Source organism: Microbacterium hydrocarbonoxydans (genome assembly GCF_023715885.1).
GTDB lineage: Bacteria > Actinomycetota > Actinomycetes > Actinomycetales > Microbacteriaceae > Microbacterium > Microbacterium hydrocarbonoxydans_C.
In genome coordinates this window covers 1-230,686 of sequence record NZ_JAMBOY010000004.1, presented here as the reverse complement: position 1 = coordinate 230,686, position 230,686 = coordinate 1, and the positions used below count along the sequence as shown (strand labels likewise).

Below are 230,686 nucleotides of genomic sequence, written 5' to 3'. Positions count from 1 at the left end.
GCCGGACGGCGATCTCAGCCCTTCTGAGCAGACCAAGACCGAGACCTACACCGGCGGCGGTCCTGGCGGGAACACCGGGGTCCTGGGTCCCGACAACATCGCGGTGCCGAACAACGCGAACGGCGACGGCGAGTACGAGTTCGAGGAGACGTCTCGCAGCAACGCGGTCAACAAGTCCACGGAGAAGACGATCACCCCGGCGGGCGAGGTCACCAGGCAGACCGTGAGCATCGCGGTCAACCGCGGCGAGGTCACGGGCGTGAGCGCCGCGCAGATCGAGTCTCTCGTCGCGTCCGCTGCGGGTATCGACGTCGAGCGCGGCGACGAGATCGCCGTCGAGTTCGTCGATTTCGCGACCTCGGGCGCCACAGCGGCGCAGACCGCTCTCGCCGCGGCGGAGGAGGAGCGCGCGGCGGAGTTCCAGCAGGAGCTGCTGCGGTCGGCGATCATCGGAGGAGCGATCCTGCTCGCCGTCGTCATCCTCGTCGTCTTCCTCGCGGTGCGCCGCAGGATGAAACGCCGCGTGATGTACACCGACGACGGACCGATCGAGTATTTCGCCACCGTGACGGAGGACGAGGAGCAGAAGCTGCGGTCGCTGCGGGATCTCAAGGATCCTAATGCCATCCCGCTTCCCGCTCCGACGAAGCTGCTGCCGTCGGCCGTGGTCGACCTCGACGACGAGCCGGAGCCCGACAAGGTCCTCGTCGAGCGCCGCCGACGCGAGATCGACGACCTCGCGCGGCGTGAACCGGAATCGATCGCCGGTGCACTGGCCGACCTGATGGACGAGGCGAAGGTATGACGCTGCTGACGGAGATCCTCGACGCCCAGGCCGACACGGTGGAGATGTCGACAGCCCAGGTGGAGGCGGCTCCCGTTCCCGAGATGTCGGGGCTGAGGAAGGCCGCGATCGTGCTCATGAACATGGACCGCGCGGCGAGTGCGGAGGTGCTGCGGCACCTCGGCGAGGAGCGCTCCGAGATGCTGGCCGCCGAGCTGACCCAGCTCGGCGGAGTCGACGTGGCGGCGACGGCTCGCGCGCTCGGGGACTTCCGCCGGATCGCGAATGGCGGATCGGTGCCGTCCCGGGGCGGTCAGGATCTCGCCACGGGTCTGCTGGAGACCGCATTCGGACGCGAGAAGGCCGTCGGCATGGTCGGCCGCGTCATGTCGCAGGGCACCGTCTCCTTCGACTTCCTCAACGCGGCCGACCCCGCTCAGCTCGCGACCGTGCTCGAGGGCGAGCTGCCGACGACCGTCGCCGTGGTCCTCGCCAACCTCAAGGCCGACCGCGCAGCGGCGGTGCTCGCGGCATTGCAGGATCCGCTGCGCACCGATGTGGCGCAGGCCATCGCGACGATGGGCACCGCCACGCAGGAGGCGATCTCGATCGTCGCCGACTCGCTGCGGTCACGCACCGGGGTCTTCGCGATGCGCGACAACCATGAGTCGATCGGCGGCGTGCAGCCGCTCGTCGAGATCATCAACCGCTCCGACCAGGCGCTGGAGAAGTCGCTGCTGGCGAGTCTGGAGGGACGCGACCTCGCTCTCGCCGAAGACATCCGCAGTCGCATGGTGACGTTCGCCGACATCGCCCGACTCGAGGATCGCGATGCCCAGCGCGTGCTTCGCGGACTAGACCTCCGGGTTCTCGCGCTCGCGCTCAAGGGTGCCGACGAGCCGATCATCGAGAAGGTCAGCACCAACATGACCGAGCGCAACAAGGAGAACCTCGCCGAGGAGACCCGCGTGCTCGGGCCGGTGCGCATGCGCCAGGTCGACGAGGCGCGGGCCGAGATCGTCCGGGTGATCCGCGAGCTCGAGGCGGCGGAGGAGATCACGATCTCGCGCGAGGACGAGGATGAGCTCATCGAGTGAGTCCGGAGTGGTTACCGCGGCGTCCGGGCGACGCGATAGTGGGCAGGGAGCACGGACTGCTCGACCTCCGGACCATGGACTGGCCACTTCTTCGACTTCCGAGGTGCGCACCGTGCTCGATTCCGTCTTCACGCCGCTCGCCGTGCCGCGGGTCGGCGCGACGCCGATCGACATCCGCAGCGAGGCCGATCGTGCGCGCACCCGCGGATACGCCGAGGGGTTCGCCGAAGGGCGACGCATAGCCGCCGAGCAGGCCCGCGTCGAGCAGGAACAGCACGCCGCCCGGGTGGAGGCCCTGACGCAGGCCTTCGGAGAGCGCGCACGGTCGGCGGTGGTCGCCGTGCACGGGGCGCGGTCGGCGCTGGAACAGCGTGTCGACGATGTCGCCTCGCTCGATGTCGCGCGCATCGAGGAGCTGGCGGTCGAGCTCGCGATCGCGATCGTGGGCGTCGAGCTCTCCGATCCCGCTCGGTCCGCTGCACACGCCCTGCGCCGTGCGCTCGTCGAGGTGCCGCAGACCCGATGGACCCGCATCGTCTTCAGTGAGAGGGATCTCGCTGCGCTGCAGGAGGTCGGCGCCCTCGCGACGATGAGCGACGTCGAGATCGTCTCGTCGTCCGCGGTCGACGACGGGGGAGTCATCGTCGACATCGGCGACGGCAGCGTCGACGCGCGTATCGCACCCGCCTTCGCGCGGGCGCGGTCAGCGCTTCTCGGCGTCGACGACGAGCCCTCGGAGGTGACGCTGTGACGGTCGCCACGGCATCCTGGCACCGGGCGCTCGACGCGTCGCGCCCCGAACGCTCCGGAACGGTGAAGGCGGTCGTCGGACTCGGGGTCGAGGTGCTCGGCATCGACGCGGCGGTCGGAGACCGCGTGCGCATCGACGCGGTCGACGGCAGCGCGGTGGATGCCGAGATCGTCGCGGTCGACGGTGATGCCTCCCGGTGCATGCCGCTCGGCCGGCTGAGCGGCATCACCGCGAGAGCGCGTGTGCGTCACGCGGGCGCGCCGTTGCAGGTGCCGACGGGACGGGCGCTGCTCGGACGCGTGCTCGACGGACTCGGCCGTCCGATCGACGGGAAAGGCGCGATCGACGCCCGCGCCGAGCGCGTCTCGCTCGACAACACGCCGCCCGGCGTCCTCGACCGGCAGCGGATCGACCGACAGCTCGGTCTCGGTGTCCGGGTGCTCGACACCATGACGCCCGTCGGCAGCGGCCAGCGACTCGGGCTCTTCGCAGGCTCAGGCGTGGGCAAGTCGTCGTTGATGTCGATGATCGCGCGCGGATCGAGCGCCGACGTGAACGTGATCGCCCTCGTGGGCGAGCGCGGTCGCGAGGTGCGGGAGTTCATCGAGGACGATCTCGGAGCCGACGGCCTGGCGCGGTCGGTCGTGGTCGTCGCGACCTCGGATCAACCGGCGATGGCGCGTCTGCGCTCTGCATTCGTCGCGACGCGGATCGCCGAGCAGTTCCGCGACGACGGACTCGACGTCGTTCTGATGATGGACTCGTTGAGTCGCGTCGCGATGGCGCAGCGCGAGATCGGACTCAGCGCGGGGGAGCCCCCGGCCACCCGCGGCTACCCGCCGTCGACGTTCTCGGTTCTCGCGCGCCTGCTGGAGCGTGCGGGGGCGGGGACGAGCGGGTCGATCACGGGGCTGTACACAGTGCTCGTCGACGGGGACGACCACAACGAGCCGATCGCCGACGCCGCCCGCGGCATCCTCGACGGACACGTCGTGCTCGATCGTTCGCTCGCGGTGCGCGGCCACTTCCCGGCCGTGGACGTGCTGGGCTCGGTGTCGCGGGTCGTCTCGAAGATCACCTCGTCGTCGCAGCGGGAGGATGCCGTGGCGCTGCGCAGCGTTCTCGCCGCGCGGCGCTCCGCGAACGACCTCATCGACATCGGCGCCTACCGGCCGGGAGCGAATCCGCTGGTCGACGCCGCGCTCGCCAACGAGGCGGCGATCGGTGCCTTCCTCATGCAGAGCATGGACGAGCTCAGCACGACCGATGACTCCTGGCAGCGGTTGGCTGCCCTCACCGACGCGTTCGGAGGACTGATCCCATGACCTTCTCCCTTTCCGGCCTGCTCCGCGTGCGCGGCGCCCAGGAGCGCATCGCCGCGGAAGAGCTGTCACGCGCCAGCAGCGAGCGTCGCAAGGCTGAGACGGCCGTGCGAGCCGGTGCCGCGAGCCTCTCCGAGATCAGCAGCCAGGTCGACGACGCGGCGACCCTTCTTGCGATGGCCGCCGCCCGAGCCGCGGGGCGCAGCGCGCTGGGCGACCTGCAGACGCTCGCGGAGCTGAGCCGCGCTGCGGAGAGCGAGGCGAAGACCGCACACATCGAGGCTCGTCGCGAGCTCAAGGGACTCGAGCGTCTCGAGACCGCGCACCGGGTGGAGGAACACCGTGAGGGACTCGCCGCCGAACAGGCCGCCCTCGACGAGATCGCCACCGCGCGCGGACGCCGCCCCGAGGGGAGCGCCGCATGAGCGCCGTGACGCTGACCGACGCACTGCTCGCGTCACCCGCCGCCGCCGAATCGACCGGCCGGTCCGCGACCGACGCCGGAGCGCGGTTCGGCGAGGCTCTCGTCGCGGCGGGCGAGTCGTTCCCCGCCGAGTCGGCGTCCTCGGATCTCGTCGACGGGGTGGAGGATGCCGGGGCGATGCCCCTCTCCCGCGAGGAATCGACCGCTGGTGAGCCGGAGGGCGGCATCGTGTCCGCGGCGCTCGCCCTGCTCCTCGCGTTGCCGACCATCGACGGTGGCGCCCCCGCCACGGACCAGGTGGAGCCCGGCACCGGCGATGCGTCACAGGCGTCTTCGCCCGTCGATGTCGCGACGGCGGAGGTCGCCGCGGAGGTCCCGAGCTCGGCATCCTCCGCAGATCGGATCACCTCGGTGGTGCTCGCCGGGCCGGCGGTGCGGGCATCCGACGCTCTGGCCGCTTCCGCTCCCGCCGTGTCAGGCGGGACGGATGCCGCGGGGGAGCCGGCGCCCGACGCTTCCCCGCGGCTCGGCGCGGAGAAGACCCCCGTCGCAACGCCCGCTTCCGTGCCGCCCGCGGTTCCTGCGCACCGCATCCCTGCCGACGGCATCGTCGCCGTCGGTGCGGACCCTCGTCCGCCGGCCGCGGCACCCGTGTCGGCATCCGCTGTCCTCCCCGATCGCCCGGGTTCCGGCGATCGCGCGCCGGCCGCCGCCACCGCATCCGCTTCTCCGACGATCACCGCGGTGGCGTTGCCCTCGATGCCGGTCTCGCCGGTCGGCCCGGCGGCGACGGAAGCCGCTGCGCCCGTGACGCCGATCCCGCGCACGGTCGCAGCCCAGGTGTCGCCGGTCGTCGTCAGCATCGCGCAGCGCCCATCGGGCACGCACCAGCTCACGATGACGGTCAACCCCGACACGCTCGGTCCCGTCACGGTGCGCGCACACATCGGCCAGGCGGGCGACGTACGGGTGGAGCTCATGGGTGCGACGGATGCCGGGCGCGACGCGCTCCGCGCCATCGTCACAGATCTGCGTCGTGATCTCGCCGCCGCGATGCCGCACGCATCGCTGAGCATCGCTCAGGGCTCGGGGTCCGACCCGGGCGCCGACCGAGGCGCGTCCTCGTTCGGCAGTGGCGGAGCGGGCGGCGAGGCGCCCAGCCGTCGCGATGCCGCATCCGACGCCTCACCGCCGCCGCAGCCCCGCCAGCCGGCGCCCGCCACCCCGTCATCCGCGTCGAACGACCGCGACCGGGCCGCCGCCGGCCTCGACATCCTGGCCTGAGAGGACGCCATGACCATCCCCATCACCGCAGCCCCGACGATCGACGCGACGAGCTCGATCCACACCGGCGGCACGACCGACCCCGCCGCGCGTAAGCAGGTCATGGACGGCGAGGTGTTCCTGAAGCTGCTCGTGACGCAGCTGACGCACCAGGATCCGTCGAACCCCATGGACACCAACGAGATGATCGCTCAGACCACCCAGCTGGCCATGATGGAGCAGCTCACGACCCTCGCCGACAACGGAACCGAGGCGTTCGCCCTGAACATGCGACAGGCCGCGACCGCGCTGATCGGTCAGGAGGCCTCGTACAAGGACGCCGACGGCAAGGCGGTCACCGGAATCGTCACCAAGGTGTCGTTCGACGGGGCGGTGCCGCAGGTGACCATCGGCGACAAGACCATCGCACTCGACGCCATCACCGGCGTCACCTCCACGACCGCACCGGCCGCCCCGGCCGCCTGACCTCCGTCTCACACAGGAAGAGAGAACACCATGCTTCGCTCGCTCTACTCCGGGATCTCCGGGCTCCGCTCGCACCAGACGATGCTCGACGTCACCGGCAATAACATCGCCAACGTCAACACCGCCGGGTTCAAGGGCTCGTCCGTGCTGTTCCAGGACTCGCTCTCGCAGCTGATCGGCAACCCCGGCATCCCCGACGACCAGGTCGGCGGACGCAACCCCGCGCAGGTCGGACTCGGCGTGCAGGTCGCCGGCGTGCGCACCAACTTCGCCCAGGGCTCCGCTCAGGCCACCGGACGCGGGGGTGACCTCATGATCTCGGGCGACGGTTTCTTCGCGGTGCGCTCCGGCGGCGAGACGCTGTACACCCGCGCGGGCGGCTTCACGTTCGATCCGACGGGCAAGATGGTCACGGCCGACGGCTCGATCGTGCAGGGCTGGGCGGCGCAGAACGGTGTCGTCAACACCGGAGCCGCAGCGGGCAACATCGTGCTGCCGCTCGACGCCGTCGCCCCCGCACGGGCCACGACTGCGGCGACCGTCGCGGGCAACCTGCCGTCGACGGCGGCGACGGGCGACGTGCTGGTGCGGGACGTGACCGTCTACAACGCCCAGGGCACGCCGTCGACGCTGAGCTTGAACTTCACCCGCACCGCGGCGGGTTGGGACGTCGCCGAGCCGGTCAGCGGCGCCACGGGCGCTCTGGCCTTCACCGACGGCAAGCAGACCGGCGCGGGGCTCACCCTCACGGCCGGCGCCGTGACCGTCGACCTCACCACGGTGACCGGCTACGCGACCCTGTCGACCGTCGCGGTCACCGAGCAGAACGGCGCCGCCGCCGGCACGCTGAAGTCGTACAGCATCACCGGCGACGGGTCGATCGTCGGCACCTTCAGCAACGGCGCGACCCAGACGCTCGCGAAGATCGCGATGGCCGTGTTCGACAACCCGGAGGGACTCGAGAAGGCCGGGAACTCCTCCTACCGGGCATCCGTGAACTCCGGCGCCGTGCGCATGGGTGAGCCGGGGCAGGCCGGGTTCGGCAACCTCCAGTCCGGTTTCCTCGAGATGAGCAACGTCGACCTCTCGCAGGAGTTCACGAACCTGATCGTGGCCCAGCGCGGATTCCAGGCGAACGCCCGCATCATCACCACGAGCGATGAGGTGCTGCAGGAGCTCACGCAGCTCAAGCGCTGATCGCCGTCGCCTCTCCTGCCGCCCCGCCGCCTCTGACGCGAACCACCCCTTTTCGCGCGACCCACCCCTGTTGTGGCCGACGCGAGAGGGGTGGCTCGTGCGAAGAGGGGTGGTTCGGCGGCGCGTCGTCCCGTCGCGATCAGGCCCACGCGGGGTGCCGGGGGCGCAGACCGAACGCCCGGAAGCGCGCTTCGGCCGACTCGAGGCTGCGCATGTCGGAGCTGTCGACGCGCACGACGCGCCACCCAGTGACGCCGCGGACCCAGTCCTCGCGCGCCTTCTCGTCCATCAAGACCTGGTCCGCCGAACGAGCCCCTCGAAGATCCGGGTCGAGGTACTTCGACAGGCCGTCGCACTCGATGAACGTGCGCGCTTCCTCGACGGCGATGTCCATCCAGAACCTGCCGCCGTCCGGCGCTGCGATCGGCATCTGGAGGATGGGCCTCGCGAACCCGAGTTGGTGCAGGCGGTATCTGGTGACGCTCTCCAGCGGGAGCTGCGCCCGACCGTCCGCCAGCGTGGTGATCTCCCTCGCTTGCCGTATACCGCGGGCGCCCGCAGTGCGAGTCCGACGCTCGAGCGAACCCATCAGGTCCTGCGCGGCGAGCGCATCGAAGGCCCACGGTTCTCCCGCGATCCGCGCGACCGCAGCGTCCGCGACGGCGAGAGCGGTGTCGCCCGCGACCGTGCGGATCACGTCGTACACGGTGCGATCGAGGGTCGTGACACGGATGCCCTCCATCTCGTCGACGTCGCTGTGCGGGACGGCGCCCTCGTGCCGCAGGAGCTCGGGGGCGCTGTGCCGATGGTGCGTGCGATCCGAGATGACATGTACCCGATCCGGCGTCGTCCGGTACAGGGGCAGGTCCCACAGCACGGCGGCGGAGACGTGCGAGAACACGGGCCGCGTGGTCGTGGCCGACTGGGCGACAGCGAGGACTTCGGCCCGATGCCGGGTTTCCGGCCAGAGGTCGTCCCACTCGCCCCGGTCGACGAACCATCCTCGGCGCACGCGATGAAGGTGACCATTGTCCAGCGCCCGGCGGACCGCCCGCGCGCTCCATCCGGTGAGCTCGAGGCGTCTGCGGTCCATGAGGAGACGACGAAGTTCTGTCAGAGACGCGTGCCGCATGCGCCGAGTGTGCCCGGGCGGCGACCTCATCGGGTCACTCGCAGAGCGGTGTGGAGGGAATACCGCCTGATCCCACATCGTGCAGAAGAACTCATCCGGGCGCAGCCGTCGCCGAACCACCCCCTTGTGTGCGACCCACCCCCGAGCGAACGGGGATCAGAGGGGTGGTTCGCGCGCAAAGGGGTGGCTCGCGTCGCGGACGGGGCGGGGCGGACGCGGACGGGGACGGGCAGGGCGGACGGGGAGCGGGGCGGTGGGGCGCGCTGGTTACCCGGGGCGGGTCTCGTCGCGATAGTCGGGGCAGACTCCCTCCTCCCCACGTCCGGAGACCCCGAATGATCACCGTCACCCGCCTCGACCACACGAGGTTCGCGGTCAACCCCGATCTCGTGGAGCGCATCCAGGAGTCACCGGACACGACCCTGCACATGATCGACGGCCACGTCTACGTGATCTCGGAGAGCATGGATGCCGTCATCGACCTGATCGTGGCGTATCGCGCCCGGGTGCTCAGTGCGGCGCAGACGATGACGGGTATGCCGGCCGACGGACGGGCCGAGGGCTGATCGTGGATCCCGCGTTCATCATCGGCGTCATCGTCGCCTTCGGCGCCCTCGTGGCGATGATCACGATGGAGGGAGCGAGCTTCCAGGCGCTCCTCATCCCCGCGCCGATGATCCTCGTGCTGGGTTCCACCATCGGTGTCGGCATCGCGAGTCACACCCTGCGCGACACGAAGCTGGCCGCCGCGAGCCTCGGACGCATGGTGCGCGGGCCGCGGATGACGCCGGAGGCCGTGATCCCCTTCCTCGTCGGCTACGCCGAGAAGGCCCGCGGCGAGGGCCTGCTGGCGCTCGAGCAGGAGCTCGAGGGTGCGCCGGACGACTTCACCCGCCAGGCTCTGCAGGCCCTCGCCGACGGCACCGACGCGGAGGATCTCCGCACGGTGATGGACGACGAGATCGAGGCAGCGTCCTCCCGCACCCGCGTCGCGGCCCGCTTCTTCGCCTCCCTGGGCGGATATGCGCCCACGATCGGCATCGTCGGCACGGTCGTGTCGCTGACGCACGTTCTCGAGAAGCTCGACGAGCCCGATCACCTCGGCCCCATGATCGCCGCCGCCTTCGTGGCGACGCTCTGGGGGCTGCTCTCGGCCAACTTCATCTGGAACCCGATCGCCGGCCGCCTGAACCGCATCGGCGCCGTCGAGCTCGAGCGCATGACCCTCGTCGCCGAAGGGATGCTCGCGATTCAGGCCGGCAGTGCGCCGCACCTGCTCAAGGAACGCCTCGAGGCCATGTCGACGGTGCGCCCGAAGGAGAAGAAGGCCAAGGTGTCGTCCGACCCGCTGGGGGAGGACGCGTGAGCACCGCCCGTCGCGCGCGCGGACGCGGCCACGCGGACGACTCGCACGACGAGCCGGACGAGCGCTGGGCCGTGTCGTACGCCGACATGGTGACGGTGCTCATGTGCCTCTTCATCGTCCTCTTCGCGGTCTCGAACGTCGACGCGACGAAATTCGAGCTGCTGGCGAACAGCCTGGCGACCGGGTTCGGCCAGGAGGAGAAGCCGGGTGGAGCCGCCGACACCGCGGAGGGCGTCGTCGTGCCGCCGGAGCTGCGTGACGATGACGGGGTGATCGACCTGCAGGCGCGGGCGAACGCCGAGTACGAGTCGCTGGAGCAGCTCCGCAACCGCATGCTCGAGGCACTCACCGCGCAGGGGCTGCAGAACACCGTGTCGTTCGTCATCGACGAGCGCGGCCTGCGGGTCGGGCTCGTCGGCGCGGAGACGTTCTTCGGCGACAACAGCACCGCGTTGTCGGGCAAGGCGGATGCCGTGCTCGACTCGATCGGCGATGTCCTGACCTCGGTCGACAACCAGGTGAGCATCGAGGGGCACGCAGACCACCGCGTCTCGGCGTACCCTTTCGCGACGAACTGGGAGCTGTCGGGCGGGCGGGCGACGCAGGTCGCGCGTTTCCTCGTGGAACACGAAGGCATCGCGGGCGCACGGGTCAAGGCGACGGCGTTCTCCGACACACGGCCCATCGCCCAGGGCGACGCCCCTGAGGCTCTGGCCAGCAACCGCCGCGTCGACATCGTCGTCGAGTCCTCCGAGGAGGACCAGGTGCGCGCACTCATACCCGCCCTCGCCTCGGCCGCCGGAACGGGTTGATCCGATGACCACCACCGCTCAGGAGCCACGCATGTCCGCACCCGTGATCGACGATCCGGCGACCCGGTACCCGGCCTATGACTTCAGTCGACCCACGCAGCTCGACCGCGAGAGCACGCGCCACCTGGAGGCCGCGTTCGAGTCGTTCGCGCGCCTGTGGTCGTCGCAGCTCACGGCCAAGGTGCGGGTCAGAGCGCACCTCGCGCTCGAACGAGTCGAACTCGTCTCGTATGAGGAGTACGCCGAGACGCTGCCCGGCACGACCGCGATGGTGGCCGGTTCGCTCCCGGGGCGTGAGGAGCCGTGCGTCGTGCAGTTCGGGCTCGACAGCGCGCTGCTGTGGGTCGTGCAGATGATGGGCGGGCGCAGCACGTCGCTGCCGGCCGCTCGGACGTTCACTCCGATCGAGCTCGCGCTGGTCAGGCACCTCATGGAGGGCACGTTCGAGCACCTGCACGCCAGCCTCGACGGCCTGCTTCCCGGCGAGCCGCGCTTCGCGGCCGTGCACTACAACCCCCAGTACATGCAGGTCATCTCCGGAACGGCTGCCGTGATCGTCGCCCGGTACTCCCTGCGCCTCGGTGACGTCGAGACCACGGCCACGGTGATGCTGCCGGCATCCGCCGTGGTCGACCGCCTCGCTGCATCCGGCTCCGACGCCGCGACCGCGCACACCGCCGACCACACCCTGGAGCAGGTGCGCAGCACCCCGCTCGAGATCACACTGCGACTCGCGCCGATCACGATCGGAGCGGGAGAAGTGCTGGATCTCGCACCCGGCGACCTTCTGCGACTCCCGCACTCCGAGACGCGCCCCTACGAACTCGTCGCCGGCCACACGACCATCGGCTTCGCGACCCCGGGCAGCCGAGGTTCCCGGCTGACCTGCCTGATCACCAGCACCCCCGAGGAGAACCACTCATGAGCACCTTCCACGAGACCGCCGTCGCCGCGGCGATTGCCGGCAGGATGCCGTTCGCCTTCCCCGTCATCCCTGCTCCGTCGACCGATCCCGGAGCCGTCGGCGACGCCGTGGCCGTCACCTTCACGGGAACCCCCGGTGCTCGCATCGCGATCCAGGTGATCGATCCGACGCAGCTGGAGGACGGGTCGGCGACCGCACCGCTCGCCGACCGCCTGCATCCCATCTTCGAGGCGGCGGTCGTGGTGCTCGGCGCCGGCGCTCTGGGCGAGGGCGAGCTCGTGCCGGCCGCGTCGGTCTTCACGGACGCGGGGACACAGGTGTTCGACCTGGTCGACGCTGCCGGTGCGGTCGTCGCCCGCGCCGGCGTCCGCATCGACGGAGCACAGTCCGCAGGACCTGCCGGACCGCAGCGACTCAGCCGCATCGCCGGTGTCGAGATGGAGCTCGTCGTCGAGATCGGACGCACGCGGATGCCGGTGCGCGACGTGCTGTCGCTCGAACCGGGTCGGGTCGTCGAGCTGGACCGCGCAGCGGGATCTCCCGCCGACATCAAGCTCAACGGACGACTGATCGGCCACGGCACGGTAGTGGTGGCCGAGGGCGACTTCGCGATCCGCGTGGAGCGGATCCTCGACGGCGCCGAGGTCGTGTAGCCATGGACGACCTGCTCGTCGCGGTGCGCGCGATCGTCGCGCTGGCCGCCGTGCTCGGTCTGCTCGTCTTCCTCAGCAAGCGGTTGCAGAAGAGCCAGTCGACGGGGACGGGTCCTCTCGCCGGGCTCGTTCCCAAGAAGCTCGCGCGGACGCGTGCTCCGCGTCCCGCACCGGTGCGCCGCACGCGCCAGGAGAGGATCACCGTGGTGGCGCGGTCGGGGCTCGGCGGTCGCGCCCAGCTGGTCGTGGCCGAGTTCGGAGGAATCCGTTACGTGCTCGGCGTGACCGAGCAGGGTGTGAGCGTCGTCGACACGCAGGAGGCCCCGGTCGCCGAGGACGAGTCGATCACGGCCGTCGATGAGGCGGCGAGCACCCCGCCCGACGACATCGTCGACAGGGCGCTGCGCTCCGTCGCCTGACACCGACGCCGGGGTTACGCCGAGGACGCTCTGTCGCGATAGTCGTCTGCGAGCACGGATAGCTCGCCCCCTCGGCTACGGATCGGCCACGACACCCATTCCCGGAGTGCCGCCGTGTCCTCAGCCGTGCCCCTCTCCGCGCCGCGTGCGCTCGAGCGGCGTCGGCGCGCGCGGGTGACCCGGAGAGTCGTCACGGTCGCGCTCGTCGCGGTCGGAGTGGCCGCCGCGATGGTCGTGCTCGGGGCAGCGGATGCTCAGGCGGCTGTCCTGCCCTCCGAGACCGGCGACGGCGGTGGCGTGACCATCAACGGCATCAACGGAACGCCGTCCGACAGCATCATGACGCTGCTCGGCATCACCGTGCTGAGCGTCGCGCCGGCGCTGCTGCTGATGATGTCGAGCTTCACGAAGATCTTCGTCGTGCTCGCTCTGACCCGGAACGCACTCTCGCTGCCCTCGATCCCGCCCAACCAGGTGCTCGCCGGCCTCAGCCTGTTCCTCACGCTGTTCATCATGTGGCCGGTGCTCACCGACATCAACACCGTCGCCGTGAGCCCGTTCACGGCGGGCCAGATCGACTTCGGTCAGGCGTTCGACCTCGCGCAGGCGCCGCTGCGGGACTGGATGCTGTCGTACACGCGTGAGGAGGACATCGCCCTCATGCACCGTGCCGCGCAGCTCGGCAACCCGACCGACGCGGCGAGCATCCCGCTGCAGACCCTCGTTCCGGCGTTCATGATCAGCGAGCTCCGGGCCGCTTTCCTCATCGGGTTCGTGATCTTCGTCCCGTTCCTCGTCATCGACCTCGTCGTGGCCAGCGCCCTCATGTCGATGGGGATGATGATGCTCCCGCCGGTGATGATCTCGCTGCCGTTCAAGATCCTTCTCTTCCTGCTCATCGACGGCTGGGGAATGATCATCACCGCCCTCGTGCAGTCGTACAGCGGGGGCGGCGGATGAGCCCCGAAGCCGTCATCGACATCGGACAGGCAGCCCTGATCCTCGGCGCGAAGCTCTGCGCACCGCTCCTGATCACGGCCCTCGTCGTGGGGTTCGCGATCTCGCTGCTGCAGTCGATCACCCAGGTGCAGGAGATGACGATCTCGTTCGTGCCGAAGCTCGTGGCGGTGGGCATCGCGCTGCTCGTGAGCGGGCACTGGATGATCGCCGAGCTCATCGCCTTCTCGAACGAGATGTTCGCCCGCATCCCCGGTCTGCTGAACGGCGGATGATGAACATCCCCATCGACTTCACCTGGCTCGAGGCCACGGCGCTCGCCTGCGTGCGCATCACGGCGTTCCTCGTGCTGGCGCCGCCGTTCAGCCATGCCACGATCCCGATGCGCATCCGCGCGATGCTGGGAGCGGGTCTCGCTCTCGCCGTCTCGCCCGTGGTCACGGTCGGATACGAGCGTCTTGACACCGGCGGCTTCCTGCTGGCCCTCGTGGGGCAGGCGTTCACGGGGGCGCTGCTCGGCTTCCTCGTCATGGTGCTCTTCAGCGCGATCCAGGGAGCCGGTCACCTCGTCGACACGTTCGGCGGCTTCCAATTGGCGCAGGCGTTCGATCCGGGTATGGCGATCAACGGCGCCCAGTTCACCCGCCTCTTCCAGATGACCGCGCTGCTGCTCCTGTTCGCCTCCGATGGCTATCAGCTCGTGCTGGGCGGGCTCTTCCGCTCGTTCGACGCGATCCCCGTCTCCGGCGTCATCGACCTCACGAGCCCCGCCGAAGCGCTCGTCGGCGCGACTGGCCAGATGATGCTCAGCGCGGTGCAGATCGCCGGCCCGCTGCTGATCGTGCTGTTCCTCGCCGACGTCGGTCTGGGGCTCGTGACGAGGGTCGCGCCCGCGCTCAACGCCTTCGCGATGGGCTTCCCCGCGAAGATCGGGCTCACGCTCGTACTGGTCGGCTTCGTCTACGCCGCCCTCCCCGGCGTGGTCGGAGCGATCGCCGAAGACGCCGCCCGGCTGCTCGTGGGGGTGACGCGGTGAGCGACGTCGACACCGGGGAACGCACCGAGAAGGCCACCGAGCAGCGGCTCAGGGATGCCCGTCGCAAGGGCCAGATCGGGCGCAGCCAGGACTTCACGGCCTGGGTGTGCATCGCCGCGGCCGCCGTGATGATGGTGCCGACCGTCGCCGCGGGCACCCAGGTCACCACCGATCTCTTCCTCCGCGTGTCGCAGGTCGCGCGCCACCCCGCCGACGAAGTCGCGATGGACGCGCTGGGTGCGGCGATCACGTCGCTCGGAGGCGTGCTGCTGCCGATGCTCCTTGTGGTACTGCTGGCCACCGCCGCGACCGCCGTCGCCCAGGGCGGCATTCACCTTCGCGGTGTGCCGATGCGCGCCGAGCAGTTCAACATCGTGGCCGGACTCCAGCGGGTCTTCGGGCGCCAGGCGCTGTGGGAGGGGCTCAAGGCGCTTCTCAAGACCGTCGCGATCGGCATCTCGCTGTGGATCGTCGTGTCGGGCCTCGTGCCCGTGCTCATGGCGAGCGGGAGTCACAACATCACGTGGCTCCTCGAGCAGGCTGCCGGGGGAGCGGTCGCACTGCTGCAGGTCGCGGTGGCCGTCGGCATCCTGCTCGCCGCGATCGACGTCGTGGTCGTGATGCGCCGCAACCGCAAGCACACGCACATGACGAAGAAAGAGGCGAAGGATGAGCACAAGAAGAGCGAGGGCGACCCGCTCGTGCGCTCCCAGCGTCGCTCGCGTCAGATCGCGCTGAGCCGGAACCGCATGATCGCGGCCGTCGGCGACAGTGACGTCGTGCTCGTCAATCCGACCCACGTGGCGGTCGCCCTCCGATACGAACCGGGCAAGTCCGCCCCGCGCGTCGTCGCGAAGGGCGCGGGCGTCGTGGCGCAGAAGATCCGCGAGAAGGCGGAGGAGTCCGGTGTGCCGATGGTGCGCGACATCCCGCTCGCGAGAGCGCTGCACTCGGCGTGCGAGCTCGGACGCGAGATCCCCGAAGAGCTCTACACCGCAGTCGCCCAGGTGCTCGCCTTCATCGAGCATCTGAAGCGTCGAGGGTCGGCGCGCGGCACCCACACCATGCCGTTCGAGAGCACCCGCGATCGCGGCCTGTGAGCCACCGCACTTCGCACATCCACCGCACCGCGCACATCCACCGTCACGAGAGAACGAGACACCCATGATCGGACAGATCCTGTCGAAGGCCGCAGTGCCGGTCGGCGTCGTCGGCATCATCCTGCTGCTCATCGTCCCGATCCCCACTCCGCTGCTCGACGTGCTCATCGTCGTCAACATCTCGTTCGCCCTGCTGATCCTGCTCACGGCGATGTTCATCAAGAAGCCGCTGGAGTTCTCGGTGTTCCCGAGCCTGCTGCTGGTCGCCACCCTGTTCCGGCTGGGGCTCAACGTCGCGTCGACTCGCCTGGTTCTCAGTGAGGCGCACGCCGGACAGGTCATCCAGGCGTTCGGTCAGATCACCATCAGCGGATCCCTCGTGATCGGCGCGGTGATCTTCCTGATACTCACCGTCATCCAGTTCGTCGTGGTGACCAAGGGCGCGGAGCGCGTCGCCGAGGTCGGAGCACGCTTCACCCTCGACGCCATGCCGGGCAAGCAGATGGCGATCGACGCCGACCTCAACGCCGGACTGATCACCGAGGCCGAGGCTCGCGCGCGTCGGGCCGAGGTCGCCGCGGAGGCCGACTTCTACGGTGCGATGGACGGTGCGTCGAAGTTCGTGAAGGGCGACGCGATCGCCGGGATCGTCATCGTCGTCATCAACTTCGTCGGCGGCATCGTCATCGGCATGGTCCAGCACGGCATGGAGGTCGGCGAGGCGCTCGAGACGTACAGCATCCTGACGATCGGCGACGGCCTGGTCACCCAGATCCCGGCGTTGCTCATGGCCGTGTCCACCGGCATGATCGTGACCCGCGAGAACGCCGAGGCCGAGATGGGTCAGGCGGCGGGCCGCCAGCTGCTGCAGTCGCGCAACGCGTTGCTCATCACGGGCCTCGCCGCCTGCGCGATGGGTTTCATCCCCGGGATGCCGCTGCTGGTGTTCCTCGCGATCGGCGCCGTGCTGCTGTTCGCCGCCTCGCGGGTGCGGGCGAACGAGGCGCGGGAGACGGCCGCGGCGCTGGACGCCCAGCAGCTCGAGGCGGCCGAGGCCGCGGCCGAGGGGCCGGAAGAACTCATGGACCGGATGCGGGTGCACGCTCTCGAGATCTCGCTGGCCCCCGACATCGTCGATCTCGCTTCGGGCGGTCAGGGCGATCTGCTGACCAGGGTGAAGTCGCTGCGCCGCAAGCTCGCGATGGAGATCGGCATCCTGATGCCGCCGGTGCGCACGCGCGACAACATCGATCTGCCGGCTCAGACCTACGCGCTGCTCATCGCGGGCGTCGAGGTCGGCCGTGGCACGGTGCCACGCGGCCATGTGCTGGCCATCGGGACCGGGCTCGAGCAGCTGCCGGGCACGGCCGTGACCGACCCAGTTTTCGGTCTCGAGGGCAAGTGGGTGCCGACCGAGATGTCGCACGCCGCCGACATGGCGGGGGCGACCGTCATCGACCGGGCGAGCGTCATCATCACCCATCTGTCCGACGTGGTGCAGAGCCAGGCGGACAGACTGCTCTCGCTCGAGGACGTGCGGCAGCTGACCGAGCACCTGAAGCAGTCCAGCCCGGCGACCGTCGAGGAGCTGACGCCCGCGATGCTCTCGCTCGCGGCGATCCAGCGTGTGCTCGCCGGGCTGCTCTCGGAGCGAGTCCCGATCAACGACCTCGCCCGCATCTACGAGGCGCTCGCGCTCCGGGCGAAGACCGCGACCGACACCCCGGGTCTCGTCGACGCGGCGCGCGCTGCTCTGGGGCCGGCCATCGCCGCGCGCTTCGCACAGGACGGTCGCCTCCGCGTGCTCATGTTTGACCCGATGCTCGAGCAGCAGATGCTGGAGGGAATGCGAGCCGTCGAAGGACAGACTCAGATCGTGCTGAGCCCCGAGGCCACGATGCAGCTGCTCGAGAGCGTACGGCGGACCGTCGCGGAACTCGATCAGTCCGGCCCCGAGCCGGTGCTGGTCTGCGCTCCCTCGCTCCGCGCGGCGGTGCGGAAGATGCTGACGGCCCAGGTGCGCGGGCTGCCTGTGCTGTCGTACGACGAGGCCGCGGCCGGCGGATTCGCGACCGATGTGGTCGGTGTCGTGCGCATCGCGCCCACCGCCCTCCCGATGGCGAACTGATTCACCCAGAGGAACCAGATTGCGCGGCAGCTTTGTCTTCAGGCGCAATGCTCGTCGCCGTGTGCATACTGCCATACCGGGCCAACGTGTGGACGATCTTCGTCGAGAGTTCATCTCCTCGATGGGAGAGCATCATGATGTTGCCACCCGTCCAGAAGATCAGAATTGCGTCGGGCCTTCTAGCGATATCCCTCGCTGCCTCGTCGATGGTCGCCAACCATGAAGCGAGTGAACAGGACGAGCTCGATCCAGTGTCCGTTGCGGAACTCGTCGTCCCCGAGGTGCTGGCAGGAGCAGTCTCGGACAACTCTGAGGGTGAACGGCCGTCACCCGCGCAGGTGGCGAGGGAAGTAGCGGAGGGCGATGAAGATCCGATATGACTCCGAAGTAGATGCGGCGTACCTCGCTCTGGGGGATATCGCGGATGGAGAAGCGGTCGTTCAGATCCCCGAGCTATATCCTCCGGGCGGCCGCGGCGAGATCATCCTCGATTTCGACGCGCAGGGTCACGTGATCGGGATGGAGATACTCGCTGCCAGCGTGGTTCTTCGACCGGAGGTGCTCGACAAAGCCGTGAGGATCTAGGCTGCGTCCTCTCATTTACGAGCGGAACCTGCGCTAGTTTTGTCTGGGCGTGCGTCGGCGCGCCGGCCATGGAAGGCGGACGAGCATGCTGGTACTCACGAGGCGCGCGAATGAGAGCATCCTGATCGGCGACGACATCACGGTCACGATCCTCGCGGTCACACCGGGCGGCGTCCGAGTCGGCATCGATGCACCGCGCGACAAGCGCATCAATCGCGCGGAGATCGTGCTCGCGGTCTCCGACGCCAACCAGGAGGCCGTGCAGACCTCGGCCGACGACGCCGCAGAGAACGCCCTGCTGGGGGCGCTCGCGCGGATCAGCACGAAACCCTGAGGCTGTCAATGGGGAGTTCTCCCCATCCGGCCCGAGTTACCCCGCACATCGATGTCGCGATAGTCCTGAGTACGACGGGCAATCCCGTCGGCAAACCGCGACTGACGAGGTGACGAACCGTGGCCGCTCACGACCTGAGCATGCAGCTGATGCGAGAGCGCGATCTGCTCGAGGTGCTGCTCTTCAAGCTCGACGAGCAGCAGATGCTCCTCGCAACCGGACGCAACCGCTGGATCCACCACGCGGCGAACGAGATCGATCGCGTGCTGGCCGCGATGCCGACGGTCGCCCTCTCACGCGACACCCTGGTGGTCGCCGTCGCCGACGAGTGGGGGGTGCCGGAGGCCACGACGCTGCGGGAGCTGATCGACGCCGCGCCCACCGACGCCTGGCGCGAGGTCATGTCCGGGCACCTCGAGGCGATGACCTCGCTCGCCGAGGAGATCGCCCAGATGAAGAAGGTCAACGAGCAGCGCCTGCGCACGGCGATCCGCGTCACCCAGGAGACCATCGCCGGCCTCGGTACGCCGACCGGTGAATACGACCCGTCCGGCGACGTCGTCCGCGACGGCGACGCCCGACTGCTCGACACGAGGGTGTGATCACGGTGTCGTCGTTCGCAGGGCTCCGGCTCGCCGAATCCGCCCTCGCCGCGGCCCGCGCCGGCATGACCGTCACCGGGCAGAACATCGCCAACCAGACCACCGCCGGTTACACGCGCCAACGGCTCGAGCAGACGTCGCTGTCGGCTCCGGGGTCGACGGGCCTCTGGCCGACGACGTTCACCGTCGGCGGAGGGGTCGGAGTCACGGGTGTCGCCCGACTCGGGAACGACCTGCTCGACGCGCGCGTGCGCGACGCCCTCGGCACGTCGGGCTTCTGGGTCACCAGGGCGACCGCGGCCGGTCAGGCGGAGGCCGTGATGGCCGAGCCGACGTCCGACGGACTCGCCGCGAACCTCAATCGGTTCTGGGCGGGCTGGTCCGACCTCTCCAACACCCCGGATGCGGGGGCGGCCAAGGTCGTGCTGACGAATGCCGAGGTGCTCGTCGGTCAGATCGCCGCCGGACATCAGTCGATCGCCGGTCAGTGGACCGACCTGCGCGGTCAGGTGGACCGGCAGATCACCGATGTCAACGCGGTCGCAGGGCAGGTCGCGGCCCTCAACGGGCAGATCCGCGAAGCTCTGCTCTCGGGGCGCGGCGCCAACGAGCTCATCGATCAGCGCAACGTGCTCGCGCAGCAGTTGTCGACCGCGGTCGGCGCCACGGGAGCCGTCGAGGCCGACGGCACCTTGACCCTCCGCATCGACGGCAACGCCCTCGTCTCCGGCGACGCCAGTCGCGCGCTGACGGTGAGTGGTCCGCGCGAGATCGCCGCCGGTGGTCGGATCACGGTGGCCTGGGCGGATCGTCCCGCGCTGCCGGTCGCCGTGACGGGCGGAACGGTCGGCGGCGCCCTCAGCGCGCTCGGCCCTGCGGCCGATGGCGGCACTCTCGCCGGCGTCGCCGCGGCATACAACGCGACGGCCTCCGCCCTTGCGACGGCCGTCAACGACATCCACCGCACCGGTGTCACGTCCACCGGCGCGCCGGGGGGCGACTTCTTCGCGATCGACCCGAGCGGACCGGCCGCGCTCGGACTCCGGGTGCTACCCGACGGACTCGCCGATCTCGCGCTGGCCGCGCCGGGTGCCGGAGCCAAGGACACCACGATCGCCGACCGCATCAGCACCCTCGGGTCGGCGGCCACGGGACCCAGCACCGTGTGGTCGAGTTTCGTGACGGGATTCGCCGTGACCGTCGCCGGAGACCGTCAGCGGGCCGACATCGCCGACATGGGCGCGGTCGCCGCCGTCACCGCGCAGCAGTCGAACGCCTCGGTCGACGGTGACGAGGAGACCATCAACCTGCTCACCTATCAGACCGCGTATCAGGCGGCTGCGCGCGTGCTCACCGCCGTCGACGAGGCGCTCGATCTGCTCATCAACCGCACCGGCCTGGTCGGCCGCTGATCCCGGAGGCATCATGATCGGGCGCATCACGAGCAACACCATGACGCAGCAGTCGCTGCGCACCCTGCAGAGCAACCTCGTCGACCGGGAGCGGCTGCAGCACCAGGCGACCTCGCAGCGGGCGTTCCGCACCCCGAGCGAGGACCCGGCTGCAGCCGCCACCACCCTGGGGCTGCACGGCGAGCAGTCGCGCGTGGCTCAGTTCTCTCGCAATCTCAGCGACGGCCTGGCCTGGGTCACGACCGTCGACACCGCTCTCGATGCCAGCACAGACCTGCTGAACCGCGCGCGCGATCTCGTCGCGCAGGGCGCGAACGCGGGTGCGCTCAGCGCGACGGCCCGCGAGTCGATCGCGCAGGAACTGGAGACGATCAGCGCCGAGTTGCTCTCCCAGGCGAACACCACCGTGCTCGGTCGAAGCGTGTTCGCCGGCACCAGCGATGCGGCCACGGCGTTCGACCCCGTGACCTTCGGATTCAACGGCGCCGCAGGCGACGGCGTGCGTCGACGTATCAGCGACAACGAGACCGTGCGCGTGGACTTCGACGGCGCCCAGGCCTTCGGAGCCGGCCCGACCAGCGCCTTCGCGATGCTGCGCGACATCGCCGCAGAACTGCGCGGAGGCGCGAACATCGGCTCACGTCTCGCCGACGTCGACGCACGTCTCACGGCGTTCACCGCGGCTCGCGGGGAGACGGGGGCCCGTCAGGTCCAGATCGAGAGAGCCATGTCGCAGAACCTGTCGGTGTCGACCGACCTGGAGGCCCGTCGGGTCGAGGTCGAGAACGTCGACAGCCTCGAGGTGCTCGTGCGCCTGCAGTCCGCCGAGCTCGTGTTCCAATCCGCCCTGCAGGTGACCGCGAAGTCGCTGCAGACCAACCTGCTGGAGTTCCTGCGATGACCGTCCTCACCGATACCGCGGGCATCTCCGTCGACTTCGTCGCGCCCATGCCAGGCCTGCGGCCGCACACCTCGTTCTCGCTGGAACCGATCGCGGGCGCCGACGGGCTCTACGCGCTCCGTGCGACGGATGCCGACGTTCGGCTCTTCCTGCTCGACCCGGTGTTCAGCGACTACCACTACGTCCCGCGCATCTCCGCGGGAGTCCGATCCGACCTCGGGGTGGGCGAGGCCGACGACACGCGCATCCTGATCGTCGCCAATCCGGCCGACGACGGTGTGTACGTGAACCTCCGAGCGCCGATCGTGCTCGATCCCGCGTCCGGACGAGCGCTGCAGATCATCCTCGACGACGAGGAGTATCCCATCCGCGTCCGGCTCGACGGCTGAGGGTGATCCTCGCGGCCGTTGCGGTCCCTCGGTGAGTGGACGATCAGAGGAATTCGATTTTCACCGCATATACCAAGGAACAAGGGTTATCCTCTGAGGAGCACAGGCTGGGGTACTGGCAGATTCGACGACGTTGCAGGAGTTTGGGACCTGCGCGCGTCGGCGGATGTCGCTGGTGGGGTACAGCGCAAGACGCCCGGTGACGGGCGACATTTCCATTGGACGGAAAGATGAGCACATCCAGGACGCTCGACACGAGTCGGGTGAGCAAGAGGGAGTTCGTGCAGCGGTTCGCGCGACGGGGCGGGATCTCCGTGGGCGCTGCGCAGACGGCGTACAACGCGATGATCGACGAGCTCGTCGATCTCGTCAGTCGTGGCAACACCGTGACCCTGACGAACTTCGGGAAGTTCTATCCGCAGACCCACAAGGGTCACCGGGTGCAGTTCTCGAAGGACGAGGGGACCGGTGAGGTCGACGACTACACGGTGCTGAAGTTCTCGGCGACCCGCGAGGTGAACAAGCGGGTCAAGTCGACCGATTAGCAATCGTGATCTAAACGTAAACGAGAATTCACGAGCGTTTCGGCGTTCGGTCCCTCTTCGCGCCCTGCGCGGCCCTAGCATGTACACGAATGATGTTTCTCGTCACCGTGGGGTGGTGATGCTGTAGGTCGCTGGGGGGCTTGCACTGACAGCGGAAGAGGCGGGGCCGTATGCCGTTGCGCGCGCGGAACAAGCTCGTGGTCGATCACCTGCACATCGTCGGAGCGGCGACTGCCGCTGTCGCCGCCCGGTTGACCCATGTCTCCCGGGAAGACCTCGCTGCCGCCGGCGCGTTCGCGCTGGTCCGCGCGGCGGAGAAATACGACGAGAGTCTGGGCGTGCCCTTCGGCGCCTACGCGCGCGAGCGGATCAACTGGGCGCTGAAGGACGAGCTCCGGGCGATGGACTGGGCTCCCCGCGACGTCAGGGCGAGGGCCAGGGAGACCACTCGGGTCCGCGACATGCTGGGGGGTGTGCTCGGTCGAACGCCCACGGTCGCCGAGATCGCCGACGCGATGGGCATCGACGCGAGCGCCGTCAAGCAGCGGCTCGCGGACGCCGAGCGCACGGTCACGAGCCTGGACGTACTCGACGTGCACGAGATCGTCTGGACCGGGTACCTCCCGGAGGAGATGGCGATCGCGGCAGAGCGGGAGGAGCTCCTGCACATCGCCGTCGATGCGCTGCCTGAGCGCAAGCGACGCATCGTCAGGGCGATCTACTTCGAGGACCGCACCGTCACGGAGATCGCCGAGGAGCTCGGGGTCTCTCACGCCGCCGTCTCGCAGCAGCGCTCGGAGGCGGTGCGGATGCTGCGCGACGCCCTCGACCGTCATCTCGCCGACGGATATGGCGAAGAGACTCGCCGATCGCGCTCGTCGACCGCGGTGCTCGACGCGTACTTCGACCGCTTGGCGATCGCGAGCGGTCACCGCTACGCACGGTCGTTCCTGGGGCAGACGATCGGCGTCTGACCCGTCGGTCGCGGCGTCGCCGGGGTGCCGGGTCGGTTTTCCGGGCTCAGAGCCCGAACCCGTAGGCGGCCTGACCGACGAGCGTGAGGCTCACGCTCGTCGGGTACACCTCGGGCTCCTCGTCCTCGTCGTCCACGAGGTCGAGCCGGTCGATCGGCACGAAGATCGTGCCGTCGGTCTCGAACACGAGATCCCGGGGGACGAACGACGCGAACAGCGACCGGTTGGAGTTGCGCAGCTCGTATGTGCGGCCGACGTCGCCGCGTTCGAACAGGTTCATCTCCGTCTCCTCCGACCACACCTTGCCGTCGGGGAAGCGCGCTTCGATACGGTACAGGCTCGGTTCGATGGACTTGATGTTGAGATCCTGCACGATCTCCGAGAAGAGCGTGTCGGGCTGGGCGAGCTCGAAGGCGATCGCTCGGAGGTGGTCGTAGTTCAACCGCGCTCGGCGCGAGAACAGGGCGACGTTCTCGATCTCGGCGGGGTCGGCGTTCGGGGCTTGATCGAGCAGATACTGCCTGACCTCGTCGGGGCCGGGATACTCGAAGCGCATGTGGTAGTGGAAGCGCCCCGGGCGGTTGACGATGTACGTGCTCACGTCGTTGATGTCGTTCACCGTGAGGCAGTAGATGCGCTTCACCGACGAGAGGCCGTCGAACAGCGAGAGGAACTGGTTCTGACGGTTCGCCCCGTCGACGCCGCCGCGGCGCGCCACGGGGAACGTCTTCTCGAACTCGTCGAACACGATGAGGCACTCGTCGAGGCTGTCGAGGAACTCCACGATGCCCTCGTTGTCCTCCGAGACGATGACGACGGGCAGCGCCTGATCTCGCGCCTCCTCCGCGACCATCCGCAGGAACAGCGTCTTGCCGATCCCCTTGTCTCCGGAGAGCATGACCCCGAGACTGCGGTCGGACAGCGCGTACGAGCGGAAGATCTTCGCGACCTTCTTCTCGAGGCCGCCGTAGACGCGCTCCGTGCCGACGGTGAGGTCGTCGACCTTGATGAGGCTGAATCCCTCCTTCGACGTGAAGTGCACCCTGTAGGTGCCGAGGGGGAACACCTGGTGCGTTCGCACGGCGTCGTCGTAGACGCGCACATGGCCGCCGGTCTCGATGTAGGTGGTGGTCACTTCTCCTCTTCCTGCGCTTCCCGAACTGTAGTATCGGTCCGATCACGCGAGCCGTAAGGCGCGTACGAGAAGTCGGGCGCGTCGTGATCGCGCCATGCCAGACTCGGGGCAGGAGATTTCTCCGAGCGGGGCGAGGATCGGGAGCAGGCATGGACGGACGCATCGTGGTCAGCGGAGCCTCCGGGCTCGTCGGGACGGCTCTCGTCTCCTCTCTCCGGGCCGACGGCATCCCCGTCACGACGCTCGTCCGACGCCCCGCCCGCTCGGCCGACGAAGTGCAATGGGACCCGTCCTCGGGGTCTCTCTCTCCGGACGTGCTCGACGGAGTCGCCGCTGTCGTCGCCCTCGGCGGGGCGAGCGTCGGGCGACTGCCGTGGACCTCCGGATACCGTCGCGAGCTCGTCGACTCCCGGATCTCCTCGACGCGGACCATCGCCACGGCGCTGCAGGCCCTCGGCGACGACTCGCCCGCCCTGGTCTCGGCCTCCGCCGTCGGGTACTACGGGTCGGCACCGGGGGAGGTCCTCACCGAGACCGCGGGTCCGGGCGACACCTTCCTCGCGAAGCTCTGCGTGCGATGGGAGGACGAGGCGCGACGCGCCGGCGACCGAACGCGCGTGGCGCTGCTGCGCACGGCGCCCATCGTGCACCGGCGGGGTGTTCTCAAGCCGTTGATCCAGCTCACACGCTTCGGGCTCGCGGGCCCGCTGGGGCGCGGCGACCAGGTGTGGCCGTGGATCTCGCTCGACGATGAGGTGCGCGGCATCCGTCATGTGATCGATGCGAAGCTCGACGGCCCGGTCAACCTCTCCGGTCCCACTCCCGCCACCGCGAACGACCTCGGACGCGCGGTCGCCGCGACGATGCACCGGCCCTTCTGGCTGCCGGCGCCCGCGTGGGCGCTGAAGCTCGGGCTGGGGGCGGCGGCCGAATCCCTCCTGCTGCCCGACGCCGACGTGCGTCCGGACGTCCTGGAGCAGAGCGGTTTCTCGTTCATCCACCGCACGGTGCAGCAGGCGGTCGACGCGGCTCTCTGACGGCCCGCGCCGACTGCCGCCTCATCAGTTCCCGTGCGGGTCGCGGGCGTTCAACGTCGCCACGACCTGGTCGTAGTCGCCGCGTGCCTCGCCGTAGCGGAGGAACTTCACGTTCTCGACCTGGATCTCCCGGGCGTCGGGCTGCGACTCGATGATCCCGATGACCTCCGACACGAAGTCGTCGAGCGGCATGGCGAAGTCGCTCGACTCCTGGCCGGGCATGAGAGCGGTGCGCACCGACGGCGGCTCGAGCTCCTGCACGGCCACGCTCGTCCCGGCGAGCTGCAGCCGCACCGACTCGCTGAGCATGTGGATGGCGGCCTTCGTGGCGTTATACGTGGGCGTCACGCGCAGCGGCGCGAACGCGAGGCCGGACGACACCGTCATGATCGTCGCATCGGGCCGGGTGACGAGGTGGTCGATGAAGGCGGCGATCAGACGGATCGGTCCGAGCAGGTTCGTGGTCACGATGGACTCCGCGGTCTCCAGGAAGCCACTCGATGCCGTCCAGTCCTCGGCGCGCATGATGCCCGCCATCGTGATCAGCACATTGAGGTCGGGGTGCGCGGCGAGCACCTGCGCGGCGGCCGAGCGGATGCTGTCGGCATCCGTCGTGTCGATCTGCACCGTGTCGATGCCCGGGTTCTCCGCGGCGATCTGCTCGAGCAGCTCCCCGCGTCGTCCGCCGACGATGACTGTGTTGCCACGCTCGGCGAACCGCTGTGCGAGCGCGAGGCCGATGCCGCTCGTCGCTCCGGGGATGAAGATGGTGTTTCCGCTGATGTTCATGCGTCCACTCTGCGCCGATGCAGACCGCCGCTCCAGGGACCGATGATCCAGGGATCCGGGGTCCCTGGATGGCCCCGTTTGCCGCGCGCGATACTGAGGAGGTGGACAGAGATGCACTCGCGGACTTCCTCCTGGCGCGCCGCGCGCAGTTGCGCCCCGGCGATGTGGGCCTGAGCGCTGGGCCACGACGACGCACGCCGGGACTCCGCCGCGAGGAGGTGGCCCAGCTCGCCGCCATGTCGACCGACTACTACACCCGTCTCGAGCAGCGGCGTGGGCCGCAGCCGAGCGTCCAGATCCTCGCCTCGCTCGCGCGGGCACTGCGACTCACTCCCGACGAGCGCGACTACCTGCACCGGGTGAGCGGACACAGCGCGCCCGACCGGGCGATGTTCGTCGACTACGTGCATCCGGGGATGTTGAGGATCCTCGACCGGCTCAGCGACACGCCCGCCTTCATCGTCTCGGCGCTCGACGAGGTCCTCGTGCAGAACGATGCCGCAAAGGCCCTTCTCGGCGACGCGAGCGCTCTGGAGGGGCTGGAACGCAGCGGGATCTACCGCTGGTTCACCGATGTCGACGAGGAGCGCCGCCGATACCCGGAGGCTGATCACGACCACCGCAGCCGCGTGCTCGTCGCCTCCCTGCGCGCGGCCTACGGCGCGCTCGGCGAGAGGTCGCGCGCCGGCGACATCGTGCGCGAGCTGACCATGCGCAGCCCCGAGTTCGGCGCTCTGTGGGAGGTGCATGAGGTCCGTCGACGCTTCGACGACCACAAGGTGCTCATCCACCCCGACGTCGGCGAGATCGAGGTCGACTGCCAGGCGCTCTTCACCGAGGACGAGTCGCAGACGCTGGTCGTGCTGACGGCCGCCCCCGGGTCGGAGTCGGCGAGCAAGCTGGAGCTGCTCCGCGTGCTCGGCACGCAGCGGGTCTGAGCTCCTCCCGCCGCGTCAGGACTCCTCGTGCGTGCGGGGGTCCGCGTCGAAGAGGCGGCCGTCTGCACGGCCCAGCGCGGTGATCGCCTCGACCTCGGCCGGGTCCAGGACGACCTCGCCCGCGGCGAGATTCGACCGCTGATGCTCCAGCGAGGACGCCTTTGGGATCGCCACGGTCTCGCGCGCCACGTGCCAGGCGAGCACCGTCTGCGCCGGCGTGATTCCGTGCGCGGCGGCGACCTCGGCGATCACCGACTCGTCGAGCAGCTCCTTCGCGCGTCCGAGCGGGCTCCACGCCTCGGTGAGGATGCCGTGCTCGCGGTGATAGGCCAACTGGTCCGTCTGGGGGAAGTACGGGTGCACCTCGATCTGGTTGACGACGGGGCGCACGCCGGTCTCGCTCTCGATGCGCTCCAGGTGCTCCGGCAAGAAGTTCGAGACGCCGATCTGTCGCACCACCCCGCGCTGCTGCGCGTCGACGAGTGCCTCCCAGGCCTGGACGTATTCGTCCTGGCTCGGGTTCGGCCAGTGGATGAGGTGCAGGTCGGTCGCGTCGAGGCCGAGACGAGACCGGCTCTCCTCGATGCTCGCGACGGCTTTCGATCGAGCGTGGTGGCGGCCGGGGAGCTTGGTTGTGACGATGATGTCCGAGCGGTCGACGTCCGACTGCCGGACGCCGCGCCCGACCGATCCCTCGTTCTCGTAGTTGAATGCGGAGTCGATGAGTCGGTAGCCGGCGCCGATCGCGGTGGTCACGGCATCCGCCCCTGCGTCGCCGTTGAGCGCATAAGTGCCGAGTCCGAGGGCCGGCAGGGTGAAGCCGTTGTGGGCGGTGAACTGGGGGAGAGCGGTCATGACGTCAGCGTACGCTGGAGCCGTGACGGGAGCGGAGACCATGGCGCCGGATGACGCGAGCGGGCAGGATACGCTCCCGTGCCCGTGCGGCTCGGGCGATCTTTTCCGCTCCTGCTGCGGACCCGTGCTGGAGGGAGCTCCTGCGCCGACGGCCGAGCGGCTCATGCGGTCGCGGTACACCGCGTTCGCGCGCGGCGACGTGCGCCATCTGCACGCGACGTGGCACCCCTCGACACGCCCGGCGACGATCGATCTCGACGACGGTCTCGTGTGGCGGCGGCTCGCGATCCTCGATCGAGTGGCCGGTGGACCGTTCGACCGAGAAGGCATCGTCGAGTTCGCTGCGTCGTGGCAGCAGGGGACCGAACGCGGCGTGCTGCGGGAGCGCAGTCGATTCCTCCGCGAGGGTCGCAGCTGGCTCTACGTCGACGGCGACGTCTCGTGACGTTCGGGGCCGGGACTCCGCGCGTCCGACCCACCGAGTAGATTTGAGAGCGTGAACGCCAGCCCCGAGCACCAGCGCATCCTTCTCGACGTCGCCGACCTGGACCGGCGCATCGCTCAGGCCGAGCGAGCGCGCACCAAGCCGGCACAGGCCGCTCGCATCTCCGAGCTCGTCGCGATCCGTCAGGAGCAGCTGCGCGAGCTGACCGCCCTGACCGGAACTCGCGACGACGTGCGCACCGAGCTGCAGCGGATCGAGTCGGATGTCGCGCTGGTCGAACAGCGCCGCGCACGCGATGCCCAGCGCCTGGCCGCCGCCACGAACCCCAAGGAGGCACAGGCGCTCGAGCACGAGATCGCCAGCCTCGCGCGTCGACAGAGCGACCTCGAAGACGCCCAGCTCGACGTGATGGGGCGGGTCGAAGACGCGGATGCCGCGGTGGCAGCCCAGCAGGCGCTGCTCGACACGACGACCACGGAGGGCACGGCTCTCACCGCGCAGGCGAAGGCCGATGTCGCCGCGGCGACCGACCTCGGAGCGCAGCTCGCCCGCGACCGCGAGGCCGTCTCCGCCACCGTTCCCGCACCGCTGCTCGCCGAGTACACGCGCCGCGCCGCGAATAGCGCAGGAGCCGCGCTGCTCACCCGGGGTACCTGCGAGGGGTGCCGTATCGTGCTCCCCGGCACTGACCTGAGCGAGATCCGCCGTGCCGCCGAGGATGCTGTGGTCTCGTGCCCGGAGTGCGGCTGCATCCTCGTCCGTACCGAGGAATCCGGCCTGTGACACCTACGCCGCGAGCGCGCCGGACGTGACCTCGCGGCGGGCCCCCGAGCGTCGGATCGTCCTCGCGCAGGAGAGCGCGGGCGGCTGGACGGCGGTCGAGCTCGACGGCGCGGGGCAGGAGCGGCAGCGGCATCGGCTCGCCGAGGATGCTGTGGCCGACTGGGTCGCGGCGCAGGAGCGCGACGGCGCTCCGAGGTGGGTGATCCGCAGCGCGCGAGAGATCTACGCCCCGCTGCTCGCGATGGGGGTACGTCTGACTCGCACGCACGACCTGCTGCTGTGCCACGCGATCCTGCGCGACACGGACCGGGTCGCACGGCCCCTCGCGCCCTCGCAGGACTGGGTGCGACAGGACCCCGTCATCGACGACGCTCCTTCTCTGTTCGACGCGCTGGAGCGCCCGACGGACGACGACACCGTCGGTGAGCTGATCGACCAGTATCTCCTGCAGCGGCGGGTGATCGACTCCTCGGCGGACGGCAGGCTCGCCCTTCTCACGTCTGCCGAGTCGGCCGGCGGCCTCATCGCGGAGGAGATGCGCGCGGCGGGGCTCCCCTGGAGCGAGGAGATCCACGACAGCATCCTCGTCGAGACGCTCGGCACCCGCCCGATCGCCGGTGGTCTGCCGAGCGGCATGGTCGCGGAGGCGGAGCGCGTCCGCAGCATCCTCGGCGACCCCGGGCTCAACCTCGACAGCCAGCCGAAGCTCCTGCGCGCGCTCCACCGGGTGGGCGTGCAGGTCGAATCGACGGCGCGCTGGGAGCTGGCTCGTCATGATCACGCCGTCGTCGGCCCGCTCACGGCCTACAAGAAGCTGTCGCGGCTGCTCAACGCCAACGGGTGGGCCTGGCTCGCCGAGTGGGTGCACGACGGACGCTTCCGTCCCGTGTACATCCCCGGCGGTGTCGTCACCGGGCGCTGGGCGTCGGCCGGTGGCGGGGCTCTGCAGATCCCGCGGAACCTCCGTCGCGCGGTGCGTGCCGACGACGGGTGGCGACTCGTGGTGGCAGACGTCGCTCAGCTGGAACCGCGCATGCTCGCGGCGATGGCGGGGGATCGGGCCATGGCTCGAGCAGCACAGGGGGCCGACCTCTACGCGGGCGTCGTCGCGACCGGCGCCGTCGGCACGCGCGAAGAGGCCAAGTACGCGGTGCTCGGGGCGATGTACGGTGCGACGACGGGTGACAGCGGCCGTCTCGTGCCGCGGCTCCGCAAAGTGTACCCGCGGGCTATGGCCCTCGTCGACGAGGCGGCACGGGTCGGGGAAGATGGCGGAGTCGTGTCGACCTGGCTGGGCAGATCGTCACCTCGGCCGTCGACCGAGTGGTCGCGGATGCAGGCGAGGGCGACCGATGCCGACGCGGAGCCGACAGACGTGAGCGTCGCCCGACGGCGGGCCCGCGACTGGGGTCGCTTCACCCGCAACTTCGTCGTGCAGGGCACGGCCGCGGAGTGGTCGCTCATCTGGCTCGCCGAGATCCGTCATCGCCTGCGGCAGCTCCCGGAGGCGGAGCGACCAGCCCCGGCATCCGGCGTCTTCCGCACCCGCGCGCACCTGGCGTTCTTCCTGCACGACGAGGTCATCCTTCACGTCCCCGAGGAGCAGGCGGATGCGGCGGCGGATGCCGTGCGCGAGGCGGCGGCCGTCGCCACCCGTCGCCTGTTCGGCGATTTCCCGATCGACGTCCCGCTGGATCTGCGCATCGCGGCGTCGGCGGAGAAGTAGCGCCCGCGTAGACTGGACCACGCGAATGGGTCGACTGGACGGTCGCGTGGCGGGAGACCGCACCGAGGAACGTCCGGGCTCCACAGGGCAGGACGGTGGGTAACGCCCACCCGGAGTGATCCGCGAGACAGTGCCACAGAGAGCAGACCGCCTCCGACCGCAAGGTCCGGGGGTAAGGGTGAAAGGGTGGTGTAAGAGACCACCGGGGGCCATGGTGACATGGCCCGCCAGGTAAACCTCGTCCGGAGCAAGGTCAGACAGAGGATGATGACGCGGCTCGCCGAGTCCTCGGGTAGACCGCTAGAGTGCCACGGCAACGTGTCGCCGAGAGAGATGGCCGTCGAAGGGGCGAAGAACCCCGGAACAGAACCCGGCGTACAGGTCGGCCCATTCGCCCCAGACATGATGAAGGCCCCGCTGATCCAGCAGGGCCTTCATCATTCCTCTGACCTGGTCGACGGATCAGTCGCCGGCCAGCGAGGCGGCGCCGATGATGCCCGAGTTGTTGCGGTGGATCGCCGGGACGATCGGGGTCTTGAGGTCGAGCAGCGGCAAGAAGTCGCCGGCGTTCTTCGAGACGCCGCCGCCGACCACGAACAGGTCGGGGCTGAACAGGAACTCGATGTGCGAGTAGAACTTCTGCAGACGCTCGGCCCACTCCGCCCACGAGAGGTTCTCGCGCTCGCGCGCCGACGTCGCGGCGTAGGTCTCGACCGACTCGTACTCGCCGAAGTTCAGGTGTCCGAGTTCGGTGTTGGGCAGCAGAACGCCGTCGTACAGGAAGGCGGAGCCGATGCCGGTGCCGAGCGTGGTCAGCAGCGTGAAGCCGCGCACGTCGCGGGCGGCTCCGTGACGCGCCTCCGCGACGCCCGCGGCATCCGCGTCGTTGACGAAGACGATGTTGCGGCCGAGCCCGTCGCGGAAGAAGCGCTCCGCGTCGAAGTCGATCCACTTCTTCGACACGTTGGCGGCCGACAGGGTCTTGCCGCGCTTGACGATCGCCGGGAAGGCCACGCCGAGCGGGAGGGTCGACTCGTGCACGTCGAGCGTCTTCAGAACCGTCTGGACGGCGAGCAGCACGTCTTCGGGGGCAGCGCCCTCGGGTGTGGGCACCCGCACGCGCTCCGAGGCCATAGTGCCGTGCTCGAGGTCGACGATGCCTGCCTTGATACCCGTGCCGCCGATGTCGACGCCGATCGCTTTCACCATGGTCGATAGCTTAGCGACCGCGCTCTGCGCCAGTAGGATCGATGACACCACGTGATGAAGGGGATCGGCCATGTCGAACGGCGATGAGAAGTACTGGTACAACCTGGAGACCCGACAGGTCGAGTTCGGCATGATCTCGCCGTCTGCCGACCGCGTCGGCCCGTTCGACACCGAGGCCGAGGCCGCCCGCGCCCCCGAGAAGCTCCAGGAGCGCGCGCGTGCGTGGGCCGACGAGGAGGCCGCGGAAGACGGCTGGGACGCCGGCATCGGCAAGAGCTCCGCAGAGTGACGATGGACAAGCAGAGGGACTTCGTCCTCCGGACGATCGAGGAGCGCGGCGTCAAGTTCGTGCGTCTGTGGTTCACCGATGTGATCGGCACGCTCAAGTCGGTGGCCATCGCGCCGGCGGAGGTCGAGGGAGCCTTTGCCGAGGGCATCGGGTTCGACGGATCCGCGATCGAGGGCCTGACGCGGAGCTATGAGTCCGACCTGCTCGCGCAGCCCGACCCCACGACGTTCCAGACCCTCCCGTGGCGCGGCGAGATCGACCCGACCGCGCGCATGTTCTGCGACATCACGACCCCCGACGGGCGTCCGGCGGTGTCCGACCCCCGCCACGTGCTCAAGCGCACGCTCGCCAAGGCGGCCGACGCCGGGTTCACGTTCTACACGCATCCCGAGATCGAGTTCTACCTCCTGAAGTCGTCGAACTTCGGACCCGAGGGTCCGGTCCCGGTCGACTCCGCCGGCTACTTCGACAACGTGCCCGGTGGCACGGCGCACGACTTCCGCCGTCGTTCGGTGCGGATGCTGGAGGATCTCGGCATCTCGGTCGAGTTCAGCCACCACGAGGGTGGACCCGGTCAGAACGAGATCGATCTGCGATACGCGGATGCTCTCACGATGGCCGACAACGTCATGACGTTCCGCACGGTCATCAAGGAGGTGGCGATCGAGCAGGGCGTCTACGCGACCTTCATGCCGAAGCCGCTCAGCGGTCACCCCGGCAGCGGCATGCACACGCACATGTCGCTGTTCGAGGGCGAGCGCAATGCGTTCTACGAAGAGGGCGCGAAGTACCAGCTCTCCAAGACGGGGCGCCACTTCATCGCCGGTCTGCTGCGCCACGCCAACGAGATGGCGGCGGTCACGAACCAGTTCGTGAACTCGTACAAGCGCCTCTGGGGCGGCGACGAGGCGCCGAGCTTCGTGACGTGGGGTCACAACAACCGCTCGGCCCTCGTGCGGGTGCCGATGTACAAGCCCAACAAGGGCGGCTCCTCGCGCGTCGAGTACCGTGCCCTCGACTCGGCGGCGAATCCGTACCTCGCCTACGCCCTCATGCTCGCCGCGGGACTCAAGGGCATCGAGGAGGAGTACGACCTCCCGCCCGAGGCCGAGGACAACGTGTGGTCGCTCAGCGATGCCGAGCGGCGGGCTCTGGGGTACGCGGCGCTGCCCGCCAGCCTCGATCACGCCCTCGAGTACATGGAGAGCTCGGAGCTCGTCGCCGAGACGCTCGGCGAGTCCGTGTTCAACTACGTCCTGCTCAACAAGCGCAAGGAGTGGGAGGCCTACCGCGGTCAGGTCACTCCCTTGGAGCTGAAGAACAACCTCGAGCTCCTCTGACCGCCGCATGGCCCGCTCGCACGACTCCGTCTCCCTCTCTGCGCTGGCGCGGCTCGGGTTCGCGGAGCTGAGCGAGGCGGCCGCGAACCTCGAGGAGCTGGCAGGGCTCCTCGGTATCGATCGCGTCGGGCTGCTCGACGGCGCCGTCGCGGCCGATCCTGATGCGGCGGTCGAGGGGATGCTGCGCGTCGCACGCCGCGACCCGGCACCGCTGCGCGCACTCCTCGGCGATGCGGCGGCCCGAGACCGCACATGGCGGGTGTTCGGTGCCTCGCAGGGTTTCGCCGACTTCTTCTTCCGCCATCCGGAGCAGCTCTCGGTCCTCGCCGAACGCGTGTCGACGCTGCCCTCGTCCGACGAGCTGCGCGATAGGCTGCTCGCCGCGGTCGACGCCCGCGACGGCTTCGCCTCGTCGGGGGAGGACGCCGCGATCGTCGCGCTCCGGATCGCCTACCGGCGCAACCTCGCCGCGATCGCCGCCTTCGATCTCACCGCGCACAATCCCGTGATGGTGGTCGGCGAGGTCGCTGCGGCTCTCGCCGACATCGCCGGGGCGGCGTTGGAGGCTTCTCTCGCCGTGGCGCGACGACGGGCCGCCGACGCCTCCGGGGAGACGCAGGTCGCAGCCACGCAGCTGGCGATCATCGGCATGGGCAAGGCGGGCGCGCGGGAGCTCAACTACGTCAGCGACGTCGACGTGATCTTCGTCGGCGGCACCTCGGACGAGGAAGTCGTCGCCGAGTCGCGAGCCATCGACATCGCCACACGTCTGGCCCGCGAGACGATGCGCGGACTCAGTGGCATCGAGGTCGAGCCGCCGCTGTGGGAGGTGGATGCCGCGCTGCGCCCCGAGGGCAAGCAGGGGGCACTGGTGCGCTCACTCGCCTCGCACGTGGCGTACTACGACCGCTGGGCGAAGAGCTGGGAGTTCCAGGCGCTGCTCAAGGCCCGACCTCTCGCCGGCGATGCGCAGCTCGGCGCCGACTACATCGCTGCGATGCAGCCCAAGGTGTTCTCGAGCGCCGCCCGCGAGAACTTCGTCGACAGCGTGCAGCGCATGCGCGAGCGGGTCATGGAGCACATCGATCCTGACGACGTCCCGCACCAGATCAAGCTCGGCGCCGGCGGCCTCCGAGACATCGAGTTCACCGTGCAGCTCCTGCAGCTGGTGCACGGGCTCACCGACCCGCGGCTGCGGACGAGGGGCACCCTCGAGACGGTCGATGCGCTGGTCGACGGCGGCTACATCGGACGAGCGGATGCCGGAACCTTCGCAGACGACTACCGCATCCTGCGTCTCATGGAGCACCGTCTGCAGCTCCGCGAGCTCAGCCGCACGCACCTCATGCCCCGCACTCCCGCTGGTCTGCGGATACTCGCGCGCAGTTCGGGCCTCGCCGACTCCGGTGAGGCGATCTGGGCACGGTGGGAGAGCGTGCGCCGCGAGGTGCGCGACATCCACACGCGGCTGTTCTACCGGCCTCTGCTCAGCGCCGTCGCGGCGTTGCCGGAAGACGAGCGCACGCTGTCGACGGAGCAGGCGCACGACCGGCTCATGGCCATCGGCTTCCGCGACCCCGCCGGCGCGCTGCGCCACATCGGAGCACTGACCACGGGGCTCAGCCGCAAGGCGACGATCCAGCGGCACCTGATGCCGATCATGGTCCGCTGGTTCGCCGACGGCAGCGACCCCGACTACGCGCTGCTCTCGTTCCGTCGAATCAGCGAGAGGCTGGGCGACACTCCCTGGTTCCTCCGGATGCTGCGCGACTCTTCCGGCGCAGCGGAGAGTCTCACCCGGCTCCTGTCCTCGTCCCGCTACGTCGGGGACCTGATGGAGTGGATCCCGGAATCGGTCGCGTGGCTCGACAGCAGCGACCTGCTGCGGCCGCGGAGTGGTGCGGCGCTCGACGACGAGGCCAGGGCCATCCAGACGCGGCACCGCGACATCGGCGATGCGTTGCAGGCGGTCCGTGCGCTGCGGCGCCGGGAGCTCTTGCGCACGGCGATGGGCGGCGTGCTCGACGTGCTCACGATCCAGGAGGTCGCCACCTCGCTGACCGAGATCACCGACGCGACGATCCAGGCCGCGTTGAGGGCCGTGCGTCGCGAGATCGTGCCACCGGAGGACGACGCGCTCGACTTCGCCGTGATCGGAATGGGTCGGTTCGGGGGAGCCGAGCTCGGATTCGGCTCCGATGCCGACATCCTTTACGTGTACGACCCGAACGGCGTGGACCCGCAGCGAGCCCAGACGCTCGCCACACGCATCGTCGCGGGACTCCGCGAGCACCTCACCGACCACCGGGTGCCGCTCGACCTCGACGCGGGCCTGCGCCCGGAGGGGCGCAACGGACCTCTCGTGCGCACGCTCCAGGCATACGCCGAGTACTACCGGCGCTGGTCGCTCTCGTGGGAGGCGCAGGCGCTGCTGCGGGCGCGCGGCGTGGCGGGGAGCGCGAAGCTGATCGCCGCGTTCACAGAACTCGCCGACAGCATCCGCTATCCCGCGTCGGTCGACCTCCAGAGCAGTCGCGAGATCAAGCGCATCAAGGCGCGAGTCGAGGGGGAGCGCCTCCCGCAGGGCGTCGACCCGCGGCGTCACCTCAAGCTCGGCCCAGGGACGCTGAGCGACGTCGAGTGGCTCGTGCAGCTGATCCAGCTCCAGCACGCGCACGAGACACCCGCGCTCCGGACCACATCGACGATCGCCGCGCTGGATGCCGCGGTCGAGGCGGGATACGTGCCGGAGGAGTCCGCCGAGCTGCTTCGAGAGGCGTGGCTCCTCTCCAGCCGGTTGCGGTCGGCGATCACGCTCTACACGGGCAGGACGAGCGATGTGCTGCCGACGGATCCGCGCGACCTCGACGCGATCGGACGGCTCCTCGGGTATCCGGATCGATCGGCCAGTGTGATGGAGGACGACTACCTCGGCGTGACACGCCGTGCGCGACGTGCCTTCGAGCAGCTGTTCTACGGTTGACCGCCCGTCGAGTTGCCAAGCGGCCGGGATTGGAACAGGCTGACCTCATGGCGATCTCGAAGCTCGGTGTGATCTGGAACCCCTCGAAGCCGGGCGGGGACCAGCTGCAGTCCGCCGTGGAGGACGTGTTCGGCGACGCCGACGGGACTCAGGTCGAGTGGTGGGAGACCACCGTCGAAGATCCGGGTCGCGGTCAGGCGGCCGACGCCGTCGCGGCCGGGTGCGATGTCGTGGTGGCAGCGGGTGGCGACGGCACCGTGCGCGCCGTGGCCGAGGGGCTCGCCGGCACCGGTGCGGCGCTCGGCATCGTGCCCCGGGGGACGGGGAACCTGCTCGCGCGCAACCTGTCGATCCCGCTCAACGACCCGTCGGCCGCCCTCCTCCGGGTGCGCGACGGCGAGGAGAAGAAGATCGACATCGGCTGGGTGGAGGTCGACGGCGAGGAACACGCCTTCGTCGTCATGGTCGGATTCGGCATCGATGCGCAGATGCTCGTCGAGACCGATGAGGACCTGAAGGACAGGGCCGGATGGCTCGCCTACGTCGAGGCTATGGGGCGCGCACTCGCCGGCACGGAGATGACCGACATCGCGCTCACGCTCGACGAGGGCGAAGCACAGGAGCTGCGCGGTCACACGATGCTGATCGGCAACTGCGGCATGGTGCAGGGCGGCATCCGCCTGCTCCCCGACGCCGTGCTCGACGACGGTCAGCTGGACATGCTCCTCGTGAGCGCGGAGGGCCCGCTGCAGTGGCTCGACACCGTGCGTTCCGTCGTGTGGGAGAACGGCATCCGCCGCATCTTCGGTGCGGTCGAGGAGGCCGTCAGCACGAACTCCACGACACACGTCGCTGCCGAGCGGATCTCGGTCGAGTTGTCATCGCCGCAGATCTTCGAGATCGACGGTGAAGAGGTCGGCGAGGTCTCGCGCTTCAGCGTGCGGGTGCAGCCGGCGGCGATCACCGTTCGCTGAGGGTTCCCGGCGGCACGACCTTCGCGTCCTGCGTCGGGAAGACGACCTTCTGGACGATGATGATGATGCTCGCGGCGACAGGGATCGCGACGAGCGCTCCGAGGATGCCCCCGAGCGCGCCGCCGGCCACCGCGGCGATCACGACGAGAGCACCGGGCACCGCGACAGCCTTGTTCATGATCCGGGGCGAGAGGACGTATGCCTCGATCTGCATGTAGACGAGGTAGTAGATGAACGCGATCAGCGCCGTGACCGGGCTCGCGATGAGGCAGATGAGCGAGTTGATGATCGACGCCGACAGCGTGCCCACGAGCGGGATCATCGAGCCGATAAAGGCGATGAGGGCCAGCAGCGCGGGGACAGGGGCCCCGATGATGGTCAGCATGATGAGGCTCAGGATGCCGTTGATGAGCGCGAGGCTCGCCTGCCCCATCACGTAGCGGCCGACGGCACCGGAGACGTCTTCCAGCAGACCGCTGAACGTCTCGCGCTGGTAGGCGGGGACGAAGCGCGCGGACACCTTCTTCATGCTGCGGAGCGACGCCATGAAGTAGAGCGTGAGGATCAGGACGATCGTGACGCCGGTGAATCCGCCGGCGATCCCGGCGCCGACCGCGAAGACGCCCCCGGAGATGTTGAGGATGTTGCCCGGGTTCTGGATGAAGCTCAGGACGCCCTGCGCCGCGTCGTCGAAGGTCGAGCCGAACTGTTCGCTGATGCCCTTGAACCAGTCGCTGGCCATGAAGTCCTGGACCATCTTCGGCCCGTCCTTGATGAGGTTGGTGATCTGCTCGACGAGAATCGGCACGATCGCGAGGAGGATGCCGGCGAAGGCCAGGACGACGACCGACACGACGATGGCGACGGCGGCCGGCCGGGGGAGCTTGCGTTCGATCCACGTGACGATCGGGTCGAGGCCCAGGGCGAGGAAGATGGCCACGCCGATGTAGACGAGTACTGTGGCGAGCTGATCGACGATGCCGCCGAGCACGAGTGCGACGAGCACTCCGAGGGCGCCGAGCAGCCCGTACATGAACGGATTGATCCGAGCGAGCGCCGCTGCGGCTGTCTTCGGCTGGTTCATCAGCTCTTCCGCGGTCCCGGCCTGCGCCTTCGTCATCTTCCGACGCATGATGCTCCCTCTGTTGTCGCCGACCTCTCAGTTGACCATCGCCGCGCATGCCGGTCAAGCAGGGCTCGCCGGGTGGCGTCAGGGCGTTCTTCGGTGCTATGCGAGATGTCGGCGGCCCGTGGCAAGGTCAGTGGATGGAGACACTGAGACTCCGGCCGTGGTCGGATGACGATCTGCCGCTGCTGCGTGCGGCGAACACCGCAGATATGACGGCGCACCTGAACGGTCCGGAGAGCGCGCAACAGATTCTCGACCGCCATTGTCGGTACCTCGCTCTTGACCCTGCGGAGGCGAGGATGTTCGTCGTGCTCGACGCGAAGAGCGGCGCGGTCGGCGCGATCGGATACTGGACCGTCTCGTGGCGAGAGGAGGCGGCCTTCGAGACGGGCTGGTTCGTGGTGCCGGAGGCGCAGGGGAGAGGTGTCGCCTCGCGCGCGCTCGCGCTGCTGATCGAAGACGCCCGGGCGCATCCCGCGGGGTTGCGCCATCTCGTCGCCTTCCCCAGCGTCGAGAACGCCGCCTCGAACGGCGTCTGCCGTCGGGCGGGATTCGAGCTCGTCGGCTCGTCCGCAGGAGAGTTCCGGGGGTCCGAGCTGCACTCTCACGAGTGGGCGCTCGACGTGCATCCGCAGTCTGCGAGGCTGGACCCATGACGCCGAGACCGGATCCAATCACCTACGACCTCGACGCACTGCGTGCTCGGCTGGTGCCGGAGACCGACGGAGCGGTCGATCAGAGCATCCCGGAGCTCGCGCGCGCCGATCCCTCGCTCGTCGCGCTGTCGATCGTGACGATCGACGGCGCGAAAAACGCGAGCGAGGACTCTCACGTGCAGGTGAGCATCCAATCCGCCGTGAAGCCGTTCCTCTTCGCCCTCGCGCTGCAGGACACCGGGGGTGAGGCGCTCGACCGGGTGGGCATCGAGCCGACCGGAGAGGCCTTCGACGCGATCAAGCTCGAGAGCGGCACCGGAAGGCCGCCGAATCCGATGGTGAACGCCGGCGCTCTCCTGACAGCCTCTCTCGTCGACGGCGCGGATGCCGAAGCGCGCAGCGCGCGCATCCTCGGGGGTCTGTCCGCGTTCGCCGGACGAGACCTCGAGATGGATGTCGACGTCGCGGAGAACGAGCATCTGCTCGGCGATCGCAACCACGCGCTGGCCCATCTCATGCGTGCGGAGGGCACGCTGGCGGTCAGTGCTGACGACGCGGTCGCGGTGTACGCACAGGCGTGTGCGACGCTGGTCGACGCGCACGACCTCGCGCTGATGGGTGCGACGCTGGCCGCGGGCGGGAGGAATCCCGTCACCGGTGTCCATGTGGTCTCCCGCGAGGTAGCCCGCGATGTGATCTCTGTCATGGCGACGTGCGGCGTGTACGACGGGTCAGGGCGGTGGATGCGGCAGGTCGGCGTCCCCGCGAAGTCCGGCGTGTCGGGCGTGATCGTGCTGTCCGCGCCAGGTCGCCTCGGCGCAGCAGTCGTCAGCCCGCCGCTCGATGAGCGAGGGACGAGCGTGCGCGGTCACATCGCAAGCGAGGTCCTCAGCACCGACCTCGACCTGCACTCCTTCCGGGCCGGTCCCGCCTGAGCCGGACTCGCCGCAGAGCACCGAGAGGCGCGGGAACGCGAACGAGAGAGCCCGCCTCCGGCGCGATGCCGGAGGCGGGCTCTCTCGTGGTGCTGATCGGGATCAGACGCCGTAGTACAGCTCGAACTCGAACGGGTGCGGGCGCTGGGCCATCGGCAGGATCTCGTTCTCGTACTTGTACGAGATCCAGGTCTCGATGAGCTCCTCGGTGAACACGCCGCCCTCCAGGAGGAAGGCGTGGTCGGCGCGCAGAGCCTCGAGGGAGTCCAGCAGCGAGTTCGGTACCTGCGGGATGTTCTTGGCCTCCTCGGGAGGAAGCTCGTAGAGGTCCTTGTCGACGGGCTCGTGCGGCTCGATGCGGTTCTTGATGCCGTCGAGGCCGGCCATGAGCTGCGCGGCGAACGCGAGGTACGGGTTGCCCGAGGCATCCGGCGCGCGGAACTCGATGCGCTTCGCCTTCGGGTTGGAGCCCGTGATCGGGATGCGGATGGCCGCGGAGCGGTTACCGGCCGAGTAGACCAGGTTGACCGGTGCCTCGAAGCCCTTCACCAGGCGGTGGTAGCTGTTGAGGGTCGGGTTGGTGAAGGCCAGCAGTGCGGGCGCGTGCGCCAGGATGCCGCCGATGTACCAGCGGGCGATGTCGCTGAGCTGGCCGTAGCCGGCCTCGTCGTAGAACAGCGGCTTGCCGTCGTTCCACAGCGACTGGTGCGTGTGCATGCCAGAGCCGTTGTCACCGAAGAGCGGCTTCGGCATGAACGTCGCCGTCTTGCCCCAGAGGTCTGCCGTGTTCTTGACGATGTACTTGAACTTCAGGATGTCGTCGGCCGCGTGCACCATGGTGTCGAAGCGGTAGTTGATCTCCTGCTGACCGGCGGTGCCGACCTCATGGTGCGAGCGCTCGAGGATGAAGCCGGCGTCGATCAGCTTCAGCGTGATGTCGTCGCGCAGGTCGGCCGTCTTGTCGACGGGGGAGACCGGGAAGTAGCCGCCCTTGTAGGGGGTCTTGTTGCCGAGGTTGCCGCCCTCTTCCTCACGGCCCGTGTTCCACGCGGCCTCTTCGGAGTCGACCTTGTAGAAGCTCTCGCCCGCGGTCACGGAGTAGCGCACCTCGTCGAAGATGTAGAACTCGGCCTCGGGGGCGAAGAACGCGGTGTCGGCGATGCCGGTCGACGCGAGGTACTTCTCGGCGTTCTTGGCGACCTGACGCGGGTCCTTCGTGTAGATCTCACCCGTGCGCGGGTTGTAGATGTCGAAGATCATGACGAGGGTGCTCGCCTCGCGGAAGGGGTCGATGTATGCGGTCGTCACATCCGGGATGAGCTGCATGTCGGACTCGTGGATGTTCGCGAAACCGCGGATCGACGAGCCGTCGAAGAGCTGGCCGTTGGTGAAGAAGTCCTCGTCCACCGTGGAGGCGGGGATGTTGAAGTGCTGCTGCACACCCGGGAGGTCGGTGAAGCGGATGTCGAGGAACTTGACCTCGTTCTCCTTGATGTAGGCGAGAACCTCGGACGAATCTTTGAACATGGACGACTCCTGGATTGCGGATCGATGGCTTACGGCCATTCTGCACAGTACGGCTGAGGCGTTTCCCGGGAGTATCGGCTTTGTTTCGGGGATGTTACGCGCCGGTAGGCTGGAGGCGTGACGGATGCTGTGAACACATACCCCGGCGAGAGACTCGGATTGCCGAACACCGGGACCGGCAGCATCGCCCGCCCGGGGCGCAGGATCGGCGCACTCGTCATCGACTACCTCGCGGCGACGATCATCGCCACCGCGTTCCTCGGGTTCGACCAGTTCGCGCTTCCCTCCGAAGCCGGGCTGTCGCAGTTCGGACCCATCGCCGTGTTCGCCGTGCTGCAGATCCTGTTCATCCCGACCGCGGGCGGGAGTCCCGGTCACCGCATCCTCGGAATGCGGGTCGTCCGCCTGCACGGCGGGTGGGTCGGCCTCTGGCGACCCATCGTCCGGACGCTGCTGCTCGTGGTCGTCATCCCCGCCGTCATCTGGGATTCAGATCAGCGGGGTCTGCATGACAAGCTCCCGGGCCTCGTCCTCATCCGCGCCTGAGCCGCGTCACTCCTTGCCGTGGTTGCGGCGGCGCGCTTCGCGAGGCGCGCGTCCGCCGACGAACGAGCGTGCCGGATCGACGACGTAGCCCTGCTTGAGAGCCTCGCGGCCGATCAGCATCCGAAAGCCCATCTCGTCGCGGTTGCTCAAGGTGACCTCGGCGAGCACCTCGCGGTCGTAGAGGCGGATGAGCAGCTCGACGACGAAGCGCTCCTGTGCGTGACCTGACGAGCTGCGCACCGCCCGGCGGTCGTGCACGGGAGACTCGACGTCCACGGCATCCTCTTGGCTGTCCTGCCAGGGCTTCACGCGGAAGCGCACCCATGCGGCGCCGTCGCGCTCGAACTCGTGGATGTCGAACGCGTGCAGCGACGAGGTCCGCGCACCCGTGTCAATCTTCGCCTTGATCCAATCGACTCCGAGATCGGGCAGGCTGACCCATTCTCGCCACCCGATAAGAGTGTTTGAATGGGATGACTTACTCACCCGACCATCCTGGCAGGAAATCCCCGTGAAGATCGCAGTGCTCTCCCGTGCGCCCCAGGCGTACTCCACGCAACGACTGCGTGCCGCCGCTCTCCAGCGCGGGCACAACGTCAAAGTGCTGAATACGCTGCGCTTCGCGATCGACCTCACCTCGGAAGAGCCGGATCTGCACTACCGGGGCCGCCAGCTCAGTGACTACGACGCGATCCTGCCGCGCATCGGCAACTCGATCACGTACTTCGGCACCGCCGTGGTCCGGCAGTTCGAGCAGATGGACGTGTACACGCCGAACACCGCGAACGGCATCTCGAGCGCGCGCGACAAGCTCCGCGCGAATCAGATCCTGTCGCGTCACAACATCGCGATGCCGCCGACCGCGTTCGTGCGCAACCGCGCCGACGTGCGACCCGCGATCGAGCGCGTCGGTGGAGCACCCGTCGTCATCAAACTGCTCGAGGGCACCCAGGGCATCGGCGTGATCCTCGCGCCCCAGGTGAAGGTGGCCGAGGCGATCATCGAGACCCTGCACTCGACGAAACAGAACGTGCTCATCCAGAAGTTCATCTCGGAGAGCCGCGGCCGGGACATCCGGGCCCTCGTCGTCGGAGACCGCGTCGTCGCCGCGATGCGTCGCTCCGCCGCGGGAGACGAGTTCCGCTCGAACGTGCACCGCGGGGGCTCGGTCGAGGCGATCGAGCTCGACCCGGTGTACGAGCGCGCCGCGGTTCGCTCCGCCCAGATCATGGGCCTGCGCGTCGCGGGCGTCGACATGCTGGAGGGAGACGAGGGACCGCTCGTGATGGAGGTCAACTCCTCTCCGGGCCTTCAGGGCATCGAGACCGCGACCAAGCTCGACGTCGCCGGAGCGATCATCGACTACATCGCCGGTCAGGTCGCCTTCCCCGAGATCGACGTGCGACAGCGGCTCACCGTCTCGACGGGCTACGGCGTCGCCGAGCTGATGGTCCACAACGCAGCCGGCCTCGTCGGCAAGACGCTCGGCGAGGCCGGGCTCTGGGAGCGCGACATCACGGTCCTCACCCTTCATCGCGGTGTCTCGGTGATCCCGAACCCGCGCAAGCACGTGGTCCTCGAGGCCGACGACCGCCTGTTCTGCTTCGGCAAGCTCGACGAGATGCGGTCGATGATCCCGGAACGGCGTCGGCGCCGAGCCAAGGTGCGCAAGCTGCCGCGGCAGCCGCTGTCGGAGTGACAGACAGAAGCGCGGCCGTCTCCCTCGGGAGAACAGCCGCGCTTCGTCGTGTGCGGGGTCGGATCAGCGCGGACGCTGCGCGCGCACCTTGGTCGGGTCGATGCCCTTCGGTATCGGCAGCGAGGAGATCGACTGCGACACCGAGTCGATGCGCTTGATGACGGCAGCCATGGTGGCCTTGTCGATGGCCTTGGGCAGCTTCTTGATGGTCTTGGCGAGGTCGGCGATCGCGACATCGTCGTCGCCGTGTCCGACGTAGAGCACCGTGACCGGCACGCCGTGGGCGACGCGGGCGGCCTTGCTGCGTTCGTCGTTCACCAGGCGCGTGAGGCGGCCGCGGGCGCCCTCGCCGATCACGACGACACCGCCGCGACCGACGGCGCGGTAGACGGCGTCCTGGGTCTTGGGGTTGATGCCCACCGGGGTGTCGGAACCCTGCCAGCTGCGACCGAGGCTCGTGCTGATCACGTGACCGGTTGCACCGGGCATGCCGTCGATCTTCTGATACATGGCGGACGTCGACAGCCGCGTCATGAGGAACATCGCGCCCAGAACTCCGAGCATCAGGCCCGAGATGGCCCAGAGGATGAGGGTCCACACCTGGAACGGCGGGATCAGGTAGCCGACGATGAGGCCGATCAGCACACCGGCGATCAGCACACCGATCTGCGCCCAGGGAAGCCAGGGGTACACCTCGCGGGTGAACCGGAAGAGCGACTTGATCTGAGAGAAGAAGCCGGGGCGCTTCTCGGGCGCGGACGATCGGTTTGCCATGGGTACAAGAATACCGATTCCCGGAGAACGTCATGTCGGCGTTCGCGGGAGGCGGACCGTCTGCGCAGCGCTTCTGCACAACCCGAGAACCGAGGGCGATTCCTGCACAGGCGCCTTTTTCGCGACCGCTGAAGGTGCGAATGCGCTGTCATGGGGGCATGAAGGCCCAGCAGGAGATCATTCGACGCGAGCCGCAGCTCGTCCCCGGTGCGCACCGGGTCGTGCGGCGGTTGTCGGCGGAGGAGGGACCGTATCCCGGAACGCTGGTCACCCGTGGGGACGGTGTGGCGGTGCTGCGGGATGTCGAAGAGGTCAGCGGCTGGGACGGCTGGCGGCACGCGGGAAGCCGCCATGTCGTCGGCCCACTCGACCTCGTGCGTCGCGTCGACGGACACGATGTGCTGCTGCCGTGGTGCACGGAGCGGGTCGCCGGCTTCATCGGACAGCGCGGGCTGGGGGAGCCCGCGCTGTCCGCCGGCGAGGTCGGAACTCTCGTCGTCAGCCTGCTGAGAGGCATCGACGAGTCGACCAGCTCGGGGACTCTCGGGTCCGGCGGGGAATGGTGGCTCACGGAGGAAGGATGCCCGACCTTCGTGATCGGAGCGGGGAGCCGAGCCGATGCCCGTGCCGCGGCAGCGGATCTCGTCGCGGCGCTGGAGGACGGGTGCGCGGACCGCGCCCTGCGGCGGCTGCTCGGCGCGATCTGTGACGGTCTGCGCGCCGCCCTGCAGCGGCCGGACGTGCCGCGGCGTCAGCTTCTCGGCTGGGAAGCCGAGTTGTTGGAGATCGCCGCGCCGCGACCCTTGTTGCGGGTCGAGCGTCGTGCGGAGGCGCGGGAGAGCGACGTCGCGAGGGGAGTGCGTGACCCTGTCGTATCGGAGCCGACGCGTAAGGCGCGGATGCGGTCACGAGTTCGTTCCGGCCGGTCAGCCCGGACGCGAGGCGGCGACTCGAATTCAGGTGGCTTCCCGGACTCGTTCGTCGTGTCGCTCTTCCGCCGCTCGGTCGAATGGATGTCTGTGATGGGTGCCCGGCTCGGGCGGCGCAAGACCCGAGGTCCACGGGTGCCGTTGAACCCGGCATCGGCCGGCATCGAGAACACACGTGCCGATCGCGGCCGACGTGTGCCGAAGATCGTCGTCGGACTCGGAGCCGCCGCCCTCGTTCTCGCCGGAGGAGCACTGTGGCCCGGTGGAGCGACGGGTGAGCCGACGGAGGCGCGTCCGATCGAGACCGCTCCAGGCGAGGCGGGTGACGGCGCGGTGGTGACAGCGAGGACGGCGGAAGAAAGCCCGTCCCCACCGACGGACGAGAGTTCTCGATCCGCCGAGCCGTCCGCGGAGCCTCGCGAGGAGGATCCCGTCGCCGCGGCGCCCCGGCGTCTCCGCGCGATCGAAGAGTGCGCGGATTCCGGCGATGCCGAGTGTCGTGGCGCGGTCGCAGCCGGATCGGTCGGCGTCGTCGATGTGCTCGGCTCCGACCGCGGGCCAGGGGCGGAGCCAGAATTCATCCTGCTCGACGTCTACGGCGATATCGCGGTGATCCGGATGTCGAGTCCTCTTGCTGAGGAGGCGGACGGGCCGGGCGCGTTCGTCCTGGTGCTCGTGAAGACCGACGAGAAATGGCTGGTCCGCGACGTCTACGACGCCGCGGACCAGCCGGAGTGAGGTGTTCGGATCAGGCGCCGAGCTGAGCGGCGAACTGTGCCGACTCGAGACGAGCCTTCACTGCGCCGAGGAAGCGGGCGGCGTCCGCGCCGTCGATGATGCGGTGGTCGTACGACAGCGCCAGGTACACGTACGAGCGGATCGCGATCGCGTCGCTGCCGCCGACCTTGACCAAGCCGGGGCGCTTGACGACCGTGCCGGTGCCGAGGATCGCCGACTGCGGCAGGAACACGACCGGAGTGTCGAACAGCGCGCCGCGCGAACCGGTATTGGTCAGCGTGAACGTGCCGCCCGCGAGCTCGTCGGGCTTCAGCTTGTTCTCGCGCGTCCGCGCGGCGAGGTCGGCGATCTCATGGGCGATCTCGGCGATGTCCTTCGACGCGGCGTCACGCAGGACGGGCGTGAGCAGCCCGCGCTCGGTGTCGACCGCGATCGACAGGTTCTCGGTCGCCGGGTAGGTGATCTGGTCGCCGTCGACCGTGGCGTTCACGATCGGGAAGGCCTGCAGGGCCTCGGCGGCTGCGAGAGCGAAGAAGGGCAGGAACGACAGCTTGTCGCCCGTCTTCTCCAGGAACGACGCCTTGACACTGTCGCGGTACTCCGCGAGAGCGGTGACGTCGACCTCGACCACGGTCGTGAGCTGAGCGGTCGACTGCATCGACTCCACGGCACGCTGGGCGAGCACCTTGCGCAGACGCGACATCGGCTGCGTGGTGCCACGGAGCGGCGACACCTCGAGCGGGGCCGGCGCAGCGGGGGCGGCGGCCGCGGCAGGAGCCGTCGACGCAGACTCGGCGGCCTTCAGGACGTCTTCCTTGCGGATGCGTCCTCCGACACCGGTTCCCTTGACGCTCGCGAGGTCGACGCCCTGCTGCGAGGCGAGGCGACGGACCAGCGGCGTGACGTACAGGTTGTCGCTCTCGGTCGGGAGCGAGAGCTTCGGTGCAGACGGCTCAGCCGACGGCGCCTGGGTGGACGAGGTGGCGGGTGCTGCCTCTTCCTTCGCCGCCTCGGCCGGGGCCTGGACGGGAGCCTCCGCGGCGGGGCGCTCGGCCGGCTTCTCGACGGGAGTCTCCGACACGGACGCCGCGGCGGCGGGGGCCTCGGAAGGTTGGGCGGCCTGCGGTGCGGCCGGAGCGGACTCCGCCTGAGCAGGCGCCGCTCCCGATCCGACGCGGGCGAGGACGGCGCCGACGGCGACCGTCTCGTCTTCCGCAGCCACGATCTCCTGCAGCACGCCGGCCACCGGGGACGGGATCTCGGTGTCGACCTTGTCGGTCGAGATCTCGAGCAGAGCCTCGTCGACCTCGACGCTGTCGCCGACCTGCTTGAGCCAGCGCGTCACGGTGCCCTCGGTGACGCTCTCACCGAGTTCGGGGAGAACGATGTCCTTCGCGTCGCCCGCGGGGGCGGCGGCCGGAGCGGCTTCGGCCGGAGCTGCCTCAGCGGCCGGAGCCGGCTCGGCGGCAGGTGCCTCGGCCTGCGCAGCGGCGGGTTCGGGCGTCGCCTCGGCCTCGGGCGCGGCGGCCTGAGGGGCATCGGCGGCCGGTGCGGAGCTGCTGCCGTCGCCGATGCGGGCGAGCAGTGCACCCACCTCGACGGTCTCGTCCTCGGCGACGAGGATCTCCTCGATCACGCCGGTGACGGGGGAGGGGATCTCGGTGTCGACCTTGTCGGTCGAGATCTCGAGCAGGCCCTCATCCGCCTGCACGGTGTCTCCCACCTGCTTGAGCCAGCGGGTGACCGTACCCTCTGTGACGCTCTCACCGAGAGCGGGGAGGACCACGGATGTGCTCATGACGGAGTCTCCTTCAGAAGTTGTATGACGCTTGTCTAGCTTAGTGACCTGCGCGGCCCTTGGTGGTCCGCGCGGCCGGTGTCGGGGTCAGAGAGCGTGCAGCGGCTTCCCGGCCAGTGCCAGGAACGCCTCGCCGAGGGCTTCGCTCTGGGTCGGGTGGGCGTGGATGAGCGGTGCGATGTCCTCGGGGTGCGCCTCCCACGCGACCGCCAGCTGTCCCTCGGTGATGAGCTCGCCCACGCGGTCACCCAGGAGGTGCACGCCCAGCACGGGGCCGTCCTTGAGGCGCACGACCTTCACGAGACCGCCGGTCCCGATGATCTCGCTCTTGCCGTTGCCCGCGAGGTTGTACTCGTAGGCGGTGACGGCATCCGCTCCGTGCTCCGCGACGGCGGCCTCCTCGGTGATGCCGACGGAGGCGACCTCGGGGCTGGAGTAGGTGACCTTGGGGATCTGGGAGTCGGGGATGTTCGCGGGCGAGAGTCCGGCGATGCGCTCCGCGACCGCGATGCCCTGCTGGAACCCGCGGTGTGCCAGCTGCAGCCCCGGCACGATGTCGCCGACGGCCCACACCCCCGGCACGCCGGTGCGGAGGTCCTCGTCGACCGTGACGAAGCCCCGGTCCAGCGTGATGCCCGCCTCCTCGAAGCCGAGGTCAGACGTCACCGGCCCGCGTCCGACCGCGACGAGAAGGTAATCGGCCGTGAACTCGGTGCCGTTCTCGAGAGTCACGGTGACCGACTCGTCGGTCTGGGTTGCTGACTGGAATCGGACGCCGAGGGAGGAGGTGATCCCGCGGCGGCGGAAGGCGCGCTCGAGCCCCTTGCTCATCGCGATGTCCTCATTGGGCACCAGATGCGGCAGCGCCTCGATGATCGTGACGTCGACGCCGAACGAGCGCCACACGCTCGCGAACTCCACGCCGATGACGCCGCCGCCGAGCACCAGCACGCGGTCGGGGATGACGTCGAGCGACAGGGCCTGCTCGCTCGTGAGGATGCGTCCGCCGATCTCGAGGCCCGGGAGCGTGCGGCTGTACGAGCCGGTGGCCAGGACGACGTCGGTGCCGACGTAGACGTCGTCGCCGACGCTCACCGACCGGTCGGCATTGAGCCGACCGACACCCGCGACCGTGATGATGCCCCGAGCCTTGACGAGTCCCTCGAGGCCCTTGTACTTCTTGGCGACGATGCCCTCGCGGTAGGTGCGCACACCGGCCGGGTCGATGCTCTCGAGGGTCGCGGTGATGCCGACGTGCGCGGCGCCGCGGACGTGCTCGGCGACCTCGGCCGCGTGCAGCAGTGCCTTCGTGGGGATGCAGCCCCGGTGCAGGCACGTGCCGCCGACCTTGTCCTTCTCGATGAGAGCGACGGTCTTGCCGAGCTCACTCGCTCGGAGGGCTGCGGCGTAGCCGCCGCTGCCTCCGCCCAGGACGACGATGTCGAAGGTGTGGGTTGTCATGTGGTCATGCCTCCGTGTGGGATGCGTCGGCGAAGGCGACGATCGATCGGACCATCGCCCCCGTTGGGCCCTTCTCGGTGAAGCCGTAGGGGGCTCCGCCGTGCTCGCCGGAGCCGGCGATGTCGAGATGCACCCAGGGGATGCGCGGTGCTCCGTCCTCGTCGGACACACGGCCGACGAAGCGGCGCAGGAAGAGTCCGGCGTAGGACGCGCCGCCCATGCGGTCGCCCATGTTGGCGTTCTGCATGTCGGCGATAGGGGAGTCGAGCGAGTCCTCCATGTAGTCGGGGAGCGGCATGTGCCACGCGAGCTCGCCGACGGCGTCGGCCGCGGCGAGCATGTCCGCCACGGCGTCGTCGTCACCGAACACGCCGGTGTGACGGTGCCCGAGGGCCATGACGATCGCACCGGTGAGCGTAGCGACGTCGATGATCACGTCGGGGTTCTCACGGCTCGCTGCGACCAGGCCGTCGGCCATCACGAGCCGGCCCTCGGCATCGGTGTTAGGGACCTCCACGGTCGTGCCGTCGAGCATGCGGAGAACGTCGCCCGGGCGCAGCGCGCGGCCTGACGGCATGTTGTCGGTGATGCACAGCCAGGCCGTGACGCGCACGGGCAGGCTCAGCGTCGCGATCGCGCGCAGGGCGGCGAGGCTTGTGGCCGCGCCGGCCATGTCGAACTTCATGCCGACCATCGACGCGGCCGGCTTGAGCGAGAGACCGCCGGTGTCGAACGTGATGCCCTTGCCGACCAGCGCGATGTGACGCGTGGCATCCGCGGGGGCGTAGTCGAGTCGCACGAGGCGTGGTGGGCGGTCCGACCCCTGCGCGACTCCGAGGATACCGCCGAAGCCCTGTTCGGTCAGTGCGTCCTCGTCGAGGATCTCGACGGTCACGTCGAGGTCGGCGACGCTGTCGGCGGCGCTCTGCGCGAGCTGTGCGGGGCTCTGCCATTCCGCGGGGACGTTGACGAGGTCCTTGACGAGCGCCACCGCATCGCCGATAGCGACGGCCTTCGCGACGGCGTCGTCGTCGAGCTCCGCGTGCAGCAGCACGGACGACGCCCGGCTCTTGCCCTTGTCGGTCTTGTAGCTGTCGAAGCGGTACCCGCCGAGCACGGCGCCCTCTGCGGCGGCGTTCGCGTGCTGCTCGATGCCGGGGACGAGTCGGACCGAGACGGTATCGAACCCGGTGAGGGTGCGCAGCGCCGTGCCGACCGCGTTGCGCACGGCCGCGGCATCCGGCTCGGCTCCGACTCCGACGACCGCGAAGGGGATCGCGGTGACCTCCGGCACGTGGACCCTGGCGAACGCGGAAGCGGATCCGCTGAACCCGACCCCGCGGAGAGCGTCGGCGAGACCCGGGAACGCGGCGAGTTCTTCGCCGGATTCGGTGATCTCGGAGATGACGAGCACTGCGGCGTCTGCAGCGCTTCCGGGGAACTGTTCTGTAGTGCGCGTGAGCGCGGGAAGCGTCATGCCTCCATCCTAGGAGCGTGGTCGGCCGCGGTCGTGATCGGCGTGTTCGCTCTGAGCATGACGCGCTCAGCCCCGCCGTCCGCGGCTGCTCGTAGCATGGACACATGCCCTTCTCCGGAGAGATCCACGAACGTGTCGCGAACGCGCCGGCGGTGCCGCGCGGCCTTCCCCTGGTGCTGCTGCTGACCGGTTTCACGGACGCGGGCAATGCGGTCTCCGGACTCATCGAGCACCTCCGCGAGACCACCTCTCCGCAGCCGATCGCCGTCTTCGACAACGACGTGCTGCTCGACTACCGTGCCCGTCGACCGGTGATCGCCTTCGACCAGGACCACCTCACCGAGTTCCGCCCCGCGCGCCTCGAGCTGTCTCTCGCCACCGACGCCCTGGGGCAGAAGTTCCTGCTACTCGCGGGATACGAGCCCGACTTCGCCTGGAACCAGTTCGCCCGCACGGTGCTGGATCTGGCGGAGGAGTTCGAGGTGTCCGGTCTCAGTTGGGTGCACTCGATCGCGATGCCGGTGCCGCATACGCGTCCGATCGGCACGACCGTCAGCGGCAACCGTCGCGAGCTCACCGTGGCGCACTCGGTGTGGCGACCGCGCACGCAGGTGCCGGCGACGGCCGGTCATCTCCTCGAGTTCCGATTCGCGGAGCGGGGCGAACGGGTCGTGGGGTTCGTCCTGCTCGTGCCGCACTACCTGGCCGAGACGGAGAACCCGGATGCCGTGATCGCGGCAGCCGACAAGCTGATGGCGGCGACGGGTCTGGTGATCCTCCTCGACGAGGTGCAGGAGCGCCGCGAGGACTACCTCGCCCGGGTCGACGAGCAGGTGCTCGGTAACGAGGAGTTGCAGCAGATGGTGCACGGCCTCGAGCGTCGCTACGACGCGTATATGGCCGGTCGGGATCCGGAGGACGACTCGTACGACGAAGGCGGGTTCAACGAACGCGATCTGCCGAGCGCCGACGAGCTGGCGGCCGAACTGGAGCGGTATCTGGCCACTCGTCCCACGGGCGACGACGACAAGAACGGCCGCGGCTGACTTTCCTGTCGATCGACTTCGCCGGAATGCATCCGCATCCCCTCACGTGTGCGATACTAGGAGTCTGACCCGTTGTCAATCGATCTTTTCGGAGATCGGACTTGACAAGGGTCTTACTAGTGTCCGAAATGGCCCGGGGCTGCCAGCGGCCCCGTGAAAGGCGAAACGTGACTCCTGCCACGACCAAGAAAACCCGGACGAAGAAGAGCGCCGAGGCCCCCGAGGTCGACGCGCAGGTCGAGGAGACGGCGGCCGAGAAGCCGGCGCCCAAGACCGCTGCACAGCGCGCCGCTGCCAAGCGCGCCCCCGCGAAGAAGAAGAAGTCGGACGACATCGTCGAAGAGGACGAGGCTCCCGTCGCCGGCGCGACCGACGAGGCGGACGAGGACGAAGAGGACTCGAAGCCGAAGTTCACCGAGCCGCTGCCGACCGGCGCTATCGTCATCTCGTCGAACGACGACGAGGACGTTCCGGTCTACTCCACGCAGATCACCGGTGCGACCGCCGACCCGGTCAAGGACTACCTGAAGCAGATCGGAAAGGTCGCGCTCCTGAACGCGGCCGAAGAGGTCGAGCTCGCGATGCGCATCGAGGCGGGCCTGTTCGCCGAGGAGAAGCTCTCCGCGATGTCGCCCGCCGAGAAGGCCGGCCAGCTCGGACTCGACCTGCAGTGGGTCGCGCGCGACGGCCAGCGCGCCAAGAGCCACCTGCTCGGTGCCAACCTGCGACTCGTCGTCTCGCTCGCGAAGCGCTACACCGGCCGCGGAATGCAGTTCCTGGACCTGATCCAGGAGGGCAACCTCGGTCTGATCCGCGCCGTCGAGAAGTTCGACTACACCAAGGGCTTCAAGTTCTCGACCTACGCGACCTGGTGGATCCGCCAGGCGATCACGCGCGCCATGGCCGACCAGGCCCGCACCATCCGCATCCCTGTGCACATGGTCGAGGTCATCAACAAGCTTGCCCGTGTGCAGCGGCAGATGCTCCAGGATCTGGGCCGCGAGCCCACTCCCGAGGAGCTCAGCCGCGAGCTCGACATGACGCCCGAGAAGGTCATTGAGGTGCAGAAGTACGGCCGCGAGCCGATCTCGCTGCACACTCCGCTCGGCGAAGACGGCGACAGCGAGTTCGGCGACCTGATCGAGGACACCGAGGCTGTCGTTCCGGCCGACGCGGTGGGGTTCACGATGCTTCAGCGTCAGCTCGAGCAGCTGCTCGACTCGCTGTCGGAGCGTGAGGCGGGCGTGATCCGCATGCGCTTCGGCCTCGGCGACGGACAGCCGAAGACGCTCGATCAGATCGGCGACACCTTCGGGGTGACCCGCGAGCGGATCCGTCAGATCGAGTCGAAGACCATGGCGAAGCTGCGCCACCCGAGCCGATCGCAGTCGCTGCGGGACTACCTCGAGTGATGCAGGCGAACGACGGCAAGGCGCTCGAGGCGAGCGTCGACGGGAAGAAGTACGCCCGCATCCCGCTCAAGACCCGCGTGGTGATGCCCGACGACGACCTCGACGCCATCGTGACCGAGTACGCGAAGGACGCCGTTCAGCCGGGTGACCTGCTGTTCGTGACCGAGAAGATCGTCGCGATCACGCAGGGCCGGTCGTACCGCCTCGACGAGATCACGCCGCGTCCGCTGGCGCGCTTCCTCTCGCGGTACGTCGTGCGGACGTCCTACGGCATCGGCCTCGGCATGCCCGAGACGATGGAGATGGCGCTCCGGGAGTGCGGCACGCTCCGCATCCTCTTCGCGGCGGGCGTCTCGGTCGTCACGAAGGCCTTCGGCCGGCGCGGTGACTTCTATCGCGTCGCCGGCGACAAGGCGCGGGCGATCGACGGCCCCACCAAGAACACGATCCCGCCGTACAACGAGGCCGTCGTGCTCGGGCCGAAGAATCCACGCGAGGTCGCCCAGCGGCTGCAGAAGCTCGTCGGCAGCACAGTCGACGTGGCGGTGGTCGACATCAACGACATCGGCGGGAACATCCTCGGATCCACCCTCGACAAGGCGGGTGAGCGCCGCCTCGTGCAGATCCTCGGCGACAACCCGCTCGGTCAGGCGCGTCAGTCCACGCCGATGGGGATCGTTCGCGTCGCGTGACGCGCGCCTCGCCGGCAGACAGCGCACACGACGAAGGCCCGGATACTCGGCATCCGGGCCTTGGTCGTGCTCGAGACGGGCGGGGAGTCAGAAGCCGATGGCCGCGCGGTACCGCGGCTTGTGACCGGTGCGGATGCCGGTCACGCTCGGCTTGTTCTCATAGACGCCGGCGCCCCAGTTGCCCTCGACGAGCACGGGGCCGTCCGGCGTGACGACGACGTCCCACCCGACGTACTGCACCTGCGGCACGACGCGGGCCGCCTGATCGACGAAGGTGCGCACCTCGTCCATCATCGGCAGCTGGAAGTCGGCGATCACGAAGCCTGAGTCGGGGTGCGTGACGTGTACGTGGCCGTGCGAATCGTAGCCGGGACCGACGGCGTGGCCGTCGTCGTCGAGCATCGTGTAGAAGCCGCCGAAGCTCATCTGGTCGCTGACCGCGCCACGGCCGAACTTCTGGGCGATGGCGAGGATGTGGGTCTTCTCTCCGTCGAAGAAGGCGGTGACGCGGGTGGTGTTGACGGTGCCGGGGCAGACGGCCGCGAGGTCGTCGTGCTGGCGGATGACCTCCTCGACGAGGACCTGCTTCTTCGACAGGAGCTCGGCGTGGAAGGCGTCCCAGTCGGTGACGTCGGCGGCGTGATAGCGATGCACGCCGGTGCCGGCCTGACCGTGGGTCTCCTTCACGACAATCGTTCCCTGGCGCTCTGTGAAGGCACGGAGCTCGTTGGCGTTGCCCTCGGTGATCAGCATCCACTCGCGCTTCAGGAGAGCATCGAACTTCCCGTTGAACTCCGCTTTGTCGTGAAACAGGTGGCGGTAGTCGGGGTGGTCGTACTGCTGAGAGATCTGGTTCGAGACCGGGTGCGTCATGTACGTGTCGCGCTCGGCCTTCGTGAGGATCGCGAAGTCGTAGTCGATGTAGTCCTGGAATCCGACATTGTGGCGTCCGGCGGACCAGAGCATATCGACCACCACGAGCGGCAGAGCCTTGCCGTGCTGCGCGGAGGCCTCTTTCGCGCGCTCGAGCACGGAGCCGACGTCGATGCGGCGCGCGCGCTCCAGCAGGTAGCGGACACGGGGCACAGGGGAAAAGCGCGACATGGATCTCCAAGTTCTTCGGTCGCTCCCAGTCTACGGGCGGCCCACCGGGCAACCTGGCAGCCCGGAGTTAGGCTGGACGGGTGCGTGATTCGACTTCCAGCTCCCTCCCGCAGGCCGTGATCTCGCGATCAGCGTTGGCGGCTGCGGCATCCGAAGCGGTGTCGCGAGGAGGGCGGATCGCAGATCTCCGACGCGATGCCTGGGGCCACGGGCTCGTCGGGGTCGCCCACGCAGTGGCCGCTGCCGGCGGTGAGGCGATGCTGGTCGACTCCGCCGCAGAGGCGGAGGCCCTGGCACTCGAGGGCATCGCCGCCGTGACGAGCGGCTCGGCCGACATCGACCCCGCTCTGCTCTACGGCCTGCCGGATGCCGACGGCACGGTGCGGACGCGGCCCGTGATGCGCCTCGTCGGCCGCGTGCTCTCGACGAAGCCGCTCAAGGCCGGGGATGCGGTGTCGTACGGCTACACCCATCGTGCGATCGCCGACACCACGGCGGCGCTCATCACCGGCGGCTACGCGCAGGGCATCGTCCGAGCGCTCGGGAACGCGGCGCACGTCGAGATCCGCGGCACGATGCGTCCGATCGTCGGGCGCGTCGCGATGGACGTCTGCGTCGTCGACGTGGAGAGCGCGGACGGGGCCGCGACCGGCGACGAGGTGACCTACTTCGGCGGCTCGGGGGCCGCAGGTCCCAACCTGGCCCGGTGGATCTCGGTCACGGGGCTGTCGGCGGGGGAGCTGATCGCCGTCGCCGGCGCGCACGCCGCCCGGAGGTGGGAGGCATGAGTCGCCCGGAGCTGCGACTCTCGACCGAGCGCCTGGCGTGGAACATCGCCGCGGTGCGCGACCGCATCGCCCCGTCCGAGCTCATGATGGTGCTGAAGGACGACGCGTACGGGCACGGGCTGGCCTGGGCCGTGGAGACCGGTCTCGCCGCAGGCGTCGACTGGTTCGGCGCGTACGACGTGTGCAGCGGAGTACGGGTGCGGGAGATCCTCGGAGCGCACGGACGCATCTTCGCGTGGGCGACCTCGGTCGACGACGAGATCGACGAGGCGCTGCGCCACGACATCGACCTCGGGGTCGGCTCTTCGGAGTACCTGTCGGCGGTCATTTCGAGGGCGACAGCGCTCGGCATCCGCGCGCGCATTCACCTCAAGATCGACACCGGACTGCACCGCAACGGCTTGCTGCCGGAGGAGTGGGAACAGACCATCGCGGATGTCCGCCGGGCGGAGGCGGTCGGAGCCGTGGCGCTCGTCGGCATCTGGAGCCACCTCGCGGAGGCCAGCGACGAGGAGGACGACGACGCTCGCCACGAGTTCCTGCGCGCGATCGAGATCAGCGGTCGGTCCGGCGAGGTGCCTGATGCGTTGCATCTGACGGCATCCGCCGCGTCCTGGTGGCGCCCCGAGCTGCGGGGCACGGTGGCGCGCGTCGGAGCCTTCTGCTACGGCATCCGCTCCGCCGACGGACCTGACCTCGAGGGCATCGCCCCCGTCGCCGAGCTGGTCGCGACGGTGACGGAGGTGCGCGGTGACGAGGTCACTGTCGCGATCGGGTCCTTCGACGGTATCCCGTCGCTGCTCGCCGGTTCGGCGATCGGCACACCCGCCGGGGCGCGCACTCTCGTGCGCGTCGGCGAGACGAGTTCGGCCGTCTCGATCTGGCCCGGCGCCGCTGTCGGGGACCCGGTCTGGATCTTCGGAGCCGGCGACCACGGGGAGTCGAGCGCGACGACCCTGGCCGAGCGGATCGGCACGGTCGGCGAGGAGATCCTCACGCGGCTGACCTCGCGCATCCGCCGGGTCGTCGTCGACTGACTCGGCACGAGCACAGACAGAAGGAGCCCGTCATTCGACGGGCTCCGTGTCGACTCGTGCGGGGTCGGCGGGTCAGACGGCGTCGACGAGACGCGAGGTCTCGTCGTGCCAGCTGGTGGCGACGCTGCGGAGCTTCTCCTCGTACTTGCGGCCGTGGTGCGCGCAGAAGAGAAGTTCGGAGCCATTGACCTCGGCCGCGATGTAGGCCTGAGCGCCGCAGGAATCGCATCGATCCATGGCGGTCAGGCGGAACTCGACGGCGGAGGTCTCACGTTCGGTCGTTGCGTTCATCTTCGGTGCCTCCTAGGTGTCGGGTTCGCTGGTGGGCGTGATCAATACAACCACGCTGCACCTGTATGCATGCCCGGTTGACGGCGTGTTTCGCTCGGAGCGTACGCGCCGGTCGTCGACTGGACGCGGAGTGGTCGTGTACGGGGAGTGTCGAGCGGCCGGTGTCCGCCCCCGAGAATAGAATCGGAGATTGTGACCGCCGAGTATTCCGCCCATCATCTCCAGGTGCTCGAAGGCCTCGAGGCCGTCCGCAAGCGCCCTGGCATGTACATCGGGTCGAACGGCTCCCCGGGTCTGATGCACTGTCTGTGGGAGATCATCGACAACGCCGTCGACGAGGCCGTCGCCGGCAATGGGTCGAAGATCGACGTCATCCTGCATGATGACGGCAGCGTCGAGGTGCACGACCGGGGGCGCGGCATCCCCGTCGACGTCGAGCCTCGCACCGGTCTGACCGGCGTCGAGGTCGTCTACACGAAGCTGCACGCCGGTGGGAAGTTCGGCGGCGGATCTTACGCGGCATCCGGCGGCCTGCACGGTGTGGGTGCCTCCGTCGTGAACGCGCTCTCGGAGCGCCTCGACGTCGAGGTCGACCGAGGCGGCAAGACCTACGCGATGTCGTTCCACCGCGGCGAGCCCGGCACCTTCGCCGACAAGGGGGAGAAGCGCCCGGACGCGCCGTTCACGCCGTTCGAGCAGAACAGCGAGCTGCGGGTCATCGGGAAGGCTCCGCGTGGCGTCACCGGAACGCGTGTGCGCTACTGGGCCGACCGTCAGATCTTCACGAAGGACGCGGCGTTCCAGCTGGGCGAGCTCGAGACGCGTGCGCGGCAGACGGCGTTCCTCGTTCCCGGCCTCGAGATCGTCGTGCGTGACGAGCGGGCGAAGGGCGACCACGCGGAAGGGGAGTCGAAGACCGACGAGACCTCGTACCTCTACGAGGGTGGCATCTCGGAGTTCGTCGAGTACCTCGCGACCGACGCGCCGGTGACCGACACCTGGCGTATCCAGGGTGAGGGGACCTTCACCGAGACCGTGCCGGTGCTGCAGGCGGACGGGCACATGGTGGCCACCGAGGTCGAGCGCGTGTGCGCCGTCGACATCGCGATGCGCTGGGGAACCGGCTACGACACGATCACCCGTTCCTTCGTCAACATCATCTCCACACCCAAGGGCGGCACGCATCAGCAGGGTTTCGAGCAGGAGCTGCTCAAGGTCCTGCGTGCGCAGGTCGAGCAGAACGCGCGTCGGCTCAAGGTCGGCAGCAACGACAAGCTGGAGAAGGACGACGTGCTCGCCGGTCTCACCGCCGTGCTCACCGTCAACGTGCCCGAGCCGCAGTTCGAAGGTCAGACCAAGGAGGTGCTCGGTACTCCGGCGGTGCGCCAGATCGTCGCTCAGGTGATCCGGAAGGACCTCGCGGCGCGCTTCGCGTCGACCAAGCGCGACGACAAGAGCCAGGCCACGCAGCTGCTCGACAAGATCGTCGCAGAGATGAAGGCGCGCGTCTCAGCGCGTGCTCACAAGGAGACGCAGCGGCGCAAGAACGCGCTCGAGTCCTCGACGCTGCCGACCAAGCTCGTCGACTGCCGCACGAACGACGTCGAGCGCAGCGAGCTCTTCATCGTCGAGGGCGACTCGGCTCTCGGCACGGCCAAGAACGCGCGGAACAGCGAGTTCCAGGCGCTCCTGCCGATCCGGGGCAAGATCCTCAACGTGCAGAAGGCGTCGGTCGGCGACATGCTGTCGAACGCCGAGTGCGCCTCGATCATCCAGGTGATCGGCGCCGGTTCAGGCCGGAGCTTCGACATCGACGCCGCACGCTACGGCAAGATCATCCTGATGAGCGACGCCGACGTCGACGGCGCGCACATCCGCACCCTGCTCCTGACGCTGTTCTACCGCTACATGCGGCCGCTCATCGAACACGGCCGAGTCTTCGCCGCGGTGCCGCCGCTGCACCGCGTGATCGTCATCAATCCCGGCTCGAAGCCGAACGAGACGATCTACACCTACAGCGAGCAGGAGATGCACGCGCTCCTCGCCAAGCTCCGCAAGGCGGGCAAGCGGTGGCACGAACCGATCCAGCGCTACAAGGGTCTCGGGGAGATGGATGCCGAGCAGCTGGCCTCCACGACCATGGACCGCGGCGGTCGCCTGCTGCGTCGAGTGCGCATGGAGGATGCCGAGGCCGCCGGCCGCGTGTTCGAGCTGCTCATGGGCAACGAAGTCGCGCCGCGGCGCGAGTTCATCATCGACTCGTCGGGTCGGCTGTCTCGCGAGTCGATCGACGCCTGATCGCCGAGCGGTAGACCTCGACGAGCGCATCGCGATGCGTGGCCTGCGCCACGCTCTCGCGCTGAGCGACGGCGGCGCGGCTCAGCGCGGTGATGCGGGTCGGGTCGTCGCGAAGGTCTGAGAGCGCCGCGCTCAGCCCCGCGGCATCCGGTGAATCCGTCACGATGCCCGCGCCGGTCGGGAAGGTCTCCACGAGGTCGGGATCGGCGACGACCACGGGGAGACCGGACGCGACGGCCTCGAGGATCACCATCGGCTGATTGTCGAAGTCGAGCGAGCTGGAGACCAGCACGTGCGCATCGCGCATGGCTTTCAGGACCAGGGACTGGGGCACGGCGCCGTGAACCGTCAGACGGTCGTCGTCGATGCGCGCGGCCGAGCGGGCCACCGATGCGCGGGAGATGCCGTCTCCGAACATGTGCGCCACGATGCCGGGAGTCCGATGCACGGCGTCGACGAACACGTCGGGACGCTTCTCCGGGGACAGGCGGCCGCACCACATCACCTGCAGCGGCTCGGCGGCGGTGGGCTCACGCACGGCGGGCATGCCGACGGCACCCAGTACCGTGTCCTCGAGTCCGTTGGAGAGGACCGTCAGCGGCGTGTGAACGCCCTGCGCGACGAGCTTCTCGGCGAAGTGCGAGGACGGGACGATGACGTGGTCGGCGTTATTGGCCTGACTCACCATCAGCCGCCACATGCGCCTGGCCTGGCGTGTGCGGGCGTACGGTGCTCTCGCATCGGTCGCCGCGCGGTCGTGCGGCATCCGGCGACGGTGCAGGGCCGCTAGCAGCGCGGTCGTGACAGACGGCAGGGGCAGCACCGAGCGCGTGTACACGTCGATGCGGCCGTGCATCGTCTGCACCACGGGGATGCCGAGGGCACGAGCCGCCTCGAAGCCGGCGAGCGCGGCGAACATCTCCGTGTGCACGTGGATGACGTCGGCGCGGAGGTCGCGCAGCGCGTCGTTCAGGGAGGTCGCCGCTGCGGTGGGTGGCCACGTGAACGGGTATCCGTCCGGTGCGAATCCGCGAGCCGTGGGAAGCCGGATGATCCGTGGGTCCGTGCTCGGGGACGCCAGCGGCGCGAAGACGAAGACATCGTGCCCCGCCTGTTCCAGTGCCTCCCGATGGGCCTTGATGACGGTCTGCACGCCGCCGAGTGTCGGCAGGTAGTAGTCGGTCACCATGGCGATGCGCATCCGACCACACTAGGGCCGCTAGGGTGAAGGTCATGTCCGGAGCCCGCGTGCTGGTGACGGGGGCGACGGGGTTCCTCGGCGGCTATGTCCTGCGCGATCTGCGCGACCATGGGTTCGAGGTGTTCGCCGCGGGGCGGAACGCCTCCCGACTGGGCGACCTCGTCGATGAGGTCCATCGTGTGCCTGGAGATCTCGCGTCGCTGAGATCGCGCGAGCTGCCGGTGGATGCCGTCATCCACTGCGCTGCCCTGTCGACGCCGTGGGGGAGGTGGTCGGAGTTCCGGCAGGCGAACGTCGACGGCGCCGCGCACGTCGCGGAGTTCGCCCGACGCAACGGAGCGCGTCGAGTCGTGCACGTGTCGTCGCCGAGCATCTACGCCGCGGCACGGGACCGGACGGACATCCGTGAGCGCGATGTCAACACCGGCAACCGGCTCAACGGGTACATCCGGTCGAAGATCCTCGCCGAGCAGCTGCTGCAGAGCGCTCGGCGTCGTGACGAGATCAGGGAACTCGTCATCGTTCGTCCGCGAGGACTCATCGGCGTCGGCGACCCCAGCCTCGTCCCGCGGCTGCTCGACGTGCACGCCCGATTCGGGGTGCCGCTCTTCGACGGTGGACAGAATCTCATCGACGTCACCGCAGTCGAGAACGTCGCGTCGGCGCTGCGGCTCGCCCTCACTGCGGGCGATCCGAACGGGGGTGTGTACAACGTCACGAACGGGGAGCCCAGGCCGTTCCGGGATCTCCTCGAACGGCTGCTCGCGCTCGCGGGCGCGCAGCCGCGCTTCCGCGTCGCGAATCGGCGGGCGGCCTGGGCGGCGGCGGCATCGCTGGAGGCGGTCTGCCGCATCCTGCCGGGTCGACCGGAGCCGGCCCTGACGCGCTACACGCTGAGCACCATCGCGTATTCGCAGACGCTCGACATCTCCCGCGCCAGGAGGGATCTCGGCTACGTGCCGACCGTGACGCTGGACGATGCCCTCGCGGCTGTCGCCGCCGACCTTCGGAGCGCGGCATGAACCGGCGTCTGCGGCACTACGTCTGCGGCAGCACCTCGCACGACCTCGCCGCGATGTTCCGCGGCGCGCCGCGCGAGCGACGCCGGTTCCCATCCGGCGTGTTCCTCTACGACGGAGAGAACGGGCGACGCGTCCTCTTCGACACCGGCTACGCCACCGGGGAATGGCGCACCGGATGGCGCGGCTCCGTGTATCGGCGGCTCCTGCCGCCACGCGTCGATGACGAGGACGACGTGGCCGCGCGACTGCGCGAGGACGGGGTCGACCCGGCATCCGTCACGCACGTCGTGCTGTCTCATCTGCATCCCGACCACGTGGGCGGTGTACGGCGGTTCCCCGGGGCGACGTTCGTCGTGAGCGAAGGGATGCTGCGTACGCTCGCCACACCGACCCTGCGCAGCGGCGTCTTGACCGGTCTGCTGCCCGAGTGGTTCGGTGATGCCGCCGTGCGGGTCCTCTGCGACGACGAGTTCTCCTCGAGGGAGGTCGGCGGGGTCGAGATCTTCGCGGTCGACCTCTTCGGCGACGACCAGTACCTGCTCGTCGATCTCCCCGGCCACGCCGACGGGCACCTGGGCGCGCTCGTCGACGGCCGCGTCCTGCTCGCGGGGGACGCCGCGTGGGGGAGCGACCTGCTCCCGAAGGCGCAGCGTCTTCGCGCGGTCCCCCGCGCTGTGCAGTTCGACGCCGACGCGTATCTGCGGACCGCGCGCACGGTCTCGCTCCTCGCCGACGCCGGCGTGAACGTCGTCTGCAGTCACGATCCGCTCCGCGAGAGAGACCTGCTGGACTGATGTCGACCCTTCGCATCCTGAGAGAGTTCGCCGCCGTGCGGTGGCTCAGACCGCTGCGATCACGTCGGGCGGTCGACAGGCGTCAGCGCCGTCTGCTGAAGCGGCATCTTCGCTTCCTGCGCCGGCGGTCGCCGTACTTCCGCGACCTTCTGGCCGACCGCACCTTCGACGCACTCCCTCTCATGGACAAGCGTGTCATGATGGCGCACTTCGACGCCATGAACACCGTCGGAGCGAGACGGGACGAGGCGCTCGAGCTCGCGATCGCGAACGAGCGGTCACGCGAGTTCGACGCCGATCTCGGCGCGAACTCGGTCGGGCTCTCCAGCGGGACGAGCGGTCATCGCGGGCTCTTCCTCGTCAGCCCGGCAGAGCGCGACGCGTGGGTCGGCACCGTGCTCGCCCGGACTCTGCCTCGCGGCAACCTGCTCGGTCATCGCATCGCGCTCTTCCTCCGTGCGGACAACACCCTGTACGAGTCCGTCCGCTCGCGCGCCGTCTCGTTCCGCTACTTCGACGTGTACGCCGACATGGCCGGCAACGTCGCGCGGCTGCAGCAGTATCGACCGACCATCCTCGTCGCGCCGCCCTCGGTGCTGCGCGTGATCGCCGAGGCTGCGCAGGCGGGAGCGTTCGACGTCGTGCCGCAGAAGGTCTACTCCGTCGCGGAGGTGCTCGAGCTCGCCGACGCCGACCGGATTCGCAAGGCCCTTCGACAGCCCGTTCTTCACCAGCTCTACCAGTGCACCGAGGGATTCCTCGCCCACACCTGCGAACACGGCGTGATCCACCTCAACGAGGACGCGGTGCTGTTCGAGCGGGAGCCGCTGGATGCCGAGCGCTTCGTCCCGATCGTGACCGATCTGCGGCGGCGAGCCCAGCCGATCGTGCGCTATCGGCTCGGCGACGTGCTGCGCGCGAAGGCCGAGCGGTGCTCCTGCGGCAGTGCCCTGGCCGCCATCGACCGCATCGAGGGCCGCGAGGGCGACACCCTTCTGTTCCGCGGACGGGAGGGCGGCGCGGTGCCCGTGTTCGCCGACGTCATGGCACGGGCCCTGCTCTTCGCCGAGGGCTTCGACGAGTACCGGGTCGTGCAGACCGCCGCGTCGCGACTCGAGATCGCGCTCGACGTGGTGAATGATCGATCGCGGCGCAGCGTCGTCGCGGAGGTCGACGGTCTGGCCGACCGGCTCGACTGCGAACGACCGGAGGTCGTGTTCGTGCGGTATGAGCGCGACCCGGCGGTGAAGCTGCGCCGCGTGGTGCGGGACTGGGGGAGCGGAACGGGATGAGGAACTGCGAGATCGTCGGTTGGGGGACATCGCTGCCAGAGCGGACCGTGCGATTCGGCGACGAGGTGCGGTATCGCATCTCCGATGACGTGTCCCACCTCGACCTGCTCGTCGAGGCGGCGGAGCGCGCGCTGGCGAAGGCCGGAATCGCCGCCGACGAGATCGACCTGGTGATCGGGGCCTCCGCGGCCGGGGTCCAGCCCATCCCGTGCACGGCCGCGCTGGTGCTCGAGCGCCTCACTCTCACCGGTCACGCCGCCGCCTTCGATGTGAACTCGACCTGCACGAGCTTCATCACCGCGGTCGACGTCGCCTCCCGATACCTCGACACAGGCGACGCGGAGACGGTGCTCATCGTCTCGGGCGATGTCGGGTCCCGGTTCCTCAACCCCGCCCAGCGCGAGAGCTACGAGCTCTTCAGCGATGCGGGCGCGGCCGTGGTGCTCCGTCGCTCCGCCGGCCCGGCGACGGGGGTGATCGCGAGTGCGCAGCGCACGTGGCCGACGTACGCCCACGACACCGAGATCCGCGGCGGCCTGTCGCGTTCCCCTGCGCAGGCTTACGCGGATGCCGAGCCCGCGGACTACCTGTTCGACATGGACGGCAGACGTGCGCTGCTGGCGATGATGCGCGTGCTGCCCGACTTCTTCGCGGACTTCCACGACCGCTCCGGCATCGCCTACGACGACATCGCGCTCTGGGTGCCCCACCAGGCGTCGGCGGCGCTCGGTCCGATGCTCGACCGCCTCGGCATCCCCGCCGATCGTCGGATCGACGAGGTGACGGGGTTCGGGAACATGGTGTCCGCCTCCGTCCCGTTCATGCTCGCGCGAGCGCTCGATGCGGGACGTATCGGCCGTGGCGATACCGTCATCCTCTGCGGCACGGCGGCAGGGCTCACCGCGAACATCCTCGCACTCCGACTTTGAAAGGACCGCGCTGAGAGTCGTCTCGGAGAACACAGCGTCCCCGGACTCCGGACCGGTCAGATCAGAGTGCGTCCGATGCTGCCGATCACGCCGTCGACCGGCTGGCCGGACGCGTCGCGACGAGCGCCGGCGTCGGGCAGCTTGCGGACCGCTCCGGTGGGGTCGACCGCCTGCGCCGGCGCCGGGCCCACCCAGGCGACCGTGAGACGATCCTCACCCTTCAGGAAGGCGTGGGCGCGCACGCCGCCGGTGGCACGACCCTTCGCCGGGTACTCGGCGAAGGCGGAGACCTTCACCCGCCCCGGGTCGGTCCCGGGCAGAGCGCTCTCGGCGCCCGAGACGGTCGCGACGACGGCATCCGTTCCGGGCGAGACCGCGCCGAAGAACAGCACCGAGGCTCCCGAGCCGAGTTTGACGCCGGCCATGCCGCCCGCCGGAGCGCCCTGGGGGCGCACGGTCGAGGCGGAGAAGCGCAGCAGCTGCGCGTCTGTGGTCACGAACACGAGCTCGGCGTCGTCGGCGGCCTCTGCCGCCCCGACGATCGTGTCACCGGGCTTCATGCCGATCACCTCGATGTGCGGACGCACCGGGAGAGCGGACGGGACGATGCGCTTGACCGTTCCCTGGGCCGTGCCGATCGCGATCGGGGTGTCGCTGTCGAACCGCACGAAGCCGAGGATGCGCTCACCGCGCGTGGTGATCCCCAGATAGTCGCGCAGCGGCGTGCCGGCGGCGAGCTGCACCGACGACGAGGGGACCGACGGGAGATCGACGGGGGAGAACCGCAGGACGCGGCCTTCGGTCGTGAGCGCGCCGATCTCGCCGCGCACTGTGGTGTCGATGGTCGCGAGGATCGCGTCATGCTTGCTGCGACGGGTCGGGGCGGTGAGCTGCTGTCCCTCCGCGAGGTCGACCCGTACGGCGCGACCCGTCGTCGACAGGACGAGGACGGTCGGCGCGTCGGCGATCTGCAGATCGACTGCGCCCTTCGTCGATCGCGGCTTCGGCGGGGCGGCGTTCATCAGCAGGGTGCGACGCGGCGTGCCGTAGGCGTCGGCGACGGCATCCAGCTCCTTCGCCACCGCCGCGCGCAGAAGCACGTCGCTGCCGAGCAGCTCGCGAAGCGAGGCGATCTCGGCCTGCAGCGCGTCACGCTCGCTCTCGAGCTCGATGCGCGAGAACTTCGTCAGACGGCGCAGACGCAGTTCGAGGATGTACTCCGCCTGCGGCTCGCTGAGGTCGAAGACGGTGCGCAGCCGCGTTCGCGCCTGCTCGGAGTCATCGGACGAGCGGATGACCTGGATGACCTCGTCGATGTCGAGGATCGCGATGAGCAGTCCCTCGACGAGGTGCAGACGCTCTTCGCGCCGGGCGAGCCGATAGCGGCTCCGGCGCGTGATGACCTCGATGCGGTGGCTCACGTAGACGCTGAGCATCTCCTTGAGGCCGAGCGTGCGCGGCTGTCCATCGACGAGTGCGACGTTGTTGATGCTGAACGAGTCCTCGAGCGGAGTGAGCCGGTAGAGCTGTTCCAGCACAGCGTTCGGGTCGAAGCCGGTCTTGATGCCGATCGCGACCCGGAGGCCGTGGTTGCGGTCGGTGAGATCGGTGACGTCGCTGATGCCCTGGAGCTTCTTCGACTGCACGGCGTCACGGATCTTCTCGATGAGGCGTTCGGGGCCGACCATGTAGGGGAGCTCGGATACGACGATGCCGGTGCGCCGCGGCCCGAGGGACTCCACCGACACCTTGCCGCGCACCTTGAGCGCGCCGCGCCCGTTGGTATAGGCGTCCTTCACTCCGTCGAGTCCCATGAGGATGCCGCCGGAGGGGAAGTCGGGACCGGGGACGAACTCCATGAGCTCCTCGGTCGTGGCATCAGGATGCTCGAGAAGGTGCGTCGCTGCGGCCACGACCTCGATGAGATTGTGCGGTGCCATGTTCGTCGCCATGCCGACCGCGATGCCGCTCGCGCCGTTCACGAGGAGATTCGGGAAAGCGGCGGGCAGCACCGCCGGCTGCTGGAACTGTCCGTCGTAGTTCGGGATGAAGTCGACGACGTCCTCGTCGAGATCCTGGGTGAGCGCGGTCGCCGGAGCGGCCAGCCTGGCCTCGGTATAGCGGGCGGCGGCAGGGCCGTCGTCGAGCGAGCCGAAATTGCCGTGTCCATCGACGAGCGGGACGCGGAGCGCCCAGTCCTGAGCAAGGCGCACCAACGCGTCGTAGATCGCGGAGTCGCCGTGCGGATGCAGCTTTCCCATCACCTCGCCGACGACGCGCGCGCTCTTGACGTGTCCGCGATCGGGGCGCAGACCCATCTCAGCCATCTGGAAGAGGATGCGCCGCTGCACCGGCTTGAGACCGTCGCGCGCGTCGGGCAGAGCCCGGGAGTAGATCACGGAGTAGGCGTACTCGAGGAAGGACCCCTGCATCTCACTCTCGAGATCGATCTCCTGGATTCTCTCCGGGGCGAGCTCGGGCGGCGGGGTCTTCGGCATGGCCATCCTGGGTGATGCGGGGCTGAGGGCGTGGCGGAGCCTGTGTCAGACTGGCTCGGATGTCCCTCATGCTACCGCCCGAGTCGCTCGCAACCCGGAGCGTCGTCGGGGTGGCGGGCGAGCTGTTCGCCGCACTCCGCGGCGAATCGAAGGCCCTGCCGCGCGCTGAGTCCGTCGTCCTCGTGCTCATCGACGGTCTGGGCGCCATCACCCTTCGCGCGCACGCAGGGCACGCCCGATCGCTCACGGCGGGGATGGCCAAGAAGGACGTCGCGCACACCGTGTTCCCGTCGACCACCGCCGCGGCGCTCACCAGCCTGCTGACGGGGGTCTGGCCGGGGGAGCACGGCCTCGTCGGATACCGGGTGCTCGACCGTGAGCGCGACCTGCTCGTCAATCAGCTGTCCGGGTGGGAGAGCGAGGGCATCGACCCACTCGCGTGGCAGCCGGCCGCGACGGTGTTCGAGCGCGCATCCGCCGACGGGCGCCGGGCATTCGCGGTCGGTGTCGCCGCCTACGCTCGCAGCGGGTTCACCCGTGCCACCCTGCGCGGCGCCGAGTTCGTGTCGGCGGAGGCTCCGGCGGACCGGGTGCGCGTCGCGTACGACCTCGCCGAACGGCATCCCGGCTCCCTCGTGTACTGCTACCTGCCGGAGGTCGACAAGGCGGGTCACCGGCACGGCGTCGACTCGCCGCACTGGATCGCCGCGCTCGAGGAGCTCGATTCAGCGCTCTCCGTGCGAGTGCCTCCTGGCGTCGGCGTGATCGTCACCGCGGACCACGGCATGGTCGACGTGCCCGCGCACCGACAGGTCGTGCTCGAAGCCGAGCACCTCGAGGGAGTGCGGCACCTCGGCGGCGAGCCGCGGATGCTGCACGCCTATCTCGAACCGGATGCGGATGCCGCGGCGGTGACGGCGCGGTGGCGCAGCGACCTCGAGGGGTTCGCGGACGTGGGAACGCGCGAAGATGCGGTCAGGGCGGGACTCTTCGGACCGGTGGTGACGGATGCCGCGGCATCCCGCATCGGCGACGTCCTCATCGTCTCCCGAGGGAACGTCGCGGTGTACGACGGGACCGCTGCGGACCAGCGGAACCGGGGCATGGTCGGACAGCACGGTGCTCTGACCCCGGAGGAGCGTCAGGTCCCGCTGCTGCGTCTGGGAGCTTTCGCCCGCTGACGTCAGGCCGTCACTCGTCGGTGCGGGCTCCGAAGACGATCTCATCCCAGGACGGCATGGCGTTGCGGCGTCGACGCCGGCTGCCGCCGTCGTTCGCCGGCTCCGGGGAGGGCTCGGGCTCCGGCTCCTCCTGCGGCTGCTCGGGCACTTCTAAGGCATCGAAGAGCGCGATCGGATTCGAGTCCGTCTCGTCCTCGTCGGTCTCCTCGAGCAGCGGCGCGGCTTCGCGCTGGCCGCGGCGGCGACGGAGGGCCTCGAGGAGGTCGGCGGTCTCGGGGCTGGTGCTCGTCGACTCCGGTGCGCGCTTGGTCGCGGCATCCTGCACCGCGGACGACGATCGCTCCGGCTGCGACGACTCCTCGCCCTCGGCGTCGACCGGCGGGGTCGGAACGAGACGCGGGCCGAAGGCGCCGGAGTCGAACCGGCTGTCGTCCTTGTACGGCGAGGTGGTGCGCTCGGACTCCACGGCACGGAGGCGGGGGATGAGACCCTCGGGCAGCGATCCCTGGCGCGACAGCTGCGTGGCGTCCGCGTTCAGCGGCGCGAGGGCGCTGCGACGAGGATCGAACGACCAGCGGGCGTCGTGCTCGACCTCGTTCGCGGTGAACTCGAGCTTGATGATCCAGGTGCGATCCTCCTTCCAGCTCGCCCAGCGCTCGGCCGATGCCTCGACGTCGGCGAGCTTCGCGCGGATCGCGGTGCCGAAGGTGGGCTGCGCATCCGGTTCGACGTCGCTGCCGATGAGGACGGGCACGGCGAGCGCCTGCCCGATCACGTGCTCGCGCTCCGCGAGGACGGGACCTTCGAAGCGCTCGACGTCCTCGACGTCGATGCCGAGCAGCTCGGCGACCTCGGGTGCTGTCAGCCCCGCGCGGATCTGCGCCTGGATGTCGCGAGGGCTGGCCGCGAGACGCTGCGTCGCCGGCTCGCTCTGTCTCGTCGCCCGACGGATCTCCCTGTGCAGGACGTCGTCGATGGGCAGCGCGAACCGCTCGCCCGACTCGGTGGCGAGTACCAGGACCCCTGCTTCGGTGCCGACGATGGTGACGTTTTCCATGCGAATGCCCCTCTTGTGGCTGTGCGTTCATGCTGTCACGCGGCGGCCGTCCGACGGGGGAATACAGCGGGCGTGCCGCGAGTTTGCTCTGTCGCACCCGCGGGCATTTGCTTATTCACCCACGGTCGTGCAAACTATGGCCGCCGATTACCCCGACGGCGCACCACCCACTCGCATGAAAGTGGAGATTCTCCATATGGCAACCGACTACGACGCTCCCCGCAAGAGTGAAGACGACTCCGAGTCGATCGAAGCCCTCAAGGAGCGTGTGCCGGACAAGAACTCCGGCTCCACGGGAGACGAGGATGCGGACAACCCGTCCAGCTTCGACCTCCCCGGTGCCGACCTGTCCGACCTCGAGCTCGATGTCGTCGTGCTGCCCGCGCAGCAGGACGAGTTCACCTGCATGAGCTGCTTCCTCGTGAAGCACCGCTCCCAGCTCGACCACGAGGGGCCCGACGGCCCCATCTGCAAGGAGTGCGCTGCCTGAGCGCATCCGAGCGAGACGTGCGCGCCCCCGACTTCGGTCAGGGGCGCGTTGTCGTTTCGGGGCCGACCGCGCCGCCGGGTCAGGAGCGCGCGGCCTCGATCGCGGCGGCGAGACGGTCGGGCGTGCGGGTCGAGATGGTCCAAGCCGTGACCGGATCGTCAGGGTCGACGTTCGGCACCACGACGACGCCGTCGATGCCCCCGCGGACCAGGTGCCAGCCGCGTGCGGGAAGAGCCGGGCCACGGGCCTGGCGCGCCTCTTCGCCGGTGAGCGGCACGGGCCGGCCGAGGTGGTGCACCTCGATGTGCGCGCGTCCCGCGCGGAGCTCGTCGCCCTCGACCGAGACGACGGGCGTGAGCGCTATCGCCCCGGCGACCAGCAGCGCCGAGACGGCGACGCCGATCGCGAGAGCCACCGTCGATCCGGCGGGGATGAAGATGAGAGCGACCATCGGTCCGGCGAGAGCGATCGTCACGAGCAACCAGAGGCTCGGCGACAGCCGCTCGCGGTAGCGGACTCGCGCGTCGGGGGCGGTGTTCTGCATTAGCCTCGTGGGGTGACTGATTCCGTGGATGTCCCCATTATCGCGTCTGTCGTGCCCGGCTACGCCCATCCGGGCGATGCGGGAGCGGATCTGGTCGCCGCCGAGGCCGTGCATCTCGCCCCGGGGGAGCGCGCTCTCGTCGCGACCGGCGTGCGGATCGCGCTGCCGGAGGGGTACGCCGCCTTCGTCGTGCCGCGCAGCGGACTCGCGGCCAAGCACGGCATCTCGATCGTCAACTCTCCCGGAACCGTCGATGCGGGCTACCGCGGCGAGATCAAGGTGAGTCTGATCAACACCGACATCCACAGCGCGTACGATGTGGCCGTCGGCGACCGCATCGCGCAGCTGATCGTCATGCCCGTGACCCGAGCCACGTTCATCCCGGTCGAAGAGCTGCCCGAGAGCGTCCGCGGCGAAGGCGGCTTCGGCTCGACCGGCTACCAGGCAGGAACCCACTCGACCCCGGCAGGACAGGTCCATGACTGACAACAACGCGACTCCCTCGAAGTCCGCACCCGCGAACCGCGCGACCGACGGGCCGTTCGACGACTCCGAGGCCAACCCGGTCCGCCCGTACATCGATCTCGGCGGCATCAAGATCCTGCCGCGCGAGGGGCTGAACCTGCGTCTCGAGGTCGAGGAGCAGTCCAAGCGCATCGTCGCTGTCGGTCTCGACTATGCCGAGTCGTCGCTGCAGGTGCAGCCGTTCGCGGCGCCGCGATCCGGCGGTCTGTGGGACGAGACGCGCGTGCAGCTCCGCGACCAGGTCCGAGCGCAGGGTGGCCGCGTCGAGGAGCGCGAGGGTCCCCTGGGCAAGGAGCTGCTCGCCGAGGTGCCTGCGCCCGCCAGTGAGGGCTCCGAGCTTCGACTCGCGCGCTTCATCGGCATCGACGGCCCCCGCTGGTTCCTGCGCGGCGTGATCGGCGGAGCCGCGGCATCCGACCTCGATGCCGCAGCGAAGGTCGAGGACCTGTTCCGCTCGATCGTGGTCGTGCGCGGAGGCGCGCCGATGCCGCCGCGCGACCTCATCCCGCTGAAGATGCCGGCGACTCCGGGCTCGGCGTGAGCACGCCGCTGACCCCGCCGGCGCCCGAGCCCGAACGCGAGCAGAGCGCGTCAGAGGTCCTCGGTGCCGCGCTCGGAGGTGCTGCGCGCCGCGCGGGCCTCGATCCCGCGACGTCGGGGGCGACCCGTCAGGTCGTCTGGTCGGCGATCGGGGGCGTGCGCGGCATCCTGGAATCCGTCCTGCCGAGCCTCGCATTCGTCATCATCTTCACCGTCCGCCCCGAGCCGCTGATCCTCTCCTTGGGTGTCTCGGTCGGTCTCGCCGCTGTCTTCACGGTGGTCCGGCTGCTGCAGAAGTCGCCGCCGTCCGCCGCGATCGGCGGCCTCGTGGCAGCCGCCGCTGCTGCGGGCCTCGCGCTGTTCACCGGACGCGGCGCCGACAACTTCGTCCCCGGCCTCATCACGAACGCCGCGTACGGCACGGCGATGCTCGTATCGGCGCTGATCGGCTGGTCGCTCATCGGCCTCGCGGTCGGATTCCTCATGGGCGAGGGTACCGCCTGGCGGAAGGACCGCCGCAAGCGCCGGGCCTTCCTCTGGCTCGGAGTCGCGTGGGCCGCGCTCTTCTTCGCCCGTCTCGCCGTGCAGCTGCCGCTCTATCTCGCGAACGAGGTTGCCGTGCTCGGCACCCTCAAGCTCATCATGGGACTCCCGCTGTTCGCACCGCTCATCGCGGTCACCTGGCTCGTCGTGCGTGCGCTGTATCCGCGCGCGCCGCAGGCGGAGAAGCCGTCTCAGTCGTGATAGATTTATCTTGACATCAAGATAAATTGCAGGCTTCCGCCCATGGGTCGAGCGGAGCAGACTGGTTAGGTCTGCCTTGCTAGCCGCAGGGGCTCGCTGGCGAGCAAGATGGAGGCGCCTGTCGCCCCCATCCGAATAGAAGGAGACGGATTCGTGTCCACGGTGAACAGCTTCGGTGCCAAGAGCACCCTGACGGTCGGCAGCACCGACTACGAGATCTTCCGCATCGACACGGTGCCGGGTTTCGACAAGCTCCCCTTCAGCCTCAAGGTCCTCCTCGAGAACCTGCTTCGCACCGAGGACGGCGCGAACGTCACCAAGGCGCAGATCGAGGCTCTCGGATCGTGGGATGCCGCGGCCGAACCCAACACCGAGATCCAGTTCACGCCGGCGCGTGTGGTCATGCAGGACTTCACCGGTGTGCCCTGCATCGTCGACCTCGCCACGATGCGCGAGGCCGTCACGGCCCTCGGCGGCGATGCCAACAAGATCAACCCGCTCTCGCCCGCCGAGATGGTGATCGACCACTCCGTCATCGCCGACCTCTTCGGCTCGGAGAACGCGCTCGAGCGCAACGTCGAGATCGAGTACGAGCGCAACGGCGAGCGGTACCAGTTCCTCCGCTGGGGCCAGACGGCCTTCAGCGACTTCAAGGTCGTCCCGCCCGGGACCGGCATCGTGCACCAGGTGAACATCGAGCACCTGGCCAAGGTCATCTACGACCGCACCGTCGACGGCGTGCTGCGCGCGTACCCCGACACCTGCGTCGGCACCGACTCGCACACGACGATGGTCAACGGCCTCGGCGTGCTCGGCTGGGGCGTCGGCGGCATCGAGGCCGAGGCTGCGATGCTCGGCCAGCCCGTGTCGATGCTCATCCCGCGCGTCGTGGGCTTCAAGCTCTCCGGCGACATCCCCGCCGGTGTGACCGCGACCGATGTGGTGCTCACGATCACCGACATGCTGCGCAAGCACGGCGTCGTCGGCAAGTTCGTCGAGTTCTACGGCGAGGGTGTCGCGTCGGTGCCGCTCGCCAACCGAGCGACCATCGGCAACATGAGCCCGGAGTTCGGCTCGACCGCCGCGATGTTCCCGATCGACGACGTCACCCTCGACTACCTGCGCCTCACCGGCCGCAGCGAGGAGGCCGTCGCGCTCGTCGAGGCGTACGCCAAGGAGCAGACGCTCTGGCACGACGCCTCGAAGGAGCCGGTGTTCAGCGAGTACCTCGAGCTCGACCTCGGCACCGTCGTGCCGTCGATCGCCGGACCGAAGCGCCCGCAGGACCGCATCCTTCTCTCCGACGCCAAGTCGCAGTTCGAGCAGGACATCCTGAGCTACGCCACGGCCTCCACGTCGGACGACGTGGTCGACCTGGAGTCGAAGCACTCGTTCCCGGCATCCGATCCGGGCAACGTTCCCGGCGAGGAGGAGCCGCGCACCACGCGCCCCGTGCACATCAACAGCGGCGCGCCGGTCAACGCGTCGAACCCGGTTCCCGTCACCACGCCGTCCGGCGAGAAGTACATCCTCGACAACGGCGCCGTGACGCTCGCCGCGATCACGTCGTGCACCAACACCTCGAACCCGTCGGTCATGATCGCCGCCGGGCTCGTCGCCCGCAAGGCGCTCGAGAAGGGCCTGAAGCAGAAGCCGTGGGTCAAGACGACCCTCGGCCCGGGCTCGAAGGTCGTCACCGACTACTACGAGAAGTCCGGCCTCGACAAGGACCTCGAGGGTCTCGGCTTCTACACGGTCGGCTACGGCTGCACGATCTGCATCGGAAACTCCGGTCCGCTCATCGAAGAGGTCTCCGAGGCGATCAACTCGCACGACCTCGCCGTGACCGCCGTTCTCTCGGGCAACCGCAACTTCGAGGGCCGCATCAGCCCCGACGTGAAGATGAACTACCTCGCGAGTCCGCCGCTGGTCATCGCCTACGCCCTCGCCGGATCGATGCACTTCGACTTCGAGAAGGACGCGCTCGGCAAGGGCTCCGACGGTCAGGACGTGTTCCTGAAGGACATCTGGCCCACGCCCGACGAGGTGCAGGAGATCGTCGACTCGTCGATCTCTCGCGAGCAGTTCATCAAGCAGTACGCGACCGTCTTCGACGGCGACGAGCGCTGGCGCAGCCTCCCCACCCCCGAGGACGACACCTTCCAGTGGGATGAGAACTCGACATACGTTCGCAAGGCTCCGTACTTCGACGGCATGAAGATGGAGCTCACCCCGGTGAAGGACATCGAGGGTGCGCGCGTCATGGCCACGCTCGGCGACTCGGTCACGACCGACCACATCTCGCCCGCGGGAAACATCAAGCCCGGCACGCCTGCCGCCCAGTACCTCACCGAGCACGGCGTCGACCGCAAGGACTTCAACTCCTTCGGCTCGCGCCGCGGCAACCACGAGGTGATGATCCGCGGTACTTTCGCGAACATCCGCCTGAAGAACCTCATGGTCTCGGCCGTCAACGACGGTCAGGTCGTGGAGGGTGGCTACACCCGCGACTTCACGCAGCCGGGCGGCCCGCAGTCGTACATCTACGACGCGAGCATGAACTACCAGGCTCAGGGAACGCCGCTCGTCATCTTCGGCGGCAAGGAGTACGGCTCCGGATCTTCGCGCGACTGGGCGGCCAAGGGCACCAGCCTCCTGGGCGTCAAGGCCGTCATCACCGAGAGCTTCGAGCGCATCCACCGCTCGAACCTCATCGGCATGGGTGTCGTCCCGCTGCAGTTCCCCGCCGGTGAGAGCTGGGAGTCGCTCGGTCTCGACGGAACGGAGATCGTCTCCATCACCGGTCTCGAGGAGCTCAACAACGGCGTCACGCCGAAGACCGTCAAGGTCACGGCGACGCCGAGCGAGCACTCGCCCGAGGGCAAGCAGGTCGTCGAGTTCGACGCGGTCGTCCGCATCGACACCCCCGGTGAGGCCGACTACTACCGCAACGGCGGCATTCTGCAGTACGTGCTGCGTTCGCTGGTCTGATCGCACGCAGAGGGGCCCGGGTCTTCGGAACCGGGCCCCTCTGCGTGTGTCAAGGGGCTTCTGCGCTCCAGGTCTTCCCGGGCCCGGCGGGGTAGGATCGAACCTGCATCCGAACCGGAATCGGCTGCCCCGACGGTGCCTGTGAGGAGGTGCAGATGCCCATTCTCCGGAGCATCTCAGGACCCCGTGACCTCGACTCCCTGACCGAGGACCAACTCGTCGAGCTCGCGGGTGAGATCCGCGAGTTCCTGGTCGAGAACGTGTCTCAGACCGGAGGCCACCTCGGCCCGAACCTCGGCGTCGTGGAGCTCACGATCGCCCTCCACCGGGTCTTCTCCTCGCCGGACGACCCGTTCATCTTCGACACGGGACATCAGTCCTACGTGCACAAACTCCTGACCGGACGGCAGGACTTCTCCTCGCTGCGCCTTCGCGGCGGTCTGGCCGGCTACCCGCAACGGGGCGAGAGCTCGCACGACGTCGTCGAGTCGTCGCATGCGTCGAGTTCGCTGAGCTGGGCCGACGGCGTCTCGCGCGCCCTCACGGCGACGGGACGCGCCGACCGCCACGTGGTCGCGGTCGTGGGCGACGGCGCGCTGACGGGCGGCATGACGTGGGAGGCGCTCAACAACATCTCCGACGACAACGATCGGAACCTGGTCATCGTCGTGAACGACAACGGACGCTCGTACGCTCCGACCATCGGCGGCATGTCGCGCTACCTGAACCGGGTGCGCACGGCCGCTGCGTACAAGCACCTGCACCAGCGATCCGATCGTCTGTTCCGAGCCTTCGGCCCCGTCGGTCGCGCTGTGTTCCGGGGCGTGCGTGGCGGTACGCACGGCTTCCTGTCGCGCTTCACGAACAACGAGGCGCTCTACTCCAACCTCGACATCAAGTACCTCGGTCCGGTCGACGGTCACGATCTGCCGGCCCTCATCGAGACCCTCGAACTCGCGAAATCCTACGGGGCGCCCGTCATCGTGCACGCGATCACCGAGAAGGGTCGCGGGTATCAGCCGGCTCGCGACGACGAGGCCGACCAGTTCCACGCCGTCGGACGCATCGACCCGGCAACGGGCGAGACGCTCGGCTCCGGCGGTCGGGGATGGACCGACGTGTTCTCGGATGCTCTGGTCTCGGTCGGCGAGCGCCGTCCCGACGTGATCGCCATGACCGCGGCGATGCTGCGACCGACCGGCCTCGCGCCGTTCGCGGAGCGTTTCCCCGACCGGGTCTACGACGTCGGCATCGCCGAGCAGCATGCCGTCGCCTCAGCTGCCGGTCTCGCGTTCGGGGGCCTGCACCCCGTGGTCGCGCTCTACGCGACCTTCATGAACCGCGCGTTCGACCAGGTGCTCATGGACGTCGCGCTGCATCGCGCCGGTGTCACCTTCGTGCTCGACCGCGCGGGCGTCACCGGACCGGACGGTCCCAGTCACCACGGCATGTGGGACCTCGCGATGCTGCAGATCGTGCCGCATATCCGCATCGCGGCTCCTCGAGACGCGGTCCGACTGCAGGAGGCGCTGGACGAGGCGGTGCTCGTGGAGGACGCCCCGACCGTCATCCGCTTCCCGAAGGGCGACGTCGCCCCTGACCTCCCCGCGATCGAACGCCTCGAGGACGGCGTGGACGTGCTCGCCCGCGGCGAGTCCGAAGATGTGCTGGTCGTCGGCATCGGCCCGTTCGCGTCGTTGGCGGTCGACGTCGCCGAGAGGCTCCGTGCACAGGGAATCGGCGCTACCGTCATCGATCCGCGCTGGGCGATCCCCGTGCAGCCCTCCATCGTCGAGCTCGCCGCGCGGCATCGTCTCGTGATCACGCTGGAGGACGGCATCCGCGTGGGTGGCGTCGGCACCCGCGTGCGGCAGGTTCTGCGTGAGGCGGGCATCGACACGGCGGTCGACGAGCTCGGGCTTCCCGACGAGTTCATCGACCACGCCTCGCGCGACCAGATCCTCGCGGACGCCGGGCTCACGGCATCGAAGATCGCGCAAGACGTCGTGGCGCAGGTGCTCGGGACCCGCATCCCGGTGGCGCGTCAGTCGGGCGAGACCGGAGCCATCGAGTTCCCCCTGCACGAACGCGGCTGATCAGCGCGCCGGAGGCGGCATGACTCAGTTCAGGGCGTGCAGGGCCGCGACGGCTTCGGCGCCCCGCTCCGAATCGCGCAACGCCGTGGCGAGCAGATAGCCGTCGGTCAGCGCGTCCCCGGTGACCATGACGCGCACGAGTTCGACTCCGCACGCGCGACGCACCTCGTCGGCGCTGGCCGCGATCACCCGCGTGCTGATCTCGTCGTTGTGCGGGAGGTCGGCGCCATCGAGGCCGCGGATCACATCTCGCAGCGACGCGCCGACGATGTTCGACGCGCGTTCGGTCACGTTCACGACGTCGAGCTCGAACACCCGCAGGTCGCGTCCGTTCGGTATCGGCCGCCACTCGAACGAGGCGTGCACGCGATGCTGGTGACCGCTCGCACCGGTCATCTCCCGTGCGGGAAGGTCGGTCGCGCGGCACCGCACGTCGATGAGCTTGTACCAGTAGAAGAGCGGGAACGCGCCATGCGTGCCGGGGTTCAGGACCACGACCTCTCCGACCGCACCGCCGCGGTTCACGGGGCGTCGCGCGGGCCGGTTGCGGATGATCGGCTTTCCGTTGCGGGTGCGGATCGCCGCCCACCCCTCGTCGACCGTCACGACGAAGATCTTCAACAGGGCAGGCACCACGAGCAGGATGGTGAGGATCGCCGTGCCGGTCTTGAAGAGCCCCGACATCCCCTTGCCGCCGAGCATCGACAGGATCATGTCCATGGGACCACTGTGCACGGTCGCTGCGGGTCGCGCGGCTGTCCGACGCACGACGGCGGCGCATTTCACGTGTTGTTCGGCGGTCGTTCCCCGGCCCGATGCACGGTGGTCACAGGGCCCTCGGGGATCCGGTCACACCAGCTCGGCGAGCGTCTCGGCGACCACGGCTTCGACTGTGGACTCGCACCGTGCCCGGTCGGCATCGACGAGGCCGACCCGGGTGCGACGGTCGAGGACGTCGGATGCCGTCAACGCGCCCTCCGACCGCACGGCGAACACGACCTCCTCCCGGCCGAGGGGAATGCCCTCGACGAGCGGAGCGGATGCCGCCGGGACGCGTCGATCGACCAGCCGGAGACCGACGGTGCGGCTCGGGCCGGCCTCCAGCCGGCGCATCGACACCGCGAGGTCGACCGCGTCCTCCGCCATGCGGCGGTAAGTCGTGAGCTTGCCGCCGAGCACATCGATGAAGCCGCCTTCGGATGCGGTCACGAGATGCCGTCGGGAGATATCCGCGGTCGAGGCGGCCCCGGTGTCCACCAGCGGACGCAGCCCGGCGAAAGCCCCCCGCACGTGATCGCGAGTGAGGGGATGCTCGAGCACGCGATTGAGATTCTCGAGCAGGAACCCGATCTCGGTCTCGGTCGGCGCCGCGACGTCCGGCACGGGTCCGGGCGCATCCTCGTCGGTGAGGCCGACGATCACGCGCCCGTCGAGCTGCGGCAGGGCGAAGACGAAGCGGCTGATCGAGCCCTCATGGGGGATCGTCAGTGCGACCGACGGGTGGCCGACGTCCGCGGCATCCAGCACGATGTGCGTGCCGCGGCTCGGCCGGATCGTGATGCCGTCATCGAGAGTCCCCGCCCACGCGCCGGTCGCGTTGATCACGCTCCGAGCGCGCAGGTCGAACCGCGTACCGGTGAGTGCGTCCTCCGCCGCGGCGCCGTCAGTGCGCAGCGAGCTGGCGCGCACACGGGTGAGGATCCGAGCGCCGTACGCGGCGGCTGTCCGGGCCACGGTGGCGACGAGTCGGGCGTCGTCGACGAGTTGACCGTCGAAGGAGAGCATGCCGCCGCGCAGACCTCGCGTCACGAGGCCGGGCGCGAGCCGCCGGGAGTTCGCCGCGGTGGCCGGGCGCGGTGCGGGCAGCGTGCGTCTCGACGTGCCGGCGCGCATCCGCAAGACGTCGCCGAGTGCCATGCCGATCGCCCCGGTCGTGCGTTGTCGGAGGCTCACCTCGGGCACGAAGGGAAGCAGCTGACCGAGCGGGCGGATCAGGTGCGGTGCGATGGTCGTCATGAGCAGGTGCCGCTCGACGGCGCTCTCACGAGCGGTGGCGACATCGCCCGTCGCGAGGTAGCGGAGTCCGCCGTGCACGAGTTTCGAGCTGAAGCGACTCGTGCCGTAGGCGAGGTCGTGCGCCTCGATCAGGGTGACTGAGAGTCCCCGCAACGCGGCGTCGAGGGCCGCGCCCACGCCGGTGATGCCTCCGCCGACCACGAGCACGTCGGCGATCTCGGAGGTGGAGCGGTCGAGCTCCGCAGCCCGACGCGCGGCGTTGAGGTCGGCGGAGTCGGTGCTCATGCGCGCAACAGCCCGTGAAGTGCGACTCGCAGCTCGCGCTCCCAGGCGCTCTCCGAGACGAGGTCCGACACGGTGCCGTGCGACAGGACGGCGGACTGGGTGAGGAGCAGAAGCATCACCGCCATCTCGGCAGGATCGTCGCGGCGTACATCGCCGTGCTCCTGAGCGGTCGAGATCGCGCCGCCCAGCCACGAGAGGATGAGGCGTTGACTCGATCCGACTCGCTGCAGGGTGTACCGGGTGAACGCCTCCGGCTCTTCGTCGAGCAGACGACCGTAGACGGCGTCGCTGCGGAAGAGCGCCGAGAAACGGAGGACGTCGTCGACCAACTGCTCGCGGGAGCGCGAGGCGGCGGGGAACTCCGCGACGATGGCGGCGACCCGGCGGAGCAGTGCGGACCGCACCACATCGTCAGCATCGCTCCAGCTGCGGTAGATCGTGGGGCGGCTGTGTCCGGCGCGGCGTGCGAGTTCCGCGATCGTCACGCCGTGCACACCGCGCCGCACGATCAGTTCGTCGGCGGCGTCGAGGACGCGCGTCTGCGTCGCGTCCCATCGGGGCAGCGCGCTGGCGAAGGGCACGGACGCGGCTTGACGTTCTTCCATGATGTGTCACACTGTAACGCATGAATCACGGGAACGGCAGAGCAGCCGCGGTCGCGGAGATGCGCTGGAACGGCTGGGGAGACCCGGCGAAAGCCAAGGATCTGCCGCTCGCCGTCCGTACGCTCCTCCCGCTGCTCCTCGGGCGGATCCGCAAGCCGGAGCCGGGGGTGAGGCTCGAAGAGGTGGAGCTCGCGCCCTCGGCCCTGGACAAGAGCGATGTCGCAGTCCTCGCGACGATCGTCGGTGCCGAGCACGTCTCGACCGATCACGATATGCGGGTGCGTCACTCGGGAGGCCGGTCGACGCCCGATCTGCTACGTCTCCGCCGACGCCGGCAACCCGCGCCCGACGGAGTGGTGCTGCCGCGCACCCACGAGGAGGTCGCCGCGTGCCTTCGGGCGGCCGTCGATCTCGGCATCGCCGTGATCCCGTTCGGCGGCGGCACCAGCGTCGTCGGCGCCCTGGAACCCGAGCGCGGCGCGCACCGCGCGGTCATCAGCCTGGATCTGCGTCGACTCTCGGGGGTGCTTCACGTCGACGAGGTGAGCGGAGAAGCGGTCATCGCAGCGGGTACGACGGGACCGGATGCCGAGGCGCAGCTCGCCGTTCACGGGTACGAGCTCGGCCACTATCCGCAGAGCTTCCGCTATGCGACGATCGGTGGATTCGCCGCGGCGCGATCGTCGGGGCAGAACTCCGCGGGCAATGGGCGCTTCGACGCGATGGTCATCGGGATCCGCGTAGCGACGCCGACGGGGGATGTCGAGCTCGGCAGGTCGCCCGGATCCGCAGCCGGGCCCGACCTGATCCGCGTGTTCCTGGGGTCGGAGGGAGCGTTCGGCGTCATCACGGAGGTGCGCGTGCGCGTGCATCCGATCCCGCGCGAGCGCGTGCTCGAGTCGTGGACCTTCCCCGACTTCGCCAGCGGCGCGGAGGGGGTGCGCCGGGTCGCGCAGGGTGGCGGAGGCCCCACGGTCATCCGCCTGTCCGACGAAGCCGAGACCGCGGTGAGCCTCGCTCAGGTCGGTCGGATCGGCAAGGCGCTCTCGAAGGGAGCGAGCGCCGTCACCGTGTACGAAGGCGAGGGGATCGCCCAGCGTCGGGCCAAGGTGAGCGGACTGCTGCGTGCGGTCGGCGGGACATCGACGGGCGAGGGCGCCTCTGAGGAGTGGCTCTCCGGGCGCTTCGACGGGCCGTATCTGCGCGACTCGCTCCTCACCGCGGGGGTGTTCTGCGAGACGCTCGAGACGGCGACCACCTGGTCGAACATCGCGGCACTCAAGACCGCCGTCGAGAGCGCTCTGCGCGACGGATTCGCCGAGGTCGGTGCGCGGTCGTACGTCATGTGCCACGTGTCGCACGTGTATCCGACCGGCGCCTCGCTGTACTTCACGGTTCTCGCCGGTATCCGCGACGACCCGCTCGCCGTCTGGTCACGGGTCAAGGCCGGAACGAACGACGCGATCATCGCGTCGGGGGGAACGATCAGTCACCACCACGCCGTCGGCCGGGATCATGCGCCGTGGCTCGAGGATGAGATCGGGTCGACCGGCGTGCGCATCCTCCGAGCGATCAAGCGCGAGCTCGATCCAGCAGGCGTCCTCAACCCCGGGGCGCTGATCCCGACGGAGAGAGACGACTGACGTGGTGGGTCATGTCGCCGTGCTGAGCAACCCGTTCGCTGGCAAGGGAAGGGGCCGTGGCATCACGGATGCCGCGGTCGGACGACTGCGCGAGCGAGGCGCAGAGATCCGCGTGTACTCGGGGACGACAGCCGCCGAGACGAGGGAGCTCGCTCGGACCGCCCTTGCAGCGCGGCCCGATGCGCTCGTCGTCGTCGGCGGAGACGGGACGCTCTCGGGCATCATCGACGACCTGATCGCCACCGGCGTCCCCGTCGTTCTTGTGCCGGCCGGCACGGGCAACGACCTCGCGCGGGCGCTCGACCTGCCGCGCCAGGATCCGATCGCCGCGGTCGATCTCCTCTTCGACGGCATCCCACGCACGATCGACGTCGGGGAGGTGCGCTCCGGGGAACGCGCTGCCGCATTCCTCACCGTCGCCGCCCTGGGTTTCGACGCGAAGGTCAGCGAGCGCACCAACCGGCTGCGGTGGCCGCACGGCGCCCTTCGCTACTACCTCGCACTCGTGATCGAGCTCGCCCGTCTGCGACCGCTGGCGTTCTCGCTCGTCGTCGACGGCGGTGCGCCGGAAGAGCGTTCCGGCACGCTCGTGGCGGTCGGCAACACGCCGAGCTACGGCGGCGGGATGCCGGTGTGCCTCGGCGCTGACCCGACCGACGCGATGCTCGACCTCATCGAGGTCGCACCGCTCGGCCGTCTGCGACTGCTCCGGCTCTTCCCGTCTCTCCTGCGCGGAACGCACCTCGGACGCGCCGAGGTCAGGCACCGCCGCGTGGGATCGGTGTCGGTCCGCGCTCCCGGTCTCGTCGTCTACGCGGACGGCGAGCGACTCGGCGAGGACGAATGCACGATCACCGTGCGGCAGCGGGTACTGACGCTCATCGTGCCGGCCACAGGCGACGAGGGAGACGAGCGATGACGACGGCATCCGCATTCGACGAGGACGTGGTGATCGTCGGGTCGGGCTTCGGCGGGTCCGTCGCGGCGCTCCGTCTCGCCGAGAAGGGGTACCGGGTGCGTGTGTACGAGGCGGGGCGGCGGTTCGAGGACGACGACTTCGCGAAGAGGAACCGGGACGTCCGCCGCTACCTCTGGGCACCGCGGCTCGGATGCTTCGGCGTGCAGCGCATTCACCGACTGCCGCACGTCATGATCCTCGCCGGAGCCGGAGTGGGCGGCGGTTCGCTGAACTACGCCAACACCCTGTACCAACCCGGCACCGCGTTCTTCACTGACCGGCAGTGGCGGGATCTGCGGGACTGGGGGTCCGAACTCGCGCCGCACTACGCCACCGCGAAGCGGATGCTCGGAGTGGTCGACCAGTATCCGCACACCGGACCTGTCGAGCGCATCATGGCGGGCGCGGCGGATGATCTCGGGGTCGGCGACACGTTCCGTCGCGCCCCGGTCGGCGTGTGGTTCGGGAAGCCGGGGGAGCGGGTCGCCGACCCGTACTTCGGCGGCGAGGGCCCGGACCGCACCGGTTGCACGCTGTGCGGCAACTGCATGGTCGGCTGCCGAGTCGGTGCCAAGAACACCCTGATGAAGAACTACCTTCACCTCGCCGAGCGTCGTGGCGCGGTCATTGAGCCGCTGCGAACAGTGACCGAGGTCCGCGCGCTCGCCGGCGGAGGCTTCGCCGTCACCACGCAGCGCAGCGGATCGTGGCCATCTCGGAGGCGGCGAACGGTCCGCGCCCGTCAGGTCGTTCTCGCCGCGGGGACGTGGGGCACCCAGCAGATCCTCCACCGGATGAAGGCGGACGGGGCTCTGCCGCGGGTCTCGGACGCCGTCGGCCGGCTGACGCGCACGAACTCCGAGGCTCTGGACGGTGCTGTCGCGACGCGCGTGCCGAAGGACCTGGAGCTGGCGCGCGGCATTGCGATCACGACGTCGTTCCACGTCGATGAACGAACGCACGTCGAGAACGTCCGCTACGGCCCGGGGTCGAACCTCATGGGCGCCCTCGCCACGATCATGGTGCCGGGAGACGTGTCGCTCGGTCGCCGTCTCGGTCTGCTCGTGCGACATGCGCTGCGCGCGCCGCTGCGCCAGCTGCGGCTGGGGTCTCTACGCCGATGGAGTGAGCGCGGGATCATCGCGCTCGTCATGCAGACGGCGGACAACTCGCTCACTCTGTCGTTGCGGCGCCGCTTCGGGCGTTCCGTGCTCACCAGCGCGCAGGGACACGGCGAGCCCAATCCGAGCCACCTGCCGCAGGCGCACCGCGCGGCCAAGACCATCGCTCGACGCGTGCAGCAGGAGGGCGGCGTCACGACGGAGGCCCGCGGATCCTGGCCGGAGGTGTTCGGCATCCCGTTGACGGCGCACTTCCTCGGCGGCGCGGTCATCTCGGAGTCGCCGGCCTCCGGCGTCGTCGACGAGTTCCATCGCGTGTGGGGTCACCCCGACCTGCACGTCGTCGACGGTGCCGCGGTCCCGGCGAACCCCGGCGTGAACCCCTCGCTCACGATCACCGCGCTCGCGGAGAGGGCGATGTCGTACTGGCCGCGGGCTGGAGAGGCGGATGCGCGTCCGCCACAGCGATCCGGGCCGTGAGACGCGCTCCGTCACGCTGCGCTTGCTCGAGACTCGCAGCCGAGACGAGAACGCCCCACCCGACGTCGTCCGTCGAGTGGGGCGTTCTCGTCTGCGTCTTTCAGCGGCTCTCGATGCCGCGGATCTGCGGCGAGTGGAACGATCCTCCGAAGGCGCGCTCCGAGGCTCCTTCTCGGTCGAGATAGGGCGACGCTCCGCCGTCGATGAACGGCCAGCCGGCTCCGAGGATGAGGCACAGGTCGATGTCCTCGACCTCGGGCACCACGCCTTCGTCCAGCATGAGCTTGATCTCGCTGGCGAGGCCGTCCTGCACGCGCTGGAGGATGGTCGATGCCGACGCCGGCGTCTTCCCTACGGCCGGCTTGAGGATCTTCTCGGCCTGCTTCGTCCAGCCGGTGACGCGACCGCCCCTGTCCTTCTCGACCACCGCGTCCAGTTCTGCGAGGGCGTGGAAGTTCTCGTTCGCGTAGAAGCGGTCGGGGAACGCGTGCGCCATCGTGTCCTGTACGTGCGCGGCGACTTTCCAGCCGACCAGGTCGATGAGCTGGAACGGCCCCATCGGCAGCCCGAGCGGCGCGAATGCCTTCTCGACGTCGGTGAGCGGTGTGCCCCCATAGACGGCACGAGCGGCTTCACCCATGACCTTCGCCAGGAGGCGGTTGACGACGAACCCGGGGGCATCGGCGGTGAGCACCGCGTTCTTGCCGAGGCTCTTCGCGACGACGAAAGCCGTGGCGAGCGAGGCCTCTGAGGTCGACGGCGTCTTCACGATCTCAATCAGCGGCATCACCGCGACCGGGTTGAAGAAGTGGAAGCCGACCAGGCGCTCCGGGTGGGCGAGCTTCGCGCCGATCTCCTCCACCGACAGCGACGAGGTGTTCGTGGCGAGGATCGCATCCTCGGCGATGATCTTCTCGATCTCGCCGAACACCTGCTGCTTCACCCCGACCTCCTCGAACACGGCCTCGATGACGAAATCGCAGTCCGCGTACAGGCTCTTATCGGTGGTGCCGGTGACCAGCGCGCGCAGCTTGTTGGCCGTGTCCGCATCGAGACGTCCTTTGGCCTCGAGTTTGCCGATCTGCTCGTGGATGTAGGCGACGCCCTTGTCGACGCGTGCCTGATCGAGATCGGTGATGAGGACGGGCACCTGCAGCTTGCGCACGAACAGCAGCGCGAACTGGCTTGCCATGAGCCCGGCGCCGATGATGCCGACCTTCGTGACCTTCTTCGCGAGCGCCTTGTCCGGCGCGCCGACGGGACGTTTCGCACGCTTCTGCACCAGGTCGAACGCGTACATGGATGCCGCGAACTGATCGCCGGTGACGAGTTCGGCGAGTGCCTCATCCTCCCGGGCGAAGCCCTCCGCCTTCGTGCCGCTCTTCGCCTTGTCCAGCAGGTCGAGCGCCGCGTACGGCGACTTCGGGACGGTGCCGATCTTTGACTCGAGCATGCCGCGAGCCATCTTGATCGCGATGGGCCACTTGGTGAGCCGCTCGATCTTGCCCGGTTCGTTCTTGCGCTCCACCTTCTTGCCGCCCAGCACGGCGTCTGCCCAGACGAGCGAGTTCTCGAGGTAGTTCGCCGCCGGGAAGATCGCGTCGACGATGCCCAGGTCGAACGCCTGCTGCGGCTTGAGCATGCGGTTCTGCTTGAGCGGATTCGAGATGACGACCTCGAGCGCGTTCTCGATGCCGATCAGGTTCGGCAGCAGGTAGGCGCCGCCCCAGCCGGGGATGATGCCGAGGAACACCTCAGGTAGCGCGATGGCCGCGGCCGATGAGTCGACCGTGCGGTAGGTCGAGTTCAGCGCGATCTCGAGCCCCCCGCCGAGGGCGAGACCGTTGACGAACGCGAACGACGGCACGCCCAGCTCGCCGAGCTTGCCGAGGACCTTGTGGCCGAGCTGCGCGATCAGACGGGCGTTGTCGCGCGAGCCGACCTTGCTGATGTCGGACAGGTCGGCGCCCGCAGCGAGGATGTACTGCTTGCCCGTGATGCCCACGGCCTGGATCTCACCGGACGTGGCGCGCGCCGCGAGGCCGTCGAGCGTCTCGCCGAGCTGCGTCAGCGTCGCGGGGCCGAGGGTGTTCGGCCGCGTGTGATCGCGACCGTTGTCGAGGGTGATGAGCGCCAGCACCCTGCCCGAGGGGAGGCGGATGTCGCGCACCGGCGACTGCGTCACGACCTCGCCCTCGGTGAGCGACTGGATGGGGGAGAAGTCGATCTTCGCGTACTGTTCGGAAATGGAGGTGGTCATCGGTGATTACTTCCTCTTCTTGCCGTCGTAGTGCGGGTTCTCCCAGATGACCGAGCCGCCCTGGCCCAGCCCGACGCACATGGCGGTCAGGCCGTAGCGCACGTCCGGGCGCTCAGCGAACTGCGCTGCGAGCTGGATCATCAGGCGGACTCCGGATGCCGCGAGCGGGTGTCCGAGCGCGATCGCGCCGCCCCACTGGTTCACGCGCGGATCGTCGTCGTCGATGCCGAAGTGATCGAGCAGGGAGATGACCTGGATCGCGAAGGCCTCGTTGAGTTCGAACAGCCCGATGTCGGAGATGTCGAGTCCGGCCTTCTTCAGAGCCTTCTCGGTCGAGGGAATCGGTCCGATGCCCATGATCTCGGGCTGGACGCCGGCGAACGCGAACGACACCATGCGCATCTTCGGAGCGAGACCGAGTTCCTTCACGGCGCCGCCGCCGGCGAGCAGCGACATCGTCGCGCCGTCGGTGAGGGGCGAGGAGGTTCCGGCCGTGACGCGGCCATGCGGACGAAACGGGGTCTTGAGGCCCGCGAGGTCTTCCATCGTTGTCTGCGGGCGACGGCCCTCGTCCTCGGTGGCGAGGCCCCAGGCGCCATCGGCGTCCCTGATCGCGACGGGCACGAGGTCGGGCTGGATCTTGCCGGCGTCGTACGCGGCCTGCACCTTGTGCTGACTCAGCATGCCGAAGCGGTCGGAGCGCTCCTTCGTCAGGTGCGGGAATCGGTCGAAGATGCGCTCAGCGGTGACGCCCATGTTGAGGGCACCGGGGTCGACCATCTTCTCCGCGACGAAGCGCGGGTTCGGGTCGGCGTTGCCGCCGATCGGGTGGTGGCCCATGTGCTCGACGCCGCCTGCGAGCGCGAGGTCGTACATGCCGACGCCGATCGACGCGCCCATCGTGGTGACGCTCGTCATGGCGCCGGCGCACATGCGCTCGACGGCGAGGCCCGGCACGGTCTGCGGGAGACCGGCGAGGATCGCGACCGAACGGCCGAGGGTGAGGCCCTGATCGCCGGTCTGACTCGTCGCGGCGATCGCGACGTCGTCGATCCGGTCGGCGGGGACGGCGGCGTTGCGCTCCATCAAACCGATCGTCGCCTTCACGGCGAGGTCATCTGCGCGGGTGTTCCAGTACATGCCCTTTTCGCCGGCGCGCCCGAAGGGGGTGCGCACTCCATCGACGAAGAAGACGTCCGAGATCTCGGCCACTCTGCCTCCAAGTTTTTGTGCGGTGGCCTCAGTCTAGGAACGGCCGGAAAACGGGAGGAATCGGTTGGGTCGAACCTACGAACCCGGGGCGGACGCCTCGTCGGGCGATTGAGCGGCCTCTACAAAGGCAGCAGCGATCTTCTGTGCGGTCTGTGCAATCTGCCACGGGCGAGCGCCGAGCTTTTCGAGCGCCGCGGCGACCGCATCCGACGTCGTCCCGGGCAGATCCCAGGAGATGCGGCGGAGGTAGTCGGGGGTGAGCAGGTTCTCCGTCGGCATGGCGAGCTCTTCGGCCGCGGCCTCCACCACGGGGCGGGCCGCCTTGAGACGGGCGTCCGCCTCGGGGTTGCGATCCGCCCACGCTCGCGGCGGCGGAAGGGCGTCGCTCGGCACGCGCTCGCGCGGCAGCTCCTCCGTCGCGCGCCCGTCGACGATGGCCTGCCACCAGCGGTCCAGCTGAGTGCGGCTGGCGCGTCCCTGAAAGTCCTTGATCCCGGCGAGCGCCTGCTTGCTCTGGGGGTTCGCCAGAACGGCAGCGATGAGGGAGCGATCGGGCACCAGGCGACCGGGGGACACGTCCTGTTCCTGTGCGTAAGCCTCGCGGGCCAGCCACAGCGACTTCGCGACGGCGAGATTGCGTGCGCCGCGCACCTGGTGCAGGCCGCTCAGGCGACGCCACGGGTCCTCCCGCGGCGGCTTCGGGCGGCGCGTCAGGGTCGCGGCGAACTCCTCGTCGGCGAACGTCGCCTTGCCCTGATCGTCGAGCTGACGCTGCAGCTCCTCCCGGACGTCGATGAGGTGCAGCACGTCGAGCGCGGCGTACTCGAGCCACGCGGCGGGCAACGGCCTGGTGGACCAGTCGGCCGCGGAATGCTCCTTCTTGAGCGTGATGCCGAGAGTGCTCTCCACCACGGCGGCCAGCCCGACCCGCTCGTGGCCCAGCAGACGCGCCGCGAGCTCGGTGTCGAAGATCGACGGCGGTTCGAGGTGGAGCTCCCGGAGCGAAGGGAGGTCCTGACTCGCGGCGTGGAACACCCACTCGACGTCGCCGATAGCAGCCTGCAGCGGGGCGAAATCTCCGAGCGCCGGGGGATCGAACAGGAAGACGCCCGCGTCGCGGCGGAACACCTGCACGAGGTACGCGCGCTGCGAGTAGCGGAAGCCGGAGGCCCGCTCGACGTCGACGGCAACGGGTCCTTCGCCCGCCGCGAGCGCGGCGCACGCCGCGTGGAACTCCGAGATATCGGAGATCACGGAGTATTCAGTCACGTGCTGCCTTTCGAGCGCCGATCACGGCGATGCCCTCGGAACCAGGCGGAAGACCCGCCAGCATCCCGACCAGTTCGGCCCATGCTTCGACGTGAGGTCGGAACGGGCCCTCGGGAGTCCAGGACGCCCTCAATTCTATCTGCGCCCCGTCACCCTCCTCGGCCAGCCCGCCGAACCCCTTGGAGAGGGTCTTCGTGGACGTCCCGGATGCCGAGTGCGACACCGCCCCGCGCGAGTCGAGCGCGTCGACCAGCCACGACCATGTCACGTCGGCGAGCAGCGGATCGGTGCCGATCTCGGTCTCGAGCGGCGCCTGCGCGAAGATCACGATCCGCCAGGCGCCTCCCCACGCCCCCGGCGCCTCGGGATCGTGGAGCAGGACGAACCGCCCGGTGCCGTAGATCGATTCGCCGTCGTCACCGGGGCGAACGTCTGCGGCGAGCGCGATGGCGTACGGGGCGAGGCCCTGCGGCGTGGCGATCTCGCGGACGGTGATGTCGCCGCGGAAAGGCGTCTCGCGCAGTTCGGCCACGGCGGCGTCGAAGATCGTCCCGGCATCGGGGTGTGCGGTCACGGTGACAGGCTAGAGTCAGGAGGCGATGAAGAGTCTCAGGCACGCCGTTGCGCTCGTTGTCCCTGCTCTGGTCGCGCTGGGAGCAGCTGCGGCGCTGCTCGTGCTGAGTGTCGCGCGACGGGTGGTCATGCCGGGGAAGCGCCCGGCCGACGCCGAGATCATCGCGGTGGACACCGGCGCGCAGACGATCGAACTGGTACGGACTCCCGACACGGAGCTGCCCGGTCGATACGGCCTGTTCACGTCGGGCACGGAGGGCTACGTCAAGCTCGGAGCCGTGCTCAGCGTCGACGCGACGACCGTGCGCCGCAAGCTGCTGACGAAGGTCGAGCCGGGCGCGAGGCTGGACAGGCAGGCGGGTTTCAGCGGGTGGTACTACTCGACACCGAGCGAGCTCCACCTGCGCTGGGAGAACGTGCTCATCGGGTCACCCGCAGGACCGTGCCCGGCGTGGTTCTTCCCGGCTGAGTCGTCCACGTGGGTGATTCAGGTGCACGGTCGCGGCGTCACCCGCGCGGAGTGCCTGCGGGCCGTGCCGGTGCTGCACGCCGAGGGGTTCCCGAACCTCGTGGTGTCGTACCGCAACGACGGCGAGGCGCCTCGAAGCCGCACCGGGGCTTACGCTCTCGGCGCGGCAGAATGGCGCGACGTGGATGCGGCCGTCTCGTACGCCCTGCGCCACGGCGCCGACCGGGTGATCCTGATGGGCTGGTCGATGGGTGGCGCCGTCGCGCTGCAGACCGCGGTGAGCTCGGGCAACCGTGATCGCATCGCGGGTCTCATCCTCGAGTCGCCGGTCGTCGACTGGCGCACGGTGCTCCGCTTCCAGGCGAGGGAGATCGGCCTGCGCGCGCCGCTTCCGGACCTGGCGATGAGCGCTCTATCGGTGCCGCTGACCGCCAGACTCAGCGGCGCTGAGGATGCCATCCCCTTCGACCGGCTCGACATGGTCGCCCGCGCGGAGGAGCTCGCGGTCCCGATCCTCATCCTGCACAGCGATGACGACGGGTTCGTCCCGGCCGATGCGTCGCATGCTCTGCAGGAGGCACGCCCCGACCTGGTGACGATGCCGCCGTTCGCCGGCGCCAGGCACACGAAGCTGTGGAACTACGACCAGGCCGGGTGGAGCGACGCCATCACCGAGTGGACGCGCGCCCAGGGATTCAGCGCTTCTGCCTGACCTGCTTCTTCGCCCGCATCAGCATGCCGGTCATCCCCCCGATCCGGAGAGGCGACACCGCCTTCGTGAGCCCGATCGACTGCGGGTAGTCGTCGGGGATCGCGAGCACCTCGTCGGCGCTCAGCCCGGTGATGCCCTGAACGAGGATGCTGGCGAAGCCCCGTGTGGTCGGAGCCTCCGGCGGCGCGGTGGCGTGCATCGTCACCACGTCGTCGTGCACCTCGACGAAGATGTACACGGGGGACTGGCACTCCGCGACGCGCTCGCACATCTCGGGGTGGTTCGCGACCTCCTCCGACACCTCGGGCAGCTCGTCCGCGTACTCCAGGAGGAGCAGCAGACGATCGGTCTCGGGGGTCTCGAGGAACCCGTCGCGGATCTCGGCGAGGACGTCAGGAACGTGCGAGGTGCTCATCCCTGTCATTCTCACACGTCAGGCGTTGCCCGGCTCCGACCCCGTGACGATCGGAACGCGGACCGCGCTGCCCCACTCCGTCCATGATCCGTCGTAGTTGCGGACGTCGTCGAACCCGAGCAGGTGCTTCAGCACGAACCAGGTGTGGCTGGACCGCTCGCCGATGCGGCAGTAGGCAACGACCTCATCGCCGTCCTTCAGACCGGCGCCGTCGCGGTAGATCGCATCGAGCTCGGCGCGCGACTTGAAGCCGCCGTCGTCTGCCACGGCCTTCGCCCACGGCACGCTCTGCGCGGCGGGGATGTGACCTGCGCGCAACGTGCCCTCCTCGGGGTAGGCGGGCGCGGTCGTGCGCTCTCCGCTGTACTCCTCGGGGGAGCGGACGTCGATCAGCGGCTTGCCGATGTGCGCGAGGACATCCTCCTTGTAGGCGCGGATGCGCGAGTCGTCGCGCTCGACGACCGGGTACTCCGTCGGCGTCACCGCCGGCGCTTCGCGCGTGATCTCGCGACCCTCGGCGATCCAGCGGTCGCGGCCTCCGTCGAGCAGGCGCACGTCCTCGTGGCCGAAGAGCGAGAACACCCAGAGTGCGTACGCGGCCCACCAGTTGTTCTTATCGCCGTAGATGACCACCGTGTCGTCGCGCGAGATCCCCTTGCGGCTGAGCAGGGCGGCGAATCCCTCGCCGTCGACGTAGTCGCGGACGACCGGGTCGTTGAGCTCTGTGTGCCAGTCGACCTTCACCGCACCGGGGATGTGGCCGGTCTCGTAGAGCAGCACGTCCTCGTCGGACTCGACGACGACGAGACCGGGGGCGCCCAGGTGCTCTGCGAGCCATTCCGTGGTCACGAGCCGGCCGGGCTCGGCGTACTCGGCGAACTTGGACGATGACGTGTCGAACTCGATGGCCACAGGGATCTCCTCAGTCGGTGAGCGGCGATGGGGCGGGTGGTGACGGCGTAGTGTGGAGCCGACACTTCGACGATAGATCCACGCCGTGCACTCCGGACCCGATTCGTAAGACTTCGACACAGGTGAGCACCAGATCCAGGACCGTGATGACCGACACGCCCACCCGCACGGGCCTCGTGCACCTCATCGACCGCGAGCCGACCGTCACCGGTCCCGAGATGCTGGCGAGCCTCGTGCCGCCGCCGCAGTTCGACGGCGCCACCTTCGACAGCTACCGCGCCGACCCCGAGTACCCGTCGCAGGAGCAGGCGAAGGAGACGCTGACCCGTTTCGCCGGCCGAGGCGGAGGGCCCGTCAAGCGCGGCGGGCTGTTCAGCCGGGCGAAGAAGGAGCCCGAGATGAAGCCGGGCGTGTACCTCGACGGCGGCTTCGGCGTCGGCAAGACCCACCTGCTCGCATCGATCTACCACGCGATGCCCGCGCGTCGGAAGTACTTCGGGTCGTTCATCGAGTACACCGCTCTCGTCGGCGCGCTCGGCTACAAGAACACGGTCGATCTCCTCAAGGGTGCCGATCTGCTGTGCATCGACGAGTTCGAACTCGACGACCCGGGCGACACGATGGTCATGACGAGGCTCCTCGGCGAGCTCGTCCCGACCGGTACGCGCCTCGCGGCCACCTCGAACACGCCGCCCAATGCCCTGGGCGAAGGCCGATTCGCCGCGCAGGACTTCCTCCGCGAGATCCACGCGATGGCCGACAGCTTCCAGACCCTCCGCATCGACGGCGTCGACTTCCGACAGCGCGCGCTCGACGGCCAGGCCGTCGTGAGCGATCCGGCCGCGTACGCGGAGGCGGTGCAGACCGGCGCCGCGGCGGGCACGGCATCCGACGACTCCTTCGACGACGTGATCCGTCATCTCGCCCGGGTGCATCCGTCGCGGTACATCCGTCTCATCACCGGGCTCGGCCTCGTCGGGCTCCGCGACGTGCGGGTGCTGACCGACCAGTCCGAGGCGCTCCGTTTCGTCGCCTTCGTCGACCGGGTCTACGACGCGCAGATCCCGATCGTCGCCACGGGAGTCGGGCTGGACGGCGTCTTCTCCGACGAGATGCTCGGCGGCGGATACCGCAAGAAGTACCTCCGGGCGGTGTCGCGACTCAACGCTCTCACGCATGCGGATCGCAGCGGCGCGTAACGCGATGTTCACATAGCGGGTCCTGCTGTAACGTCCCTGCAACACACCTCGCGCATTCCTGAAATCGAGCCTCGTCACACTGAAGCTCTCAGTCACCCGAATGTGAGGTTCTTCATGGATGCTCCAGGCAACATCTCCTGGGCGATCACCGCGACCGCCCTCGTCCTGCTCATGACGCCCGGCGTCGCCTTCTTCTACGGCGGCCTCGTGAAGGCCAAGAGCGTCGTCAGCATGATGATGATGAGCTTCGGCTCCATCGGTCTCGTCGCAGTGCTCTGGATCCTCTTCGGCTTCTCGATGAGCGCGGTCGACAACCCGATGGCGTTCGCGGGCAACCCGTTCGCCGACTTCGGACTCTCGAGCCTCGCGTCGGGCGAGGGGTCCAACGTCGCTCTGCTCGGAGTCGCCTACGGTGCGACCTTCGCGATCATCACCGTGGCCCTCATCTCGGGCGCGATCGCCGACCGCGCGAAGTTCGGCAGCTGGCTGATCTTCGCGGGCATCTTCGCCACCGTCGGCTACTTCCCGGTCGCCGCATGGGTTTGGGGCGGCGGCTGGATCATGAACCTCGGCACGGCCCTGTTCGGTGAGGACAGCGGCATCGGCGTCATCGACTACGCGGGTGGCACGGCCGTGCACATCAACGCCGGCGCCGCGGCGCTCGCCCTCGCGCTGGTCCTCGGCAAGCGCATCGGGTTCCAGAAGGGCATCCTCAAGCCGCACAACGTGCCCCTGACGCTGCTCGGCGCCGCGCTGCTCTGGTTCGGCTGGTTCGGCTTCAACGCCGGAGCCGAGTGGCTCGCGGAGGACATGGGCGGTGTCGGTCTCATCGGCCTCAACACCCTCGGCGCCACGGCGGCCGCCATCCTCGGTTGGATCCTGGTGGAGAAGATCAAGGACGGCAAGCCGACCTCGGTGGGCGCCGCATCCGGCGCCGTCGCGGGCCTCGTCGCGATCACCCCCGCGTGTGCCAACCTGACGCCGGGCTGGGCCCTGCTGCTCGGAGCGGTCGCCGGTGTCGTCTGCGCCCTGGCCATCGAGCTGAAGTTCCGCCTCGGCTTCGACGACTCGCTCGACGTGGTCGGCATCCACCTCGTCGGCGGTCTCATCGGAACCGTCTACCTCGGCTTCTTCGCGACCGACACCGGCCTCTTCGTGGGCGGCGACGCCCGCCAGCTGGCCGTGCAGGTCATCGCCGCGGCCGGCGTGCTGATCTACTCCTTCGTGGTGGCATTCATCATCGGCTTCGCGATCCAGAAGACGATCGGCTTCCGCGTCACCAACGAGGACGAGATCGCGGGCGTCGACCAGGTCGTCCACGGCGAGGAAGGCTACGCGCTGGCAGACGCGTGAGCTGCCATAGGGTGACCGTGTGAGCAACGGCAACGGCATCCTGAACGCACTCTCGCAGATCCTCCTCCGCGCATTCGGATCGAACAGGGCCTCTCGGACGACGACTCGTCCGAGAGGCCCTGTCGCGCGCGTCCGGCGTTCCGCGGAGACGGAGGGCGCGGAGCGTCGCGCGCGAGGGACGGACGCCCTCGGCGCCGCCACGGTGCGGATCGACGCCGACCGTGTCGACGACCTGCGTCTCGGCTACGCTCCCGATCGCGACGGTGCGCCGGACGCCGGCGAGATCATCTGGACCTGGGTGCCGTACGAGGAGAACGACGGACGAGGCAAAGACCGTCCACTGCTCGTGATCGGACGACAGTCTGCCGACCGGGTCTACGCGGTGCGGATGACGAGTCGTCCCCACGACGGCGACCGGGACTACCTCTCGATCGGCGCGGGGGAGTGGGACTCGCAGCGTCGCGAGTCGTGGGTCGACATCGAGCAGCTCTACAGCGTGCACGAGACGGGGCTGCGCAGAGAGGCCGCGGTGCTCGACCGGACGCGCTACGGACGGGTGGCCGCTGCGCTGTCCCACCGTTACGGATGGACGGACGGCTGATCCTGCGCCGTTCGCCGAGCGCTTCGCCTGCTGCCCGGGCGTGACACACGCCGGCAGGCGGACAGGGTGATCGCACGGAGGAGAAGGCGGGGCGACGTCATCCGGTCAGCGCATGAGGAATCTCTCGCAATCCGATTCCCGGCGGGCGGCGAACCATCAGTGAGCCGCAGGAAGCGGCGCACCAAGGAGGAATCATGCGTTTCATCCCCACCAAGGTCCACGGAATCCTCGACTACGTCGTCGGCGTGGCGCTCATCGCGGCCCCCTGGCTGTTCGGCTTCGCGGGCATGGGCGGCCCGGCCGTGATCATCCCGATCGTGCTCGGCGTCGGCCTGATCGTCTACAGCCTGTTCACGAAGTACGAGTGGGGCCCCTTCGGCTTCATCCCGATGCCCGTCCACCTCGTGTTCGACATCGTGGCCAGCCTGTTCCTGGCCCTATCGCCCTGGATCTTCGGCTTCGCCAACCAGGCGCCGAACGTGTGGCTCCCGCACGTCGTCGTCGGCGTCGCCGTGATCGTTGTGGTGCTGTTCTCGCAGCCGCAGCCTGCGAAGGTCACGGCCGCCCGCGCCTGACCCCCTTAGACCGAGGGTCCGCAGGAACGATCGGTCCGTTCCTGCGGGCCCTCATCTCTGCATGGCCGCGGCTACCCATCGCGCGTACAGCTGCCAAGGATCCGACGTCGTCCGCAGTGCCGCCACGTGGTATTCGAGTTCGGCCGTCAGGGTGAACCACTCACCGCCCTCGCGGATCGACGCGAACTCGCGGTGCCTGGCCTGCTCGAGGTCACGTCCGCCCGGCTCGAACGCGAGCAGCTCATCGTGGCGGATCGCTGCGAGGCGCTGACGTGGTCGCCCGCTCGTGCCGATCTTCACCCTGCGGTCGAAGCGCAGGTAGTAGACGACCTCGACGACTGGGCGGGGCAGATCAGCGTCCGGTGCGTCGCCGCGCCGCCACCCGCACCATGCGCAGACGAGCCGACCAACGAGCCGGTCGGCCTCGAGTCGACCGCACAGCGAGCACGGGTCGGGCAGTGTGATTCTCGGCACGCCGAGACGCTAGCCGGAGCCGCCGACATTCACCTTCTCGGGAGCGGGCGGATCGCCCCTCGCGGCACCCACCTCCACCACATGAAGTGGTAATCACCCTGCTCGACGTCGAACGTGAGACCGCAGACGACGCACTCGCACTCGTAGGTCATCGACCATCCTGGCTCGCTCGTGGAGACGATGCGCACGTGAGCGACGGCCTCCTCCTTCCTCGGATCGAAGGTGAGGATACCGACGTACCCGGCGCACCAGCATTCGCCGGCGCCGAACTGCGCCAGCTTGTCGAGTGCGTGCTCGAGATGGCCGCGGTTCGCGTAGATGATTCCGCCGAGGTCCAGACCGTCGGTCGCACGCCTGATGCGGGAGGCGGCCCGAACGAGCGGCCGGAGCACAGCGGTGTCGCGAGAGGCGATCGTCTCCCAGGTGGCGTGCAGCACTCGCGACGGGTCGCCGGAGAGGAAGTCGTCGAGCAGCGATGTCACACCGCCACGGTAGCAACGGCTGTCCAGATCGACGGAAGAAGCCCCGCACGCCGGGAGGCTGCGGGGCTTCTGTCTGGTGGGCGATACCGGACTCGAACCGATGACCTCTTCCGTGTGAAGGAAGCGCGCTACCAACTGCGCCAATCGCCCATACCCGTGGGGTACGTCAACCGATACTACCCGACGCTTGCGGCACCCGATGACCACCGCGGGGGACACGCGCGAGAATCGACACCGGTTTGGACACCGGCCGATCATCGGCTAATGTTTCATAAGTGCCCGGGACAACAACCGGGAACAACGCGGATGTAGCGCAGTTGGTAGCGCACAACCTTGCCAAGGTTGGGGTCGCGAGTTCGAGTCTCGTCATCCGCTCAAGTGCAGGGGCCTTCTTCGGAGGGCCTTCAGCACGTGGGGTCAATCCACACGGTGGCGTGGCCGAGCGGCTAGGCACCGGCCTGCAAAGCCGTTTACACGGGTTCGAATCCCGTCGCCACCTCTCTGAAACTGAATAGCCCACATGGGCGCGATTGGCGCAGCGGTAGCGCGCTTCCCTGACACGGAAGAGGTCACTGGTTCGATCCCAGTATCGCGCACACTGAAACCCCCGGATTCCCGGGGGTTTTTTCATGCCGCGACGGCGATGCGGACGCGACGGGGCGGCGGGTTCGTGACGTCACGCGGACGGACCGACTGCGCCGCGACAGTCGGTCGATTCCGCGGCGAGGTCAGCCCCCGAGCAACCGCGCAGGGTGTTCCACCGCCAGCGCGCCATCCGGCCTCTCCCTGACCGTCGAACCCGCCGAACGGACGACGCTCGCACGGGATCTCACTCACGCAGATCGAGCATCCGGCCGATCAGAGTCGTGATGTCGTCGCTCACCCAGTTCGTGACCTCCGGCTCGCTCGGGATCTCCGAAGCGAAGAACAATGCGCGACCCTCCGAGCGCACCCCGAACGAGCCGATTCTCACGTCGTCGATCGAGACATGCCACCGGTCGTCCCTGACTTTGGTGACGAGCGCCTCGATGCCGCGCATCGGAATCGCGAACTCCGGCGATTCCGCTAGGAGTCGCTGAATATCGAAATATTCCGTCATGGCCCACACCATAACGGCGGCGCCGGAAAGTGAACAGATCTTCAATTCAGTGTGCGGACGTGCTAGATCTTGGCGGGGAGGTCGCGGCGATAGCTGAACTCGGTCGAACATGTGCGAAGCTTGTGCTCACCACCGAGCGATCACCCCGATCGTGCCTCGTCAAACAGGTTCCCGTGGCAGTCAAGGATCGTGACATCGTGGGACGTCTCATTTACGAGGGTGACGAGAAGGTCGACATCGAGGACCGTGCGCTCACTCATCTGCAGCTCGTCATGACCGCGAAACTCCGGCGGGGCGAGCCGTTCGCCTTCAGCTGGGCGAACGAGTCGAGTCTTGGCGGAGGTCGGATCACCGTCTGGGTGCACGCAGGCAGTGCGCTCGCCTTCAAGTACTTCGGCAGCCGGCAGCCGTCGATCAATCGTGCATGGATCGACGCCCTTGCCTTCACGGCGAACAGCCCCGGCGGCCTGCGCCTGGTGCCGGAGCCTGCCGAGACCCCGCTCCAGGGCGGTCTCGAGGTCGCCGAAGCGTCATAGCTCTACCCCGCGCTTCGGCATCCTGCAAGCCCCTCTCACCAACCGTCGTTCCCGTCGTACGGTGGCTGGGCAACGATGGGGAGGTAGCGCACATGAAGCTGACGCACGTCGAGATCGACGGCCGGGATTTCATCCTGAGCGGCGAGCGCGATCTCGTCCACGTGATGTCGCAGATCGAAGCGGCGGCAGCGTCGCCTCCCGCTTTCGTCGATCTCTCCGACGGTGACGATCTGGTGAGCGTGCTCATCCATTCGACCTCCCGTGTGGTGGTCTCCGTGGAGACAGACCAGCGGTCGTCGGCAGACTACGAGCCGCTGTCGTACCCGAACAACGATTGGGATTGGTGAACGGATGACCGCGTCATCCTCGGATGTCCTCTGGGCGTGCGTCGAAGAGGGCTTCCATGTGGGCAGCCGGGGCGGAGACTTCCTCGGTTACGTGGATCGACAGCCGAGCGGTGAGTTCCGCGCGTTCGACGCGCGGTCCGAACAGCTCGGCGACTTCGAGACCCTCGGTGAAGCGACCGCTGCGGTCGCCGCGCGGGCGGAACGGCTCGATCTCGACAGCATGCTCGCTGGCGACGACCTACAGGGAACGGCTTCGTGACGGGACAGGGGATCGACATGCTGTCGCTCGTCTACACCAGCAGCGCGTCGCAGCCGCTTCGCGAGACCGCGCTCGAGCAGCTGCTGACGCAGTGCCGCCGGAACAATGCGGAGGCAGATGTCACGGGGATGCTGCTCTACCGCGACGGCCGATTCATCCAAGTCCTCGAGGGACTCGCCGACACCGTACGAGAGCTGGTGGAGCGTATCCGACGCGATCCGCGCCACCACGACATGCGTGTACTCCTCGAGGAGCGCGTTCCACGGCGGCGCTTTCCGGACTGGACGATGGGGTACCGCGCGCTGCGCGGAGGCGATGACACCGTGCCGGCCGGATACCGGGATTCGTTCTCGGACCTGGAGACCGACTCCGACGAGGACACCGCTCGTCGCGCTCTGGCGGAGCTCACGCTCTGGTTCCGGGTGCGCAGCGCGGCATCCGTCGACGCCTGAGCCGCCGCAGACACGAGAAGAGCCGGACGATCATCCCGGCCCTTCTCGCACGCGTCAGAGAGTCAGCCCGTCATCCGTTCAGTCCGCCCGGACGAGGATCTTCGCGCCGGCGCCGCCCCGGAGTGCGTGGATGGCGTCGACGACACCCTCGAGTGGAACCTCCTGCACCCAGCCGGTCGTGTCGTACACGCCCTGAGACATCGCCTCGATGACGGCGTCGAAGTCCTCGGGCAGATACGCGAGCGCGCCGGCGATCTCGGTCTCTGCCATGACGAGCTGCGTAGGCAGGAACTCCATCGGGCGTTCGTGGATCGCGACCACCACGACGCGTCCGCCCGGTACGAGACTCGCGAGGGACGAGGTCACGGCGGGCCCGGCCCCGGCTGCATCGAACGCCGCGTCCACGCCATCGCCGTCGGTGAGGTCGGCCACCGCCTGAGCCAGATCCTCGTTCACGGGGTCGACGACGGTCGCGCCGAGCGCGGAGATGATCGCGCGACGGTCGGCGCTCGGCTCGGAGACCAGCACCTTCTGCACGCCTCGCGCCTTGAGCGCGAACCAGACGCCGATGCCGATGGGGCCCGCGCCGGCGATCAGGGCGCTGCCGCCCTCCGCGACACCGCTGCGCGAGACGGCGTGCCATGCGACGGACATCGGCTCGACGAGGGCGCCCATCCGCAGGTCGACGTTCTCGGGAAGCGCATGCAGCTTCGAGGCCTCGACGGTCGTGAACTCCGCCATGCCGCCGCCGTGCGAGCTGAGACCGTGGAAGCCGATCCTCTGGCAGGCGTTGACCATGCCGCGACGGCACGCCGCGCATTCGCCGCAGTAATAGATCGGCCAGACGGCCACACGATCTCCGACCGCGACGTCGGTCACGCCTTCGCCGAGCTCGACGACCGTTCCGGAGAACTCGTGGCCGAGGATCTGGGGGAGGGTCGAGCCGGTGACGGGATGCGGGTGGTCGAAGTCCAACCCGGCTGCCTCGGGCGTGTAGTAGACGTGCAGGTCGGATCCGCAGATGCCCGCGAACGCGTTGCGAAGCTTCACCTGACCCGCACCGGGGGCGGGCTCGGGAACGTCCTCGACGCGGAGGTCCTCCTTGGCGTGGAACCGTGCTGCCTTCATCCTTCTCTCCATTCCGGCGGCCGTCAGCGCAGCCACCACTCGGGTGATGCCGCGAGGATGAGCCTCACGGCGCGGTCGATGTCGTCGTCTCCCGATCGGAGCCATTCCTCGATCGCCCCGACCGTGCCGGAGGCGGCGTAGGCCACGGCGATCGCCAATGCCGCCGTGTCCGTCGCGAAGGCGTGGGGGAGGATCTCGGGATGGAGCTCGACCCACAGCAGCAGTCCGGCGCGGATCGAGCGGTCGAGGTTGTCGCGCACGGGCGCGGCGAGGAGCGGATGCATGGCGCCGCGATACACGCGGGCGCGCCGCTGCACGTGCTCGAGGAGCGCCCGCTCGCCGTCTCCGATCGCGTCGGCGCGCGGAAGGATCTCCATCGCCTCGGCGATCTCGGCGGCGAGCGCGTCGGCGAGCAGGGCGACCGCGCTGTCGGAGTGTCGGTAGAACGTATCCCTCGTCACGCCGGCCTCGACGCAGATGGCGGCGACGGTGACATCGCCGATCGGCATGCGGTCACCCAGAGTGAGAACCGCCGTACGGAGTCCTTGTCTCGTGCGTCGCGCTCGCGCATCCACGCTCAAAGGTTATCTGACAGATGTCAGAGAAGTGGGGACCTCGGAGAGTTTCCGAGTGGTCTGGACCAAAGGTCCAGGCATCCTGGCCCTTCCGTCCGGAGGAAATCGACAAACGGCGAGAACGCCCGTTCATGCGGTGCATCGAGCATTCACGTGCCACATCGGTCACAGCGGCCCCATTGTCAACACTCGAGAATTCGCCTAACGTGTTTTCCACGTCGGTCCACGGGAGGGTGGCCGACGGACTCTGAGGGGGGTCGTAGTCGTGGTCAGGGGGAGTGGTCGGCGTCGCCTGCGACGGTCGATCATCGCGATGGCGACAGCGATCGCGGTCGTCGCGGCGGGACTCACCCTCGGCACGGCGCAGACGGCCGAGGCCGCCGTCGTCCAATGGGGGACCAACTCGGGTACGTCGCCGAACTATCAGGCCAACGTCAACGGCGACTTCATCATGGCGGGCAACGGCGTCCTGGCCTGCTCGGCGACGACGGCCACGACGAACGGCACCTGCGCCGATCTGCACGCGGCGTCGAGCACCAACGCGCAGAACGTCAACGACAACTTCGTCATGACTCAGAACAATTCGGTCGCCGGCTTCACGTCGAACTCGAGCAGCGCGACGATCACGGTCCCCGCGGGCGCGACGGTCGTCAAGGCCTTCCTCACCTGGAGCGCCAACACGGGCGTGTACACCGGTGACACCCGCCGTCTCTGCTCGCAGTACTCCGCGGCGCGCGGCGTCGCGACCATGCCGGCGGGAAGCGCGACCGGATACACGACCAGGGCCGTGCAGTTCAAGGTGGGCGGTGCCGGGATCATCGAGGTGGCGCCGCAGAGCATGCTCCAAGACCCGGCTTCGCAAGCGACAGCGCTGTACTACTCGGCCAGCGCCGACGTGACATCGGCGTTCGCGTCGGTGACCACCGGCTCGGAGATCACCATCTCAGCGGGCAACATCTGGACCCCGACCGGCGCCGGTTGCTACGCGGGCTGGTCGATCAACGTCGTCTACGACTACGGGACCTTCATCCCCGACAACCCCGCCTCGGTGCCGCACAACATCATCTACTACGAGGGCCACGTGCGTCAGGGCGCCAACGACGCCGATCTGACCGTCGCGTTCAACGGCTTCACGGCGGTCGCCGCGGGAACGCGCGCCGGGTTCACGCTGTTCGAGGGTGATCGGAACATCACCGGAGATGCCGCCTCCTACTCCCGCGGCGGATCGACGACCTACACCGAGATCCCCAATGCGGCCGGGGCCACGGGGAACATCGGAATATCCCGCGCCATCGGCTCGATGAGATACACGGGGACGGCGGGCACGGCTTTCACGAATCAGAGCGTCGACGTCGCGACCGCGCCCCTCACCAATGTCGTGGCGGGAGACTCGACCGTCAATCTGCGGCTCGGCACCTCGGGGGACTCGTACCTGCTGCGCAACGCCATGCTGTCGGTGCCGACGGCCGGGCTGCAGGTCGTGAAGACATACGACGGGACCGTCGACACGCAATCGCGCACGGCCGGCGAGCTCGCGACGTTCACGGTCCGCATCACGAACACCGGCGCCGGAACGCTGCGGAACATCGTCGTGACCGACGACCAGGCGAACTGCGCCAGGAATCTCGGAACCCTCACCCTCGCGCCTCTGCAGACGACGACGTACACCTGCACGGCGACGGCGCCGTCGTCGACGGGATACGTGTCGACGGCAGAGGCCACGGCGAGGACGGTCGTCGGCGACTTCCTCGCCCAAGACAGCGACAGCACCACCGTGCTGCTCAGCGCCATCAGCCTGACCAAGACGAGCGCTCTGGCCGCCGGCGGCACGGGCCGCGCGGGCGACGTCGTCATCTACACGTTCACGGTGACGAACACCGGTCAGTCGACACTGCGCGACATCGTCATCACTGACCCGCTCGTGGGGCTGTCCGCGATCACCTTCGGAGCGTGGCCGGGAACGACCGGTGTCCTCACGCCGGGACAGTCGGTCACAGCCACCGCGACGTACACGTTGAAGCAGACGGACGTGGACGCCGGATCCGTCGCGAACACCGCAACGGTGAGCGCGGCGGACGACGACGGGGGAGCACGTCCCTCCGGATCCGCGAACCGGGTCACCCCGATCGCAGCGGCGGGCGCCGTCACGGTGACGAAGACGGGCGCGCTCGCGAGCGGGTCGACGGGTCGCGTCGGCGACCGGATCAACTACACGTTCACGATCCGGAACACCGGCAACGTCACACTCGCCAACGCGTCTCTGGTCGACCCGCTGCCCGGCCTGTCGCCACCGGTCATCACCTGGCCCACCTCGACCGCCGGAAGCCTCCCGGTCGGTCAAACCGCCACCGCCACCGCCTTCTACACCATCACCCAGGCGGATGTGGATGCCGGAAGCGTCCGCAACACCGCCACCGTCTCTGCTCGCACACCGGCGGGCACCACCGTCTCGGGCTCGTCAGCCCAGACCTCCGTCCCCACCGTCGCGTCGGCGCCGGGGCTCTCGACGACGAAGTCGGGCTCCGTCACCCAGGGGAACGGGGGCGTCGGCAGCACCATCACCTACAGCTTCACGGCCCGCAACACCGGCAACACGACGTTGACGTCCGTCGCCATCACCGACCCGCTCACCGGGCTCTCCGCCCTCGCGTACAGCTGGCCCGGCACGGCCGGCACCCTCGCCCCCGGCCAAGCCGTCACCGCCACCGCGACGTACACGATCACGCAGGCCGACGTCGACGCGGGCGCCGTGCGCAACACCGCCACGGGCACCGCCCGCACGCCCGCCGGTGCCACGCTGACAGTGCCGAGCAGTCAGACGGTCGTCTCGACCGCGGCATCCGCTCCGGCGGTCACGTTCACGAAGTCCGGAGCGCTCGCGCCGGGCAGCGCGGGCCGCGCGGGCGATGTCGTCACCTACACCTTCCGTCTCGCGAACAGCGGAAACGTGACGCTCACCGAGGCAGTGATCTCGGACCCGCTGGCCGGGCTCTCGGCGCTCACGTACTCGTGGCCGGGCACGGCCGGCACGCTCGCGCCGGGGCAGGCTGTCACGGCGACGGCCACCTACACGCTCAAGCAGTCGGACGTCGACGCGGGATCGGTGGCCAACACCGCGACGGCGACCGCGCTGCCGCCCAGCGGCGCGCGCCTCACTCAGACGAGGGCGTTCACCCTGCCGGTGACGCCCACCGGTGCGCTGACCGTGCTCAAGTCGGGAACGGTCACCTCGGGCGCCGGCGGAGTCGGCAGCACCGTCACGTATTCGTTCTCCGCCACGAACAACGGAAATGTGACGCTGAGCCAGGTGTCGATCGCGGATCCGTTGCCCGGTCTCTCGGCGATCACCTACACCTGGCCGGGCACGGCGGGCACTCTTGCCCCGGGCCAGACGGTGCAGGCGCGCGCGACCTACACGATCAGGCAGCCTGATGTCGACGCGGGTGCCGTGACGAACACGGCCACCGCCTCGGCCCGGACACCGGGAGGCGCAGCCGTCACCGGATCGTCGCCGACCACCCGCGTGACGACCGCGGCCGCCGCGCCGGCCAGCACGACCACCAAGTCCGCGACGGTGTCCGGCACTGCCGCCGTCGGCGACGTCATCACCTACACGGTCCGGACGACGAACACCGGTAACGTCACGCTCACCGGCGTGAGCGTCTCGGACACGCTGCCCGGCCTCTCTGCCTTCACCTACACGTGGCCGGGCGCCGCGGGCACCCTCGCCCCCGGACAGGCCGTCACCGCCGTCGCGACTTACACGATCCGACAGGCGGATGTGAACGCGGGCTCGGTCCGCAATGTCGCCTCCTCGACCGCCGCCTACGGGACGACACCGGTGACGAGCACATCGGGAACGATCACGACGAACACGGCGCCCGCGTCCGCTGCGATCACGACGACGAAGTCGGGAGCCCTGCAGAGCGGATCGTCCGGCCGCGCGGGCGACACGATCGTCTGGTCCATCACGCTCCGCAACTCAGGAAACGTCACTCTGACGGGTGTCGTCGCCGCCGACTCCCTGCCCGGGATCTCGGCGCCCTCGTACGGAACATGGCCGAGCGGAACCGCCGGCGTGCTGCAGCCCGGGCAGACGGTCACCGCGACCGCCACGTCGACGATCTCGCAGACCGACGTCAATTCGGGTGCCGTGACCAATACGGCGACCGGCTCCGGCACACCGCCGAGCGGCACGGCTGTGACGAGCACGGCGCCGGCGACGGTGTCGCTCGCGTCCGCGCCCGGCATCGTGATCTCCAAGTCGGGTGCGGTGACGGCGGGGAACGGATCGGTCGGCAGCACGATCACCTACACCTTCACGGCTCGCAACACGGGCAACGTGACGCTCTCCGGCGTCGCGATCACCGACCCGCACCCCGGGCTCTCGACGCTGTCGTATACATGGCCGGGCACGGCCGGCACTCTGCAGCCGAACCAGACCCTCACGGCGACGGCGACGTACACCGTCCGTCAATCCGACGTCGACGCCGGCGCGGCTCGCAATACGGCCACGGTCGCGGGCACCCCTCCCACGGGGCCCGTCATCACCGCATCCTCCGGCGAGGTCGCGGTGGCGACGATCGCCGCCGCGCCCGGGATCGCCGTCACGAAGACCGCGGCGGGTGGCGGGGGCGGCGTAGACAGCGTCGTGACCTACACGTTCCGCGCGACGAACACCGGAAACGTCACTCTCACCGGCGTCGCGGTCGCGGACCCCCTCCCCGGTCTCGGCTCGCTGCAGTATCAGTGGCCCGGCGCTGCCGGCACCCTCGCACCAGGACAGACGGTCGTCGCGACGGCGCCATACACCGTGACGCAGGCCGACGTGAACGCGGGTGCGATCGTGAACACGGCCACCGCGAGCGGCACGGGCGGCGGCACGACGGTGAGCGCCGGATCGGGCACCGTGACGACGCCGACCGCGGCCATCGCGCCGGCGCTCGCGGTCACGAAGGTCGGCACCCTTAGCGGCACCGGAGCGGCGGGTGACACCATCAGCTACGCGTTCACGGTGCGCAACGCCGGAAACGTCACCCTGACCGGAGTCGCGCTCGTGGACCCGTTGATCGGTGCGGCGCCGATCACGCTCACCGGATGGACGGGGGCGGCGGGAACGCTGCAGCCCGGGCAGAGCGTGTCGGGCACCGCGACCTACACGGTGAGGCAGACCGATGTCGACGCGGGCGCGGTCGCGAACACAGCCACCGCCACGGGTGCCCCTCCGCGAGGAGCGGCGGTCAGCGGCACTGCGCCAGCGACTGTGCGGATCGCTGCAGTGCCGTCGATCTCGGTCGTGAAGGCCGGGTCGATCACGGCCGGTGACGGCGGCGTCGGAAGCACCGCCACCTTCACGTTCGCGATCCGCAACTCGGGCAACGTCACGCTCAGCGGCATCAACCTGACCGACTCGCTGGCCGGACTGAGCACTCCCGTCATCACCTGGCCCGGTTCCGCGAACACGCTCGCACCGGGGCAGTCGGCGACGGGAACCGCGACCTACACGATCCGCCAGGCAGACGTCGACGCGGGATCGGTGCGCAACACGGCGAGCGTGAGCGGACGTCCGCCCACGGGTGCTGTGGTCAGTGCGACCTCGGCAGAAGCCGTGGTGCCGACCAGCGCCGCCGCGCCGGGACTGACGGTCAGCAAGAGCGCGACGACCGCCGGGGGCAACCGAGTCGGCGACGTCGTGACGTACACGATCCGGGCGGAGAACACCGGCAACCAGACGCTCACCGGCGTGACGATCAGCGACCCGCTCCCAGGCCTGTCGGCGCTGGCGATCACCTGGCCGGGCGCGAGCGGGGTACTCGCGCCAGGGCAGGCTGCGATGGCCAGAGCCACCTACGTCATCACCCAGAACGACGTGAACGCGGGCTCGGTGCGCAACCGCGCCGCTGCGTCGGCGACCGCGCCGGGCGGGGTCGCCGTCGGCGGCTCGTCGAACGAGCTCGCGACGCCGACAGCGACCGCGGCGCCGCGTCTGACACTCGATAAGATCGCGAGCCTCGCGGCGGGTGCCACCGGACGGGCCGGCGATGTCGTCACGTACAGCTTCACCATCCGGAACGCCGGGAACGTCACGCTGACCGGCGTCGACCTCTCCGACCCGCTTCCGGGCCTGTCGGCCATAACCTACTCCGGGTGGCCGGGAGCGGTCGGCACCCTGCAGCCCGGTCAGAGCGTGACCGCGAGCGCGACCAGACCGCTCACGCAGTCGGACGTCGACGCGGGGTCCGTCGCCAACACGGCGACGGCGACGGCCACGCCGCCGACCGGAGCGCCCGTGCAGGCGACGGCCGCGGCGACGTTGCCGGTCGCCGCAGGTCCGCTCCTCACACTCGGCAAGACCGGGGTCTACACGCAGGGCACGGGCGCGGTCGGCAGCGTGATCACCTACACCTTCACCGCTCGGAACGCAGGCAACGTCACGCTCACAGGCGTCTCGGTCACCGATCCGCACGCGGGTCTCAGCCCTATCGCTCTGACCTGGCCGAGCACTGCGGGGACGCTCGCGCCGGGTGAGCAGGTCGTGGGGACCGCGACCTACGTCGTCACCCAGGCCGACGTGGATGCGGGCACCGTGCGCAATACCGCTCGGGTCACGGGGACCCCGCCGAGCGGTCCGGCCGTCGGCGCGCAATCGCCCACCGTCGCTCTGTCGACGGTGGCCGCGGGACCTGCGCTCACCACGACGAAGGCGGCGGTGGTCTCCGGCACCGGCGCCGTGGGCGACGTGATCGATTACACCGTCCGCGTCACGAACTCGGGCAACGTCACGCTGCGCAGCGTCGTCGTCAGCGATCCGCTGGTCGGTCTGACTCCCTTCGCGTACACGTGGCCGGGAGATGCGGGCACCCTCGCTCCCGGGGCCCAGGTGGTCGCCCGCGCGAGTCACACGATCACCCAGGCCGACGTCGACGCCGGCTCCGTCGTCAACGTCGCGACGGGCAGCGCGCAGTCTCCGAGCGGCGTCGCCGTGTCGGGGGCATCGGGCACCGTCACCACTCCGACGGCGGCGGGGGACCCACGGCTGCAGGTCGTGAAGTCGGGCACCCTGCCCGCCGGCGCGACAGGGGTCGCCGGCGAGACGATCACCTGGACGGTGTCGATCCGCAACGTCGGCAACGTCACGCTCTCCGGGGTGAGCGCGACGGATTCCCTTCCGGGCATCGGCGAGCTGTCGTACGGGGCGTGGCCGTCCGGCACCGTCGGAGTGCTCGCCCCCGGTGACGCTGTCACCGCGACGGCGACCTCCACGGTGCGCCAGACCGACGTCGACGCGGGGTCCGTGTCGAATGCGGTCACCGCGACCGGAACGCCGACGAGGGGCTCGGCGACGACCGCGACAGGCTCGGGAACCGTGCCGCTCACGTCGGCGCCGGCTCTGACCCTGCAGAAGAGCGGCGCGTACACCTCGGGGACCGGGGCCGTCGGCGACACGATCACGTACACCTACACCGTCCGCAACGCGGGCAACGTGACGCTCACGGGCGTCGCGGTCGCGGATCCGCACAGCGGTCTGTCGACGATCTCGTACGGCACCTGGGCATCGGGTACGCCGGGCACACTCGCGCCGAATCAGACGGTGACCGCCACCGCCACCTACCAGGTGCGGCAGAGCGACGTGAACTCCGGGTCGATCTCCGACACCGCGACCGTGTCGGGACGCCCACCGGCCGGCGCCGCGGTGTCCGCGACCTCGCAGACGGTGGTGCTTCCCACCGCGGTGTCGGCTCCCGGCATCGTCACGACGAAGACCGGCGCAGTGGGCGGCGCGGGGCAACTCGGCGACCTCATCACGTACACGATCCGAGCCACGAACTCGGGGAACGTCACGTTGACCGGCGTCGCGATCTCGGATCCCGCGCCTGGCCTGAGTCCACTCGCCTATGGCCCGTGGCCGGGTGCCAGCGGTACTCTGCAGCCCGGAGAGTCGGTCTCGGCGACCACCACTCACCGCATCACCCAGGCCGACCTCGACGCGGGTTCGGTGGCGAACACCGCGACGTCTACCGGCACGCCGCCGACCGGACCCGGCGTGAGTGATCCGTCCGACCCGGTCGTGACACCGACCGCCGCGCAGACCGCCGACATCGAGGTGACCAAGACCGGAACGCTGCCGGGCGGCGCGACGGCACGCGCCGGCGACACCGCGACCTACTCGTTCTCGCTGCGCAACGTGGGCAACGTCACGCTCACGGGCGTGGCACTCACCGACCTCGAGCCCGCAGTGTCGCCCCTGGTATATGCCTGGCCCGCAGAGGCGGGTGTGCTGGCGCCGAACCAGGTCGTCACCGCGACGGCGACCTACACGCTGACACAGGACGATGTGGATGCAGGGAGCGTGGCCAACGTCGTCGACGGCACGGCCACGGCGCCCGGCGGGACCACTGTCACCGAGACCGATGACGTCACGATCCCCGTCACCGCCGCACCCTCGATCTCGGTATCGAAGACGGGCACGGTGCTCGGAGACGGTGTCGATGACGGCGAGGCCGGAGACGACATCCGTTTCGATTTCGTCGTCGTCAACACGGGCAACGTCACTCTCACCGACGTCGAGCTCGCCGAGAGCATCCCCGGACTGGACCCGACGGTCACCTGGCCGGATGCCGCGAACCCGGGCGTCCTCGCGCCAGGCGCCCAGGCCACGGCCGTCGCGACGTACGAGATCACGCAGGTCGACGTGAACAACGGGTCGGTGTCGAACACCGTGACCGCATCGGCCGCGCCGCCCTTCGGTGCCGAGGTGACGGCCACCGATTCCGTCGACGTCGCCACGGGCGCCCAGCGCGCCGAGCTGCGTCTCACGAAGGCCGGGAGCACCCTTCCCGGGGAAGCCGGCCTCGGCGACGTGATCACCTACGCGTTCACGGTCAGCAACACGGGCAACGTCACCGTGACCGGAATCACGGTCACCGATCCGATCGCCGGGCTCTCGGCGATCGACGTCGACTGGCCGGGAGCCGACGGAGTACTCGATCCCGGACAGACGGCGACCGCGACCGCGACGCTCGCCATCACCCAACAGCACATCGATGCAGGGCGAGTCGTCAACACCGCGACGGTGTCGGGTGACGCGCCAGGCGGACCGGTCAGCACCGCCTCGCCGCAGAGCATCGTGCCGGTCGAGGCCGCCGCTCCGTCGGTCGCTGTGACGGACAGCGGCTCGCTGCCGGCAGGTTCCGCGGCGGGGTCGACCGTCACGTGGACCTACACGCTGCGCAACACCGGCAACGTCACGCTCACCGGTGCCACCCTGAGCGATGCCCTCGCAGGCACGAGCGCTCCCACGTACCAGTGGGCCGGACCGGTCGGCGTGCTCGCACCCGGCGCCTCGGTGACGGCCACCGCGACGACCGTGCTCACCCAGGCCGATGTCGACGCCGGGTCCATCGTGAGCGTCGTGACGGGCCGCGGTACCGCCCCCTCGGGCGCAGTGGTCACCGCGACGGCCCCGGCCACCGTGCCGATCTCGTCGACGGCCGGTCTCACACTCGACAAGACCGCCTCCTCCGAGGCCGACCTCGCGGTGGGCGATGTCGTGACCTACACGTTCACGGTCACCAACGGCGGCACGGCGACGATCGACGCGATCGCACTCAGCGACCCCCTTGCCGGTCTGTCGCAGATCACGTTCGGCGCCTGGCCGGGCGCGACGGGAGTGCTCCCGCCCGGCGAAGCGGTCATCGCGACGGCGAGCTACACGGTCACGCAGGGCGACGTGGACGCCGGGGGGATCAGTAACACCGCCACGGTCTCCGGCGTCAGCCCTGCGGGCACGCCGGTCACGGCATCCGACTCCGTATCGGTGGAGACCGAGACCCGCGCTCCCGCGCTCTCGCTGGTCAAGGATGACGCGCTGTCGGGTGACGGTGTGCTCGGCGACTCGATCTCGTACACGTTCTCCCTGGCGAACACCGGGAACACGACGATCACGGGTACGAGCATCACCGACGAGCTCGACGGCCTGTCGGGGATCGTGTTCGGGGAATGGCCGAGCGGCGAGAGCGGAGTGCTGGCGCCCGGCGACCAGGTCACGGCCTCGGCGCAGTACACCGTGAGGCAGCGCGACATCGACGCGGGCGAGGTGGTGAACGTCGCCATCGCGTCCGGGACCGCTCCAGGAGGCGTCGAGGTGTCGTCCGTCGACGCCACGGCGACCACGACGCTGGCCGAGGCGGCTCCGACGCTCACCGCCACGAAACGAGGCACGCTCGCCCCGGGCTCCACCGGCCGTGCGGGCGACACCGTGGAGTTCCGCTTCTCCGTCGTCAACAGCGGCGATGTCACCGTGAGCGAGGTCGCCTTCGACGACGCGCTGGTGGGCCTGAGCCCGCTGACAGTCACCTGGCCCGATCCCGCTCTGCCCGGCGTGCTCGCGCCCGGTGCCACGGCGACGGCTACCGCCGCCTACACTCTCCTGCAGTCCGACGTCGACGCCGGCGCCGTCTCGAACACCGTCACCGTCTCCGGAACCCCCGTCCGGGGCACTCTCGTTCCCGCCACCGCGACCGCCACCGTTCCGATCGCCCCCGGCGCCGCGTTGTCTGCGGTGAAGTCGGGTGTGTTGGGTGTGGGTGGTATCGGTGTGGTGGGTGACACAGTGGAGTACGAGGTGGTGGTGACGAATACGGGGAATGTGACGGTCACGGATGGTGTGTTGGTGGATCCGATGGTGGGTCTGTATGACGTGTCGATCGTGTGGCCGGATTCGTCGCGTCCTGGTCGTGTGGGTGTGGGGGAGCAGGCTGTCGGTCGGGGGAAGTATGACCTGACGCAGGCTGATGTGGATCGTGGGTTCGTGGAGAACACGGCGTCGGTGGCGGCGCGGACGCCTGGTGGGGGTCGGGTGTCGGCGGACACGAATACGGTGCGGGTGAATACGGTTCTTCCGGCTCCGGGGTTGGTGGTGTCGAAGTCGGGTGTCGCGTCGGGTGTGGGCGCGGTGGGTGATGTGGTGTCGTATGAGTTCGGGGTGACGAATTCGGGCAATGTGACGGTGTCGGGTGTGGTGCTGTCGGATGCGGTGGCGGGTGTGGTGTTGTCGGATGTGGTGTGGCCGGTGGCGGGGGAGCCGGGTGTGATCGCTCCGGGGGAGACGGCGACGGCTGTGGGGTCGTATGTGATCACGCAGGCGGATGTGGATGCGGGTCGGGTGGTGAACACGGCGACGGCGTCGGGCACGCCGGCGCGGAGTGAGCCGATCTCGGCGACCTCGCCGGAGAGCATCGTGCCCACCCAGGCCGCCGCTCCGGTGGTGTCGGTGCAGAACGTCGGTGCTCTGGCTCCGGGTGCGACGGGGCGTGCGGGCGATGTGGTCACGTGGTCGTACACGCTGACCAATGACGGCAACGTCACCCTCGGCGGCGTGGCGCTCGCTGACGCTCTCGTCGGTGTCGGCGGACCGGCCTATGTCTGGCAGGGCGTCGAGGGAGTGCTGGTGCCCGGGCAGTCGGTCACGGCGACCGCGACGTACACGCTCACGCAGGCCGATGTCGATGCGGGCAGCGTGACCAGCCTCGTCACCGGAACCGGCACCCCACCCAACGGCGGCGCCCCCGTCTCGGCATCCGCACCGGCGACTGTTCCGCTCGTCGCCGACCCCGCGCTGGTCGTGACGAAGGACGACATCCCGACCGGCGGAGCAGCCGGCGACACGATCGACTACGCCTTCACGATCGAGAACCGTGGCAACGTGACCCTCTCGGGCGTCGTCCTCGCGGATTCGCTGCCCGGCCTCAGCATCCCGGTGATCACCTGGCCGAGCGTCGACCGGGTGCTCGCACCGGGGGAGGTCGCCACGGCGACCGCGACGTACCTGATCACCCAGGCCGACGTCGACGCGGGCTCTGTCTCGAACACGGCGACGGCGAGTGCGACCGCGCCGGGCGGCACCTCGGTGACAGCGTCGTCGCCCGAGGTGATCACCCCGCTCGACGCCGCTGCGCCCGCTGTGGAGACGACGAAGACGGGCGTCCTCGCAGCAGGCGGCACGGGCGCGGTCGGCGACGTGATCGAGTACACGGTCCGCGTGCGCAACGCCGGCAACGTGACGCTCGACGACGTCGGCATCGTCGACGAGCTCGAGGGTCTCTCCGACATCGCGGTGGCGTGGCCGGGCGCCGAGGGCGTGCTCGCTCCGGATGAGACGCTCGTCGGAACAGCGCGCTACGTCATCACGCAGGCCGACGTCGACAGCGGCGGTGTCGCCAACATCGCCGCCGGTTCGGGAACCGACCCCTCGGGCACCGTGGTGTCCGATGCCTCCGATCGCGTGCTGGTTCTCACCGTGGCGGCAGCGCCCGACGCCACCCTCAGCAAGAGCGGCGTCCTCGCCCCGGGCGCGACCGGTCGTGCCGGTGACACGGTCCGCTACACGTTCGACGTCGTCAACTCCGGCAACGTGACGCTGCGCGACGTGCGACTCACGGACCCGCTCGACGGGCTCTCCGCGATAGAGGTCGTATGGCCGGCCGCCGACGGGGTGCTGGCGCCCGGCGCCTCCGCCACCGCCAGCGCGGAGTACGAGCTGACCCAGGCGGACGTCGACCGCGGACGCGTCGACAACACAGCCACACTGGCCGCCACGGCGCCCGACGAGTCGACGCTCGAGCGCACTGCGTCCGCCTCCGTCCCGGTCGTCGAGGACGCCGAGCTGACCACCGTGAAGAGCGGTCGCATCCTCGAACCGGGCATCGGGGCGGTCGGAGACGTCATCGAGTACCAGCTCGTCGTCACCAATACCGGAAACGTGACCGTGCAGGAAGGTCGTCTGATCGACCGACTCGCGGGCCTCTCGCTGCCGGAGATCAACTGGCCCGGACCCGAGGGCGAGCTGCTCGTGGGCGACACGGTCGTCGGCACGGCCCGATACACGCTCACGCAGGCCGACATCGATCGCGGCTTCGTGCGCAACGTCGCCGGCGTGGAAGCCGTGACCGAGCAGGGAACGATCGTGGTCGCGGACTCGAACCCTGTGATCATCAACACCGTTCAGCCCGCTGCCGCGCTGACCGTGGTGAAGGACGGAGTGGTCGTCGGCGACGGCGGGGTCGGCGGAACCGTCGACTACGCCTTCCGCATCACCAACTCCGGAAACGTCACCGTCAGCGCCATCACGCTCGACGACCCGATGCCCGGCCTCAGCACGCCGCAGATCGCCTGGCCGGGGACGCCCGGGGTGCTCGCCCCGGGGCAGACGGCCACGGCGACCGCCGACTACACGATCACGCAGACCGACGTCGACGCGGGATCGATCGCGAACGCCGCCACCGCGAGCGGCAGCTCCCGCGGCGGATCGGTCACGAGCCCCGCAGGCATCGCGACCGTCGACACGCAGGGTATCCGTGCCTCGATCGTCGTCACGAAGGATGCCGCGCTCGACCCTGCCGCCACCGGGGTCGTCGGCGATGTCGTGACCTGGACCTACTCGCTGCAGAACACCGGCAACGTGACGCTCGACGATGTCTCGCTGACCGATCGGCTCGTGGGCTCCACGGCCCCGCAGTACACGTGGCCCGATCCGGACCGACCCGGCGTGCTGCTGCCCGGCCAGACGGTGACGGCCACGTCGACCTATGAACTGACACAAGCCGACGTGGACCGCGGAACCGTCGCCAGCGCGGTCGACGGAGCGGCGAGCCCGCCCCGCGGCGCCGACGTCACGGGCTCCGCCACCGCGTCAGTCGAGATCGCGGCGCGCCCCGGCCTGGCCGCGACCAAGGCAGGCACGGTCGTCGGCGCCGGCGACGTGGGCGACACGATCGACTACGCGTTCGGCATCACCAACACGGGCAACGTCACGCTCACCCTCGTCGACCTCGTCGACGCACTCGCGGGTGTCAGCGAGCCCTCGTTCGACTGGCCGGGCGAGCCGGGAGTGCTCCTGCCCGGTGAGACCGTCGAGGCGACGGCCGACTACACGATCACGCAGGACGACGTCGACCGCGGATCGGTCACGAACATCGCCACGGCGAGCGGCAAGCCTCCGGTCGGCGACACCATCACGTCGAGCACGCCCGCCACGAACACGACCGTTGCGAGCGCCGCCCCGGCCCTGCTGACGGGCAAGACGGCCACGCTGCGCGGCGACGGGTCCGTCGGCGACATCGTGGACTACGCCTTCACGATCGAGAACATCGGCAACGTGACCGTCTCGGGCATCACGCTGACCGACGCGCTTCCCGGACTCTCCGCACCCGTACTGCGTTGGCCGGACGCTCCGGGCGTCCTCGCTCCGGGGGAGGTCGCGACTGCGACCGCGAGCTACGCGATCGTTCAGGCGGACGTGGATGCCGGCGAGATCGTGAACCAGGCCACCGCAGCCGGGACTTCGCCGGGCGGGGCGGCGGTCGTCGACGCGTCGGATGTGGTGCGCACGTCGACGATCGAGGGTGACGCGGCGATCGTCGTGGAGAAGACCGGCGCGCTCACGGCGGGGTCGACCGGTCAGGTCGGCGAGCTCGTGCAGTTCGACTTCCGCGTCGTCAACGCCGGCAACCAGACCCTCACCGATGTCGCGCTCTCCGACGCTCTCCCCGGGATGAGCGCGATCGACATCACCTGGCCGAGCGACGCCCCGGGCGCTGAGGGCGTCCTGCCGGTCGGCTCCGAGGCCCGCGGAACCGCGACCTACGCGCTCACCCAGACCGACATCGACGCCGGAGCCGTGTCGAACGCGGTGGACGCCTCCGCCTCGACGCCCGCGGGCGACACCGTCGACGCCCTCGACGGCGCGACCGTCGTCATCCCGCGCACCCCCGCGTTGTCTGCGGTGAAGTCGGGTGTGTTGGGTGTGGGTGGTATCGGTGTGGTGGGTGACACGGTGGAGTACGAGGTGGTGGTGACGAATACGGGGAATGTGACGGTCACGGATGGTGTGTTGGTGGATCCGATGGTGGGTCTGTATGACGTGTCGATCGTGTGGCCGGATTCGTCGCGTCCTGGTCGTGTGGGTGTGGGGGAGCAGGCTGTCGGTCGGGGGAAGTATGACCTGACGCAGGCTGATGTGGATCGTGGGTTCGTGGAGAACACGGCGTCGGTGGCGGCGCGGACGCCTGGTGGGGGTCGGGTGTCGGCGGACACGAATACGGTGCGGGTGAATACGGTTCTTCCGGCTCCGGGGTTGGTGGTGTCGAAGTCGGGTGTCGCGTCGGGTGTGGGCGCGGTGGGTGATGTGGTGTCGTATGAGTTCGGGGTGACGAATTCGGGCAATGTGACGGTGTCGGGTGTGGTGCTGTCGGATGCGGTGGCGGGTGTGGTGTTGTCGGATGTGGTGTGGCCGGTGGCGGGGGAGCCGGGTGTGATCGCTCCGGGGGAGACGGCGACGGCTGTGGGGTCGTATGTGATCACGCAGGCGGATGTGGATGCGGGTCGGGTGGTGAACACGGCGACGGCGTCGGGCACGCCGGCGCGGAGTGAGCCGATCTCGGCGACCTCGCCGGAGAGCATCGTGCCCACCCAGGCCGCCGCTCCGGTGGTGTCGGTGCAGAACGTCGGTGCTCTGGCTCCGGGTGCGACGGGGCGTGCGGGCGATGTGGTCACGTGGTCGTACACGCTGACCAATGACGGCAACGTCACCCTCGGCGGCGTGGCGCTCGCTGACGCTCTCGTCGGTGTCGGCGGACCGGCCTATGTCTGGCAGGGCGTCGAGGGAGTGCTGGTGCCCGGGCAGTCGGTCACGGCGACCGCGACGTACACGCTCACGCAGGCCGATGTCGATGCGGGCAGCGTGACCAGCCTCGTCACCGGAACCGGCACCCCACCCAACGGCGGCGCCCCGGCCACGGCCGTCGCCCCTGCGACGGTGTCGCTCACCCCTGCGCCCGGCCTCGTCTTCACGAAGACCGCCGCTCTCGCGGCACCCGGCGCCAACGGAGCCGGCGACGGCGTCACCTTCGCCTTCCGCATCGAGAACACCGGCACCGTCACGCTCTCGGGAATCGCGATCACCGACGAGCTCGCGGGTGTGGGAGCCGTCACGGTCGACTGGCCGGGCACAGCGGGCGTGCTCGCCCCCGGCCAGGTCGCCACAGGTACGGCGCCGTACGCGATCACTCAGGAGGACGTCGACCGCGGTTCGGTGCAGAACACGGCATCCGTCCGAGCGACCACCCCTGCGGGTACGGTACTGACGGCTCGCTCGACGACCGAGCCGCTGCAGACCGCCGCCCAGGCGCCGTCGATCCGCACGGTCAAAGGCGGCTCGTACGTCGCAGGCACGGGTGGTGTGGGAAGCGTCATCGAGTACACGTTCGACATCACCAACACAGGCAACGTCACACTTCGCCTGATCCGTCTTCAGGACGACCTGCAGGGTCTCAGCACGCCTCAGATCGAGTTCCCCTCCACCACCGGAATCCTGCCGCCCGGCGGCACGGCCAGCGGTGTCGCGCGGTACACGGTGACGCAGGCCGACGTCGATGCCGGCTCGATCAGCAACGTGGCGACCTCCTTCGGCACGTCGCCGCGCGGTGTCGTGGTCTCCGACAGCTCCGACCCGTTCACCATCCGCACGGAAGATCCCACCAACCCCGAGCTGGCGATCCGCACGACGCAGACCGCGCAGCTCGCCGCGGGTGACACCGGGGTGCGCGGCGACACGATCGACTACACCTTCACGATCGAGAACACGGGCAACACGACGCTCACCGGCGTGACGCTCAGCAACACGGTCGACGCTCTCACCGGCTTCGTCTACACCTGGCCGTCGGCGGCGAACCCCGGTCGACTGCTGCCGGGGCAGGTGGTCACGATCACGGCGGCGCACCTCGTCACTCAGGCCGACGTGGATGCCGGCACGGTGCGCAACGTCGCGACGGGCACCGGCACGACTCCGGCCGGTGTCACGGTCACACACCGCTCGCCGGTGACGATCGTCCCCCTCGTCGGCGGCACGGGCTCCCTCGAGGTCGACAAGGTCGGCACGCGCCTGGGCGACGGCGCGCTCGGATCCGAGGTGAGGTACGACTTCGTGCTCCGCAACACCGGGACACTCACCCTCTCGTCCGTGGCGCTGAGCGACCCGCTCGAGGGACTGTCGGACATCGTCTACGGTGCCTGGCCGTCGGCCGCGGGACGCCTCGGACCCGGCGAGTCGGTCACGACGACCGCGAGCTACACGGTGCAGCAGAGCGACATCGACGCGGGGTCCGTGCGGAACACCGCGACGGGCACGGCGCTCACGCCGGGTGGCGACCCGGTCACCGCGGAGTCGGCCGAGTCGGTGGTGCCGACAGTCGGCGCGGCCCCGTCCATCGACCTCGAGAAGACGCAGCTGCTCGCGAACGGCGCGACCGGTCGCCCGGGAGACAGGGTGGACTACTCCTTCACGATCGTGAACACCGGCAACGTGACCCTGCGCGGGATCACCCTCGTGGACGGCCAGGCGGGACTCACGGAACTCCGGATCACGTGGCCGGGAGCCGAGGGCGTCCTGGCCCCCGGAGCGACCGCGACCGCCACCGCGACGTACGTCCTCACTCAGGCGGACGTCGATGCCGGACGCGTCGCCTCCGTGGCGACCGCGACCGGCAACGGCGGGGGAACGATCGTCAGCGACGACGACGCCGGCGAGAACGTGATCGCGGCATCCCCGGCGCTCTCGCTCGACAAGACGGCCGAACTCCTCGGCGCCGCGCAGCAGGGCGGAACGGTGCGCTACCTCGTTACCGTCACGAACACGGGGAACGTCTCGCTTGGCGACATCGCGGTCACCGACGACCTCGCCGGCCTCGGCGCCCCCACCGTGACCTGGCCCGGCGTGCCCGGGGTGCTCGGGTCAGGGGAATCCGCGACGTTCTCGGCCGACTACGTCATCACCCTCGCCGACGTGACCCGCGGACACATCGACAACATGGCATCCGCCGTCGGGACGACGCCGAGCGGCGGGCAGGTCGACGCGACCGACAGTGTGCGGGTCGACGTGCCGAACGAGCCCCGCATCACGCTCGGCATGAGCATCTCGGTGCAGGACGGTCAGCAGGGCTTCGCGGGCGACACGCTCGTCTTCCGCTACACCGCGACCAACACCGGGACGACGATTCTCACGGGCGTCACCATCCGCGATCCCTATCCGGGTCTCTCCGCCCTGGTGTACTCGTGGCCGGGCGAGCCCGGTGTGCTCCTGCCGGGGCAGAGCGTGACCGCCGTCGCAACGGTCGTCATCACCCCGGCGATGGAGGGCACCGTGGTAACGTCCCGTGCCGTGGTGACGAGCGTGGAGGCCGACTCCGGAGTGCCCGTGACGGATGTCGCCGCCGACTCCGAGCGACTCCCCGAGCCCTCGCCGACCGGGCTGCTGCCCTTCACAGGCGGCGGTGACCCCGCGCCGCTGGTCGGCGGCGCAGCCGTGATCCTGCTCGGAGGCCTCGTGCTCCTCCTCATCGGACGCCGGCGCCGCGAGTCCCGGCCCCAGAACCTCTCCTCCTAGCGACACCGCACCGAAAGGCGACACGATGCAGAACCACCGCACCTCACCGCAGCTCACCCCAGGCCGCCGCTCGGCGGCCAAGGGGGCGCTCGCGACCGGAATCGCCTTGGCGCTCGGTCTGATGCTCGCCGGCTGCACGGACTCCGCGCCGGAGCCCACTCCCACTCCGACGGCGTCGGAGGAGGCGGCGGCCGGCGTGACCGACATCGTCGACACCCCCGGCTCCGGCGAAGGGCTGGAAGGCGCCCTCGCGGACGCGGAGGTCAAGACCTGCGAGCTCGCCGGCGACCACTGGGAGGTCGCGGGCACCGTGACGAACTCGAGCGCCGCCGCCGCGTCGTACCGCATCTACGTGTCGCTTCTCACAGAGGGCGGAGACACGCGCTCACTCACCCAGGTGAACGTCGATCCGATCGATGCCGGAGCGAGCGCCGACTGGGAGACGACGGTCGCCGTGCAGGACGAGACCCTCGACTGCGTCCTCCGAGTCGAGCGCTACGCGTCCTGACCCGACGACGTCGTCAGGACGTCCGTGACGATCTGCGCAGTTCGTCGTAGGCGGCGAGCGCCGCCTTGCGCGTCTCGCCGAGGTCGACGATCGGATCGGTCGGCGCATCCGACGCCCATTCGGAGATGTACAGGCCCTGCGGGTCGAACTTCTTCGCCTGCAGCTCGGGGTTGAAGATCCGGAAGTACGGCGCGGCGTCCGCGCCGGAGCCGGCGACCCACTGCCAGTTGAACGGGTTGTTGGCGCCGTCGGCGTCGACCAGCGTGTCCCAGAACCACTCCTCGCCGCGGCGCCAGTCGATCAAGAGGTTCTTGATGAGGAAGGATGCCGCGACCATCCGCACGCGGTTGTGCATGTAGCCGGTGTGCCACAGCTCGCGCATCCCGGCGTCCACGAGGGGGATGCCGGTCTCGCCGCGCTGCCACGCCTCGAGGTGCGACGGGCGCGGACGCGGCCAGGGGAAGGCATCGAACTCGCTCCGGAGGTTCTTCGTCGCGAGTTCCGGGAAGTGGAAGAGGGTGTGCCAGGCGAACTCGCGCCAGCCGAGTTCGGAGAGGAAGCCCGCCGCGCCCTCCGTCTCGATCGCCTCGTGCCAGACCGTGAACGGGCTGAGCTCGCCCCAGCGCAGTCGAGGCGAGAGCTGAGACGTCGCGCCGGCCGACGGTTCGTCGCGGGCGCGGTCGTAGGAGCCGACATCCTCGCGGAGGAAGGCTCGGAGCCGAGCACGAGCTGCCGGCTCGCCCGGCTCCCAGGTGTCACGCAGCCCTCCCGCCCAGTCCGGGCGCGTGGGCAGCAGCTGCCAGTCGTCCAGATCGTCGGATGCCGGTGGTCGGCTGACGCCGTCGAGTCTCCTGGGCGCGGGGAGGGGAGCGCGGGGTGCGGGGAGTGCCCGCGCCGCCCGCCAGAACGGCGTGAAGACGGAGAAGTGGGTGCCGCTGCCGGTCTTCACCGTCCACGGCTCGTGAAGGAGCGAGCCTGCGAACGAGGCGACCTCTATGCCGTCCTCGCGCAGCGACGACTTCAGCGCCGCGTCGATCCCCCGCTCGGGGCCCCCGTAACGGCGGTTCCAGAAGACCGCCGTCGCGCCGACGTCCGCGACGACGGTTCGGACCACGTCGTGAGCCGCGCCCCGACGGAGGATGAGCCGGGCGCCGAGGTCGGCGATGTGATCGCGGAGCGAGGTCAACGAGTGGTGCAACCACCAGCGCGCCGCGCCGCCCAGTGGACGGATCCCGGCCGACTCCTCATCGAGCACGTAGAGCACGACGAGCGGCTCGTCCCGGTCGATGGCAGCGCGGAGAGCCGGATTGTCGGCGACGCGCAGGTCGTCGCGGAGCCAGACGAGCGAGGGGGAGGACATGCGTCCATTGTCGTCGCGGCGGCGCGTCGTGTCTGTCGTCAGCTCCGACCTCGACGGATACGCCGGCGCGCTGTAGGCTGCCGCCCGCTCGTGCACCACAGCGCCCAGCCCACGAGGACCGGCTGCAGGAAGAGACGTCCGAGGCGGCGCCGATCGGTATCGAGACCGGGGGCCGAACGGCCGGTCCGCCACTGGTGGACGTTACCCGGGAAGACGGCGACGAAGAAGGCCGCGGTCGCGACGCCGATTCGGCGACGCTGGCGGGGCAGCGCGATCAGCGCCGCACCGAGACCCACCTCGACCGCGCCGGAGGCCAGCACGATCGCATCCTTGTCGAGCCGGGTGGCCCGCGTCGCCCAGTCCGGCACGACGATGCGGAATCCGCGGGTGCTCACGAAGTGCATCACCCCAGCCGTCGCGAGCAGGAGGGCGAGCGACCAGCGTGCGGCATCCTTGAGCATCCGCCCACGCTACCGTGGCCGTATGACTGTGCTCCGCATCAGCATCCTCTTCGTGCTCGCTGCTGCTGCGGAGATCGGCGGAGCGTGGCTCATCTGGCAGTCCGTCAAAGAGGACCGCGGGTGGATGTTCGCCGTGCTCGGAGTCATGGCGCTCGGGGCGTACGGTTTCCTCGCGGCCCTGCAGCCGGACGCGAACTTCGGACGCGTTCTCGCGACGTACGGCGGTGTGTTCATCGCCGGCTCCCTGGCGTGGGGGATCATCGTCGACGGCTTCAAGCCGACGGTGTGGGACTGGATCGGGTCAGCGATCGCGTTGATCGGCGCCGCGATCATCATCCTCGCCCCGGCCGCCTCCTCGGCCGACGCGCAGGGGGCGCTGTAGCGGTCGGAGGGCGCCCGACGTGCGAGTAGCCTAGATCGAGACCCAGATGGAGTGTTCCGTGCCTGAAGATGCCCAGCCGAAAGACGGCTTCGCCCTGTTCTCCGACCGTTCCGTCGTCGCGATGCGCGTGAACGGAGTCCTCAAGGATCTCGCCGCCACCGTGACCGACGCCGACGCGGTCGAGCCCGTCACGATCGACAGCCCCGACGGACTGAACATCCTGCGCCACTCGACCGCTCATGTGCTCGCGCAGGCGGTGCAGCGGATCAATCCGCAGGCGAATCTCGGCATCGGCCCGCCCGTCACCGACGGCTTCTACTACGACTTCGGCGTGGACGAGCCCTTCACCCCCGAAGACCTCAAGGCCATCACGAAGGAGATGCAGCGCATCGTCCGCGAGGGCCAGCGCTTCGTGCGCCGCGTCGTGACGGACGAGGAGGCGCGCGCCGAGCTCGCCGACGAGCCGTTCAAGCTCGAGCTCATCGGACTCAAGGGCGGCAAGGAGGCCGCCGAAGGCGCCTCCGTCGAGGTCGGCGAGGGCGAGCTCACGATCTACGACAACACCACTCGCGACGGCGAAGTGGTCTGGAAAGACCTCTGCCGCGGCCCGCACCTGCCCAGCACGCGCATGATCGGCAACGGGTGGGATCTGACGCGCATCGCCGCCGCGTACTGGCGCGGCAGCGAGAAGAACCCGCAGCTGCAGCGCATCTACGGCACGGCCTGGCCGTCGAAGGACGAGCTGCGCGCCTATCAGGAGCGGCTCGCCGAGGCGGAGCGTCGCGATCACCGCAAGCTCGGCAGCGAGATGGACCTGTTCTCGTTCCCCGATGAGATCGGATCGGGGCTCGCGGTCTTCCATCCCAAGGGCGGGATCATCCGCTACGAGATCGAGGAGAACCTCCGCAAGCACCTGCTGCGCAACGGATACGACCTCGTCAACAGCCCGCACATCACGAAGAAGGACCTCTTCATGACGTCTGGGCACCTGCAGACCTATGCCGACGGCATGTTCCCGCCGATGCACCTCGACGAGGTGGTCGACGACGAGGGCAACGTGACCCGGCAGGGCCAGGACTACTACCTGAAGCCCATGAACTGCCCGTTCCACAACCTGATCTATCGTTCGCGCGGGCGGTCATACCGCGAGCTGCCGCTCCGCCTCGCCGAGTTCGGCACCGTCTACCGGTACGAGAAGAGCGGGACGCTGTCTGGGCTCACCCGCGTCCGCGGCCTGACCCAGGACGACGCACACATCTACGTCGCGCAAGACCAGGTCAAGGAGGAGCTCACCACCAACCTGAACCTCGTGCTCGACCTGCTGCGCGACTACGGGCTCAACGACTTCTACCTCGAGCTCTCGACCAACGAGGAGGGCAACCCGAAGTTCCTCGGCGAGCCGGAACAGTGGTCGACGGCGATCGACACGCTGCGCGAGGTCGCGGTCGAATCCGGGCTCGAGCTCGTCGCCGACCCCGGGGGAGCGGCGTTCTACGGTCCGAAGATCTCGGTGCAGGCCCGCGACGCGATCGGTCGCACGTGGCAGATGTCGACGATCCAGCTCGACTTCAACCAGCCCGATCGCTTCGAGCTCGAGTACACCGGATCCGACGGACAGAAGCACCGTCCGGTCATGATCCACCGCGCTCTGCTGGGCTCGGTCGAGCGCTTCTTCGCGATCCTCCTCGAGCACTACGCGGGCGACTTCCCACTGTGGCTGGCGCCGAGCCAGGTCGTCGGCGTGCCGGTCGCCGAGCAGTACGGCGAGTACCTCGACGACGTGATCGGGCAGCTTCGTGCAGCGGGGGTGCGCGCGGACGTCGACCACTCCGATGATCGGATGCAGAAGAAGATCCGCAACCACACCACCGCCAAGGTGCCGGTCATCCTCATCGTCGGCGAGCAGGACCGTGCCGCGGGCACCGTGTCGTTCCGTTTCCGCGACGGTACGCAGGAGAACGGCGTACCGGTCGCTGATGCCGTCCGCCGCATCCGCTCCGCTATCGAGACGCATGCCCTCGTGCTCAAGGCCGGAGACCTGGCGTGACCGACGAGCACTCCTCGGTCGAGGACGCCGGTCTGCTCGCCGGCGTCCCCGACGAGTTCCAGCGGCTGTGGACCCCGCACCGGATGGCCTACATCCAGGCAGGACCAGATCCGCTGCGCGAGGAGTGCCCGTTCTGCGAGGCGCCGAAGTACCCGGATGCCGAGCGGCTGATCGTCGCGCGCGGTGAGACCGCCTACGTGCTGCTGAACCTGTTCCCGTACAACTCCGGCCATCTGCTCGTGTGCCCGTACCGGCACATCGCCACGTACGATCAGGCCACGCCCGAGGAGGTCGCCGAGATCGGCCAGCTGACCCAGATCGCCATGCGCGTCCTGCGCGAGGTCTCGCGGTGCGACGGGTTCAACCTCGGCATGAATCAGGGCGCCGTCGCCGGCGCGGGTGTCGATGCGCACCTGCACCAGCACGTCGTCCCCCGCTGGAAGTCCGACGCCAATTTCTTCCCGATCATCGCGAAGACGAAGGCGCTGCCACAGCTGCTCGGCGAGGTGCGCGAGGCGGTCTCCGCCGCCTGGCCCACCGTCTGAGCGGGTCGTCGAGCGAGCCCCACACCCCGGGTCGTTGAGCGAGCGAAGCGAGACGCGACGCGCCGCGCCTCAGCGCACCTGGCGGGCCGTGAACTGCATCCGCGGGTGGGCGTAGAACTCCTGCGCCTCGATGAGCTGCAGCTCGCGCTCACCGGACTCGAGGGTGAGGCTCAGCAGATCGAACACGCTCGACGCGGTTCGCTCGAGCGCGAGCTTCGCGTCGCCGGTCTCGACGTAGTGCGCGGTGAACAGCGCCGCCGTCACGTCGCCCGAGCCGTTGGCCTTCATCGGCAGGCGCGGCGTCTGCACGATCCAGGCGCCCTTCGCATCGGCCACCAGCATCTCGATGGTGCCCTCCTCGCGGTCGGGACGCTCGACGCTCGTGACGAGGACCGTGCGCGGCCCCATCGCCATCGCGAGGTCGACGGAGGCGAGAGTGGAGTCCAGGGTGTCCGGCTCGGTCTCGGTGAGGAAGCCCAGCTCGAACTGGTTGGGGGTGATGATGTCGGCGACCGGCACGACCTTCTCACGCAGCAGGACCGGGATCGCCGGAGCGACGAAGCATCCCGACTTGGCGTTGCCCATCACGGGGTCGCACGCGTAGACGGCATCCGGGTTCGCCGCCTTCACGCGCGAGACGGCGTCGACGATCACGTCGCCGATGCCCTCGCCGCCCTGGTAGCCGCTGAGCACGGCGTCGATCTCGCCGAAGACGCCGCGCTCCTCGATGCCGGTGATGACCTCGCGGACGTCGTCGGGGGAGATGAGCGGTCCGCGCCACGCGCCGTAGCTGGTGTGGTTCGAGAAGTTCACGGTGTAGACGGGCAGCACCTCGACGCCGATGCGCTGCAGCGGGAAGACGGCGGCGGAGTTGCCGACGTGTCCGTAGGCGACGGCGGACTGGATGGAGAGGACCTTCATTCCTCGATCCTTTCGTGAGCGGCGGGCCGGTGCCCGCGGGGGTCGGTCATCGGGTCGCCGCGACGAGGTCCGCGACGAGTGTCTCTGCGTCCTCGTCGGACAGGTCGTGCACGGTGAGGCGCAGGTGCTGCGAGGGTTCGGCGCGGTCGTCGAGGGCGAACTCGTCGCCGGTGCGGGCGAGCCAGCCGCGGCGCATCAGGCGCTCGGCGACGGTGCGGGCGGGCTTCGGGAGCCGCACCCAGAGACTCAGTCCGTCCGTCGACGGGGAGTCGAGCCCTCTGTCGCGGAGGCGGGCGGCGAAAGCCTCGTTTCGAGCAGCGTAGTGCTCTCGAGCTGTCGTGATGCGGGCGAGGGCATCGGTGTCCGTCAGTTGAGCGAGCGTGAGCCGCTGCAACAGGTGGCTGACCCAGGTCGTTCCGGGGCTGAGCCTCATGGCGAGGCGCTCGGCCGTGGTCGGATCGGTCGCGGCGATGGCGAGGCACATGTCGGGGCCGAGGAACTTCGACACCGACCGCACGAGCGCGTAGCGTCGATGCTCGGGACCGATCAGCGTCTCGTACTCCCGCTGCGAGAGCATCGAGAAATGGTCGTCCTCGATGAGGAGCACGTAGGGATGGTCTGCGAGCACGGCTCGTAGATCGGCGGCACGCCGCGCGGAAAGACTGGTGCCCGTCGGATTCTGCGCTCGCGGGGTGCAGATGACGGCGCGGACTCCTGCATCGAGCGCCGCGCGGAGTCCCGCGACCGTCATGCCCTCATCATCGACCGGCACGGGGACTGCTCGGTATCCGCCGAGGCGGACGGTGTGGATGCTGGCGAGGAAGCACGGGTCCTCCAGCGCGACCGCATCGTCGCGCATGAGCGCCTGAGCGAGGAGTCGCTCGACCGCGTCGACCGCACCGCTCGTGACCGTGATGCGGAAGCCGGTGTCCGTGAGGTCGGTCGCGATCCACTCGCGCGCCCAGGCCTCCAGGCCGCGGTCGATCACCGGCTCGCCGTACAGCACGGGGCGACCGGCGACCGTGGCGAGCGCAGCCGACGGGTCAGGGATGAGACGCGGATCAGGGTTGCCGGTGCCGACGTCGCGCAGCACGGTGTCGGCGGCGAAGCCTTCCTGCGCGACGGATTCGTGACCGGCGATCACGGTGCCGGCGCGCCCGCGCGAGACGACGAGACCGGCCTGGGCGAGCTGACGGTACGCCGCGACCGCGGTGTTGCGGTTCACGCCGAGCATCGCGGCGAGCTCTCGCACCGGGGGGAGCGCACTGCCCGCGCCGAGCACGCCGCGGTCGCGCAGGTCGCGCACGCTGTCTGCGATGTCGGCCGCCGTCGTTCCGCTGATCTGTTCCGTCATGTGTCCTCGGGTCGATTCTAGGTCGTTCCGGACAGTGCTATGGTTTGGCCTAGATCAAACCTCGACAGGAGTCAGTCATGGCCGAACAGACCACCATCGGATCCTCGCGTGTGAAGCGCGGCCTCGCCGAGATGCTCAAGGGCGGCGTCATCATGGACGTCGTCACCGCCGAGCAGGCGAAGATCGCGGAGGATGCCGGAGCCGTCGCCGTCATGGCGCTGGAGCGCGTGCCCGCCGACATCCGGGCCCAGGGCGGTGTCTCGCGCATGAGCGACCCCGACATGATCGACAGCATCATCGACGCCGTCTCGATCCCCGTGATGGCCAAAGCACGCATCGGCCACTTCGTCGAGGCGCAGGTGCTGCAGGAGCTCGGCGTCGACTACATCGACGAGTCCGAGGTGCTGTCCCCGGCGGACTACGTCAACCACATCGACAAGTTCGGCTTCACCGTGCCGTTCGTCTGCGGGGCCACGAATCTGGGCGAGGCTCTGCGCCGCATCAACGAGGGCGCGGCGATGATCCGCTCGAAGGGCGAGGCCGGCACCGGCGACGTCTCCGAGGCGATGAAGCACATCCGGAAGATCCGGGGGGAGATCGCGGCGCTGACGGCGCTGCCGAAGGACGAGCTCTTCGTCGCCGCGAAGGAACTCCAGGCGCCGTACGAGCTCGTGGCAGAGATCGCCGAGACCGGGAAGCTTCCGGTGGTGCTGTTCGTGGCGGGTGGCGTCGCCACTCCCGCTGACGCCGCCATGATGATGCAGCTCGGTGCCGACGGCGTGTTCGTCGGTTCGGGCATCTTCAAGTCGGGCAACCCGGCCGAGCGTGCCAAGGCCATCGTCAAGGCGACAACCTTCTACGACGATGCGAAGGTGATCGCCGAGGTGTCGCGCGGTCTCGGCGAGGCCATGGTCGGGATCAACGTCTCCGACCTCCCCGCGCCGCACCGTCTCGCCGAACGTGGCTGGTAACCCTCGGGTCGGAGTCCTGGCCCTGCAGGGCGACGTGCGCGAGCACGCCGCCCTGCTCGCCGGGCTGGGCGCCGAGGTCTCGCTCGTGCGGCGCCCCGAAGAGCTCGCCCAGGTCGACGGTCTGGTGATCCCCGGTGGCGAGTCCAGCGTGATCGACAAGCTGTCCCGCGCGTTCGGGGTCGCCGAGCCGATCCGGGCGGCCATCTCCTCCGGACTCCCGGTGTACGGCACGTGCGCGGGCCTGATCCTCCTGGCCGACGAGATCCTCGACGGCATCGACGGTCAGCAGTCCTTCGGCGGACTCGACGTGGCCGTGCGTCGAAACGCGTTCGGGCGTCAGACCGAGTCGTTCGAGACGGAGATCGACGTGCCGACCCTCGGGACCCCGCCGGTGCGCGCGACCTTCATCCGCGCCCCGATCGTGGAACGCGTCGGCCCCGACGTGGACGTCCTCGCGACGCTTCCCGACGGGAGGATCGTCGCCGTGCAGCAGGGGTCGATCCTGGGGACCAGTTTCCACCCCGAGGTCGACGGCGAGCTCCGTTTCCACGAGCGGTTCCTCGCCCTCGCGATCGCTCGCGGCACCGTGCGCACCTAGACGGTGACGAGAGCGCGGATCGCGGCGACCGTCCGTGTCACGTCGACGTCGGTCGTCACCCACGACGACATCGAGCACCGCAGCGTCGCGCGCCCCTGCCACTGCGCTCCGGTCACGGCGGCCGTGCCGTCGAGCAGGATCGCCTCGCCCAGCGCACGAGTGGCGTCGTCCGTCTCGAGCCGGAACATCACCTGGGTGTAGTCGACGTCGTTGACGACCGTCACACTCGGGATCGATGCGAGACCTGTTGCCATCGCGACCGCATTCGCGTGCAGACGGTCGATGAGATCGGCGACGCCCTCACGGCCGAGACTCCGCAGAGCGGCCCACGCCGGAACGCCGCGCGCGCGTCGGGAGAGCTCAGGCGTCACATCCCACGGGTCGAGGCTCGTGTACATGAGGTAGTCGCCGCCCGTGCGGAACGCGGCGATCGAGTCGGCGGGATCGCGCACGATCGCCATCCCGCAGTCGTACGGGACGTTCAGGGTCTTGTGGGCGTCCGTCGCCCACGAATCGGCGTCCTGCATGCCCGCGGTGAGTGCCTGCAGACGCGGCGACGCAGCGGCCCAGAGCCCGAAGGCGCCGTCGACGTGCACCCACGCGCCATGACGACGCGCGATCGGGATCAGCGCCTCGAAGTCGTCGAAGGCCCCGGTGTGCACCTCGCCCGCCTGCAGGCAGACGATCGCCGGTCCCTGTGTGCGATCGAGCGTCTCGTCCAGACCCTCCGGCCGCATCCGCCCCTGCTCGTCGGCCTCGACGACGGTGATGCCGGCGAGGCCTATGCCGAGAAACCGTGCGGCGCGATCGATCGAGCCGTGCCGGTCTGCACCGACCACGAAACGCACAGGCGGCGAGTTCGCGAGTCCGAGCTCGGCGAGATCCCAGCCGATCCGGGTGAGCACGGCGTGACGGGCCGTCGCCAGGCAGGTGAAGTTCGCCATCTGACCGCCTGTCACGAATCCCACACTCGCCGTACGGGGGAGATCGAACAGCTCCAGCATCCACTGTCCGGCGACACGCTCGATGGCGACCGTCGCCGGCGTGAGGGTCGAGGACCCGGAGTTCTGGTCCCACGCCGAGACCAGCCAGTCCGCGGCCAGTGCCGCGGGATGCGTCGCGCCGATGACGAACCCGAAGAATCTGCCGCCGGGTATCGCGACGAGGCCGGGGTCGGCTCGCGTCGCCAGCTCCTCGACGACGGACGCCGGCTCCGCACCGTGCTCGGGCAGCGGACCGCCGAAGGCGTCGAGCATCGTCGCGAGATCGGCGCGCGGCCAGACCGGCCGCTCCGTCACTCCGTCGAGGAACTCCGTCGCGCGCCGGTGCGCGGTGTCGAGAGCGCGACTGCGGTCGTCTCCGTCTGACTCACCCATGTGCCAGGAGTACACCCGTCGACGCCGCCCCGCCAGACCTGTCCGTGAGTGACCGGCGGGTCAGGGGCGGCGGGCGCGCGAGGCCATTCGATAGACTGGACGACGCCCTGGGCCAGCGCCCGGGCGGATACGACGAGCGGAGAGTTATGTCCGGGCATTCCAAGTGGGCCACGACCAAGCACAAGAAGGCCGTCATCGACGCGCGCCGTGCCAAGTCGTGGGCGAAGCTCATCAAGAACATCGAGGTCGCCGCCAAGCTCGGCGGCCCCGACCTCGCCGGCAACCCGACGCTGTTCGACGCCGTGCAGAAGGCCAAGAAGACGTCTGTCCCGAAGGACAACATCGACCGCGCCGTGAAGCGCGGCGCCGGCATCGGCGGCGAGGCGGTCGAGTACACCTCGATCATGTACGAAGGCTACGGACCGAACGGCGTGGCCCTCATGATCGAGTGTCTGACCGACAACAAGAACCGCGCGGCAGCCGAGGTGCGCACAGCGCTCAGCCGCAACGGCGGCACTCTGGCGGATCCCGGCAGCGTCGCATACAACTTCAGCCGCAAGGGCGTCATCGTCGTCGGCTCCGAAGGGACGACCGAGGACGACGTGATGATGGCGGCGCTCGAGGCGGGCGCTGAGGAGATCGAGCCCCGCGCGGAGGGCTTCGAGATCGTCACCGAGGCGACCGACCTCGTGACCGTGCGCTCTGCTCTGCAGGAGGCAGGCATCGACTACGAGTCGGCCGACGTGGAGTTCGTCCCGAACCTCAAGGTCGAGATCGACGCGGACACCGCACGGAAGGTCTTCCGCCTTATCGACGCGCTGGAGGACAGCGAGGACGTGCAGAACGTCTTCACGAACCTCGACCTCACCCCCGAGGTGCAGGCCGAGCTCGAGAACGACGAGGACTAGGCGCGCCGGATCCGGGTCGAACGCCGAGCGGCATAGCCTGGGGGAGTGACCTCCTCGCTGCGCGTTCTCGGCATCGACCCCGGCCTCACCCGCTGCGGTGTCGGCGTCGTCGACGTCGATCGTGCCCGCCGCGGGACGCTCGTGCACGTGGGGGTCATCCGCTCGTCTCCCGACGCGCCGATCGGCGAGCGTCTGGCGGCGGTCGCCTCCGGCATCCGCGAGGTGCTCGCCGTGCATCGCCCGGACGCGGTGGCCGTCGAGCGCGTCTTCGCGCAGCAGAATACCCACACCGTGATGGGCACGGCCCAGGCGAGTGGCGTAGCACTGCTGCTCGCCGCCGAGGCCGGCCTTCCCGCGGCCACCCACACCCCGAGCGAGGTCAAGGCGGCAGTGACCGGCTACGGCTCCGCCGACAAGAAGCAAGTGCAGGCCATGATCGCCCGGATCCTGCGCCTCGACGCCCCTCCTCAGCCGGCCGATGCGGCCGATGCTCTCGCGATCGCGCTGTGCCACGCATGGCGCCGCGGAGGGGCATCCGCTCCCGGTCGCGATGCGCTCACGCCGGCTCAGCGGGCATGGGCGGACGCTGAGCGTGTCGCTCGAACATACGTACGATCCCGCGTCTAGGCTTGTGGGATGATCTCCTCCCTGCACGGAACCGTGCTGCACACGTCGTCTGATCACGTCGTCGTCGACGTCGGAGGCGTCGGCTTCTCGGTGGCGGTGCCCGCCGATGTCGCGCACACCGCGACCGCAGGAGAGCGGCTGCAGCTGCACACGAGTCTGATCGTCCGCGAGGACGCGCTGTCGCTGTACGGATTCGCGGAGCGCGACGAGCTCGAGATCTTCGGTCTGCTCATCAGCGTCACGGGCGTCGGTCCGAAGTCCGCGCTGGGAGTGCTGTCGCACCTGACGGTCGATCAGATCGCCGAGGCCGTGACGGCGGAGGACGACGCCCCGTTCCGCCGCGTCTCGGGCATCGGTCCGAAGACAGCCAAGCTCATCGTCGTGCAGCTCGCCGGCAAGGTGCACCCGACCGGCCGTGCGTCGACGCCCGCGGCGGGGACGGGTTCGGACGTCGTCACTCAGGTCACGGCCGCGCTCGTCGGGCTCGGGTGGTCCGAGAAGGTGGCGGCCGAGGCCGCAGCGCAGACGGCGGAGGAGGCGTCGGAGGCCGAACGCGCCGCCGTCGCCCCGTTGCTCCGGCGCACGCTCGCGCTGTTGGGACCGGCGCGTGTCTGAAGCGAGGGACGCGGCGGAGCCGGTCGACGAGACCGAGCTCGCGATCGAGGGAGCGCTGCGACCGACCAGCCTCGGCGACTTCGTCGGGCAGCAGAAGGTCAGAGGACAGCTGCAGCTCCTGCTGGACGCAGCCCGCATCCAGAGTCGCCCGCCGGACCACATCCTGCTCGCCGGCCCTCCCGGCCTCGGCAAGACGACGCTCGCGATGATCGTGGCTCACGAGAGCGAGAGGCCGCTGCGTCTCTCCAGCGGCCCGGCCATCCAGCACGCGGGCGACCTCGCTGCGCTGCTGTCGAGCCTGGTCCCGGGCGAAGTCCTCTTCATCGATGAGATCCACCGGATGGCGCGCTCTGCGGAGGAGATGCTGTACCTCGCGATGGAGGACTTCCGGATCGACATCATGGTCGGCAAGGGAGCGGGAGCCACGAGCATCCCCCTCGACCTCGCACCGTTCACCCTCGTGGGCGCGACGACGAGGTCGGGATTGCTGCCGAACCCGCTGCGCGACCGCTTCGGCTTCACGGGGCACCTGGAGTTCTACGACGACTCCGAGCTGGAGCAGGTCATCGCGCGGTCGGCTCTGGTGCTCGGCGTCGATCTGCCCGGCGACTCGCTCGCCGAGATCGCACGCCGTTCTCGCGGCACCCCCCGAATCGCGAACCGGCTTCTGCGGCGCGTTCGGGACTACGCGCTCGTGCACGGGGGTGGCACGGCATCCCTCGCCGATGTGCGCGCCGCGCTGGAGCTCTATGACGTCGACCCCATCGGGCTCGACCGTCTCGACCGGGCCGTGCTCGAGACACTGGTGCGGCGCTTCCGCGGGGGGCCGGTCGGACTCAGCACCCTCGCCGTCGCCGTCGGCGAAGAAGCCGAGACCGTCGAGAGCGTCGTGGAGCCCTATCTCGTGCGGATAGGCTTCCTCGGTCGCACGCCTCGCGGGCGCGTGGCGATGCCGGAGGCGTACACGCACCTCGGCGTCGCCCACCCGGACGGGGTGCTTCGCCTCGATGACCTATAATCGCTGAAGACTTCCCCCGATAGACCTGTGCGCCCATGGCTGGTGCGTGCACCTGAGAAAGGCGCTTGCCCTCATGCCCATGGAAATCCTCCTCTTCGGCCTCCTCGCCGTCCTCGTCGTCTTCATGTTCGTGAACGGCCGGCGCCGTCAGAAGCAGATGAAGGCCGAGCAGGAGGAGAAGGCAGCCAAGACGGTGCCCGGCGTGAAGGTGCTCCTGCAGGGCGGCATCTACGGCACGATCGTGGCCTACGACCACGACGATCTCGACTCGCCGGCCCTCGTGGAGATCGCCCCCGGCACGGTCATCGAGGTGCACAGCCAGGCGATCCTTCGCATCGTCGAGCCGAAGGACCTGACCGACGGCGTCGAGGTCGTCGACGGCGAGGCTCCGGTCGTCGTCGAGGAGACCCCTGTCGTCGACGAGACCCCGGCCGTCGAGACCCCCGAGGAGACGCGTCGTCGTCTCGAGCGGGACGCCGACGACAAGTAGCACTCGCTCGACCGCAGCACTCGGCACTCCGGCATCTCAGAAAGCTGATCACACGTGGCCACTTCCTCCCCGGTCCGTCACGCCTGGCGCGTCCTCCTCGGACTTCTCCTGGTGACGGGCGTCCTGTTCGGCATCAACGCGATCGGCGTCTACGGGTTCCAGAAGAGCTCTTGGACCCCTGAGCTGGCGCTCGACCTCCAGGGCGGCACTCAGATCATCCTCAGCGCCGAGACCGAGGACGGAGCTGACCCGTCGTCGGAGCAGCTCGACCAGGCCGCAGCGATCATTCGCCAGCGCGTCGACGCCTCCGGCGTCGCCGAAGCCGACATCACGACCGAGGGCGGCCGCAACATCGTGGTGCAGATCCCGGGCGCTGCCGACGATCAGACCCGCGAGCGCATCCAGTCGAGCGCGCAGCTGCAGTTCCGGCCTGTGCTCGCGACCACGGCGGGGACGAACACCTTCATCGGTGAGGACGGCGCCGAGACGCCGTATCCGACGCCGGACGACTCGCTCAGCGACACGCCGACGGCCGAGCCGACCGACCCGAGCGACCTGTCCTGGGTGAGCGAGAAGCTGGCCGCGGAGTTCCAGGCGTACGACTGCTCGAACCCGGAGAACGACCCGTCCCGCGAGCCGGCCGATCAGCCGCTCATCGCGTGCGACCCGACCGGCCAGGCGAAGTACATCCTCGGCCCGACCGAGCTCACCGGTCAGGCGATCACCGATGCAACGGCAGGCCGCGACCCGCGCTCCGGTGCTTGGATCGTGCAGCTCACGATGAACGCCGACGGCACCGAGGCGTTCGGCAAGGTGAGCACGCGTCTCAACCAGAACCGCATCGCCAACCTCTCGCCGCGCGACCAGTTCGCGTTCGTGCTCGACGGCTCCGTGATCAGCGCCCCCGTCATGAACGGTCAGATCCTCGACGGCCGTCCGAGCATCTCGGGAAGCTTCACGCAGGAGACCGCGACCACACTCGCCGATCAGCTCAAGTTCGGCGCGCTGCCGCTCAGCTTCGAGGTGCAGAGCTCCGACACGGTGTCGGCGACGCTCGGCACGCAGCAGCTGCAGATCGGTCTGATCGCCGGACTCATCGGTCTCGCTCTCGTCGCCCTGTACTCGCTCTTCTCGTACCGGGCGCTGGGCACCGTGATCATCGCGTCGATCGCGGTGATGGCCGTCCTGACGTACATCGTCATCTGCATCCTGGCCTGGCGCCTCGGATTCCGGCTCTCGCTCGCCGGCGTCGCCGGTCTGATCGTGTCGATCGGATTCACGGCCGACTCGTTCATCGTCTACTTCGAGCGCATTCGAGACGAGCTGCGAGACGGCAAGTCGATCACGGCTGCGGTCGAAGACGGATGGGGTCGAGCCAAGCGCACGATCTACATCTCGAAGTCGATCAACGTCCTCGCGGCCGTCGTGCTCTACATCCTCGCCGACGCCACGGTGAAGGGATTCGCCTTCACGCTCGGTCTCACGACCATCATCGACGTGTTGATCTTCGTGATCTTCACGCACCCGGTGATGCAGATCCTCGCACGAACGACGTTCTTCGGCGGTGGCCACAAGCTGTCCGGACTCGACCCCGAATCCCTCGGCGCCGTGTACCGCAGCCGTTCGCAGTTCCGCGAGGTCGCGGCGACGTCGACCGGACGCAATGCCAGGAACGCCCGGTCGCGCGGAGAGGCCGACCGCCGTCAGACCATCGCAGAGCGCAAGCGCGCCGAAGCACTCGCCGGTGAGAAACGCACCAGCACCGGAAGTGAGGGGGACGCGTGATGGCTTCCATGAACGAGTTCGGAAACAACCTCTACACGGGTAAGACGTCTTTCCCCTTCGTCGGCAAGCGGCGCCTCTGGTTCATCATCGCGATCGCGCTCGTCGTGGGCTCGGCCCTCGTGCCGCTGATCCGCCCGATCCAGTTCTCGATCGAGTTCACCGGCGGATCGCAGTTCACGGTGCAGGCTCCCGACACGACCGACCAGCAGACCGCGACGGATGCCGTGCAGTCGGTCGTTCCCGAGGCTGCCACCAAGGTCGTCGTCGTCAACGGCTCGGACATGCGCGTCCAGACCGATCAGATGAGCTCGGAAGAGACCCAGCAGGTCTCCGCGGCTCTGGCCGAGGCGTACAAGGTCGACGGCGATGCCGTCACCTCGTCCTTCATCGGACCGGCCTGGGGCGAGAACGTCACCAAGCAGTCGCTGTGGGGCCTCGCGATCTTCCTCGCGCTGACCTTCCTGATCCTCGCGATCTACTTCCGCACCTGGAAGATGTCCGCAGCAGCCATCCTCGGTCTGCTGGACGTGCTCGTGATCACCGTCGGCGTGTACGCGTTGGCCGGTTTCGAGATCTCTCCCGCGGCCGTGATCGGCTTCCTGACGATCCTCGCGTACTCGCTGTACGACACCACAGTCGTGTTCGACAAGATCCGCGAGAACACCACGGAAGACGGGGAGAAGTCCGCTCGCCTCTTCGGCGAATCGGTCAACCTCGCCGTCAACCAGACGCTCGTTCGGTCGATCAACACCTCGGTCGTCGCTGCTCTGCCCGTCGGAGCGATCCTCTTCATCGGGTCGTTCTGGCTCGGCGCCGAGACACTCACCGACATCTCGCTGTCGATCTTCGTCGGCATCCTTGTCGCAACCTACTCGACACTCTTCGTCGCCGCGCCTCTCTACTCGCTGTTCCGCGAGAACGAGCCGCAGATCAAGGCCCGTGACGCCCGGGTGCGAGAGTCGCGCGAGCGCGCGGCCGTCGAGGTCTGATCGTCTCGCTCAGCGGGACCGCACCCCGCTGAGCACGCGTAAGCTGTTCTGATTGGGGAGGTGAGCGGATGGCGGAACCGCAGACGACGTCGCAGGGATCGAGCCTGAGGCGACTGGTTCCCCGCATCTTCTCCCGCGCGCCCCGGGTCAACGACCTCGACAACCTGATCCGCACCGTCAGAGCGAATCACCCCAAGGGCGACCTCGCGGTCATCGAGCGGGCATACGCGGTCGCCAAGGAGAAGCACGAGGGCCAGAAGCGGCAGAGCGGCGAGCCGTACATCACGCATCCGCTCGCCGTCGCGCAGATCCTCGGCGAGATGGGTCTCGGACCGCGAGCGATCGCGGCTGCCCTGTTACACGACACGGTGGAGGACACGGGCTACGCGCTGACCGACCTCACCGCCGAGTTCGGCGACGAGGTCGCGATGCTCGTCGACGGGGTCACGAAGCTCGATAAGGTCAAGTACGGCGAGAGCGCGCAGGCCGAGACGGTCCGCAAGATGATCGTCGCGATGTCGAAGGACATCAGGGTCCTCCTGATAAAGCTCGCCGACCGGCTGCACAACGCCCGCACCTGGGGCTTCGTGCCGCCGGAGAAGGCCGCGAAGAAGGCCAAGGAGACGCTCGAGATCTACGCGCCGCTGGCGAATCGCCTCGGTATCCAGGCCATCAAGTCCGAGCTCGAGGATCTGTCCTTCGCGGTGCTGCACCCGAAGATCTACAACGAGATCCACAACCTCATCGCACAGCGCACCCCGCAGCGCGAGAAGTACCTCGGCCAGGTCGTCGAGGAGATCGACGAGGATCTGCGCGATCTGCGCATCCGCGGCAAGGTGGTCGGACGCCCGAAGCAGCTCTACTCCGTCTATCAGAAGATGGTCGTGCGCGGTCGCGAGTTCGACGACATCTACGACCTCATCGGCATCCGCGTGCTCGTGTCCTCCGTGCGTGACTGCTATGCGGTCCTCGGTGCCATACACGCGCGGTGGACGCCGTTGCCCGGGCGGTTCAAGGACTACATCGCGACCCCCAAGTTCAACCTGTACCAGTCCCTGCACACCACTGTGATCGGTCCCTCCGGGCGCACGGTCGAGATCCAGATCCGCACGCACGAGATGCACCAGCAGGCCGAGTACGGCGTCGCGGCGCACTGGATGTACAAGGAGCGGATGAACGGCGGCAAGGCCGAGGTCCGCGCGGCCGACCGCGACATGGCGTGGCTCGCGCACATCTCCGACTGGCAGGCCGAGACCGCCGACCCGGGGGAGTTCCTCGACTCGCTGCGCTTCGAGATCGGAGCGAAGGAGGTCTACGTCTTCACCCCCAAGGGCCGCGTCATCGGGCTGCCGGCGGGTGCGACCCCCGTCGACTTCGCCTACGCCGTCCACACCGAGATCGGCCACCGCACGATGGGGTCGAAGGTGAACGGGCGCCTGGTGCCGCTCGAATCGGAGCTCAAGAGCGGCGACGTGGTCGAGGTGTTCACCTCGAAGAACCCCGACGCGGGCCCGAGCCAGGATTGGCTCGGTTTCGTCAAGAGCACGCGAGCCCGGAACAAGATCCGCGGCTGGTTCACCAAGGAGCGCCGCGAAGAGGCGATCGAGCAGGGCAAAGAGGCCATCGCCCGTGCGATGCGGCGACAGAACCTGCCGCTGCAGCGCCTCATGAACCAGGACTCGTTCGCCGAGGTCGCGCACCAGCTGCACTACGAAGACGTCTCGGGGCTCTACGCCGCCGTCGGCGAGGGGCATGTGTCCACGCAGTCGGTCCTCGAGAAGGTCACCGCGCTCGTCGCCACCGACGACCCGGCGACCGGATCGATCGATCTCCCCGGCACGATGCCATCGCGCGAGCCACGGGCCGGTGATTCGGGTGTGCTGGTCCGTGGCGCGGCCGACATCCTCGTCAAGCTCGCGAAATGCTGCACGCCGGTGCCCGGCGACGACATCGTCGGCTTCGTCACGCGCGGGAGCGGCGTCTCGGTGCACCGCGCCGACTGCGTCAACGTCAAGGCGCTGTCGAGCGAGGAGGACCGCTTCGTCGACGTCTCCTGGGCCCCCACGACCAAGAGCGTCTTCCGCGTGCAGATCCAGGTCGAGGCGCTCGACCGCTCGGGGCTCCTCTCCGATGTCACCCGTGTGCTCAGCGAGCACCACGTCAATATCCTCTCGGCCACGGTCAGCACGACCGATGAGCGTCTGGCCCTCAGCCGCTTCGTTTTCGAGATGGGCGATGCGGTTCATCTCGACCGGGTCCTCAATGCGGTCCGCCGCATCGACGCGGTGTACGACGTATACCGCGTCACCTCGTCCTGACGATCGCACGCTGCAGCGCGGCCCTGGCGACTCTCGCCCCGGGCATGCGCTGCATCGCGTCTATCGTCGTCGCGGCCCGGTCGAGCAGCCCGGGGTCCGTGTCGGCGAGGAGGTCGATCCAGTGACGTCGGGTCGGGTCCCTGTGCAGACCCAGCGCCAGATCGACCATCGTGCGTACCGGACTCATGACGAGGATGCCGCCGAGCCGCACGACGTCGCCCTGCGGGAGCGCTGTGTCGTGCAGCACGACGCGCGGCGGCAGGTCGAGTCTCAGGCGATGCGGCACGGCGCGTCGCACGTGGTGACGAGCAGGCGGACGGTCGCCCGCTCCGTGCACCCCGGCAGCAGACGGGCCGCAGGCAGCGGTGTTGGCGGGAACGATCCCGGCGATCGCCGCAGCCCGGGCCTGGGGCGAATCGACGAGGTCTGCCGGTACGTAGCCCTCGCCGAGCTCGACGACATGGCCGTCGAGTCGGGCGGCCGACAGCTCGGAGAGACTGAGACGGCCACCCGGCAGATACAGAAGAGCGGGATGCATCACGCCAGTGTGGCGCAGCGTTTCCCGCTCTTCCGTGCGTGACGTCGGATCTGTGGAGAGGTCAGCCGCCGAGGGCGCTGAGCCAGGCGCGACGCGCCTCGAGGGCCTCGGATGCTGCCGTGGCGGCCTTCTTGTCCCCGGACTTCTCGGCGGCGGCGAGCTCGGACTCGAGCTTCTCGATCGCCTCGAGCAGCTGCGAGCTCATGTCGTTCGCGCGCGCCTTCGTCTCGGGGTTGTTCTTCTTCCAGTCGACGTCCTCGCGCGCCTTGAGCGCCTGCTCGATCACACGGAGGCGATCGTCGAGGGCGCGCTCCTTGTCGCGGGGGAAGATGCGGCCGACCTCGTCCCACTGACGCTGGATACGGGTGAGGAGCGCGCGGGCACGCTTGATGTCGCGCTCGTCCGCGACGGCCTTGGCCTCTTCGAGGAGTGCCTGACGGGCTTCGATCTTCGGCGCGGAGTCGGCTTCCTCAGCCGCAGCCTGCTCGGCCCGCGCGGCGTACAGCGCGTCGCCGGCAGCCTTGAAGCGCGCCCAGAGCGCGTCATCTGCCTTGCGTCCGGCACGCCCCGCGTTCTTCCACTCGTCCAGCAGGGTGCGGTACGCCGGGATGCCGTCGACGCCGCGCGGCGCCAGAGCTTCGGCGCGCTCGACGAGACGGGTCTTCGCATCGCGGGCTGTCTTGTGCGCGTCGTCGAGTTCCGAGTAGAACGCGCGGCGCGCCTTGTCGACGGTCGAGCGGGCGTCGCGGAATCGCTTCCAGAGCTGCTGGGAGATGCCCTTGGACAGGCGGGGACCGGATTGCTGCTGGGCCTGCCACGACTCGAACAACTCGTTGAGCTCGGCGGTGACCTGCTTCCACTGCACCTTGGAGAGGTCGCGGGCGGCGATGGCCTCCGCGCGCTCCACGAGGGCGGTGCGCTCGGCGACGGCCTTCTCGACGAGCTCCTTCGCCTGCTGGGCCTCCTGTGCCGTCGCCTCCGACAGGGAGGACGTCAGCGCGGTGAGCCGGTCGCGCAAACCCGCGAGGTCGCCGACGGCGGCGGCATCCGTCGCCTCATCGATGAGGTGGTTCGCCTGCTTGACGAGGTCGGCGGCCGAGGCGCCACCGGCCTGATGGCGCTGCTCGAGCGCGACTACCTTGAACGCGATGTCGTCGTACTTGCGCACGAAGTAGGCCAGAGCCTCGTCCGGTGTGCCGTCGGGGTACTGTCCGACGACGCGCCACGTCTCGCCTTCGCGGACCTCCACCGTGCCGTCTTCGGAGACTCGACCCCACTCGGCGGCGTCGGTCGACGGCGTCGGGATCGCTGCGGTGACCGGAGCGGCGGCGGCCGGGGTAGGCAGCTTCCGCGGCATGGGCTTCGCCGGGGGAGCGGGAACGGGGGGAGTCGGCTTCGCGGGCTCGTTGGCAGACACGTGATTCTCCTTGCGCGGTCGTACCGCGGGAGGCGGAAAGGACGAGCCTCAGCCTAGTACGCGCGACGTCCGCGCGTGTGGCCGACCGGACTCACTCGGCCGGGGTCTGCGTGGGGACCGGCTCGGGCGCCGGGGTCTCGCTCGGCAGGATCTGCTCGCCGGGGGCCTCGCTCTGCTCGACGCCGGGGCTGGGGGTCGGCGTCGGCTCGGGAGCGGTCACCTGCGCGTGCACGACCTGGCTGACGACCGCCCCGGCGACGATGATCACGCCGGCGACGACGGCGATCACGTTGTCGCGCGTCCGACGCGCGATCTGACGGACATGCCAGTCTCGTCGCGCGTTGTGCAGACGCACGCGCTCCGCCTCGGTGCGTGCGCGCTGAGCGTTCCTGGACCCGCGTGCGGCCATGCCTCACTCCCTCTCCGACGCGCGACGGCGCGTCGCCTGAGAGCCTACCGTCGCCGTGCGGTCGCGCCGAGTCGGCCACCGTGTCGGCGGGCGCGGGTAGCCTGGGACGGTGACCTCCGCCGCCGCTCTGCTCTCCGGGCAGACGCCCCTCGCCGTGCGCATGCGCCCGGTGTCGCTCGACGAGGTCGCCGGTCAGAAGCACCTTCTCCGTTCCGGGTCGCCGATCGTGGCGTTGGCAGACCCGGCCGCGTCGTCCCCCGGGGCCGTCTCGATCATCCTGTGGGGCCCACCCGGCACTGGGAAGACCACCCTCGCGCAGGCCATCGCCCGATCGTCGGGGCGCCGTTTCGTCGAACTCTCGGCGATCACGGCCGGCGTGAAGGACGTGCGCGAGGTGATGCAGGAGGCGATCACCCAGCGCGACCTGTACGGCCAGACCACCATCCTCTTCCTCGATGAGATCCATCGATTCACGAAAGCGCAGCAGGACGCGCTTCTCCCCGGTGTCGAGAACGGCTGGGTCATCCTCATCGCCGCGACCACCGAGAATCCGTCGTTCTCGGTCATCTCCCCGCTCCTGTCCCGCTCGCTGCTGTTGACCCTGCAACCGCTCACCGACGACGACATCGGCGTACTCGTCGATCGGGCCGTGGCGGATGCGCGAGGCCTCAACGCCACCGTCACGCTCGCCGACGACGCGCGCTCGGCCCTGATCCGTCTCGCCTCGGGAGACGCACGTCGTGCGCTGACAGGCCTCGAGGCCGCCGCAGCGGTCGCGCTCTCACACGCCGGCGGCACCATCGACCGCGAGGACGGCGACGGAGAGGCCCAAGGGAAGGATGCCGAGCCTCCGGCCGTCACGGCCGACGACGTCGCCCAGGCGGTCGATAAGGCTCTGCTCCGGTACGACCGCCAGGGTGACGAGCACTACGACGTCATCAGCGCGTTCATCAAGTCGATCCGCGGCTCCGATCCGGATGCCGCGCTGCACTACCTCGCTCGGATGATCGAGGCGGGGGAGGACCCGCGTTTCATCGCCCGGCGGCTCGTGATCTCCGCGTCGGAAGACGTCGGTCTCGCCGATCCGCAGGCGCTCTCCATCGCCGTCGCGGCAGCGGACGCCGTCGCGTTCATCGGGATGCCGGAGGGACGCATTCCGCTGGCCGAGGCGACGGTGTACCTCGCGACGACCGCGAAGTCGAATGCCGCCTACACGGGCATCGACGCCGCGATCGCCGATATCCGTGCCGGCGGCTTCGGACGAGTGCCGCTGCACCTGCGGGACGCACACTATCCGGGCGCGAAGCGCCTCGGGCACGGGCGGGGCTACGTCTACCCGCACGACAGCGAGTTCGGCATCCTCCCGCAGCAGTACCTGCCCGACGAGCTGCGCGGCCGTCGATATTACGAGCCGAAGAACCTCGGCGCGGAGCGCGACATCTCCGCGCGCCTGGAGCGCATCCGGCGCATCCTCGACGGGCGCTGAGTCGCATCTGATAAGATCGAGCGGCTCGAAACCGAGTTTTCGGGCATCTCCTCGTTCACACCCCACCTCGACAGCGCCCCGGCGTGCGCTCCGAGGCAGAACGCGGCGATACGTCCGCGAGTCGCGAAAGCCGCGACCGCGTCATCGGAAGGACAGCTTCGTGACCACGAAGTCCCAGGACCGCCGCAAGGTCCGTCTCAGCCGCGCCCTCGGCGTGGCCCTCACCCCGAAGGCCGCCCGCTACCTCGAGAAGCGTCCCTACGCTCCCGGCGAGCACGGCCGCACCAAGCGCAAGGCAGACAGCGACTACGCCGTCCGTCTGCGTGAGAAGCAGCGTCTGCGCGAGCAGTACGGCATCCGCGAGAAGCAGATGCGCAACACCTTCAACGAGGCCCGTCGTCAGGACGGCCTGACCGGTGAGAACCTCGTCGAGCTCCTCGAGATGCGTCTCGACGCCCTCGTGCTGCGTTCGGGCTTCGCCCGCACCACCGCGCAGGCTCGCCAGCTCGTCGTGCACCGTCACATCCTCGTCGACGGCCAGCTCGTCGACCGCCCGTCGTTCCGCGTGAAGCCGGGTCAGCTCATCCACGTCAAGGCCAAGAGCGAGGGCACCGAGCCCTTCCAGGTCGCAGCAGCCGGCGGTCACGCCGAGGTCCTGCCTCCCGTTCCGGGCTACCTCGAGGTCGAGCTCGACAAGCTCCAGGCTCGCCTGGTCCGTCGCCCGAAGCGCGCCGAGGTCCCCGTGACCTGTGAAGTGCAGCTCGTCGTCGAGTACTACGCAGCTCGCTGATCTGCTGACTGGCTCAGCAACACCGCAGAAGGCGTCGGGGTCACCCGGCGCCTTCTGCCGTTTCCGCATACGATGGAGAGACCGCGCCTCCGCGGGTCTGACACGAGGGTGACGACATGAAGAACGTGCTGTGGTTCCTGATCGGCGTGATCGGCGGTTTCGTCGCAGCGCATTTCATGAACAAGGACCCTCGCGGACACGACATCCTCGCCGAGGTCGACGCCCGCATCAACGAGTTCACGACGATCATCGGCGACGCCTATCGCGAGCAGCAGGCGCGACTCACCGACCCCGCAGACGACTGAGCGGTCGGCGCCTCGACGCGCCGTCCGCCTTCCCGCAATCCCCACCCCGTACGCAAGGACACCCGGCACACCCATGAACACTGCGGAGATCGCGCAGCGCTACCTCGACTACTTCGAGAAGAACGACCACCTCATCGTCCCCTCGTCCTCGCTGGTCAGCGACGACCCCTCGCTCCTCTTCACGGTCGCGGGCATGGTGCCGATGATCCCGTACCTCACCGGCGTCGTCCCCGCCCCGCACCCGCGCATCGCCGATGTCCAGAAGTGCATCCGCACCAACGACATCGAGGAGGTCGGTCGCACCGCCCGCCACGGCACCTTCTTCCAGATGCTCGGCAACTGGTCGTTCGGCGACTACTTCAAGGAGGGCGCGATCCGCTACGCCTGGGAGCTGCTGACGAGCTCCGAGGCTGACGGCGGTCTCGGCTTCGACGAGAAGGACCTCTGGGTCACCGTCTACGAGACCGACGACGAGGCTGAGGCCATCTGGCGCGACATCATCGGCCTCAAGCCGGAGCGCATCCAGCGCCTCGGTCGCGCCGACAACTACTGGAACACCGGTCAGCCGGGGCCGGGCGGCCCCGACAGCGAGATCTTCTTCGACCGCGGTCCCGCGTACGGTGCGGACGGCGGACCCGCCGCCGACGACACCCGGTTCCTGGAGATCTGGAACCTCGTGTTCATGCAGGACTTCATCGACAACATCCGCGGCAAGACGGAGTTCGACATCGTCGGCGAGCTGCCGATGAAGAACATCGACACCGGCATGGGCCTCGAGCGCGTCGCCTTCCTCAAGCAGGGCGTCGAGAACATGTACGAGACCGACCAGGTGCGTCCGGTGCTCGATCGCGCGGTCGAGCTCTCCGGCCGTCGCTACGGCGCCGTGCACGAGGATGACGTGCGCTTCCGCGTCGTCGCGGATCACGTGCGCTCCTCGCTCATGCTGCTCTCCGACGGCGTGCGGCCGTCGAACGAGGGTCGCGGCTACATCCTCCGCCGCCTGATGCGCCGCACGGTGCGCGCCATGCGTCTGCTCGGCGTCGACGAGCCGGCGTTCCCCGAGCTGTTCGCCGCCTCGCGCGATGCCATGAAGACGGCCTACCCGGTGCTGGAGAGCGACTGGTCGACGCTGTCCTCCGCGGCGTTCGCGGAGGAGGAGACCTTCCGCCGCACGCTGGCTCAGGGCTCGACGATCCTCGATCTCGCCCTCGACGACACGAAGAAGGGCGGAGGCAGCGCGCTCAGCGGACGTGAGGCGTTCCTGCTGCACGACACCTACGGGTTCCCGATCGACCTCACGCTCGAGGTCGCCGAGGAGGCGGGGCTCGAAGTCGACCGCGCGGCCTTCGACTCGCTCATGAAGGAGCAGCGCGACCGCGCCAAGGCCGACGCCCGCAGCCGCAAGCGCCAGCTCGCCGATGTCTCGGTCTACCGTGACCTCCGTGCACTGGGAGAGACAGGCTTCGACGGGTACTCCGAGCTCGAGGTCGACTCGCGCGTGCTCGGGATCCTCGTCGACGGTCAGGTCGTCCGAAGCGCATCCGAGGGTCAGATCGCCGAGGTCGTGCTCGCCGAGACGACGCTGTACGCGGAGTCCGGCGGTCAGGTGGCCGACAAGGGCGTCATCGTCGGTCCCGGCTACGAGCTCGAGGTCCTCGACGTGCAGAAACCCGTCCCCGGTCTCATCAGCCACACGGTCGAGGTCACCCGGGGATCGGTTTCGGTCGACGACGCGGCGACCACCGTGGTCGACGCGGCGAACCGTCGCGCCGCCCGACAGGCCCACTCGGCGACGCACCTCGTGCACGCCGCGCTCCGCGACACGCTCGGCCCCACGGCCACGCAGGCCGGCTCGCTGAACCGGGCAGGGTACATGCGGTTCGACTTCTCCTGGTCGCAGGCTCTGTCCGCCGACACGAAGACCGAGATCGAGGAGATCACGAACCGAGCCGTCCACGACGCACTCGAGGTCACGACGCGCATCGTCACGCTGGACGAGGCCAAGGAGGCCGGCGCGATGGCGCTGTTCGGCGAGAAGTACGGCGATGTCGTGCGGATGGTCGACATCGGCGGGCCCTGGTCGCGCGAGCTGTGCGCAGGTACGCACGTCTCGAGCAGCTCCGAGATCGGCCTCGTGAGCCTGGTGGGGGAGTCGTCGGTCGGTGCCTCCAACCGCCGTATCGAGGCGCTCGTCGGACAGGACGCGTTCCGAGAGCTCGCCGCCGAGCGTGCCCTCGTGTCGCAGCTCACCGCCTCGTTGAAGGCGCCGCGCGACCAGCTCCTCGAGCGCGTCGCCGACCTGTCGTCGAGCCTCAAGGCGGCGGAGAAGCGCATCGCGCAGTTCGAGGCGAAGGAGCGCGCCGGCCAGGTGCCTGCGATCGCCGACGCCGCATCGCGCGTCGGAGCGTTCCGTGTCGCGGCGCAGTCGCTCGGTGACCTCGCGTCGGCCGACGACCTGCGTGACATCGTCCTCGGCGTGCGCGACCGGCTGGGCTCGGACGCTGCAGTCGTCGCGCTCGGCGGGGTGGTGAACGGTCGGCCGGTCGTCGTGGTCGCCGCGAACGACGCCGCCCGCGCTGCCGGCGCCAAGGCCGGTGCGCTCGCGAAGCGGGCCGCAGCGGTGCTCGGCGGAGGCGGAGGCGGGCGCGACGACGTCGCACAGGGTGGTGGCACCGACGTCGCGGCGCTCGGCGCGGCGCTCGAGGCCGTCTCTCAGGAGCTGCAGACAGCGTGACGGGCTTCCGTCGCGGCGTGCGCATCGGCATCGACGTCGGTCGCGCCAGGGTCGGGGTCGCCCGATGCGACCCCGACGGCATGCTGGCCGTGCCCGTCGAGACGGTGAAGCGCGACGAAGCCTCGGTCGCCCGCATCGCCGAGATCGTCGCGGAGCACCAGCCTCTCGAAGTGGTGGTCGGTCTGCCCGTGAACCTCCAGGGCGCCGACACCGCCTCCACCGCAGACGCCCGCGACTTCGCGGCTGAGCTGGGGGGCCGCCTCGGCCTGCCGATCCGCCTCGTGGACGAGCGGCTCAGCACGGTCACGGCGCACGCCGCACTGAGATCTTCCGGCAGAACCCAGAAGAACTCTCGTAGCATTGTGGATCAGGTCGCCGCCGTGGTCTTGCTGCAGCAGGCGATAGACACGGAGAAGAGCACCGGAAACCCGCCCGGAGCCACGATTCCGCTCGACGAGGAGTCCCCCTGACAATGCCCGAACGCGAGAGTGCCTCCCCCCAGCACGATCCGGACGCCCGCCTGGGTGACCTGTTCTCGAATCTGCCGGACCCCACGCAGCAGAGCCCGACGGTGGACAACACCCCGCCGGCCCCGGGGTCGCGTCGCGCAGCGCGCGAGGCGGCAGCACGGTCCGGTGCCACGGCGGAAGACCCGTCGGCCGGAACCGCCGACGAGGGAGCGCAGGCGTCGCCCTCCGAGCATGACGCGGAGTTCGGAACTCCGACCCGCGCCGTGCCCGTGTCGGCACCGGCAGCGGGCGCGCGGGCTTCGGCATCCGCAGACCCGGCGTCGTCGAGCGGCTCGAGCACCGACGCACCGCGCGCGACAGTCGCTCTCCGCGCCGACGACTCCGCTACCGAGGCGTCCTCGCGCGGTGGGAGTCTCGACGACCTGTTCCACGACGACTCCCGCGACCACGACAAGCCCGCAGCACCGAAGAAGAAGCGCCGCACCGGCTGCCTCGTCGCCCTCATCATCGTGCTCGCGGTGATCGGCGGCATCGTCGCCGGCGGGGTGTGGGCGTGGAACACGTACGGCGACAAGATCAGCGATGCGATGGGCTGGGGTGAGCCCGACGATTGGGAGGCGGGTCAGGCCACGGGCGAGGTCCTCGTCACGATCAGCGAGGGCGACACCGGAGGCCCGGTCTCCAAGTCCCTGTTCGACGCCGGCGTGACCCGCACCGAGGATGTCTTCTACGACTACCTCGTGAACGAGAACATCGCTGTCACCTTCTACCCGGGCATCTACCGCCTGCAGGAGAAGATGACGGCGGAAGCGGCGCTCGAAGCCCTCCAGAACCCCGAGAACAAGATGGAGAACTCCGCGAGCGTATCCGAGGGGGCCACCATCGAGTCGTCGCTCCCGACCATCGCGGAGTCGCTGGGCATGCCGGTGGAGGACTTCCAGGCTGCGATCGATCTCGGCCCGGCGGCGTACGGCGTCGACGCCCAGAGTCTCGAGGGTTGGCTGTTCCCCGCGGTCTACACGTTCGACCCCGGCGTCACGGCGCAGCAGGTGATCCAGCGCATGGTCGACCGCACCCGGGAGTCGCTGAACGCCGCAGGCGTCCCTGCCGAAGACGCGCAGCGCGTCCTGACGATCGCCTCGATCATCCAGCGCGAGGGCGCCACGGCCGACTTCGCGAAGGTGTCCCGCGTCATCCAGAACCGTCTCGACATCGACATGAAGCTGCAGATGGATTCGACGGCGCAGTACGGTTACGGGTCGTTGCATGAGGGCGTCGTGTCGAGCTCCGCCGAGGCGCTGGCCGACCCGAACCCGTGGAACACCTACGTCAACGTCGGGCTCCCCGTCACGCCGATCGCGAGCCCGAGCGACGCGGCGATCAAGGCCGCGATGAGTCCGGCCGACGGTCCGTGGCTCTACTTCGTCACGATCAACCTCGCGACCGGTGAGACGCAGTTCTCCGAGACCTATGAGGAGCACCTGCAGGGCGTGGAGAAGTGGGAGAAGTGGTGCCAGGAGAACCCAGACGGAGGATGCTCGGCGGGATGACCCGGTCGCGTCTCGCGGTCTGGGGCGATCCGATCGCGCACTCCCGCTCTCCGCAGCTGCACGGCGCGGCCTATCGCGCGCTCGGTCTGAACTGGGAGTACACCAGGCGCCGAGTAGACGAGGTCGCGTTCGGCGATGCTCTCGCCTCTCTCGACGACTCCTGGCGCGGCCTCTCGTTGACGATGCCGCTGAAGGAGCAGGCGCACCGGGCGGCCGTGGTCCGCGACCGGCACGCCGACCTGACGGGAGCGGTGAACACGCTGCTGCTCGCCGACGGGCCGCAGGGATTCAACACCGACGTGGGCGGGATCATCGACGCTCTCGGTGAGGACGGCATCTCCGGCGTCGAGTCGATCCGGATCCTCGGAGCCGGTGCGACAGCGGCATCCGCTCTCGTGGCCGTCGCCGAGATGGGAGCGCGCCGGGTCGACGTGCGCGCACGACGCCCGCGCCGGGCTGAAGGCCTTCTCGGCCTCGCCGTGCGTCTGGGACTCACCGGCTCGGTGCGGACGTTCGACGCGCCCGTCGAGTACGCGGACCTGACGATCGCCACCCTGCCCAGCGGGACGTCGCTCGACGAGCCCGTGGTCGAGCGGCTCGGCGAGGCCGGTGGCGTGTTGTTCGACGTCGCCTACGCCCCGTGGCCATCGGTCCTCGCCATGCGATGGCCCGGCCGGTCGATCTCGGGACTCGGGATGCTGCTGCACCAGGCCGTCCGTCAGATCCGGATCTTCCACCACGGCGACCAGGACCGCGTTCTGCCCGACGAGGAGATCATGGTCGAGGCGATGCGCGAGGTCCTGCGGTCTTAGGACGACACGGGGGACGAGCGGGCTCGCGGCTCATGGGAGACTAGAGCAATGCTCCGCGTGCTCACGGCCGGCGAATCGCACGGCCCAGAACTCATTGCCGTCATGGAGGGCCTTCCCTCGGGTGTTCCGGTGTCGTCCGAGGCCATCCAGGCCGACCTGGCACGACGCAAGCTCGGTTACGGCCGCGGTTCGCGCATGAAGTTCGAGCAGGACGAGCTGTCGATCTCGGGCGGCGTGCGACACGGCAAGACGCTCGGCAGCCCCATCGCCCTGCGCATCGGCAACACCGAATGGCCGAAGTGGATCGAGGTCATGAATCCCGAGCCGGTCGAGCTCACCGACCGTTCGCGCGGACGGGGCGCGCCGCTCACCCGCCCGCGTCCGGGTCACGCCGACCTCGTGGGCATGCAGAAGTACGACTTCGACGAGGCCCGACCGATCCTCGAGCGCGCCAGCGCGCGAGAGACGGCGGCCCGCGTCGCGCTCGGAGCGGTCGCGCGGTCGTTCCTCGGCGAACTCGGCATCCGCCTGGTGAGCCACACGCTGTCGATCGGTCCCGTGCGGGTCCCGGACGGCGCCGTGCTGCCCACGCCCGACGACGTCGAGGCTCTCGACGCCGATCCGCTGCGCTGCTTCGACGCGGAGACCTCGACGCGCATGGTCGCCGAGGTCGACGACGCGAAGAAGGACGGCGACACCCTGGGCGGCATCGTCGAGGTGCTGGCATACGGCCTGCCCCCGGGGCTCGGGTCGCACGTGCACTGGGACCGCCGCCTCGACGCACGTCTGGCGCAGGCGCTCATGAGCATCCAGGCGATCAAGGGAGTCGAGGTCGGCGACGGCTTCGAGACCACCCGCCGCCGCGGCTCCGCCGCCCATGACGAGCTGTTCGCGACGGGCGACGGCATCACCCGTGGGTCCGACCGCGCCGGCGGCACCGAGGGCGGCATGTCGACGGGCACCGTCCTGCGCGTCCGCGCAGGCATGAAGCCGATCGCGACGGTGCCGCACGCCCTTCGGACGATCGACGTCGCGACCGGCGAGGATGCCACCGCGCACCACCAGCGCTCCGACGTGTGCGCGGTGCCCGCGGCCGGGGTCGTCGCCGAGGCCATGGTCGCGATCGAGCTCGCCCGCGCCGTGTTGGAGAAGTTCGGCGGCGACAGCGTCCGCGAGACCCGTCGGAACCTCGAGTCCTACGTCGAGGCCATCCCTGTCGAGCTGCGCACGGCTCCGGCCTCCGAGGCGGCGCTCATCGCGCATGACGAGCGAGGCTGACCCGCTGACGCTGGTGCTGGTCGGCCCGATGGCCGCCGGCAAGACCAGCGTGGGTCGTCGCGTGGCTCGCCGGCTCGGTGTGCCCTTCGTCGACACCGACAAGCGGGTCGCGAGCGCGCACGGGCCGATCCCGCAGATCTTCGCCGAGTTCGGCGAGCCGCGATTCCGCGAGCTCGAGCGGGAGGCCGTCGCCGCCGCACTGACCGAGGGCGGCGTCATCTCGCTGGGCGGGGGCGCCGTCACCGATGCGGGCACGCGGGCGCTTCTCGGCGAGCACCCCGTCGTGTTCCTGACCGTTGCGCCCGAGGCCGTCGCGCACCGGATCGGCGGGGGAGCACGACCGCTTCTCGCGGGAGACGACCCCGTGAGCACGTGGACTCGCATCTTCGACGAGCGCAGGGCCTGGTACGAAGAAGTGGCATCGGTCACCATCGACACGTCGCGTCGACCGATGCAGCGGATCGCGGAGGAGATCGCCGCGTGGAGGAGAGGACTGGAATGAGCACCACGACCATCAGTGTGACGGGGGACACCGCGTACGACATCTCGATCGGACGCGGCATCCTCGACCGCGTGTCGGAGGCATTGGAGCCCGGCGTGCGCAAGGTCCTCGTCGTGCACCCGCCGACGCTCGCTGCCCGGGCCGCCGAGCTGCGCGATCGGCTGCTCTCCGACACGGCGAACGGTGCGCGCGAGGTGCTCCTCGCCGAGGTGCCGGACGCCGAGCAGGGCAAGCGCATCGAGGTCGCGGCGTTCTGCTGGCAGGTGATGGGGCAGGCCGACTTCACGCGCACGGATGCCGTCGTCGGATACGGCGGCGGAGCCGTCACAGACCTCGCCGGCTTCGTCGCCGCGACGTGGCTGCGCGGCGTGCAGGTCGTCCAGGTGCCGACGACGGTGCTCGGCCTGGTCGACGCCGCCGTCGGAGGCAAGACCGGGATCAACACCGCCGAGGGCAAGAACCTCGTCGGGGCGTTCTGGGCGCCGCGCGCTGTGATCGGAGACCTCGATGAGCTCGGGAGCCTGAGCGCGAACGAGGCGACAGCGGGGTTCGCCGAGGTCGTGAAGGCGGGGTTCATCTGGGCTCCGGAGATCCTCGACATCATCGAGGCCGATCCGCGCCGCGTCGTCGACACGACGACGGACGAGTTCCGCCGCGCGGTCGAGCTGGCGATCGGCATGAAGGCGCAGGTCGTCTCCGATGACTTCCGCGAGGCCGGTCAGCGCGAGATCCTCAACTACGGTCACACGCTGGGTCACGCGATCGAGCACGCGGAGCGCTACCGCTGGCGACACGGTGCGGCGATCTCCGTCGGGATGCTGTACGCCGCCGAGCTGTCGCGGCTCGCCGGCCGTCTGTCCGATGCGGCAGCCGAGCGCCACCGCTCGATCCTCGAATCACTCGGGCTGCCCACGTCGTACCGCGCGGGTGCCTGGCCGCAGCTGCTCGCCACCATGCAGCGCGACAAGAAGAGCCGGGGCGGGATGCTGCGCTTCATCCTGCTCGACGACATCGCGAAGCCCACCGTGCTGCAGGCCCCGGATGAGTCGCTGCTGTTCGCGGCGTATCAGGAGGTGGGGGCGTGACGCGGCGAATCCTCCTCGTGAACGGTCCGAACCTCAATCTGCTGGGGTCCCGGGAACCGGAGGTGTACGGCACGGCGACGCTCGCCGATGTCGTCGCGCTCACGACAGATGCCGCGGCCGCGCACGGGTTCGAGCTCCGAGCGATCCAGAGCAACCACGAGGGCGTGCTGATCGACGCGATCCACGCCGCCCGAGAGGACTGCGCGGCGATCGTCATCAACCCCGGCGGGCTCACCCACACCTCGGTGTCGCTGCGCGACGCCCTCACCGGCGTGGCTCTTCCCTTCGCCGAGGTGCACATCTCCGACGTCCACGCCCGCGAGGAGTTCCGCCACCACTCGTATCTCCAGGACGTCGCCGACGTGCGCGTCATCGGGGAGGGGGTCTCGGGCTACGAGACCGCCGTGCGACAGCTCGCCGCACTCATCCCGTAGAATCGACTGTCGGCCGCCCCGGGCTCCACCCGGATGAGAGCGGCCCCACGGACTCACGAAACGGAACTCCCGCGCATGGCATCTACCGCAGACATCAAGAACGGCGTCGTCCTCAGCATCGATGGGCAGCTCTGGAGCGTCATCGAGTTCCAGCACGTGAAGCCCGGCAAGGGCGGCGCGTTCGTGCGCACCAAGCTGAAGAACGTCGTGTCGGGCAAGGTCGTCGACCGCACCTACAACGCCGGCGCCAAGATCGACATCGAGAACGTCGACCGCCGCGACTTCACCTACCTGTACACCGACGGCGACGGCTACGTCTTCATGGACCAGACCGACTTCGACCAGATCACCGTCGGCGCACCCACGGTCGGCGACGCGAAGAACTTCCTGCTCGAGAACCAGCAGGTCACGATCGCGCTGAACAACGGCAACCCGCTGTACATCGATCTTCCCGCCTCGGTGATCCTCGAGATCACCTACACCGAGCCCGGACTCCAGGGCGACCGCTCGTCCGCCGGCACCAAGCCCGCGACGCTCGAGACCGGCTATGAGATCCAGGTCCCGCTGTTCGTCGAGGCGGGCACGAAGGTCAAGGTCGACACCCGCACGGGCGACTACCTCGGCCGCGAGAAGTAAGGCGTGAGCGCCCGTACGAAGGCGCGCAAGCGCGCACTCGACATCCTGTTCTCGTCCGACGTCCGCGGCGACGACCTGGCGGTGACCCTCGCCGCCGAGGCGACTCGTGCTGCGAGCGAACCCGCTCGTGAGGCCTCCTGGCTCTACGCTCGCGAGGTGGTGGACGGCATCATCGACCACCGCGACGAGATCGACGAGCACATCACCACCCACAGCCGCGACTGGAAGCTCGAGCGGATGCCCGCGGTCGACCGCGCCCTGCTGCGGATCGGCACCTGGGAGATCCTCTTCAACGACGAGGTCCCGACCGCCGTCGCGATCGACGAGGCGGTCGAGCTCGCGAAGGAGTTCTCGACCGACGATTCCGGCGCATTCGTGCACGGGGTGCTCGCGCGGGTGGCCCGAGCGGCCTGAGCCCGCGCCTCATTGCGGCGGCACCCTCGATGTCGGATGCCGCGGGAAGGATGTCGGGTATGCCCGCGCCGCACGTCGATCTCCGTGATCTCCTGCAGGTCACGGATGCCGGCGGCTATACCCGAGGACTCGCGTACTTCCGCGAGGGCAACGTACTCGACGTCACATGGGATGCGGAGTCTCTCGCGCTCGAGGGGCATGTGCGAGGCGGACAGGATCTCCCCTATGTCACCGGCGTCGACTTCGTCTCGTCGAACGGCAAGCCCCGCATCCGCTCGACCCGGTGCACCTGTCCGGTACGGTCGGGGTGCAAGCACGTCGTGGCGACCGTGCTCGCCTCGAACGTCCACGAGTACTCGAGACAGGCCGAGGCGATGGCATCACCGCCGCAGCGCGAGGCTCCGGTCGCCGCGACGCCGCCCGCCGCTCCGTCGTGGCGGTCGCTGATCGGCGAAGCCCCTCGTCAGCCGCAGGAACTCGCCCTCGGCGTCGAGCTGCGTCATCGTGCGGCGCGGGGAGACAATCATTGGGCGCCGCGACCCGTTCGCGCGGCGACCGCCCGCGACGTCGCGCGGCGCACGGGCGAGCTGCTGCTCGCGATCCGCCCGCTGGTGCGCAGCGCTCAGACCGGTGCATGGATCCAGGGCAAGGCGACCTGGGACTCGGTCCGCCGCGACGTCGTGCAGTTCGGTCGCGTGCAGACCCGGTGGTTCGGCGACCTGCTCAGCATCTCCCGCGACTCGCTGCTGTCGGGCAACGCGGGCGACTGGCTCGTCGTCGACCAGATCGAGTCAGCACTCCTGTGGCGGCACCTCCGCGTCGCTGCCGAGCTCGGCATCCCGCTCGTGTCCACCCAGAAGTCGGCGTCGGTGCGGCTTGCTGCGACGGCGGAGGTGACGGCGGCGATATCGCGCCCGGACGACGACGGACCTCTCGAGCTGACGGCCGAGGTCACGATCGACGATCGGCCGGTGAACGCCGCAGAGGTGCACCCGATCGGCCGTTCCGGGATCTATGCGGCGACGCTCGGCGGCAACCGCATCGAGCTCGTGCTGGCAGAGGCGCCGTTGAGCGACCAGACCTGTGCCCTGCTCACGGCTTCGCAGCCGATCGTCGTGCCGGCCGCAGATGAGGAGGACTTCGTCGCGACGGTCTATCCGCTGCTCGCGCGGCGCTCCGCCGTGCGCATCTCCGGTCGTGTCGCGCTGCCCGAGATCCCCGCGCCCGTCCCCGCCCTGTCGGTCTCGTTCGAGAGCGGCGATGTCGTCGAGTACTCCTTCGCGTGGTCATACGAGGGCTTCGGCACAGTGCCGTTCCTTCCTGCGGCGAACGCCTCCGCGGTGCGCGATCCCGCCGCCGAGGCGGAGTGGCGAGCCGTCGTGGAAGGTGTGTGGCGGGATCACAGCGGCAGGCGGTTCGCGCCGTCCGGCGCCCTCCACGACGTTGACGCCGCGGACTTCGTCGCGCATGCCGTCCCGGCGTTCGAGGCGGCGGGCGTCGCGGTGACGCGCTCGGGGAATCGCAAGGAGTATCGGGAGCTGACCGGGACCCCGGAGGTGAAGGTCACGACGGTCGAGACCACGGATGCGGACTGGTTCGACCTCGGGATCATCGTGTCGATCGACGGTCGCACGATCCCGTTCGGGCCGCTGTTCACCGCGCTCAGCCGCGGCCGCAAGAAGCTGCTGCTCTCCGACGGGGGATACTTCTCCCTCGCTCACCCCGCACTCGACCGGCTTCGAGAGCTCATCGAGGAGGCAGGCGAACTCGACGAATGGGAGACGGGTCCGCGCATCAGCCGCTACCAGACCGACCTCTGGGAGGAGTTCGAGGATCTCGCGGACGAGGCCCAGCCCGCCGTCAGCTGGCGCTCCACGGCCGAGGGCCTCCGGGGCGCCACGGGCGTTCCGCCGACCTCCGTCCCGGTGGGCCTGCAGGCCGAGCTCCGTACCTACCAGAAGCGCGGCTTCGATTGGTTGGCCTTCCTCTGGCACCATCGCCTGGGCGGCATCCTGGCCGACGACATGGGCCTGGGCAAGACCCTGCAGCTGCTCGCCTTCGTCCAGCACACCCGCGAGACGGGGGAGACGCGCCCGTTCCTCGTCCTCGCGCCGACGTCCGTCCTCAGCACCTGGCGGAGCGAGGCGGCGCGCTTCACGCCCGGACTCCGGGTCGCGGTCGTCGAGAGCACGAGCGGCAAGCGCACGGCCCGACTCGCCGACGCCGCGGCGGCTGCCGACATCGTGGTGAGCTCGTACACCGTGGCCAGGCTCGACGAGGATGAGTTCCAGACCGTCGACTGGGCGGGCCTCATCCTCGACGAGGCGCAGTTCGTGAAGAACCCGAAGACCAAGCTGCACCGCGCGATCTCGACCTTCCGCGCGGATGCGGTGTACGCCGTCACGGGCACGCCGATGGAGAACAGCCTGACCGAGCTGTGGTCGCTGCTGAAACTGGCATCCCCCGGTCTCTTCCCCTCGGCGCGGAAGTTCCGCGACCGCTACATCCACCCGATCGAGAAGGGCAAGGTCCCCGAGAACGAGGAGGGGGGCGCGTACCGGGCCCGTCGGCTGGCGCAGCTGCGTCGCCGCATCCGTCCGCTCATGCTGCGCCGTACGAAGGAGCTCGTCGCCGCCGACCTGCCCCCGAAGCAGGAGCAGGTTCTCGAGGTCGAGCTGAGTCCGGCGCATCGCGCGCTGTACGACGTGGTGTTGCAGCGCGAGCGGCAGAAGGTGCTCGGCCTCCTCGACGATCTCGACCGCAACCGCTTCATCGTCTTCCGCTCGCTCACGCTGCTCCGGATGCTGAGTCTCGCCCCTGCGCTGATCGACGAGGACGACGGCGAGATCGGCTCGAGCAAGCTCGACACGCTGCTCGACCGCGTCATGGAGCTGCAGGCCGAATGCCACCGGGCGCTCGTGTTCAGCCAGTTCACCTCGTTCCTCGATCTCGCGGCCCAGCGGCTGAGCGACGCCGGGATCCCGTACGCCCACCTCGACGGCTCCACGCGTCGTCGGCAGGACGTGATCGACTCGTTCAAGGAGGGGCAGCAGCCGGTGTTCCTCATCAGCCTGAAGGCCGGCGGATTCGGACTCACGCTCACCGAGGCCGACTACGTGTTCCTTCTGGACCCCTGGTGGAATCCGGCCGCCGAGGCTCAGGCGGTCGACCGCACGCACCGCATCGGTCAGACCGGTCAGGTGTTCGTGTACCGCATGATCTCGGTCGGCACGATCGAGGAGAAGGTGCTCGAGCTGCAACAGCGCAAAGCGCGACTGTTCACGGCGGTGATGGATGACGAGGAGCTGTTCGCCCAGTCGCTGACCGCCGCCGACATCCGCGGCCTCTTCGACGAGTAGCCGACGGCCGGCACCGCGGGGGGATCTCCACCCGACCCCGGGAATTCACGGCCGGTCACCGCTGCCGCCCAGGAGCCCGCCGGTAGACTCGTACGGCTACTTCAGGAGGTCATACATGAGGATCACGGGACTCGGCCACGCCGGGATGTTCATCGAGACGGTGGGCGGGAACATCATCTGCGACCCCGTTCTCGGGCCGTCCTTCTTCGGCTCGTGGTTCCCGTTCCCCGACAATCGCGGTCTCGACTGGGAGCGCTTCGGACGCGAGGCCGACTTCCTGTACATCTCGCACCGGCACCGCGATCACTTCGATCCGAAGCTCCTCGAGCGCTACATCCGCAAGGACATCGAGGTGCTCCTCCCGGAGTACCCGATCGACGATCTCGAGCAGGACATCCGCGCTCTCGGCTACACGAACATCACCTACGCGCCCGCGGGCGAGATCATCGAGCGCGGCGGCACGAAGATCATGATCACGCCGCTGCGCGCGCCGAGCGACGGCCCGATCGGCGACTCCTCGCTCAGCGTCGACGACGGCACGGGGTCGGTGCTCAACCAGAACGACTCGCACCCGCTCGACCTCGAGAAACTGCTGCACTTCGGCAAGCCCGACGCGTACTTCACCCAGGTCTCCGGCGCGATCTGGTGGCCCATGGTCTACGACCTGCCGATGGACGCCAAGCAGAACTTCGCGAAGCTCAAGCGCGAGGCGCAGAACAAGCGCGCCATGTACTACATCGAGAAGGTCGACGCGCCGCACGTGTTCCCGATGGCAGGGCCGCCCATGTTCCTGCGCGACGACCTTTTCGACTTCAACGGAATGGGTCGCAACGGGGAGTCGATCTTCACCGACCAGAAGCAGTTCCTCGCGCACATGCGCGAACTGGCGCCGCAGTACGACGGCCAGCTGTTCGTCCCCGGCACGCTCGTCACGGTCGAGAACGGTGAGGTCACGACCGAGCAGACGCTCTACTCCGACGACGAGCTCGCGCACATCTTCGACGAGAAGTGGGATTACCTCGAGGAGCAGCGCGCCACCCGCCAGCAGGAGATCCGCGACGAGGAGGCCTCGCGCGCCGAGGTGCTGCCGGCCCAGGAGATCCTGGAGGAGCTCAAGGCGTGGTGGGAGCCGCTGCTGAAGAAGTCGCGCACCATCCGCCTGGGTGTGGGCGGCAACGTGCGCTTCAAGATCGGCGATCTCGACATGGTCGTCGACTTTCCGCGAGCCAAGGTCCGCGAGTACGCAGGCGAGGACTGCATCTACTGGTACACGATCCCGGCGGACCTCGTCTCGACGAACATCCGCGACCACGAGATCGACTGGTCGAACTCGATCTTCCTGTCGATGCAATTCCACGTGGGCCGCAGCGGCAAGTTCAACGAGTTCCTCACCACGTTCCTCAAGTGCCTCTCGGTCGACCGTATCGAGTACGTGGAGAACTGGTACCAGGAGCAGACCGATCAGACCGAGGACGCCGAGATCGGCGACTGGGTCGTGCAGCGACGGTGCCCTCACCTGCGCGCCGACCTCACCAAGACCGGCAAGGTCGACGAGGACGGCATCCTGACGTGCAGCATGCACGACTGGAAGTGGGACCTCAAGACGGGTCGCTGCCTGTCCACCACGGGGCACCCGATCCGCTCGAAGAAGATCGACGAGGTCACCGACGCCGTGCTCCGCGAGGCCAGCTGACTCATTCCGAGATACCAGTACCACCTCATCGCACGGTGGTACTCTCGGCTCATGCCCACGACACTCGCCAGGATTCAGGTCACCCAGACACCTGCATTACGTGACGCGCTCGAGTTGGCGGCGGAGGAGTGGCCGGGGTCGCCGAAGTCCGAGCTGGTCGCGCGCCTCGCGGTTCTCGGTGCGGAGTCTCTCGCCTCGCAACGGTCGGCTCGACGAGCCGCTCGACGGGCAGCGCTCGAAGCGACCCGGGGGACGATCGCGTACCCGCCGGGGTATCTCGAGGAGCTCCGCAAGGACTGGCCGGAGTGATCGTCCTCGACGCCGGAGTCCTGATAGCGCATCTGTCCGTGAGTGACCCGCATCAGGACGAGGCGTTCGACATCCTCGACACCGAGGACGATCTGCTCGTTCACCCCCTCACGATCGCTGAAGCGCTGGTTCATCCGGCGCGTGTCGGCTCCGAGATCGTCGATCTTGCCCGCATCGAGACGCTGGGGCTGATCCGTCGCGAAGAGCAGGTCGACGAACCCGTGCAAATCGCGCGCCTCCGCGCCTCCTCGTCGTTGAAGATCCCGGACTGCGCAGCGCTCGTCACCGCCGAAGCCTTCGGCGCGACGCTCGCGACCTTCCACCGCCGTCTCGCCGAGGTCGCGCGTGCGCGAGGGCTCACGGTCGTGGGCGCCTGAACCCTCCGATAGAGTGGAGAGGCAAGCAACCTTTAACACCGTCCTGTGAGGCGGAGAAGGGAGCGGCTGATGAGCGCACGCACCGTGCTGCACGACGCCGATATCACGCGGGCGCTGACCCGCATCGCGCACGAGATCCTCGAGTCGAATCGCGGGTCGGAGAACCTCGTCCTTCTGGGCATTCCGACCCGTGGGGTTGCGCTGGCCCAGCGCCTTGCCCGCCTGATCGGCGAGATCGCGCAGACGTCCGTCCCCGTCGGGGCACTCGACGTCACCCTCTACCGCGACGACCTCGCGAAGCACCCCACCAGGTCGCCGCACCGGACCGACATCCCGGACGGCGGAATCGACGGCCGCACGGTCGTGCTCGTCGACGACGTGCTGTTCTCAGGGCGCAGCATCCGCGCGGCGCTCGACGCCCTGCAGTCGATCGGGCGTCCCGCTGCCGTGCGCCTGGCGATCCTCGTCGACCGGGGGCACCGCGAACTGCCGATCCGACCGGACTTCGTCGGCAAGAACATCCCGTCGTCGCGGCAGGAGCGCGTGAACGTGCGGCTGCGCGAGTACGACGGCGCCGAGGAGGTGACGATCGAGGCATGAGGCATCTTCTCGACACCCGCACCCTCGACCGCGAGTCCGCCCTCCGCATCCTCGATATCGCCGAGGACATGTCCGACACGCAGTCGCGTGAGGTCAAGAAACTCCCGACACTCCGCGGCAAGACCGTCGTGAACCTCTTCTTCGAGGACTCGACCCGCACGCGCATCTCCTTCGAGGCGGCGGCCAAGCGCCTCTCGGCCGACGTGATCAACTTCGCTGCGAAAGGGTCCAGCGTCTCGAAGGGCGAGAGCCTGAAGGACACCGCTCAGACGCTGCAGGCGATGGGGGCGGATGCCGTCGTCATCCGTCATCCCGCCTCCGGCGCCCCGCAGACGCTCGCGACGAGCGGATGGATCTCGGCCGGCGTCGTGAACGCGGGCGACGGCACTCACGAGCACCCCACCCAGGCACTGCTCGACGCCTTCACGATCCGCAAGCGCCGCTTCGGCGTCGCCAGCCGAGGGCGCGACCTGTCCGGCATCCGCGTGGTCGTCGTCGGCGACGTGCTGCACTCCCGGGTGGCGCGGTCCAACGTCTGGCTGCTGACCACACTGGGCGCCGAGGTCACTCTCGTGTCGCCGCCGACGCTGGTGCCCCAGAACGTGTCGCTGTGGCCGGTGCGCGTGCTCTACGACCTCGACGAGGCGCTCGCAGACGGCCCGGACGCGGTCATGATGCTGCGGATCCAGCTGGAGCGGATGAACGCCGCGTATTTCCCGACTGAGCGGGAGTATTCCCGGCGGTGGGGGCTCGACGCACGGCGCGTGGCCGCTCTGCCGGACGATAGCATTGTCATGCACCCCGGACCCATGAACCGCGGGTTGGAGATCTCCTCCGAGGCCGCCGATTCACCGCGCTCCACCGTGCTGGAGCAGGTCACGAACGGGGTGTCCATCCGGATGGCGGTGCTGTACCTGCTCCTTGCGGGCGAACGAGACGACGAACGAGGGGGAGACCTGTGAGCGAGACCCTTGTCATCACCGGCGCACAGCTTCTCGGCGCCGAGAGCGCCGACATCATCGTGGAGGACGGGCGGATCGCCGAGATCGGCAGCGGTCTGAGCCGCAGCGGCGCTCGCGTGATCGACGCCGCGGGACTCGTCGCGCTCCCCGGGCTCGTCGACCTGCACACGCACCTCCGCGAGCCCGGCTACGAGGCGTCGGAGACGATCCTCACCGGAACGCGCGCCGCGGCCGCCGGTGGATTCACCGCCGTGTTCGCGATGCCGAACACCTCGCCCGTCGCCGATACGGCGGGTGTGGTCGAGCAAGAACTCGCACTGGGCGAAGCGGCGGGCTACGCGACGGTGCAGCCGATCGGCGCCGTGACCGTGGGGCAGAAGGGCGAGCGACTCGCCGAGCTCGGCGCGATGGCGACGTCCCGCGCTCGAGTGCGGGTCTTCAGCGACGACGGCTTCTGCGTGTTCGACCCGCTGATCATGCGGCGCGCGCTCGAGTACGTGAAGTCCTTCGACGGTGTGATCGCTCAGCATGCGCAGGACCCCCGCCTGACCGAGGGCGCTCAGATGAACGAGGGCGTCGTGTCGGCGGAACTCGGACTCGCCGGATGGCCGGCGGTCGCCGAGGAGTCGATCATCGCCCGCGACGTGCTCCTCGCCGAGCACGTCGGCTCGCGCCTGCACGTCTGCCACCTGTCCACGGCGGGCTCGGTCGACATCATCCGCTGGGCGAAGAAGCGCGGGATCGCGGTGACCGCCGAGGTGACGCCCCATCACCTCCTCCTCACCGACGAACTGGTGCGCGGCTACGACGCCCGGTACAAGGTCAACCCTCCGCTCCGGCGCGAGGAGGACGTGCTCGCGGTGCGCGAGGGCCTGGCCGACGGCACGATCGACATCGTCGCCACCGATCACGCCCCGCATCCGAGCGAGCACAAGACGTGCGAGTGGCAGGCCGCGGCGAACGGCATGGTCGGACTCGAGAGCGCACTGCGGGTCGTGCACCAGTCGATGGTGCAGACCGGTCTGATCGGATGGAGCGACGTCGCCCGCGTCATGAGCGCGGAGCCCGCGCGCATCGGTCGGCTCTCCGGCCACGGCACCGCGCTCGAGGTGGGTGCGCCCGCGCAGATCACGCTGTACGACGCGTCCGTCGCGGGCGTCTTCACCGAGGCGGACCTCGGCGGTCGCAGCACCAACTCGCCGTACCTGGGTCGCGATCTGCCGGGACGCGTCGAGTACACGATCCACGGAGGCACGCTGACCGTGGAGTCGGGCTCGGTGGTCGAGGAGCTCCTGGCATGATCCCCAGGGACCTCGCGATCGCCGTGATGATCGCTCTCGCCGTGCTCGCACTGCTTGCCATGCTCTTCGCCTGGCGTCGCCGCCTCCGACGCGACGCGGGGCTCGCGGCCCCGCTCGGCGTACCCGAGCACGCCGAGGTCCTCGACCGGCGCGAGGTGCTGTATGTGTCCACCACGAAGCACGACCAGCCGCTCGAACGCCTCACCATGTCTCCGCTCGCCTACCGGGCGAGGGGAGAGGCCGCCGTCACGGATCGCGGTCTCGCCCTCTGCCTCGACGGCGCGCCCACCGTGTTCCTCGCCAAGGAGCGACTCGCCGGTGTGGATCGGGCCACCGTCACGATCGACCGCGTGGTCGAGCCGGGCGGCCTCGTGCGGGTCGCCTGGAACGCCGCCGACGACACGGTGGTCGACTCCTACCTCCGCCTCACCGACGGCGACCCGACGAACTTCATCTCAGAACTGCAGCGACTCGTCCCCGCCTCGGGCGGCCGTGACGACAACGCCATCACCGACACAGGAGAACAGTCATGACCTCCCTCCCCGAACCCGCCGTCCTGGTCCTCGAGGACGGCACCCGTCACAGCGGCCGCGCTTACGGCGCGCTGGGCACCACCCTCGGCGAGGTCGTCTTCGCGACCGGCATGTCCGGTTACCAGGAGACGCTCACCGACCCGTCGTACGCAGGACAGATAGTCCTGCAGACCGCCCCGCACATCGGCAACACCGGCATGAACGACGAGGACCCCGAGTCGCGTCGCATCTGGGTGGCCGGGTACATCGTGCGCGACCCCTCACGCGTCGTCTCGAACTGGCGCGCCAACGCATCGCTCGACGAGATCCTCGTGCAGGACGGCATCGTCGGCATCAGCGGCATCGACACCCGTTCGATCACCCGCCACATCCGCTCGGCCGGCTCGATGCGCGGCGGCATCTTCTCCGGCGACGCAGCTCACCTCGACGCCGACGAGCAGTTGCGCATCGTGCGCGAGGCGCCGCAGATGGCCGGACAGAACCTTTCCGCGCAGGTCTCGGTCGCGGTCGCCACGGTGACGGATGCCGTCGGCGAGAAGGTCGGCAACCTGGCCGTCCTCGACCTCGGCGTCAAGCAGGCCACGATCGACAACCTCGCCGCGCGCGGCTTCGAAGTGCACGTGCTGCCGCAGGACGTCACCATCGACGAGCTCCGTGCGATCGATCCGGTTGCGGTCTTCTACTCGAACGGGCCCGGCGACCCGGCTGCCTCGGGCGACCACGTCGAGCTGCTCCGCTCCGTCCTCGACGACGGGCTGCCGTTCTTCGGCATCTGCTTCGGAAACCAGCTGCTCGGCCGCGCCCTCGGCCTGGGCACCTACAAGCTGCCCTTCGGCCACCGCGGCATCAACCAGCCGGTCCTCGACAAGCAGACCGGTCGGGTCGAGATCACCGCGCACAACCACGGGTTCGCAGTCGACGCCCCGCTCGAGGGCTCGTTCGACAGCCCGCACGGCTACGGCAAGGTCGAGGTGAGCCACGTCGGCCTCAACGACAACGTCGTCGAAGGTCTGCGCGCCCTCGACATCCCCGCGTTCTCGGTGCAGTACCACCCGGAGGCCGCGGCCGGTCCGCACGATGCCAACTACCTCTTCGACCGCTTCCGCGACATGGTCATCGCGAACAACGCGAACAAGAAGGACGCCCAGTAATGCCCAAGCGCGACGACATCAACTCCGTTCTCGTCATCGGATCCGGCCCGATCGTCATCGGTCAGGCCTGCGAGTTCGACTACTCGGGCACCCAGGCGTGCCGAGTACTGCGCGAGGAGGGCGTCCGTGTCATCCTCGTGAACTCGAACCCCGCCACGATCATGACCGACCCCGACTTCGCCGATGCGACGTACATCGAGCCGATCACCCCCGAGGTCATCGAGACGATCATCGCCAAGGAGAAGCCCGACGCCATCCTGCCGACCCTCGGCGGCCAGACGGCTCTGAATGCGGCGATGGCGCTCGACGAGCGCGGCATCCTGGCCAAGTACGGCGTCGAGCTCATCGGCGCCAAGGTCGACGCGATCAAGAAGGGCGAGGACCGCCAGGTCTTCAAGGAGCTCGTCCTCGAAGCGGGAGCCGATGTGGCCAAGAGCGTCATCGCGCACACGATGGACGACCTGCTCGCCGGTGCCGAGAAGCTCGGCTACCCGCTGGTGGTGCGCCCCTCGTTCACGATGGGCGGCCTCGGCTCGGGCTTCGCCTACGACGAGGAGGATCTCCGCCGCATCGGCGGCGCCGGTCTGCGCGACTCTCCGACGACCGAGGTGCTCCTGGAGGAGTCGATCCTCGGGTGGAAGGAGTACGAGCTCGAGCTCATGCGCGACACGGCCGACAACACGGTGGTCGTCTGCTCGATCGAGAATGTCGACCCCGTCGGCGTGCACACGGGCGATTCGATCACCGTCGCCCCCGCCCTGACCCTGACCGACCGCGAGTACCAGAAGATGCGCGACATCGGCATCGACATCATCCGCGCGGTGGGCGTCGACACCGGTGGCTGCAACATCCAGTTCGCGGTGGACCCGACGAACGGGCGCATCATCGTGATCGAGATGAATCCGCGCGTCTCGCGCTCGAGTGCCCTCGCGTCCAAGGCGACCGGTTTTCCGATCGCCAAGCTCGCCGCGAAGCTCGCACTCGGATACCGCCTCGACGAGATCCCCAACGACATCACCGGCGTGACCCCCGCGAGCTTCGAGCCGACGCTCGACTACGTGGTCGTGAAGGTGCCGCGGTTCGCGTTCGAGAAGTTCCCCGCCGCGGATGCGACCCTCACCACCACCATGAAGTCGGTCGGCGAGGCGATGGCGATCGGCCGCAACTACGCGACCGCCCTGCAGAAGGCGCTCCGGTCTCTCGAGAAGCGCGGCTCCAGCTTCCACTGGGGCGAGGAGCACCGGTCCGTCGAGGAACTCCTCGAGATCGCGAAGACCCCGACCGACGGTCGCATCGTCACGCTGCAGCAGGCGCTGCGCAAGGGCGCGACCGTCGAGCAGGCCTTCGAGTCGACGGCGATGGATCCCTGGTTCCTCGACCAGATCGTGCTCATCAACGAGGTCGCCGAGCTCGTGCGCACGGCACCGGAGCTGGACGCCGCGACCCTGCGGTACGCCAAGGAGCACGGCTTCTCCGACGCGCAGCTCGCGCAGCTGCGCGGCACGACGGAGGCGGAGGTCCGCGGTGTCCGGCACGGTCTCGGCATCCGTCCCGTGTACAAGACGGTCGACACGTGCGCCGGCGAGTTCCCCGCTCTCACGCCGTACCACTACTCCAGCTACGACTTCGAGACCGAGGTCCAGCCGTCGGATCGCACCAAGGTCGTCATCATCGGCTCCGGTCCGAACCGCATCGGACAGGGCGTCGAGTTCGACTACTCCTGCGTGCACGCGTCCTTCGCACTCGCGGACGCCGGCTTCGAGACCGTCATGGTCAACTGCAACCCGGAGACCGTGTCGACCGACTACGACACCTCCGACCGCCTGTACTTCGAGCCGCTGACGCTCGAGGACGTGCTCGAGGTGCTGGACGCCGAGGCGGCCAGCGGCACCATCCTCGGTGTGGTCTGCCAGTTGGGCGGCCAGACACCGCTCGGGCTGGCGAAGGGTATCGAGGCGGCCGGCTACACCGTGCTCGGCACCAGCCCCGAGGCGATCGACATCGCCGAGGAGCGCGAGCTCTTCTCGCAGCTGCTCGACTCCGCCGGTCTGCTGGCGCCGCGCCACGGCACGGCGATCGACGTCGAGGGCGCCGTGGCGGTGGCCGAGGAGATCGGGTACCCCGTGCTGGTGCGTCCGAGCTTCGTGCTCGGCGGCCGCGGCATGGAGATCGTCTACTCCACCGACTCGCTGCGCGACTACTTCGTGCGCACCGCCGACGAGGTCGTCATCGAGGAGGGCAAGCCGCTGCTCGTCGACCGCTTCCTCGACGATGCGATCGAGCTCGACGTCGACGCGCTGTACGACGGCACCGACCTCTTCATCGGCGGCGTCATGGAGCACCTCGAGGAGGCGGGCATCCACTCCGGTGACTCGAGCTGCACCCTGCCGCCGGTGTCGCTGGGCCGCAGCGACGTCGACCGCGTCCGCGAGGCCACCCTCGCCATCGCAGAGGGCGTCGGCGTGCGCGGTCTGCTCAACGTGCAGTTCGCGATCAGCGCCGGCGTGCTCTACGTCATCGAGGCGAACCCCCGAGCGAGCCGCACGGTTCCGTTCGTGTCGAAGGCCCTGGGCATCCCGATGGCGAAGGCGGCCAGCCGCATCATGGCCGGCGCGACCATCGCCGAGCTCCGCGCCGAGGGCATGCTGCCCGAGCAGGACGGCTCGCGTGTACCCCTCGACGCTCCGGTGTCGGTCAAGGAGGCCGTGCTGCCCTTCAAGCGGTTCCGCACCGCCGACGGCAAGACGGTCGACTCGGTCCTCGGCCCGGAGATGCGCTCGACGGGCGAGGTCATGGGCATCGACCGCGACTTCCCGACCGCGTTCGCGAAGAGCCAGGCCGCGGCCTACGGCGGCATGCCGACGTCGGGCACCGTGTTCATCTCGGTCGCCGACTCCGACAAGCGCGCCGTCATCCTGCCCGCGCATCGTCTGCGGCAGCTGGGCTTCACCATCGTCGCCACGGAGGGCACGGCCGAGATCCTCTCGCGCAACGGCATCGCCGTCACCGTGGTCGAGAAGTACAGCGACACGCAGGAGTCCGGCGCGCGCAACATCGTCGACCTCATCAACGACGGCGAGATCGACATCGTCGTGAACACACCCTCCGGTGGTGCGGCACGAGCAGACGGCTACGAGATCCGGGCCGCAGCGGTCGCCGCCGACAAGGCGCTGTTCACCACGATGGCCGTTCTCGGCGCCGCGGTCAGCGGTATGGATGCCGCCCACGAGGGGTTCCAGGTGAGGAGCCTTCAGGAGTACGCGCTCGACCGGAAGGCCGCGGTGTGACCACTTCCTTCGGCGAGCGGGTCCGTGCCGTCCTGGACGAGCGCGGCCCGCTCTGCGTGGGTATCGATCCGCACCCCGGGCTGCTCGACGGATGGGGGCTCGGTCAGGATGCCGCGAGCGTGCGCGAGTTCGGCCTGCGCACGATCGAGGCCGCTGCCGGGCGGGCAGGCATCGTCAAGCCGCAGGTGTCGTTCTTCGAGCGCTTCGGCTCTGCGGGTTACGCGGCGCTCGAGGAGGTCCTGGCGGCGGCGCGCGCAGCCGGACTGATCGTGATCGCCGACGCCAAGCGCGGCGACATCGGCACCACCATGGACGCGTACTCGGCGGCCTGGCTCACGCCGGGGTCTTCCCTCGAGGCCGACGCGCTCACGACCAACCCGTTCCTGGGAGTCGGCGCGCTCGACGGCACCTTCGATCTCGCGCACACACACGGCAAGGGCGTGTTCGTGCTCGCGGCGACGAGCAATCCCGAGGCGGAGCCGCTGCAGCGCTCGTCGTCGGCGACCGGCCGCTCGGTGTCGGCCGACATCGTCTCGGTGGTGTCGGCGCGCAATGCCGAACAGGGCCGCGCGGGAGAGTGGGGGAGCATCGGCTTCGTCATCGGCGCGACGGTCGACTGGACGGATGCCGGACTCGCCGCGTTCACCCCGGCGGCCCCGATCCTCGCTCCTGGCTTCGGAGCGCAGGGCGCCTCGCCCGCCGACGTGCACCGTCGCTTCGGCTCGATGAGCGTCGCCGTCATCGCGAGCGAGAGTCGCAGCATCCTGCAGGCGGGCCCGCACGACCTCGCCGCCGCCATCGACGCCCGCGTCGCCGAGTACAGAGAGGTCAGCCGTGGCTGAGGCTCGTCCCGTTCCCGAAGTCGACCGCGCCGCCGCCGCCCGCAAGGCCGTGGAGCGTCGACGCGCTCGTGCTGCCCTGAAGCGCGACCTCACGATGCGCGTCACGGCGCCGCAGACCGTGCTCGCCCGTGCGTCCGCCGACCCCGACTCGGTCGAGGGGTCGATGCGGATCACGGACTTCCTGCTCGCCCTCCCCGCTATCGGTGCGGGCAAGCGCGACCGCATCCTCGATGATCTCGGCATCTCGCCCGTCAAGCGCCTCGGAGGCCTCGGCGTTCGTCAGCGCGCCTCCCTGACGCGCTGGCTCGACGAGCGCTTCCCGGTCATCGAGCCGCGCGGCGGTCGCAGCCGGCTCCTCGTGCTGGCCGGCCCGACAGCCGTCGGCAAGGGGACCGTTGCCGCGTACATCCGCGAGCACAACCCGGAGATCCATCTGTCGGTGTCGGCGACCACGCGGGCGCCACGCCCGGGCGAGGTCGACGGCGTGCACTACTTCTTCGTCGACGACGCCGAGTTCGACCGCCTCATCGACGCGGGAGAGCTGCTGGAGTACGCCGTGGTCCACAACCGGTCCCGGTACGGAACTCCGCGTGCGCCGATCGACGCCGCACTGGCCGCCGGCAAGACGGTGCTGCTGGAGATCGACCTGCAGGGCGCGCGCCAGGTTCGCAAGGCCGAGCCGAGCGCCACGCTGATCTTCCTGCTCCCGCCCAGCTGGGACGAGCTGGTGCATCGACTCGTCGGTCGTGGCACGGAGGGGCCGGAGGAGCGAGCCCGCCGTCTGCGCACTGCGAAGGTCGAACTGGCCGCTCAGAACGAGTTCGATCACCTCGTCGTGAACGAGGACGTCGCCGCTGCGGCCGCCGAGGTCGTAGAATTGTCTTCAAGCTCTGCGCGCTGAGTGCTCTCGCGCGCCCATTGCGCCGTCTTCGCGACGAACCCGTCGCCTGATCAGGAGGTCACCATGGCCGGACACCACAACAAGGGCATCATCGATCCCCCCATCGACAACCTTCTCGACCGAGTGGACTCCAAGTACGAGCTCGTCATCTACGCGGCGAAGCGCGCGCGCCAGATCAACGACTACTACTCGGACCTGCACGAGGGCAACCTCTTCGACAACGTCGGCCCGCTCGTCGACTCCTCGGTCGAGGACAAGCCGCTGACCATCGCTCTGCACGAGATCAACGAGGACAAGCTCCGCCTGCGTCACGCAGAGTGACCTCCTGTGACCGCGCCGCCGGCTGATGTCGGCGGCGCGGTTCAGAATGGGGTCCGACCCCTTCATCCTATCGATCCCGTTCTGGAGCACCGATGAGCGCCCTGCGTCTGTTCACGTCCGAGTCCGTCACCGAAGGGCACCCGGACAAGATCTGCGACCAGATCTCGGACAGCATCCTCGACGGGCTCCTGGCGAAGGATGCGGGGTCCCGCGTCGCGGTCGAGACTCTCGTGACGACCGGACTCGTGCACGTCGCGGGGGAGATCCGCACCGACGCCTACGTCGACATCCCCACGATCGTTCGTCAGGTCGTGAACGGGATCGGCTACACCTCCAGCGATACCGGGTTCGACGGCGACTCGTGCGGAGTCAGCGTCTCGGTGGGGGAGCAGTCCTCCGACATCGCGCACGGCGTCGACAACGCGCAGGAGCACCGTGACGGCTCGTCGATCGATCCGCTCGACGGACTCGGCGCCGGCGACCAGGGCATCATGTTCGGGTTCGCGACCAACGAGACGCCTCAGCTGATGCCGATGGCGGCGTGGACCGCTCATCGCATCGCCGAACGGCTCACCGAGGTGCGTCGCTCGGGCGCATTGCCGTTCCTCCGCCCCGACGGCAAGACCCAGGTGACCCTCGGCTACGACGGCTTCACGCCGAAGACGGTCGACGCGGTCGTCCTCTCCACGCAGCACAACCCCGACATCTCCCAGGAGGAGCTGCAGGCGCAGGTGCGCGAGCACGTCATCGATCCGGTTCTCGCGACCACGGGTCTCGACCTCGACGACATCACCTACTACATCAACCCGGCCGGCCCCTTCGTCACGGGCGGTCCCAAGGGAGACGCCGGGCTCACCGGGCGCAAGATCATCATCGACACGTACGGCGGCGCCGCGCGTCACGGCGGTGGAGCGTTCAGCGGCAAAGACCCGTCCAAGGTCGACCGGTCGGGCGCGTACGCCACGCGCTGGGTGGCGAAGAACGCCGTCGCCGCGGGCCTTGCCGACCGCCTGGAGGTGCAGGTCGCGTACGCGATCGGTGTCGCGCGGCCCGTCGGTCTCTACGTCGAGACGTTCGGCACCGGCAAGGTCTCAGACGAGGCGATCACGCGGGCGATCCTCGATGTCTTCGACCTGCGGCCGCAGGCCATCATCGAGCAGCTCGATCTGCTGCGCCCCATCTACGCGCAGACCGCCGCGTACGGGCACTTCGGCCGAGAGCTTCCCGACTTCACCTGGGAGCGGACGGATCGCGCCGAGGAGCTGCGGCGGGCAGCCGGCCTCTGAGGGCGCGATGGTGACGCAGAGCCGGCGTATCGCGCGCGTGCTCCTCGACTCGCCGCTGCCGCAGCTCGACCGACTGTTCGACTACGCGATACCCGAGGAACTCGGCGAGGTCGGCACGGGGGTGCGTGTGCGCGTACCTCTGCGCTCCGCGGGTCGGGTGGTCGACGCCTATGTCGTCGAGCTCGACGTCGAGAACGACGCCGACCGGCCTCTGTCGGAGATCGAGAGCGTCGTCTCCCCGGTCTCGGTGCTTCCGGATCGGCTCTACCGGCTGGCGCGTCGCACTGCCGACCGCGCCGCGGGGTCGGCGTCGGACATCCTCCGTCTGGTGATCCCCAAGCGCCAGGTGCGGGTGGAGAAGGCGTGGACGAACGACGCACCGGTGGCAAGGGTGTCGGATGCCGCGCGCGAGGCGGCTCGGGGAGTGATCGAGGCCTACGACGGTCTCGACGCCGTGCTCGCCGAGCGAGGGCGCGCGGCCGTCGAGGCGATCCCGCAGCAGCGCGATGAGGAGCAGGGGTGGGCAGCGCTGCTCGCGGCGGCCGCCACGACGGTGCTCGACGGCGGCGCCTCCAGCATCCTGATCGTGCCCGACCATCGCGATCTCGATCGCCTGCTCGCCGCCCTCGAGAGCGTCGCGCCGGAGGGCACCGTGGTCCGCTACGACTCCCGACAGACGAATCCCGACCGCTATCGGGCCTTCCTCCGCTCACTCGAAGAGTCCCCGTGCATCGTCGTCGGCAACCGCTCGGCCGTCTACGCACCGGTGCAGGCCGGCCTGGTGGCGATCTGGGACGACGGTGACCCGCTGCTCGGCGAGCCGCTGGCTCCGTACGTGAACGCACGGGACGCGGCGCTGCTCCGGCAGGAGCAGGAGGGTTCAGCGCTGCTCTTCGTCGGCCACACCCGCACCACGGATGTCGAGCGCCTCGTGGCGCGAGGGTGGCTGCAGGACGTCCGTGCGCGCAGGCGGGTCCTGCCCCGGGTGATCCTCAGCACTCCGCAGGAGATGGAGGCGCCCACCGCCCAGCGCATGCCGTCCTCGGCGTTCCTGTCGGCGCGCAACGCGGCCGCCGAGGGACCCGTGCTCGTGCAGGTGTCGCGTCCGGGATTCGCCCCCTCCCTCGTCTGCGCCGAATGCCGGGCGCCCGCTCGCTGCGCCCACTGCGGGGGACCGCTCGGAGCGAAGCACCGCGGCGCCGTGCCGGTCTGCGGGTGGTGCGGTCGCGGCGCGCGGGCCTGGACCTGCCCGGTGTGCTCGTCCACGAAGTTACGACTCGCCTCGTCGGGCAGCGAGCGCACCGCCGACGAACTCGGTCGGGCGTTCCCCGGCATCCGTGTCATCGTCGCCGACAGCGCGCACCCCGTGGAGCGGGTCGCCGACAAGCCCGCTCTCGTCGTGGCGACGCGGGGCGCCGAGCCGATCGCGGAGGGCGGATACCGGGCGGTGGTGCTGCTCGACGGTCCGCGGATGCTGCAGGCTCCGGATCTCCGCATCGGCGAGGCCTGTCTGCGCTGGTGGTCGAACGCCGCCGCCCTCGCAGCCTCCGGCGCGCCCATCCACCTCGTGGGTGTCGACGGTGCCGTGGCCCGAGCCCTCGCGACGTGGAACCAGGCGGGCTACGCTCGCGCAGAGCTCTCCGAGCGGGGGCCGCTGCACATGCCCCCTGCCGCACGAGTCGCGCTCGTCGAGGGGTCGTCTGCGGCAGTCGGGCGGGCGCTGAGCGGTCTTCGCGAGCTCTCGTTGCCCGCGGATGCCGTGCTCGGCCCCGTTCCGGTGGAGTCCGACGACGTTCCGCCCCGGGTTCGAGCCCTCGTGCGCTTCGACTACGGCGCCGGAAGCAGAGTGGCGACCACGCTGCGCGCCGCGGTCGTCGCCGAGGCCGTCGCGGCACGGCGCGGCAAGGGCCGCTCTTCTCGGAGCACACTCTCGGTCCGCCTCGATATCCTCGATCCAGAGCTCTGAGCGGCTCCGACCGCCCAGGCCCCGGTTCCACCCGACTTCCCTCCGGAGCACCTTCATGCGTCTCGTCTTCGCCGGCACACCGTCGGCCGCCGTGCCCACCCTCCGGCGCCTCGCCGCCGAGCACGAGATCCTCGCGGTCGTCACGCGGCCCGACGCGCCCCTCGGCCGCAAGCGCGTGCTGACGCCGTCTCCCGTCGCCGAGACCGCCGTGAACCTCGGACTGCCGGTGCTCAAGGCGGCGCGGCTCGACGACGAGGTCACTCGCCGTATCGCGGCGCTGAAGCCCGAGCTCGGCGTCATCGTCGCCTACGGCGGACTCGTGCGCGAGCCGCTGCTGTCGACACCCGATCGCGGATGGATCAACCTCCATTTCTCGCTGTTGCCGCGGTGGCGGGGGGCGGCCCCCGTGCAGCGCGCGCTCATCGCCGGTGATGAGACCCTGGGGGCCAGCGTGTTCCAGCTCGTGCCGGAGCTCGACGCGGGCGATGTCTTCGCCATGCGGGAGGCGGACATCCCGCGCGATGCGACGGCGGATGCCGTGCTCGAGGCGCTCGCGGTGTTCGGCGCCGACCTCACGTCCGAGGTGGTGTCGGGCATCGACGCAGGCACACTGCACGCCGGGCCGCAGACGGGGGAGCCCACCCTGGCTCCCAAGCTCACGCTCGACGACGGCGCACTGGACTGGTCGCAGTCGGCGTCGCGGGTGTTCGCTCGCTTCCGCGGCGTGACCCCTGAGCCCGGCGCGCACACGACCGTGGGCGGTCAGCGGGTGAAGATCCTCGCAGCGGCCCCTGCCGGCGGCGCAGATCTCGCACCGGGCGAGCTCGCGCCCGGCGAGCTCGCGGCGACGAAGACCGCACTGCTGATCGGCACCACGGATGTCCCGTTGGCCGTGACGCGTCTGCAGCCGGCCGGCAAGGGGGCCATGAACGCCACCGACTGGTGGCGCGGACTCCGCGACACCGACGGTTTGCGAGCTGGCGCGTGAGCGCGCGAGAAGGGGATCGTCGCCCGAGCGGTCACCGGGATGGTTCGAGCGGCAACCGGCGGCGACCGTCCGAGCGGCGGGGTGGAGAAGCCAGAGGAGCGCAGCGCACCGTGCAGCCCGCGCGCCGCGTGGCCTACGACGTTCTGCGTGCGGTCTCCGAGTCCGACGCGTACGCGAACCTCCTGCTGCCGTCGGCGATCGCTGAAGCCGGTCTGACCCCGCAGGATGCCGCCCTGGCCACCGAGCTCGCCTACGGCACACTCCGCCGCAGCGGCACCTATGACGCCATCATCCGCACCGCTGCCAACCGCCCGGTCGACGAGATCGATCCGGCCGTGCTCGATGCGCTCCGGCTCGCCACGCACCAGCTGCTCGCGACGCGTGTCGCGTCGCACGCCGCGGTCAACGAGTCGGTCAATCTCATCGCGTCGGCTCAGGGACGCGGGGCTGCGGGTTTCGCCAACGCCGTACTGCGTCGCATCGCCCGCGAGACGCCGGGGGAGTGGCAGACGCGAATCGAGGACGCGGCCCGGTCCGATGACGAACGACTCGCGCTGCGTACCGCCCACCCCGTGTGGGTCATCCGTGCCATGCGCCGGGCTCTCGCCGCAGAAGGTCGGGCCGACGAGCTCGAGGCTCTGCTCGACGCCGACAACGCCTCGCCCGAGGTGACCCTCGTCGCACTGCCCGGTCTCGCAGAGCCCGGCGAACCGCGACGACCGTACGCGCCCACGGCCTATGGTTCCCCCGGAGGCGATCCGCACCGCCTGCTCACCGAGTCGCACGGAACAGTGCGCGTGCAGGACGAGGGCTCGCAGCTCGTCGCTCTCGCGCTGGCCGAGGCCGCTCCCGTCCGTGCCGAGGAGCGGTGGCTCGACCTGTGCGCCGGCCCCGGCGGCAAGACGGCGCTCCTCGCGGCGGTCGCCCGCGCGTACGGCGTTACGGTGGAGGCCAACGAGGTCGTGCCCGCCCGCGCCGGCCTCGTCCGCAACGCCCTTCGCGCCGTTCCCGGCGAAGTCGTCGTGCACGAGGAGGACGGGCGCGTTCTCGCCGTCGAGCACCCGGCGACGTTCGACCGAATCCTCGTCGACGCGCCGTGCACGGGTCTCGGCGCACTCCGTCGGCGCCCGGAGGCCCGATGGCGGAAGACGCCGGCAGACGTGGCGGATCTGGTCCCGCTGCAGGTCGAGCTGCTGACCGCGGCCATCGAGGCTCTCGCTCCCGGCGGGATCGTCGCTTACGTCACGTGCTCGCCCCACCTCGCCGAGACCACGGGCGTCGTGCAGGAGGTCCTGCGCGGGCGCGCCGACGTCGCCGAGCTCGATGCCCGCTCCGTGGTCTCGCGGCTCGCTCGATCGCCGATCGACCTGGGCTCGGACGGCTCCGGGCGTGTGCAGCTGTGGCCGCACCGACACGGCACGGACGCCATGTTCCTCGCGCTGCTGCAGCGCACCGACTCGGACGCACGCGGCGACTCGGCCGCAGAAGGAGACGACACCCGTGGAACTGCCTGACGCCCCTCGCATCAACCCCAGCATCCTCGCCGCGGACTTCGTGAACATGCAGCGCGACCTCGCGAAGATCGCGACGGCCGACTTCGCCCATGTCGACGTGATGGACAACCACTTCGTGCCGAACCTCACCTTCGGTCCGCAGATGGTGGAGCGCATCCAGGCGACGAGTCCGATCCCGCTCGACGTGCACCTCATGATCACCGATCCTGATCGCTGGGCGCCCGGGTACGCCGAGCTGGGTGCCGCGAGCGTGACGTTCCACCTCGAGGCCGCGGCGGATCCGATCTCGCTCGCGCGCCGGCTGCGGAGCATCGGGGCGCGGGCGGGCGTGGCGGTCAAGCCGGACACACCAGCGGAGGGACTGTACTCCGTGCTCGACGAGTTCGATCAGATCCTCGTGATGACCGTGGAACCTGGTTTCGGCGGCCAGGGATTCATGGCCGAGACCATGCCGAAGCTGCGGGCGCTGGCTGATGAGGCGAAGCGACGCGGCTCCACCGTCTGGCTGCAGGTCGACGGCGGCATCTCCGACGCGACGATCGAACAGGCGGCCGCCGCGGGTGCCGACACGTTCGTGGCAGGATCGGCGGTCTACGGCGCGGACGACGTGGAGGCCGCCGTCACCCGGCTCAGGGACCGCGCGCGAGCCGCTAGCCTGGAATCGTGAAGACTTTCGACGAGCTGTTCGCTGAGCTCAGCCACAAGGCGGAGACCCGTCCCGAGGGATCGGGCACGGTCGCGGAGCTCGACGGCGGCGTGCACACGATCGGCAAGAAGATCGTCGAGGAGGCGGCCGAGGTCTGGATGGCCTCGGAGTACGAGTCCGACGCGGCGGCGGCCGAGGAGATCTCGCAGCTGCTCTACCACGTGCAGGTGATGATGATCGCGAAGGGCCTGAGCCTGCAGGACGTCTACCGACATCTGTGACGCGCCCCGTCCCCTCCACCCCGAACTGAAGGCTGTTCATGCTGCGCATCGCCGTTCCGAATAAGGGGTCTCTGTCCGAGACCGCCGCCGAGATGCTCGCGGAGGCCGGCTACGCCGGTCGCCGTGACACCAAGACCCTGCACGTCGTCGACACCGAGAACGACGTCGAGTTCTTCTTCCTCCGCCCCAAGGACATCGCGACGTACGTCGGCTCCGGCGCGATCGACGTGGGGATCACCGGTCGAGACCTGCTCCTCGATGCCCGTATGCCGGGAGCTCGAGAGATCGAGGCCCTGGGCTTCGCCGCATCCACGTTCAGGTTCGCTGCGCCGGCGGGACGCTACACCGACGTGTCGCAGCTCGACGGCTTGCGCATCGCCACGTCGTACCCGGGTCTCGTCGACTCGTTCCTCGACGAGCGGGGTATCGCCGTCGATCTCGTTCCGCTCGACGGCGCGGTGGAATCCGCGGTGCAGCTCGGCGTGGCCGACGCCGTCGCCGACGTGGTGGAGACCGGCACGACGCTTCGCCAGGCGGGCCTCGACGTCTTCGGCCCGGTGATCCTCGAATCCGAGGCCGTGCTGATCGCGGGTCCTCACGATGCCGAGGGGTCCGAGACGCTGCTGCGCCGTCTCCGCGGCGTCATGGTCGCGCGACGCTTCGTGATGATCGACTACGACCTGCCCGTGGCACTCCTCGACGACGCGGTGAAGGTCGCCGGCGGCATCGAGTCGCCGACCGTGTCGCCGCTGCGGGATCCGGAGTGGGTGGCGGTGCGCGTCATGGTCGCCCGGTCGCGGGTCAACCCCGTCATGGACGAGCTGTACGCCCTGGGTGCACGGGCGATCCTCGTGACCGCGATCCACAACGCGAGGCTCTAATGACCCTGGCGAGCCGGGTCATCCCGTGCCTCGACGTCGCGGCCGGCCGCGTCGTCAAGGGCGTGAACTTCGAGAACCTCCGCGACATGGGCGACCCCGTCGAGCTGGCGCGGCACTATGCAGCCCAGGGGGCCGACGAGATCACCTTCCTCGACGTGACGGCCACGGTCGACGCTCGCGCGACGACGTACGACGTGGTTCAGCGGACGGCCGAGCAGGTCTTCGTGCCACTGACGGTCGGCGGGGGAGTTCGATCGGTCGATGACGTGGCGCGTCTGCTCGCGGTCGGCGCCGACAAGGTGGGTGTCAACTCGGCGGCCATCGCGCGTCCGGACCTGATCGGCGAGATCGCCGACCGGTTCGGCGCACAGGTGCTCGTCCTGTCACTCGACGTCAAACGCGCGGACACCACGGCGTCGGGCTTCGTCGTCACCACGCATGGCGGACGCACGCAGACGGTCCTCGACGCCCTCGAGTGGGCGCGTGAGGCGGCGGAGCGCGGCGCAGGCGAACTGCTCGTGAACTCCATCGACGCCGATGGCACCCGAGACGGGTTCGATCTCGAACTCGTCGGCCTGATGCGCGAGGTGGCAGCGGTCCCCGTGATCGCCTCGGGCGGCGCGGGTGCGGTCGAGCACTTCGCACCCGCCATCAAGGCCGGAGCGGATGCCGTGCTCGCCGCGAGCGTCTTCCACACCGGCGCGCTGACGGTCGGCGACGTCAAGGATGCGCTGCGCGCGGAGGGAGTGGTCGTCCGATGAGTTCGGTCGAGGAGCGCATCTCCCGGGTCGTCTTCAACGACGACGGCCTCACGCCGGCGATCGTCCAGCAGTGGGACACCGGCGAGGTCCTGATGCTCGCCTGGATGGATGCCGAGGCGCTGCGCCGCACGCTCACCACCGGACGCGCCGTGTACTGGTCGCGCTCGCGCCGCGAATACTGGCGCAAGGGCGACACCTCCGGCAACATCCAGGTCGTGCGCGAGGCGCGGCTGGACTGCGACGGCGACGCCATCCTCCTGCGTGTGGACCAGACCGGTCCCGCGTGCCACACCGGCGCCCGCACCTGCTTCGACACGACCGACCTCGAGGCGGTCGACGGGAGCGCGAGCGCATGAGCCTGGCTCGTCGCGGCCGCTCGATCGCGGTGCTCGGTTTCCTCCTCGCCGGGGCGATCGGCATCATCTCCTCGACCCAGACCTGGCTGACGGTGGAACGGGCGGACGCCGGCGAGTCGATCCTCGTCCCCGGGGCCTCCGCCCTGCCGCTCCTCGCGCCCCTGAGCCTCGCCGTGCTGGCTCTCGGACTCGCCATGTCGATCGTCGGACCGGTGCTCCGGCTCGTGTTCGGAGTGCTCGGTGCGGCCTCCGCCGTCTTCCTCGGCTGGACGACACTGCAACTGCTCGTCTCCGATCCGCTCTCGGCCGTCGGCCCGACCGTGACGGAGACGACCGGCCTGGCCGGCAGCGCGGCGATCGCCGACGTCGTCGTCGGGATCGATCGGTCCGCGTGGCCGCCCATCGCTCTCGTCGGATGGATCGTGCTGCTCGCCGCATCCCTCGTGGTGCTCGTCACCTGGCGCCGCTGGAAGACCGGCGGCCGCCGATTCCGCACCGATGCGCCGCACGCGGCCGAGACGGCGGGTCCCGTCGACGCGATCGATTCCTGGGATGACCTGTCGCGCGGAACCGATCCCACGCGCTGACCCCGATAGACTTGACCCGATCCCGCACGCCGTCCCCGGAGGAGAACATGACCAACCCGATCGCCGATCCCGGCCACGGACACTCGCCCGCCGCCTGGACGGCCGTGATCATCATGCTCTTCGGGTTCACCCTCGCGACGGTGGCGTTCTGCCTCGCCGAGTTCGCCGGATTCTGGGTGCCGCTGATCTACGTCGGCGCCGTGATCGTCCCGGTCGGTGCGCTGGTCGGCTGGCTGCTGGCGCGCGCCGGCTACGGCGTGAAGGGTCCCAAGTACTCGCCGAAGGGCCACTAGTGGTCCTCGCCGACCTCACGGCCGGCGCTGTCGCAGACGCCGAGCGTCGCGCACTCACCCGGCCCCTGGCCGACGTGGAGCGCGTCGCCCTCGCGCGCCCGGCGGCCAAGGATGCGCTGTCATTCCTCGCTCCGGCCGAGCGGGTGAAGATCATCGCCGAGGTCAAGCGTGCGAGCCCTTCGCGCGGCGCCCTCGCCGAGATCCCTGATCCGGCACTGCAGGCCTCGCTGTACGAGCTCGGCGGGGCGTCCGCCATCAGCGTGCTGACCGAGGAGCGACGCTTCGGCGGCAGCCTCGCCGATCTCGAGGCCGTGACCGCCCGCGTGGCCCTGCCCGTGCTGCGCAAGGACTTCATCGCGACGCGCTATCAGGTTCTCGAGGCGCGGGCCGCCGGTGCCGACCTCGTGCTGCTCATCGTGGCGGGGCTCGAGCCCGGCGTACTCCGAGAGCTCTATGACTTCGTGCTCGAGCTCGGCATGACACCGCTCGTCGAGACCCACTCGGCCGACGAGCTCGAGATCGCGATCGATCTCGGCGCGTCCCTCATCGGCGTCAACGCCCGTGACCTGACGACCCTCGAACTCGACCGCGACCTGTTCGGCCGTCTGGTCGAGCGCATCCCCGACTCTGCGGTGAAGATCGCCGAGTCGGCGGTGCTGACCCCTGCCGACGTCACGCACTACCGCTCCGCGGGCGCGGATGTCGTCCTGATCGGTGAGGCCCTCGTGACGGGCGATCCGATCGCCACTCTCAAGAGCTTCCTGGAGGCGTGATGAGCCTGCGTGACCAGCACGGCCCTCTGTTCGGCGACTATGGCGGGCGGTACATGCCCGAGTCGCTGATCGCGGCCATCGACGAGCTGACCGTCGCCTACGACGACGCGATCGCCGACCCCGAGTTCCGAGCGGAGCTGGCCTCCCTGCTGAGCTCGTACGCGGGCCGCCCGTCGCCGCTCACCGAGGTCGCCCGCTTCGCGGAGCATGCAGGCGGCGCCCGCGTGTTCCTCAAGCGCGAGGACCTCAACCACACCGGTTCGCACAAGATCAACAACGTGCTCGGGCAGGCCCTGCTCACGAAGCGTCTCGGCAAGACCCGCGTCATCGCCGAGACGGGTGCCGGCCAGCACGGGGTCGCGACCGCCACCGCGGCGGCCCTGTTCGGCCTCGACTGCACCATCTACATGGGCGAGGTCGACACCGAGCGGCAGGCGCTCAACGTCGCCCGCATGCGCCTGCTCGGAGCCGAGGTCGTGCCGGTGCGTTCCGGATCGCGCACGCTGAAGGACGCCATCAACGACGCCTACCGCGACTGGGTGGCCTCGGTCGAGACGACGAACTACATCTTCGGCACCGCGGCGGGACCGCATCCGTTCCCCGCCATGGTGCGGGACTTCCAGAAGATCATCGGCGAGGAGGCCAGGCAGCAGCTGCTGGACGAGGCTGGACGCCTGCCGGATGCCGTGATCGCCTGCGTCGGCGGCGGATCGAACGCGATCGGCATGTTCGACGCGTTCCTCGACGACGCCGAGGTGAAGCTCTACGGCGTGGAGGCGGCCGGAGACGGCGTCGACACCCCGAAGCACGCCGCGTCCATCGAGCGCGGACGCCCCGGCATCCTGCACGGCGCCAAGACCTACGTGCTGCAGGACGAGGATGGCCAGACCGTCGAGTCCCACTCGATCTCGGCGGGCCTCGACTATCCGGGAGTCGGTCCCGAGCACGCGTGGCTCGCCGACATCGGACGCGCGGACTACATCCCGGCGACCGACGACGAGGCGATGCAGGCGCTGCGCCTGCTCAGCCGCACGGAGGGGATCATCCCGGCCATCGAGTCCGCGCACGCTCTCGCCGGCGCGCTGCGACTCGGGCGGGAGATGGGATCGGATGCCGTACTCGCCGTCTGCCTGTCCGGACGCGGCGACAAGGATATGGACACGGCCGCGCGGTACTTCGACCTGTACGACCGCGCGGCTCTCGAGCACGACGTCGAGCACGAGAGCGCCGAGGAGGCCGCGGCGTCGAAGGGGGAGCCCGAGCTATGAGCCGCGTGGAACAGGCGATCGAGGCGGCGCACGCAGCCGGTCGAAGCGCCTTCGTCGGTTACCTCCCCGTCGGCTTCCCCGATCTCGAGACGAGCATCCAGGCGGCCATCACCCTCGCGGAGAACGGCGTCGACATCATCGAGCTCGGCCCGCCGTACAGCGATCCGGTCATGGACGGCGCCGTCATCCAGGAGGCCACGACTGCGGCCCTCGCGAACGGCTTCAAGATGAAGGACCTCTTCACGGCGGTGCGGGCGATCACCGAGGCGACCGATGTTCCCGTGCTCGTGATGACGTACTGGAACCCCGTGTTCCAGTACGGCGTCGACCGGTACGCCGACGACCTGCTCGCGGCTGGCGGCGCTGGTCTCATCACGCCCGACATCACACCCGATGTCGCAGGGGAGTGGATCGCGGCGAGCGAGCGCACCGGCCTCGACCGCATCTTCCTCGCCGCGCCGACCTCGTCCGACGAGCGGCTGTCGCTCGTCGTCGAATCGTCGACCGGTTTCGTCTACACCGTGTCGACCATGGGTATCACGGGCGAGCGGGCCGAGCTCGACCGGGCGGCGCGCACGCTGGTCGGTCGTCTGCGCGCTGCCGGCTCCACCCGGGCCTGCGTCGGCATCGGCATCTCCACCGCCGAGCAGATCGCCGGCGTCTCCGAGTACGCCGACGGCGCGATCGTCGGCACCGCACTCGTCCGAGCCCTCCGCGACGGGGGGATCTCCGCCCTCGCCGAGGTCACCCGCACCCTGGCCGCCGGGACCGCATCCGCGCGGCCCGTACACGAGAACTAGAATCGCACTCATGTCCCACGCGCTCCACAGCACCTTCAGCGGCGTGCTCGCCAGCATCCCCAGTCCGCCCGTCTCGTACTTCGACATCGGACCGCTGCGCATCCACTTCTACGCGCTGTGCATCATCGCCGGCATCATCGCGGCCGTGCTGCTCACGAACCGCCGCCTGACGCGACGCGGGGCGGAGCCGTGGGTTGTCATCGACATCTCCATCCTCGCCGTGCCGCTCGCGATCGTCGGCGCGCGCATCTTCCACGTGCTGACCCACCCGGGTTTCTACTTCGGCGAGGGCAAGAACACCTGGAACCCGTTCGAGCCCGGTTCGGTGTGGGCGATCTGGGAGGGTGGCATCGCGATCTTCGGCGCTCTCATCGGCGGCGCGATCGGCGCCTACCTCGGATGCCGGTGGACCGGCATCCGCTTCTGGACCTTCGCCGACGCCCTCGCACCCGGCCTCCTGCTCGCCCAGGCCATGGGCCGCTTCGGCAACTGGTTCAACCACGAGCTCTTCGGACTGCCGACCGACCTGCCGTGGGGTCTCGAGATCGAGTCCGACAACTCCGCCTTCCCGCCCGGACTCCCCGAGGGCACGCTCTTCCACCCGACATTCCTGTACGAGGTCATCTGGAACCTGCTCGGCGTCGTCGTCCTGCTCTGGCTCAGCCGCAAGGTCACGAGCCTGCAGTGGGGCCGCCTCTTCGCCATCTACCTGATCTGGTACAGCGCCGGTCGCGTGGTGTGGGAGTCGATCCGCATCGACCCGAGCGAGATCATCCTGGGCCTGCGCAGCAACGTCTGGGCCGCGATCGTCGGCATCGTCGTGGGTCTCGCGATCCTCGTCGTGCAGTCTCGTCGTCACCTCGGTCTGGAGCCCTCGCCGTACCAGCCGGGTCGCGGGCGGAAGGATCTGGACGCTGATGTAGACTCGCAGGACAATCCCTCCGACTTCGTGGACCTGAGTGAGCCTCCGTCCGAAGAAGTCGCCGCAGGAGCCAGCGCCACAAGCACCGGCCCCACGGACACGGTAGGCGCCCGATAGCCGACCGATCCGTGCGGACCCCATCGCATCCACCCGGCCAATGACGCCCCCGGGTCATCCGTAGATCTGAGGACGGTTCAGGTGTATTCGCAACCTCCCTTCGGTGCCTCCGGCGCCTACCCCCAGAAGCAGGGCATGTACAACCCGGCGTTCGAGAAGGACGCTTGCGGCCTCGCCATGGTCGCGACCCTGCGTGGTGAGGCGGGTCACGACATCATCGCGCTCGCCCTGGAGGCGCTGCGCAACCTCGAGCACCGCGGAGCCATCGGCTCCGACGCCGGAACCGGAGACGGCGCCGGGATCCTCACACAGATGCCCGACGCGTTCCTGCGCGCCGTGACCGACTTCGAGCTGCCGCCGATGGGGGAGTACGCGGCCGGCCTCGCCTTCCTGCCGCGCGACTCGAGCGTGCGCCGCGAGCAGAAGGCCGGCATCGAACGGATCGCGCGGTCCGAAGGACTCCGCGTGCTCGGCTGGCGCGAGGTCCCGACCGCCAACGAGCACCTCGGCAAGCTCGCAGACGAGGCCCGTCCGGCCTTCGAGCAGCTCTTCGTCAGCGCCGGGGGAGCGTCGCACTCCGACGCGCCGCTCACGGGCATCGCCCTCGACCGCGTCGCCTACCGTCTGCGCAAGCGCGCCGGCCACGAGCTCGGCGCCTACTTCGTCACCCTGTCCGCCCGCACGCTGGGGTACAAGGGCATGGTCACGACCCTGCAGCTCGAGCCGTTCTACCCCGACCTGCAGGATGAGCGGTTCATGTCTGAGCTCGCCGTCGTGCACTCCCGCTACTCGACGAACACCTTCCCGTCGTGGCCGCTGGCACAGCCGCTGCGCATGCTCGCCCACAACGGCGAGATCAACACCGTCGGCGGCAACCGCAACTGGATGCGCGCACGGCAGTCGCAGCTCGAGTCCGAGCTGCTGGGCGACGTCTCGCCGCTGCTGCCCATCTGCACCGACGGCGCGAGCGACTCCGCCTCTTTCGACGAGGTGCTCGAGCTGCTGACCCTGACCGGCCGCAGCCTGCCGCACGCCATCATGATGATGGTGCCGGAGGCCTACGAGAAGCAGTCGGACATCTCGCCCGAGCTGCGCGCCTTCTACGAGTACCACTCGAACCAGATGGAGCCATGGGACGGACCAGCCGCCCTCATCTTCACCGACGGCACGCTCGTCGGGGCGACCCTCGACCGCAACGGACTGCGTCCGGGTCGCTGGACGGAGACGACCGACGGCCTCATCGTCATCGGCTCCGAGACCGGCGTGCTCACGTTCGAGCCGGAGCGCATCAAGCGCCGCGGCCGCCTGCAGCCCGGCAAGATGTTCCTCGTCGACACCGCACAGCAGCGCATCATCGAGGATGAGGAGATCAAGCGCGACCTCGCCACGATGCACCCCTGGCAGGAGTGGCTGGATGCCGGAGCCGTGCGCCTCGCCGACCTCCCGGAGCGCGAGCACATCGTGCACCCGCCCGCATCCATCACGCGGCGCCAGCGCACCTTCGGCTACACCGAGGAGGAAGTCCGCATCCTCCTGACCCCCATGGGGCAGACCGGCGTCGAGCCGCTCGGCGCGATGGGATCCGACACCCCGATCGCGGTGCTGAGCAAGCGTCCTCGTCTGCTCTTCGACTACTTCACGCAGCAGTTCGCTCAGGTGACGAATCCGCCTCTCGACTCGATCCGCGAAGAGGTCGTCACGAGCCTCAAGCTCGGTCTCGGCCCGGAGAGCAATCTGCTGAGCTGGGGTCCGGATCACACCCGCACCGTGTCACTCGACTTCCCGGTGATCGACAACGACGAGCTGGCGAAGATCCGCCACATCGACAAGGCGCTGCCCGATCGCTCGAGCGTGACGATCAAGGGCCTGTACCACTTCGACGTCGGATCGAACACGCTCGAGAAGCGTCTCACCGAGATGTGCGACGAAGTCGACGAGGCGATCGCGAGCGGCGCGGAGTTCATCATCCTGTCCGACCGCGACTCGAACAAGGACCTCACTCCGATCCCGTCGCTCCTCATGGTCTCGGCGGTGCACCACCACCTCATCCGCCGTGAGAACCGCATGAAGGTCGGTCTGATCGTCGAAGCCGGCGACGTCCGCGAGGTCCACCACGTGGCAACCCTCATCGGCTACGGGGCCTCGGCGATCAACCCCTATCTCGCGATGGAGACGGTCGAGCACCTCGTGCGCACCGGGTACATCACCGGCATCAGCCCCGAGAAGGCCGTCAAGAACCTCATCTATGCGCTCGGCAAGGGCGTTCTGAAGATCATGTCGAAGATGGGCATCTCGACCGTGTCGTCGTACGCCGGCGCGCAGGTGTTCGAGGCCGTCGGCCTGAGCGAGGAGTTCATCGACAAGTACTTCACCCGCACCGAGTCGAAGCTCGGCGGAATCGGGATCGAGGAGATCTTCGCCGAGAACCAGGCCAGGCACGACTACGCCTATCCCGAGGATGCCGCGGCGCGCGCCCACGAGCGCCTGTGGAGCGGTGGCGAGTACCAGTGGCGTCGAGACGGCTCGCCGCACCTCTTCAACCCGGAGACGGTGTTCAAGCTGCAGCACTCCACGCGGGAGCGCCGATACGACATCTTCCGTCAGTACACGAAGCTGGTCGACGATCAAGCCGCCGAGCTCAAGACCCTGCGCGGTCTGTTCGCCCTCCGCACCGGCACCCGCAAGCCGGTGCCGATCGACGAGGTCGAACCCGTGTCGGCGATCGTCAAGCGCTTCTCGACCGGAGCGATGAGCTACGGCTCGATCTCCAAGGAGGCGCACGAGACCCTCGCCATCGCCATGAACCGTCTCGGCGGCAAGTCGAACACGGGAGAGGGCGGCGAGGACGTCGACCGGCTCATGGACCCCGAGCGCCGCAGCGCGATCAAGCAGGTCGCGTCCGGTCGCTTCGGCGTCACGAGCCTGTACCTCACCGAGGCGGACGACATCCAGATCAAGCTCGCACAGGGCGCCAAGCCCGGTGAGGGCGGGCAGCTGCCCCCGCAGAAGGTGTACCCGTGGGTGGCTCGTACCCGCGGCGGCACCCCAGGCGTCGGGCTCATCTCGCCGCCGCCGCACCACGACATCTACTCGATCGAGGACCTCAAGCAGCTCATCTTCGACCTGAAGAGGGCGAACCCCGAGGCGCGCATCCACACGAAGCTCGTCAGCCAGTCGGGCATCGGCGCGGTGTCGGCGGGCGTGGCGAAGGCTCTCAGCGACGTCATCCTCGTCTCGGGACATGACGGCGGCACGGGCGCGAGCCCGATGAACTCGCTCAAGCACGCGGGCACGCCCTGGGAACTCGGCCTGGCAGAGACGCAGCAGACGCTCATGCTCAACGGCATGCGCGACCGCGTGGTCGTGCAGGTAGACGGCCAGCTCAAGACGGGTCGAGACGTGATCATCGGCGCCCTGCTCGGGGCCGAGGAATTCGGCTTCGCGACGGCGCCGCTCGTGGTGAGCGGCTGCATCATGATGCGCGTCTGCCATCTCGACACGTGCCCCGTCGGCGTCGCTACGCAGAACCCGGTTCTGCGTGAGCGCTTCACGGGCAAGCCCGAGTTCGTCGTGAACTTCATGGAGTTCATCGCAGAGGAAGTGCGCGAGATCCTCGCCGAGCTGGGCTTCCGCTCGCTCGACGAGATCGTCGGACGCGCCGAGCTGCTCGAGGTGGATGCCGCCGTGGAGCACTGGAAGGCCGACGGTCTCGACCTCAGCCCCGTGCTGGAGGGCCCGGCATTCCCCGCGAGCGAGCCGCGCCGCAGCCGTCGTGCGCAGGACCACGAGCTCGACAAGCACTTCGACGTGCAGCTCATCGACATCGCGGGACCGGCGCTGCTGAACGGCGAGCCGGTGATCGCAGAGCTGCCCATCGCGAACACCGAGCGCGCGGTCGGCACCATGCTCGGCCACCAGGTCACGTCCCGCCACGGCGCCGACGGGCTGCCGCGCGGCACCATCGACGTCACGCTGCACGGCACGGCGGGCCAGTCCCTCGGGGCGTTCCTGCCGTCCGGCATCGTGCTCCGTCTCGAAGGAGACGCGAACGACTACGTCGGCAAGGGTCTCTCGGGTGGTGACATCACGATCCGTCCGCCCCGGGGTTCGCAGATCGCCCCGCACGAGAACGTCATCGCCGGCAATGTCATCGGATACGGCGCCACGGCGGGAACGATGTTCCTGTCGGGCGTCGTCGGCGAGCGATTCCTGGTGCGCAACTCCGGTGCCACGGCCGTCGTCGAGGGAGTGGGCGACCACGCACTCGAGTACATGACGGGCGGCGTCGCAGTGATCCTCGGCACGACCGGCCGGAACCTCGGTGCGGGCATGTCCGGGGGAGTGGCGTACATCCGCTCGCTCGACACGGGCAAGATCAACGCGCAGTCCCTGAGCAGCGGCGAGCTGCTTCTCGAGCCTCTCGACCGGGCGGATCTCGAGGTCCTGCGCAGTCTGATCGCCGAGCACGTGGAGCGGACGGCATCGCCGCTCGGCTCCGACCTCCTGGCGCGGTTCGATGAGATCGCCGGCCAGTTCACGAAGGTGCTTCCGCGCGACTACGCCGCGGTGCGGAGCATGCGCGAGGAAGCAGTCGCCGAGGGCATCGACCCCGACGGCGACGTCGTCTGGAACCGGATCCTGGAGGTGACCGGTGGCTGATCCCAAGGGTTTTCTGAAGGTCACGGAGCGCGAGGTGCCCGCGCGGCGCCCCGTTCCCGTGCGCATCATGGACTGGAAAGAGGTCTATGAAGCCGGCGATCAGGCCGTGCTCAAGCGCCAGGCCGGTCGGTGCATGGACTGCGGTGTGCCGTTCTGCCACCAGGGCTGCCCGTTGGGCAACCTGATCCCCGAGTGGAACGACCTCACCTGGCGCGGGGAGGGGCGCGCGGCGATCGACCGCCTGCACGCCACGAACAACTTCCCGGAGTTCACCGGTCGCCTGTGCCCGGCTCCCTGCGAGAGCTCGTGCGTGCTGGGAATCAACCAGCCGGCCGTGACGATCAAGCAGATCGAGCAGTCGATCATCGACGAGGCGTTCGCCAAGGGCTGGGTCGAGCCGCAGCCGCCCGCACGGCTGACGGGCAAGACGGTCGCCGTGGTCGGCTCAGGGCCCGCCGGCCTCGCCGCCGCGCAGCAGCTGACCCGCGCGGGTCACACCGTCGCGGTCTTCGAGCGCGATGATCGCATCGGCGGTCTGCTCCGCTACGGGATCCCCGACTTCAAGATGGAGAAGGGCCAGCTCGAGGCTCGTCTGCGCCAGATGCAGGAGGAGGGCACCCGCTTCCGCGCCGGCGTGGAGATCGGCAAGGACATCTCCTGGGCCGACCTGCGGGCGCGGTACGACGCGGTCGTCATCGCCACGGGCGCCACTGTCCCGCGCGACCTGGCCATCCCCGGCCGCGATCTCGACGGCGTGCACTTCGCGATGGAGTACCTCGTCGAGTCCAATCACGCGGTCGCCGGCGACAAGGTCCCCGAGCAGATCACCGCCGAAGGCAAGCACGTGATCGTCATCGGCGGCGGCGACACCGGAGCCGACTGCATCGGCACCGCGCACCGCCAGGGCGCTCTGAGCGTCACGAACCTCGCCATCGGCAAGCAGCCCGGCACCGAGCGCCCCGCGCACCAGCCCTGGCCGATGATGCCGACGGTCTTCGAGGTCTCGTCGGCGCACGAGGAGGGCGGTGAGCGCGTGTTCCTCGCCTCGACCGTCGAGTTCCTCGCGAACGAGGTCGGCGAGGTGCGTGCGCTCCGCGTGGCGGAGACCGAGTACGTCGACGGACGCCGTGTGCCGAAGAGCGGTACCGAGCGCGAGATTCCGGCCGACCTGGTGCTCATCGCGATGGGCTTCACCGGCCCCGAGCGGGATGGCTTCACCGACGACACGCGTCCGCAGCTCACCGATCGCGGCGCTTTCCAGCGTGATGACGGCTACGAGTCCAGCATCCCCGGTGTGTTCGTCGCGGGTGACGCCGGGCGCGGCCAGTCGCTCATCGTGTGGGCGATCGCCGAGGGGCGCGCCGCTGCTGCGAACGTCGATCGCTTCCTGATGGGAGAGACCGTGCTGCCCGAGCCGGTGGGTCCGCATCAAGTCGCGATCGGCCTCGCTCACGCGTAGGCTGAGCCAGGCACCGTCGCCCGATTTATATCCCCCTTCCCCCTGGAGAATCAGTTGAGACGCGCGAAAATCGTCGCCACCCTGGGCCCCGCAACTTCCACCTATGAGACCGTGCGTGCACTCATCGACGCCGGTGTGGACGTCGCCCGCCTGAACCTCAGCCACGGCGACTACTCCGTGCACGAGAACAACTACGCCAACGTGCGTCGTGCTGCGGAGGACGCCGGTCGTGCCGTCGCCATCCTCGTCGACCTGCAGGGCCCGAAGATCCGTCTCGGCCGCTTCGAGGATGGGCCCTACGAGCTCGCGGTGGGCGACATCTTCAAGATCACCACCGAGGACATCATCGGGAATCGCGAGATCTGCGGCACGACCTTCAAGGGTCTGCCGCAGGACGTGAAGGCCGGAGACTTCCTGCTCATCGACGACGGCAAGGTCCGCGTCGAGGTCGTCGACACCGATGGCGTGACCGTCACCACCCGCGTGGTCGTGGCCGGTGCCGTCTCGAACAACAAGGGCATCAACCTGCCCGGCGTCGCGGTCAACGTCCCGGCTCTCAGCGAGAAGGACGAGGACGACCTGCGCTGGGGTCTCCGCACCGGCGCCGACCTCATCGCGCTGTCGTTCGTGCGCAACGCGGCCGACGTCACCCGCGTGCACGAGATCATGGCGGAGGAGGGCGTCCGCGTCCCCGTCATCGCCAAGGTCGAGAAGCCGCAGGCAGTCGACGCGCTCGAGGGGATCGTCGACGCGTTCGACGCGATCATGGTCGCGCGTGGCGACCTCGGTGTCGAGCTGCCGCTCGAGGCGGTGCCGATCGTGCAGAAGCGTGCCGTCGAGCTCGCGCGCCGCATGGCCAAGCCGGTCATCGTGGCGACGCAGATGCTCGAGTCGATGATCAACAGCCCGGTGCCCACACGCGCCGAGACCTCCGATGTCGCCAACGCCGTGCTCGACGGCGCCGACGCCGTCATGCTCTCGGGCGAGACCAGCGTGGGCGACTACCCGGTGGTCGTCGTCGAGACGATGGCTCGCATCATCGAGTCCACCGAGGAGCACGGTCTCGAGCGCATCGCTCCGCTCACCGCCAAGCCCCGTACGCAGGGTGGTGCCATCACTCTCGCGGCGCTCGAGGTCGCCGAGTTCGTCGAGGCGAAGTTCCTCTGCGTCTTCACCCAGTCGGGCGACTCGGCTCGCCGCCTGTCGCGTCTGCGTTCGCGCATCCCGATGCTCGCGTTCACGCCGGAGCCCGACATCCGTCGTCGCATGGCGCTCACCTGGGGCATCCAGTCGACGCTCGTCGACATGGTGCAGCACACCGACCTGATGTACCTGCAGGTCGACGACTACCTCCTTTCGAACGGCCTCGCCGCCGAAGGCGACAAGGTGGTCGTGATCTCCGGATCCCCTCCCGGGATCGTGGGATCCACCAACGACATCCGCGTGCACAAGGTCGGGGATGCCGTGAACGGCGCCGCTCCGATCTACAAGGAAGCGACGGTCTGACCGCATCCATCGGTCACGGAGGGGTGGGACTGCGGTCCCACCCCTCCGTCGTCTGCCGACGATGCTCACGGTTGTCAAGGCATTCACCGCCCTCCGCCTCTCTGGATAGCGTGAGAAGATGAGCACAGCCCGGCAGCGGATCATCGTCGCCGGTCATGCTCTCCGCATCGCCGCATGCGGCCCCCTCTCGGGGCCGACGTACGTCCTCGTCCACGGCATCGGCATGTCGCACCGGTACTTCGCGCCGCTGCGCGACGCCCTGCGGCGCAGAGGCCGGGTGATCACGGTCGACCTGCCCGGCTTCGGCGGACTGCCGGCACCCGACGAGGATCTCGACGTCGCCGGGATGGGCGGTGTCCTCGGCGAGATGCTCGAGGTGCTCGAGCTCACCCGCGTCGTGCTCGTGGGGCATTCGATGGGCGCGCAGTGGGCGCTGGAGGCGGCAGCGGCCGCACCGGACCGCGTGGACGGGCTCGTCCTCATCGGGCCGGTCGTCGACGAGGCGCACCGGTCGCTTCCGGCTCAGGCCGTCGCCCTCGCCGTCGATACGTTGCGGGAGGCGCCGGTCGTCAACGCCCTCGTCTTCTGCGACTATCTCCGCTCCGGACCGCGGTGGTACCTGAAGCAGGCGCGTCACATGACCGCCTACAGCACCGAGGCCGCCGTCGCGCGCGCGACCCCGCCGATGCTTCTGATGCGCGGCGGCCTCGACGCCGTCGCCGGGGAGCGCTGGGTGCGACGTCTGCGCTCCGCAGCGAAAGCAGCGGAGATGGTCGAGCTCTCGGATCAACCGCACAACGTGCAGTACACGGCGGCACGGGAAGTGGCCGAGGCGATCGCCCGCTTCGCGCAGGGGCTGAACGGACGTGCTCCGTCGCGCATGCCCGAGAGGGGACGGACGACATCGACGCACTGAGGCGCTTGACATGGTGGATCGCCGACTACGCGTACGCCGCGGCCTGGCAGCTGCGGGCGGCGGTCGATCGCACGGATCCCCGCGATTTCGCAGACGGAACGGGCGTGCCGATCGTCATGCTGCCCGGTGTGTACGAGACGTGGCGCTTCATGCAGCCGATGATCGCCGCTCTGCACGCTCGCGGGCACCCCGTCCACGTGCTCGACGCATGGAGGCACAACAGGCGGCCGGTCGACGAGGCCGCAGGCATCCTCACCGCATTCCTCGAGGCGGCGGGAATGACCGACGTCGTGCTGGTCGCGCACAGCAAGGGCGGACTGGCCGGCAAGACAGCGATGATCGGCCGGGCCGGCTCACGGATCCGCGGCATGGTCGCGATCTCGACGCCTTTCCGCGGGTCGCGGTACGCCCGCTGGATGCCGGTACGCGGCCTTCGCGCGCTCGCACCCACGCACCCGTCGATCCTGGCGCTCGGGCGTCATCTCGACGCGGACTCGCGAATCGTATCCGTCTACGCTCGATTCGACCCGCACATCCCGGAGGGCAGCGAGCTCGCCGGCGCGCGCCGCAACGTGCGGTTGGACACCGGAGGTCACTTCCAGGTGCTGGCCGATCCACGCGTCATCGCGGAGATCGCGACCATGTCGGAGAACTGATCGACGGTCATCGGCAGGTGGAAGGCGGCGGATGCCCGGCGCTGACCGCCGAGAGCCAGCCGAGCATGTCGGGCAGAGCGGCGTAGGCGGCCAACCCGTGATTTACACCCGGGTAGCGATGGAAGCCGACTCTCGTGTCCTGTTGGCAGAGGAGGGCCACATAGTCCTCGGTCGCCGCCGGCTTCACCAGTTCGTCGGCGAGGCCCTGCCCGACGAACACCGGAACACGGATCGGCGACGACCCGGCGCTGTTCTCCTGGAGCAGCGTCTTCCACGGCTCGGTCGTCGCGGGGTCGCTCGTGACGTAACGTCCGACCAGCGGGTCGGCGATCGCATGGATCTCCTTGTTCTGCGAAAGCAGACACATATCGGCCATCTGCGGGGTGGCCGCCGCTCCGCCCGGTGTGAGGATTGCCGAGAGTTCGTCTGCGCGGTACTGGTCGGCGTACGCCGCCTCGTACGCGGGGATCGCGTAGGAGGCGATCGTGACGCCGGAGACGTTCACGATGTCGTCGCTCATGAGCTCGGTCAGATCAGCCGCGGGGGCGGCGACGGCGACCCCGCGCACGGTCAGGTCCGGCGCGTACCGCTCTGCTCGTTCGGCTGCGAAGAGCACGGCCTGCCCGCCCTGCGAGTGTCCCCACAGGATGACGTCCGTGCCGATCTCGGCGGCGTCGATGTCGTGCGCCGCGCGCACGGCGTCGAGGATGCTGTTCGATTCCGGGACGCCGAGCAGATACGAGGATGCGCCGGCCACGCCGAGCCCGGGGTAGTCCGCGGCCACGACGGCGTATCCCTCGAGGAGGAACTCGTGCAGACCCTCGATGAGCTGGAAGGGATCGACGTCGAGTGACGGCGCGCACTGCGTCGCAGCCCCCGTCGTGGGGTGCCCCCAGGCGATGACGGCCCGCCCGCGCCCGGGGGCCGGGGTATCCGGCACGACCACGACCGCCGAGGCCGCGACGTCGGATCCGTCGATATCGCGCGTGTGGTAGATCACTCGCCAGGCCGTCGACCCGAGCGGTGCGCTGTCGATCTCCTCGAGGCGGACGATGTCTCCGGGCTCGCCTTCGGGCAACGGATCGGGGATCCGGTAGAAGGTCCTGTCGCTGGCGAGATCGGCCTCGCCCTCGATGTGCCGACGGATCGCGTCGACCGCGAGGACTCCGCCGATCACCATGACGACGATCAGCCCGATCACGAACCCGCGCCGATGGCGTCGACTGCGGCTCCAGATGTCGACGGTCGAGGGAGGGCGCATGTGACGTGTCTATCGCATCGGCGCCGTCGCCGGAAGCCGAGGCCGCTTGCGTGCGGCGAGGTGATGCGCAAGACCCTTCCGCCCGTCGGCGCCCGCAGTAGGTTCGGAGAACGCACGAGAGGACGATCCATGACCGATCACGACGACGAACTGGCCGATGTCTGGGACGACTGGCGACGAGATGTGAACATGGCGCCGAAAGAACTCGAGCAGTGGCTGGAGACCGAGGAATCTCGATCCGTCGGCGATTCTGACGGCGGCGAATCGACGGGGCACAGGTCCGGACGCCGTATCGTCACGCTGCTGCGGAAGAAGAAGACGGAACTCACGCGCGACGACATCGCGTGGATGCGGAAGGTCGTCGGCTACGTGGCTCGTCATGGAGCGCAGCGGCCGCACGGAGACGTCACGGAGACGCGATGGCGATACTCGCTCATGAACTGGGGTCATGACCCGCTGAAGGATGAGGGATGACGACTGTGGTGCCGGCGGTGGGACTCGAACCCACACGCCCTCTCGGACAAAGCATTTTGAGTGCTCCGCGTCTGCCATTCCGCCACGCCGGCCCGTGTGTCGCGTCTACGACTGTATCGCAGCGCAGGTGCACAGACGTGCGACCTTCGGGGTCGGTCGGGTGACTCTCCACTAGGATGGAGTGCGTGACAGAGCAAGAACAGGCTGAGCAGCCCCCGGCATCCGCCCCCCGACGCGTGGTCGTCGCCGAGGACGAGTCGCTGATCCGTCTCGACATCGTCGAGATCCTCCGCGACAACGGCTTCGATGTGGTCGGCGAGGCCGGAGACGGCGAGACCGCGGTCGCTCTCGCCACAGAGCTGCGACCCGACCTCGTGATCATGGACGTCAAGATGCCTCAGCTCGACGGCATCAGCGCTGCCGAGAAGCTGCACAAGGGCAACATCGCCCCCGTGGTCCTGCTCACGGCGTTCAGCCAGAAGGAGCTCGTGGAGCGAGCGAGCGAGGCCGGCGCGCTGGCGTACGTCGTCAAGCCGTTCACCCCCAACGACCTGCTGCCCGCGATCGAGATCGCGCTCGCCCGTCACGAGCAGATCATCACGCTCGAGGCCGAGGTCGCCGACATGGTGGAGCGCTTCGAGACGCGCAAGCTCGTCGACAGGGCCAAGGGCCTGCTGAACGAGAAGATGGGGCTCTCGGAGCCCGAAGCCTTCCGCTGGATCCAGAAGGCGTCGATGGATCGTCGTCTCACGATGCAGGACGTCGCGAAGGCGATCATCGAGCAGCTCGCTCCGAAGAAGTAGTCGGTGCCCCGGCTCGACGCGGACCATGTCCTGCGTCTCGTCCAGCCGGGTGACGGCGCGCCGCTCGCTCGTGCCTACACGACGAATCGCGAGCATCTCGCATCCTGGGAGCCGGTGCGGAACGACGAGTTCTACACGGCGGCGTGGCAGGAGCGGCACGTCGATCAGTGCGTCGCCGATGTGGACTCCGGGCGTGGCTATCGGTTCGTCCTCGTGTCGGATGACGGAGAGATCCGCGGACGGATGAACCTCAACAACGTCGTACGAGGGGCGTTTCGCAGCGCCGATGTCGGCTACTGGATCGACGCATCACGACTGCGGCGCGGTCTGGCCGGCCGGGGAGTCGCGGAGCTCGTCCGATTCGCCGAGCAGGAGCTGTCGTTGCATCGCCTGCAGGCGGCGACGCTCCTCGACAACGTCGCATCGCAGCGGGTTCTCAACGGCGCCCGGTTCACCGAGATCGGACTCGCCCCGCAGTACCTGCACATCGCGGGGGAGTGGCGCGATCATCTCCTCTTCCAGCGGATACTCGCGTGACTCTCGCGAGCGTTCGACCGGATCGGGTCAGGCCGGTGCGTCCTTGATCATGTTGGTGATCCGGATGGTGGAGCAACGGCGTCCCTGATCGTCGGTGACGACGATCTCGTGCACGGTGATGCTGCGGCCGAGATGCACCGGAGTGCAGACGCCGGTGACCACACCGGACGTCGCGGACCGGGTGTGCGTGGCGTTGATGTCGACTCCGACAGCGAGGCGTCCTGGGCCGGCGTGCAGGTTGGCGGCCATGGACCCGAGGGACTCGCCGAGCACCACGTACGCGCCACCGTGCATCAGGCCGACGGGCTGCGTGTTGCCCTCGACCGGCATCGTCGCGACGCACCGCTCCGTGTCGAACTCGAGGAACTCCATCCCCATCTTCTCGGCGAGGGCTCCCATGCCGCGAGCCGACGCCCAGTCGAGTCCCTGACTCGTCGCGGTGGTGTCGCTCATGAATCCTCCTCAGCGGGTGTCTGTCGTCCTCGTTAGGCTGACAGGGTGACGGACTCCGCAAAGCCTACCCTCATGGTCGTCGACGGCCATTCGCTCGCCTACCGCGCCTTCTTCGCTCTGCCGGTCGACAACTTCACGACGAAGGACAACCAGCACACGAACGCCATCTACGGCTTCCTCTCGATGCTGGTGAACCTCATCAAAGCCGAGCAGCCGACGCACCTGGCCATCGCCTTCGACACGTCGCGTCACTCCTTCCGCACCGACGAGTACCCGGAGTACAAGGCGACACGTTCGGAGACGCCTCAGGAGTTCCGCGGACAGATCCCGCTGCTCCAGGACTGCCTCGCCGCGATGTCGATCCCGGTGCTCACGAAGGAAGGGATCGAGGCCGACGACATCCTCGCGACGCTGTCGACGCAGGGAGCGGAGCAAGGGTACGAGGTCCTCGTCGTGTCGGGTGATCGCGACACGATCCAGCTCGTGAACGACGAGATCACGCTGCTGTACCCGAACGTGCAGGGCGTCTCTCAGCTCAAGCGGTACGACCCGGCCACGGTCCAGGAGCGATACGGCGTGCGTCCCGAGCAGTACCCCGACATCGCCGCGCTGGTCGGTGAGACCAGCGACAACCTCCCGGGAGTGCCGAAGGTGGGAGAGAAGACGGCGGTCAAGTGGCTCACCCAGTTCGGATCGCTCGATGAGCTGCTCGACCGGGCGGACGAGATCAAGGGCGTTGTCGGCGGCAACCTGCGTGAGCACATCGAGGACGTGCGTCGGAACCGGAAGCTGAATCGACTGCTCCGCGACGTCGAGCTCCCCGTCGCACCCGCCGATCTGGCCGTCTCACCGATCGATGCGCAGGCCGTCCGTGACATCTTCGCCCGCCTGGAATTCCGCACCCTGCTTCCGCGGGTGTTCGACGCCGTGGGCGCAGGCGAGGTCGCCGACGACCCGGCGACCGTCGTGGATCTGCCCGCTCCGATCGAGGTCGCGGCCGACGAGTTCCTCTCCTGGGCGGAGTCGCAGAGTGAAGTGGCCGTCCGCCTGGTTCTGCAGAGCGGTGCCCCGAGCCGGATCGGCGCCGCAACCGAGACCGAGCTGCGGGAGCTGGACTGGAACGACGACACCGCGACCTCACTTCGCGGCTGGCTCGAATCCGACCGGCCGAAGGTCATCCACGACGCGAAGCCGCAGGTGAAGGCTCTCCTGCGGCTCGGCATCCGCCTCTCCGGACTCGCCTACGACACGAGCCTCGCCGGCTGGCTGCTGCGCCCGAGCTTCCCCGACAAGACGCTCGGCGACCTCGTCGAGCGGTACCTGGACGAGAAGCTGCCCGAGGCCGACCCCACCCAGCTGGTGCCCGAGACGGAAGGAGCGACACCGTCGCAAGAGGCCTGGTTCGCGCTGCGAGTCGCGGCTGCTCTGCGTGATGACATCCCGGAATCGGTCGCCAACGTGCTCACCGACATCGAGCTTCCGACGCTGTTGACCCTGGCCGACATGGAGGTCTCCGGCGTGGCGGTGTCGCACGAGGTGCTGTCGACCTTCTCGTCCGAGCTGGCCACGCGCGCGGAGGGCATCGCGCAGGAGGCGTTCGGCATCGTCGGTCGCGAGTTCAACCTCGGCTCGCCGAAGCAGCTCCAGGAGGTGCTCTTCGACGACCTGCAGCTCCCGAAGACCCGCAAGACGAAGACGGGCTACTCGACGGATGCCGCGGTCCTCGCCGACCTGCAGGAGTCGCATCCACATCCGTTCCTGGGCCTGCTCCTCCAGCACCGCGAGGCGACCAAGCTCCGCCAGATCATCGAGTCGCTCGACGTCGCGATCGGTGCGGACCAACGGGTCCGCACCACCTACGTGCAGACGGGAAGCCAGACCGGGCGGCTCTCGAGCACCGACCCCAACCTGCAGAACATCCCCGTCCGCACCGAGGAGTCGCGTCGCATCCGCAGCGCCTTCCGGGTCGGGGAGGGGTACGAGGCACTGCTCACCGCCGACTACTCGCAGATCGAGATGCGCATCATGGCGCACCTCTCCGGCGATGAAGGGCTCATCGAGGCCTTCAACAGCGGCGAGGACCTGCACCGGTTCGTCGGCGCTCGCGTCTTCGGCGTCGATCCCGCCGACGTCACGGCAGCGATGCGCACGAAGGTCAAGGCGATGTCGTACGGGCTCGTCTATGGACTGTCGGCATTCGGTCTGTCGAAACAGCTGCGCATCGAGCAGTCCGAGGCGAAGCAGCTGATGGTCGAGTACTTCGCACGATTCGGGGCGGTGCGCGACTACCTCCGGGCGTCGGTGCTCGCAGCGCGCGAGGTGGGGTACACCGAGACGATCTTCGGTCGCCGACGCCCGTTCCCGGACTTGACCTCGCCGAACCGCGTGCTGCGTGAGAACGCGGAGCGGGCGGCGCTCAATGCACCCATCCAGGGGAGCGCTGCCGACATCATGAAGATCGCCCTGTTCCACATCCACGACGACCTGCGCTCGGAGGGGCTCGCATCCCGCGTGCTGCTCCAGATCCACGACGAACTCGTCGTGGAGGTCGCGCCTGGAGAGTGGGACGCGGCTGAGCGCATCGTCCGCCAGCGCATGGGCGACGCCGCAGACCTCACCGTCCCGCTCGACGTGCAGGTCGGTCGCGGGCAGGACTGGAACGAGGCGGCGCACTGACGAGACGACGCCGCTGCCGGGTGGGTGACGCCGGCGTCGTCCGGCTACGCTGAAGGGATGACTTCTCAGCCCCGCACTCCCTCTGCCATCGACAAGGTCGCCGATGAATGGGTCGACACGCTGGTGCAGTTGGCGCCGACGCTCGGCACGTACATCGGTCGCGACGAGGTCAACGACCGCTTCGGCGACCTGAGCCCCGAAGGTCAGGAGAGCATCGCCGCAGCAACGCGCGCGACCCTCGCCAAGCTGTCGTCGTTGGAGCCTGTGGACGCCGTCGACGAGGTCACGAAGGCCGATCTCACCGCGGAGCTCACTCTCGATCTCGAGCTTCACGAGGCGAACTGGCACCTTCGCGACCTCAACGTCATCGCATCCGCCGCGCAGGATGTGCGATCCGCGTTCGACCTGATGCCCACGGCCACCATGGAGGACTGGTCGGTGATCGCCACCCGCCTCGCCGCCGTGCCGGACGCTCTGCGCGGATACACGGAGACCCTCCGTGCCGGCATCGCCGCCGGTGTGATGCCCGCACGCCGTCAGGTCGTCGAGGTCGCCACGCAGATCGACCGCTACATCGCCGACGACGGATTCTTCGCGGCCTTCGTCGCAGACGCGTCGCCCGAGGACGGGAACCTTCCGGCATCCCTCGCCCGCACCCTCGCGGACAACTCCGCGTCGGCACGCGTCGCCTATGGAGCGCTTCGGCGTTTCCTGGCGGAAGAGCTCGCCCCAGCGGCCGGTGAGCAGGATGCCGTGGGGCGTGAGCTCTACGCGCTGAACTCGCGGCGATTCCTCGGTGCCACCATCGACCTCGACGAGACCTACGAGTGGGGCCGCGAAGAGCTCGAGCGCATGGTCGCCGAGCAGACCGCGATCGCGAACGAGATCCTGCCCGGGGCGTCCGTCGAGGAGGCCGTCGCTCATCTCGAAGCGGATCCGGCTCGCAAGCTGGTGGGCACGGAGGCGCTGCAGCGCTGGATGCAGGAGACGAGCGACCGAGCAGTGGCCGAGCTCGGCGCCACGCACTTCGAGATTCCGGAGGCCATCCGCACGCTCGAGTGCATGATCGCCCCCACGCAGGAGGGCGGCATCTATTACACCGGGCCGACCGACGATTTCTCGCGTCCGGGTCGCATGTGGTGGTCCGTCCCCGAGGGAGTGACCGAGTTCGACACCTGGCGCGAGCTCACCACCGTCTATCACGAGGGCGTCCCCGGCCATCACCTGCAGATCGCGCAGGCCGTGTACAACCGCGCCGAGCTGAACTCCTGGCGTCGTCTGCTCGCGGGGACCTCGGGCCACGCCGAGGGCTGGGCGCTCTACGCGGAGCGCCTGATGGAGCAGCTCGGCTACCTCGACGACCCGGCCGATCGCCTCGGCATGCTCGACGGACAGCGCATGCGCGCAGCGCGCGTCGTGCTCGACATCGGCGTGCACCTCGGCAAGCCGCGTCTCGACGGCGAAGGCACCTGGGACGCCGCCTACGCACTCGACTTCATGCGCAAGAACGTGAACATGTCCGATCAGTTCGTGCAGTTCGAGGTGAACCGCTACCTGGGCTGGCCGGGTCAGGCCCCGTCGTACAAGGTCGGTCAGCGCATCTGGGAACAGGTCCGTGACGCCTACCGGGCGGAGAAGGGCGCGGACTTCGATATCAAGGAGTTCCACAAGCGGGCGCTCGACATGGGCGGCGTCGGACTCGACACCCTCCGTACGGCGCTGCTCAGTCGCTGACGGGAATGTCCGCGCGCAGCCGGGTGTTCATTCACCTGAATAGAAGGAGCTGACATGGACATCGAGTTCGGGCTGGACACGTTCGGAGACATCACTCGCGACGCCGAGGGAGAGCTGCTCACGGGCGCGCAGACCATTCGGAACGTCGTGGAGCAGGCGGTGCTCGCCGACTCGGTGGGCGTCGACTACTTCGGGGTAGGGGAGCACCACCGCTCGGAGTTCGCGATCTCATCCCCGGAGATGGTGCTCGCCACCATCGCCGGGCGCACGGAGCGGATGCGGCTCGGGACTGCGGTGACGGTTCTGTCCTCCGACGACCCCGTTCGCGTGTTCGAGCGCTTCTCGACCCTCGATGCCCTGTCTGACGGGCGGGCCGAGGTCGTGCTCGGCCGCGGCTCGTTCATCGAATCGTTCCCGCTGTTCGGCTACGACCTCCGCGACTATGACGCGCTGTTCGAGCAGAAGCTCGAGCTGTTCGTCGAGCTTCTGAAGGAGGAGCCGGTCACCTGGTCGGGAAGCATGCGCGCCTCGCTGGAGAACGCCGATGTGTTCCCCAAGACCGAGAAGGGCCTTCGCACCTGGGTCGGCGTCGGCGGCAGCCCCGAGTCCGTCGTGCGCGTCGCTCGGCACGGCCTCGGACTCATGCTCGCGATCATCGGCGGCCCCGCAGGCCGGTTCAAGCCGTTCGTCGATCTGTACCATCGGTCCGTCGCGTCGTTCGGCACCACCGCACAGCCGATCTCCGTGCATTCGCCCGGACACATCGCCGAGACCGACGAAGAGGCCTGGGAGGCCGCCTACTCCGGCTTCGAGGCGATGAACAACACGATAGGCGCGGAGCGCGGCTGGCCGCCGTACAGTCGGGCGCGTTTCCAGAACGACGTCGGCCCCGCCGGCGCGATCTACGCCGGCTCGCCCGATCGGGTCGCCGCCAAGATCGCCGACACCGTCACCACACTGGGTCTCGGCCGCTTCGACTTGAAGTACTCCACTGGCACCATCTCGCATGAGGCCTTGATGCGAAGCGTCGAACTGTACGGGACCGAGGTGATCCCGCGTGTGCGGAGGCTCCTCGCCCAGAACGACTGAGGCGCACGACGGGAATCGTAGGGGCGCTCTGACGCCCCTACGATGGGGTCATGGCACAACCCGTCCTGCCGAGCCGTGAGTCGCTCGCCGGCCGTCTCGATGACCTGCCGTTCACGCGGCGACACCTGCGGCTGCTGACCGGTTCCGGCGTCGGCTGGGCGCTCGATGCCATGGACGTCGGGCTCATCTCGTTCGTCCTCGCGGCCCTCACCCAGCAGTGGGGCCTGACGAAGACCGACGCCGGGTGGGTCGCGTCTGTCGGCTTCATCGGCATGGCGCTCGGCGCCACCCTCGGCGGCCTGCTCGCGGATCGACTCGGTCGCCGCCAGGTCTTCGCGCTGACTCTGCTCGTCTACGGCGTCGCAACGGGGGCCAGCGCTCTCGTCGGCGGTCTGGCGGCGCTTCTCGTGCTGCGGTTCCTGGTCGGTCTGGGTCTCGGCGCCGAGCTGCCGGTCGCGTCGACATACGTGAGCGAGTTCGCGCCCGCACGCATCCGCGGGCGCCTCATCGTCTTCCTCGAGGCGTTCTGGGCGCTCGGGTGGACCGCGGCGGCGGTGATCGGATACTTCGTGATTCCGGCGTCCGAGAACGGCTGGCGGTGGGCATTCGCGCTCGGCGCGATCCCCGCGCTCTACGCGCTGATCGTGCGGTGGGGACTGCCCGAGTCACCGCGCTGGCTCGCTTCGAAGGGTCGCATCGCCGAGGCCGACCGCATCGTCTCGGCGTTCGAGGTCGACGCGGAGATCGAACGGACCCCGGCGATCCGCAAGGAGCCGGCGACGCAGCAGATCGCCGTGACCGTGCGGGCACGGCTGTCCGCTCTGTGGAGTGGGGAGTTCCGAGTCCGCACCGCGTGTCTCTGGCTGGTCTGGCTCTGCGTGAACTTCGCGTACTACGGCGCCTTCATCTGGATCCCGAGCATCCTCGTCGACGCCGGGTTCGATCTCGTACGGTCGTTCGGCTTCACCCTCATCATCACGCTCGCGCAGCTCCCTGGCTACGCGGTCGCGGCGTGGCTGATCGAAGTCTGGGGGCGCCGCATCACGCTGTCGGTCTTCCTGATCGGCTCCGCCGCCTCCGCCGTCTTCTTCGGTACGTCGACCACCGAGGTCGCGATCATCGCATCGGGGATGGCGCTGTCGTTCTTCAACCTCGGCGCCTGGGGTGCGCTGTACGCGGTGACGCCCGAGATCTATCCCACATCGCTGCGGGGAACCGGCGCGGGCTGGGCGGCAGGTGTGGGTCGTCTCGCGTCGATCGCCGCACCGCTTGCTGTCCCCGTGCTGCTCGTCGCCGGAGGAGTGCCGACCCTGTTCGTCGTGTTCGGGGCGTGCTTCGTCATCGCGGCCGCTGCCGCCTGGGGTCTGACCGACCGCGGGGGAGTCGCGCTCGACGATCGCTGAGCCGCACGGCGTCGTTCCGCCAATATGCTGGCGAGGTGACAGATGTGCGGTACGTGGCCATCGGCGACTCCTTCACCGAGGGGGTAGGCGACGTCCTGCCCGACGGACGAGAACGAGGGTGGGCCGATCTCGTCGCGCAGGGATGGGCGGATGCAGCAGGACACCCGATCCGGTATGCGAATCTCGCGATCCGCGGGAAGCTGGCCTGGCCGATCGTCGAGCAGCAGCTGGAGCCCGCGTTGGCGCTGCGTCCGACGCACCTCTCGTTCAACGGCGGCGGCAACGACATGCTGCGTCCGCGATCCGACCTCGAGCACATCGCGGACGCGTTCAGTCGCGTGCTCCGTCGGTGCGACGAGGAGGGGGTGACTCTGATCCTGCTGTCGGGCGCGAATCCCAGCGGCCAGCTGCCCATGGGCACCGTCGTCCAGCGCCGCGGAGACCTGCTCTCCGAGGCGGTGCTGCGGCGTGTCGAGGACCGCCCCGACGTCGTGCGGGCGCTCAACTGGCCCGACCGGGAGCTCGCCCGATCGCCGTACTGGTCGGAGGATCGTCTGCACATGAACGCGGCCGGTCACCACCGCGTGGCGGCACGGGTGCTCCATGCGCTGGGATTCGAGCCGCCAGCGGCCTGGTGGTCTCCGACCGCCGCCGCGATGGCGGGTCCGTCCGGACTGGCTTACTACCGGGAGTTCGTCGGCCCGTGGGTGCGTCGACGCCTGACGCGTACCTCGTCGGGGGACGGGCGCGCGGCGAAGTACCCGACCTGGGTCGAGCGGGTGCCGGGCGCGTGACCGATATCGAGATGCGGAGCCTGTCGCAGGGGCGGGTGACGCTGCACGACGCGCGACGCAAGGCAGAGCGCACCGTGGAACTGGAGAGCTTCGAGATCGGCGTGTTCGCTGTGACCGAGGAGCAGCTGGCGGAGATCCTTCCTGTGCCGTCGCGGCATCCTCGGCGCCCGGCCGTCGACGTGAGCTGGTTTCGGGCCGTGCACTTCTGCAACGCGGCATCCGAGTGGGAGGGGCTCGATCCGGTGTACCACTTCGACGGTGAGGACGTCGAGTGGGACGTCACTGCGGGCGGGTACCGGCTGCCCACCGAGGCGGAGTGGGAATACGCCTGCCGCGGGATCGGTCGGACCGCACTACGCGTCACTCTCGGATGCCGCGTGGACGAGTGCCGACGGCATCCGCGCACCACGCGACGTCGGCGGCAAGCTCCCGAACCTCTTCGGGTTGTTCGACACGCTCGGGAACACGTGGGAGTGGTGCTGGGACCTGCTCGATCCTGAGCGGTACGGCGACTACCGGGTCTTCCGCGGGGGCGGGTTCGCCGATGAGGCCTGGAGCGTCCGGGCCTCCGTGCGCCGCGGCGGGTCTCCCCGCACAGCCCAGGACGACATCGGGTTCCGAGTCGCGCGAGGCGAGTTCGACCGCCCGGGAGCTGCCCAGGGCTGGTCGGCGCAAGACGATCGAGAGCGGTCGTTCTCGGACGGTCCGATCCCTTTCGGCTGGACACCGCTGCGCCGTTCTCAGCGCTGACTCGGGCCGACAAGGGACGGCCGAGGCGCCGTTTTGCCCGGTATACGGGATGGGTGCGAAGCTGAGAGGATGACCTCCCGCTTCTCGCTCATAGTCTCCCAGGGCCGCGTCGCCGATCGCACGGATGGCGCGCTCGTGGGCGCTCGTCTCGTGGGAGAGCGGCTCGCCGAGTTCCTCGGCACGGCGCCGCAGACGATCGGCTCTCCGAGCGCGTCGAGGACCGACGACTGGACGAGCGCGCTACCCGAGGCCGAAGAGACGCTGCACGGACTCCGGGATGCCGTGAGCGCTGCCATCGATGGGGGTCGGGTGCCCCTGCTCGCCACGAACACGTGCGCCGCGAGCCTCGGCACTCTGCCCACCGTCGCCGAGCGGTATCCCGATGCGGTCGTGCTCTGGATCGATGCACACGGTGACTTCAACACCCCGGACACCACCGAGTCCGGGTACCTGGGCGGGATGGTGCTCGCCGCCGCGAGTGGTCTCTGGGACGGCGGGCACGGCGCGGGGATCGATCCGTCGCGCGTCGTGATCGTCGGGGGACGGGACATCGATCCGGCCGAGGCCGAGCTCCTCGCGGATTCGGGAGCGACGGTGCTCGCTCCGGCGGACAGCACCCCGGCGCGCGTGCTCGAACTCGTAGACGGCCGTCCGGTATGGATCCACGTCGACTGGGACGTGCTCGAACCGGGGTACATTCCCGCTGCCTACCGTGTCGGCGACGGCCTGCTGCCGCACCAGATCGCGGCGATCTTCGCCGCTCTGCCGTTCGACGCCGTGAAGGGCGTCGAACTGGCGGAGTTCGAAGCAGGCGACGCCGAGGTGCCGGAGCGAGTCAGCCTCGAACTCATCATCGAGACGTTTCAGCACCTGCTCCGCTGAGACGGGCGCGGCCCTCAGCGGCGACGTTCGGGATCCAGACCCATCCGGATGCGGGTGCGCTTGCGCTCGATGAGGATGAACGTCATGCCGACGAGCCAGAGCGGGATCGGCATCAGGAACGCGACGCGGAACGCCTCCAGCGAGTACGTCTCGGGCGTACCCGCGCCCTGCAGATCGAGCGCGAGACCGATCAGGAAGATCGCGATCAGTGCGGCGATGAAGCCGCCCGCGTTCGTCACACCGGTCGCGGTGCTCAGGCGGTGCGTGGGGTTGTGAGTGCGCGCGTGGTCGAACGCGATCATGCTGGCGGGACCGCCCGTGGCCAGCGCCACCGCCAGCACGTAGAGCAGCCAGACCGGGGCCGGCCCGGGAAGCGCGATCACGGTCGTCCACGCGATGATCTGCAGGGCCACGGCGGGGAGGACGAGCGCATAGGAGCGCTGGTTCGGCAACCGACGCGACAGCTCTCCGATGACCGGCCCCAGCGCCATTCCGGCGACGACGTAGACCGAGATGATGCCGGCGGCGTGGGACGTGTCGAGTCCCTGCGCCGCGGTGAGGAACGGCATGCCCCAGAGCAGGATGAACGCCGTGCCCGCGAAGGGCGTCGTGAAGTGCGACCAGAAGGCGAGACGCGTGCCGGGGTGCGCCCATGCGGCGCGGATGCCGACGCCGGTGTCGATCGCGGATGTGACCACCCGCACCACGCCGGTGTCGGTGTTGACGGAGACATCGGCATCCCGCTCCGGCGGGTGATTGCGGATGACGACCGCCACGAGCACCGTGAAGAGAGCCCCCAGGCCCGCGATGCTTCCGAACGTCACGGTCCACGTCGTCGCGTGCAGCAGTGCGGCAAGCGGTACGAGGGCGATGAGCTGACCGGCTTGCCCGATGATCCCCGTGAACTGCACCATGATCGGGCCGCGCTGCGCAGGGAACCAGGTGGCCACGAGGCGCAGGACGGCCGGAAACACGGCAGCGTCGCCTGCGCCGAGCAGGATACGGGCGAAGATCGCGATGCCGATGCTGGGGGAGAGGGCCATCGTCAGCTGCCCCAGAGCCATGAGCAGCATGCCCGCCGTCATGATCGGCCGGGAGCCGTAGCGATCGAGCAGGATGCCGATGGGGATCTGCATTCCGCCGTAGACCGCGAGCTGCACCACGGCGAAGAGCGCAAGCGTGGAGGCATCTGCCATGAATCGATCGGCCGCGTCGACGCCGACTGCGCCGAGAGACGTGCGGTTCGTGATCGCGAGGACGTAGGCGGCGACACCCACCGACCAGATCAGCCAGGCCTTCCACCCCGGGCTCGAAGCGGGGGAGAGGGCAGCCGACGTCACCCCTCCACGCTACTCCTGGTCGGGGACGGCTCCGATCGCCACCTTAGACCTCGAACACCTCGAGCATCTGAGAGACGGAACGCCCGTGGGCGAGCTGTGCGACACAAGCGGCGAGCTCGGAGTGCACCTGCACGACCGTCGCTCCGCTCGAGATCCACCGCTCACCGGACCGGCTGAGTTCGAGGTCGGGGGAGACGTGGGCGTCGGGGAGGGCTTCCCACCCTTTCGCGGCGCGAACGGCCGCGCCGACCATCCCGACGAGCCACGCCTCGCCGAATGCGTGGGGTCGGAGCGAGGCGATCGGCCCACCGCCCCCGCGGAAGACCTGGAACATGGTGTCGGCGCGACGCACGACCCAGTCGTCATCGCCGTGGGTGAACTCGCAGGCGACATCGGCGTGCAGCGTGATGTCGGCCCCGAGCCGGCGAAGTGCTTCGACGCAGGCGGTGCTCAGCAGCCGTCCGTCGAGCTCGCGTTCCCGGCGACGCAGCTCTGCCCGGTACTTCTCGCGCGCGATCGGCGCATACTCTTCGTCCAGCGCCCTCCGGTCGGGTCGCTCGCCGCGCGCGAGGCGGTCGAACAGCCACGCCGGGTCGATCTGTGCGAAGTAGCGGAAGAAGACGTCGACCGGTCCGCGCGTGAGCTTCCGGTCAGCGACGACCAGTTGCACACCGTGATCGATGGACCACACAGCTGAGGTCACACCGTCGACGACAGCGACCCAGGACCATCCGGGAGACTCGATCTCGGGTGAGGATCGTTCAATGGCCGCGCTGAGCACCGTTCCTCGCGGGACGGAGACCACGCCGGCGTGCGAGACGACGTCGTCGCCCATGGCGACGCTGTCCCGGTCGACGTGGAGTTCGAGGGAGCGGGGGCGAAGCATGGATCGAGCCTAGTCATGTGTCGGTTCTCGCTGATCTGACATAATGTGCATTATCGGTTACTCTTTGTTCGCGCACGCGGATCGATAGGCTCGGGCTGTGAACGGTGATTCCGTAGACGTGACGTGGGCTGACGCCCGCACCGCCAACCAGCAGAACTGGGACGACCGAGTGCCTCTGCATCAGATCGCCTACGGGCTCGAAGCGTTCGATGACCCATCGCATCTCAGCGACGTCGTCCGCGCAGATCTCCCCGTGCTGGAACGATTCCTGCCGACCGGCGGTCTGTCTGGGCTCGATCTCTGCCACTTGCAATGTCACATCGGCACGGACACGATCTCGCTGGCGCGAGCCGGCGCGCGAGTCACCGGTGTGGACTTCTCGGAACCCGCTCTGACCGCCGGCGCGGAACTCGCGCGACGGTCAGGCATCACCGCCACCTGGGTGCACACCGACGTGCTCGACGCCCGCGCCGCCGTGAGCGGCGACTTCGACGTGGTCTATACCAGCATTGGCACGATCTGCTGGCTCGACGACCTCGATCGATGGGCCGAACAGATCTCCGGGTTGCTGAGGGAAGGTGGCACATTCTTCATCCGCGACGGGCACCCGTCTCTCTATGCACTGGATGAGAGCGCACCGGGACTGACCATCCGATACCCGTACTTCGGCGATGGCCATGCGCAGCAATGGGATGACGCGTCGACCTATGCTGGCGAGGGTACCGTCGCCCACGCTCGCACCTACGAGTGGCCGCACCCGCTGTCCGAGATCCTCGGCGCACTGCTCGGCGCAGGACTCCGTCTCGTGCATTTCGACGAGGGCCGCACACTCCCCTGGCGATTCAGCCCGCGCATGGTCGAGGTCCCCGGCGGATACGCCTGGCCCGAATCCGAGCGCGCCCTGGTTCCGAGCACGTTCACGATCGTCGCCCGAAAGATCGCGACTGAGGTACCGCCTCTCAGCGCCCTCGCCGGGTGAAGTTCAGGTGTACGACACCGAGAGGTGACGGGGTGGCCTCGATATCGAAGCGCTCCTCGAGCCCCTCCAGCCCATCCCACAGACGCTCACCTCGTCCGAGAACGATCGGCGCGACGACCAGATGCATACGGTCGATGAGGTCGGCGGCGAGGAACTGTCGCACCGTGTCGACGCCGCCACCGATCCTCACGTCTGCGTCTCCCGCGAGCTCCCGAGCTCGGCGGAGTGCCTCGGACGGTTCGGCATCCAGAAAGTGGAAGGTCGTTCCACCTTCCATCGGAATCGGGTCCCGCGGGTGGTGCGTGAGGACGATCACCGGCGTATGGAACGGCGGCTCGTCACCCCACCAGCCTTTCCAGTCGTCGTCAGTCCACGATCCCCGCTGCGGACCGAACTTATTGCGTCCCATGATCTCGACGCCGATCCCCTCGCTCCAGCGTCGTGCGAACGAATCGTCGACTCCCTCGGATCCTGGTCCATCTCCCGGAAGCCCCATGCGTCGGAACGTGCGCGTCCCGAAGGCCCACTGCATGAGTCGGGAGCCCGCATGCCCGAAGGGCGCCTCGAGGGTCTGCCCCTCCCCTGCTCCGTAGCCGTCGAGCGAGATGGTGAAGTTGTGCACCCGCACCAGGGACATCGGTTCTCCTTCTCCGGATTCAGGCGCCGACGTACTCGGCCAGATGCTCGCCCGTGAGGGTCGACCGTGACGCGACCAGGTCGGCGGGGGTTCCTTCGAACACCACGCGCCCGCCGTCGTGCCCGGCCCCTGGGCCGATGTCGACGATCCAGTCGGCGTGAGCCATGACGGCCTGGTGGTGCTCGATGACGATGACGGTCTTGCCTGATTCGACGAGCCGGTCGAGCAGCCCGAGAATGTTCTGCACGTCCGCCAGGTGCAGCCCGGTCGTGGGCTCGTCGAGAACGTAGACGTCGCCCTTCTCCCCCATCTGGATCGCCAGCTTGATGCGCTGACGCTCGCCACCCGACAGGGTCGACAGAGGCTGTCCGAGGGCGAGATAGCCGAGTCCCACGTCCTCCAGCCGCCCGAGGACCGCCGCAGCGGCCGGCAGCTTCGCCTCCCCGTCGGAGAAGAACGCCCTGGCCTCCGAGACGGGCAGGTCGAGCACCTCGGTGATGTCCTTGCCCCCGAGCTTGTACTCCAGCACGGCGGCCTGGAAGCGCTTGCCGCCGCAGTCCTCGCACGGAGTCTCGATGGTGTCCATGAACCCGAGCTCGGTGATGATCACGCCGGCCCCCTTGCAGGTGGGGCACGCCCCCTCTGAGTTCGCGCTGAAAAGCGCGGGCTTCACGCCGTTCGCCTTGGCGAAGGCCTTGCGGATCGGCTCCAGCAGGCCGGTATAGGTGGCGGGGTTGCTGCGCCGAGAACCCTTGATCGCCGACTGATCGATCGAGACGACGCCGTCGCGCTTCGACACCGAGCCGTGGATGAGCGAGCTCTTGCCCGATCCGGCGACCCCGGTGATGACGGTGAGCACTCCGGTGGGGATGTCGACGTCGACATCCTGCAGGTTGTTCTCCGTCGCACCGCGGATCTCGATGACCCCCGACCTCTCTCGGACGGTCCCCTTCAGCTGCGCGCGGTCATCGAGGTGCGATCCCGTGCGCGTGCCGCTGGACCGCAGCCCCTCGACGGTGCCCTCGAAGCAGATCTCTCCTCCGGCGCTTCCCGCGCCGGGACCGAGGTCCACCACGTGGTCGCCGATCGCGATCGTCTCGGGCTTGTGCTCCACCACGAGCACGGTGTTGCCCTTGTCCCGCAGCCTCAGCAGCAGGCTGTTCATCCGTTGGATGTCGTGGGGGTGGAGCCCGATGGTCGGCTCGTCGAATACGTACGTGACGTCGGTGAGCGAGGACCCGAGGTGCCGCAGCATCTTGATCCGCTGCGCTTCTCCGCCCGACAGCGTGCCGGACGGGCGCTCCAGGCTCAGATAGCCGAGTCCGAGCGTGACGAACGCGTCGAGATTGGCCTGCAGCGCCTCAAGCAGCGGTCCGGCACCGGGGAGATCGAGTCCGCGCACCCACTCCGCGAGGTCGGTCACCTGCATGCGACAGGCATCGGCGATGCTGATGCCGTCGATCTTCGACGACCGCGCCCCCTCTGTGAGACGGGTGCCGTCGCACTCCGGGCACGTGGCGAACGTCGCGACCCGTTCGACGAAGGCCCGGACGTGCGGTTGCAGGGCGTCCAGGTCCTTCGACAGCATCGACTTCGTGATCTTCGGGATCAGACCCTCGTAGGTCATGTTGATCCCGGAGATCTTGACCTTCGTCACCTCCCCGTACAGGAACAGGTGCCTCTGCTTCTCCGTGAACTCCGCGATCGGCTTGTCGCCCGGATAGAAGCCCGACTGTGAGAAGCCCTTCACCATCCATCCGTCGGCCGTGTACCCGGGGACCATGATGGCCCCCTCGTCGAGCGACTTCGACTCATCGACGATCTGCGAGAGATCGAGGTCGGAGACCGCTCCCCTGCCCTCGCATCGCGGACACATGCCGCCGAGGTAGATCGCCTCCTTGACGATCTTCTTCTCCCCGCCCGGACCGGTCATCACCCCGCTGGCCCTTTGCGTCGGGATGTTGAACGAGAACGCGGTCGGTCCGCCGATGTACGGCTGCCCCAGCTTGCTGAACAGGATGCGCAGCATCGCGTTGGCATCCGTCACGGTGCCCACGGTCGACCGCGGATTCGCGCCCAGTCGCTCTTGGTCGACGATGATCGCCGTGGTCAGCCCCTCGAGCACGTCCACGTCGGGCCGGGGCACCGACGGCATGAACCCCTGCACGAAGGCGCTGTACGTCTCGTCGATCATGCGCCGCGACTCGGCGGCGATGGTGTCGAAGACCAGCGAGCTCTTCCCCGAGCCGGAGACGCCGGTGAACACGGTCAGGCGTCGTTTCGGGATGTCGACGCTGACTTCCTTCAGGTTGTTCTCGCGTGCGCCCTGCACGCGGATGAGGTCGTGGGCGTCGGCGGCGTGGGTCATGGGTTCCTCGAACGGTCGGGCAGGCTCAGCCTGCCTGGTTGATACGGAGCAGGTTGCCTGCGGGATCGCGGAAGGCGCAGTCGCGGACGCCGTACGGCTGGTCCATCGGCTCCTGAACGACATCGGCGCCCTTCTCGACGAGTCGCTCGAACAAGCCGTCGAGATCATCGCTCGCGAGAGTGAGCGCGCCGTAGCTTCCTTTGGCGATCAGTTCGTTGATGGTGCGGCGTTCATCGTCCGTGAGTCCGGGGTCGGTGGCAGGCGGGTGCAGCACGATCGACGTCCCCGGCTGGCCTTCGGGTCCGACCGTGAGCCAGCGGAGCCCGTCGTAGCCGACGTCGCCTCGCACCTCGAATCCGAGGGCGTCGCGGTAGAAGCCGAGGGCCGCCTCGGCATCCGTGTGCGGAAGGAATGCGTAGTGGATGCTGATGTTCATGCGTTCAGGCTAGGTTCGCGTCGGTGCGGGGTGCTTCTTGATTCCTGATCGGTCGGATGACCTGCTTGGCCTGGAAGGTCGGGATGCCGTCGACGTTGGCGGCGCGTTCACGGTACACCCGGGGTGAGACACCCACCAGCTCGGTGAAGCGAGTGCTGAAGGTGCCGAGCGACGAGCAGCCGACCTCGAAGCACACCTCGGTCACGGTGAGATCGCCGCGGCGCAGCAGCGCCATGGCGCGTTCGATTCTCCGGGTCATGAGGTATGAGTACGGCGACTCGCCATAGGCATCACGGAATCGTCGGCTGAGGTGACCGGCAGACATGTGCACTCCGCGTGCAAGCGCCTCGACGTCGAGGGGCTTCGCGTACTCCCTGTCGATGCGGTCGCGTACCCTGCGCATGACGACGAGTTCGCGGAGTCTGGCGTCTTCGTCGAGAGTCACCCCTTGATAGTGCCATGACGCCGTGTGCCTCCGTGTGAACTCCCGCGTCGCCGACCACGACTCCTCCCCCATTTGCGAGCAGGCAGCGATATTCTGTGACCAACCCTCACAGGGTTTTCTCAGAAAGGGTCCCCAACCATGTCTGAAACACTCGCGAACGACGCGAAATCGCTGTTCAAGTCCATCCGCATCACCCTCGCTGTGTCGGGCGCCCTCGCGCTCATCGCCGGCATCGTTCTGCTCGTGTGGCCGGTGAAGTCGGCCGTGATCGTGACGGGCATCTTCGCCTCGTACCTGATCATCGCCGGCCTCGTCTACATCGGCCTCGGAATCTTCTCGCACCGCAAGGGCGGGTGGGCGCGTGTCGGCCACATCGTCCTCGGTCTGCTGTACATCGCCGCGGGCGTCATCGCCTTCGCCAACCTCGGCCTCGCCGCGGCGACCCTGGCCCTCGTCGTCGTCATCTTCATCGGCATCAGCTGGATCGTCGACGGCGTCGTCTCACTGTCATTGCTCGGCCAGGACGGATCGCGGGTGTGGACACTCCTCTACGCTCTGCTGAGCATCATCGCCGGCATCGTCGTGCTGTTCTCGCCGCTGTACGCGGCAGCCGTGCTCTGGCTCGTCTTCGGCGTCTCGCTCGTCGCCCTGGGCATCGTGCAGATCGTCCGCGCGGTCACGATCGGCAAGGATGCGAAGAATGCTGCCGGCGCCGTCCGGTCGGAGACGGTGAGCTGACGGCCGCACCCCGGCCGCCTCGCATGTGAGAGAGGGCCCCGTCCGCACGGACGGGGCCCTCTCTCGCATCAGGAGCGTCACTCGGCGGCGAAGCCGCTCACGTCGCCCACCAGGCGGGTGTTGTCGGCTGGCACGGGGTCGACGGCTGCGCGTGCGACCTCGGCGGCGAACTCCGACACGTTGTACAGCTTGCCGGCCGACTCGCGCCGCTCGGCGATCGCACCGGGGTTCGCACGCTCCAGGAGCGTCGCGGTGATGGTGCCCTCGATCATGTCGCCGGACACCACTGTGAAGCCGATGCCCTTCTCGGCGAGCTCAGGGATGCGCTCGCGCAGAGCATCCTCTCCCGCGCGCTTCGAGAGCGCGACCGGCTCGTACTCGGGCATGGTGGGCGTCGTGCGGATGAAGTGCGCCTGGTGGCTCGTGACGAACACGACCCGGGCGCCGTCGTCGAGCAGCGGGGTCGCGGCGTCCAGCACGTTGAGCTGCGCGTCCCTGTTGAGAGTGAGGGCGTAATCCTCCGCCATGCCCGACTCCATGCCGCCAGACGCGTTCAGCACGAGCACGTCGAGGTGGCCGAACTCCGCCTTGACGGCTTCGAACATCTCCCCCACCGACGCGGGGTCGGTCAGGTCGGCGCCCACGGTCAGGACGCGACGCCCGAGCTCCCGCAGCTGCGTGGCGAGCTTCTCGGCGCGCGGAGCCTTATTGCGGTAGTTGATGACGACGTCGGCTCCGGCCTCGGCGAGGTACCGCACGGTGTCGGCTCCGATACCCCGGGACGAACCGGTGACAAGCGCGACCTTGCCGTCGAGAGAACCTGCGGGAAGAACGTCGGTCACGGTGACTCCTCAAGTGCGTGGAACGCCGTGATCGCACGGCTCGCTCAGACTATCAAGGGGCCCCGTCCAGGGCGGGACTGCCGGACGGCCGCGTGATAGGTTGACCGCAAAGGGAGGCTGCATGAACGACTTCTCCGTCTTCATCGACATCGTCGAGAACTGGGCCTGGATCGGGTGGCTCGTTCTCATCGCCCTCTTCCTCGTGATCGAGATGCTGACCCTCGATTTCACGTTCCTGATGCTGAGCTTCGGCAGCGCGATCGGACTGGTCGGCGACCTCATCGGGCTCCCCGCCTGGGCGCAGATCATCATCGCTGCCGTCGCCGCCGCCGCCTTCATCCTGCTCCTTCGCCCGCCGCTCCTTCGGCGACTCCATCGCGGCGAAGACCCGACCAAGTCGAACGTCGAGGCACTCGTCGGCCTTCGCGGCATCGCGCTGCAGGACATCACCCAGATATCCGGGCAGGCGAAGCTCAGCAACGGCGACACCTGGACCGCCCGCACGGCGACCTCGATGCCTATCCCCCAGGGCTCGCCGGTCGCCGTCCTCGCCATCAACGGCGCCACCGCGACCGTTCGCCCCGTCAACGAGTAGGAGAGACCGTGGACGACACCTCGTTCATCCCGACCGCCATCCTCTGGATCTTCATCATCGCGGTGATCATCTTCGTGGTGGTCACGCTGGCCCGGTCCATCCGGATCATCCCCCAGGCGACGGCCGGTGTCGTCGAACGACTGGGGCGCTACCACAAGACGCTCACGCCCGGCCTCAACATCCTGGTCCCCTTCATCGATCGTCTGCGACCCCTGATCGACATGCGCGAGCAGGTCGTGTCATTCCCACCGCAGCCGGTCATCACCGAAGACAACCTCGTCGTCTCCATCGACACGGTCGTCTACTTCCAGGTCACGGACGCCCGCGCTGCGACGTACGAGATCGCCAATTACCTCGGTGCGGTCGAGCAGCTGACCACCACGACTCTGCGAAACGTCGTCGGTGGACTCAACCTCGAAGAGGCACTGACCAGCCGTGACAACATCAACGGCCAGCTGCGAGTCGTGCTCGATGAGGCGACCGGCAAATGGGGCATTCGTGTCGGACGCGTGGAACTCAAGGCGATCGACCCGCCCGTCTCCATCCAGGACTCGATGGAGAAGCAGATGCGCGCCGAGCGGGACCGGCGCGCCGCGATCCTCACCGCCGAGGGCTCCAAGCAGTCGCAGATCCTCGAGGCGGAAGGTCGTCGCCAAGCCGAGATCCTCCGCGCGGAAGGCGACAAGCAGGCCGCGGTGTTGCGCGCGCAGGGTGAGGCCGAGGCCATCCAGAACGTCTTCAGCGCCATCCACCAGGGACAGCCGGACGACAAGCTGCTGGCGTACCAGTATCTGCAGATGCTGCCGAAGATCAGCGAGAGCGAGTCGAGCAAGCTCTGGATCATCCCGAGCGAGCTCACCGAGGCTCTGAAGGGCATCGGCACCGCCTTCACGCCGAAGCCCGGTCAGCCGCCGCTCGGCACGCCGGGCGCGTGACGCACCCCTACTTCGAGAAGGCCGCGTACCCACGAGTCCTCGCCCATCGCGGTCTCGTCACCGCGGAGGGCGGGGCCTCGGGCGTCTGGGAGAACACGGCGGCGGCCTTCGCCGCCGCCCATGCCGCCGGGGCCGAGTACATCGAGACGGACTGCCAGGTCACCGCTGACGGTGACGTGGTGCTCTTCCACGACTCGTCGCTGCGCCGACTCCTCGGAGATGCCCGCCTGGTGCGCGAGGTGCGCACGAGGGAACTCACGAACATGTTCGCCGACCACGGCGGGCTGCTCTCGGTCGCAGAAGCACTCGCGGTCTTCCCCTCGACCCGGTTCAACATCGACGTCAAGACCCCGGAGGCCGCCGAACCCCTCGGGGAGATCCTGGTGGAGCACACGCATCGCGTGCTGGTGACGAGTTTCGACGACCGCAACCGCCGGGCGACGATCGCGTCCGTGCTGCGTGCAGGAGCCGGACTCCGGCCGGCGACCTCTGGGGGAAGCCGCACCATCGCCGCCCTCCGCGCGTCCTCGACGCTGCGGCTCCCCGCTGGCCGGGTGCTCCGCGACATCGACGCCCTGCAGATCCCGGAACGTCACGGTGCGCTCCGGGTGCTCACCCCCGCTCTGCTCAGAACCGCTCATCGACACGGCGTCGAAGTGCACGTGTGGACCGTGAACGAGCCCGCGGACATGGTCCGGCTCGTCGGACTCGGCGTCGACGGCGTCGTCTCCGATCGCGCGGATCTCGCCCTCACCGCGCTGCGCCGCTGAGCACCGCCGCGCGGCCGCGCGAGCGCGCTGGGATTCCGCTGTGAATCGCTCAGGGAAAGCGTTCGCGTGGATGAAGCGCACAGGTCGGAACGTTATACCTGGCAGAGACGAGAGGACCACACAATGGCAGATCGCAGCCTGCGCGGCATCCGACTCGGCGCCCAGAGCCTACAGAGCGAAGAGGGCGTCGTGTTCATGGAGCGCCGCGAGACCACCTACACCTGTGACACGTGCGGACATGTCACGACCCTCATGTTCGCGGCTGATGCAGAAGCTCCGCAGACCTGGGAGTGCCGTTCCTGCGGAGCCGAGGCCCGCCTGAACGTCGGCGGCCAGGCCGTCACGCTCGACACGGCCGATGAGAAGGCCGCCCGCACCCACTGGGACATGCTGATGGAGCGCCGTACCCGCGCTGAGCTCGAGGAACTCCTCGAAGAGCGCCTCGCCTTCATCCGCGCCCGTCGCGGAGCGGGCGAAGACCCCACCCGCGAGAAGATCGGCGCCTAGCGCCTCCGGGCGCGCCACCACCCGAGGATCAGCGCGCCCAACCCGCCCCACAGCAGAAGCTGCTGGATCCACGGGCCCAGGACGACACCCGCCGTGAGGCCGGATCGAAGCTCGACGTTCTCGAGCATCGCTCCGGCCTCATCTGCGTCCAGGCTCGAGACGGTGGTGCCGTCGGCACGGATGATCTGACTCGTGCCGACCGTGGAGATGTTCACTACGCTGCGGCCGGTCTCGATGGCGCGCATCCGCGCGAAGGCCAGCTGCTGCAGGTTCTCGTCTGTCCCGCGGAAGTCGGCGTTGTTGGTCTGGAAGACGAGCACCTCTGCGCCGTCGCGCACCCCCTGGTCGACGACGTCGTCGTAGATGACGTCGAAGCAGATGGCGAGCCCGACCTGCACCCCGTCGACGTCGATCACGGAGCTGTTCGTGCCCGGGGTGTACTCGCGCTGGATCAATCCGATGAGGTCGGGAGCGAGAGCATTGAAGAACGCGCGATCGGGCACATACTCGCCGAAGGGCACGGGATGCCGCTTGTCGTGGGTCTGCTCCGCTCCCCCGTCCTCGGTCCACAGCATCGAGGTGTTGTAATACCGACCGTCGCGCTCCGTCGCGGCGTTCGCGAGCAGCGGCGCCCCGATGCGTGAACTGACGAACGTCATCCGGCGGGCGAGGGCGTCGGTCTGGAACGGATCGTAGTCCAGCGACCCCTCCGGCCAGACGAGGAGGTCGACGTCCTCACCGAACAGCGGTGCCGTCGCCGTCGCCTGCGCGTCGACCAGCGAGTACGGCTCTCGCTCATCGAAGTAACCGCTCGGACCGTTGCCCTGCACCGCGGCGATGCGCATCGATCCGGTGCCCGTCGTCGGGAACAGGGGCGTGAAGGCGAGGACGACGACGAGAGCCGCCGGCACGACCAGCAGCGGGCGGCTCACCGCACGGCGAGCTCGTACCATCTCGATGACGACGGCCACGAGGAACACCATGAGGAAGCTCAGACCGCTGACGCCCAGCCACGAGGTCACCGGGGCGAGCGGGCTCTGCGCCTGCGTCATCCCCAGGCGGGCCCACGGGAACCCTCCGTACGGCCAGGAGCCGACGAAGAGCTCCCGCCCGACCCAGAGTGCGGCGACGACCGCCGGGAGCAGCAGCAGGCGCGCAGGGGGCTTCCGGAAAGCTCGAGGCAGCCACCGGTATGCGAGGGCGATCGGAATGAGTGCGAGCGCGGTCAGGCCGCCCTCGACGACGCTCAGCGCCGCCCAGGGAACCGGTCCGAGGTATCGAGACGTCCACGACACGAGCAGCGCGAAGAAGACGATGCCGTACACCGCGCCGACCAGCAGCGCGCCGCCCACCCGGCGACCTATCAGAGCGAGCAGCAACAGAGCGACCGCGGGGAACGCGAGGATCCAGACGGCGGCCTCCGGGTACGACAGGTCCATGAGAAACGCTGCCGCGACCGCGCAGAGGACGGCCGCCCAGATGGGCAGGAGCGGGCGCGGCGCCGAGGATGCCGCCGGGGAGTCCGACATCGGTCCCGTGCTCACATCGACGAGTACGCCACGATACCGCGGCGTACTCCGTCGAGCGCCGCGCGCGCGTTCCGTGCAAGGGTTCCGTCCTCGGCCACGATCGACAGCTGGTCGAGCAGATCGATCGTCTGCTTCGCCCATCGCACGAAATCACCGGCGGCCATGTCGGCATCGATCAGGACCCGATCGAGGCTGCCGCCGCGCGCCCAGGCGTGCATCGCGCCGGCGAGACCCGGGGCGAGCGGCTCGGTGCCGGGCAGGTGGTGCTCCTTCTCGAGGTCGTCCAGCTCGGCCCACAGCGTCGTCGTGCGCTCGTAGGCTGCGCGGAAGGCCCCGCGCGGGAGGCCACGCTCGCCCGAGTTCGCCTCGTCGCGGCGCGGCTCGTACACGAGACAGCAGGCCATCGCTGCGAGCGACGGGGCGTCGAGGCCCTTCCACAGTCCCTGACGGAGCGACTCGGCGATGAGCAGGTCGCGCTCGCCGTAGATTCGTCGCATCGTGCGTCCGGCATCCGTCAGTCGCGTCTCGCCGTCTTCGCGACGGAGGTAGTCGAGCGTCTCGAGCACCTCGCTGACCCTGTCGAAGACGCGAGCGACCGTGCCTGTCCGATTCTCGATCTGACGTCGTGTCCGGTCCGTCTCGCGCTTGAGCTTCCAGTAGCGCTCGGCCCAGCGCGCGTGCTTCTCCCGGTCGGGGCAACGATGGCATCCGTGCCGCTGCATCCGCGTGCGCAGGGACTGGATCTGCTTCATCCGCTTCTCGCGCGCCACTCGCGGCGAGTTCGAGTCCTGCCGGTTCTTCTTCTCGAGGTCGCTCAGCTCCCGGCGCATCGCGGCGTACTCCATGAAGTCGCCGTGGTCGCAGACCATCGCCGAGCGATATCCCTCGAGCGACTCCTCCGCCTCACGCACCTTCCGCGCGAGACCCACCACGGCCCGGTCCGCCTGGAACTGGGCGAACGACGACTCGAGGACCTCGCGCGCACGCTCCCGACCGAAGAGGTCGATGAGGTTCACGGCCATGTTGTACGTCGGACGGAAACTGGAGTTGAGGGGGTAGGTTCGTCGAGACGCGAGCGCCGCGACGGCCTGCGGATCCATTCCCTCGGTCCATTGGACGACGGCATGACCCTCGACGTCGATGCCGCGCCGACCCGCCCGACCGGTGAGCTGCGTGTACTCCCCCGACGTGATCGCGACCCGCGCCTCGCCGTTGAACTTCTCCATCTTCTCCAGGACGACGGTGCGGGCGGGCATGTTGATACCGAGCGCCAGCGTCTCCGTCGCGAAGACGGCCTTCACGAGCTTGCGTTGGAAGAGCTCCTCGACCACCTCCTTGAACGCGGGCAGCAGCCCCGCGTGGTGGGCTGCCACTCCCCGCTCCAGATTGTCGAGCCACTCCCAGTACCCGAGGACGCCGAGGTCCTCCTCCTGCAGCGTGCGGGTGCGCTCCTCGACGATCGAGCGGATCTCCGCCCGCTCCTCGGTCGACGTCAGCCGCAGCCCCGACCGACGCACCTGCTGCACGGCCGCGTCGCATCCGACGCGGCTGAAGATGAAGAAGATCGCGGGCAGCAGGTTCGACCGTTCGAGCAACCGCACGACATCCGGACGGTCCATCCGCTCGATGCGACGCACGTTCGCGGAGCGCACCGGTCGCCGCCCGCCGCGCGGCGGACGCTGGGCCTGCCGACCGGCGTGACGGTTGCTCCGATAGGACTGCGCTTCGCGGTTCTGCTCGTAGTGCGAGCCGGTGAAGGAGCGGATGCGCATCAGCTCCTGGTTCACCTGCGCTGTCGCGAGCCCTGCCCGGTCGTCGAAGAGCGGGAGCAGGTCGTCGCGCACGAGCACGTGCTGCTCGAGCGGCACGGGGCGGATCTCCGAGACGATCACCTCGGTGTCACCGCGAACCGTGTCGAGCCAGTCGCCGAACTCCTCGGCGTTCGACACGGTCGCGCTGAGCGACACCAGTCGCACGTGCGACGGCAGGTGGATGATGACCTCTTCCCAGACAGCGCCGCGGAAGCGGTCGGCGAGGTAGTGCACCTCGTCCATGACGACGTAGCGGAGGTCGCGCAGCGCTGCGGAATCCGCGTAGATCATGTTGCGCAGCACCTCGGTCGTCATCACGACGATCCGCGCGTTGCCGTTGATGTTGGTGTCGCCCGTCAGCAGCCCCACGTCGTCGGGCCCGTACACGTCGACGAGCTCCCGGAACTTCTGGTTCGACAGGGCCTTCATCGGCGTCGTGTAGAACGCCTTGTCGCGCGCGGTCTGCATCGCGAGGTGGATCGCGAACTCACCGACGATGGTCTTCCCGGCACCCGTCGGAGCGGCGACGAGCACGCTGTGGCCTCGCTCGAGCGCATGGCATCCCTCGACCTGGAACGGGTCGAGATCGAACCGCTGACGGGCCGCGAAAGCAGTCGTCTGCGGGTGACCTCTGGCCTCTCGCGCGGCGGCGAAGCGCTCGGCGGGCGAGCTCATGCGGTGGCCGGGTCGATACCGGCTGCTCTCGCGAGCTTGCGCTTGCGTCGATCGAACAGCATGGAGATGAACGTCGCGGCGAAGTAGAGCACGATCATGGATGCCATCAGGAGGAGCATCGAGAAGACGTCTGCGGGCGGGGTCGTCACAGCGGCGAAGATGGTGCACACGAGCACGGCAACGCGCCATCCCTTGAGGATCTCGCGACCCGAGATGACACCCGCGAGGTTCAACGCGACGAGGAACACGGGCAGGACGAATGCGATGCCGACGACGAGCAGGAACTTGAAGACGAAGTCGTAGTAGCCGGAATAGTCGTAGAACTGCGCCATCCCCGTGGGGACGAACGACGCCATGATCTCGATGACGTGCGGCAGCACGAAGAACGCGACGGTGCACCCGCCGAAGAACAGCGGGATCGCAGCGCCCAGGAACCCCCAGGTGTACTGCGTCTCCTTCTTGGTGAGACCAGGCATCACGAAGGCCCAGACCTGCCAGAGCCAGACCGGGGCCGAGATGAGGAGGCCGATCGCGAAGGCGATCCGCATACGCAGGTCGAAGCCGCTCGTGACGGTCGTGAAGTTGAGCCCGGTGTACTCGCGGCCGGCTTCCTCCGCGATGGTCCGGATGGGGATGGACAGAAGATCGATGATCGGTCCGGTCACGATGAATGCGGCGATCATGCCGACCACCAGTGCGGCCGCGGCGATGACCAGGCGCTTGCGCAGCTCGATCAGGTGCGCGCCCAGAGACATCCGCCTATCGCGACCGGGAGTCTCCTGATCGGCGGATTCGAGTGCCGACACGACCTATGCGGATCGAGGCGGCTGACCCGGGTCCGCGTCGCGGATCACCGTGTTCTCCGTCACCGATGCCTTCGGAGCAGGAGCGGCGGTCGCCGCGGGCTCCGTCGCGTCACCGGCGTCGTCGCTCTTCATCGCCTTCATCTCGCCCTTGAACACGCGGGCCGACTGCCCGAGGCTCTTGGCGAGCGCCGGCAGCTTCGCAGCGCCGAAAAGCAGCAGGATGACGGCGAGGATGATCAGCAGATGTGGCCAACCGAAAGCGCCCATGATTCTCCTTCGTCGTTTTCCCCAGTCTAACCGGCGTCAGCGTCATCCGGGTGGCCATACAGCGCGAGTCCGGCCGCGGCCCACTCGCGCGCGGCCGTGCGGGCTACGCCCGGCTCGATGACCTCCATGACGCCGCCGAACCGGGCGGCGAGGCGTTTGATGCCGCGCGGGTCGGCGAGATGCAACCGGGCCGTGACCACACCGTCCTTCGCTTCGACCTCGTCGCCGGTGAGGAATCCACGCAGCAGTGGGGCGATGCGCTCGGGGATGCGCACCCGCACCTCACCCTCGTCCGCGGCCGCGGCGAACGCCTCGGGGACGTGATCGCCGGCATGTGTGATCGGGATGTCGGTGAGGCGTGCATCACTGACGCGGTCGAGGTGGAACGTCCGCATCGCCTTGCGCATGTGGCACCAGCCCTGCAGGTACCACTGGGCGTTGGTGATCAGCACCTGCACGGGATCCACGGTGCGGGTGGTCGGGGCGGCATCGGGCGCCTGATAAGTGAACGAGACGGCGACGCCGTCGCGGACCCCCTGGGAGACGACCCGTCGCACCTCGTCGACGGCGCTGGGTGCGACGACGACCTCGGCCGGCGCATCGGCGGCACCGCGGGACAGCTTGGAGATCAGACCGGTCACGAGGCCGGAGTCCGACACCGCGGGAACGGCTGCGACCATCTGCAGACCGGCGAGCAGGGCCGCCGCCTCGCGAGCCGTGAACCTCGGCACCCGACGCAGCGCGACGTCGTTCGTGATCTCGATGACGTCCTCCTCGTCGAGGAGGTCCCAGTTGATGTCGAACATCTCCTGCGGCTGCTGCCAGTAGCCCGAGTCGCCCGGAAGGCCGATCACGGTGAGCTTCTCGACCATCTGGCGCATCTCGTTCGGAGTCACCCCGAACTCCGTCGCCGCTTCCTGCAGCGAGACCTGACCGTGCTCGAGCAGGTACGGGACGAGCGTCAGGTACACCCGCACGCGATCCGCAGCGAGCAGCGGCTTCGCCTGTGCGCTCATCGGCCGCCCTCCGCGTCCGTGTTGGCCTCGACCACGGCGGTGAGCCGGGCGATGACAGCTTCGCGCAGCGGCGCGGGCTCGACGACGCGGACCTCGGGCCCGTATGAGGCGAGCTCGTCGGCGAGGATGTGCAGATCAACGAACGGGACCCGGATCCCCTGGGTGGCCGGCGTGGCCCGACGGCCGAGCCGCAGGGAGGCCTCGGTACCCGGCGTCACCTCGAGCAGCGCGGAATTTTCGGCGGCGACAGCCTCGAGTCCCGACAGGGCCCGCTCCCCCGCCCCATCCCGAAGAGACGGGTCGAACGAGGTCGTCGTAATCTTCACCTTGCCGACGATGCGGCTGAGCAGGAACATGCGGTCCTCCTCGATCGCGACGTCGATCCCGAAGACGTGCCAGCGCGCCTCGTAATCGACCAGGGCGAGGGGACGGATGCTGCGTCGCCGCGGCGCGTCCTCCCCCGGCTTCAGATAATCGAACACGACGACGCGGCTCTTCTCGATCGCCTCTTGAAGGACCGGGAACGCCACGTCGCGGGCCGTGATCCGCGGTGCGAAGCCGATGATCGGCTCGTCGCCATCGATCCCCAGTGCTCGGATCTTGCGCACGCCGGCCTGGGCGTCGCCGGACGCCGACTCCGCGCTCCAGACGCTGCCCGCGAGCCGCAGCACGGCGAGCTCGGCCGGGGTGAACTCGATGTCGCCCGGCAGGTCGTATTCCGCCTGAGGGATGCGGTAGCGAGCCTCGCGGAGGTCGTTCGGGTCGGACTGGTCTCCCAGCGTCTCCACGGGCACGCCGAGCGAGCGGAGTTCGTCCTTATCGCGTTCGAACATCTTCTCGAGCGCGTCCGAGCGCGCGCCGGCATCAGCGCGCTGGCGGTAGCCCGAGACGTTGTCGAGGATCTGCTGCTTCGTGAGCCCGATCTCCGTGGCCATGAGCGCCACGACGAGGTTCGTCAGGCGCTCCTCCGCGGGAATACGGGCCGCCATCACTGCTCCGGGGTTGGGACGATCCCCAGGATGTCGACGACGATCGCCGTCGCCTTGTTGCCGTCGGCCTCTGGTACGACGACCAGCAGCTGGGAGCCGACCGTGGCGCCGACGAGCTCGTTGGCCGCCGGGCCGATGTTCGGCTCGGAGCCCCAGGTGCTCGTCGCGACCTTCTTGTCGTCCCAACCGACCGCCGTGAGGTTCGTGATGATCGTCTGACCCTTCTCGACGACAGCGCCGTCTCCCTTGATGAGGGTCTGGGTGACCGACTTCTTCGGCGCAGGGCTGTCGGGGACGATCACTCCCGGCGTGCCGTCCGGGGCGCGCACGACGGTGGGCATGCCCTGAGCGTCGTTGAACTGGGGCGCACCCTCGGCGCGGGCGAGCGACACGTCGAGCACGTCGATGACGGCGACCACGTTCTCGTCGTCGTCGAGACCGAACGCCTCGACGTTCGCCTGACCGAAGTCCTCCGGCGTCAGGACAGCCACGACGCGGCTGCCGCCCGTCGCGCACTCCAGGACCTTCTCGAGCCCCGCCGACCTCTGCGACCAGTACGAGATGCTGTGGACGCGGCTCAGGTCGTCGTTGTACTCGGTCTCGTAGAGGGGCTTGCCGCTGTCGCCCGCGAAGAACGTCAGGTCGAGGACGAACGGCTGAGACGTCGACTCGAGAGTGCGGCCGTCGCCGACGACCGCGTCGGCGAACGACGTGTTCGACGCCTTCACCGGGCCGAACACCTCGACATCGGGCTTCGCGCCCAGCTCTCCGTCGACGTTCACGGAATCGAGGATCGCGCTCGAGTCCGCGGCACGGTCGCAGGTCTCCCCCGCGAACGACGGGGCGGACGCGCACCCGGTCAGAGCGAGCGCGGCGAGGCTGAGGGTGGCCAGAACGGCGGACGTTTTACGCACGCGCTCCAGTCTATTCCGTCGGGGGCTCCGATTCGCGCGATGCGGCGGCGAGACGCGCGCCCTCCGCGGCCCTGGCCGCTTCCCTCGCGCGCTTGCGGAGGTTCTTGTCGGTGATCTCACGATCGCCCACCGCCCCGGGCGTCCAGAGCTCGACGTCCTCGTCGCCGTAGCTGCTCTTCGATGCGCGGCGCTTGACCGACGGCGCGACCGCTCCGGGAGCGAGACGCCGGGCGGTGAGGAGGAATCCGGTGTGCGCGACCATGCGGTGATCCGGACGCACGGCGAGCCCTTCGACGTGCCAGCCGCGCACCATCGTCTCGGAGGCGTCGGGATCGGTGAACAGACCCGTGCCACGGATGTACTCGGCGACGCGCGAGAGCTGTGTCGCGGTGGCGACGTAGCAGAGCACGACGCCACCCGGGGTCAGCGCATCCGCGACGACGTCCATGCACTCCCACGGGGCGAGCATGTCGAGAACCACGCGGTCGACGGTTCCCGGCTCGAACTCGGCGGGCAGCGCCTCGGCGAGGTCGCCGACGACCACGCTCCACGTCGACGGGGTCTCGCCGAAGAAGGTCTCCACATTGCCCCGCGCGACCTCGGCGAAGTCGTCGCGGCGCTCGAACGACACGAGGCGTCCCGCCGGGCCGATCGCCCGCAGCAGCGAGAGCGACAGAGCGCCCGAGCCCACACCGGCCTCGACGACCACGGCTCCGGGGAACACATCGGCCTGCATGACGATCTGCGCGGCATCCTTCGGGTACACGATCGCCGCGCCGCGGGGCATCGACATCGCGAAGTCGCGGAGCAGCGGGCGCAGGGCGAGGTACTCGTGACCGGAGCTGTTCGCGACGACCGAGCCGTCCGGCAGGCCGATAAGATCGCGGTGACGCAGCACGCCGTGGTGCGTGTGCAGCTCGCCGTCCTCACGGAGCGTGACGGTGTGCAGGCGGCCCTTCGGGCCGGTCAGCTGAACCCGGTCCCCCTCGCGGAACGGTCCGCTCGGCCGGTGTGCGGAGGCCTGGCTCATCGGGTGGCTCCTGTCATCGCCTTGCGGTCGAAGAGCTCGACGAGGTCGGCGGCGGTGCGGTCCTGGAGGGTCGGCCACAGTTCGTGAGCGCCCACATGGTCGAGCGAGACGATGTGCGGGACGCCCAGGGTGACGGCGCCGGAGGCGAGACCTGCGCGGAGACCCGTCGGCGAGTCCTCGATCACGAGGGTGTCGACGATGTCGACCTCGAGCAGCGAGGCGGCGTGCAGGTAGGGCTCGGGATGGGGCTTCGGGTTCGACACGTCGTCGCCCGCGACCACGATGTCGAACGCGTCGAACTCGATGAGCTCGACCACGCTGAGGGCCATGCGGCGCAGAGACATGGTCACGAGGCCGGTCATGATGCCGGCGGACTTCAGGTCGAGGAGCAGCTCGCGGGCACCCGGACGGAACGGCACCCCCTGCACGCGCAGCGCCTCCTGCACCCCGTCCGTGAGGAGCGAGATGATCGCGTCGGCCTCCATGTCGACCCCGGCGTTCTGCAGGATCACCGCGCTGTCGATCAGACCGTTGCCGACGAGCTGCAGTGCCTGCTCGTGGCTCCAGCTTCCGCCGAAGGATTCGACGAGCGCCGTCTCCGCTGCCATCCAGTACGGCTCGGTGTCGACGAGGGTTCCGTCCATGTCCCAGAGGATCGCGCGGGGCTGTCTGCTCACCGGTCCATGTTAGCCGTGGCGCCGCCCTCCCCCTGTCCGGTCGGACTAGCCTGGGTAGACATCGATCCGGAACCACGAGGGGAGACCACGATGGATGTTCTGGGTTCTCGCATCATCATCGCCGCCTTCGATGGCTGGAACGACGCGGGCGAAGCCGCGAGCGGCGCCATCGCCGCTCTGCGCGCCGAGAACGAATACGACCTCGTGCACTCGATCGACCCCGAGCTGTACTTCGACTACCAGTACACGCGGCCGGCCACGAAGATCGACGCCGAGGGACGCCGTCAGCTGACCTGGCCCGAGGCCGGGCTGTGGCGTCCGCGCGATCCGGGTCCCGGCCCCGAGCTGTGGATCCTCACCGGGGTCGAGCCCGCTCGCACCTGGCAGGCGTTCGCCTCCGAGTTCATGGACGTCGCGCTCCGAGACGACATCACCGGACTCGTCACCCTCGGGGCGATGCTCTCCGACGTGCCGCACACCCGTCCGATCTCGATCTTCGCCTCCAGCCAGAACGAGCAGGTGCGCGAGGCGCACGGCCTCGAGCGGTCGCAGTACGAGGGGCCCGTCGGCATCCTCAGCGTCTTCGAGCACTTCGCCGAGACCTCCGGCATCCCGACCGCGAGCCTGTGGGCGAGCGTGCCGCACTACGTCGCGTCGGCGACCCCGTCGCCGAAGGTCACCCTCGCGCTGCTCGACCGCCTCGAGGAGCTCACCGGCGTGGACGTCCCCCGCGACCACCTGCGCACCGAGGCCGCCGCGTGGGAGGCGTCGATCGACGCGGCCGCGGCGGACGATGAGGACATGACGGAGTACATCAGGCAGCTCGAGCGCACCCGCGACACATGGGACTCGCCTGACGCCTCCGGCGATGCGATCGCTCAGGCCTTCGAGCGCTACCTGAAGCGCCGGGGCGACGGACCCGCGGACCGCAAGGGCTGAGCGCCTCGGATCAGGCGGGGATCACGCCGAGGCCGAGGAGGACCAGCAGCACGGATCCGAGCAGGATGCGGTAGATCACGAAGGGCAGGAAGCTGCGCTTCGAGATGTAGTTCATGAAGAACGCGATCACCGCGAGGGCTACGACGAACGCGACGCCGGTCGCCGCGAGCGTGTCGCCGAACGAGAAGAACGACGGCTGGTCCCAGCTCTTGAAGACCTGGTAGAAGCCGCTTCCGAAGACCGCCGGGATGGCGAGCAGGAATGCGTAGCGTGCGGCAGCCGCCCGCTCGTAACCGAGGAAGAGACCCATCGTGATCGTGCCGCCCGAGCGCGAGACTCCCGGGATCAGCGCGAGCGCCTGAGCGAATCCGTAGGCGACGCCGTGCGGGAATGTGAGGTCGTCCAGCTTGCGTCGTTTGGACCCGACGTAGTCGGCCACGCCGAGCAGGATGCCGAACACGATGAGCATGATCGCGACGATCCACATCGACCGCAACACCGTTTCGATCTGATCCTGGAACAGCAGACCCAGCACGACGATGGGGATGCTGCCGATGATGATCATCCAGCCCATGCGCGCATCGGGGTCGCTCTTCGGAGCCCTGCCGATCAGCGAGCGGAACCACTGGCGGATGATGCGCACGATGTCGCGCCAGAAGAACACCACCACCGCGGCCTCGGTGCCGATCTGCGTGATGGCGGTGAACGCCGCGCCGGGGTCCTCACCGGACGGCAGGAACGTGCCGAGGATGCGCAGGTGCGCACTCGAGGAGATGGGCAGGAACTCGGTGAGTCCCTGCACGAGGCCGAGGATGAGCGCTTCGAGCAGGTGCATGGAGGAGCCTTCGGGGTGTTCGGGAGCGGCGCGGTCGCGCGGAGGGAGCGCTCAGTACGTGCGCAGCAGATCGGCCAGCACCCGCTGACCGAAGACAAGCGATTCTACGGGCACACGCTCGTCGACCCCGTGGAACATGCCCGTGAAGTCGAGGTCGGCCGGCAGCCGCAGCGGAGCGAAGCCGTACCCGGTGATACCCAGGTACGCGAGCGCCTTGTTGTCGGTCCCTGCGCCGAGGAGGTACGGGATGACGGGGACGCCGGGGTCGTGTCGCCCCAGACTGGTCACCATCGCATCGACCAGGTCGCCCTCGAACGGGGTCTCCATGCCGATGTCGCGCACGACCGTCTGGATCTCGATCTCGTCGCCCACGATCTGCTGCAACTCGCGGAGCACGTCGTCTTCGGTACCGGGGATGACGCGAACGTCGATCAGCGCCTCGGCACGCTCCGGGATGACGTTGTGCTTGTATCCGGCGCTCAGCGCGGTCGGGTTCGTCGTCGTGCGGAAGGTCGAGCGCAGGAATGCCTCGGCGGGACCCGCCGCAGCGGCCAGCGCGTCTGGGTCGTCGACCGGACGCCCCGTGAGGTCGCTCAGCCCCTGCAGCAATGCCTCCGTGGTCGGTGTGAGACGCACGGGCCACCGCGTGCGACCGATCGCCGCGACCGCCTCGGCGAGCTTCGTGACCGCGTTGTCGTCGTGCAGGCGGCTCCCGTGCCCCGCGCGACCCTTGGCCACGAGTCGGATCCAGATCAGCGCCTTCTCGCCCACCTGAAGCAGGTACGCGCGACGGTCGTCGACGGAGATCGAGTAGCCGCCGACCTCGCTGATCGCCTCGGTCGCGCCCTCGAACCACTCCGGTCGGTCGCGCACGACGAGCGCGGAGCCCTCCACACCGCCGTTCTCCTCGTCGGCGAAGAACGCCAGCACGAGGTCGCGCTCGGGCTGCTCGCCGGCGCGCAGGATGTCGGCGACGGCGGTGAGGATCATGGCATCCATGTTCTTCATGTCGACGGCGCCTCGTCCCCAGAGCATCCCGTCCTGAACGACACCCGCGAACGGGTCGACGGTCCAGTCCTCGGGCATCGCCGGCACGACGTCGAGGTGACCGTGCACCACGAGAGCGGCCTTGCTGCGGTCGCGCCCCGGGACCCTGGCCATCACGTTCGTGCGTCGCGGGATCGGTTCGTAGTACTCCACCTCGAGTCCGAGCTCCGTCAGGTAGTTCCCGACGTACTCCGCCGCCTCGCGCTCCCCCTTGGCGTCTCCGCCTCCGAAGTTCGACGTGTCGAAGCGGATCAGGTCTCGGGCCACGCGCACGACTTCGGGGAGGGACTGCTCGGTCATCGCTCCAGGCTATCGAAGCGACGAGGCGCGCCCGGGCGACGGCCCCGGTTTCTGAGTGCATCGAGGTGCGTGCTAATGTAAATCTTCGTTCGGCAACGAACATCCAACACCCGCGCGGGTGGCGGAATGGTAGACGCGCTACGTTGAGGTCGTAGTGCCCGTAAGGGCGTGGGGGTTCAAGTCCCCCTCCGCGCACAGATGTGATGTCTCAGGACATCGTGAACGGCTGAACCCCCGGTTTCGGGGGTTCAGCCGTTTTTTCGTTGGTAGTTCTTGGTGGGGTCGAGGGTGTATTCGGCGAGGAGCTCGCCGGTGCCGAGGCTGAT

Annotated in this window: 208 protein-coding genes, 6 tRNA genes, 1 other RNA gene and 1 pseudogene (1 of these 216 cut by a window edge); 154 read left to right on the top strand and 62 right to left on the bottom strand. The window is 69.1% G+C overall.

Annotated elements, in window-relative coordinates; genetic code table 11:
- From fliF to M3195_RS12505, 8 genes are all read left to right on the top strand, one after another.
- Positions 1-805, top strand: partial view of a flagellar basal-body MS-ring/collar protein FliF gene (gene fliF / locus M3195_RS12540; protein ID WP_251588016.1) — the final stretch only. 839 nt of this gene lie to the left of the window's left edge; only the last 805 of its 1,644 coding nucleotides appear in the window; the start codon falls outside the window, past its left edge; it ends in the stop codon at positions 803-805.
- A complete protein-coding gene (gene fliG / locus M3195_RS12535) occupies positions 802-1,881 on the top strand; it encodes a flagellar motor switch protein FliG (RefSeq protein WP_251588014.1) in 1,080 nt (359 codons plus the stop codon). The genes fliF and fliG overlap by 4 nt, the downstream gene beginning before the upstream one ends.
- 112 nt (positions 1,882-1,993) lie before the next feature.
- On the top strand, positions 1,994-2,632 hold the full coding sequence (locus M3195_RS12530; protein WP_251588012.1) for a FliH/SctL family protein: 639 nt from the start codon (positions 1,994-1,996) through the stop codon (positions 2,630-2,632).
- Positions 2,629-3,957 carry a FliI/YscN family ATPase gene (locus tag M3195_RS12525; RefSeq protein WP_251588010.1) on the top strand — a complete coding sequence of 443 codons (1,329 nt, stop codon included), beginning with the start codon at positions 2,629-2,631 and terminating at the stop codon, positions 3,955-3,957. Before M3195_RS12530 ends, M3195_RS12525 begins: the two co-directional genes overlap by 4 nt.
- Positions 3,954-4,379, top strand: a complete 426-nt coding sequence (locus M3195_RS12520) for a flagellar FliJ family protein (RefSeq protein ID WP_251588009.1) — start codon at positions 3,954-3,956, stop codon at positions 4,377-4,379. Before M3195_RS12525 ends, M3195_RS12520 begins: the two co-directional genes overlap by 4 nt.
- On the top strand, positions 4,376-5,662 hold the full coding sequence (locus M3195_RS12515; protein WP_251588008.1) for a hypothetical protein: 1,287 nt from the start codon (positions 4,376-4,378) through the stop codon (positions 5,660-5,662). Before M3195_RS12520 ends, M3195_RS12515 begins: the two co-directional genes overlap by 4 nt.
- 9 nt (positions 5,663-5,671) lie before the next feature.
- Positions 5,672-6,127 (top strand): flagellar hook capping FlgD N-terminal domain-containing protein, encoded by a 456-nt coding sequence (locus M3195_RS12510; RefSeq protein WP_251588007.1) that lies wholly within the window; start codon positions 5,672-5,674, stop codon positions 6,125-6,127.
- A 30-nt stretch (positions 6,128-6,157) separates the two neighbouring features.
- Positions 6,158-7,324, top strand: a complete 1,167-nt coding sequence (locus M3195_RS12505; RefSeq protein ID WP_251588006.1) for a flagellar hook protein FlgE — start codon at positions 6,158-6,160, stop codon at positions 7,322-7,324.
- Positions 7,325-7,463: 139 nt separating this feature from the next.
- On the opposite strand, the gene M3195_RS12500 is transcribed toward M3195_RS12505, so the two are convergent.
- The gene (locus M3195_RS12500; protein WP_251588005.1) at positions 7,464-8,456 is read right to left on the bottom strand and encodes a hypothetical protein; all 993 of its coding nucleotides are present in this window, start codon (positions 8,454-8,456) and stop codon (positions 7,464-7,466) included.
- 335 nt (positions 8,457-8,791) lie between these two features.
- Between M3195_RS12500 and M3195_RS12495 the strand changes: the two genes are divergently transcribed.
- The 20 genes from M3195_RS12495 (at position 8,792) to M3195_RS12400 (ending at position 23,594) form a co-directional block, all read left to right on the top strand.
- Positions 8,792-9,022: a flagellar FlbD family protein gene (locus M3195_RS12495; RefSeq protein WP_251588004.1), complete on the top strand. Its 231-nt coding sequence runs from the start codon at positions 8,792-8,794 to the stop codon at positions 9,020-9,022.
- 2 nt (positions 9,023-9,024) lie between these two features.
- Positions 9,025-9,822, top strand: coding sequence for a motility protein A (locus M3195_RS12490; RefSeq protein ID WP_251588003.1), 798 nt, complete (start codon positions 9,025-9,027; stop codon positions 9,820-9,822).
- Positions 9,819-10,634, top strand: a complete 816-nt coding sequence (locus M3195_RS17120; RefSeq protein WP_251588002.1) for an OmpA/MotB family protein — start codon at positions 9,819-9,821, stop codon at positions 10,632-10,634. The genes M3195_RS12490 and M3195_RS17120 overlap by 4 nt, the downstream gene beginning before the upstream one ends.
- Positions 10,635-10,665: 31 nt before the next feature.
- Entirely contained in the window at positions 10,666-11,559 is an 894-nt protein-coding gene (locus tag M3195_RS12480; RefSeq protein WP_251588000.1) for a flagellar motor switch protein FliM, read from the top strand.
- Positions 11,556-12,212, top strand: a complete 657-nt coding sequence (locus M3195_RS12475) for a FliM/FliN family flagellar motor switch protein (RefSeq protein ID WP_251587998.1) — start codon at positions 11,556-11,558, stop codon at positions 12,210-12,212. Before M3195_RS12480 ends, M3195_RS12475 begins: the two co-directional genes overlap by 4 nt.
- 2 nt (positions 12,213-12,214) lie before the next feature.
- Complete coding sequence (locus tag M3195_RS12470; protein ID WP_251587995.1) at positions 12,215-12,631, top strand: flagellar biosynthetic protein FliO; 417 nt, start codon at positions 12,215-12,217, stop codon at positions 12,629-12,631.
- Positions 12,632-12,859: 228 nt separating this feature from the next.
- Positions 12,860-13,591, top strand: coding sequence for a flagellar type III secretion system pore protein FliP (gene fliP / locus M3195_RS12465; protein WP_251588268.1), 732 nt, complete (start codon positions 12,860-12,862; stop codon positions 13,589-13,591).
- Positions 13,588-13,863, top strand: a complete 276-nt coding sequence (gene fliQ, locus M3195_RS12460) for a flagellar biosynthesis protein FliQ (RefSeq protein ID WP_096715435.1) — start codon at positions 13,588-13,590, stop codon at positions 13,861-13,863. The genes fliP and fliQ overlap by 4 nt, the downstream gene beginning before the upstream one ends.
- Positions 13,863-14,624 (top strand): flagellar biosynthetic protein FliR, encoded by a 762-nt coding sequence (locus M3195_RS12455; protein ID WP_251588266.1) that lies wholly within the window; start codon positions 13,863-13,865, stop codon positions 14,622-14,624. Before fliQ ends, M3195_RS12455 begins: the two co-directional genes overlap by 1 nt.
- Positions 14,621-15,724 (top strand): EscU/YscU/HrcU family type III secretion system export apparatus switch protein, encoded by a 1,104-nt coding sequence (locus tag M3195_RS12450; RefSeq protein WP_251587994.1) that lies wholly within the window; start codon positions 14,621-14,623, stop codon positions 15,722-15,724. The genes M3195_RS12455 and M3195_RS12450 overlap by 4 nt, the downstream gene beginning before the upstream one ends.
- A 64-nt stretch (positions 15,725-15,788) precedes the next feature.
- A complete protein-coding gene (locus M3195_RS12445; RefSeq protein WP_251587993.1) occupies positions 15,789-17,852 on the top strand; it encodes a flagellar biosynthesis protein FlhA in 2,064 nt (687 codons plus the stop codon).
- A 47-nt stretch (positions 17,853-17,899) separates the two neighbouring features.
- Complete coding sequence (locus M3195_RS12440; protein WP_251587992.1) at positions 17,900-18,232, top strand: hypothetical protein; 333 nt, start codon at positions 17,900-17,902, stop codon at positions 18,230-18,232.
- On the top strand, positions 18,216-18,437 hold the full coding sequence (locus M3195_RS12435) for a DUF2283 domain-containing protein (protein WP_251587991.1): 222 nt from the start codon (positions 18,216-18,218) through the stop codon (positions 18,435-18,437). The genes M3195_RS12440 and M3195_RS12435 overlap by 17 nt, the downstream gene beginning before the upstream one ends.
- Positions 18,438-18,522: 85 nt before the next feature.
- On the top strand, positions 18,523-18,771 hold the full coding sequence (gene csrA / locus M3195_RS12430) for a carbon storage regulator CsrA (RefSeq protein ID WP_251587990.1): 249 nt from the start codon (positions 18,523-18,525) through the stop codon (positions 18,769-18,771).
- A 119-nt stretch (positions 18,772-18,890) separates the two neighbouring features.
- On the top strand, positions 18,891-19,373 hold the full coding sequence (locus M3195_RS12425; protein ID WP_096715429.1) for a flagellar protein FlgN: 483 nt from the start codon (positions 18,891-18,893) through the stop codon (positions 19,371-19,373).
- Positions 19,374-19,378: 5 nt separating this feature from the next.
- The gene (flgK, locus tag M3195_RS12420) at positions 19,379-20,785 is read left to right on the top strand and encodes a flagellar hook-associated protein FlgK (RefSeq protein WP_251587988.1); all 1,407 of its coding nucleotides are present in this window, start codon (positions 19,379-19,381) and stop codon (positions 20,783-20,785) included.
- Between the two features lie 13 nt (positions 20,786-20,798).
- Complete coding sequence (gene flgL, locus M3195_RS12415; protein WP_251587985.1) at positions 20,799-21,686, top strand: flagellar hook-associated protein FlgL; 888 nt, start codon at positions 20,799-20,801, stop codon at positions 21,684-21,686.
- Positions 21,683-22,075 carry a flagellar assembly protein FliW gene (locus M3195_RS12410; RefSeq protein WP_251587984.1) on the top strand — a complete coding sequence of 131 codons (393 nt, stop codon included), beginning with the start codon at positions 21,683-21,685 and terminating at the stop codon, positions 22,073-22,075. Before flgL ends, M3195_RS12410 begins: the two co-directional genes overlap by 4 nt.
- Before the next feature lie 230 nt (positions 22,076-22,305).
- Positions 22,306-22,620, top strand: coding sequence for an HU family DNA-binding protein (locus tag M3195_RS12405; protein ID WP_251587983.1), 315 nt, complete (start codon positions 22,306-22,308; stop codon positions 22,618-22,620).
- A 170-nt stretch (positions 22,621-22,790) separates the two neighbouring features.
- Positions 22,791-23,594, top strand: a complete 804-nt coding sequence (locus M3195_RS12400; RefSeq protein ID WP_251587982.1) for a sigma-70 family RNA polymerase sigma factor — start codon at positions 22,791-22,793, stop codon at positions 23,592-23,594.
- Between the two features lie 46 nt (positions 23,595-23,640).
- Here M3195_RS12400 and M3195_RS12395 read toward each other — a convergent pair whose 3' ends face one another.
- Positions 23,641-24,729, bottom strand: coding sequence for an AAA family ATPase (locus M3195_RS12395; protein WP_251587981.1), 1,089 nt, complete (start codon positions 24,727-24,729; stop codon positions 23,641-23,643).
- Between the two features lie 149 nt (positions 24,730-24,878).
- Between M3195_RS12395 and M3195_RS12390 the strand changes: the two genes are divergently transcribed.
- Positions 24,879-25,766 (top strand): TIGR01777 family oxidoreductase, encoded by an 888-nt coding sequence (locus M3195_RS12390; protein ID WP_251587977.1) that lies wholly within the window; start codon positions 24,879-24,881, stop codon positions 25,764-25,766.
- 24 nt (positions 25,767-25,790) lie between these two features.
- On the opposite strand, the gene M3195_RS12385 is transcribed toward M3195_RS12390, so the two are convergent.
- A complete protein-coding gene (locus M3195_RS12385) occupies positions 25,791-26,555 on the bottom strand; it encodes an SDR family oxidoreductase (RefSeq protein ID WP_251587975.1) in 765 nt (254 codons plus the stop codon).
- 101 nt (positions 26,556-26,656) lie between these two features.
- Between M3195_RS12385 and M3195_RS12380 the strand changes: the two genes are divergently transcribed.
- Positions 26,657-27,493, top strand: a complete 837-nt coding sequence (locus tag M3195_RS12380; protein ID WP_251587972.1) for a helix-turn-helix transcriptional regulator — start codon at positions 26,657-26,659, stop codon at positions 27,491-27,493.
- Between the two features lie 15 nt (positions 27,494-27,508).
- Here M3195_RS12380 and M3195_RS12375 read toward each other — a convergent pair whose 3' ends face one another.
- Positions 27,509-28,348 carry an aldo/keto reductase gene (locus M3195_RS12375; RefSeq protein ID WP_251587970.1) on the bottom strand — a complete coding sequence of 280 codons (840 nt, stop codon included), beginning with the start codon at positions 28,346-28,348 and terminating at the stop codon, positions 27,509-27,511.
- A gap of 40 nt (positions 28,349-28,388) precedes the next feature.
- On the opposite strand from M3195_RS12375, the gene M3195_RS12370 reads away from it, so the two are divergent.
- The 4 genes from M3195_RS12370 (at position 28,389) to rnpB (ending at position 31,696) form a co-directional block, all read left to right on the top strand.
- On the top strand, positions 28,389-28,793 hold the full coding sequence (locus tag M3195_RS12370) for a YchJ family protein (protein ID WP_251588265.1): 405 nt from the start codon (positions 28,389-28,391) through the stop codon (positions 28,791-28,793).
- Between the two features lie 51 nt (positions 28,794-28,844).
- Positions 28,845-29,576 (top strand): zinc ribbon domain-containing protein, encoded by a 732-nt coding sequence (locus M3195_RS12365; RefSeq protein ID WP_251587968.1) that lies wholly within the window; start codon positions 28,845-28,847, stop codon positions 29,574-29,576.
- 25 nt (positions 29,577-29,601) lie between these two features.
- Positions 29,602-31,302 (top strand): bifunctional 3'-5' exonuclease/DNA polymerase, encoded by a 1,701-nt coding sequence (locus M3195_RS12360; RefSeq protein WP_251587961.1) that lies wholly within the window; start codon positions 29,602-29,604, stop codon positions 31,300-31,302.
- A 26-nt stretch (positions 31,303-31,328) separates the two neighbouring features.
- Positions 31,329-31,696: RNase P RNA component class A (rnpB, locus tag M3195_RS12355), an RNA gene on the top strand.
- A gap of 68 nt (positions 31,697-31,764) precedes the next feature.
- Here the strand turns inward: rnpB and ppgK are convergent.
- Complete coding sequence (ppgK, locus tag M3195_RS12350) at positions 31,765-32,511, bottom strand: polyphosphate--glucose phosphotransferase (protein ID WP_096715419.1); 747 nt, start codon at positions 32,509-32,511, stop codon at positions 31,765-31,767.
- A 70-nt stretch (positions 32,512-32,581) separates the two neighbouring features.
- On the opposite strand from ppgK, the gene M3195_RS12345 reads away from it, so the two are divergent.
- Genes M3195_RS12345 through M3195_RS12330 form a run of 4 tightly spaced genes read left to right on the top strand, consistent with a single transcriptional unit; the run spans position 32,582 to position 38,097 of the window.
- Positions 32,582-32,800: a hypothetical protein gene (locus tag M3195_RS12345; protein ID WP_096715418.1), complete on the top strand. Its 219-nt coding sequence runs from the start codon at positions 32,582-32,584 to the stop codon at positions 32,798-32,800.
- 2 nt (positions 32,801-32,802) lie between these two features.
- Positions 32,803-34,140, top strand: a complete 1,338-nt coding sequence (gene glnA, locus M3195_RS12340) for a type I glutamate--ammonia ligase (RefSeq protein ID WP_096715417.1) — start codon at positions 32,803-32,805, stop codon at positions 34,138-34,140.
- A 7-nt stretch (positions 34,141-34,147) separates the two neighbouring features.
- Positions 34,148-37,123: a bifunctional [glutamine synthetase] adenylyltransferase/[glutamine synthetase]-adenylyl-L-tyrosine phosphorylase gene (locus M3195_RS12335; protein WP_251587959.1), complete on the top strand. Its 2,976-nt coding sequence runs from the start codon at positions 34,148-34,150 to the stop codon at positions 37,121-37,123.
- Positions 37,124-37,170: 47 nt separating this feature from the next.
- The gene (locus tag M3195_RS12330; RefSeq protein ID WP_251587957.1) at positions 37,171-38,097 is read left to right on the top strand and encodes a diacylglycerol/lipid kinase family protein; all 927 of its coding nucleotides are present in this window, start codon (positions 37,171-37,173) and stop codon (positions 38,095-38,097) included.
- Here the strand turns inward: M3195_RS12330 and M3195_RS12325 are convergent.
- Positions 38,084-39,229, bottom strand: a complete 1,146-nt coding sequence (locus M3195_RS12325) for an AI-2E family transporter (protein WP_251587954.1) — start codon at positions 39,227-39,229, stop codon at positions 38,084-38,086. The genes M3195_RS12330 and M3195_RS12325 overlap by 14 nt on opposite strands.
- A gap of 134 nt (positions 39,230-39,363) precedes the next feature.
- Between M3195_RS12325 and M3195_RS12320 the strand changes: the two genes are divergently transcribed.
- Both M3195_RS12320 and glsA read left to right on the top strand, forming a co-directional pair.
- Complete coding sequence (locus M3195_RS12320) at positions 39,364-39,882, top strand: GNAT family N-acetyltransferase (protein WP_251587952.1); 519 nt, start codon at positions 39,364-39,366, stop codon at positions 39,880-39,882.
- Positions 39,879-40,817, top strand: coding sequence for a glutaminase A (glsA, locus tag M3195_RS12315; protein WP_251587950.1), 939 nt, complete (start codon positions 39,879-39,881; stop codon positions 40,815-40,817). The genes M3195_RS12320 and glsA overlap by 4 nt, the downstream gene beginning before the upstream one ends.
- Before the next feature lie 102 nt (positions 40,818-40,919).
- Here the strand turns inward: glsA and glnA (M3195_RS12310) are convergent, their stop codons facing one another.
- Positions 40,920-42,344, bottom strand: coding sequence for a type I glutamate--ammonia ligase (glnA, locus tag M3195_RS12310; RefSeq protein ID WP_251587946.1), 1,425 nt, complete (start codon positions 42,342-42,344; stop codon positions 40,920-40,922).
- A 117-nt stretch (positions 42,345-42,461) separates the two neighbouring features.
- Between glnA (M3195_RS12310) and M3195_RS12305 the strand changes: the two genes are divergently transcribed.
- Positions 42,462-42,890: an RDD family protein gene (locus tag M3195_RS12305; RefSeq protein ID WP_251587943.1), complete on the top strand. Its 429-nt coding sequence runs from the start codon at positions 42,462-42,464 to the stop codon at positions 42,888-42,890.
- 6 nt (positions 42,891-42,896) lie between these two features.
- Here the strand turns inward: M3195_RS12305 and M3195_RS12300 are convergent, their stop codons facing one another.
- Positions 42,897-43,376, bottom strand: a complete 480-nt coding sequence (locus M3195_RS12300; protein ID WP_251587942.1) for an ATP-dependent zinc protease family protein — start codon at positions 43,374-43,376, stop codon at positions 42,897-42,899.
- A gap of 25 nt (positions 43,377-43,401) precedes the next feature.
- Here M3195_RS12300 and M3195_RS12295 point away from each other — a divergent pair, with 25 nt between their 5' ends.
- Positions 43,402-44,589 carry a RimK family alpha-L-glutamate ligase gene (locus M3195_RS12295; RefSeq protein ID WP_251587941.1) on the top strand — a complete coding sequence of 396 codons (1,188 nt, stop codon included), beginning with the start codon at positions 43,402-43,404 and terminating at the stop codon, positions 44,587-44,589.
- A 63-nt stretch (positions 44,590-44,652) separates the two neighbouring features.
- On the opposite strand, the gene M3195_RS12290 is transcribed toward M3195_RS12295, so the two are convergent.
- Positions 44,653-45,363 (bottom strand): DUF4191 family protein, encoded by a 711-nt coding sequence (locus M3195_RS12290; RefSeq protein WP_251587937.1) that lies wholly within the window; start codon positions 45,361-45,363, stop codon positions 44,653-44,655.
- Positions 45,364-45,521: 158 nt separating this feature from the next.
- On the opposite strand from M3195_RS12290, the gene M3195_RS12285 reads away from it, so the two are divergent.
- On the top strand, positions 45,522-47,030 hold the full coding sequence (locus M3195_RS12285) for a hypothetical protein (RefSeq protein ID WP_251587936.1): 1,509 nt from the start codon (positions 45,522-45,524) through the stop codon (positions 47,028-47,030).
- A 10-nt stretch (positions 47,031-47,040) separates the two neighbouring features.
- Here M3195_RS12285 and sucB read toward each other — a convergent pair whose 3' ends face one another.
- The 3 genes from sucB to M3195_RS12270 form a co-directional block, all read right to left on the bottom strand.
- The gene (gene sucB, locus M3195_RS12280; RefSeq protein ID WP_251587935.1) at positions 47,041-48,828 is read right to left on the bottom strand and encodes a 2-oxoglutarate dehydrogenase, E2 component, dihydrolipoamide succinyltransferase; all 1,788 of its coding nucleotides are present in this window, start codon (positions 48,826-48,828) and stop codon (positions 47,041-47,043) included.
- 87 nt (positions 48,829-48,915) lie between these two features.
- Positions 48,916-50,289 carry a dihydrolipoyl dehydrogenase gene (gene lpdA, locus M3195_RS12275; protein ID WP_251587933.1) on the bottom strand — a complete coding sequence of 458 codons (1,374 nt, stop codon included), beginning with the start codon at positions 50,287-50,289 and terminating at the stop codon, positions 48,916-48,918.
- Between the two features lie 4 nt (positions 50,290-50,293).
- A complete protein-coding gene (locus M3195_RS12270; protein ID WP_251587931.1) occupies positions 50,294-51,766 on the bottom strand; it encodes a leucyl aminopeptidase in 1,473 nt (490 codons plus the stop codon).
- Positions 51,767-51,870: 104 nt separating this feature from the next.
- On the opposite strand from M3195_RS12270, the gene M3195_RS12265 reads away from it, so the two are divergent.
- From M3195_RS12265 to M3195_RS12255, 3 genes are all read left to right on the top strand, one after another.
- Positions 51,871-52,812: a proteasome assembly chaperone family protein gene (locus M3195_RS12265; protein WP_251587929.1), complete on the top strand. Its 942-nt coding sequence runs from the start codon at positions 51,871-51,873 to the stop codon at positions 52,810-52,812.
- Positions 52,813-52,940: 128 nt separating this feature from the next.
- On the top strand, positions 52,941-54,224 hold the full coding sequence (locus M3195_RS12260) for an RNA polymerase sigma factor (RefSeq protein WP_285885976.1): 1,284 nt from the start codon (positions 52,941-52,943) through the stop codon (positions 54,222-54,224).
- Complete coding sequence (locus tag M3195_RS12255) at positions 54,224-54,916, top strand: coenzyme F420-0:L-glutamate ligase (protein WP_251587925.1); 693 nt, start codon at positions 54,224-54,226, stop codon at positions 54,914-54,916. Before M3195_RS12260 ends, M3195_RS12255 begins: the two co-directional genes overlap by 1 nt.
- An 87-nt stretch (positions 54,917-55,003) precedes the next feature.
- On the opposite strand, the gene M3195_RS12250 is transcribed toward M3195_RS12255, so the two are convergent.
- The gene (locus M3195_RS12250; protein WP_251587923.1) at positions 55,004-56,020 is read right to left on the bottom strand and encodes a sugar-transfer associated ATP-grasp domain-containing protein; all 1,017 of its coding nucleotides are present in this window, start codon (positions 56,018-56,020) and stop codon (positions 55,004-55,006) included.
- A gap of 80 nt (positions 56,021-56,100) precedes the next feature.
- Here M3195_RS12250 and M3195_RS12245 point away from each other — a divergent pair, with 80 nt between their 5' ends.
- Together M3195_RS12245 and M3195_RS12240 are read left to right on the top strand one after the other, a co-directional pair.
- Positions 56,101-56,808, top strand: coding sequence for an alanine racemase (locus M3195_RS12245; RefSeq protein WP_251587921.1), 708 nt, complete (start codon positions 56,101-56,103; stop codon positions 56,806-56,808).
- Positions 56,805-57,845: an alanine racemase gene (locus M3195_RS12240; protein ID WP_251587919.1), complete on the top strand. Its 1,041-nt coding sequence runs from the start codon at positions 56,805-56,807 to the stop codon at positions 57,843-57,845. The genes M3195_RS12245 and M3195_RS12240 overlap by 4 nt, the downstream gene beginning before the upstream one ends.
- Positions 57,846-57,917: 72 nt before the next feature.
- Here the strand turns inward: M3195_RS12240 and M3195_RS12235 are convergent, their stop codons facing one another.
- A complete protein-coding gene (locus M3195_RS12235) occupies positions 57,918-58,136 on the bottom strand; it encodes a DUF7455 domain-containing protein (protein ID WP_251587917.1) in 219 nt (72 codons plus the stop codon).
- A gap of 192 nt (positions 58,137-58,328) precedes the next feature.
- Between M3195_RS12235 and M3195_RS12230 the strand changes: the two genes are divergently transcribed.
- The gene (locus M3195_RS12230) at positions 58,329-60,434 is read left to right on the top strand and encodes a DNA gyrase/topoisomerase IV subunit B (RefSeq protein ID WP_251587915.1); all 2,106 of its coding nucleotides are present in this window, start codon (positions 58,329-58,331) and stop codon (positions 60,432-60,434) included.
- Here M3195_RS12230 and M3195_RS12225 read toward each other — a convergent pair.
- The gene (locus M3195_RS12225; RefSeq protein ID WP_251587912.1) at positions 60,388-61,635 is read right to left on the bottom strand and encodes a glycosyltransferase; all 1,248 of its coding nucleotides are present in this window, start codon (positions 61,633-61,635) and stop codon (positions 60,388-60,390) included. The genes M3195_RS12230 and M3195_RS12225 overlap by 47 nt on opposite strands.
- A 32-nt stretch (positions 61,636-61,667) precedes the next feature.
- Here M3195_RS12225 and M3195_RS12220 point away from each other — a divergent pair, with 32 nt between their 5' ends.
- Genes M3195_RS12220 through M3195_RS12205 form a run of 4 tightly spaced genes read left to right on the top strand, consistent with a single transcriptional unit; the run spans position 61,668 to position 65,672 of the window.
- A complete protein-coding gene (locus M3195_RS12220; RefSeq protein WP_251587911.1) occupies positions 61,668-62,657 on the top strand; it encodes an NAD-dependent epimerase/dehydratase family protein in 990 nt (329 codons plus the stop codon).
- Positions 62,654-63,451, top strand: coding sequence for an MBL fold metallo-hydrolase (locus tag M3195_RS12215; protein WP_251587909.1), 798 nt, complete (start codon positions 62,654-62,656; stop codon positions 63,449-63,451). Before M3195_RS12220 ends, M3195_RS12215 begins: the two co-directional genes overlap by 4 nt.
- Complete coding sequence (locus tag M3195_RS12210) at positions 63,451-64,743, top strand: F390 synthetase-related protein (protein WP_251587907.1); 1,293 nt, start codon at positions 63,451-63,453, stop codon at positions 64,741-64,743. The genes M3195_RS12215 and M3195_RS12210 overlap by 1 nt, the downstream gene beginning before the upstream one ends.
- Complete coding sequence (locus M3195_RS12205) at positions 64,740-65,672, top strand: 3-oxoacyl-ACP synthase III family protein (RefSeq protein WP_251587905.1); 933 nt, start codon at positions 64,740-64,742, stop codon at positions 65,670-65,672. The genes M3195_RS12210 and M3195_RS12205 overlap by 4 nt, the downstream gene beginning before the upstream one ends.
- 56 nt (positions 65,673-65,728) lie before the next feature.
- Here M3195_RS12205 and M3195_RS12200 read toward each other — a convergent pair whose 3' ends face one another.
- Positions 65,729-68,170, bottom strand: coding sequence for a DNA gyrase/topoisomerase IV subunit A (locus tag M3195_RS12200; RefSeq protein ID WP_251587904.1), 2,442 nt, complete (start codon positions 68,168-68,170; stop codon positions 65,729-65,731).
- A gap of 59 nt (positions 68,171-68,229) precedes the next feature.
- On the opposite strand from M3195_RS12200, the gene M3195_RS12195 reads away from it, so the two are divergent.
- Positions 68,230-69,351 (top strand): alkaline phosphatase family protein, encoded by a 1,122-nt coding sequence (locus M3195_RS12195; protein ID WP_308211591.1) that lies wholly within the window; start codon positions 68,230-68,232, stop codon positions 69,349-69,351.
- A gap of 10 nt (positions 69,352-69,361) precedes the next feature.
- On the opposite strand, the gene sepH is transcribed toward M3195_RS12195, so the two are convergent.
- Positions 69,362-70,408: a septation protein SepH gene (sepH, locus tag M3195_RS12190; RefSeq protein ID WP_251587903.1), complete on the bottom strand. Its 1,047-nt coding sequence runs from the start codon at positions 70,406-70,408 to the stop codon at positions 69,362-69,364.
- A 196-nt stretch (positions 70,409-70,604) separates the two neighbouring features.
- Between sepH and M3195_RS12185 the strand changes: the two genes are divergently transcribed.
- Positions 70,605-70,898 (top strand): DUF4193 domain-containing protein, encoded by a 294-nt coding sequence (locus M3195_RS12185; protein WP_096715394.1) that lies wholly within the window; start codon positions 70,605-70,607, stop codon positions 70,896-70,898.
- A gap of 79 nt (positions 70,899-70,977) precedes the next feature.
- Here the strand turns inward: M3195_RS12185 and M3195_RS12180 are convergent, their stop codons facing one another.
- On the bottom strand, positions 70,978-71,442 hold the full coding sequence (locus M3195_RS12180; RefSeq protein ID WP_251587902.1) for a DUF3093 family protein: 465 nt from the start codon (positions 71,440-71,442) through the stop codon (positions 70,978-70,980).
- Positions 71,443-71,454: 12 nt separating this feature from the next.
- Here M3195_RS12180 and dut point away from each other — a divergent pair, with 12 nt between their 5' ends.
- The 5 genes from dut to dxs all read left to right on the top strand — a co-directional run bounded on the left by dut (position 71,455) and on the right by dxs (position 78,338).
- Positions 71,455-71,928: a dUTP diphosphatase gene (gene dut / locus M3195_RS12175; RefSeq protein ID WP_251587900.1), complete on the top strand. Its 474-nt coding sequence runs from the start codon at positions 71,455-71,457 to the stop codon at positions 71,926-71,928.
- Entirely contained in the window at positions 71,921-72,508 is a 588-nt protein-coding gene (locus tag M3195_RS12170) for a DUF3710 domain-containing protein (protein WP_096715391.1), read from the top strand. The genes dut and M3195_RS12170 overlap by 8 nt, the downstream gene beginning before the upstream one ends.
- Positions 72,505-73,251: a DUF3159 domain-containing protein gene (locus tag M3195_RS12165; protein ID WP_251587898.1), complete on the top strand. Its 747-nt coding sequence runs from the start codon at positions 72,505-72,507 to the stop codon at positions 73,249-73,251. The genes M3195_RS12170 and M3195_RS12165 overlap by 4 nt, the downstream gene beginning before the upstream one ends.
- Positions 73,252-73,359: 108 nt before the next feature.
- A complete protein-coding gene (locus M3195_RS12160) occupies positions 73,360-76,242 on the top strand; it encodes an aconitate hydratase (protein WP_251587896.1) in 2,883 nt (960 codons plus the stop codon).
- 155 nt (positions 76,243-76,397) lie between these two features.
- A complete protein-coding gene (dxs, locus tag M3195_RS12155; RefSeq protein WP_251587894.1) occupies positions 76,398-78,338 on the top strand; it encodes a 1-deoxy-D-xylulose-5-phosphate synthase in 1,941 nt (646 codons plus the stop codon).
- A 24-nt stretch (positions 78,339-78,362) separates the two neighbouring features.
- Here dxs and M3195_RS12150 read toward each other — a convergent pair whose 3' ends face one another.
- The 3 genes from M3195_RS12150 to M3195_RS12140 form a co-directional block, all read right to left on the bottom strand.
- The gene (locus M3195_RS12150; protein WP_251587892.1) at positions 78,363-79,058 is read right to left on the bottom strand and encodes an SPFH domain-containing protein; all 696 of its coding nucleotides are present in this window, start codon (positions 79,056-79,058) and stop codon (positions 78,363-78,365) included.
- Between the two features lie 129 nt (positions 79,059-79,187).
- Positions 79,188-80,639 carry a glycerol-3-phosphate dehydrogenase/oxidase gene (locus M3195_RS12145; protein ID WP_251587890.1) on the bottom strand — a complete coding sequence of 484 codons (1,452 nt, stop codon included), beginning with the start codon at positions 80,637-80,639 and terminating at the stop codon, positions 79,188-79,190.
- The gene (locus M3195_RS12140; protein ID WP_251587888.1) at positions 80,636-81,244 is read right to left on the bottom strand and encodes a TetR/AcrR family transcriptional regulator; all 609 of its coding nucleotides are present in this window, start codon (positions 81,242-81,244) and stop codon (positions 80,636-80,638) included. Before M3195_RS12140 ends, M3195_RS12145 begins: the two co-directional genes overlap by 4 nt.
- Positions 81,245-81,264: 20 nt before the next feature.
- On the opposite strand from M3195_RS12140, the gene M3195_RS12135 reads away from it, so the two are divergent.
- Genes M3195_RS12135 through M3195_RS12125 form a run of 3 tightly spaced genes read left to right on the top strand, consistent with a single transcriptional unit; the run spans position 81,265 to position 85,446 of the window.
- A complete protein-coding gene (locus M3195_RS12135) occupies positions 81,265-82,887 on the top strand; it encodes an FAD-binding oxidoreductase (RefSeq protein ID WP_251587886.1) in 1,623 nt (540 codons plus the stop codon).
- 1 nt (position 82,888) lies between these two features.
- Entirely contained in the window at positions 82,889-83,806 is a 918-nt protein-coding gene (locus tag M3195_RS12130; protein WP_251587885.1) for a diacylglycerol kinase family protein, read from the top strand.
- Positions 83,803-85,446 (top strand): GMC oxidoreductase, encoded by a 1,644-nt coding sequence (locus M3195_RS12125; protein ID WP_251587883.1) that lies wholly within the window; start codon positions 83,803-83,805, stop codon positions 85,444-85,446. The genes M3195_RS12130 and M3195_RS12125 overlap by 4 nt, the downstream gene beginning before the upstream one ends.
- A gap of 100 nt (positions 85,447-85,546) precedes the next feature.
- On the opposite strand, the gene M3195_RS12120 is transcribed toward M3195_RS12125, so the two are convergent.
- From M3195_RS12120 to M3195_RS12105, 4 genes are all read right to left on the bottom strand, one after another.
- Entirely contained in the window at positions 85,547-87,706 is a 2,160-nt protein-coding gene (locus M3195_RS12120; RefSeq protein WP_251587881.1) for a 3-hydroxyacyl-CoA dehydrogenase NAD-binding domain-containing protein, read from the bottom strand.
- Positions 87,707-87,712: 6 nt separating this feature from the next.
- Positions 87,713-88,918 (bottom strand): thiolase family protein, encoded by a 1,206-nt coding sequence (locus M3195_RS12115; RefSeq protein ID WP_251587879.1) that lies wholly within the window; start codon positions 88,916-88,918, stop codon positions 87,713-87,715.
- A gap of 75 nt (positions 88,919-88,993) precedes the next feature.
- On the bottom strand, positions 88,994-90,187 hold the full coding sequence (locus M3195_RS12110) for a ribonuclease D (RefSeq protein ID WP_251587876.1): 1,194 nt from the start codon (positions 90,185-90,187) through the stop codon (positions 88,994-88,996).
- Complete coding sequence (locus M3195_RS12105; RefSeq protein ID WP_251587870.1) at positions 90,180-90,761, bottom strand: DUF3000 domain-containing protein; 582 nt, start codon at positions 90,759-90,761, stop codon at positions 90,180-90,182. Before M3195_RS12105 ends, M3195_RS12110 begins: the two co-directional genes overlap by 8 nt.
- A gap of 25 nt (positions 90,762-90,786) precedes the next feature.
- On the opposite strand from M3195_RS12105, the gene M3195_RS12100 reads away from it, so the two are divergent.
- Positions 90,787-91,941, top strand: a complete 1,155-nt coding sequence (locus tag M3195_RS12100; protein WP_251587869.1) for an alpha/beta hydrolase — start codon at positions 90,787-90,789, stop codon at positions 91,939-91,941.
- Here the strand turns inward: M3195_RS12100 and M3195_RS12095 are convergent.
- A complete protein-coding gene (locus tag M3195_RS12095) occupies positions 91,925-92,356 on the bottom strand; it encodes a SufE family protein (protein WP_251587868.1) in 432 nt (143 codons plus the stop codon). The genes M3195_RS12100 and M3195_RS12095 overlap by 17 nt on opposite strands.
- Before the next feature lie 18 nt (positions 92,357-92,374).
- On the bottom strand, positions 92,375-93,268 hold the full coding sequence (locus M3195_RS12090) for a sulfurtransferase (RefSeq protein ID WP_251587867.1): 894 nt from the start codon (positions 93,266-93,268) through the stop codon (positions 92,375-92,377).
- Positions 93,269-93,414: 146 nt separating this feature from the next.
- Between M3195_RS12090 and zapE the strand changes: the two genes are divergently transcribed.
- From zapE to M3195_RS12070, 4 genes are all read left to right on the top strand, one after another.
- Complete coding sequence (zapE, locus tag M3195_RS12085; RefSeq protein ID WP_251587865.1) at positions 93,415-94,467, top strand: cell division protein ZapE; 1,053 nt, start codon at positions 93,415-93,417, stop codon at positions 94,465-94,467.
- Between the two features lie 114 nt (positions 94,468-94,581).
- A complete protein-coding gene (locus tag M3195_RS12080) occupies positions 94,582-95,820 on the top strand; it encodes an ammonium transporter (protein ID WP_251587863.1) in 1,239 nt (412 codons plus the stop codon).
- A gap of 19 nt (positions 95,821-95,839) precedes the next feature.
- Positions 95,840-96,421, top strand: a complete 582-nt coding sequence (locus M3195_RS12075; RefSeq protein WP_251587862.1) for a type II toxin-antitoxin system PemK/MazF family toxin — start codon at positions 95,840-95,842, stop codon at positions 96,419-96,421.
- 194 nt (positions 96,422-96,615) lie between these two features.
- Entirely contained in the window at positions 96,616-96,996 is a 381-nt protein-coding gene (locus M3195_RS12070; RefSeq protein WP_251587860.1) for an SPW repeat domain-containing protein, read from the top strand.
- Positions 96,997-97,047: 51 nt separating this feature from the next.
- Here M3195_RS12070 and M3195_RS12065 read toward each other — a convergent pair whose 3' ends face one another.
- The 3 genes from M3195_RS12065 to M3195_RS12055 form a co-directional block, all read right to left on the bottom strand.
- A complete protein-coding gene (locus tag M3195_RS12065; RefSeq protein ID WP_251587842.1) occupies positions 97,048-97,470 on the bottom strand; it encodes a GIY-YIG nuclease family protein in 423 nt (140 codons plus the stop codon).
- A gap of 29 nt (positions 97,471-97,499) precedes the next feature.
- Positions 97,500-97,952 carry a hypothetical protein gene (locus M3195_RS12060; protein WP_251587840.1) on the bottom strand — a complete coding sequence of 151 codons (453 nt, stop codon included), beginning with the start codon at positions 97,950-97,952 and terminating at the stop codon, positions 97,500-97,502.
- Positions 97,953-98,026: 74 nt separating this feature from the next.
- Positions 98,027-98,102, bottom strand: a tRNA-Val gene (locus tag M3195_RS12055).
- Positions 98,103-98,254: 152 nt separating this feature from the next.
- Between M3195_RS12055 and M3195_RS12050 the strand changes: the two genes are divergently transcribed.
- From M3195_RS12050 to M3195_RS12040, 3 genes are all read left to right on the top strand, one after another.
- Positions 98,255-98,327, top strand: a tRNA-Gly gene (locus M3195_RS12050).
- Between the two features lie 53 nt (positions 98,328-98,380).
- Positions 98,381-98,451: transfer RNA gene (locus tag M3195_RS12045), tRNA-Cys, on the top strand.
- A gap of 25 nt (positions 98,452-98,476) precedes the next feature.
- A tRNA-Val gene (locus tag M3195_RS12040) sits at positions 98,477-98,548 on the top strand.
- Between the two features lie 233 nt (positions 98,549-98,781).
- Here M3195_RS12040 and M3195_RS12035 read toward each other — a convergent pair.
- Positions 98,782-99,162: a hypothetical protein gene (locus tag M3195_RS12035; protein ID WP_251587838.1), complete on the bottom strand. Its 381-nt coding sequence runs from the start codon at positions 99,160-99,162 to the stop codon at positions 98,782-98,784.
- Positions 99,163-99,248: 86 nt separating this feature from the next.
- Here M3195_RS12035 and M3195_RS12030 point away from each other — a divergent pair, with 86 nt between their 5' ends.
- The 4 genes from M3195_RS12030 (at position 99,249) to M3195_RS12015 (ending at position 100,645) form a co-directional block, all read left to right on the top strand.
- A complete protein-coding gene (locus tag M3195_RS12030) occupies positions 99,249-99,587 on the top strand; it encodes a DUF7882 family protein (RefSeq protein WP_251587837.1) in 339 nt (112 codons plus the stop codon).
- Positions 99,588-99,679: 92 nt separating this feature from the next.
- Positions 99,680-99,934: a hypothetical protein gene (locus M3195_RS12025; protein ID WP_251587836.1), complete on the top strand. Its 255-nt coding sequence runs from the start codon at positions 99,680-99,682 to the stop codon at positions 99,932-99,934.
- Positions 99,935-99,938: 4 nt separating this feature from the next.
- Complete coding sequence (locus M3195_RS12020) at positions 99,939-100,193, top strand: hypothetical protein (RefSeq protein ID WP_251587835.1); 255 nt, start codon at positions 99,939-99,941, stop codon at positions 100,191-100,193.
- Positions 100,190-100,645, top strand: a complete 456-nt coding sequence (locus M3195_RS12015) for a BLUF domain-containing protein (RefSeq protein WP_251587834.1) — start codon at positions 100,190-100,192, stop codon at positions 100,643-100,645. The genes M3195_RS12020 and M3195_RS12015 overlap by 4 nt, the downstream gene beginning before the upstream one ends.
- A 78-nt stretch (positions 100,646-100,723) precedes the next feature.
- Here M3195_RS12015 and M3195_RS12010 read toward each other — a convergent pair whose 3' ends face one another.
- Both M3195_RS12010 and M3195_RS12005 read right to left on the bottom strand, forming a co-directional pair.
- Positions 100,724-101,773, bottom strand: coding sequence for a 2,3-butanediol dehydrogenase (locus M3195_RS12010; RefSeq protein WP_251587833.1), 1,050 nt, complete (start codon positions 101,771-101,773; stop codon positions 100,724-100,726).
- 23 nt (positions 101,774-101,796) lie between these two features.
- The gene (locus M3195_RS12005) at positions 101,797-102,282 is read right to left on the bottom strand and encodes a hypothetical protein (protein WP_251587832.1); all 486 of its coding nucleotides are present in this window, start codon (positions 102,280-102,282) and stop codon (positions 101,797-101,799) included.
- 379 nt (positions 102,283-102,661) lie between these two features.
- Here M3195_RS12005 and M3195_RS12000 point away from each other — a divergent pair, with 379 nt between their 5' ends.
- Positions 102,662-120,787 (top strand): DUF7507 domain-containing protein, encoded by an 18,126-nt coding sequence (locus M3195_RS12000; protein ID WP_285885903.1) that lies wholly within the window; start codon positions 102,662-102,664, stop codon positions 120,785-120,787.
- Between the two features lie 25 nt (positions 120,788-120,812).
- Positions 120,813-121,295 carry a hypothetical protein gene (locus M3195_RS11985; RefSeq protein ID WP_251587830.1) on the top strand — a complete coding sequence of 161 codons (483 nt, stop codon included), beginning with the start codon at positions 120,813-120,815 and terminating at the stop codon, positions 121,293-121,295.
- A 13-nt stretch (positions 121,296-121,308) separates the two neighbouring features.
- Here the strand turns inward: M3195_RS11985 and M3195_RS11980 are convergent, their stop codons facing one another.
- Together M3195_RS11980 and M3195_RS11975 are read right to left on the bottom strand one after the other, a co-directional pair.
- Complete coding sequence (locus tag M3195_RS11980) at positions 121,309-122,655, bottom strand: cryptochrome/photolyase family protein (RefSeq protein ID WP_251587828.1); 1,347 nt, start codon at positions 122,653-122,655, stop codon at positions 121,309-121,311.
- 38 nt (positions 122,656-122,693) lie between these two features.
- The gene (locus M3195_RS11975) at positions 122,694-123,116 is read right to left on the bottom strand and encodes a DoxX family protein (RefSeq protein WP_251587827.1); all 423 of its coding nucleotides are present in this window, start codon (positions 123,114-123,116) and stop codon (positions 122,694-122,696) included.
- Between the two features lie 22 nt (positions 123,117-123,138).
- Between M3195_RS11975 and M3195_RS11970 the strand changes: the two genes are divergently transcribed.
- The 3 genes from M3195_RS11970 (at position 123,139) to M3195_RS11960 (ending at position 126,090) form a co-directional block, all read left to right on the top strand.
- Complete coding sequence (locus M3195_RS11970; RefSeq protein WP_251587825.1) at positions 123,139-123,498, top strand: YnfA family protein; 360 nt, start codon at positions 123,139-123,141, stop codon at positions 123,496-123,498.
- A 121-nt stretch (positions 123,499-123,619) separates the two neighbouring features.
- Complete coding sequence (gene thrS / locus M3195_RS11965) at positions 123,620-125,545, top strand: threonine--tRNA ligase (protein WP_251588258.1); 1,926 nt, start codon at positions 123,620-123,622, stop codon at positions 125,543-125,545.
- Positions 125,542-126,090, top strand: coding sequence for an HIT family protein (locus M3195_RS11960; protein ID WP_251587824.1), 549 nt, complete (start codon positions 125,542-125,544; stop codon positions 126,088-126,090). Before thrS ends, M3195_RS11960 begins: the two co-directional genes overlap by 4 nt.
- A 69-nt stretch (positions 126,091-126,159) precedes the next feature.
- Here M3195_RS11960 and pdxY read toward each other — a convergent pair whose 3' ends face one another.
- Positions 126,160-127,011: a pyridoxal kinase PdxY gene (pdxY, locus tag M3195_RS11955; RefSeq protein ID WP_251587823.1), complete on the bottom strand. Its 852-nt coding sequence runs from the start codon at positions 127,009-127,011 to the stop codon at positions 126,160-126,162.
- A 46-nt stretch (positions 127,012-127,057) separates the two neighbouring features.
- Positions 127,058-128,365 carry an aminotransferase class I/II-fold pyridoxal phosphate-dependent enzyme gene (locus tag M3195_RS11950; protein WP_251587822.1) on the bottom strand — a complete coding sequence of 436 codons (1,308 nt, stop codon included), beginning with the start codon at positions 128,363-128,365 and terminating at the stop codon, positions 127,058-127,060.
- 77 nt (positions 128,366-128,442) lie between these two features.
- Between M3195_RS11950 and pdxS the strand changes: the two genes are divergently transcribed.
- Together pdxS and pdxT are read left to right on the top strand one after the other, a co-directional pair.
- On the top strand, positions 128,443-129,336 hold the full coding sequence (pdxS, locus tag M3195_RS11945) for a pyridoxal 5'-phosphate synthase lyase subunit PdxS (RefSeq protein WP_251587811.1): 894 nt from the start codon (positions 128,443-128,445) through the stop codon (positions 129,334-129,336).
- Positions 129,326-129,934: a pyridoxal 5'-phosphate synthase glutaminase subunit PdxT gene (pdxT, locus tag M3195_RS11940; RefSeq protein WP_251587810.1), complete on the top strand. Its 609-nt coding sequence runs from the start codon at positions 129,326-129,328 to the stop codon at positions 129,932-129,934. The genes pdxS and pdxT overlap by 11 nt, the downstream gene beginning before the upstream one ends.
- Here pdxT and M3195_RS11935 read toward each other — a convergent pair.
- Positions 129,931-131,310, bottom strand: a complete 1,380-nt coding sequence (locus M3195_RS11935; protein ID WP_251587809.1) for a pyridoxal phosphate-dependent decarboxylase family protein — start codon at positions 131,308-131,310, stop codon at positions 129,931-129,933. The genes pdxT and M3195_RS11935 overlap by 4 nt on opposite strands.
- A 146-nt stretch (positions 131,311-131,456) precedes the next feature.
- Here M3195_RS11935 and M3195_RS11930 point away from each other — a divergent pair, with 146 nt between their 5' ends.
- The 8 genes from M3195_RS11930 (at position 131,457) to M3195_RS11895 (ending at position 140,060) form a co-directional block, all read left to right on the top strand.
- On the top strand, positions 131,457-132,218 hold the full coding sequence (locus M3195_RS11930; RefSeq protein WP_251587808.1) for a YebC/PmpR family DNA-binding transcriptional regulator: 762 nt from the start codon (positions 131,457-131,459) through the stop codon (positions 132,216-132,218).
- A gap of 45 nt (positions 132,219-132,263) precedes the next feature.
- Positions 132,264-132,845, top strand: a complete 582-nt coding sequence (ruvC, locus tag M3195_RS11925) for a crossover junction endodeoxyribonuclease RuvC (RefSeq protein ID WP_251587807.1) — start codon at positions 132,264-132,266, stop codon at positions 132,843-132,845.
- A gap of 9 nt (positions 132,846-132,854) precedes the next feature.
- A complete protein-coding gene (ruvA, locus tag M3195_RS11920; protein WP_251587806.1) occupies positions 132,855-133,460 on the top strand; it encodes a Holliday junction branch migration protein RuvA in 606 nt (201 codons plus the stop codon).
- Complete coding sequence (gene ruvB, locus M3195_RS11915) at positions 133,453-134,478, top strand: Holliday junction branch migration DNA helicase RuvB (RefSeq protein ID WP_251587804.1); 1,026 nt, start codon at positions 133,453-133,455, stop codon at positions 134,476-134,478. The genes ruvA and ruvB overlap by 8 nt, the downstream gene beginning before the upstream one ends.
- Before the next feature lie 73 nt (positions 134,479-134,551).
- Entirely contained in the window at positions 134,552-134,968 is a 417-nt protein-coding gene (locus M3195_RS11910) for a preprotein translocase subunit YajC (RefSeq protein WP_308211590.1), read from the top strand.
- A gap of 54 nt (positions 134,969-135,022) precedes the next feature.
- A complete protein-coding gene (gene secD, locus M3195_RS11905; RefSeq protein ID WP_251587800.1) occupies positions 135,023-136,753 on the top strand; it encodes a protein translocase subunit SecD in 1,731 nt (576 codons plus the stop codon).
- Positions 136,753-137,742: a protein translocase subunit SecF gene (gene secF, locus M3195_RS11900; RefSeq protein ID WP_251587799.1), complete on the top strand. Its 990-nt coding sequence runs from the start codon at positions 136,753-136,755 to the stop codon at positions 137,740-137,742. Before secD ends, secF begins: the two co-directional genes overlap by 1 nt.
- A gap of 68 nt (positions 137,743-137,810) precedes the next feature.
- On the top strand, positions 137,811-140,060 hold the full coding sequence (locus tag M3195_RS11895; protein WP_251587798.1) for a RelA/SpoT family protein: 2,250 nt from the start codon (positions 137,811-137,813) through the stop codon (positions 140,058-140,060).
- On the opposite strand, the gene M3195_RS11890 is transcribed toward M3195_RS11895, so the two are convergent.
- From M3195_RS11890 to M3195_RS11880, 3 genes are all read right to left on the bottom strand, one after another.
- Entirely contained in the window at positions 140,047-140,598 is a 552-nt protein-coding gene (locus M3195_RS11890; RefSeq protein WP_251587797.1) for an SAM-dependent methyltransferase, read from the bottom strand. The genes M3195_RS11895 and M3195_RS11890 overlap by 14 nt on opposite strands.
- A 61-nt stretch (positions 140,599-140,659) precedes the next feature.
- Positions 140,660-142,015, bottom strand: coding sequence for a DUF349 domain-containing protein (locus M3195_RS11885; RefSeq protein ID WP_251587796.1), 1,356 nt, complete (start codon positions 142,013-142,015; stop codon positions 140,660-140,662).
- A gap of 91 nt (positions 142,016-142,106) precedes the next feature.
- Complete coding sequence (locus M3195_RS11880; RefSeq protein ID WP_251587794.1) at positions 142,107-142,424, bottom strand: hypothetical protein; 318 nt, start codon at positions 142,422-142,424, stop codon at positions 142,107-142,109.
- 109 nt (positions 142,425-142,533) lie between these two features.
- Here M3195_RS11880 and M3195_RS11875 point away from each other — a divergent pair, with 109 nt between their 5' ends.
- The 46 genes from M3195_RS11875 to M3195_RS11650 all read left to right on the top strand — a co-directional run bounded on the left by M3195_RS11875 (position 142,534) and on the right by M3195_RS11650 (position 193,191).
- Positions 142,534-143,910, top strand: a complete 1,377-nt coding sequence (locus tag M3195_RS11875) for a replication-associated recombination protein A (RefSeq protein WP_251587793.1) — start codon at positions 142,534-142,536, stop codon at positions 143,908-143,910.
- A 160-nt stretch (positions 143,911-144,070) separates the two neighbouring features.
- Positions 144,071-144,700 carry a 30S ribosomal protein S4 gene (gene rpsD, locus M3195_RS11870; protein ID WP_096716119.1) on the top strand — a complete coding sequence of 210 codons (630 nt, stop codon included), beginning with the start codon at positions 144,071-144,073 and terminating at the stop codon, positions 144,698-144,700.
- A 116-nt stretch (positions 144,701-144,816) separates the two neighbouring features.
- Positions 144,817-145,005 carry a hypothetical protein gene (locus M3195_RS11865; protein ID WP_096716118.1) on the top strand — a complete coding sequence of 63 codons (189 nt, stop codon included), beginning with the start codon at positions 144,817-144,819 and terminating at the stop codon, positions 145,003-145,005.
- Positions 145,006-145,078: 73 nt separating this feature from the next.
- On the top strand, positions 145,079-147,739 hold the full coding sequence (gene alaS, locus M3195_RS11860) for an alanine--tRNA ligase (RefSeq protein ID WP_251587792.1): 2,661 nt from the start codon (positions 145,079-145,081) through the stop codon (positions 147,737-147,739).
- Positions 147,736-148,209: a Holliday junction resolvase RuvX gene (ruvX, locus tag M3195_RS11855; RefSeq protein WP_096716116.1), complete on the top strand. Its 474-nt coding sequence runs from the start codon at positions 147,736-147,738 to the stop codon at positions 148,207-148,209. Before alaS ends, ruvX begins: the two co-directional genes overlap by 4 nt.
- Before the next feature lie 2 nt (positions 148,210-148,211).
- Positions 148,212-149,759 carry an endolytic transglycosylase MltG gene (gene mltG, locus M3195_RS11850; RefSeq protein WP_251587790.1) on the top strand — a complete coding sequence of 516 codons (1,548 nt, stop codon included), beginning with the start codon at positions 148,212-148,214 and terminating at the stop codon, positions 149,757-149,759.
- Positions 149,756-150,571, top strand: a complete 816-nt coding sequence (locus M3195_RS11845; protein ID WP_251587781.1) for a shikimate dehydrogenase — start codon at positions 149,756-149,758, stop codon at positions 150,569-150,571. The genes mltG and M3195_RS11845 overlap by 4 nt, the downstream gene beginning before the upstream one ends.
- Positions 150,572-150,619: 48 nt before the next feature.
- Complete coding sequence (gene aroC / locus M3195_RS11840; protein WP_251587779.1) at positions 150,620-151,849, top strand: chorismate synthase; 1,230 nt, start codon at positions 150,620-150,622, stop codon at positions 151,847-151,849.
- Entirely contained in the window at positions 151,833-152,351 is a 519-nt protein-coding gene (locus tag M3195_RS11835) for a shikimate kinase (RefSeq protein WP_251587778.1), read from the top strand. Before aroC ends, M3195_RS11835 begins: the two co-directional genes overlap by 17 nt.
- Complete coding sequence (aroB, locus tag M3195_RS11830) at positions 152,348-153,436, top strand: 3-dehydroquinate synthase (protein ID WP_251587776.1); 1,089 nt, start codon at positions 152,348-152,350, stop codon at positions 153,434-153,436. The genes M3195_RS11835 and aroB overlap by 4 nt, the downstream gene beginning before the upstream one ends.
- Entirely contained in the window at positions 153,433-153,870 is a 438-nt protein-coding gene (gene aroQ / locus M3195_RS11825) for a type II 3-dehydroquinate dehydratase (protein WP_251587774.1), read from the top strand. The genes aroB and aroQ overlap by 4 nt, the downstream gene beginning before the upstream one ends.
- A 75-nt stretch (positions 153,871-153,945) precedes the next feature.
- The gene (gene efp, locus M3195_RS11820; protein ID WP_067118332.1) at positions 153,946-154,506 is read left to right on the top strand and encodes an elongation factor P; all 561 of its coding nucleotides are present in this window, start codon (positions 153,946-153,948) and stop codon (positions 154,504-154,506) included.
- A gap of 3 nt (positions 154,507-154,509) precedes the next feature.
- Positions 154,510-154,920, top strand: coding sequence for a transcription antitermination factor NusB (nusB, locus tag M3195_RS11815; protein ID WP_251587767.1), 411 nt, complete (start codon positions 154,510-154,512; stop codon positions 154,918-154,920).
- 59 nt (positions 154,921-154,979) lie between these two features.
- A complete protein-coding gene (locus M3195_RS11810) occupies positions 154,980-158,279 on the top strand; it encodes a DEAD/DEAH box helicase (RefSeq protein ID WP_251587765.1) in 3,300 nt (1,099 codons plus the stop codon).
- 115 nt (positions 158,280-158,394) lie between these two features.
- Positions 158,395-159,972 carry a Rieske 2Fe-2S domain-containing protein gene (locus M3195_RS11805; protein WP_251587763.1) on the top strand — a complete coding sequence of 526 codons (1,578 nt, stop codon included), beginning with the start codon at positions 158,395-158,397 and terminating at the stop codon, positions 159,970-159,972.
- 51 nt (positions 159,973-160,023) lie between these two features.
- Positions 160,024-160,281, top strand: coding sequence for a hypothetical protein (locus M3195_RS11800; protein ID WP_251587760.1), 258 nt, complete (start codon positions 160,024-160,026; stop codon positions 160,279-160,281).
- Entirely contained in the window at positions 160,278-160,658 is a 381-nt protein-coding gene (locus tag M3195_RS11795; protein WP_308211589.1) for a type II toxin-antitoxin system VapC family toxin, read from the top strand. The genes M3195_RS11800 and M3195_RS11795 overlap by 4 nt, the downstream gene beginning before the upstream one ends.
- 69 nt (positions 160,659-160,727) lie before the next feature.
- Positions 160,728-161,258 (top strand): bifunctional pyr operon transcriptional regulator/uracil phosphoribosyltransferase PyrR, encoded by a 531-nt coding sequence (pyrR, locus tag M3195_RS11790; RefSeq protein WP_251587756.1) that lies wholly within the window; start codon positions 160,728-160,730, stop codon positions 161,256-161,258.
- Positions 161,255-162,220: an aspartate carbamoyltransferase catalytic subunit gene (locus tag M3195_RS11785; RefSeq protein WP_251587754.1), complete on the top strand. Its 966-nt coding sequence runs from the start codon at positions 161,255-161,257 to the stop codon at positions 162,218-162,220. The genes pyrR and M3195_RS11785 overlap by 4 nt, the downstream gene beginning before the upstream one ends.
- Positions 162,217-163,521: a dihydroorotase gene (locus M3195_RS11780; protein WP_251587752.1), complete on the top strand. Its 1,305-nt coding sequence runs from the start codon at positions 162,217-162,219 to the stop codon at positions 163,519-163,521. The genes M3195_RS11785 and M3195_RS11780 overlap by 4 nt, the downstream gene beginning before the upstream one ends.
- On the top strand, positions 163,518-164,054 hold the full coding sequence (locus tag M3195_RS11775; RefSeq protein WP_251587750.1) for a PH-like domain-containing protein: 537 nt from the start codon (positions 163,518-163,520) through the stop codon (positions 164,052-164,054). Before M3195_RS11780 ends, M3195_RS11775 begins: the two co-directional genes overlap by 4 nt.
- Complete coding sequence (gene carA, locus M3195_RS11770) at positions 164,051-165,205, top strand: glutamine-hydrolyzing carbamoyl-phosphate synthase small subunit (protein WP_251587748.1); 1,155 nt, start codon at positions 164,051-164,053, stop codon at positions 165,203-165,205. Before M3195_RS11775 ends, carA begins: the two co-directional genes overlap by 4 nt.
- Positions 165,205-168,492, top strand: coding sequence for a carbamoyl-phosphate synthase large subunit (gene carB, locus M3195_RS11765; protein ID WP_251587744.1), 3,288 nt, complete (start codon positions 165,205-165,207; stop codon positions 168,490-168,492). The genes carA and carB overlap by 1 nt, the downstream gene beginning before the upstream one ends.
- Positions 168,489-169,334 (top strand): orotidine-5'-phosphate decarboxylase, encoded by an 846-nt coding sequence (gene pyrF, locus M3195_RS11760; protein WP_251587741.1) that lies wholly within the window; start codon positions 168,489-168,491, stop codon positions 169,332-169,334. Before carB ends, pyrF begins: the two co-directional genes overlap by 4 nt.
- The gene (gene gmk, locus M3195_RS11755; protein ID WP_251587739.1) at positions 169,327-170,235 is read left to right on the top strand and encodes a guanylate kinase; all 909 of its coding nucleotides are present in this window, start codon (positions 169,327-169,329) and stop codon (positions 170,233-170,235) included. Before pyrF ends, gmk begins: the two co-directional genes overlap by 8 nt.
- 63 nt (positions 170,236-170,298) lie before the next feature.
- Positions 170,299-170,556 carry a DNA-directed RNA polymerase subunit omega gene (gene rpoZ / locus M3195_RS11750; protein ID WP_045258544.1) on the top strand — a complete coding sequence of 86 codons (258 nt, stop codon included), beginning with the start codon at positions 170,299-170,301 and terminating at the stop codon, positions 170,554-170,556.
- Positions 170,557-170,648: 92 nt separating this feature from the next.
- Positions 170,649-171,842, top strand: a complete 1,194-nt coding sequence (metK, locus tag M3195_RS11745) for a methionine adenosyltransferase (protein ID WP_251587737.1) — start codon at positions 170,649-170,651, stop codon at positions 171,840-171,842.
- A 7-nt stretch (positions 171,843-171,849) separates the two neighbouring features.
- On the top strand, positions 171,850-173,808 hold the full coding sequence (locus M3195_RS11740) for a primosomal protein N' (RefSeq protein ID WP_251587730.1): 1,959 nt from the start codon (positions 171,850-171,852) through the stop codon (positions 173,806-173,808).
- Between the two features lie 55 nt (positions 173,809-173,863).
- On the top strand, positions 173,864-174,796 hold the full coding sequence (gene fmt / locus M3195_RS11735) for a methionyl-tRNA formyltransferase (protein ID WP_251587729.1): 933 nt from the start codon (positions 173,864-173,866) through the stop codon (positions 174,794-174,796).
- Positions 174,797-174,906: 110 nt separating this feature from the next.
- Complete coding sequence (locus M3195_RS11730; protein ID WP_251587728.1) at positions 174,907-176,310, top strand: RsmB/NOP family class I SAM-dependent RNA methyltransferase; 1,404 nt, start codon at positions 174,907-174,909, stop codon at positions 176,308-176,310.
- Positions 176,297-176,977 carry a ribulose-phosphate 3-epimerase gene (gene rpe, locus M3195_RS11725; RefSeq protein ID WP_308211588.1) on the top strand — a complete coding sequence of 227 codons (681 nt, stop codon included), beginning with the start codon at positions 176,297-176,299 and terminating at the stop codon, positions 176,975-176,977. The genes M3195_RS11730 and rpe overlap by 14 nt, the downstream gene beginning before the upstream one ends.
- Positions 176,974-177,237 carry a phosphoribosyl-ATP diphosphatase gene (locus M3195_RS11720; RefSeq protein WP_251587727.1) on the top strand — a complete coding sequence of 88 codons (264 nt, stop codon included), beginning with the start codon at positions 176,974-176,976 and terminating at the stop codon, positions 177,235-177,237. The genes rpe and M3195_RS11720 overlap by 4 nt, the downstream gene beginning before the upstream one ends.
- 38 nt (positions 177,238-177,275) lie before the next feature.
- Positions 177,276-178,118 carry an ATP phosphoribosyltransferase gene (hisG, locus tag M3195_RS11715; RefSeq protein ID WP_251587726.1) on the top strand — a complete coding sequence of 281 codons (843 nt, stop codon included), beginning with the start codon at positions 177,276-177,278 and terminating at the stop codon, positions 178,116-178,118.
- Positions 178,118-178,879 (top strand): imidazole glycerol phosphate synthase subunit HisF, encoded by a 762-nt coding sequence (hisF, locus tag M3195_RS11710; RefSeq protein ID WP_251587719.1) that lies wholly within the window; start codon positions 178,118-178,120, stop codon positions 178,877-178,879. Before hisG ends, hisF begins: the two co-directional genes overlap by 1 nt.
- Positions 178,876-179,235 carry a phosphoribosyl-AMP cyclohydrolase gene (gene hisI / locus M3195_RS11705; protein ID WP_251587714.1) on the top strand — a complete coding sequence of 120 codons (360 nt, stop codon included), beginning with the start codon at positions 178,876-178,878 and terminating at the stop codon, positions 179,233-179,235. The genes hisF and hisI overlap by 4 nt, the downstream gene beginning before the upstream one ends.
- Entirely contained in the window at positions 179,232-179,822 is a 591-nt protein-coding gene (locus M3195_RS11700; protein ID WP_251587712.1) for a Trp biosynthesis-associated membrane protein, read from the top strand. Before hisI ends, M3195_RS11700 begins: the two co-directional genes overlap by 4 nt.
- A 47-nt stretch (positions 179,823-179,869) precedes the next feature.
- A complete protein-coding gene (locus M3195_RS11695) occupies positions 179,870-180,115 on the top strand; it encodes an HGxxPAAW family protein (RefSeq protein WP_251587710.1) in 246 nt (81 codons plus the stop codon).
- Positions 180,115-180,888 (top strand): indole-3-glycerol phosphate synthase TrpC, encoded by a 774-nt coding sequence (trpC, locus tag M3195_RS11690; protein WP_251587708.1) that lies wholly within the window; start codon positions 180,115-180,117, stop codon positions 180,886-180,888. Before M3195_RS11695 ends, trpC begins: the two co-directional genes overlap by 1 nt.
- Positions 180,888-182,156 (top strand): tryptophan synthase subunit beta, encoded by a 1,269-nt coding sequence (trpB, locus tag M3195_RS11685; RefSeq protein WP_251587699.1) that lies wholly within the window; start codon positions 180,888-180,890, stop codon positions 182,154-182,156. The genes trpC and trpB overlap by 1 nt, the downstream gene beginning before the upstream one ends.
- Positions 182,153-182,956, top strand: a complete 804-nt coding sequence (gene trpA, locus M3195_RS11680) for a tryptophan synthase subunit alpha (RefSeq protein WP_251587690.1) — start codon at positions 182,153-182,155, stop codon at positions 182,954-182,956. The genes trpB and trpA overlap by 4 nt, the downstream gene beginning before the upstream one ends.
- Positions 182,957-182,966: 10 nt before the next feature.
- A complete protein-coding gene (lgt, locus tag M3195_RS11675) occupies positions 182,967-183,995 on the top strand; it encodes a prolipoprotein diacylglyceryl transferase (protein ID WP_251587685.1) in 1,029 nt (342 codons plus the stop codon).
- Positions 183,996-184,130: 135 nt separating this feature from the next.
- Positions 184,131-188,654, top strand: coding sequence for a glutamate synthase large subunit (gene gltB / locus M3195_RS11670; RefSeq protein ID WP_251588250.1), 4,524 nt, complete (start codon positions 184,131-184,133; stop codon positions 188,652-188,654).
- Positions 188,647-190,113: a glutamate synthase subunit beta gene (locus M3195_RS11665; RefSeq protein ID WP_251587677.1), complete on the top strand. Its 1,467-nt coding sequence runs from the start codon at positions 188,647-188,649 to the stop codon at positions 190,111-190,113. The genes gltB and M3195_RS11665 overlap by 8 nt, the downstream gene beginning before the upstream one ends.
- A gap of 54 nt (positions 190,114-190,167) precedes the next feature.
- Entirely contained in the window at positions 190,168-191,619 is a 1,452-nt protein-coding gene (gene pyk, locus M3195_RS11660) for a pyruvate kinase (RefSeq protein ID WP_251587674.1), read from the top strand.
- A gap of 118 nt (positions 191,620-191,737) precedes the next feature.
- Positions 191,738-192,535 carry an alpha/beta fold hydrolase gene (locus tag M3195_RS11655; protein WP_251587671.1) on the top strand — a complete coding sequence of 266 codons (798 nt, stop codon included), beginning with the start codon at positions 191,738-191,740 and terminating at the stop codon, positions 192,533-192,535.
- A 5-nt stretch (positions 192,536-192,540) separates the two neighbouring features.
- Complete coding sequence (locus M3195_RS11650) at positions 192,541-193,191, top strand: esterase/lipase family protein (RefSeq protein WP_251587669.1); 651 nt, start codon at positions 192,541-192,543, stop codon at positions 193,189-193,191.
- A gap of 7 nt (positions 193,192-193,198) precedes the next feature.
- Here M3195_RS11650 and M3195_RS11645 read toward each other — a convergent pair whose 3' ends face one another.
- Positions 193,199-194,452, bottom strand: coding sequence for an alpha/beta fold hydrolase (locus tag M3195_RS11645; protein ID WP_251587667.1), 1,254 nt, complete (start codon positions 194,450-194,452; stop codon positions 193,199-193,201).
- A gap of 129 nt (positions 194,453-194,581) precedes the next feature.
- On the opposite strand from M3195_RS11645, the gene M3195_RS11640 reads away from it, so the two are divergent.
- Positions 194,582-194,926, top strand: a complete 345-nt coding sequence (locus tag M3195_RS11640; RefSeq protein ID WP_251587665.1) for a DUF3140 domain-containing protein — start codon at positions 194,582-194,584, stop codon at positions 194,924-194,926.
- 6 nt (positions 194,927-194,932) lie between these two features.
- Here the strand turns inward: M3195_RS11640 and M3195_RS11635 are convergent.
- Positions 194,933-195,018, bottom strand: a tRNA-Leu gene (locus M3195_RS11635).
- Positions 195,019-195,102: 84 nt separating this feature from the next.
- On the opposite strand from M3195_RS11635, the gene M3195_RS11630 reads away from it, so the two are divergent.
- Entirely contained in the window at positions 195,103-195,729 is a 627-nt protein-coding gene (locus tag M3195_RS11630) for an ANTAR domain-containing response regulator (RefSeq protein WP_285885893.1), read from the top strand.
- Positions 195,730-195,732: 3 nt separating this feature from the next.
- Positions 195,733-196,266, top strand: coding sequence for a GNAT family N-acetyltransferase (locus tag M3195_RS11625; RefSeq protein WP_251587661.1), 534 nt, complete (start codon positions 195,733-195,735; stop codon positions 196,264-196,266).
- A 27-nt stretch (positions 196,267-196,293) separates the two neighbouring features.
- On the opposite strand, the gene M3195_RS11620 is transcribed toward M3195_RS11625, so the two are convergent.
- Positions 196,294-196,719: a hotdog fold thioesterase gene (locus tag M3195_RS11620; protein WP_251587659.1), complete on the bottom strand. Its 426-nt coding sequence runs from the start codon at positions 196,717-196,719 to the stop codon at positions 196,294-196,296.
- 45 nt (positions 196,720-196,764) lie between these two features.
- Here M3195_RS11620 and polA point away from each other — a divergent pair, with 45 nt between their 5' ends.
- From polA to M3195_RS11585, 7 genes and pseudogenes are all read left to right on the top strand, one after another.
- Entirely contained in the window at positions 196,765-199,395 is a 2,631-nt protein-coding gene (polA, locus tag M3195_RS11615) for a DNA polymerase I (RefSeq protein WP_251587658.1), read from the top strand.
- A 57-nt stretch (positions 199,396-199,452) separates the two neighbouring features.
- On the top strand, positions 199,453-201,129 hold the full coding sequence (locus M3195_RS11610; RefSeq protein ID WP_251587654.1) for a DUF885 domain-containing protein: 1,677 nt from the start codon (positions 199,453-199,455) through the stop codon (positions 201,127-201,129).
- A 54-nt stretch (positions 201,130-201,183) separates the two neighbouring features.
- Entirely contained in the window at positions 201,184-202,218 is a 1,035-nt protein-coding gene (locus M3195_RS11605) for an LLM class flavin-dependent oxidoreductase (protein WP_251587653.1), read from the top strand.
- Positions 202,219-202,268: 50 nt separating this feature from the next.
- The gene (locus M3195_RS11600) at positions 202,269-203,621 is read left to right on the top strand and encodes an MFS transporter (protein WP_251587652.1); all 1,353 of its coding nucleotides are present in this window, start codon (positions 202,269-202,271) and stop codon (positions 203,619-203,621) included.
- 44 nt (positions 203,622-203,665) lie between these two features.
- Positions 203,666-204,415, top strand: coding sequence for an SGNH/GDSL hydrolase family protein (locus M3195_RS11595; RefSeq protein WP_251588249.1), 750 nt, complete (start codon positions 203,666-203,668; stop codon positions 204,413-204,415).
- An 11-nt stretch (positions 204,416-204,426) separates the two neighbouring features.
- Positions 204,427-205,165, top strand: a pseudogene (locus M3195_RS11590) (formylglycine-generating enzyme family protein).
- A 69-nt stretch (positions 205,166-205,234) separates the two neighbouring features.
- A complete protein-coding gene (locus M3195_RS11585; RefSeq protein ID WP_251587650.1) occupies positions 205,235-206,047 on the top strand; it encodes an arginase family protein in 813 nt (270 codons plus the stop codon).
- A gap of 14 nt (positions 206,048-206,061) precedes the next feature.
- Here M3195_RS11585 and M3195_RS11580 read toward each other — a convergent pair whose 3' ends face one another.
- Positions 206,062-207,387 (bottom strand): MFS transporter, encoded by a 1,326-nt coding sequence (locus tag M3195_RS11580; RefSeq protein WP_251587648.1) that lies wholly within the window; start codon positions 207,385-207,387, stop codon positions 206,062-206,064.
- A gap of 43 nt (positions 207,388-207,430) precedes the next feature.
- The gene (locus M3195_RS11575; RefSeq protein ID WP_251587646.1) at positions 207,431-208,273 is read right to left on the bottom strand and encodes a hypothetical protein; all 843 of its coding nucleotides are present in this window, start codon (positions 208,271-208,273) and stop codon (positions 207,431-207,433) included.
- A gap of 97 nt (positions 208,274-208,370) precedes the next feature.
- Here M3195_RS11575 and M3195_RS11570 point away from each other — a divergent pair, with 97 nt between their 5' ends.
- Positions 208,371-209,252, top strand: coding sequence for a class I SAM-dependent methyltransferase (locus tag M3195_RS11570; RefSeq protein WP_251587644.1), 882 nt, complete (start codon positions 208,371-208,373; stop codon positions 209,250-209,252).
- Here M3195_RS11570 and M3195_RS11565 read toward each other — a convergent pair.
- From M3195_RS11565 to M3195_RS11550, 4 genes are read right to left on the bottom strand one after another with little or no spacing between them, the layout of a single operon-like run.
- Positions 209,233-209,889, bottom strand: coding sequence for a dihydrofolate reductase family protein (locus M3195_RS11565; protein ID WP_251587642.1), 657 nt, complete (start codon positions 209,887-209,889; stop codon positions 209,233-209,235). The two genes, M3195_RS11570 and M3195_RS11565, sit on opposite strands and share 20 nt — an antisense overlap.
- A gap of 19 nt (positions 209,890-209,908) precedes the next feature.
- A complete protein-coding gene (locus M3195_RS11560; RefSeq protein ID WP_251587640.1) occupies positions 209,909-212,257 on the bottom strand; it encodes an ATP-binding cassette domain-containing protein in 2,349 nt (782 codons plus the stop codon).
- Between the two features lie 25 nt (positions 212,258-212,282).
- The gene (locus M3195_RS11555; protein ID WP_096716065.1) at positions 212,283-212,693 is read right to left on the bottom strand and encodes a VOC family protein; all 411 of its coding nucleotides are present in this window, start codon (positions 212,691-212,693) and stop codon (positions 212,283-212,285) included.
- A gap of 4 nt (positions 212,694-212,697) precedes the next feature.
- The gene (locus M3195_RS11550; RefSeq protein ID WP_251588248.1) at positions 212,698-213,096 is read right to left on the bottom strand and encodes a helix-turn-helix transcriptional regulator; all 399 of its coding nucleotides are present in this window, start codon (positions 213,094-213,096) and stop codon (positions 212,698-212,700) included.
- A gap of 180 nt (positions 213,097-213,276) precedes the next feature.
- On the opposite strand from M3195_RS11550, the gene M3195_RS11545 reads away from it, so the two are divergent.
- The gene (locus tag M3195_RS11545) at positions 213,277-213,876 is read left to right on the top strand and encodes an HdeD family acid-resistance protein (protein ID WP_251587639.1); all 600 of its coding nucleotides are present in this window, start codon (positions 213,277-213,279) and stop codon (positions 213,874-213,876) included.
- A 77-nt stretch (positions 213,877-213,953) separates the two neighbouring features.
- Here M3195_RS11545 and M3195_RS11540 read toward each other — a convergent pair whose 3' ends face one another.
- Positions 213,954-214,718, bottom strand: a complete 765-nt coding sequence (locus M3195_RS11540; protein WP_251587638.1) for an SDR family oxidoreductase — start codon at positions 214,716-214,718, stop codon at positions 213,954-213,956.
- A 121-nt stretch (positions 214,719-214,839) separates the two neighbouring features.
- On the opposite strand from M3195_RS11540, the gene M3195_RS11535 reads away from it, so the two are divergent.
- The 4 genes from M3195_RS11535 (at position 214,840) to M3195_RS11520 (ending at position 217,525) form a co-directional block, all read left to right on the top strand.
- Positions 214,840-215,313, top strand: a complete 474-nt coding sequence (locus M3195_RS11535) for an NfeD family protein (protein ID WP_251587637.1) — start codon at positions 214,840-214,842, stop codon at positions 215,311-215,313.
- 8 nt (positions 215,314-215,321) lie between these two features.
- Positions 215,322-216,248 carry an SPFH domain-containing protein gene (locus M3195_RS11530; RefSeq protein ID WP_251587636.1) on the top strand — a complete coding sequence of 309 codons (927 nt, stop codon included), beginning with the start codon at positions 215,322-215,324 and terminating at the stop codon, positions 216,246-216,248.
- Positions 216,245-217,018, top strand: a complete 774-nt coding sequence (locus M3195_RS11525; RefSeq protein ID WP_251587632.1) for a glycerophosphodiester phosphodiesterase family protein — start codon at positions 216,245-216,247, stop codon at positions 217,016-217,018. Before M3195_RS11530 ends, M3195_RS11525 begins: the two co-directional genes overlap by 4 nt.
- A gap of 123 nt (positions 217,019-217,141) precedes the next feature.
- Complete coding sequence (locus M3195_RS11520; protein WP_251587630.1) at positions 217,142-217,525, top strand: RNA polymerase-binding protein RbpA; 384 nt, start codon at positions 217,142-217,144, stop codon at positions 217,523-217,525.
- Here the strand turns inward: M3195_RS11520 and lnt are convergent.
- Genes lnt through M3195_RS11475 form a run of 9 tightly spaced genes read right to left on the bottom strand, consistent with a single transcriptional unit; the run spans position 217,522 to position 227,239 of the window.
- A complete protein-coding gene (gene lnt / locus M3195_RS11515; RefSeq protein ID WP_251587628.1) occupies positions 217,522-219,054 on the bottom strand; it encodes an apolipoprotein N-acyltransferase in 1,533 nt (510 codons plus the stop codon). The genes M3195_RS11520 and lnt overlap by 4 nt on opposite strands.
- 11 nt (positions 219,055-219,065) lie before the next feature.
- Positions 219,066-221,540 carry a DEAD/DEAH box helicase gene (locus M3195_RS11510; protein WP_251587626.1) on the bottom strand — a complete coding sequence of 825 codons (2,475 nt, stop codon included), beginning with the start codon at positions 221,538-221,540 and terminating at the stop codon, positions 219,066-219,068.
- On the bottom strand, positions 221,537-222,295 hold the full coding sequence (gene tatC, locus M3195_RS11505; RefSeq protein ID WP_251588247.1) for a twin-arginine translocase subunit TatC: 759 nt from the start codon (positions 222,293-222,295) through the stop codon (positions 221,537-221,539). The genes M3195_RS11510 and tatC overlap by 4 nt, the downstream gene beginning before the upstream one ends.
- A 54-nt stretch (positions 222,296-222,349) precedes the next feature.
- Positions 222,350-222,613, bottom strand: coding sequence for a Sec-independent protein translocase subunit TatA (tatA, locus tag M3195_RS11500; RefSeq protein ID WP_143740755.1), 264 nt, complete (start codon positions 222,611-222,613; stop codon positions 222,350-222,352).
- Positions 222,614-222,639: 26 nt separating this feature from the next.
- Positions 222,640-223,629, bottom strand: a complete 990-nt coding sequence (locus tag M3195_RS11495) for a helix-turn-helix transcriptional regulator (protein WP_251587622.1) — start codon at positions 223,627-223,629, stop codon at positions 222,640-222,642.
- On the bottom strand, positions 223,626-224,618 hold the full coding sequence (locus tag M3195_RS11490; RefSeq protein ID WP_251587621.1) for a helix-turn-helix transcriptional regulator: 993 nt from the start codon (positions 224,616-224,618) through the stop codon (positions 223,626-223,628). Before M3195_RS11490 ends, M3195_RS11495 begins: the two co-directional genes overlap by 4 nt.
- The gene (locus M3195_RS11485) at positions 224,618-225,532 is read right to left on the bottom strand and encodes a hypothetical protein (protein WP_251587619.1); all 915 of its coding nucleotides are present in this window, start codon (positions 225,530-225,532) and stop codon (positions 224,618-224,620) included. Before M3195_RS11485 ends, M3195_RS11490 begins: the two co-directional genes overlap by 1 nt.
- 10 nt (positions 225,533-225,542) lie before the next feature.
- Entirely contained in the window at positions 225,543-226,562 is a 1,020-nt protein-coding gene (locus M3195_RS11480) for a tRNA (adenine-N1)-methyltransferase (protein ID WP_251587618.1), read from the bottom strand.
- Complete coding sequence (locus M3195_RS11475) at positions 226,559-227,239, bottom strand: HAD family hydrolase (RefSeq protein WP_308211587.1); 681 nt, start codon at positions 227,237-227,239, stop codon at positions 226,559-226,561. Before M3195_RS11475 ends, M3195_RS11480 begins: the two co-directional genes overlap by 4 nt.
- A gap of 90 nt (positions 227,240-227,329) precedes the next feature.
- Here M3195_RS11475 and M3195_RS11470 point away from each other — a divergent pair, with 90 nt between their 5' ends.
- Positions 227,330-228,178, top strand: a complete 849-nt coding sequence (locus M3195_RS11470; RefSeq protein WP_251587617.1) for a PAC2 family protein — start codon at positions 227,330-227,332, stop codon at positions 228,176-228,178.
- A gap of 10 nt (positions 228,179-228,188) precedes the next feature.
- Here M3195_RS11470 and M3195_RS11465 read toward each other — a convergent pair whose 3' ends face one another.
- Both M3195_RS11465 and M3195_RS11460 read right to left on the bottom strand, forming a co-directional pair.
- Entirely contained in the window at positions 228,189-229,013 is an 825-nt protein-coding gene (locus tag M3195_RS11465; RefSeq protein ID WP_251587615.1) for an undecaprenyl-diphosphate phosphatase, read from the bottom strand.
- Between the two features lie 51 nt (positions 229,014-229,064).
- A complete protein-coding gene (locus tag M3195_RS11460; protein WP_251587613.1) occupies positions 229,065-230,360 on the bottom strand; it encodes a M20/M25/M40 family metallo-hydrolase in 1,296 nt (431 codons plus the stop codon).
- A gap of 112 nt (positions 230,361-230,472) precedes the next feature.
- Here M3195_RS11460 and M3195_RS11455 point away from each other — a divergent pair.
- Positions 230,473-230,555: transfer RNA gene (locus M3195_RS11455), tRNA-Leu, on the top strand.
- The last annotated feature ends 131 nt before the right edge of the window (positions 230,556-230,686 follow it).

Excerpts from the sequence above, each read along its gene's own strand:
- M3195_RS11490 (WP_251587621.1), bottom strand. The coding sequence starts at position 224,618 with ATGGCGGCCCGTATTCCCGCGGAGGAGCGCCTGACGAACCTCGTCGTG.
- M3195_RS11985 (WP_251587830.1), top strand. The coding sequence starts at position 120,813 with ATGCAGAACCACCGCACCTCACCGCAGCTCACCCCAGGCCGCCGCTCG.
- sucB (WP_251587935.1), bottom strand. The coding sequence starts at position 48,828 with ATGAGCACATCCGTGGTCCTCCCCGCTCTCGGTGAGAGCGTCACAGAG.
- M3195_RS12250 (WP_251587923.1), bottom strand. The coding sequence starts at position 56,020 with ATGTCGCGCTTTTCCCCTGTGCCCCGTGTCCGCTACCTGCTGGAGCGC.
- M3195_RS12445 (WP_251587993.1), top strand. The coding sequence starts at position 15,789 with ATGATCGGACAGATCCTGTCGAAGGCCGCAGTGCCGGTCGGCGTCGTC.
- M3195_RS12180 (WP_251587902.1), bottom strand. The coding sequence starts at position 71,442 with ATGCAGAACACCGCCCCCGACGCGCGAGTCCGCTACCGCGAGCGGCTG.
- ruvA (WP_251587806.1), top strand. The coding sequence starts at position 132,855 with ATGATCTCCTCCCTGCACGGAACCGTGCTGCACACGTCGTCTGATCAC.
- M3195_RS11695 (WP_251587710.1), top strand. The coding sequence starts at position 179,870 with ATGACCAACCCGATCGCCGATCCCGGCCACGGACACTCGCCCGCCGCC.
- M3195_RS12080 (WP_251587863.1), top strand. The coding sequence starts at position 94,582 with ATGGATGCTCCAGGCAACATCTCCTGGGCGATCACCGCGACCGCCCTC.
- glnA (WP_096715417.1), top strand. The coding sequence starts at position 32,803 with ATGGACAAGCAGAGGGACTTCGTCCTCCGGACGATCGAGGAGCGCGGC.
- secF (WP_251587799.1), top strand. The coding sequence starts at position 136,753 with ATGGCTTCCATGAACGAGTTCGGAAACAACCTCTACACGGGTAAGACG.
- M3195_RS12210 (WP_251587907.1), top strand. The coding sequence starts at position 63,451 with ATGTCGACCCTTCGCATCCTGAGAGAGTTCGCCGCCGTGCGGTGGCTC.
- M3195_RS12145 (WP_251587890.1), bottom strand. The coding sequence starts at position 80,639 with ATGAGCACCGACTCCGCCGACCTCAACGCCGCGCGTCGGGCTGCGGAG.
- M3195_RS12160 (WP_251587896.1), top strand. The coding sequence starts at position 73,360 with ATGGAGGCGCCTGTCGCCCCCATCCGAATAGAAGGAGACGGATTCGTG.
- sepH (WP_251587903.1), bottom strand. The coding sequence starts at position 70,408 with ATGGAAAACGTCACCATCGTCGGCACCGAAGCAGGGGTCCTGGTACTC.
- gltB (WP_251588250.1), top strand. The coding sequence starts at position 184,131 with ATGTACAACCCGGCGTTCGAGAAGGACGCTTGCGGCCTCGCCATGGTC.
- pdxY (WP_251587823.1), bottom strand. The coding sequence starts at position 127,011 with ATGAAGGTCCTCTCCATCCAGTCCGCCGTCGCCTACGGACACGTCGGC.
- M3195_RS12135 (WP_251587886.1), top strand. The coding sequence starts at position 81,265 with ATGAATCACGGGAACGGCAGAGCAGCCGCGGTCGCGGAGATGCGCTGG.
- M3195_RS12325 (WP_251587954.1), bottom strand. The coding sequence starts at position 39,229 with ATGCGTCGGAAGATGACGAAGGCGCAGGCCGGGACCGCGGAAGAGCTG.
- M3195_RS12195 (WP_308211591.1), top strand. The coding sequence starts at position 68,230 with ATGTCCCTCATGCTACCGCCCGAGTCGCTCGCAACCCGGAGCGTCGTC.
- M3195_RS12265 (WP_251587929.1), top strand. The coding sequence starts at position 51,871 with ATGCCCTTCTCCGGAGAGATCCACGAACGTGTCGCGAACGCGCCGGCG.
- M3195_RS12290 (WP_251587937.1), bottom strand. The coding sequence starts at position 45,363 with ATGGCAAACCGATCGTCCGCGCCCGAGAAGCGCCCCGGCTTCTTCTCT.
- trpB (WP_251587699.1), top strand. The coding sequence starts at position 180,888 with ATGAGCCTGCGTGACCAGCACGGCCCTCTGTTCGGCGACTATGGCGGG.
- M3195_RS12495 (WP_251588004.1), top strand. The coding sequence starts at position 8,792 with ATGATCACCGTCACCCGCCTCGACCACACGAGGTTCGCGGTCAACCCC.
- thrS (WP_251588258.1), top strand. The coding sequence starts at position 123,620 with ATGCGCGTGAACGGAGTCCTCAAGGATCTCGCCGCCACCGTGACCGAC.
- hisI (WP_251587714.1), top strand. The coding sequence starts at position 178,876 with ATGAGTTCGGTCGAGGAGCGCATCTCCCGGGTCGTCTTCAACGACGAC.
- lnt (WP_251587628.1), bottom strand. The coding sequence starts at position 219,054 with ATGTCGGACTCCCCGGCGGCATCCTCGGCGCCGCGCCCGCTCCTGCCC.
- rpoZ (WP_045258544.1), top strand. The coding sequence starts at position 170,299 with ATGGCCGGACACCACAACAAGGGCATCATCGATCCCCCCATCGACAAC.
- glnA (WP_251587946.1), bottom strand. The coding sequence starts at position 42,344 with ATGTTCAAAGATTCGTCCGAGGTTCTCGCCTACATCAAGGAGAACGAG.
- M3195_RS11975 (WP_251587827.1), bottom strand. The coding sequence starts at position 123,116 with ATGCTCAAGGATGCCGCACGCTGGTCGCTCGCCCTCCTGCTCGCGACG.
- aroB (WP_251587776.1), top strand. The coding sequence starts at position 152,348 with ATGAGCACCACGACCATCAGTGTGACGGGGGACACCGCGTACGACATC.
- M3195_RS11910 (WP_308211590.1), top strand. The coding sequence starts at position 134,552 with ATGCCCATGGAAATCCTCCTCTTCGGCCTCCTCGCCGTCCTCGTCGTC.
- M3195_RS11470 (WP_251587617.1), top strand. The coding sequence starts at position 227,330 with ATGGATGTTCTGGGTTCTCGCATCATCATCGCCGCCTTCGATGGCTGG.
- M3195_RS12000 (WP_285885903.1), top strand. The coding sequence starts at position 102,662 with ATGGCGACAGCGATCGCGGTCGTCGCGGCGGGACTCACCCTCGGCACG.
- M3195_RS11835 (WP_251587778.1), top strand. The coding sequence starts at position 151,833 with ATGACGAGCGAGGCTGACCCGCTGACGCTGGTGCTGGTCGGCCCGATG.
- M3195_RS12235 (WP_251587917.1), bottom strand. The coding sequence starts at position 58,136 with ATGAACGCAACGACCGAACGTGAGACCTCCGCCGTCGAGTTCCGCCTG.
- pdxS (WP_251587811.1), top strand. The coding sequence starts at position 128,443 with ATGGCCGAACAGACCACCATCGGATCCTCGCGTGTGAAGCGCGGCCTC.
- M3195_RS11555 (WP_096716065.1), bottom strand. The coding sequence starts at position 212,693 with ATGAACATCAGCATCCACTACGCATTCCTTCCGCACACGGATGCCGAG.
- M3195_RS11785 (WP_251587754.1), top strand. The coding sequence starts at position 161,255 with ATGAGGCATCTTCTCGACACCCGCACCCTCGACCGCGAGTCCGCCCTC.
- M3195_RS12140 (WP_251587888.1), bottom strand. The coding sequence starts at position 81,244 with ATGGAAGAACGTCAAGCCGCGTCCGTGCCCTTCGCCAGCGCGCTGCCC.
- M3195_RS12515 (WP_251588008.1), top strand. The coding sequence starts at position 4,376 with ATGAGCGCCGTGACGCTGACCGACGCACTGCTCGCGTCACCCGCCGCC.
- M3195_RS12375 (WP_251587970.1), bottom strand. The coding sequence starts at position 28,348 with ATGACCGCTCTCCCCCAGTTCACCGCCCACAACGGCTTCACCCTGCCG.
- efp (WP_067118332.1), top strand. The coding sequence starts at position 153,946 with ATGGCATCTACCGCAGACATCAAGAACGGCGTCGTCCTCAGCATCGAT.
- M3195_RS11640 (WP_251587665.1), top strand. The coding sequence starts at position 194,582 with ATGACCGATCACGACGACGAACTGGCCGATGTCTGGGACGACTGGCGA.
- M3195_RS11510 (WP_251587626.1), bottom strand. The coding sequence starts at position 221,540 with ATGAGCTCGCCCGCCGAGCGCTTCGCCGCCGCGCGAGAGGCCAGAGGT.
- M3195_RS12100 (WP_251587869.1), top strand. The coding sequence starts at position 90,787 with ATGAAGAGTCTCAGGCACGCCGTTGCGCTCGTTGTCCCTGCTCTGGTC.
- M3195_RS12330 (WP_251587957.1), top strand. The coding sequence starts at position 37,171 with ATGGCGATCTCGAAGCTCGGTGTGATCTGGAACCCCTCGAAGCCGGGC.
- M3195_RS12400 (WP_251587982.1), top strand. The coding sequence starts at position 22,791 with ATGCCGTTGCGCGCGCGGAACAAGCTCGTGGTCGATCACCTGCACATC.
- M3195_RS12220 (WP_251587911.1), top strand. The coding sequence starts at position 61,668 with ATGTCCGGAGCCCGCGTGCTGGTGACGGGGGCGACGGGGTTCCTCGGC.
- M3195_RS11605 (WP_251587653.1), top strand. The coding sequence starts at position 201,184 with ATGGACATCGAGTTCGGGCTGGACACGTTCGGAGACATCACTCGCGAC.
- M3195_RS12260 (WP_285885976.1), top strand. The coding sequence starts at position 52,941 with ATGGCCCGGGGCTGCCAGCGGCCCCGTGAAAGGCGAAACGTGACTCCT.
- aroC (WP_251587779.1), top strand. The coding sequence starts at position 150,620 with ATGCTCCGCGTGCTCACGGCCGGCGAATCGCACGGCCCAGAACTCATT.
- M3195_RS12150 (WP_251587892.1), bottom strand. The coding sequence starts at position 79,058 with ATGGACATGATCCTGTCGATGCTCGGCGGCAAGGGGATGTCGGGGCTC.
- M3195_RS11645 (WP_251587667.1), bottom strand. The coding sequence starts at position 194,452 with ATGCGCCCTCCCTCGACCGTCGACATCTGGAGCCGCAGTCGACGCCAT.
- M3195_RS11460 (WP_251587613.1), bottom strand. The coding sequence starts at position 230,360 with ATGACCGAGCAGTCCCTCCCCGAAGTCGTGCGCGTGGCCCGAGACCTG.
- M3195_RS12035 (WP_251587838.1), bottom strand. The coding sequence starts at position 99,162 with ATGTTCGACCGAGTTCAGCTATCGCCGCGACCTCCCCGCCAAGATCTA.
- M3195_RS12120 (WP_251587881.1), bottom strand. The coding sequence starts at position 87,706 with ATGACCACCTCCATTTCCGAACAGTACGCGAAGATCGACTTCTCCCCC.
- fliG (WP_251588014.1), top strand. The coding sequence starts at position 802 with ATGACGCTGCTGACGGAGATCCTCGACGCCCAGGCCGACACGGTGGAG.
- metK (WP_251587737.1), top strand. The coding sequence starts at position 170,649 with ATGAGCGCCCTGCGTCTGTTCACGTCCGAGTCCGTCACCGAAGGGCAC.
- M3195_RS11740 (WP_251587730.1), top strand. The coding sequence starts at position 171,850 with ATGGTGACGCAGAGCCGGCGTATCGCGCGCGTGCTCCTCGACTCGCCG.
- hisF (WP_251587719.1), top strand. The coding sequence starts at position 178,118 with ATGACCCTGGCGAGCCGGGTCATCCCGTGCCTCGACGTCGCGGCCGGC.
- M3195_RS11565 (WP_251587642.1), bottom strand. The coding sequence starts at position 209,889 with ATGTCCCTGGTGCGGGTGCACAACTTCACCATCTCGCTCGACGGCTAC.
- M3195_RS11520 (WP_251587630.1), top strand. The coding sequence starts at position 217,142 with ATGGCAGATCGCAGCCTGCGCGGCATCCGACTCGGCGCCCAGAGCCTA.
- M3195_RS11620 (WP_251587659.1), bottom strand. The coding sequence starts at position 196,719 with ATGAGCGACACCACCGCGACGAGTCAGGGACTCGACTGGGCGTCGGCT.
- alaS (WP_251587792.1), top strand. The coding sequence starts at position 145,079 with ATGAACACTGCGGAGATCGCGCAGCGCTACCTCGACTACTTCGAGAAG.
- tatA (WP_143740755.1), bottom strand. The coding sequence starts at position 222,613 with ATGGGCGCTTTCGGTTGGCCACATCTGCTGATCATCCTCGCCGTCATC.
- glsA (WP_251587950.1), top strand. The coding sequence starts at position 39,879 with ATGACGCCGAGACCGGATCCAATCACCTACGACCTCGACGCACTGCGT.
- M3195_RS12385 (WP_251587975.1), bottom strand. The coding sequence starts at position 26,555 with ATGAACATCAGCGGAAACACCATCTTCATCCCCGGAGCGACGAGCGGC.
- M3195_RS11865 (WP_096716118.1), top strand. The coding sequence starts at position 144,817 with ATGAAGAACGTGCTGTGGTTCCTGATCGGCGTGATCGGCGGTTTCGTC.
- M3195_RS12410 (WP_251587984.1), top strand. The coding sequence starts at position 21,683 with ATGACCGTCCTCACCGATACCGCGGGCATCTCCGTCGACTTCGTCGCG.
- M3195_RS11585 (WP_251587650.1), top strand. The coding sequence starts at position 205,235 with ATGACCTCCCGCTTCTCGCTCATAGTCTCCCAGGGCCGCGTCGCCGAT.
- M3195_RS12455 (WP_251588266.1), top strand. The coding sequence starts at position 13,863 with ATGAACATCCCCATCGACTTCACCTGGCTCGAGGCCACGGCGCTCGCC.
- M3195_RS12345 (WP_096715418.1), top strand. The coding sequence starts at position 32,582 with ATGTCGAACGGCGATGAGAAGTACTGGTACAACCTGGAGACCCGACAG.
- M3195_RS11535 (WP_251587637.1), top strand. The coding sequence starts at position 214,840 with ATGAACGACTTCTCCGTCTTCATCGACATCGTCGAGAACTGGGCCTGG.
- M3195_RS12520 (WP_251588009.1), top strand. The coding sequence starts at position 3,954 with ATGACCTTCTCCCTTTCCGGCCTGCTCCGCGTGCGCGGCGCCCAGGAG.
- lpdA (WP_251587933.1), bottom strand. The coding sequence starts at position 50,289 with ATGACAACCCACACCTTCGACATCGTCGTCCTGGGCGGAGGCAGCGGC.
- zapE (WP_251587865.1), top strand. The coding sequence starts at position 93,415 with ATGACCGACACGCCCACCCGCACGGGCCTCGTGCACCTCATCGACCGC.
- M3195_RS12225 (WP_251587912.1), bottom strand. The coding sequence starts at position 61,635 with ATGCGCATCGCCATGGTGACCGACTACTACCTGCCGACACTCGGCGGC.
- M3195_RS12285 (WP_251587936.1), top strand. The coding sequence starts at position 45,522 with ATGAAGGCCCAGCAGGAGATCATTCGACGCGAGCCGCAGCTCGTCCCC.
- M3195_RS11775 (WP_251587750.1), top strand. The coding sequence starts at position 163,518 with ATGATCCCCAGGGACCTCGCGATCGCCGTGATGATCGCTCTCGCCGTG.
- M3195_RS11895 (WP_251587798.1), top strand. The coding sequence starts at position 137,811 with ATGGCGGAACCGCAGACGACGTCGCAGGGATCGAGCCTGAGGCGACTG.
- dxs (WP_251587894.1), top strand. The coding sequence starts at position 76,398 with ATGCCCATTCTCCGGAGCATCTCAGGACCCCGTGACCTCGACTCCCTG.
- M3195_RS11810 (WP_251587765.1), top strand. The coding sequence starts at position 154,980 with ATGCCCGCGCCGCACGTCGATCTCCGTGATCTCCTGCAGGTCACGGAT.
- trpA (WP_251587690.1), top strand. The coding sequence starts at position 182,153 with ATGAGCCGCGTGGAACAGGCGATCGAGGCGGCGCACGCAGCCGGTCGA.
- M3195_RS11845 (WP_251587781.1), top strand. The coding sequence starts at position 149,756 with ATGACCCGGTCGCGTCTCGCGGTCTGGGGCGATCCGATCGCGCACTCC.
- M3195_RS12070 (WP_251587860.1), top strand. The coding sequence starts at position 96,616 with ATGCGTTTCATCCCCACCAAGGTCCACGGAATCCTCGACTACGTCGTC.
- pyrR (WP_251587756.1), top strand. The coding sequence starts at position 160,728 with ATGAGCGCACGCACCGTGCTGCACGACGCCGATATCACGCGGGCGCTG.
- M3195_RS11970 (WP_251587825.1), top strand. The coding sequence starts at position 123,139 with ATGACTGTGCTCCGCATCAGCATCCTCTTCGTGCTCGCTGCTGCTGCG.
- lgt (WP_251587685.1), top strand. The coding sequence starts at position 182,967 with ATGTCCCACGCGCTCCACAGCACCTTCAGCGGCGTGCTCGCCAGCATC.
- M3195_RS12205 (WP_251587905.1), top strand. The coding sequence starts at position 64,740 with ATGAGGAACTGCGAGATCGTCGGTTGGGGGACATCGCTGCCAGAGCGG.
- M3195_RS12270 (WP_251587931.1), bottom strand. The coding sequence starts at position 51,766 with ATGACGCTTCCCGCGCTCACGCGCACTACAGAACAGTTCCCCGGAAGC.
- M3195_RS11610 (WP_251587654.1), top strand. The coding sequence starts at position 199,453 with ATGACTTCTCAGCCCCGCACTCCCTCTGCCATCGACAAGGTCGCCGAT.
- M3195_RS11655 (WP_251587671.1), top strand. The coding sequence starts at position 191,738 with ATGAGCACAGCCCGGCAGCGGATCATCGTCGCCGGTCATGCTCTCCGC.
- M3195_RS11480 (WP_251587618.1), bottom strand. The coding sequence starts at position 226,562 with ATGAGCCAGGCCTCCGCACACCGGCCGAGCGGACCGTTCCGCGAGGGG.
- M3195_RS12185 (WP_096715394.1), top strand. The coding sequence starts at position 70,605 with ATGGCAACCGACTACGACGCTCCCCGCAAGAGTGAAGACGACTCCGAG.
- M3195_RS11495 (WP_251587622.1), bottom strand. The coding sequence starts at position 223,629 with ATGAGCGCACAGGCGAAGCCGCTGCTCGCTGCGGATCGCGTGCGGGTG.
- ppgK (WP_096715419.1), bottom strand. The coding sequence starts at position 32,511 with ATGGTGAAAGCGATCGGCGTCGACATCGGCGGCACGGGTATCAAGGCA.
- M3195_RS12125 (WP_251587883.1), top strand. The coding sequence starts at position 83,803 with ATGACGACGGCATCCGCATTCGACGAGGACGTGGTGATCGTCGGGTCG.
- carB (WP_251587744.1), top strand. The coding sequence starts at position 165,205 with ATGCCCAAGCGCGACGACATCAACTCCGTTCTCGTCATCGGATCCGGC.
- M3195_RS11545 (WP_251587639.1), top strand. The coding sequence starts at position 213,277 with ATGTCTGAAACACTCGCGAACGACGCGAAATCGCTGTTCAAGTCCATC.
- M3195_RS12505 (WP_251588006.1), top strand. The coding sequence starts at position 6,158 with ATGCTTCGCTCGCTCTACTCCGGGATCTCCGGGCTCCGCTCGCACCAG.
- M3195_RS12255 (WP_251587925.1), top strand. The coding sequence starts at position 54,224 with ATGCAGGCGAACGACGGCAAGGCGCTCGAGGCGAGCGTCGACGGGAAG.
- M3195_RS11890 (WP_251587797.1), bottom strand. The coding sequence starts at position 140,598 with ATGCATCCCGCTCTTCTGTATCTGCCGGGTGGCCGTCTCAGTCTCTCC.
- M3195_RS12010 (WP_251587833.1), bottom strand. The coding sequence starts at position 101,773 with ATGAAGGCAGCACGGTTCCACGCCAAGGAGGACCTCCGCGTCGAGGAC.
- carA (WP_251587748.1), top strand. The coding sequence starts at position 164,051 with ATGACCTCCCTCCCCGAACCCGCCGTCCTGGTCCTCGAGGACGGCACC.
- fmt (WP_251587729.1), top strand. The coding sequence starts at position 173,864 with ATGCGTCTCGTCTTCGCCGGCACACCGTCGGCCGCCGTGCCCACCCTC.
- M3195_RS12390 (WP_251587977.1), top strand. The coding sequence starts at position 24,879 with ATGGACGGACGCATCGTGGTCAGCGGAGCCTCCGGGCTCGTCGGGACG.
- flgL (WP_251587985.1), top strand. The coding sequence starts at position 20,799 with ATGATCGGGCGCATCACGAGCAACACCATGACGCAGCAGTCGCTGCGC.
- M3195_RS11950 (WP_251587822.1), bottom strand. The coding sequence starts at position 128,365 with ATGACGGAACAGATCAGCGGAACGACGGCGGCCGACATCGCAGACAGC.
- M3195_RS12215 (WP_251587909.1), top strand. The coding sequence starts at position 62,654 with ATGAACCGGCGTCTGCGGCACTACGTCTGCGGCAGCACCTCGCACGAC.
- M3195_RS12405 (WP_251587983.1), top strand. The coding sequence starts at position 22,306 with ATGAGCACATCCAGGACGCTCGACACGAGTCGGGTGAGCAAGAGGGAG.
- tatC (WP_251588247.1), bottom strand. The coding sequence starts at position 222,295 with ATGTCTCTGGGCGCGCACCTGATCGAGCTGCGCAAGCGCCTGGTCATC.
- M3195_RS12480 (WP_251588000.1), top strand. The coding sequence starts at position 10,666 with ATGTCCGCACCCGTGATCGACGATCCGGCGACCCGGTACCCGGCCTAT.
- M3195_RS12200 (WP_251587904.1), bottom strand. The coding sequence starts at position 68,170 with ATGCCGAAGACCCCGCCGCCCGAGCTCGCCCCGGAGAGAATCCAGGAG.
- M3195_RS12440 (WP_251587992.1), top strand. The coding sequence starts at position 17,900 with ATGCTCGTCGCCGTGTGCATACTGCCATACCGGGCCAACGTGTGGACG.
- M3195_RS11935 (WP_251587809.1), bottom strand. The coding sequence starts at position 131,310 with ATGGGTGAGTCAGACGGAGACGACCGCAGTCGCGCTCTCGACACCGCG.
- M3195_RS12005 (WP_251587832.1), bottom strand. The coding sequence starts at position 102,282 with ATGCCGATCGGCGATGTCACCGTCGCCGCCATCTGCGTCGAGGCCGGC.
- M3195_RS11560 (WP_251587640.1), bottom strand. The coding sequence starts at position 212,257 with ATGACCCACGCCGCCGACGCCCACGACCTCATCCGCGTGCAGGGCGCA.
- M3195_RS12500 (WP_251588005.1), bottom strand. The coding sequence starts at position 8,456 with ATGCGGCACGCGTCTCTGACAGAACTTCGTCGTCTCCTCATGGACCGC.
- M3195_RS12435 (WP_251587991.1), top strand. The coding sequence starts at position 18,216 with ATGAAGATCCGATATGACTCCGAAGTAGATGCGGCGTACCTCGCTCTG.
- M3195_RS11980 (WP_251587828.1), bottom strand. The coding sequence starts at position 122,655 with ATGTCCTCCCCCTCGCTCGTCTGGCTCCGCGACGACCTGCGCGTCGCC.
- mltG (WP_251587790.1), top strand. The coding sequence starts at position 148,212 with ATGCCCGAACGCGAGAGTGCCTCCCCCCAGCACGATCCGGACGCCCGC.
- M3195_RS11805 (WP_251587763.1), top strand. The coding sequence starts at position 158,395 with ATGAGGATCACGGGACTCGGCCACGCCGGGATGTTCATCGAGACGGTG.
- M3195_RS12095 (WP_251587868.1), bottom strand. The coding sequence starts at position 92,356 with ATGAGCACCTCGCACGTTCCTGACGTCCTCGCCGAGATCCGCGACGGG.
- M3195_RS12320 (WP_251587952.1), top strand. The coding sequence starts at position 39,364 with ATGGAGACACTGAGACTCCGGCCGTGGTCGGATGACGATCTGCCGCTG.
- M3195_RS12510 (WP_251588007.1), top strand. The coding sequence starts at position 5,672 with ATGACCATCCCCATCACCGCAGCCCCGACGATCGACGCGACGAGCTCG.
- M3195_RS11700 (WP_251587712.1), top strand. The coding sequence starts at position 179,232 with ATGAGCCTGGCTCGTCGCGGCCGCTCGATCGCGGTGCTCGGTTTCCTC.
- M3195_RS11550 (WP_251588248.1), bottom strand. The coding sequence starts at position 213,096 with ATGCGCAGGGTACGCGACCGCATCGACAGGGAGTACGCGAAGCCCCTC.
- M3195_RS11465 (WP_251587615.1), bottom strand. The coding sequence starts at position 229,013 with ATGCACCTGCTCGAAGCGCTCATCCTCGGCCTCGTGCAGGGACTCACC.
- M3195_RS11575 (WP_251587646.1), bottom strand. The coding sequence starts at position 208,273 with ATGCTTCGCCCCCGCTCCCTCGAACTCCACGTCGACCGGGACAGCGTC.
- M3195_RS11930 (WP_251587808.1), top strand. The coding sequence starts at position 131,457 with ATGTCCGGGCATTCCAAGTGGGCCACGACCAAGCACAAGAAGGCCGTC.
- M3195_RS12470 (WP_251587995.1), top strand. The coding sequence starts at position 12,215 with ATGGACGACCTGCTCGTCGCGGTGCGCGCGATCGTCGCGCTGGCCGCC.
- M3195_RS11800 (WP_251587760.1), top strand. The coding sequence starts at position 160,024 with ATGCCCACGACACTCGCCAGGATTCAGGTCACCCAGACACCTGCATTA.
- M3195_RS11600 (WP_251587652.1), top strand. The coding sequence starts at position 202,269 with ATGGCACAACCCGTCCTGCCGAGCCGTGAGTCGCTCGCCGGCCGTCTC.
- M3195_RS12170 (WP_096715391.1), top strand. The coding sequence starts at position 71,921 with ATGACTGACAACAACGCGACTCCCTCGAAGTCCGCACCCGCGAACCGC.
- fliQ (WP_096715435.1), top strand. The coding sequence starts at position 13,588 with ATGAGCCCCGAAGCCGTCATCGACATCGGACAGGCAGCCCTGATCCTC.
- M3195_RS12240 (WP_251587919.1), top strand. The coding sequence starts at position 56,805 with ATGAGTCGCCCGGAGCTGCGACTCTCGACCGAGCGCCTGGCGTGGAAC.
- csrA (WP_251587990.1), top strand. The coding sequence starts at position 18,523 with ATGCTGGTACTCACGAGGCGCGCGAATGAGAGCATCCTGATCGGCGAC.
- M3195_RS12020 (WP_251587835.1), top strand. The coding sequence starts at position 99,939 with ATGACCGCGTCATCCTCGGATGTCCTCTGGGCGTGCGTCGAAGAGGGC.
- M3195_RS12335 (WP_251587959.1), top strand. The coding sequence starts at position 34,148 with ATGGCCCGCTCGCACGACTCCGTCTCCCTCTCTGCGCTGGCGCGGCTC.
- fliP (WP_251588268.1), top strand. The coding sequence starts at position 12,860 with ATGGTCGTGCTCGGGGCAGCGGATGCTCAGGCGGCTGTCCTGCCCTCC.
- M3195_RS11630 (WP_285885893.1), top strand. The coding sequence starts at position 195,103 with ATGGAGTGCGTGACAGAGCAAGAACAGGCTGAGCAGCCCCCGGCATCC.
- M3195_RS12475 (WP_251587998.1), top strand. The coding sequence starts at position 11,556 with ATGAGCACCTTCCACGAGACCGCCGTCGCCGCGGCGATTGCCGGCAGG.
- M3195_RS12370 (WP_251588265.1), top strand. The coding sequence starts at position 28,389 with ATGGCGCCGGATGACGCGAGCGGGCAGGATACGCTCCCGTGCCCGTGC.
- hisG (WP_251587726.1), top strand. The coding sequence starts at position 177,276 with ATGCTGCGCATCGCCGTTCCGAATAAGGGGTCTCTGTCCGAGACCGCC.
- M3195_RS11880 (WP_251587794.1), bottom strand. The coding sequence starts at position 142,424 with ATGGCCGCACGCGGGTCCAGGAACGCTCAGCGCGCACGCACCGAGGCG.
- M3195_RS12025 (WP_251587836.1), top strand. The coding sequence starts at position 99,680 with ATGAAGCTGACGCACGTCGAGATCGACGGCCGGGATTTCATCCTGAGC.